This window comes from Ruegeria sp. ABM4_193, from assembly GCF_056158705.1.
Genome location: NZ_JBSWTT010000001.1, coordinates 1936316 through 2163695 on the forward strand (window position 1 = coordinate 1936316; position 227380 = coordinate 2163695).

The window sequence follows — 227380 nt, forward strand, 5'->3', positions numbered from 1 at the left end:
GAGTTGATCGTGCGCGACCACGTGCCGACCGACCGCCGCGCCTACGCTCTCAAGGCGACGCTGGCCGGTCGGCAGCTTTACAACAAGGCAGTTGCCGCAGTTTCTGCACATGAAAAACAGCTGCTGCGCGGTATCGATCAAGACACACTCGACACTGTTTTGACCGTGATGAAAGCGATCGAGAAATCCAGATAGGAGACAGGAAATTGAAACGCACCTCAGAGTTTCTGGCCCACTCGGTTGCTCGCGAAGACCGGCCCGACGGCACCATCCTGCTGCGTTCCAACTATGCATTGGGCCCGGTTGTTGAGAAGACTGGCGTCTGGCTGCAGGACTGGGCAAAGAAGGTTCCGGACCGCACCTTCATCGCAGAACGCAGCGGCGCAGGCTGGCGCGAGGAAAGCTATGCGAGCACCTTGCAAAAAGTTCGCGCAATCGCCAGCGCATTGCTGGCGCGCGGCATGGGTCCTGACACCCCGATTATCATCATGTCTGGCAACGGTGTTGACCACGGGCTGCTGTCATTGGCAGCGCAATATGTGGGCATACCTACAGCGCCGGTGGCCGAACAATATTCACTGATCCACGGAGCACATGGTCGACTGCGACACGCGATCGAACTGGTGGGCCCAAAGATGGCGTATGTCATCGATGCGGATCAATATGGCGAAGCATTGGCTCTGGATGCGCTCGATGGTATCGAGATTATCGCCTCGCGCACGGGACAAAAACCCAATGTGACTCCGTTCGAGGAGCTGCTGAAGGGTGATGCAAGCGTTGATCTGGAAGCCGCCTACGCCAAAGTTGGCCCTGAAAGTGTAGCCAAGATTCTGATGACCAGTGGATCAACCTCGGCACCCAAAGGCGTCATGACCACCCAACGCATGATGTGCGTCAACCAGACTATGTTGGCAGACGCCCTACCCTTTTTGCGCACCCGGCCGCCGCGCGTTGTCGATTGGCTGCCATGGAACCATGTGTTTGGCGGATCACACAACTTCAACATGATGCTCGCCAATGGGGGCAGCTTTTATATCGACGATGGCAAACCGGTCAAAGGCCTGTTCGACCGCACGCTTGAAAACCTGTCGATGGTAACAGGTACACTCAGCTTCAACGTCCCTGTCGGGTATTCCATGTTGCTGGGCGCGCTGCAGAACGATACCGATCTGCGCAAACGCTTTTTCCAGGACCTCGATCTTGTATTCTACGCTGGCGCGTCTCTTCCACAGGAAATCTGGACGGGCTTCGAGAACATGGCCATGGAGGTCAAGGGTGAAATTCCCCTGATGACATCGTCCTGGGGGCTAACCGAAACGGCCCCCGCCACTATGATGCAAAGCGAACCGATCGATCGGTCGGGCATTGTTGGCGTGCCTATGAACGGTGTGACGCTCAAACTTATCCCCGATGAAGACATGCGTTGTGAAATGCGGGTCAAAGGCCCGAACCTGATGCCGGGGTATTTTAAAGCACCTAACAAGACCAAAGACGCTTTTGACGAAGAAGGTTTCTTTATCACTGGCGACGCAATGCAGTTCATCGACATGAATGACGTCAACAAGGGCATGAAGTTTGACGGCCGCATTTCAGAAGACTTCAAGCTGTTGACCGGTACATGGGTCCGTGCAGCCCAGTTGCGTATGGATATGCTGACCTGCCTTGCGCCGCTGGCGACTGATCTGGTGATAACTGGAGCCGACCGGGATCAGATCGGCGTGATGATTTTCCCAGACGTGGCTGAGCTGAAACGCGAAGGGTTTGATGTGAACGACCAGGATGGCGCCTATGTCTGCAAATTGCTGCAAGGAGAAATCCATCGCCGTCTTGCTGAGCGGGCACGGGAAATCTCGGGCAGTTCGACGCTGATCTCGCGCGCGATCGTTCTTAGTGAGCCCGCTTCGATGCCGGAAGGCGAGATGACGGCCAAGGGAAACCTTAATTTCCGAAAGGTGCTTACAAGACGCAAAGACCTGTTGGAACGGCTGTACAACAATGCCGATCCAGTGACTGTTTCGATTTAAGAAAGGAACACGGATATGGTTGATATCTCCAAAGTCCGCGCAATCGATATTCATACGCATGCCGAAGAACCTTGCGGGTGCCACAGCGACGATGGCTATGATGACCTGCAAGCGGCCATGGCGAAATACTTCAACGCCAAGATCGTGCAACCGACCATTGATGAAACGGCAGCTCATTTTCGCGCGCAGAACGTTGCAGCGGTGATTTTTCCGGTCGATGCCGAACGCGAAACCGGCTATCGCCGCTTTTCGAATGACGAAGTGCTTGAGCAGGTAAGCCGCAACAGCGATATCCTGATCCCCTTTGCATCAATTGATCCCTGGAAAGGCAAAATGGCAGTGCGCGAAGCCCGGCGTTTGATCGAAGACCACGGCGTCAATGGGTTCAAATTTCACCCGACGATGCAGGGCTTTTATCCCAATGACCGTATGGCATATCCGTTTTATGATTTGTTGGCGGAGCATGGGTGCATTGGCCTGTTCCACACTGGGCAGACCGGTGTCGGCAGCGGCATGCCTGGAGGCAATGGGATGCGCCTGAAATTCTCGCACCCCATGTTTCTTGACGATGTTGCCGTCGACTTCCCGGACATGAAGATCATTATGGCGCACCCGTCCTTCCCTTGGCAGGAAGAGGCGCTTTCAGTCGCGCAGCACAAGCCCAACGTTTATATCGACCTGTCGGGCTGGTCGCCAAAATACTTCCCCCCTATCCTAGTGCGGTATTGCAATTCGATCCTTAGGAAAAAGGTGCTGTTCGGCTCTGACTGGCCAATGATCACACCGGAACGCTGGTTGGCTGATTTCGAAGCAATCGATATCAAGAACCACCTGCGCGAGGACATTATCAAGAACAATGCCGCACGCCTGCTGGGGCTGATGGACTAATGCAGATCCCCGTCCCTACTCTCGAACATAGCTTTACCCTTCGGGTCGAGCTGTCCTCCCCCCTTTCGCTTGGGCAAGGACGGGCTGGTCAACGCCGCATCATTCCAATTGTTGGGGGTGCGGCGCTAGGACCTGACATTACAGGTGACGTTCTAAACCTCGGCGCTGACTGGCAAACGATATTCGAAGACGGCGCAACTCATTTGGACACGCGATATGCCCTGCGCACCAGAGACGGCGCTGTAATCGAAATCGTCAACATCGGCACGCGGCACGGACCAGCCGAAGTCATGGACTGCCTTGCCAAAGGTGAAGATGTGGACCCTGCGCTGTACTACATGCGTACCGCTGCTCGTCTGGAAACCGGCGACGAACGATACCGCTGGGTGAACAATACCCTGTTCATCTGCGCTGGCATCCGCCGGTCTGATGCCGTGGAAATCGCCTATCACCGGGTTTGCTAGCCCGCCCTACGCTACCGAAATCAAAAAGATGGGAACAGCGGCACCGGTCCCATTCTAGAACGAATGATACCTGACGTTCTTCCGTATTGGAGACACCGAATGAAACCGTTCCAGGCCCCTCTAGAAGACATTATGTTTTCGCTCAACCACATTGCCGAGGCAGGCGCCTTGGCTAACTGGGATAGCGAATTTGCCTCCGAGATCGGGGGGCATTTCGCAGCTTTCGCCGAAGGCGAAATTGCGCCCTTGGACGAACCCGGTGACATGCAGGGATGCGCGCTGCGCAACGGTCGCGTCTCGATGCCCGATGGATTTGGTGCCGCCTACGCCGCTTATGCAGAACAGGGTTGGCCGTCGTTGACTGTGCCCGAATCCTATGGCGGTCAGGGCATGGACGCGCTGATGCTCGCGATCACGTCCGAGATCTTTTCCGGCGCTAATCACAGCATGCAGATGGTGACGGGTCTTGTCCCCGGCGCGGCGCGAACGCTGCTGCGCTTTGGCACCGAAGATCAGAAAAACCGCCACCTGCCGCCGCTTGCCTCCGGGGAAACGCTGGCGACGATGTGTCTGACCGAACCTGGTGCGGGATCTGATCTTTCACGCGTAAGATGCAAAGCGGAACAGAGTAACGAAGGCTGGTCCATCACGGGCGAGAAGATCTTTATTTCGGGCGGGGATCAGAACATCAGCAAGCGGATTCTACATCTGGTTCTTGCACGTACCTCTAATGATGGTGTCAAAGGCTTGTCGCTGTTTCTTTGCCCCTGCACCCTGCCCGATGGCAACCGAAATGCGGTCAGCGTGACCCGGATTGAAGAGAAAATGGGGCTTCACGCCTCTCCCACCTGTCAGTTGGCGTTCGACGGGGCGCAGGCTGAGTTGATCGGGCAAGAAGGTCAGGGCCTGACGGCAATGTTCACGATGATGAACCACGCCCGCGCAGATGTTGCCTTGCAAGGGGTTGCCCATGCCGCGCGCGCCTATGACATAGCCAGCAGCTATGCAGCCGAACGCATTCAGGGGCGGGGTTCAGACGGAGCTCAGGTCACATTGGAACAACATGCAGACGTGCGCCGCATGCTGGACGAAATTGACTGGCTGACAATCAGCGGTCGGGCAATGGCGCATCTTGCCTTCGTCACGCTGGAAGATGGCAGCAATCCTGATCTGGTCGAGTTTTTGACGCCCGTTACCAAGGTCTATTGCACCGAGGCAGGTATGCGCGCTGCAGAACTGGGAATGCAGGTTTTAGGGGGTTATGGCTATCTGCGCGAGTATCGGATCGAACAGACCTATCGCGATGCACGGGTCACGACAATCTATGAGGGGGCCAACGGAATACATGCGCGCATGCTGGCGACACGACTCGCCCAAGGACCGGCAGGTGATGCCTTTGAAGCATTTGTTGAGAAAGAGAGCGCTAGATGGCAATCTTCCAAAATCACTTTAACTTATGAAAGCTGGCGACAGGGCCGCGCAGAGCTGTCTAGAAGTGATCCATCCGGACTTGCCCATTCATTCATGCAGGCGACCACCGAAACCTTACTGGCCTGTCTGCGTGCCCGTTTGTGTACCGCTGCAGAGCACCATCCTGAACCGGAACGGATCGCGCGGATCTGCGGTTGTCGTTTGGCACCGATAAACAGCGGAACTAAACGCTTTCACCAGACGACTCCTCAGAAAAGGCTAACGCAGCATGACTGATCGACGCGTACTCATCGCTGGCGGCGGAATTGGAGGACTCTCTCTTGCGCTGACCCTGCATCAGATCGGGGTGGAATGTGTGGTGTTTGAAAGCGTACGCACATTGAAACCGTTGGGCGTCGGAATCAATCTACAACCCAACGCGGTGCGTGAGCTTTTTGACCTTGGGATTACACCAGAAGATCTTGATCGGTTTGGAGTCCCCGCACAAGAATGGGCGCTATTGGGTCTTAAAGGACAAGAGATCTACGCCGAACCCCGTGGAACCTATGCGGGGTACCATTGGCCCCAATACGCCGTTCATCGTGGCGAGTTCCAAATGGCCCTGTATCGCTGTTTTGTTGAACGCGCTGGGGCCGCGTATGTTCGTCTGGGAGCACGGGCCACAGGATACGAGATCAACCCGGATGGAAGCGTCACGGCCATACTGAAGACAGATGCCGGAGAAATCCGGGAAACCGGAACCGTTTTGATCGGTGCAGACGGTATCCATTCAGCAATTCGGGCGCAGATGCACCCCGAACAACCTCCGATCCATTGGGGCGGGGCCATCATGTGGCGCGGGACGACCTTGGCGCAACCCATACGAACGGGCTCATCCTTTGTTGGGCTTGGCACGCATAAGCACCGGATGGTGATATACCCGATCTCGCATCCTGATCCCAAAACCGGGATGGCCCTGATCAACTGGATTGCCGAAGTCACATATGATGATCCTACCGCCCACGAGACCACCGGATGGTTCAGACAGGTAGGCACCGAGGATTTCGCCCATCACTTTGACAGTTGGAGATATGACTGGCTCGACGTGCCCGAACTGATACGCAATGCAGATGCCACATACGAAAACCCGATGATCGATCGCGATCCTATCCCAAGCTGGGTGGACGGTCCGGTTGCCTTGATGGGTGATGCAGCACACGCGATGTATCCGACCGGCTCGAACGGGGCTAGCCAAGCCATCATTGATGCGCGAACGCTTGGCGCAAAATTCTTGGATCATGGCCTGAACCTGGACGCGCTTGCAGACTATAACGAAACACTGTGCGAACCCGTTTCCCAATTGATTCTACGCAATCGTGGGGCCGGGCCTTTTGGGCTGTTGAACATAGTCAATGACCGCTGTGGGGGAGACTTCGATAACATCGACGACGTTATCCCAGCGGACGAACGTGCTACATTCATGGCCAAATACAAGGCCGCTGCTGGTTTTGCGCGGGATGCATTGAATGATGCGCCTCCGACTATTGCAGAGGGCGCCCAGGTTCCCTGCTAACTCGATTTCAACCCTAACCGATCCAGCACGTTGTTTACTGCAAGGCTGAACACCTGAGCCTGCGGAGACAGAATGTCATCCGGCCGATGCATCAACCCCACAGGGCCGCGCGTAATGGATGTTTCGAAAGGCAAAGCAACCATGTGGCCATCCGCGATTTCGTTAGCTACGACCCCTGCCGAGATAACCCAAACCGCATCCGTCCTGCGTGTGTAAACACGTCCAAAGGCCCCCGAAACGGTCTCCAGACGCTGCTCAATCTCGCCGACACCATGGGCAATAAGGAACCGATCTACCAGAGATCGTATAGCAGAACCTTCTGGGGGATAGATAACTTGCCACTCGCCAATACGTTTTACATCGGGATTGGACAACAACGGGTGCCCGGCGCGGACGACAAATTCTACCCTCTCTTCATAGAGCTGCGTAAACGAAATTCCCTGCATCGTGTCAGCCTGACCCAAGCGGCCAATCACAAGATCCAAATCTCCCAGCCGCAATCTTTCAACCAGATATCCATGTGGGCCGTCCATAATTCGCAGACTTGTCTGCGGCGCCAGTTCTGCAAATTCTGTCGCTACATCCGGCATCAGGCGCGCGGCGACCGAAGGCAACGCACCGACTGACAATCGTGTTTTCCCCTGCGCCCCAACCTGTTCAACGCCCGTAAAACCCTGCTGAATCGCTGCAAGTGACATTTCGGCGAAATGAAGAAAGACCTCTCCCTGCCTTGTTAGGGACACACCTGATCGGTTCCGCACCAGCAGGGTGGCACCCATAATCTCTTCCAGCTCTTTCAGCGTCTTTGAAATGGCTGGCTGGGTCAGAAACAGTTTCTCGGCCGCAACTTTGAGGCTTTGTTCCCGACAAATCTGAACAAAACACTGAATGTGGCGAAACTTGATGCGCCTGTCGATCACTTACTTTCCTCTTTCGACAACCAAACCGAACGTATCTTCATTTTACATTGCAATCTTTGGCAATCAATATGTGTTTCAGCAGAGAAAGAGGAGGAGCTCATGCGCACTCAGGTCGCCATCATCGGAGGGGGTCCGTCTGGCCTTTTGCTCAGCCAGTTGCTGCACCGCAAAGGGATCGAATCCGTGGTGCTTGAACGGAAGACCAAGGACTATGTCCTAGGTCGCATTCGCGCAGGTATTCTTGAAACAGGCTTTGTAGACCTGATGCGCGAGGCGGGTGTGTCCGATCGGATGGAAAAGGAAAGTTTCATTCATGATGGAACGGTCATCACATACGAAGACACGCGGTTTGGTATCAACTTTAGTGAACTGACCGGGAAACATGTCGTCGTGTACGGCCAGACCGAGGTAACTCGCGACCTGTATGACGCACGCGAGGCGATGGATGGCAAAATCGTCTTCAATTCTGAAAACGTCGGTATCCATGATGCCGATGGTGACGCGCCTTATGTGACCTATTCAGTTGAGGGCACAGAACACCGGCTTGATTGCGATTTTATCGCGGGGTGTGACGGGTTCCACGGAGTTAGCCGCCAGACCATCCCCCTAACCGTCCGCAAGGAGTACGAAAAACTATATCCTTTTGGCTGGCTCGGCGTTTTGTCGGAAACCCCTCCTGTGCATGAAGAACTGATCTATTCTGGTTCTGATCGCGGCTTCGCACTGTGCTCGATGCGTAACGAGAACCTCAGCCGATACTACATTCAGTGCTCGCTTTCGGATTCGCCCGATGATTGGACGGACGCCGCGTTTTGGGAGGAACTAAAGCGTCGCATACCGGATGAATTCGCTGATCAACTCGTGACCGGAGACTCGATCGAAAAATCCATCGCGCCCCTTCGGTCTTTCGTTACTGAACCGATGCGCTGGGGACGTTTGTTTTTGTGCGGCGATGCCGCTCATATCGTACCTCCAACAGGCGCCAAAGGGTTGAACACGGCCGCTAGCGATATTCACTACCTCTACAACGGATTGCGTCAATTCTACGAAGATGGCGAGAGCGAGGGCATTGACAGATACTCGGAAAAAGCCCTTGCCCGCATCTGGAAAGCCGAACGGTTCAGTTGGTCCACGACAAATCTGTTGCATCGTTTCCCAAAGCAGAACGCGTTTGACCTGAAAATGCAGCAGGCAGATGTCAATTTCTTGCGTGACAATCGCGAGGCCCAGTCAGTCTTTGCCCAGAACTATGTTGGACTGCCATACTGATGTTAATGGCTGACCTCAATACTGTGCGCTTGCACTGGAAAGAGGATGGGGATCCAGATGGTTTTCCCATTGTCTTTGCAAACTCGTTGGGTACAGATTTGCGTCTTTGGGACAAGATCGTGTCGCGTCTTCCGAATGGTCTGCGGATCATCCGATTTGACAAGCGCGGACATGGCTTGTCTAGTTGCCCACCAGCCCCATACAGCATGGCGGATCTGACGGATGACACAGCTGCATTGCTGGACTATCTGGAAGTCTCGACCTGTGTGTTTGTCGGGCTGTCTATCGGTGGTATGATAGGCCAATCCCTTGCAGCGCAAAGACCCCAGAGGATCAAGGCACTGGTTCTATCGAACACGGCCACCAAAATGGGCGAAGCCCAAATGTGGCAGGATCGTATCAGCGCCATCCGCATGAGCGGGATCGAAAGCCTTGCCGATGCCATTCTCAACCGCTGGTTTGCATCGGATTTCCTTGCAACTGCGGAAGCAGAGGCTTGGCGCAATATGCTGATTGGAACGCCGGTTGAAGGGTATATCGGCTGCTGCGCCGCGATCGCCGAAACGGATTTGTCGGAGTCAACATCCACACTACGGGTGCCGGTGCTGGGAATTGGTGGCAGAGAAGATGGGGCCAGCCCTTCTGAGCTTGTCCGCGCAATGACGCAGCTTGTGCCAGATTCCCGTTTTGTCGAAATCGAAAACGCTGGTCATCTGCCTTGCGTGGAACAACCCGGGGCCTTTGCCGGTCACCTGACCACATTCCTTAAGGAGACATGCCTATGAGCGACCGTTTCGAAAAAGGTATGGCCGTACGCCGCAGTATCCTTGGAGATACGCATGTTGATCACGTCGAGAACGGCAAGACCGAATTTGACCAGCCCTTCCAAGCTTTGATCACCGAAGGCGCATGGGGCACCGTTTGGGCTTCGGACGGTATCAGTGATCGCGAACGGTCGATGCTGACGCTCGCCTTGCTGGCAGCACTAGGGAATTTTGAGGAAATACCTATGCATATCCGCGCGACGGCCCGGACCGGGACAAGCAAGCAGGATGTTCTGGAAGCGTTTCAGCATGTCGCGATCTATGCTGGAGTTCCGCGCGCCAATCATGCCCTGAAGCTTGCCAAACAGACTTACCAAGAGATGGAAAACGAATAACACTGGGAAACGCGCTGAACATCCCAGCCCAAGGAGGCGAACCGCCGATGAACAAGCCTGGCGAATTCTACCAAAGAGACCGAGAATGGCACCCGCCCGCTTACACCAAGGATTATAAAACCAGCGTCGCGCGCTCACCGCAATATTCGCTGATTTCCTTGCAGAATTCGGTCAGTGAAATCACCGGTCCGGTCTTTGGTCACAATGACGTCGATCCGTTGGATGCCGACCTGATCTACAACTACGCCCAACCCGGTGCAAGCGCGATTGGTGAACGGATAATCCTTCATGGCCGGGTTCTGGATGAGAACGGACGCCCTGTTCCGAATACGCTAGTCGAGATGTGGCAGGCAAATGCGGGTGGCCGCTATCGACACAAAAAAGATACTTATCTGGCGCCGATCGACCCAAATTTCGGGGGATGTGGCCGCACGATTACGGACCAAGATGGCTACTACTATTTCCGAACGGTGAAACCCGGGGCATATCCCTGGCGCAACTGGGTGAACAGCTGGCGCCCCGCGCATATCCATATGTCGATCTTCGGTAGCGGTTTTGCTCAACGCCTGATCACACAGTGTTATTTTGAAGGCGACCCACTGATACCGAAATGCCCGATCGTGAACACCATTCCCGACCCGAATGCGATCGAGCAATTGGTTGCCGCGCTGGATATGAACTCAACCATCCCGCTTGATACCATCGCTTACAAGTTTGACATCATCCTTCGTGGACGCCGATCTACCTTGTTTGAAAACCGTCTGGAGGGGAACTGATGCCTCAGGAGCTGAATTATCTGAAAGAGACCCCGTCCCAGACCGCGGGCCCTTACGTCCATATCGGACTGGCACCGGGCGCTGCCGGGTTTGACATCTACACGCGAGAACTAGGATGGGACATCACCGGCCCCAATGCCAAAGGGGAACGCATCCGCATCGAAGGTGTTGTGATAGATGGCACTGGCTCCCCGATCAAAGACGTTTTGCTGGAAGCTTGGCAAGCCAATGCCGATGGGGTTTACGCCCACCCGGAAGACGAAGGAGACGTCGAAGACGGCTTTCGCGGATGGGGTCGTGTCATAACCGATTTTGAAACTGGCGAATGGGCCTTTGACACGGTCAAACCGGGCCGAACACGCGCTCGCAGCGTTGGGCAGCAGGCACCCCATATCAACCTTTGGGTGGTTGCACGCGGGATCAATGTCGGTCTGAACACGCGCATCTATTTTGAAGATGAGGCTGAGGCCAATGCCGAAGATCCCGTGCTCAACGTAATCGAATGGGAACGTCGCCGTGCCACCCTGTTGGCAAAACGTAGTGAACGTGATGGCCAGATAATCTATCGATTTGACATCAAGCTGCAAGGTGAAGACGAAACCGTTTTCTTCGACGTCTGAATGATTTACCCGCCAGCCATGGGTTGGCGGGCACCCAAAGTGGAAGCCCATCATGACCAAGCCTTGCATCATCTGCTGCGCCATCACCGGCTCCCTGCCACGCAAGGAAAACAACCCGGCTGTTCCAATCACCGTGGAGGAGCAGATCGAAAGCACTCACGAAGCTTTTGAGGCGGGGGCAACTATTGCACATGCACATGTGCGCAACGACGATCAGACAACCACGTCGGACCCGGAAAAATTTGCGCGTCTCAAAGAAGGGCTAGAAAAGCATTGCCCCGGCATGATCATCCAGTTTTCGACAGGTGGCCGATCGGGCGCTGAAAAAGAACGCGGCGGAATGCTGCCCCTGCGTCCAGATATGGCGTCCTTGTCGGTTGGCTCGGTAAACTTTCCGACACGTGTTTATACCAACAGTCCTGATCTGGTCGCCTGGTTATCAACAGAGATGCACAAATACGAGGTCACTCCGGAAATCGAAGCCTTTGATCTAAGCCACATCCTACAGGCCATTCATATGAACAAAAACGGCGCTTTGCCCGGCAAACTCTACGTTCAGTTCGTCATGGGTGTAAAAAACGCGATGCCGGTCGACAAGGAAGTCTTTGATTTTTATGCTAAGATCATGACTGAACGTGCGCCCGACGCTGAATGGTGTGCCGCAGGAATTGGGGCAAATCAGATCGTCGTGAATGAATGGTCCATCGCGGCAGGTGGGCATACGCGTACGGGTCTTGAAGACAATGTTCGCCTTGATCGCGAAACACTTGCCCCGTCGAATGCTGCACTCGTTAAACGTGCCGCCGAACTCTGTGACAAGTACGAACGCTCCGTCGCAACGTGGCAACAGGCCCGTGAAATGTTGGGGTTGAAAACACCCCAGATCGTGTAATCATTAGATCGTCAAAAATAACTAGAAAGACCGCCCACTATGCCTGATGTTTTTTCCCATCCTTGGCTTGGCGGTCTGTTTGGCGACGCCGAATTGGAATCGCTGCTGTCTGCCGAAACAGTGCTGAATAACATGCTTGCCGTCGAGGCCGCCTACACACGCGCTCTGGGGAATGTTGGACAAGCCGAGCCTCAGGCGGTCGACGCGGTCCTTGCTTCACTTGCGGCGTTTTCGCCCGATTTGCCTAAATTGGCCAAAGGCACGCTAAATGATGGCGTGGTTCTTCCATCCTTGGTCAAAGAAATACGAAAAACAATTTCTGAAGAGCATCACTCGGCCTTGCACAAAGGCATGACTTCGCAGGATGTGATCGACACAGCATTGGTTCTAACTCTCAAGCCGATCTTTGCCCTAATGAGATCGCGTCTTGACGAGGCCGTTCACGCAATTGACCAGCTGATCACAGAATATGGTGAAAATGCCCTGATGGGGCGCACGCGCATGCAGGCGGCACTAACGATTTCTGTAAAGGACAGGATGAATAGCTGGAAGCGACCATTATTGCAGAACCAATCTCGCCTAGAACAACTCAAGCCCTCTATTCTTTGCATTCAACTTGGTGGTGCGGTCGGAGATCGAAAGGCGTTTGGCCTGGATGGAGACGAAATTGCAGCCCATATGGCGGATGAGTTGAGCCTAAGTAATCCTACAAACTGCTGGCATACTGACAGAAGCACAATTGCCGAATTCGCCAGTTGGTTGTCCCTGACAACGGGAGCGTTGGGTAAGATCGGACAGGATGTGACCCTGATGTCGCAGCAAGGAATTTCGGAAATCCAGCTTGCCGGCGGTGGAGGTTCATCCGCCATGCCCCACAAACAGAACCCCGTGCAGGCCGAACTGCTTGAAACACTCGCTCGCTTCAACGCCACACAATTGTCTGGCATCCACCAAGCACTAGTACACGAGCAAGAGCGGTCTGGAGCAGCTTGGATGCTGGAATGGATGATCTTGCCGCAAATGATCGTAGCCACTGGAAAAGCGCTGAGCGTTGTTCAAACGACACTAACCGGTGTTGATTCATTGGGTCACTGATAAAGTGTTCACAAACTGCACAGTATCGAGAACCCCAACACTGGATCCCGCCAACGCCAGCGACTTGACTGGGTTGCCGTCCCGAGCGTACGCGGACCGGGCTTCGGGACGAAAGGATGATCGACTACTATCAAACAACAGTGGTTTTAGGCGCAATGCGGTCATTCACTACACCCGGCATCAGCAACTACTAGGGTCAGGACTTATAGCCAGTAGATGACGAGCGTAGCGAGGGCGACGGCTGAAAGGAAGACCTTCGGGCAGCTGTCGTATCGGGTCGCCACGCGCCGCCAATCCTAAAACCTTCCGAACATGACCTCGATGCGGTTGCGCCTCTTGTAGCGACGCTTGTCGCACTTCACTGGTTTCTTCCGCTGTTTCCGGTCAGGGATGCCGGCGCGTATCCCTCTGTCTTTCAACGCTTCTCTGAAACAGTCGGCGTCACAACTACGATCACCGAGAAGCCGATCGACTTCCGGCAGGCTGCTCAACAATGCCCGTGCGCCGATATAGTCGCTGATCTGACCGGCGGTGACCGACAAGTTGAGCGGTCGGCCCTGGCAGTCGCAAATGGAGTGCAGCTTGGTGTTCATGCCGCCTTTGGTTAGACTAATAAGGCGTCCACGCTCCCCTTGTTCACGCCTATGCTGACCGCTGTTCGGTGAGCTTTTAGATACGTAGCGTCGATCATCACAGTCCGCTCCTCGTCTTGCTCGGCAGCCAGACCCGCCATCCTTCGGGCGAAGACGCCCTTGTCGCTCCATCGTTTCCAGCGGTTGTAGAGTGTCTTGTGTGTGCCGTATTCACGTGGCGCTTCGCGCCACCTTCAGCCATTGCGATTGATACAGACTATTCCACTCAACACACGCCGGTCATCGACGCGGGGTTTGCCGTGAGACTTTGGGAAGAAGGGCTAAAGGCGCGCCATCTGCACCAAAGATAGAAGGCAGATTCCGGTCGAACCTCAGTGAATAGAGCTGAGCGACGCAATATTTGTCAGAAATCCATACATAGTGCAGGGTTCAACGTATCTTGGTGGAACTCGCACTAAATATTATCGCCCCTAATTGCGTCGCAGACAGCGTCCGTCACTTCTTGTGTATTGGATCGGCCGCCGACATCAGGTGTCATGACTCCGTCCAAACACACTTTCTCCACGGCCCGCATGAGCCTTTGCGCTGCATCCGTTTCACCAAGATGTTCGAGCATCTGTGCCCCTGTCCAGAATGTTGCCACAGGATTGGCAATGCCTTTGCCAGTGATGTCGAATGCAGATCCATGGATCGGTTCGAACATGGAAGGGTACCGCCGCTCCGGATCGATGTTGGCCGTTGGGGCAACCCCCAAAGACCCGGCCAGTGCACCTGCAAGATCGGACAATATGTCGGCATGCAAGTTCGTAGCGACAATTGTGTCCAAGCCTTGAGGTGATTTCACCATCCGCACGGTCATCGCGTCCACAAGCATCTTGTCCCAAGTTACATCAGGAAAGTCTTTTGATACTTCCTCAGCGATCTCGTCCCACATGACCATACCATGGCGCTGAGCATTCGATTTGGTCACCACTGTGAGCAGCTTTCGGGGGCGTGACTGGGCCAGTTTGAACGCATAACGCATAATGCGGGTGACACCGACTCGTGTGAAAACCGCGACCTCTGTTCCAACCTCTTCCGGAAGGCCTCGATGCGCGCGCCCCCCCATCCCGGCATACTCGCCTTCGGAGTTTTCGCGCACGATCACCCAATCTAGATCCCCTGGCCCGACATTCGCCAAAGGGGCCTGGATGCCAGGTAAAATGCGGGTTGGGCGTACGTTTGCGTATTGATCAAAGCCTTGGCAAATCGGCAACCGCAGACCCCAGAGCGTCAAGTGATCGGGGACATCAGGCGCGCCAACTGCACCGAAAAAGATCGCGTCAAAGGCTTTGAGCGTCTCCGTCCCATCTTCGGGCATCAACGCGCCGTCGCGCTTGTAGCGTTCCGAACCCCAATCAAAATGGGCAAACTCAAGCTGGAAGTTGCCATCCCGCTTGGAAAGCGCTTCAAGGGCTTGGACACCCGCCGCAATGACTTCCGGTCCAATCCCATCAGCTGGAATAGCGGCGATTCTGTATGTCTTCATATCACTCCCCTTTAGACGCTTCGTCATTCGGAACGCTGTGAGAAGCGTTGAAGTTGAGTGTATCTTTGTTTGTTGGACCACAAGCAATCGCAGCTGTATCATATAAAAAATTGATATAATGAGACCCAGATGGAATTGCGCCAACTTCGATGTTTGATTGCCGTGGCCGAGACACAGCATTTCGGCCGTGCCGCCCAGAAACTTGGCATGCTCCCGGCCTCGTTCGGCAGGCATATCAAACTCCTGGAAGAGGGGCTCGGTGGACAACTTCTTGTCAGAACAACGCGACATGTAGCGTTGACGGATGCAGGGCGCGAGTTCGTCGCTCAGGCCCGCGACTTGGTGGAGCAAGCTGATCAGATGGAGCGCACTTTTCGTGAAGGCACTCACGGAAAATCGAGAATTCTCCGGATCGGCGCAATTGACAGTGCCGCTGCTGGGCTGATGCCGCAACTGCTCCCGAAAGTCCGTGAAACTTATCCCGAGATCGACGTTGAGCTCTTAGAGCAAAAAACAATTCGTCTTTTGCCGAGACTGCTATCGGGCCGCTTGGACATAGCGATCGTGCGTCCCCCGGACGCGCCGGACAGTCGGCTCGATTTTTTGCCTCTTTTTTCGGAAACAGCGGTTGTCGCCATGCCAGAGGGTCATCGCCTCGCAAAACGCAAGGCTGTGAGCGTGACGGACCTTGCCGATGAGCCATTGATTGTTCCGGATCGCGGCTCGCGGCCGCATAGCCACGATTTGACGATAAAGTTGTTGCTCGAGGCAGGATACACTGCCCGGATCGCCCAAATCGCCGAAGAAAAACAAACGATCGTCAGCCTAGTCAGCACAGGCGTCGGACTCGCAGTCGTTCCCAAATGGGCCTCGCGCCTGGCGGTTGGGGGCGTCAGTTTTGTTACTTTGAACGGGTCGACGGATATTGCAAAACAGAGCCTTGCGTTGTCAGCAGTTTGGCTCAAAGAAACGCGACATGAATCCCGTGACGCCTTCTTGCGAGTTCTTCAAGAGAATTTGCTGGAGCTTTCACGGACCGCGTGAGGCGCATTATATCAATAATTTGTATAACCGCAGATGCATCCTAGATGCTGGTGTCAAGCAAAACAGACGTATTAAAACTTCTGCACAATTCGAAACATGCGGCTTGAGTACCGTTGCAGCTGCATGAGTTCAGATCTCGGGAGGAAATACATGAATATTAGACATACGACGGCCGCTGCAGTTGTAGCGACGATCACGTTTGCGGCTGCAGGCAACGTTTCGGCGCAGGACCGCACAGGTTGGCCGGAAAGCTTCACCATCGGGACCGGCTCCCAGGGTGGCACATATTTCGGATACGGCTCCGGTTGGGGCGGCATCGTTTCTGAGGCGACCGGCGTTGCTGGCGGTGCGGAAGTCACCGGTGGACCCATGCAAAACATGTCGCTTGTTCATGCGGGCGATCTGGCATTCGGCATGACCACTATGGGGCCCGCCGCCGAGTCCATTGCTGGAAACAACCCAATCGCGCCGGGTCTTCAAATGACCAACGCGTGCGCCATGTTCCCGATGTACCAGACGCCGTTCTCGATCACCGCACTGTCGTCTTCAGGCATCGAAAGCGTCGCTGACATTCCAGCCGGAGCGAAAATCGGCTTTGGCCCGGCAGGATCGACATCAGACACCTACTTCCCGCGCATGATGGAAGAGCTGGGTGTGGATTTTGAACGTCGCAATGGTGGTTGGTCTGATTTGGGTGGACAGTTGCAGGACGGTCTGCTTGACGTGATCGCCTTTGCCGCTGGCGTTCCTGTCCCCGCCGTGTCGCAGCTCGAAGTGCAAACCGATGTAAACATCATCGAGTTCACCGAAGAGGAGCAGGCAAAGATCACCGCTGCTTTCCCGGTGGCACAGTTCGATATCGCAGCCGACACTTACACAACTCTCGATGCACCGGCGCGTTCCGTATCGATGTGGAACTTCGCAATCGCAAATTGCGATCTCCCCGAAAGCTTCGTTTTCGAGGTCGTGAATGCGGTCATGTCCGACAACGAACGGATGGTCGCCACGCACAAGGCGGCACGTTCGACGCTGCCTGAGTTCTGGGACCGCAACAGTGTGATGAAATGGCATCCCGGTGCCGCAAAGTGGTTCATGGAAAACGCGGGCGCTGACATCCCGGCGGATATGGTCCACGGCGGCTAAGTACTTTTGCCACTGAGGCAAGTCTAGACAAACGACTCCGCGCTCTTTTCAGAGCGCGGATACTTTGTGGGCATTCGGACACGCGGAGCACAGAACGATGACGCAGAAAGACGCGGTAAAAGATGACGACCACCTGATTGCAGATGGGGTGGACGAAGAGCCCATCGAAGGAAACCGTCGTCTGTTTGAAGGCCGTAGTCTTTTCATCGTCGCTGCGGTGGCCACGATTTATGCCGCGCTGCACATGATCGCCTTGAACGGCGTTTCGTTATCGAACCTCATTGCTTTGCCTGCGACTATTCAAGCAGAGCGCGCCGATGCCGCCGCAGATGCGGCATTTGACGATTTGCGTGCAACACTTGGGCCAGCCGGAGAGGCGTTCGAGGGGAATTCGGTGCGCCGCCTCAAGGCGCTCGCAGATGAGACTATGTCAACGGCTGAAAACGCGGACGACATAGCCATCAGCATCACCGCACTAGATACAGCACGGGACCAAGCCGCCGCTCTAACGCGTGAGGCGCGAGCCGTGCGCACAACGTGGTCCGAGAGACTATGGTTCTTGCCGCAATTCCCACTGGAGACATGGAATTTCCGCATCCTCCACATAGGCGGAGCCTTGGCGCTCGGGTTCTTGCTGTTCGCCTCTGGGCAATTTGGTGCAGGCTTTGTGGCACGTGGATCGGGCTTGCAAATGCTCTCTGCCGCCCTGCTCATCCCGGTTGCTTGGTCGGCATATGCTGTTGTTGGCTTCGCCAATTTCCTGAGCTCAGGCGACGCGGCCGAAGTTGGAGGACGCGTGATTTGGATGTCTCTGCCTGAAGGCAGCGAACGCCTTGGTGCGTTTCCCAGTTATGAAGGCATCTTCGAAGCTGAGATTTGGCAATTCGGTGTGCCGCTTCTCGTGGCAACCTTTGCAGCGATTGTTATTGGCTGGATCGATCGAGTGGAGCGCGATCGTTTCGCCCTGTCCGACATTGTCTTGGCGCTTTGCGGTCTGATCGTCGCCGCATATCTGGTCGTGGTCTACTCCACTGCCGCTCGCAATTCGGTGGGCACGGCAGAAGTACCAATTGGTGTGGCCTTTGCCGCCACGGCGGGCGCTGCGCTTATCATGGAATTGACCCGCCGCGTGGCCGGTCTTGCGCTTGTGATCATTACGGGCGTTTTCCTGATCTACACCTTCACCGCCCACCTGTTGCCCGGCATCCTCGCAGTTGAAAACGCCTATAGCTGGCAGCGGTTCTTCGGCCATGTCTATTCCGATGCGGGTATTCTTGGGCCAACGACAGCGGTTTCCTCGACCTACATCATCCTGTTCATCATCTTTGCTGCATTCCTGCAGGCCTCCAAAGTGGGCGACTACTTCGTCAACTTTGCCTTTGCTGCAGCGGGGCGCGCGCGGGGCGGTCCCGCGAAAGTTGCCATTTTTGCCTCTGGTCTCATGGGCATGATCAACGGCACTTCGGCAGGCAATGTGGTGGCGACCGGGTCGCTCACGATCCCGCTAATGAAGAAGGTCGGCTACCACAAGAAGACCGCTGGCGCGGTCGAAGCGGCAGCCTCAACAGGGGGGCAGATCATGCCACCGATCATGGGTGCGGGTGCGTTCATTATGGCTGAGATCACGGGTATCCCATATCAGGAGATCGCGATCGCGGCGATCATCCCAGCGGTGCTTTATTTCGTCTCCGTCTACCTCATGGTTGATTTTGAGGCTGCGAAACTCGGTATGCGCGGCATGCGCGAGGATGAGCTGCCCAAGTTTAACAAGATGGTCCGTCAGGTCTATCTATTCATCCCGATCATCATCCTTATCTATGCGCTCTTCCTTGGCTACTCAGTCATCCGCGCCGGGACGCTCGCCACCGTTGCGGCAGTGGTCGTCAGTTGGCTGACCCCATACCGTATGGGGTTACGCTCGATACTTAAGGCGTTCGAACTCGCAGGCGTCATGTCGATCCAGATCATCGCGGTCTGCGCTTGCGCAGGAATAATTGTCGGCGTCATCAGCCTCACAGGGGTCGGCGCGCGTTTCTCTGCGGTCCTCCTTGATCTTGCCGCTGCGTCCCAGCTTCTGGCTTTGTTCTTTGCGATGTGCATTGCAATCCTGCTCGGTATGGGTATGCCCACGACCGCGGCCTATGCCGTCGCAGCAAGCGTGGTTGCACCTGGCCTTGTGCAACTTGGTATCCCCCAGCTCACGGCGCACTTCTTCGTGTTCTACTTCGCGGTTCTCTCCGCGATCACCCCTCCCGTTGCACTGGCCAGTTATGCGGCCGCAGGGATATCTGGTGCCAACCCAATAGAAACCTCAGTAGCCTCGTTCAAGATCGGCATCGCCGCTTTCATTGTGCCGTTCATGTTCTTCTACAACTCGGCGCTCCTGATGGATGGCACGACGCTCGAAATCCTACGCGCAGGTGTGACGGCCGTCATCGGTGTGTTCCTGCTGTCCAGCGGCGTGCAGGGGTGGTTCGTCGGGGCGCGCTCAGCCTGGTTCATCCGCGGCCTTCTGATCGTCGCCGCACTGTTCCTGATATCTGGGGGGCTCGTGACCGATCTGATTGGCGTCGGACTAGCTGTCGTGACGTGGTTTGTGCAGCGCCTGTTCCATCCGGACCCTGATGCGCCCATTCCGGTGAGAGGCGCCGACTAACGCGTCAGCAGTTTCCCTCCGGTCCGCTCAATTGGCGGTGTCGAGCTGAGCGTTTCCTGGGTCCACGGCATGAGAGAGCGTTTCCTGTGCTTCAGTCTCCGAGCATGGCCTACAAAAAAACACCAAAGTTAAAACGGACCAAAGCAGTTAGAACAACAGGTGAAGTCGTGCAGGTCAATTGACATCTTAGCATCGGGAAGGGTGCTGTCAGACTAATTCGAACCAGTCTCAGTTTGCTGCGGAAACCGCGAACCTATCCGGAACAAAGTTCACGCCACTCGCTAAGAGCGGCGGCGCGGGTCAGCTTGAAGATGTCTCGGCTGGCTAGCGATCGTTCCTGGTTGAAGTGGTTGTAAACGGAAGAGTGGACGGCGGCGAACTTCTGCAAACTTCGCATTCGCCTGAACCGTTGCATGGCGCGTTCTCTTCGTCGGAACGGCAGGTGCGAATTCTCAACGCGGTTGTTGAGCCACCTGCCCGTCCTTTGTTTTTCAGTAGCGCCGAGCTCTCTGAGCGCGGCTATGTAGGAGGCGAAGCGATCCGTCACGACGTTTTCCGCTTTGCCGTATCGCTTCATCAATTTCCTGAGGAATTTCAATGCCGCCTGTTTGTTTCGACGTTTGGTAACGATTGCTTCCAGCACCTCGCCTTCGTGATCAACAGCCCTCCAGAGGTAGTGTCTCTTGCCATTAACCTTCACAAAGACTTCGTCCACATGCCACTTCCATTTCGAGTATGAACGAAGTTGCTGCACCCGCTTCCGCCTGATCTCAGCGGCAAACATCGGGCCAAATCTGTTCCACCAGTAGCGGACGGTTTCATGGCTTACGTCGATGCCTCGCTCGTGCAGCAGATCTTCGACATTCCGAAGCGAGAGCGGAAATCGGATGTACAGCATCACCGCAAGGCGGATGATCTCAGGGCTGGTTTTGAAGTACTTGAAGGAGGCAGGTCTGGTCATAGTCAAAAGCTACGCAACCGCCCTACCCGCCTCAACCCAAGTTCTTCTGACAAGACCTGACACACAAACCGAATATACAGCATCACCGCCAGGCGGATGATCTCAGGACTGGTTTTGAAGTACTTAAAGGTGGCAGGTCTGGTCATGGGCAAAAGCTACGCAACACCCCTGCCCCGCTCAAGCAAAGTTCTTCTGACAAGACCGAGCGCTGCTTACCGTCGCTTCCGGCCCAAAGCTAACCCTGGGCTTCACCAATGCGAATGTCCAGTTCCATTCACTCTGAGTGGCCCGGTTTGACCAGGTCTTTCGCCTTCAGACTGGGCGGGTTTCCTCTAGATAGGACGCACAGAGCATACCCGCGCGTGCACTAAACCGCGCGTTTCTCTCCTCTGCTCCGGCTTCACCCATGCGCGGAACGATCCAGCCCACGTAAGTGACCGCCCGCAGGGCAAGGAACAAATCCAGTAGCATGTCATCTAGCGACCGAACCTCGCGATACCCTTCCAGCAGCGCGGCTTTCAGCGTGGGGTAGTACGGTTCATCCATGTTGCGCAGAAGCGCGGTGGCAATGTCGAAGAGGCGAAAGCCGAACCCACCGTCGTCAAAATCGAGAAGTTTGATATTCCCCCCATCGACAAGCACGTTCTCCCGCAGCGGATCAGCATGGATCAGACCGTAATCGAGCTCATCGGCGCACCGCTCCAGAGCCTGCCGCGCGCGATCCCGGAACCGCCCCAGCAAGGCGCGTGTTTCGGGATCAAGGGTCGGATTCTCCCAGAAACGCCCCCAGACCGGGTTATCCCCCAATAACCCGTCCGCATCCCAGGAGCAGCGGGCAAAGCCCGGCGGGTACTTCCAAGCATCACAAGCTTCGTGCAATTGTGCCAGAACCCGCCCCAGCCGCCGAAACACCAACGGGGCATCGTCAAGCTCAAGCGACCCTTGGCCTTCGCCAAGGGGCGTTCCATGCATCCAGCCGATCAGGTCGGCATAACGTCCCTCTACTTGTTCCAACAGCTTCCCGGAAAGCGACTGGCGGGGCTGCGGCACGTGCAACCCGGCCCGGTCCATCGCGTCCAGCCATTGCAGTTCTGAGAGGAGTTCGTCCTCGCTGCGATAGCCAGGACGTTTGAGGCGCAAGGCAAAATCGCCCTCGTCAGTGCACACCCGGTAGACACGGTTTTCACGGCCGGCCACGAAATTGTAAGGCGCGGTATCAATGCCCCAAAGGCCCAGCGCTTTCTCGACTGGGTCCATCACGGGGCGACCGGAATTTCGGCCATAACCGAGTCGAGCGTTTCGATGAGCATGTCGAGATGCTCTTCGCCAAAGGGCATCGGAGGCCGTATCTTCAGCGTGTTCTTATGCCGCCCCAGCTTTGACAGCAGAATGCCCCGGCTCCGCATCGTGTTGACCACACGGTCAGCATAGTCACTGGCAGGTGTCTTGGCGCCCCGGTCAAGCACAAACTCTACGCCAAAGACCATGCCGCTTTGGCGGACATCACCAATGACCTCGTATTTTTCAGCCAGTGCGGTCAGGCGTTCATGCGCCAGACTGCCGATCCTGGCGGCATTGGCCTGCAGGTCCCTGTCGCGCAGTTCCTGCAGCACCGCCATAGCTGCGGCGCAGGAAACCGCGTTGCCTCCGAACGTGTTGAAGTAACGAAACGAATGGCGGAACCGGGCCATGATCTCGGGCGTGGTGACCAGACCGGCGACGGGATGACCATTGCCCATGGGTTTACCCAGCGTCACCACGTCCGGCACTACGCCCTGTTTCTGGTGCGCCCAGAAATGGCTGCCCGAGCGGCCGAAGCCCGATTGCACCTCGTCACAGATCAAAAGCCCGCCAGCCTGACGCACCGCCTCCACCGCGGGTTTCAACCACCCTTCAACTTGGGTCGGGAATCCTTCATTCAGGAAAAGCGGGCAGACGATCAGCGCCGCAAACCCAATGCCCGATACCTCGAGCGCGTTGATCTGTTCCTGCACATGCGCGGCAAAGCGTTGCCCATCAGGATCGTCGATCCGATAGCTGTCGGGCGCTTCCACGTGGCGCAGATATTGGTCCAGTCCAAACCCTACTTCAGGGATGTTGCTTCTGGACAGGTGGCTGACCAATGCGGTGTTTCCATGATAGGTCGCGTCCGTTGCGATGATCCCGCGCTTGCCTGTCATCGCCTCGGCCATGCGTAATGCGATGTCATTGGCCTCTGAACCCGAGCAGGTCAGGATCGATGTAAGAAGATCGCCGGCGAACGTATCAACAAGTGCCTCGGTATAGTCGAGGATGCCTTCGTGCAGATATCGCGTATGGGTGTTCAGTGTGCCAGCCTGGTTGCAGATCGCTTCGACCACGCGCGGGTTGCAATGGCCCACATGCGGCACGTTGTTGTAGCAGTCCAGATACCGCCTGCCACTCGCGTCCCACAACCAGACACCTTCCCCCCGGACGATATGTACCGGATCGTCGTAGAAGGTCGAAACATTCGGTCCAAGCAATGCGCGCCTGCGTTCGACAATCTCCGACACCGCCAATCTCCTTTCACGTCACCGCAAAGCCGCGGGATGTTGACTTTCTTTTTTGGTTCTCTATTATAACCAGTGGTTTTTAATTTAAACCGACCGATTTTCCGCGTCAATGACCCAAGGTTGAGGGTTGAACTGGAACCTCGTCGGAATGGAAAAGCGCGATGTCGTCCACGGTTGCCAAAGCTTTGTCTCTTCTGGAGTTTTTCTCCGAGGAAGAACCTGAACTGGGCCTTTCCGAACTGACCCGGCGCGCGGGTATCAACAAAGCTTCGGTCTATCGCCTGTTGACCAGCCTGACCGATGCCGGGCTCCTGGAGCAAAAGGAAGGAACGCGCGCATATTCGCTGGGAGCGGGCATTCTGCGGCTGGCGCAGATCCGCGAAGCGACCGCACCCATTGCCTCGATCGTGCGCCCGGCACTCGAACAACTGGTGCAGAAGGTCGGCGAAACCGCGCACGCGTCGATCATTTCGGGGCCGGCGCTTGCGACAATCGGCATTTGCGAAAGCACGCGCAGCACTAGGGTATCACTGATCGCGGGCGAAATCTTGCCTTTGCATAGCACTGCATCAGGCGTCGCGGTGCTGGCATTCGGATCCCAGGCCCTGCGCGACCGAACACTGTCGGCGCCGCTGAAATCCCAGACGATCTACACCATGACCGATCCGGAAGAAGTCCTCGAGAACATCGCAATTGTGCAACACCGGGGTTATGCGACATCCGAAGAGGAAAACGAAGAGGACGTCTACGGCATCGCGGTTCCCTTCTTCGACCAGAGCGGATTGGCTCAGGGCGCCCTCGCCGTGGCCACACCGTGCTACAGGATGACGGACAAACTCCTCCAACAGATCGTGACCTCACTAAGGCATGAGGCCGAGGCCGTGTCCCGCGCAATCGGCGGACAACCCTCGCAAATGTTTTCACGGGCGATTGAACAAACAATCGAGAGAATGGGTCCAAAATTCTAGGTGCACAACAATTGGCTTCTTTCAAAGGGCGCAGATCGTCTCCCCGAGTGAATGGGCAGCACACACGCAGAGCTGACTTGGCTACGGGCTGCTGCGAAAGGTCGATATTCGCCAATCGCGTTGGGCGCTGAAAACTTCATCAACTGAAAGAATGGGCTCAGTTCGGACGTTCGCCCGAATGTCGCGAGCGACCGCAATGCGGACAAAACAGCCGCTTATGAATAGATAGCTTTTGGCAGTTTGGCTGGATAAAGTCCTAAAATTAAGAAATCAGTTTTGAAGCTTCAGGGATTTTCCAAAATGCGGATACCGTACCTTGCGGTTTGTATGGCCTTTGTCACAGGGACTACTGCCTTTGCACAAGTTGTTCCACCTGATGCCAGCGATGCGTTTTTGAAGGGGCGACCCTATTCGCCTTATGCTGATCGCGCCTATCCAGAGAGAGTTTTCTTCGGGGACACGCACGTCCATACTGGCCTGTCGGCTGATGCGGGTGGCGGTGGAACACGCCTCATGCCACGCGATGCCTATCGCTTTGCACGTGGAGAACAAGTCACTTCAAATACTGGACAGCCCGTTAAGCTGCACCGCCCATTTGATTTTTACATGATTACTGATCATTCCGACGCGATGGGTGCAATCACAGACATTATTTCGGGAGCCCCCAACATACTGGCTGACGAGCAAGGCCGCGAGTTTCACAACGCTTTCAATACGGGTGGAGAAGAGGCTCTTCGTGCGATGCAGCAACTCATTGCGAGTTTTGCCCAAGGTACAGTCTCCCCCGCGCTCAATTATCAACCCGGCAATCCGGCATTTGCGACAGTTTGGGGTGACATTATCGGTGCAGCAGAAGAATTTAATGATCCCGGTGTGTTTACGACTTTCATAGCATTCGAATGGACCTCACTTGTCCAAGGCAACAACCTGCATCGCAACGTGATCCTGCGCGATGGGCCTGACATTGCACGCCAGATACTGCCCTACACAACGACGCCACCGGTAGGCTCGCCTAATCCGCAGGACCTCTATGCCTGGCTTCAGAATTTCGAAGACACAACAGGCGGAGATGCCCTCGCGATTGCTCATAATGGCAATCTATCCAATGGTTGGGTGTTTTCGCTGGTTGATGACTTTGCAGAAGGCAAACCTCCATTGGACCGCGCATACGCCGTAGCCCGCGCGAAGTGGGAACCGCTCTACGAGTGGTCCCAGATCAAGGGCGATGGTGAAGCGCACCCGCTGTTGTCGACGCAAGATGAGTTTGCCGACTACGAGACATGGGATTTTGGCAACCTTGATGCCAGCGTTACAAAAACGCCGGAGATGCTGCCCGGAGAATATGCACGGTCAGGGCTACTGCGCGGCCTTGCTCTTCAAGCTGAGCTTGGTGTGAACCCCTACAAATTCGGTGCCAGCGCGGCCACAGACACCCACACTGGTTTGTCTGCCGTCGCAGAAGACAATTTCTTTGGTAAACATACGGCTTACGAACCAAATGCGGAACGTGCAAGCCATGTTGGGAAGTCTTTTTCTGATGGCGATGTAGCTTACTACGGTTGGGGTTACAGTGCCGCCGGATTGACCGCCGTGTGGGCGCGGGAAAACACGCGAACATCTATATTCGACGCAATGGAACGTCGCGAAGCCTATGGCACTACCGGCCCTCGCATGACTGTCAGGTTCTTCGGTGGTGACTATTCCGAAGACGCAATTGCACGGCGCGATCTAGCTCGGATTGGTTACGGTGGAGGGGTGCCGATGGGCGGTGACCTCACCGTTGCTGAAGGCGAGGCCCCAGACTTCTTGGTGTATTCATTGCGTGACCCCGTTGGTGCAAACCTCGACCGCATCCAGATCATAAAAGGGTGGATTGATGCGGATACCGGTGAAGCGCAGGAGAAAGTCTATGACGTGGCATGGGGTGGGGACAGAAGCCCGGGCGAAAATGGTAAGCTGCCAACTGTTGGGAGCACGGTCGACTTGTCCATTCCGTCTTGGACAAATACGATCGGCGCGTCGGAGTTAGGAGCGGTATGGACAGACCCGGATTTCGATCCCTCGGAACTCGCTTTCTATTATGCTCGTGTGATCGAAATCCCGACACCACGGTGGACTGCTTACGACGCTGTGAAGTTCGGTGTCGAAATGCCAGAGGGTACACCGATGGTCACGCAGGAACGCGCCTACACATCGCCGATCTGGTATACGCCGAACAACTGAGAGTGCATCGTTTACACGTGATCGCTTAAGGCTGCCTTGGGCTCGAAGGCGTCAGTCGGAATGTATTGGTCGAAAGACCGGTCCGGGTGCTGTCAGACGAATTCTAACCAGTCTCAGTTTGCCGTGGAAACCGCGAACCTATCCGGAACAAAGTTGACGCCACTCGCTTAGAGCGGCGGTGCGGGTCAGCTTGAAGGTGTCTCGACTGGTGAGAGATCTTTCCTGGTTGAAGTGGTTGTAGACGGAGGAATGGACGGAGGCGAATTTCTGTAAACTTCGCATGCGCCTGAAACGCTGCATCGCGCGTTCGCGTCTTCGGAACGGCAGGTGCGAATTCTCGACGCGGTTGTTGAGCCACCTGCCCGTCTGCTGTTTTTCGAGCGCGCCCATTTCTCTGAGCGCAGCCTTGTAGGAAGCGAAGCGATCTGTGACGATCTCATCGGCGCAACCGTGCCGGCTCATCAATTTCTTGAGGAATTTCAATGCAGCCTGCTTATTTCGGCGTTTAGTGACTACGGCTTCCAGCACCTCACCTTCGTGATCAACGGCCCGCCAAAGATAATGCCGCTTGCCATTCACCTTCACGAAAACCTCGTCCACGTGCCACTTCCATTTCGAGAATGCGCGCAGTTTCTGAACACGCTTCCGCCTGATCTCAGCAGCAAACATCGGGCCAAACCTGTTCCACCAATATCGGACAGTTTCGTGGCTCACGTCGATGCCTCGCTCATGCAGCAGATCTTCGACATTCCGAAGCGAGAGCGGGAAACGAATGTACAGCATCACCGCCAAGCGGATGATCTCGGGACTGGTTTTAAAGTATTTGAATGAGGCAGGTCTGATCATGGGAAAAAGCTACGCAACCACCCTGCCCCGCTCAAGCAAAGTTCTTCTGACAAGACCTTCGGCGCTATTGCCGGACCGCACATGCCCATTGACCGGTACGTTATAAGGAGGATCGGTGAAGACCATCTGCGGGCGCTCGCTTTCCAGCAAGGTGTCGTAGCTCTGGGCTTGAAGGGTATCCCCGCAGAAGATGCGATGATCTCCGAGAACCCAGAGGTCGCCCGGCTCCGTGATTACGGGTGCCGCAGGGTCCGGGGCCTCTACACTTTCCGCTTCCGTCTCCGTGGCCTCGCCTGCACTATCGATGATGATGTCGATCTCCGGTGCCTCGAACCCCGTGATTTCCAGATCAAAATCCAGCTCGCCATCAAGGCTGAGATTCATCAGTTCGGCAAACTCAATCTGCAGAGCAGCTTCGTTCCAGTCGGACAATTCCGCCAGCTTGTTGTCCGCAATGCGCAGAGCGCGCACTTCCGCTTCTGACAAGTGATCCGCGACAAAAGTCGGTACGGAATTCAACCCCAGGGCCTTGGCGGCTTCATAGCGGCCATGACCCGCGATGATTGTGCCCGAACCATCCAACAGGATCGGAGTGACAAAGCCAAACTGGGCCACCGATGCCTTAAGCTTGTCGACATTCTTGGCCGCGTGCACGCGGTTGTTGTTGGCGTAGGGCTTGATCTGGCTGATCTGGGATTGGATAACTTTTTCGGCCATCCAGATAGGCGTATTGGACGCCTGGACGTCGCTGTGTGTGTTTTTAGCAGGCATAACCGCCTCCTTTTGCGTGACGCCGCGCGGACGTCGAGATGGAGGGATCGCGTTGGAAAATCGGAGAGAGCACAAATAGCAACTCCCCGGACCAATCGATCCGAGACGTTGCTCCTTTGAATGCTCTCTGCGGAAACCTGTGTTTCCAATGAGTGCTGCCTGCGGGAGCAGTTTCCCGCCCTGATAGTCCGGGCGATTAGGTCGAATGTAGGTGCCATCAATACGAGACGCAACCCCCCAAACTAAAAGTAACCAATTAAGATTGTTGACGAATAATCGGGGGTACGGCAGCGTCGCACTTCAAAACACACGCCTCCAGTAATCGTTTCAGAAAGAGCTGGACTGTTGCTGTGAACCACGCATCACTGAACCTACGCCCGAGCCATTCGGGCGCTCCTCGGTACCGGGGTTCGGCATCTCGCCAACCCGAGATCAGAGGAGACAATACATGTCCAAACGGAAGCAAACCAAAATTGACAAGGTTCAAGCTTTGTTGCGCCGCCCGAGTGGCGCCAGCCTTGAGGCGCTCTGCAAAGCAACGGGGTGGCAGCCTCATTCGGTCCGAGCGGCTCTAAGCGGCCTGCGGAAAAAAGGCGTCACAATTGAAAGGCAGGCATCCGACAAACCAGATGGTTCTTCCACCTATCACCTGACGGTAGGAACAGGAGAAGAGGCATGACGAAGACTGGCGATGTTGCCGATCTCGCCGCAATGGGTCGATCGGATCTGGTCACGCTTTGGGAGCAATTGTTTGATCAACCAGCCCCCGCCATGCTCAGCCAACCTTTCCTGCGCCGTTTTATCGCCTTTGAGATGCAGTCCCGCCGTCATGGCGGGCTACCCCGGCAGGTCAAAGCCACGCTGGAAAAGGACTCTGGGAAGAAACCCCGGCCTACATGCCCCGCCCTAAAACCCGGTGGGCGCCTGCTGCGTGAGTGGAATGGTGTGACACATGTAGTCGACGCTACAGAGGAAGGTTTCACTTGGAACGGTCGTTCCTATCGCTCGCTCTCGGCCATCGCCCGAGAGATTACCGGCGCGCATTGGTCAGGGCCGCGTTTCTTTGGGCTCACCGGCAAGGGGGCCAAATGAGCCCGCGCCGCAAAATCCGATGCGCGATCTACACGCGCAAGTCCTCGGAAGATGGTCTGGATCAGGACTTCAATTCGCTGGATGCGCAATATGAAGCCTGCGCGGCCTATGTCACCAGCCAGCGACACGAAGGCTGGACCCTACTGCCCGGGCGCTACGATGACGGTGGCCTGTCGGGCGGCACCCTGAAGCGCCCTGCCCTTCAGCGCCTGCTTGAAGAGATCGATGCCGGACGTATCGACATGGTTGTTGTCTACAAGATCGACCGGCTGACCCGATCGCTTCCCGACTTCTCCAAGCTCGTCGAACGGCTCGAACAGGTCGAGTGTTCCTTTGTGTCCGTCACGCAGGCCTTCAATACGTCATCTTCCATGGGCCGGTTAACGCTGAATGTGCTGTTGTCCTTTGCTCAGTTTGAACGGGAAGTCACCGCCGAACGTATTCGCGACAAGATTGCAGCGTCGAAGAAGAAGGGGCTTTGGATGGGTGGCAACCTGCCTCTGGGCTATGATCGCCACCCCGATCCGAAGGCAAGAACGCTGGTGGTGAATGAAGAGGAGGCCAGAACGGTCCGGCATCTCTTTGGGCTTTATGACGAGCTGGGTTGCCTGCGCAAAGTAGAAGAACGGGCAACGGCAGAAGGGCTGCGGTCAAAACGGGTTGTTCGGACAGATGGCAGTGTGAAGGGGGATTGTCCGCTGTCACGGGGTCAAGTCTATTACCTGCTGCGCAATCCGGTCTATCTCGGAAAAATCCGCCACAAGGATAAGATCTGGGACGGACAACATCCGGCGATCATCGATCAGGACATCTGGGACCGGGTGCAGGAAAAAATGCGACAGGCCTCCAACCGCTCGCGGGCACGCGGCGACTCCGATGCGCGCCAACACTCCACTGACCCTGGGGCCTGGCTCACCGGTCTGCTGCATGACGAAACTGGTGATCGGTTGACGCCGACCCACACCACGCGCAAAGGCCGACGGTTGCGCTACTATATCTCCAATCGACTGATCTCAGGTGGCAAGGATATCTCTGGCTGGCGACTGCCCGGCCCGGCGCTGGAACACGCCGTCATAGATGTCATCGTCAGACATTTGCAAGAAGCCGCCGCGGCGCACCAAGTACTGGCGCAGCCGGAGGCCGGGTCAGCGGAAGCGGTTCAGACTTCGGTTGCGGATCTAGTAACCCGACTTCAACGCCAAGCCGGTCAGGTCGGCGCTGCTCTTCTGGCCAAAGGCAAAATTGCACGACGACAGATCGACCTCGAATTTAACCCCAAAACTCTGGCAAGCGCACTTGGCATCGCGGCCGATCATCTGCACCCGGATCTCACCCACGTCACCGCATCTTTCAATCTGCGCCGCCGCGGCGTCGAGGCCAAGGTCATCGCCGGAGATATGGCACCCCAACCTGACCCCCACCTACGGTCCATGCTGATCCGCGCCCATGGCTGGGCCCGTGATCTGAAGGCCGGAGTTCAACTGATGGAGATCGCACGCCGCGAAAGCGTCCCTGGCGCCTTCATCCGCACCCGCGCCCAGCTCGCATTTCTCTCCCCGAAGATTCAGGCTGCGATTCTCGACGGCACACAGCCGCCCGAACTCACACTCAAGCGTCTGGTCAGCAAGACCCACCCACTTGATTGGTCCGAACAGGAACGCCTGTTCGGCTTTTGATAGCTCTAGATCCTGCGTCCCTGATACAGGGTTCGCCCTCCCTGATCCGTCGGCACAATTCCCTGTTCCCGCGAGAAAATTCCCTGTTCCACTTTTTAAGGAATTTGCAACATAAACCTCTGAAAAACATACAGTTCTGATAGGAGAAATGACGGAATTCAGTCCCGGTTTGCGAAAATTCCCTGTAAATTGCCGGAGATCAGGGAAATCCAGCCCAAAGCGACCCCGCCAAAATGCGCCACTGAGACTGGCGCCTGATTTGTCCTCTGAATGTACAGTCTGCTCCGTCTCTGATCGAAAGCTCACGTGCCAACTCGCGGGAATTGCGGCACAATTCCGGGTCAGAAAACACAACTGAACTGAGACAGGTATGAGTGGCGGAGAGACAGTCCGCCATCATACGCTTGTAAGATGTTGGTTTTGATTGTGATCATATGCTGGTGTGGTGGCTGGTCCACCCGAACGTCCACCCGAGTCGTTAGTCACCACCCATTGCATTCCAGATCGTCAAAGATTCGAGTCGTCAGTGAGTTGAAAAACGTTGACGGTCCTTCTGTCCACACAATGGTTCCGTCCGCCAACAGCGCAACGCTGTGGGCTGTCTCAGCATCGAGTCCTGTCCTGCAAATCTTTGGTAAATCATCTTCCGCAAAGCAATTGACAGTAGCTGATTTGAAACCCTTATCGTCCGCATACGACACGGTTACGAACGCGGGTGTAATTGTAAACGTCGTAGTTCCTTGGGTGCAGACTTTGGGTGTTTCAGCGGGTACTTCCGCTTTAATATTAGCAGCCCTTCTTTCCTTCATTGCCTGCAAACCTTCAGCAGCCGCTGTGGTTGCCAGCAGGACCGCACACACGGCCAGTGTCAGTTTGGTTTTCATCAGTCAGTTCCCCCAAAGTCTGTGTGCCGCTCCACGGCTCACAAGTGGTCGTCACGGTTAGTGCTTGTGCGCAGACGCCAAGACTTTGTCCGATCACGTCAATCACGGCTCTGCAATCAATCGCATGCCGCCGGTGTCCACTCAAAACAAAAGCAGGATTGGAAAATCCCCGCTACCAGGTAAACTGAACCCACATTGGCATAAAGGAAATTAGTATTGCCTTGGGGTGATCTAGTCGAACTGCTGGGCGGTTCAGCCATTATTCTGGCCGTACTCGCCGTGTTCTGGAAAGGCGACGACTGTATCTCGAAAGAGTTTCGGGACGATCTGGCCGCCTGGCTCAGACGTCTCAAGCCACCACCCGGAAACAGCCCGATTGCTGAGTTGGTTTTGGCGATGTTTGAGAAGGTGTTTGGGGAACGGCATTTTAGTTGGAAGTGCATTTGGCGTTCGTTTGTTTTGTCTACTTTTTTCTATGTCTTGATATTTTTTTTCCAGTTTTTCCTGTTTCCCGATTTTCAGAAAAATTTTTTCGTGATTGAGCATGGTGCTTCCGCTTTTCGAGTGGAAACTACTAGCATCATATTAGGGTTGGTGGTGCTTGGAGCGATATTCAATGGTATCGGAGACTATCCTGCTCTGTACGTAACTAGGCTAGTCTTGGGTCGTTCCGTACATGGGAATTTAGGCTTGGTACTTGCGGTCGTGCTGGATTTCTTGCTCACAGCGTTTTTGCTACTTTCTTGCGTGTTATTGTTTGTCGTTATGCTTGAAGGAGATAACTCAATAGCAGATGCTTTGAAACATATATTAGAAATGGTCAAGTCTCTAATTATGAAAGAAAAATTTCAATCTTCTTATACTCTGGAAGCGGAAAGATTAATTCTCGTTGTTACCTTCACTGCCTACGTCACCAGCTTTTGGCTTTGGGCCGCAGCACTTGGAACGCTGATAATACGCCTGTTGGCCCGCTCCGGCCCGATCCTCAATGCACTGCAATATGCTCTGCCGATTGAAGAAAAACCGATCCGTTCGATGGGCATTGTCGGCTTCTTGGTCTTTTTCCTCTACCTGATGATCACGATATTGGTGCGGTCGGTTTGAATTTCTGCGAGTTTTTTGGCTAATAACTTGCCTTGACTTGCGCTGGAACAAAATAAGAACATCTTGTCATGAAGAAATGGCCCCGCACGATTCCGCACGATCTAAAATGCAAGCTGGAAAGTTTGCGCGAATATCGCAGCGCACCGTCGTTACAAGACGATTGGGCCGCGATCTTTGAATGGCTCAATAAGCACGGCGTAGAACCACCAGATCACGCCTTGCCGACCGAACCAGAATTGAAAGGTCCAGTCGGCCACTGGTGACGGAAAACTCGTTACCCCCTCGCCCCAAAAAGGACCCGCATTGTTCGGAGGGAAACCAAGTGAACAACGCGGGCGCGCAGTTAGGGGTATTTTAGTTACGGCAGGGACTGCTGATTGGATCAAAGTTCCCAGCGTCACCTTCATCTGGGATGACTATAACAAGAGTAAGGGCTGGCAGAGGGGGTCAAGGCCAGCCCCTATCTTCATCACGAGGGGGTAAGTTGATATTCTGATCCCAACCTACCCAATTGGCGTACTGCCCAAAATTGGGGGATTCCCTTAATGCGGTGGCCAAAGGCGAAATTGTCTGTTTCCAAATGGTAAACAGTAAGTTTCAGAACGAGCCGTGGACACAACTTTGCCACAATGCGATCCTTTGTTCGTGGGCGGCACGTGATGATTTTAGGGCGTTCCGGTTTTCTAGCCGGGTTTTAGGGGGTTGTTGAGTTCGGCGTGTCGCCCCACGAACTTTTCATCAATCCGTTCGAATATTGAATTGCGTTTTTTGAATGTCACAACGAAACCTCACTTTCCTTCCTAAGGGCGTAATCTCAACAAACCGCACAAATATCAGGGTGGAGCGGCGCACCTTGATGGGGATTTACGATTTCTAAGAGGGGGTACGAGTTCGGTGCGTCGCATTTTCCGCACAAATGGGCTACCAAAAACTGAACAGCAATCTCTTGGTCATTCAACAAAACCGCACTAACGATCAAGCGCACATTGGTGCGTGGTCATCTGTCCGAAAAAATGTTCAACTGTGAGCCTTTAGACTAGCCTTGCCTCTTGCCCAAACCGCATTCCAAGCATTCGCCATTGTTGCGGGTCTGATAATGGTCATGTCGCTGCTTGGCTCCGCGCGACACTATTTCTCTGCCCGCCGTTACACAGGCAACGTCGTTCCGCTGCGCCGAAGATCACGGCTTAAGCTACCGCGCAAAGTCGATCCGAAGTTGTCAGTAGTTCTTTGGATGGCACTCCTTTGTGGTGTGATGCTCGTGATAACCAGCTTCGGTCCGGACCAAACCGACCAGCGCACAGTGGAAGGTACCGCCAGAGTCCGAGACGTAGACACCATAGTAGTTCAGGGCGTTCCGGTTAGGCTGAACGGCGTAGATGGGCCGGAATTAGGTACACGGGCTGGGATAGCTGCAAAGCAGTGGATGACGGATCATCTGCGCGGCAAGACCGTCACCTGCAAACTAAATGGGGAGCGCACATACGACCGCTGGGTGGGCGTTTGCTACATTGACGGGGACGACATTGGCGCGGCCTCAATAGCTGCTGGGCATGCGCTGGATTGTCGGCGTTACTCAGGTGGCCGATACCGCCGTTTGGAAACGCCGGAAGCGAGGGAGAGGATAGTGCGGGCTGGATATTGTTAGGCGGGCGACTGGCAGGATCGAGTCCTAAGAGGTCATTGCCGTACCCGTGGAGCGCTGCATATTAATTCGGCGGGTTGCAGCCAATTGTTGCGCGTCGGGCCTATCGAGGTGCGGTACGTCGCGAACCGGATATTCCAGACATTCAGGACTGGATTGCGAAAGATGGATGAGCGGAGAAAGTGTTTAAGAAGTCGATGCGTTGGCCGTTGTTTCGACTTTCGAGTTTTGGGTTGAAGCGTCCCTTCTTTATGCGGGTTACGTTTCGCCTAACAGAACGGGAACTGAGGTGAGGTACCAGATTCACTCCATCCTGTATTGTTGAAAAAGTTCCAAATCTGTGCTTTACTTGTTGTTTTAGTAAGGGGAATCCAAATGCGTATTCCATTAACTATTTTATTTATGATTGTCGGGGTATCGACTGGTCATGCCGGATGCTCTGTCGAAGTATTCAAAGAAAACGGCCTCTATTACTCCGAAACTGGGGATCCCAAAGATGCATATCGAAATAACAGATTGAATCTGACCAAGATTGATCCCAAAACCTATCCAAAATTTACTGCATTGGAAGGCGTGCTGGATCGTGACTATTCACCCGACGGAAAGTTCTTTGTGCGCTCTGGAGCGAACGAGCAGGATTTCATACTGGTATTACCTGCTGACGACAAGAAGCAAGAGGCCGTTTTGGTTCGCCGAGTTAGTAGGACCAGATCAGGGAAAACACCAGAGTATGTGTCGATCAGCCGATCCGATGTGCCGTATGCAAGTTGCAATACAAATGTAGAAGGCGGTCAAAATGGACTCAGCGGAAGTCGGCATTTTATCAAAACTAGCACCTATCTTCTGGCCCATTCCGATCCAGCTGAATTGGCAAGAAAACCGTTATTGAACAAGAAGTTTCACTTTTTCTTCCAAGGCAACTCAGGGTGCAAAAAAACTTCAAGTGTAGTCGATGAATCAGGCCGTGATCGCTCGCAAGAAGCCTATACTGGTGTAAAGCAAGGAACTACTTTTCGGTCAAGAGGTAGCGAATTGATAGAGCAAACGACTTATGAAGTTGCGCAGGTGTTTTTGCCAAGACCTGCATACGCCAGTTACCCGAGCATTCGTGGCGATAAAACCCGGGTTGAGGAGACTCCAAAACGAGTGCCTACTGGCGTAGAAGCTAGCTTGTTTGACATGTCAGATCGAAAAGGAGTTTGCATTGAGATTCCCGCCCCTGTTCCCACCGGGAAATTATCGAAAGGGTTTTTCGGAATTTTTGCGGATCCGCAAGTAGTCGCACGGAAGACTGCCAAACGCGGAGACTGGAAACCGGAAGTAACCGAATTCCATTTCCAACAAGTTGATAACCACAAGCAGAGTGCACTGATCAGGCTTATTTGGAAATAGCTGGATGTTAACTAGAGAACTCGAGAACATCTTGAAGGCGTTTCCGAATTTCCTGTCTATGATGGCAGATACAGGGAACCCGCTTAAGGAAAACGCTGCCGCTAAAGAGACACTTGAAACGATTACGAAGGCCATGTGGTTTATGATGCCATTCCACTTCATGGCATTTCTCGGGTTAGTCCCTTTAAAGGATGCCAATACGACGTTCGTTTTACTGCTTGGATTTATTACTTTATTGGGCTTGAGCTGGATTGGTACATTCTTGGGTAGCGCGCTTTCTAAGGTGTTTTCGTGGGGGCCAATCAGACGTGAGGGTTGTATTGCCGGGTGGGTTTCCACGCTGTTTATTACTTGGTTCTTTTGCGTGATAATTATGTTCGCAGCCAATCTCTATTTTTATGCAAAGTCACCGGAAATTCAGTATTGGCCTGATCTCTTTTCCGAGGTCTCTAACTTTGCGGAACCATTTCCACTTATCAGTCAACGCTCTGACTTACTTATCTATTTTATCGTCCCTGTGATGTCAGCAATTGGGATGTTGATGATCATTCCATCTGACCGCAGAGGGTCCGCTATTCAACAAGTGATTTTGGCAATGGTTTGCGCAAGTTCATGTGCGTTATTTATTGTTATCAGTGCCGAACTACTTGAACCTGTGACGCGCCTGAATGCTTCCAATTTCCCAGATGGTAACTAAACGAGGCGACGTGAGCTACAATGGCTGCTTGGTTGGCAAGTATCGGCCAAAGCCGCTCTATGCACCAATGTCTGGGAAAATATTTTGTCTATGACATCGTGACTGTAGGCTGGTAGGCGATTTTGTGCTGTCCCAGAGATTTTACTATAACCGCTTCTTGCGCATTGCCGCCGTAGCTTTGACCCAGTACCGCAGCTGCAGCGAATGTCAGCTCAGCGGCCGTTACGCATCGAATAAATGGACGCCTGTGGGTAGTCACGCCACGGTAAGAGGTTGGTCCCTGAACGGTGTTGCACGGCCAACTATCGGTTCAGATTTTGCCGCGCTTCATCACTTTGTCCATATCGACTTGCGCAAATGCCGCTTCGAATTTGGCCAGTTCCAGCACGTCCATTGGACGACCTAACAGGTTCGTTTCGATGTGGTCGATCACAGCTTTGCGCAATGCATCCTTGCCGGGTTCTTCATCGCGCTTTGGGGTATCGTCAAGCATTTGTTCATCCTTCAGGGTGTAAGTTTGGTTGGGGTGGAATATATCGAACGCCAGCCTGCATCAGACGCCATACCGTGAATCGATTGGTTGGGGCTCTTCTGGGCCAGAGTTGTGGTGTGAACGGTCCGTTGCAAGTCGAACCGTAACGGATCGCTTTGACGCTCTTGCAACGCGCAAAACTCATTGAAAGGGTTGATCATGCCATGGACTCCTTTAGCGGTTTGTCGGCCTTTTTCTGGCGGTTGGTTTCCAGATAGGCGCGCCCTTTGTCCACCCATTCACTGGTCTGCATCGTCCAGTCCCGACGCGTCAGGGTCCGTGTGTAGCCCGTCTCATTGCCCGTGAAGCCCTGAGACAGCAGGTAGAGCCCCAATGCGGCTGGTAGGGCATCAGGATGGCTGATGCGTACAGGCGCACGCTCTTTGACCGTCACATCAACGGTGCAATGGTCCACCCATGTGATACTGGCCGTCAACGGGTCGGATATGACCTTGACGCGCTGCATCACCACTGGACCGCTGTGAGGTACGCCACGGACGGCTTAATCATCGTGTACGACATTGGCATCACCAGCCGGATGGCCACGCTGTTGGTCTGGAACATCGACCGCACTTCCGTTGCGGGGCTGGTATACCGCGCATCGCTGATCTGGATGGAACCCGCTGTCGAAACCGTGTGGTCATCGGTCTGTGGCGTGCCGTCCGCGTCCATTTTGGGGTCACCACCATCTGATGACGCCATGGCCAAGGTTACAGCCGATGAGGTATCGACCGAAACGCCATCCATTGCGACGGCCGTACGGGCCGCATCAATCGCCACAACGTTGTTAAAATCAAAGCTGGTGCTGTGCAGGATGGGGAAGCCGAACAATCCACCCGTACGTTCGATTTCGTCACGCAGCGGGAACGTGTTTGCACCATCCGTCGCCAACATCTGCAAACCAATCAGGCGGTCGGTGTGCATACACAAGCACGGGTCCAGTGCCTTGGCTGCTGACATTTGCGACCGCAACCATTTCAGGTCCGCGATGACTTCGGACAGCCCGTTGCCAGCCGACGCTTGGTTGGGTGCGCCGTTGGTCAATGAGCCGGGTCGAACACCCGCAACAGGCAAAACGGTCGGGTCAAACATCCAATGGTCCCAAGCCGTGCTGGTATCTTCGCGCACGAATTGTTCAATCAGGTCCAGAACCGCTGGGTTACTGGTCCGAACCAGTTCTTCCGATGCGCAGGCAATCGCGGCCATCTTGTGCCGTGTGAGGGTCGTGCTGGACAGGCTGGCCTGCGTCACGGGAATGGTGCCCAACTCCTGCACCCATGCGGCTGGTGTTTCGTCACCACCGGCCCGCATCGGCCAAGTGATGCTGTTTGCGCCATTGAAACCCATCACGCCGGAACGGGCCATCAGTTGGGCCGCAACGGATGTGACAGCCATGTCTTTGACAAACTCTTTCGTCATCAACTCGACCAGCATCCCGCCCCACACCACGTTGGTTGTGGTGGCCACGGCTGTGGCGTCACGGATGACCTGCTGGTAATCAGCACGGTCGTTGTACAGGTCGGCAATGTGCTGGTGGACGTGCCCTTTCTCAACCGACTGCTTCATGCCGCCATACGCAGCCAGTGCAGCCAGACGCAACGGGCGCAACTCTACCTGAGACTGACGTTTGCGTTTGGGCTCCGGTGCCTTGACCGTGACGTTAACGGGCCGGTCGGCCTGTGCTTTCAACGCCTGATTTTCAGCCTTGAGCGATGCGTTTTCGCGGGCGATTTTCGGTGCATCTTTGGCCACCTTCAGCGCGTCATCGAACGCACTGGCCTTGGTTTCCTGTTCAAGAATGCGGGCGGCTTTGCGGTCTGCTGCGCTACCCTGAAACAGTTCGTCTTTCATCGGTTCATCCTTTCGCTGATCTTCGCGCTGGATTTGGTGCGCAGTTCATCCATCATCGATTTGTGGCGGGTTGCGGCGTCTTCCAGATCGGCCAGCGTCGGTTCGGGTTCGGGCTGTGGGTCCAGTTCCTTACCAATGGCCGCTTCGACCTCTTGTTGCGCGTGGGCCAGTGCCTTTTCCAGCACATCGATCCGACGGGTCAGCTTTGCGACGTGATCGCCAATCACTTCCGCATTGGCTTCAACCATCTTTTTCATCTGGTCGTTCATCGTGGCGACGAACTGCTTGCGGGTGATGAACTGGTCAGTTGGCTGCGCGCGACGCTGGGTTGCCGTGCGGAATGGGTTGTCGCTCATGTGCTTGCCCTTTTGAATGCCAGATAGTCTTGACGACGCTTCTGGACGGTCGGGTGATCCTTGTTGAATTTCTTGTCGGCCAGCGCGGACAAATAAGCCGCAAAGGCATCCGTGGCGCGCAGGTCCATATCCGCGTCGCCAAGGCGATCTGCGGCCTTATCCGCCGCATCTTCTGACCGTTCGGACAGGTCTGCACAACGGTCGGCCAGTGCGGTGCGTTTGGTGTCGGCCAGTCCGATCCGCACGGCCAACGCAGCCAACCGAATGATGCGATCCGATCCGTTGCTGGTCTGACCGCTGCGCAGAACATGCCCCGCATCACGCAGGGCGTCCGATTGTTCGTAAGTTGCCTTGATGATCCGTTCGGCATCGGACCAATGCTTGCGGAACTTGGTGGTCACTTCGACACGCCGTTCCATCGCGCCCTGCACGCCCTGTTCCTCTGACCGCGACGCACTGTCCAGCTTGGCGCGGACATGTCCGGTGCCTTTGGACAATTTACGTGCTGCGGTGGGGGCAGTTCTCGGGTCTAGCATGTCGGTCCAATCTGTTGGTGGACCAAAGATGGCACAAGATATGGGGACGAGTCACTAAGTATTTGAAAAGGTATTACTTTTTTCCCGTCGACACGGTGCCGGTCACATGTTGGAAATCCGGCCCAAATCGGCCCAACTCTTCTACTTGGTAGAAAAGTGACCCCCTGTGCTGGCCGCTGGTGGGCGGAACGGCGTGTCGATGGGCTGCGGGTCGTGGGATTTGCCGGATAAATTCGCAAATCTCACATGTGGAAAGGTCGCGACTTCACGTGCAATTAAAAAAGCAAGTTGGTCCAACTCTTCCATTAAATGAAAGAGTGCCATCGGACTTCTGTCAGAAAAGAATAAGCTGCGGGTCGGTCACCCGGCCTTGGCCCATTTGTTAAACCGCTTCACATCATCCAGACAGGTCTGGCTGCACAGGCGATCCCCGTTGTTGCGCCAATACAGTTCCGCTGGATGACACAGCTTGCCGCAAGATGCGCAAAGCTGACGGGCCCGTTGAATGATCTGGCTCCGCTTGCGGATCGGCAGCAGCCGGATGGTCGGGTCGGGCCGCTCTTGGCTCTAGTCGGTCAGATGCTGATTGCAGCGGGCAGCGTCGGCCAGCATCAGGTCAAGCGGCGACATGGGCCATACCACCTTCACCCGTTCAGTGCGCCGACGGCTGATGCAGGACTTGCAGCGACACAGGATGTGGTCGGGATCGAACGGCTGACTATACAGGCCGGTGTAGCTTGCCATGAGATTGATGTGCCTTGTGCCGCAGGTATCGCACACACCGTCCATCATTTCGACCATCGCGGCCTTGGCGTCGTTGAAGTGCTGTAGCTTCATCCCCACTGGTGTGCTGGCTGGCATGGTGGTTGGTCCTCGCTGATTTTGGCGGTCGGCTGCGTCTGGCCATCAGATCAAACTCCCTTCGCGCGTTGGTGCGCGCGAGTTTTACCTAAATTAGTCTGGATCGCTGTGTTCGGCTATACTTGATTATAATCAGTCATTATTCGGTATAATTTGATAGTCGATTTGTAGCTGTAATTTGACAAACGGACCGCATTTTTCGGTTTTACAATAAAGTAAATCGTGTCAGTTTTCGTAAAGTTTTGGCCCCGTCGCGGTATGTCCCCCAAACGTTCCCTTTTTCAACTCCCTCCCCCGAATGATCGACCCGACCAAGATCATCAACCGTTATTCCAACTTGGAACGACGGTCATCATCGACAGGCAGAGTTCCAACTTGGAACACTGTATCAAGGGGTGTCGTGCAAGTTGTGGAACACCGCATCATCAACGGGTGTCGATCAACTTGGTCAACACCAACCATCACCATGACAAGCGGTTATCCAAGTTGGATGACCGCACCAATCCGACCGACCAAATGACTAGGAACTTTTTGGGCTGCTGGTTGTGATGATGACCCGGATGATGACCCGCCTTTTAGTAGGTTAGTATTTAGTAGGGGGTTTTCACCTTTTCCTGCCGTACACGCTCGGTATCTCTATTTATCGCTGTATCTATCGCTGTATCTCTTTATCTATCCTTCTTCCTATCTCCAACCTTTACTCTATATACCTACTAACCTACTAAAGAGTAGTAGTAAGTATAGGAGAAAAAAGGAAAAATCATTTAGCAGATAATTTATCCTACTAATGACCTGCTAATGACCTGCTATTTAGTAGGTTTTCCCCAGATCGCTACATTCAGAAACGGATGATTGGTTCCGATCCGCAGCTTTTCATAACCGTTATCTTTTAAAATTTTCCGAACCCGCGCTTCCATTCGTTGATCACGTTCTTTACGAACATCAATTTCCAACGCACTCATGATGATCTGATTGATCGAAAATTCACCGGCACCTTCGGCATAGGTCAGCACCGTCCCGGTGATCCCGTCTTCGATCACGCGGTCCTTCTGGATCAACGTTGCCTGTTTGGCCGCATCATGATCCAAGACGGGACGTTCACCAGATCGATAAGCAGCCAGTGCTTCGGCCCAAAGCTGATCGCGATCACGGATCACACCATCCGTGTCCATCGGCAACAAGCAACGCACAATCCAGAAGCGGCGTTCACCGGCTGCATCCTTCAGGTAATCGTCGCGGTTCGTGGACCCGGCAAATACCATCCGGCGCGGAACGCGAACATTCGTCTTGCCGTAGGGTGGCCGATAATCTTCATGCCGCCGGGTCAGGAAGGTCCGCATGTCTTCCAGTTCGCCGCGATGCACTTGGGTCAACTCGGCCATTTCGATCAGCCATTTCCCCTGCAAATAGACAGACACATCTTTATGATTGAAACCGGGCAGCGCGTCACCGAACCAGTCAGCCACCGGAACCAGATTCGCCAGCAGCGTGGACTTGCCCACACCTTGCGGTCCTTCAAGGATCAGGGCATTATCCATCTTGCATCCGGGGTCCATGGCGCGGGCCACCGCCCCGATCAGCCACTTGCGCCCGACCTGCCTGACATAAGTCCCGTCATCGGCATCGGCCCCGCCGTAGGTGATCAGCCAGTCGTCCAGCCGGGGCACCCCGTCCCATTGCAGGCCGGTCAGATATTCCTGCACCGGTTCGATGATGTTGTCATAGGCGCGATCCAGCACCGCGTCGAAAACGTCTTCCTTCCCGATCCGGGGGAACATGGGGTTGTGCATCAACTCGCTGCGGATGCGACGGACGTCTGCGTCACCGAACTGGTGGCCGACGATTACCTAATCACCCATCCCCGGATAGGACTGGGCCACGACGGGCTGCTGACGGAAGGCGTCGAACACGAAGCAGTCGGCCCATTCATCCGTGTTGTGGAAGTGGGCGATCAGGTTGCGGTAGTTGTTCTTGAACGGGGTCATTGCCCCGTCCACCGCATAGGTCATGAACGGGCGATCAACCGGCACCAATGGCACGACCGAGTCCGGCGCAGGGACCGCCACAGGGCCGTCAACGCCCGGTGGCAGCAGTATCTGCCCATTCATGGGCATTCCGGCCTGCTGCGCGCCCTTGAGCGCTGCACCCAATCGGATGCGATGGTCCAGATCACCCGGCAGGGCCCCGCCCGCACATCCGCGTGCCAAGGTGACCAGCGTGCCAAACCCGACGGAATGGTCCGGTTCAATTTCCATCCACAGCCTGTCCGTATACGTCGGGTCATTCTTACCCGACAGTGCGGACCATTGCCGGAAGTATGACAAGCCGTCCCCACCCATGGATGCCTTCAGCGCAAACGCGACCCGTCGCCAGTCGTCATGGGCAAGGTCATCGTTGCGCAGGTACGACATCACTTCCGGCACCAGCGCGGGATCGAACGGTTCCGCCCCAAGGCTGGACCCGGTGCCGTCATCATTATTGTTGCGGGTTTTGCGCCCGCGTTTCCAGCCGTGCTGTTCGATGATGACGCTGCATTCTTCGACCAGTTCATGTAGCAATTCAGCGGTGATGGTCGGGAACGCCTGCAAGGACATCATGTCCCAATTGTGCCACTGGTAGGGCACGCCCGACGGATGCGTCCCGGCGATGACCACCTGTGTCTTGGTGCCTCTGATTTCCAGCAATTGGGGCTTATGGTCTTCCTTGCTGAATGGCACCTGCATCGACTTGACCGGTTCGCCATCGACCGCAAACATCCACAGCTTCTTGGGTTCCTGTCCGACGCGATAGGGCCAGTACGCCCCGCCCCGGTTCCAGATGTGCTGGTGGACCGCGTTGGCCAGAACCGGATCGGTCAGGTCCGCATCAAACGACACTTGATTGACGCCTTGGATCAGGCCGACATTGGCCCCCAGTTGATCGAAGCGGGTCGCGTAGAACTCTGACATCACAAAGCTGGGCCAGCCACCCAATCCGTCCCACTTACCGGCATAGAAATCACCCGGCACCTTGCCGCGCGCGTCGGGATCGACCTTGCTGTGTTCGTGCAGTTCAGCACCGGGTGGAATGACGGGGATCGTACCCATAAACCCAAGCCGCAGTGCCCACATGTGCCAGCCGATGGTTTGCTGCGGTCGGGGCGTGGGTGTATTATCAGTCATCATGGCGACCCTTGTGGTTTGGGGTTGTTGTTTTTTGTTCGCCCCCGGCCCGCTAAAGGCCGGGGGATTTTTCATCCGCAACACCGTCGGCCATGACGACACCGGTTATTACATGCGGATGAATTCTTAATACGCGTGCCAGCCGTCGGGACGCTTCACGTAGGTCGTGTCGCGAATCTTGTGGGCCCACGTCTGGATGATTTCGACTTCGGGACTCGCGGCCACTGCAAGATGGATCGCGCCGTTCATATCGACACACTCACCATCCGCAATTCGCAGGTTCACGATCTTGCCGTACCGTTCAATATCGATGCTATGAAGACGACACTGCAACTTCGGATGCTGGACCCAGTTCTGCGGTCTGTTCACCGGCCTTACTGGTGGTGGTAATGGTGTGTTTTTCCCGTCCCAGTCACCAAGGCCACGGCACTGCTGGCAAGTCTTTTCGACGGTGAAATGACCTTGCTGTGCGCGGACTTTGCCTGTGCCGTTGCACTGGTTGCAAACCATTACTTCGACCCCCAAACCCAACGGCTCTTTTGTTTCTCACGCATGGCCGCGTTTTTCTTCGTCTGCTGGATGTGGGATTCTCGGGCCAAACGGACGTGTTTCTTGCTGCGTTCTGACCCTTCACGCAACTTCCGCTGTGCGGATAACTCACGCACTTCAGCCATTTCCTGTTCCGGGTCAATCATGCCGCATCACCTTGGTGTGCTTTGGGGTTGCACGACTTGTTCGTGGATACCGGCAACTCATCGGCCCAATCTTCCACTTCGACCCAAGGCGTGCCGACAAGCTGGTTGCTGACCTGTCTGGGTGCAGGGAACCTGCCTTCATTGATCAGGCGTTTTCGGGTGGTGCGGGGGACGATCTGGTCCAGTTCCTTTTCCGTCGCCAGTAGCGGGTTTTTACGTTTCATAGTTTCCGTCCGAATTTGTTGGAATGCGGACAAAGCAATCACAACCAAACCGAACGAGTCCAGCAAAAAAGTATAATAAAATCAATATGGTAACGTGTTAACCCATATTTAGCTTACTGGTCAGATGATCACACCAGTGCTGCATCATGGGCCGTCGCGCCTCAAGATAATCCGACCGACGGTAAGCGCGTTCCACGTCCGATCCGACGGTGTGTGCAAGCGCATCTTCGACGTGGCGATTCGGGTATCCTTGGTCATGTGCCCAGTCGCTAAACGACGACCGGATGCCGTGGACCGTCGCGTGACCCAGACCGTTCCGCTTCATGGCCGCTGACATCGTCATGTCACTTATCACCGTCATCCGGCTGGACGGCAGCAGCAGGTCGGTAGAGCCCCAGCGCGGCATGTCGGCCAGCAGACTGCCCAAGAAGGGCGTGACGGGCACCCTGTGCCGCCTGCGGGCCTTCATCCGATCTTCGGGTATGGTGATGGTGTCAGCGTCCACATCGGACCATTCCAGCCGCCTGACTTCACCGGATCGCAAACAGGTCAGGAAAACCAAGACCACACCCAGCGCACCCGCCCCCGATCCGCGCGCGTGCCACATCGTCGCAAAAGCGTCCGGCAGGTCGGATTGCGGAATGGCGGCATGGTGCTTTACGCGCTTCACCTGCTTGCCCAAGATCAGTTCCAGATTGTCCCGCCACCCGGCAGGGTTCGGCCCGTCGCGTTCGCCCATGGCAATTGATGCCGACAGGATGCGTTCGATCCTCTGGCGCACGCGGCTGGCAGTCTCGGGCTTGGTCTGCCAGATCGGGATCAGGCACCCGGCGACGTGCGCGGTGGTGATCACGTTGACCGGCATATTCATCAGGTCCGCAGCGTATCGATTGAGCGTCGATGGCCATTGTGCCGCGTGCTTGCTGTTGGACCAGTCACTGCCGCGCAGGGTCAGGTATCGATCCATTGCTTGGCGGAAGGTGGTCACATCACGGTCACGGTTATCCAAGTTGGATAACCGCCCGTCGCGCACCGCAGCGGCCTTGGTTCTGGCATCGGCCAAACCTACTGCGGGATATCCACCAAGCCCCTTTTCACGACGCTTCCCGGCCACCGTGTGGCGCAATACCCACTTCTTGCTGCCCGACTCACTGACGACAAGCCAAAGGCCCCCGCCGTCGGAATGCTTACCGGGCTTTGCCGTCTTGGCCTGCCGATCCGTTAGTTTGTTCAGTCGCGTCTGTCGCATCAGTCCACCCGAAGTCCCCCTAAGCATCTGGGCTATGGTAGTATCTGGTGGTATATGCTGATGTCAAAAGCCCATAAAATTAAGGGCTTTCCGCACCGGTTGGTATCTGGTGGTGCGGTAGTGTGGCGGAGAGACAGGGATTCGAACCCTGGAGACGGTTTCCCGCCTACACACTTTCCAGGCGTGCGCCTTCGACCACTCGGCCACCTCTCCGTGCCGGCGATATGTGAACGAATGTGGTCAGATTTGCAAGGCCCCAATGCGGCGAAAAATCGGGAATGACCCAAATAAGTTGCCCTGCCCCCGTGCGGCTCTCACCGGGCCATTTCAGATCGTTTCAAGGACGTTGGATAACGCCGTTAAACTTCGTCACCAGCGTCTGGATCCAAATCAGCCTCTGTCAGGTCAGCGGGTTTTTGTGATGGGGCCTCGGGCTTGCTTTCCACGGGTTTGGTAGGGCCCTTCTGATCTTTGACATCAGGCTGTAAAGCTTCGGGATTGCGCAACCAGATGTCGCGCTGAGCAAAGGGAATCTCGATACCAGCTTCCGAGAATTTGCGGTTGATCTCGTGGTTCATGTCGGACTTCACGGACAGCACCCAGTTCACATCACGCAGGATTGCGCGGATCTCGAAATCCAGGGAATCCGCGCCAAAGCCCTGAAATACAACACTGGGCGCCGGGTTTGCCAAAACCATCGGATGGTTATTGGCGATCTCACCCAGAATGGTTTCAACCTGCCGCGTATCGGTACCGTAGGCGACACCAACGGGCACGATGACACGCCCAATTGTGTTGCCTCGGGTATAGTTCGTCACCACGCCGCTGATCAGATCCGAATTTGGAACGATCACATCTGTTCTGTCGAAGGTTTCGATCCGGGTCGAGCGGACCGAGATATCGCGCACATAACCCATCATACCGTTCACATCAATCCAGTCCCCCTTGGAAATGGGGCGTTCCACCAAAAGGATGATGCCAGAGACAAAGTTGGACACGATGGTTTGTAGACCAAAGCCAATGCCGACCGACAAAGCACCGGCGACAATCGCAAGCGACGACAAGTCAAACCCGGCCACCATGATTGCCACAAGCGCAGCGAGAAATATGCCGACATAGCCCGAACCAGCCACGATCGCGTTTTGGCCACCCGGATCAATTTTGGTCTTCGGTAGAAGTGAATTGCGCAACCCGCTTTGCAGCAACCGAGTCAACGCGTAACCGATCGCGAAGACAGCTACAAAGGTCAGGAAGTTGGTTGGTGAAATCGTGACACCGCCAATGTCGAAACCAAGCAGTAAGCGTGACCACGCTTCCAACAGATCGGTTTCACGCGCACCCCAATATATCGCCAGAATAGGCAGCGCAATTATGGCCAGTGCAAAACCGACGAGTACCGCAAAAAGAGACTCACGAGCCGCGTCCCCTTGCCCGGTAATCCAGCCGTAAATCTGGCTGATGAATCTTTGCAGGATGACCAACGCCCCGATGAGCACCAGAGTCTTCACAGCAGGGAACACGATTGCTTCGGCCGCATTGGTGTACCCAAAGATCGCCAGAATAGGAGACGCTATCCCTAATAAGAACAATGCCCGGCGCAAGAATTCGACCAATTGGCTGAAGCCTGCCGCTCGAGTTGATGCAGATTGGTCAGGCGGACCGTCCGTGGTGCGAATTTGGCGTATGCGCAGCAGCAACAAAGCTGTTGCGACAATGACCGGGAAACTGACAACGGCTCGGGTCGCATCCGAGATGTTTTCGATCCGTTCGAACAGCAGTGCCAATTCGTGCAAAATCAGCATCACGGCAAGCAGGTCGATGTACAGGCGCAGCTCTCTTATTTTTGCAGCGGACAGCCGTTTGAACCCCTGCGACGCGCCGATCACATATACCTGCCGACCAATCCAGTCGTAGAACAGGATTATCCCTGCCCAATACGGGATGTTTTGCAGCAGCAGGCTTCCCCTCAGTCCCGTAACACCAGTCAGGCTTATCGCAGTTACCGCGGCCAGAACCCCAATCCAAGGCAACAGAATGCGTAAAAGCGAAATGACGAAAGACCAAACCCCAGTGCCGGACCCGCCCCAAAGCCTTAAGTATTCCCCCCCACGTTCGGACCACTTTTTGCCAAAAATCAGCAGTACAGCTGAAAGGGCCAGCAGTACGAAAATTGCCAATCCGCGGTCACGGATTTGTTCGCGCACAACGTCTGAACGAAAGTTGGTGATCGTTTCATTTCCGAGGCTCTGGATTGCTTCTTTTACGTCCACCCATGCCGGACCCCAGTATGCGGGGTTTATCGGCGACGGACCTTGTTCAAAGAACTCCTTGGTCTGCCGCGTACGCAGGATCTGATCTATTTCGCTGATCAAACCGTTGGCACGGCTATATGCCTCCTCGGAAATAATCCGCGGCACGCGCAAGCTGTTTAGCTGTTTTTCCAGATGCGCCCGCAACGTTGCAATATCTTCCGGCTCGGTCGCGTCCCCTTCGGGCTTGGGACCAAGTGCGTTGATTTGACTGTCCAACGTGGAAATACGGTCGGTGTTGGCGCTTCTCGCTCTGTTAAAGTCGTCCCTGTAACTATTAATTTCTGAACGTAAATTTTCCAGAGCTGCGTCCGAGGCACGGTTCGCCTCGATCACATCTTCTGCACGGTCCGCCGTTTTCAACCACCCCTGATAATATTCGCTCTGCCGGTTACTCAGCTGCGCATCCGCGCCGCCTGCGAACCCAACTAGGCACAGAAAGAACAGGGTAAGAAACAGGCGGACCTGCGCCAGCATCATACGTCCTCGAACACGCCCGGAATGCTTCGGGGGGCCTCGGTCATCCAATCCGGTACCGGCAGTTCCTTCTCGCGCAGGAATTCCGGGTTGAACAGCTTGGACTGATAGCGGGTTCCGTAGTCACAAAGAATGGTAACGATGGTGTGGCCCGGCCCAAGATCCTTTGCCAGACGCACCGCTCCGGCCATGTTGATGGCGGTCGAGCCACCCATGACCAGCCCTTCCTCGCGCAGCAGATCGAAGATCAGCGGCAACGCCTCATTATCCGTCATCTGGTATGAGAAGTCCGGCTTGAAGCCCTCAAGGTTCTTGGTGATGCGCACTTGACCGATGCCTTCGGCAATGGAACTGCCTTCCATCGCGATTTCACCAGTGGTGTAGTAAGAATAAAGCCCTGCCCCCATCGGATCGACCAGGCCAATTTTCACACCTTTGGGCTGCAAAGCGTCGGCCACGCCGGCCAGAGTTCCGCCAGAGCCTACGGCGCAGACAAAACCGTCGACTTTACCGTCGGTTTGCTCCCAGATTTCAGGGCCGGTGGTTTCCACATGCGCCTGACGGTTGGCAACATTGTCGAACTGGTTTGCCCAAATCGCGCCATTGGGTTCGGTTTTTGCCAATTGCTCGGCCAAACGACGCGAATAGTGCACGAAGTTGTTGGGGTTGCGATAGGGTGCGGCCGGAACCTGAACCAACTGCGCACCCGCAAGGCGCAGCATGTCTTTCTTCTCTTCCGACTGGGTTTCCGGGATTACAATCACCGTCTTGAACCCCATGGACGCGCCGACCAGTGCCAGACCAATCCCGGTGTTGCCCGCTGTTCCCTCGACAATCGTGCCGCCGGGCTTCAACTCGCCTCGGGCCACCGCATCACGGATGATGTACAGCGCCGCACGGTCCTTGACGGACTGGCCGGGATTCATGAACTCGGCCTTTCCGAGGATCTCACAACCGGTTTCTTCACTGATGCGCTTCAACCGGATCAGTGGTGTTTTCCCGACTGCGTCGGCAAGGTCTCGTGCAATGCGCATGGCGCCCTCTTGTCGTTTGGTATCAGAGAAGATTTACAGCCGCGCCGCCGCGACCACAAGCATGATAGTCATGCGCGCAACCTGTCCCGGTGGCGCGCCAGCCAATAGGCCAGTGCCACAAGTTGTACGTCTTTGAAAACATGACGATCCGTCATCTCTATGAACGTATCAAAAGGCAGTATCTGACTTCGAATATCTTCGCCTTCGGTATCAAGGCCGCCAGTTGTGGTGGTATGGGTCAAGTCACCCAATCCGACATACAGATACATGAACCCGGTGGAAGACCCGCTAGACGAATATGCCCCGCCCGCGTACTCAAGCCGGTCAAACGTTACACCTGCTTCTTCCATCGCCTCACGATGGGCTGCTTGTTCCGGCTCTTCGCCTGGATCTATCATCCCGGCCACGGCCTCCCACAGCCAGGGTTCGGGGTCGTTGATCAAAAAGGCCGGTGGCCTGAATTGTTCGACAACAAGCACAGTATCGCGCACCGGATCGTAAGGCAGAACGGACACTGCACTGCCTTGCATCAGGCTGCCCCGCTGCAGCACGGGGCCCATGGTGCCATCATGCTGCCGATGCTGAAGGTCAACCTCTTCCATCCCGAAATAGTTCACATAGGCACGATCGTGGCGATGCACGATAACGTCCTTGCTTGTATCTCTCAGATCGCCAGTGCGCCGTTTGCCCGCAAGAATCTTGGCCCAGGCCCGTGTTTGAATCGCGCGAATATTGCCAGCCATATCCTGAGGCTTCAGCCGGCCGAAATATGCCATCTCTTCTTCTGCAGCCAGAGCGGTGATCTCACCCAACCGGTCCGCCCACCGTTGCAAAGACCAGGGACCGTCCGGCTCCCAACTGCCTGGTGCAGGGAAAAAGACCTGTGCTTCCTGTTTGGTCCCGTCATGCAGAACCACCTTTACGGGTGTCAGGTCATAATCAAACGCACCCTCATAAAATGCCAACCGAGCCAGGTCTTTGGACGACAAATCTTGAACGAATACGCCTTGGGCGCTGTCACCCCCTGACGTCTGGATCATAGGAAAATCCTGACCCTGAACAGCCCAAACGGCATGATCAGGCAACATCGCCGTTTGAACTGAAATCTCTTGTAAAGAGCGGCCCAAAACACGTTCGAGCAACGGCAAATACCGCAGCGTTCCATAGAAAAATAAGTTAGGCAAACTCGAACTCTCAGATAATGGATTGCTTCAACGCCATTGGCGGTGGGCCTGCTCGGTGGCCAAACCAGCAACAACCGACCCAATAGCAAACGCAAGTAGTATTTCAGGCGTGATCAGCAGTTTGCCATAATCGACCCCGATTTTGAAAATAGCCAGAACCGCCTCGAAGGGACCGCCATATCTGTTGCGCATGGCAAGGCGGAACATCTCGTAACACCCCTGCACGAACAACGCCCAAAACACCAGCGACGCGACACCCGTCAGGCCATTGTTGATCCCCGCCGTCCATCCTCGCCCGGCGCGCTTACCCATGATGGTCCAGCCGCAGACCGCGCCTAACGCCATGTTCACATAGGTAAAGTAACCATAGTCCTTACCCTCTTCACCATTGTCGATGATCATCCCAGAGACAACGAAAGCCAGCACGACAAGGCAAAGAGCGGCGACAAGACGCGAGGCTGTGGGCATGTGACAGTCCGTTCATTAACTTGGTTTTGCTATTGTGATCTGTGTCACATCACAATTGCTTGTGTCAAAGGCCGCGCCACATGCGGTCAAATAATAATTCCACATGCGGCGAAAACGCTCATCAAAGCCCATCTCAGCAATTTGATCCCACTTGTCGTTGAACGTCTCGTACCAGCGGCGCAGTGTCAGGTCATAGCTTTTGCCGAACTCTTTCGATTTCACCACACTCAAGCCAGCCTGGTCGATCTGTTGTCGCAAGATCGACGGCGACGGAAGCATTCCGCCTGGAAAGATGTATTTCTGAATAAAATCAACGCCATTCTTGTAGTAGTCCCAGCGATGATCACCCACGGTAATGATCTGTAACGTCGCTTGCGCACCGGGTTTTAGTCGCTCTCGTACCGTTTCGAAATAAACGGGCCAATATTTTTGACCGACGGCCTCGAACATCTCGATTGAAGCGATGCCGTCATATTGGCCCTGTTCGTCGCGGTAATCTTGCAGCTTGAATTCTACCAGATCTGATAATCCCGCCTTTTCAATACGTTCTTTGGCATACTTGAACTGCTCTTGGCTGATCGTCAAACATGTGACGCGCAGGCCACGTTCCTTGGCGGCGTATTCTGCAAACCCGCCCCAGCCGCAGCCGATTTCCAGTATGTGATCGCCCGGCTTCGCGCCCATCTCATCCACAAGGCTTGCATATTTCGCGGTTTGTGCCTTTTCCAAGCTTTCTTGCCCTGTTTCGAAGATCGCACTGGAATAGGTCATCGTCTCGTCCAGCCACAGGCCGTAGAAATCATTGCCCAGATCGTAGTGATACGAGATGTTTTTCTTTGCCTGCGCCCGGTTGTTGCGGTGCAGCCAAAATCTCAGCCGTTCATAGGCTTGAACCAAGAATTTTCCCGTAAACCCGTCATATACGGTTTCAGAGCCCAAATGCACGACGTCCATGAAGGATCGCAGGTCGGGCGTGCTCCAGTGACCATCAAGATAGGCGTCGGAAAAGCCCAGCTCTCCTTCGCGGATCAAACGCGCAAAGACGTCATCGTCATGGACGTCGACCTGAGCCACCGGCCCCGGCTTAGTGCCTTCGGCGCGAAATGTTCGGCCATCTGGCAGCGTGATATCCAGACGCCCGTGTTCCATATTGGTCAGCATCTTGAAGACTTGCGCGAAATATCTGGGCAGATCCTTCTGCCCTTCGGTTGTCGTCAGGATCATCCGCTCTCCCCTCTGCGGTATTGATGTAAGGCTAGGCCGCGATTCTGTTTCTGGCAAGTTTTCAATTCCTTAGTGGGATTTTCGGCTTTCATATGCGCTCAGCGCACGGGTTCGCCCCTCGGCCAAAGCAACAATCGGTGCAGGGTAATCTGCGTCTGGGCGCAAACCCCAAGACTTTGGAACAGCCTCAAAATACGAAATGGCCGTGTCGCTCGGGCTTTTCTCGCCTTCAGCGATCCAGCGCTTCAGATAAGTTCCATCCGGATCGAACTTCTCAGCCTGCGTCTGCGGGTTGAAAATGCGAAAGAACGGTGCCGCGTCAGGGCCCGAGCCCGCCACCCATTGCCATCCCATTGCGTTGCAGGCCGGGTCCCAATCGATCAGACAGTCATCAAACCACCGCATCCCGATTTTCCAGTGTGTCATCAGATGCTTGGTCAGGTAACTGGCGACAATCATCCGGGTTCGGTTGTGCATTCGGCCCGTGACATACATTTGCCGCAAGCCTGCGTCGACCACGGGGACACCGGTTCTTGCCTGCGTCCAGGCGACAACTTCGGGGTGGTTCGGATCTGTGTTCCACGGGAAACTGTCCCATTCCGGCTTCCAGTTGCCCGTGACCAACTGTGGTGTGTGGTACATCAGGTGATAGGCAAACTCGCGCCAAACAAGCTGGCGCAGGAAGGCATCAGTGCCTGATACGCCCATCAATGCGGCCTGCTGAACTCGATGCCAGACTGTGCGCGGGCCTATCTCGCCTAGCGCGAGATATTCCGACAGATTGGATGTTCCGTCCAAATCCAGCCGATCGCGGTGTTTGGAATACAGCGCAACACGGTCCAAAAACACGTTTAGATGTTCGTGGGCAGCTTGCTCGCCGGGGTGTACATATGGGCGCACGATCGACGCGCCCCTGTTCATGGCACGATCCAACTGCCACTTGTGCAGTTCCTCTGTTGATGGCCATTTTGCAGGAGCAAGCAATCCCGTCACAGAGGCGTTAGGCGCAGGTACATCTCGCCCTTGAACAGCGCGCCACATTGGCGTGTAGACGCGAAACGGCTGGCCGGTTTTGGTCGCCACAGCCCAGGGTTCAAACAGCAAATGCCCGGCAAAGGATTTTGCCATCACACCCTGTTCCGTAAACACTGACTTGATCTTTTTGTCGCGCGCTATCGATGCGGGATCATAAGATCGGGACCAATAAACAGCGCCAGCACCTGTCTCTTGGATGAGAGCTTGCAATTGGGCCAGCGCGTCGCCGCGACGCAGGATCAATCGGCTGCCGAGACCGTCAAGGGATCTGGAAAACGCCTCCAACCCCAACCCCAAGCGCCACTTTGGGGCGGCCCCCAACTGTTCGACAAGGTCATCGTGAAGAAAGACCGGAACAACCGGGCGACCGCTTTCAGCCGCTGCGGTTAAGGCTGGATGGTCCGACAGGCGCAAATCCCGTCGGAACCACATAATAATCGGAGTGTGCTCGTCTTTCATGTCCGCCCTGAGGTTTTCTTCGTACTACGAAGGCTCAGGGAAAGTGGATCATAAAACGCGTTCAAGTGCGTCTAAAAGCTGATCAATTTCCTGTTGCGAGGTATAGTGCGTGAAGCTCACCCGCAACACACCCTGCTCTGGCTCGACCCCCATGGCCTGCAACGCACGTACGGCATAAAAATCACCACCGCTCGCCATGACGCCGTATTGGGACAGTTCGTCGGCAACAGGGCCCGCAGGTCGGTTCAGGGACAACGCAACCGTCGGTGCGCGCCGGGTCGCATCGGATGTTCCGATCAGGCGCACTGCGTTGCGATCCTTGACCGCATCCAACACAGGTTGCAGCAAAGACACTTCGCGCATGCGCATCAGGTTATGCACAAACTCGCCTTGCGCGGCCGCATCACTGTCTGGCCCACCATGATGTGCATTTAGCAGTTCGACATAATCCGCCATGCCTGCACTGGCCGCGATCTGCGCATGATCCGGACCTGCCGGGGTAAAGCGCTTATACAGAACATCACCGTTGAAATAATGCGCCTGATTGGGCAGCAACTCTCCTATCGTGCGGCGGATGACCATGCAGCCCTGATGCGGACCATAGGTTTTATAGGCAGAAAACAAATAGATATCCGGCCCCAGATCACCAACATTCGGGAAACCATGCGGGGCGTAAGATACGCCGTCCACACATACAAATGCACCGGCGGCATGCGCAATGGCGGTGATTTCCGTCACTGGGTTGATCTCACCCACCACGTTTGAACAATGCGGGAAACAAACCAGACGAACCTTTTCGTCCAGCATGTTCTCTAAGTCCTGAGGGTTCAGCGAGCCGGTTTCAGGATCAATCTGCCATTCCCTTATCTCGATCCCTGCCTCGGCCAAACGCCGCCAAGGACCAGAGTTAGCCTCGTGATCCTGATTTGTTACGACAATAGCTTCGCCTGGCTTCATCCATTGCCGGAACGCCTGCGCCAGAACATAGGTGTTTTGCGTTGTCGATGGGCCAAAGCTCAGCTCGTCTGTGTCGACGCCCAGAATTGCAGCCATGCGGACGCGGGCCTCGTCCATTTCCGCACCGCCCAGACGGCTCGCCTCGTAAGGCGCATAGGGTTGGACTTTGCGTTGGGTGTAAAACCGCGTCAGTCTGTCGATCACCGGTTTACACGTGTATGACCCACCTGCGTTTTCAAAGAACGCCTGCCCTTGCAAGCTGGGTTCGGAAAAAGCCGGGAACTGCGCCCGCACGAAGTCAATATCCAGAGAGCTCATGCCTCATTGCTCCTTATTATTTCGCTTTTTGATCAATGAGATACCCGCACATGTTTCCGGGCGTCTCAGAAATCACGGCAGGTCTTCCAGCCCAGCCTGTAGTCGCACGTCAAAGTGGCGAACTACGGGGCAGCTCTTTCGTAAAAAGAGCACGGACACTTAGACAGTCACATCCATGACCGTCAAGGCGCAGCATAAAAGAAAACCCCGGCACAGCGCCGGGGTTTTGTAAGCGGTTCAGCGTCGGGTTTAACCCTGAACTTTGGTATACGTCCCCTCGCCCGCCAGAATTCCGCGGAACCCGCCGGGTTCGTCCAGACCGAAGACAATCAGAGGCAGATTGTTGTCGCGCGCCAGCGCAATGGCCGAGGCATCCATAACGCGCAGGCGCTTGGCCAGAACATCATCGTAGGTCACGGTGTCATACCGCACGGCGTCGGCGTGTTGTTTGGGATCTTTGTCATAAACCCCATCAACACCGTTTTTACCCATAAAAATGGCCTCGCACGCCATTTCATTGGCGCGCAGAGTGGCTGCAGTGTCTGTGGTGAAATACGGGTTGCCAGTACCGGCAGCGAAAATGCAAACCCGCTTTTTCTCTAGGTGCCGTACCGCGCGGCGGCGGATATAGGGTTCACACACCTCATCCATGCGAATGGCCGAGATCACACGGGTGAACACTCCGATTTCCTCTAGTGCCGACTGCATTCCCAGCGCGTTCATTACAGTGGCCAGCATACCCATATAGTCGGCTGTGGTCCGCTCCATTCCTTGCGCCGATCCGCTCAGCCCCCGGAAGATGTTGCCGCCGCCGATCACCATGCAGATCTCGACGCCCAGATCGTGAACCGACTTCACTTCTTGCGCGATACGCTGAACTGTTGGCGGGTGCAGGCCGAATCCCTGATCTCCCATCAACGCCTCGCCCGAGATTTTCAGCATCACCCTGTTATACTTTGTTTTCGGGGATTTAGCGGTTTCTAACGAAGGGGAAAGGCTCATATTGCGCTCCGGGCTGGCACGGGTTTAATTTCCGGCGCAAAATGAAGCAAAAGCTCCGCAGGTTCAATGCGGTTGGTGAGGATTGAGGCAACCGCACATGACCCAGCAATCAATAGCACAGTATTTTCAACACCTGCCTCCTGTTCCCGATGACAAACCGGTTCTGATTGCAGGTCCGACCGCTTCCGGAAAATCCGCCCTGGCGCTTGAGGTTGCCGAACGATTTGGTGGCGTGATCGTCAACGCGGATGCCAGCCAGGTGTATGATTGCTGGCGGGTTGTCTCGGCGCGCCCGTCAGAAGAAGAAGAAGCCCGCGCGCCACATCGCCTGTATGGTCACATTGCATACGATCAGGACTATTCGACCGGGCATTGGCTGCGGGAGGTAACGCCCTTGCTGAACGGTGCGCATCGTCCGATCATTGTGGGCGGCACTGGTTTGTATTTCACCGCGCTAACCGAAGGCATGGCACAGATCCCTACCACCCCAGTAGAGATACGGGCTGAGGCAGACCAGACCTCACTGCCTGAGCTCATTACAGGGGTCGACGATGAAACACTGGCTGGTCTGGACGTACAGAACCGGGCGCGTGTGCAGCGCGCCTGGGAAGTGCAGCGCGCCACCGGACGCAGCCTGCTGTCCTGGCAGTCCGACACTCCGCCGCCGGCTCTGAATCTGAAAGACACGGTGCCGATCGTGTTAGACGTTGATAAGGCTTGGCTTTTGGCACGAATAGAACGCCGGTTTGATCAAATGCTAGAGCAAGGCGCTATTGAAGAGGTACGCGCAATGCTAGACCGTTTTGATCCAAACCTGCCAGCCTGCAAAGCAATCGGGGTGCCAGAGCTCAGAGCGTATCTGAGCGGCTCAATGACGCTCGATCAAGCCCGCGATCGCGCAACGATTGCGACACGACAATTCGCTAAACGACAACGCACCTGGTTTCGGGCTCGCATGAAGGCATGGAATCAGATCGACCCCTCAAAATGATACCAAACTTGACGCCTTTCTGGCCTTGACCAAAAAATACCGCATAACGAATTGTTTTTGAATATTTTTTTGCTTAACCTTGCGCCATGCATGGAAGCTATACCGCACAAACCCAAAGCTCGCCGCAGTTGCGAAGCGAGGTGTTCAACATAGCGAGAATGTCGTTTTTGTACTCTCAATGACGAATTCGAACATTGACCTAGCCTGATTTCTGGTGCCGAATACCGCCATGGGGATGCTCAGAGACCAACAATCAGAACCCTTTAATCTGGCGACAGGTAACAACCAAGTCGCGTAGAAGCATAATCAATCAACAAAATCTAATGTCACAGGGAGACATCTATGACGAATGACGTAACCACCAATGACAAGGTGCACTGGGCGGCCGAGATGCACGCACAGGAATACCGTGACGGCAAACTGAGCCGTCGTGAGTTCCTGGCCCGCGCCACAGGTCTGGGCGTTACCGCAGCCGCCGCCTACGGCATGATCGGCATGGCAGCACCAGCTTATGCTGAAGGCGAAGACGCCAAGAAAGAAGGCGGTACACTACGCGTTCAACAGGAAGTACGCGCGCTGAAAGATCCACGCACTTATGACTGGTCGCAAATCGCCAACGTATCACGCGGAACGCTGGAATATCTGGTCGAGTACAACTCGGACGGTACATTCCGCGGCATGCTGCTGGAAGGCTGGGAAGTCAACGAAGACGCGACTGTTTACACTCTGAAAGTCCGTCCGGGCGTCAAGTGGAACAACGGCGACGACTTCACAGCGGACGACGTGGCTCGCAACGTCGCGCGCTGGTGTGACAAGAGCTCGGAAACCAACTCGATGGCTGGTCGTTTTGCGACACTGGTTGACGCGGACACAGGCCAGGCCGTTGAAGGTGGTATCGTGGTTGTTGACGCAAATACTGTCCAACTGAACCTGCCTGCATCGGACATCTCGTTGATCGCGGGTATGGCTGACTATCCGGCGGCCATCGTTCACAGCTCGTTCAATGAAACCGACCTGCTGAACAATGTCGGCACAGGCCCATACCTCATGAGCGAGTTGGAAGTCGGCGTGAAAGCCGTACTAACACGCAACGAAAACCACACCTGGTGGGGAGAAGAGGTCTTTGGTCGCCCGGCGCTGGACAGCATCGAGTATATTGACTACGGCACCGACCCGTCTGCTTGGTTGGCGGCATTGGAATCCGACGAAGTCGATATGCTGTATGAATCAGTGGGCGAATTCATCGACGTGATGGACGGTCTTGGCTATGTAAAGTCCGAGGTTGTCACGATGAACACCATCGTTATCCGCCCAAACCAGTTGGCAGAAGTCGACGGCAAACAGCCCTACGCCGATAAACGTGTCCGTCAAGCCCTGCAAATGGCAGTGGACAACGCTGTCTGTCTGGAACTGGGTTTTGGTGGCCGTGGTTCGCCTGCCGAAAATCACCATGTCGGCCCGATCCACCCGGATTATTTCGAACTGCCACCGCAGAAAGTTGATCCGGAAGGTGCACGCAAGCTTATGGAAGAGGCCGGCATGGCCGATTTCGAGCACGAATTGATCTCGATCGACGACGACTGGCGTCGGAATACAACCGACGCTGTCGCCGCTCAGCTGCGTGACGCAGGTATCAAGGTCAAGCGGACGGTTCTTCCGGGCAACACCTTCTGGAACGACTGGGCGAAGTACCCGTACAGTTCGACCAACTGGAACCACCGGCCGTTGGGCGTTCAGATTTGGGCACTGGCCTATCGTTCTGGAGAGGCTTGGAACGAATTCGGATGGGCTAACCCGGAGTTCGACGCGCTGCTAACCCAAGCGCTGGCCATTGCGGATGCCGACAAACGGCGCGAAGTGGTCGCCAAGGGCGAAGCGATGATCCAAGAAGAAGGCGTAACAATCCAGCCTTACTGGCGGTCGCTCTATCGTCACATGAAGGACGGTCTGGTCGGTACCGACATGCACGTGTCGTTCGAGCACCATCACTATAAGTGGGGTTGGGCCGCGTAAAGCCAGCCTGCTTCTCACTAGGGGCGCCTGATCGGGCGCCCCTTTCCAGCCGCAGACGTTGCCGACACGGGGTCGGATGTCCGAGGCCAGAAAATGGTCCACTGATCTGCGGAACACCCGAACAACAGGGGCCAACATGGGACTCTTTATCCTCCGACGGTTCGGCGTGATGCTACTTACGGCATTATGTCTTACTTTCGTGGTCTTCTTTTTGACCAACCTCTACCCGAACCTTGAAAAGCTGGCCAAAACCCAAGGCAACCAGCGGATGTCAGACGAGCAAGTTGAAACTTGGCTGGACAATCGAGGCTACCTGCAACCCACACTGATCAAATACGGCCAGTGGCTTGGCGTGATGCCGGGCTTCACAAAAACACTGGACGACGGGACTTTTCTGGGCTCTTGCGTACGACCTGGTTCGACCGAGGAAAACACGCCCCGCTATTGTGGTGTTCTGCAAGGAAACTGGGGCTATTCCACAGTTTTCAAGGACGAGGTTGGTAAAATCGTCGGTGTGCGGCTTGGCAATACCGGCTACTTGATGTTCTGGGTTCTGGTTCTGATGGTGCCTTCGGCGCTGCTTGTTGGTGTGCTGGCGGGGATGCGCGAAGGATCTGCCATGGATCGGTCGCTGTCGACCTTCTCGATCATCACGACCGCGACGCCTGAATATGTATCCGGCGTGATTTTCATCGCGATCTTCACCTCTTCGACCGTCGGCCTGAAATGGTTCAAGGGCACGGCGACGTCGGCAATGGAAAACCCGACATTCGAGAACTTCTTCCTGCCGGTTCTGACAATCTCGCTCTATGGGATGGGTTACATCGCCCGCATGACGCGCGCCTCGATGACCGAGGTGATGACCGCGCAATATATCCGAACCGCGCGCCTCAAGGGTGTGTCCTTCGGCAACATCGTCATGAAGCACGCGTTGCGTAATGCGCTGATCGCGCCTTTCACGGTCATCATGCTGCAGTTCCCGTGGCTGCTGAATGGTGTCGTGATCGTCGAGACCCTCTTCAACTACAAGGGCTTTGGCTGGGCGCTGGTTCAGGCGGCAGGCAACAATGACATCCAGCTGTTGCTGGCGATTTCTGTCGTGTCGGTTTTTGTGGTGCTGTTCACCCAGCTGATCTCGGATATCGGCTACGTTTACCTTAACCCGCGTATCCGCATTTCTTAAGGAGGGTGAGATTATGGAACCATTGACCTGGACCGGCTCTATCGCCTTCCTGAACCCATTGCTGATGATCGCGCTGGCTGCGCTGATTATCTCAATCGTAACCTGGATCGTTGCCAGCGTCTTTCTGCCAGAGCAGCAAATTGTCGTAAATTCGGATGGGTCCGTCAGTTCAAGCGGCGGCATCCGTGGCCTGATTAACCTTGCGTTGCAGTACAGTTTCCTGGCCTGTGTCGGATTGGCGCTCGCTTATCTGGTGCTTGGTGTCCTTATGGGCACCGGCGCCGGAATAATCGGCGCGATTTCACAGCAGTTCCTGCCCGTTTGGGTGGCATTGATCATCATGTTTGCCATGTCCATCGCGTTTAAACGGCGCCTGGGACTGTATGGCAAACTTTACGACAGCCCAATCGGCATGATCGGCTTTGGCCTTGTGATGTTCTGGGTGTTCACCGGCATCTTCGGCGCACTGGACCTGATCGTTACACATGACCCGCTTGTTCAGCTGTCTGGCATGAAGAACAAGGTCCCCGGCACGCCTATTCCAAACCCTGAAGAAGGCCAGTTTGCCTGGTATCTTCTGGGCGGAGACAATCTGGCACGGGACGTATTCAGCCGCATGGTCAGCGGTGCCTGGATCGTGGTGCAGATTGCTCCACTGGCGACGATGTTTGCCTTTATGGTGGGTATCACCTTGGGTCTGCCTGCGGGATACTATGGTGGTCGCCTCGACACGTTCCTGTCGTTTCTGGCAAACCTGATCCTCGCTTTCCCGGTCATTCTGCTGTTCTACCTGTTGGTGACACCGGAAATCGTGGCGACAGGTGTGCCGAACTATATGGCAGCCGTGTTGTTCATCTTCCCAATCCTGTTCATCGGAGTATTGTTGAATTCGCGCTATTATACGCGCCCGAATTTCCGCACGCCTCTGTTGATCGGGGTTCTGGGTGTAGCGATATGGTTGTACCTGTCACTGATCTCGACTGGCGGTTACATCATCAACACCGAGAGTTATCGAATTTGGGGCCTGCCCACCTATCTGGATCTGTTCGACATTCCAGGCGGTATTCTGGTGGTGTTCGTTTCAGTTGTGTTCGTCAACTCGCCCACGGTATTCCGTATCGTGCGTGGTCTGGCACTGGACATCAAAACCCGGGATTACGTCGCGGCGGCGCAAACCCGTGGCGAAGGACCCTGGTACATCATGCTGTGGGAGATCCTGCCCAACGCGCGAGGTCCACTGATCGTCGATTTCTGTCTGCGTATCGGGTATACAACGATCCTTCTGGGAACTTTGGGTTTCTTCGGACTAGGCCTTCCACCTGAAAGCCCGGATTGGGGATCCACGATCAACGAGGGGCGCAAGCTTCTGTCGATCTACCTGCACCCTGCCCTTCCGCCTGCCTTTGCCCTGCTGTCGCTGGTTCTTGGTCTGAACCTGCTGGCTGACGGTCTGCGCGAAGAAAGTCTGAAGGACTGATGTGATCGAGGCCGGGGGCTCTGCCCCCGGACCCCCGAGGTATTTTTAGCCAGATGAAGGGGATCCCCGCATTTGGTGAGGAGTAAGCAAAATGAGCAAGATGGCGGAATATGACGGCCCGATCCTGGAGATCGACAAGCTGTCAATTTCATTCTTTACCCGCCTGCGGGAAATTCCCGCCGTGATGGACTTCTCGGTCAGTGTGCAGCCAGGCGAGGCTGTGGGCTTGGTCGGCGAATCCGGGTGCGGAAAATCAACCGTGGCGCTGGGTGTCATGCAGGATCTGGGCAAGAACGGTCGGATCGTGGGTGGTACGATCAAGTTCAAAGGTCGGGATCTGGCGGAAATGTCGGCGGAAGAATTGCGCGACATTCGCGGCAATGAAATCGCGATGATCTATCAGGAACCGATGGCCTCGCTGAATCCGGCGATGAAAATCGGCAAGCAGCTGATGGAAGTGCCGATGATCCACGAAGGCGTGAGCGCGGAAGAAGCCTATTCACGGGCTTTGGAAGTGGTGACGGATGTGCGTCTGCCTGACCCGGAGCGTATGTTGAATTCTTTCCCGCATCAGCTTTCAGGTGGTCAGCAGCAGCGGATCGTTATTGCGATGGCGCTGATGTCAAAACCGGCGCTGCTGATCCTGGACGAGCCTACAACGGCGTTGGACGTGACTGTTGAGGCCGCGGTGGTCGAACTGGTCAAGGACTTGGGTAAAAAGTACGGCACGTCGATGCTGTTCATTTCGCACAACCTCGGTCTGGTGCTGGAGACGTGCGATCGTCTGTGCGTGATGTATTCGGGTGAAGCGGTCGAGCGCGGCTCGATCAAGGACGTCTTTGACGAGATGCAGCACCCCTACACGCAAGCGCTGTTCCGCTCGATCCCTTTGCCGGGTGCCGACAAGAACTCTCGCCCACTGGTAGCCATTCCGGGGAACTTCCCCCTGCCCCATGAGCGGCCTCCGGGCTGTAACTTTGGGCCGCGCTGCGACTATTTCGAAGAAGGACGCTGCGACGCAAAAGACATTCTGATGGAGGCTGTGCCCGGAAATGACCGGCACCATACGCGCTGTCTGAAATTCCAAGAAATCGACTGGAACGCACCAATCACCGTGGGTGAGCAGAAAGAGAAAGGTGAGATTGGCCGGACCGTCCTGAAAATGGACAACCTAAAGAAATACTACGAGGTTGCGGCAAATGCTCTGTTTGGTGGTGGCGAAACGAAGGTCGTTAAGGCCAACGAGACGCTGAGCTTTGAAGCCCACGAGTCCGAAACGCTTGCGATTGTTGGCGAGTCCGGCTGCGGCAAGTCTACCTTCGCCAAAGTACTGATGGGGCTTGAAACCGCTACGGACGGTCAAATCCTTCTGGACAACCGCAATATCGAACAGGTGCCCATTGAGGAACGGGATGCCAAGACGGTTGGCGAAGTTCAGATGGTGTTCCAGAACCCATTCGACACGCTGAACCCATCGATGACCGTGGGGCGTCAGATTATTCGCGCGCTAGAGATTTTTGGCGTCGGAAACTCTGAGGCCGAGCGCAAGAAGCGGATGCTGGAGCTGTTGGATCTTGTGAAACTGCCGCGCGCCTTTGCAGACCGGATGCCGCGTCAGTTGTCGGGTGGTCAGAAGCAGCGCGTGGGTATCGCGCGCGCGTTTGCCGGTGATGCACGCATCGTGGTCGCGGACGAGCCGGTCTCGGCCCTGGATGTGTCGGTGCAGGCGGCTGTGACCGACCTGCTGATGGAAATCCAGCGCGAGCATAAAACCACCTTGCTGTTCATCAGCCACGACTTGTCCATTGTGCGTTACCTCAGCGACAGGGTGATGGTGATGTATCTGGGCCATGTGGTCGAGCTGGGCACCACCGATCAGGTTTTTGCCCCACCTTACCACCCCTATACCGAGGCGCTGCTGAGTGCGGTTCCAATAGCGGATACCTCGATCGAGAAACAGCATATCGTCCTGGAAGGCGATATCCCTTCTGCCATGAACCCGCCCCCGGGTTGCCCGTTCCAGACACGATGCCGCTGGAAGTCCGAAGTGCCGGATGGACGCTGCGAATCTCATGTACCACCGGTGCAGACCCTCGCGGATGGGCATCAGGTGAAATGCCATCTGACCGAAGACATTCTGGCGAAGATGGAGCCGGTGATCAAAGTCGCCGCAGAGTAACCTTGCCAACTAGACCTAAAAAGGGCCGGTCGTTGACCGGCCCTTTCTGTTGGCGCCGCGTTTTGCAGGGAGACAGGCGGCGCTTAGGAATATGCGTGAGTGGCGGTTCCCGGTGTGTCCTCAGCCTGTCATGACATTGTTTCCGAAGTGCATGAACTCTTGGTTCATTCCGGCAACGTCACCGGCCTCAAGCTGCAAGCTGGCACTTTCGAGCATTTTATAGCTTTGCTGCCCTTTCACCCAATCGTCCGCCGATTGCAGCGTGGTCAGCGTGTAAGACGTGACCTCGTTCAGGTAATGGGTAGGAATGATAACCTTAGGCTTGAGCTTAGACACAATATTATTGCCCTGCTCAAAGCTGAGGATATGTTCAGATCCGTCCACTGGCAGCGTCAGAACATCCACCTGTCCGATGGAATCCCAGAACTCCTGCGGCGGGTTGTGACGGTTGTCGCCCCAGATCAGCGTTCGAATTCCGCCGGTTTCAACCAGATAGACCACCATATCCATGTGGCCCACATTGTTCGGCGGACAGGCTTCTGCCCCGAACTCGGCCAGCGCATTGGTCCAATCGTACCACCCGGGCGCAACGCAGGCGTGCTTGTCTGCAAAGCCGGTGATCTTGAGATCGGCGAATTCAAAATTGCCTACCATCCGGTCCAGCACCATGGTCGAACTTGGCCGTTCAATTGCGTCATGGTCAAAATGCGCGTGGGTCGACAAAGTGATATCCACAGGGATCTGAGGAAACTCGTTTCGGAACCACAAACCCCACGCCCCTGACGGATCATCACGCCAGGGATCGAACAGAACCGTCGCCCCGTTGGGTGACGTGATCTTGATAGCGCAATGACCGTAATAATCGATACCAACCGCCCCGGTGCTGGCCTGCCCGGTTGTTCCCTGCAGGTCGATCACATGGTTGTTGTTCCCCGGCTGCAACCACGCCTGTGATTGCGCTTGGGCTGGGTTCGCCCCCAGAAAAGAAGCTGTCGCGCCAACACCAGCAGCGCCTGCCGCCATGAAGAACGACCGTCGTGAAAGCCCCGGTGCCAGGTGATCCTTGTCCCCTTTCATGATGGTCGGCTTCAGATCTTTGCGATCCATGGGATGTTCCTCTCTGTTGGATGTGTGCAGTTCGTCCGCACCTCATGACAGAGCGTAACAAGCCAAGGCATATTGGCTCAGACCGAAAAAATAGGGGTGAAATATGGGGGTATTCCCCATATTCGATGTTCACGAAATCGAGAGCAGATGACTTCGCAGGTTCTGATCGCGCCCTTCAAGACCCAGCTTTCGGCGGATGTTGTTGCGGTGGAAATCGATTGTCGACGTCTCTCGGGACAGAGCCTTGGCAATGTCTTTGGTTGTTTTTCCAAACATGACCATCTGCGCGATCTCAATCTCGGTCGGGGTCATGACCGCAAATGCGTCTGTCAATTTGTCGGACAGAGACGACGTAATCTCGCTCAGGTTTTTTTCAGCCAGATCGAGATAGACATTCTGTGCCTCGTCATCGGCAAACTGTGCGCGCACTTTCTCAAGATACGGCAAAACCCGGCCACGGACCTGTTCAACGATCTCGAGATCGCGGCTCTTTCGATCATCCTCCAAACTGGACAGCAACACCCGCAATGCGGTGTTTGTTTCCTGCAACTCACGGGTGCGGTCCGAGACACGGGTTTCAAGTTGCGCCAGCGTTTCGTTCAGCTTTTCTTCCAGCGCGCGACGCAGGTAAACCTCTTGCAACAAAGCCAAATCTGACTCGACCATGCGAGCAAACTGGGTCAACCCTTCGCGAAACAACAACGCCCTGCGGTTTTGTTTGCGATCAAGAACGCAGATTGTGCCAAACACCGATCCGTCCGGCCACTTCAAGGGCAGCCCGATGTAGAACGTCATCCCGTGTTCCAGGTCTTCGTTGTCGGACCAAACCGGGTCACAGGAGGCATCCTCGACCACCAGCTCTCCGTCCCGTTGAAGCACACCCTGACAATAGAGCTTGGGATTCAACTGAAAACTCATCCCAACCGGATAGGGGTTTTCCGGATGGTCCGATGTAATCAGAACCGCATGATCCGGCGCATCGGTCTTCATGATCAGGCTTGCAGGCACATCTGCCAACTCAGCCACCAGATCAACCAATTGTTGCCAGTTGGCCAGCGTTTCCTTTGGAATTTGTGGATGATCAGTGGGCACGGCGGACCTCAGTTGTGACTGGGCGATACCCGATCAGGTTAGTTGGTCCGAATGCAGAGAATCAAGAAACGCGCCCTCTGCGCCGCAGCATCATGCCTAGCCGCCCCAGATGACCTTCACGTAGTTCTGGGTTTCTTTGTATGGCGGTATGCCACCATGCTTTTCGACCGCCTTTGGACCCGCGTTATAAGCGGCCAGGGCCAGCGGCCAGGATTTGAACTTGCGATACTGCCACGACAAATAACGCGCCCCACCCTCAAGGTTTTGCTTTGGGTCGTGTGGGTTGACCCCCAAAAGCTCGGCGGTCTGAGGCATCAGCTGCGCCAGTCCCAGCGCGCCTTTGTGAGATTTCGCCTGCGGGTTCCAACCGCTTTCCTGCTGCACGAGCCGCAGAAACAGATCTTCGGGGATGTTGTGCAACCGGGCGGCCTGACGCGCCAGATCCAGATATTGGCCGCGATACTTGCCGGTATAACGTTTGCTGGTTTGCGCGCGCGAGGTTTTGGGCTTGAGACGCTCAGAATCCCGATACTGCGTGGCTGCGCGCGAATCCAACACTTTGGATTGCTTCAGGAAAATATCCTTTCGGCTTTTGGTAGACAGCGTTTGCGCCTGCACAGGCGCAACAGCCAGCACAAGGCAGACAACAGAAAACCCAGCAACCCAAGAACGCATCAATGCCAATCCTGCTCGATCAGAAACCAGTGGGAGTATAGGTATTCCCGACAAAAATGAAAGCTTGGTAAACATCAAAGTAAGACTCTTGTTGAACACTGTTGTATCAACTGTGTTCCAACCACGATGCAGGCCGTATAGGGTCTCACGAAACAAGCCGCGCCGGATTCGGCGCATATACGCGAAACAGAACGAGGAATTACATGGCGGGTTCAGTCAACAAGGTCATTCTGGTAGGTAATCTTGGCCGCGACCCCGAGGTTCGGTCGTTTCAGAACGGCGGCAAAGTGTGCAATCTGCGCATTGCCACCTCGGAAAACTGGAAAGACCGCAACACAGGCGAGCGTCGCGAACGTACGGAATGGCATTCGGTCGCCATCTTCTCAGAGCCTTTGGCCCGCATTGCCGAACAATATTTGCGCAAGGGCAGCAAGGTCTACATCGAAGGTCAGCTGGAAACCCGCAAGTGGCAGGACCAGTCCGGTCAGGACCGGTATTCGACCGAAGTGGTTCTGCGCCCCTATCGCGGTGAACTGACCCTTCTGGACAGCCGTGGCGAAGGTGGCGGCGGCAGTGGTGGTGGTTATGGCGACGGCCAAGCTGGTGGTGGCTACGGCGACCCTTACGGTGGTCCGTCCAGCTCACCGGCACCAGCATCGGGTGGAATTGACGACGACGAGATTCCGTTCTAAACGAAACGGAGATACAACATGACATGGTCCTTCTCTCTCGGCCGGTTGCTCGGGTCCGAACTGAGGGTCCATGTCACCTTCTTTCTGCTGTTGGCCTGGGTTGGCTTTGCAGCCTATTCCGTGGGCGGTCTTCCAGCGGCCATCGACAACCTTGTTTTTGTGCTTGCGCTATTTGCTTGTGTGGTTGCGCATGAATTTGGCCATGCCCTCATGGCCCGGCGCTATGGTATCAAAACCCCTGACATAACTCTGCTGCCCATCGGTGGGTTGGCCCGGCTTGAACGCATGCCGGAAAAACCGATGCAAGAGGTCTATGTGGCGCTTGCGGGTCCTGCAGTGAACATCGTCATCTGGATCGTGCTTGTTGCCCTTGGCGCGGGGACACCATTTGAAACCTTTTCGCAAATAGACGCGCCCGGCACAGGGTTGTTGGACAGGCTGGCCTATATCAACCTGCTGCTGGCTGCTTTCAATATGATACCCGCCTTTCCCATGGACGGGGGGCGGGTGTTCAGGGCTCTGCTGTGCCTGCGCATGGACCGGGTCAAGGCAACGCGTTTGGCCGCAATAGGTGGCCAGATCGTCGCCATCGGCCTTGGCTTTCTTGGTCTTAGCACCGCAAACCCCATCCTTGTCCTGATTGCGGTATTTGTGTTCATCGCAGCCAACGCAGAAAGCCAAGATGTTGCATTGCGGTCCGCCGCCCGCCGCGTCTTGGCCCGGGACGCCATGATCACCGAGTTTCACGCCTTATCCCCCAGCGACACGCTCAGCACGGCGGCGCAAGCCGTCATTCATACAACACAGCACGAATTTCCTGTCCTGGAGGATGATTGTGGCCTGCTGGGTTTCGTAACCCGGGATCGCTTGTTCGCCGCCCTGGCCAGCGATCAGCCCCGATCAACCTCTGCGCTTTCGGTGATGGATGCCGATATTCCTTCGGTTTCGCTGACGACAGGGCTCGAGGGCGTGTTGGAGCATTTGCACAAAGGTGCACCGGCCATTGCAGTTGTCACGCAGGACGGGCGCATGGTGGGCTATATCACCCGTGAGAATATCGGTGAACTCATGGTGATTCAGGGCCGCTAGGGCCCTGTTTCACGCCGTCGCCAAAGCGTCTGACAGGACTGACAGAACAGCGTCTTTCGGAACATCAGATGTAACAAAAGCCTGACCGATGCCGCGCGCGAGGATGAAGCGCAATTGCCCATCCACAACCTTCTTGTCCTGCCCCATCAGTTCCACCAGCGCGTCGGCACTTGGTAGATCACCCGGAATATCGGCAAGGTCGGTTTTCATCCCCATAGCTCGCAGATGCGCCCGCACCCGGCTTGGGTCTTCCTGCGAACACAGGCCAAGACGCGAGGACAGTTCAAACGCAAGCGCACAGCCGATGGCGACGCCTTCGCCATGCAGCAGCCGGTCGGAATAGCCTGTTGCCGCCTCAAGCGCGTGGCAGAACGTATGCCCCAAGTTCAGCAAAGCACGATCACCCTGTTCGGTTTCATCCCGCGCAACGATATCGGCTTTCATCTGCACAGAACGCGTGACAGCCCGCACCCGCGCCGCCACGTCTCCGGCGGACACACTTGGGCCGTTTTGTTCGAGCCAGTCAAAGAATTCCGCGTCACCCAGCAGACCGTATTTCACGACCTCACCATAGCCCGACAGAAAATCCCTCTGGGTCATGGACCCCAGAACCGATGTATCCGCCAGAACGAGTGAAGGTTGATGGAACGCCCCAATCAGGTTTTTGCCCTGAGGCGCATTGATCCCGGTTTTACCCCCAACCGAGCTGTCGACCTGTGCCAGCAGCGAGGTGGGGATCTGCACAAACCTGACCCCGCGGCGCAGGACAGCCGCAGCAAAACCTGCAAGGTCGCCAATGACACCACCACCCAAAGCCACAACCACGTCACGGCGTTCGACTTTCTCGGCCAGCAGCCATTCAACCGCGCGTTCGAAATATGGCCAGCTTTTTGTGGCCTCGCCAGCGGGCAAAGCCAGCGCGGTCATCTCGATCCCCGCAGCGCTGAGCCCCGCGCGCAACGCGTCCAAATGCAGGTCAGCCACGTTTTCATCGGTTAGGACAGCGACTTTGGGGCGCGGTAGCAAGGGCGAAATCCACTCTCCTGCCCGCGCCAGCAGATCCGGCCCGATTTCAACATCATACGAACGGTCGCCCAGATCCACATGTACTGTTTGATGCATTACTTCAGTTCCAAAACATCGGGGCGCGCCAACAAAGCGTCGACAACCCTGTCCACCATATTTTCGATCGAGGTTTCGCCATCCGACTCTGCGATCAAATCCGCCTCGGCATAAACGGGCACGCGCGCCTCGTAGAGAGCCTTTAGTGTCGCATAAGGATCAGCCGTTCGAAGCAACGGACGCGTGTCTTTGTGACGTACCCGGTTCCACAAAACGTTCAGGTCGGCCCGAAGCCAGACCGAAGCGCCCTTCTGGCTGATTGCAAGGCAATTCTGAGGTTGCAGAAACGCCCCTCCTCCGGTGGACAGGATGCCCTTTTTCTCCTCCAGAAGACGTCCGATAACCTGCGTTTCTTTCGCACGGAAAAAGGGTTCGCCATCCCGTTCGAAGATTTCCGGGATGGTCATGTTGGCGGCTGATTCGATCTCAGCGTCGCTGTCCAAAAACGGAACGCCAAGGCGCGCGGCCAAGGCGCGGCCCACAGCGGTCTTACCTGCCCCCATCATCCCCACCAGAACCACGGTTTTGTGCAGATGAAATCTGCCCTGTGTGTCCGAGATGTGCGTGTTATGCTTAATTTCGCTCATTTCACCGTGAATGACGTGATCTTGGGAAAAATGCCAGTTATAACTTGGCCAAAATCAAAAATTGAGGCAGCGTGGCGCCATGGGCCGTCTGATCAAATTCGTGATATATTTTCTTTGCCTGGGTTTCATTGGGCTGGTGGCTTATGCCTATGTCGGGCCGTTCTTCGGCGCGGATTTTTCGGCGCCTCAAAGTGAAATCCGCGAACCGGTCGAACTGGATGTCAACTAAACCGGCGCTTTTCGCCGTCTTTCTGGCAGGAACGGCGCAGGCACAGGACCCTTTGTCGGCCATCGAATGGCTGACAAACCCTCCTGAAAACCTGCCCGGAACTGTTTTGTTGGAACCTCCCGTGACGCAGAACGGCGCGTTGCCGGATATCGAAGTCACCTCATTGGAAGCCTTGTCGCGTCCGCTCGGTCTTGTGTCATCATCTGTGACCGGCCTTCCGATTGATCTTTGGCAAAGCAGTGATCCCAAACGTCTGGCTGACCTGATTGCCAAGACCCCGGTCCGTCACAACCCCGCCATGCAGCGCTTGTTGTTCACGTTGCTTTTGTCAGAAACACGCGCGCCATCCGGGTCAGACGCGCAAGAGTTTTTGCTGTTGGCGCGTCTGGATCGGCTGATGCAACTGGGTGCCGCAGATCCGGCGCAGTCGCTTGTGCAATTGGCTGGGCCGACGGACACGCAAGAGCGGTTTCAACGCTGGTTTGACGCGACATTGCTGACCGGCGATGAAGACCGCAGCTGCACTGCGCTTATTGCTGAACCGCATCTGTCGCGGGACTATGCGGCGCAGATCTTTTGCAAAGCCCGACGCGGGGATTGGGTGTCCGCAGCGCTGACCCTGGAAGCCGCACATGCGCTAGAACTTCTTCCACCAGAAGAATTGGCGGTTCTTGATCGGTTTCTCAGCCCCGAGCTGTACGAAGACGCGGCATATCTGCCGCAGCCCGAGGCCCCCGACCCGCTGAACTTCCGCCTGTTCGAGGCTATCGGAGAACGCCTGCCATCGGCACCTTTACCTCGTGCATTTGCAAACGCAGATCTGCGCGACGTTGCAGGCTGGAAAGCCCAGATTGAAGCCGCAGAACGGCTGACGCGGATTGGCGCTTTGACCCCAAATCAGCTTTTGGGCCTTTACACCGAACGTGATCCCGCCGCATCCGGCGCTGTCTGGGACCGAGTTTCGGCAGTACAACGGTTTGAAAGCGCGTTGGACACGGGCAACGCGGACGCCATCGGAAAAACACTACCTGCTGTTTGGCAACAAATGCGCAGTGTGGGCCTTGAAGTTCCCTTTGCAGAGCTTTTCGCAGAACGCTTGTCGCAGGTTTCCTTACCGGTACCCGCGACTGAAAACCTGCGATGGCGCATCCTGATGTTGTCGGACATGTACGAACGCGCGGCCCTTGCGACACCGGACAGTTCGACCGACACTTTGTTTCTGGCGGCGCTTGCCCAGGGCGATCCTGGCCAGGCCGTATCGCCTTCACCCAAGGCAGATGCCATCGCACAAGGGTTTGAATGGTCGGCACCCGTACCCAGTGATATCGACACACTGATGTCCAACGGTCAGTTGGGCGAGGCCATTTTGGAAGCAATGCAACTGTTTGCCCATGGCGCGCGCGGTAATCTGGTGGATCTGACCGGAGCAATCGCGACCTTTAGAAAGGTGGGGTTAGAGGATACAGCCCGCCGCGCCGCCCTGACGCTGTTGATCCTGCAAGAGCAGTGACCATGAACGGTCCGGCATCTGACGAGCTTTGGATCTCAACCTTCCTGCAAGCACAGGCGGCTGAACTTGGCGCGGCGACAAACACGTTGCTGGCTTATGGTCGTGATTTAAAAGATCTTGCTGCTTGGCTGGAGCACAGAGCGACCGGGTTTGAACAGGCCGACCGTGATCAGATCGAAGCCTACCTGATCGACTGCGATGCGCAGGGATTGTCCCGATCAACGCGTGCAAGGCGCTTGTCGGCCATCAAGCAACTCTATCGGTTTGCTTTTGAGGAAGGTTGGCGCGACGTGAACCCCGCCATTCAAATCAAAGGTCCGGGGCGGCAGAAACGTCTTCCAAAAACTTTGGATGTGTCCGAGGTGGACCGGCTGCTGGACGCCGCACGGCAAACCGGACGCACCCAGGTGGACCGCGTGCGCAACACATGTCTGATGGAATTGCTTTATGCGACCGGCATGCGCGTGACCGAGCTTGTGTCCTTGCCCGTCTCTTCGGCGCGCGGCGATCCGCGTATGCTGCTGGTGCTGGGCAAAGGCGGCAAGGAACGGATGGTGCCCCTGTCCCCACCCGCGCGGGATGCATTGGCCGCTTGGCTGACCGTGCGCGACGACGCCGAAGAGCAGACCGTGGAGAAAGGCGGTCAACGGTCCCGCTTTTTGTTCCCTTCGCGCGGAAAATCGGGCCATCTGACGCGACACAGGTTCTTTCTGCTGGTCAAGGAACTGGCCGTACACGGCGGTGTTTCACCCGAAAAAGTCACGCCACACACATTGCGACATGCCTTTGCCACGCATCTTCTGGCCAATGGCGCTGATCTGCGTTCGATCCAGACCCTGTTGGGTCACGCTGACGTCGCAACAACCGAGATTTACACCCATGTTCTGGACGAACGTCTGGCGGAACTGGTGTTGCAGCATCACCCGCTGAGCAAAGACCCCAAGAAAGACGAAGGCTAAGCCCTTGATCCGGCGGGGTGGCATCCCCATAACGGATGCAGAACTCTAACTCTCAAGGACCAATGGAACCCTCACCTTCTCTGATCGACAGCACTTTCTGGTTTACCTCTGGTGCTATCCTCCTTTTGCTCGTCTTGTCCGGCTTCTTTTCTGGCTCGGAAACAGCGCTTACGGCCTCTTCTCGCGGAAAACTCAGGGCGCAGGCCGACAAAGGATCACGCGGGGCAAAAAAGGCGCTCGAGATCACCGATGACAACGAGCGTCTGATCGGATCGGTTCTACTGGGCAATAACCTGGTCAACATTCTGGCGGCGTCGCTGGCGACTGCACTTTTCACACGACTGTTTGGTGAAAGCGGCGTGGCCTTGGCAACGTTGGTGATGACCTTGCTGGTTTTGATCTTTGCCGAAGTGCTGCCGAAGACCTACGCCATCACCAATTCTGAAAAAGCTGCATCTGCGGTTGCACCAATCATCAGCGTGGTTGTAACGGTGTTTTCGCCGATCGTTGCCGCTGTGCGATTGCTGGTTCGCGGTGTCTTGCGCCTGTTTGGGGTGCAGATCGATCCCGACAGCAACATTCTGGCCGTGCGCGAGGAAATCGCCGGAGCCCTGCAACTTGGCCATTCCGAAGGCGTGGTCGAAAAGGAAGACCGCGACCGAATTCTGGGCGCGCTAGATCTGGGTGACCGCGCGGTGGAAGAGATCATGTTGCACCGCTCGAACATCGAGATGATTGATGCCGACGCCGCACCCGAAGCGATCCTGAAGCAATGTCTGGAAAGCCCACATACGCGCCTGCCCGTCTTTCGGGACGAACCGGAGAACATTGTGGGTGTTGTGCACGCCAAAGACCTGTTCCGCGCCATGTATGCGCAAGCCGGTGGCAGCGATGGCGGCACTGACCGCCTGGCCAGCTTTGATATCGGTAAAGTTGCCAATGACCCCTATTTCGTGCCGGAAACCACCACTCTGGACGACCAGATGCGTGAATTCCTGCGGATGCACAGCCATTTTGCACTGGTGGTTGACGAATACGGATCTTTGCGCGGCCTGATTACGCTGGAAGATATTCTGGAAGAGATCGTAGGCGAAATCGCAGACGAATTTGACATCGAAGAAGAGGTGCCGGTCACCCGTACAGATGATGGTCAGTTCGTTGTGGAAGGTGCTATGACCATCCGCGACGCCAACCGTGCGCTGGACTGGTCCTTGCCGGATGAAGAAGCCAACACACTTGCGGGTTTGGTCATACACGAGGCACAGATGATTCCGGTCGTGGGTCAGGTGTTTTCGTTCCACGGATTCCGGTTCGAGGTCACCGCTCGCGAAGGCAATCGCATCACTGCACTGAAAGTGCGCCCACTTTAAGCCTTAGCGGAAACCGGTGCCCCAAATCCGGGCACCGGTCGTTGTCAAAGCCTTAGGCGAACCAGGTCCGGCTGGCGACGTAACCATCCATCAGGTCGCCGTTCGCATGCGCGGACCAACCTGTCACCTTGTCCGAATACCCATCAATGAACTGGTTGAACATCGGGTTGATCAGACCACCCTCTTCCCAGACGATCCGGGCCATCTGACCGTAGATCTCTTTGCGCTTGCTCTCGTCCAACTCGGCGCGCGCCTTAAGCAGCAGGGCGTCGAACTGTTCGTTCTTGAAGCGGGTATCGTTCCAGTCTGCTGTGGACAGGTAACCGACGGACCACATCTGGTCTTGCACCGGGCGCCCGCCCCAATAGGACGCGCAGAACGGCTTGTTGTTCCACACCTCGGACCAATAGCCATCTGCCGGTTCACCCTGGATCTCCAGCGGGATGCCCGCCTCTTGCGCTGACAGCTGAAACAGCTGCGCGGCGTCGATCGCACCAGCAAATGCCGCGTCTGAGACGTGAAGAACGATGGGTGATCCGTCATGCCCGGATGCCTTGTAATGCTCGGCAGCTTTGGCCAGATCAAACGCACGCTGCTCCATCGCATCGTCGAACAGAGGATAGGCTTCGTTGATCGGAATATCATTGCCGACCGATCCATAGCCGCGCAGCACCTTGTCCACCAGTTCCTCGCGGTTGATGGCGTATTTCAGCGCCAAACGCAGGTCCTTGTTGTCGAAAGGCGCGGTGTCGCAATGCATGACAAAGATGTAATGCCCACGGCCCGACGATGCGTTGAGCGTTACGCCTGGTGCGCGACCAAACAGTTTGGCGGTGCGTGGCGGAACGACGTTGATCGCGTGCGCCTGCCCCGCTTGCAGAGCAGCAGAGCGGGCGGTGTCATCGTTCAGAACCAAAATCTCGTGGCTGTCAAAGTGACCAACGCTTTCATCCCAGTGGTTGGCGAACTTTTCAAATGCGTAACGCACACCCGGTTCATCCGCGACCACCTTATAGGCCCCGGTCGAAATCCCGTCTGCCGGGTTGTCCATGCCGCCGCCCGGCTGCATGATCAGGTGATAATCCGACATCAGATAAGGCAGGTCAGCATTCGGAGTGGTCAGGGTGATCACCACGTTGTCGCCATCGACCCGAATATCCTCGATCCCGCGCATGATCCCCAGCGCACCGGATTGAGCGTCGTCGTTCGAGTGGCGTGCCAACGTCAGTTGAACATCCTCTGGCGTCAGGGTTTTGCCGTTGTGGAACTCTACGCCTTTGCGGATACGGAAGGTCCAGACCTTGCCATCCTCTGTTGCTTCCCAGCTTTCTGCGATGCTTGGGGCAATGCCGCCCTCTGCGGTGACAACGGTCAGCGTGTTGCCAAACGCTCGCAACGCCTTGGCGGTCACATGCGACGCCGACAGGGCAGGATCCAGCGTGTTGGTGCTTTCGCCCCCTTTCAATCCCAGAACAAAATGTCCCCCTTTCTTTGGCGTGTCCGCAAGACCCGCTTCGGCCCAGATCGTGCTGGCCACAGCTGCGCTCAGGCCCAGGGCCGCGGATTTCGCCATGAATTCCCGGCGGCTCAGCGCTTGGGGGTTGAGATCGAATTTACTCATTTCATTTCCTATCTGAGTGTCTCATGAAGGTGCAGTCGCGCGGCGCATAGATTGATTCTGTAACAGGCGCGTGACCGACCTCTGGCGCGTCTATCCCGCCCCGCAAATGACTTCCACGACAAGTTTTGTCGCATTTGGCATTGCGCCCAAGGGCGCGCTGCGCACACTGGCGGAAATCAATCGGAGGTCCCTATGAAATTGCAAACCCGCGTGGTGGTCATCGGCGGCGGTGTCGTCGGCTGTTCCGTTCTGTATCACCTGACCAAACTGGGTTGGTCAGATGTCATGCTGCTGGAACGCTCTGAACTGACCAGCGGGTCGACCTGGCATGCGGCGGGCGGGTTTCACACGCTGAACGGCGACACCAACATGGCCGCGCTTCAGGGCTATACCATCCGGCTGTATAAGGAACTGGAAGAGATCACTGGCATGTCCTGCGGCCTGCACCATGTGGGCGGCGTGACGCTGGCCGACAATCAGGACCGCTTCGACATGCTGTTGGCAGAACGCGCCAAACACCGTTTCATGGGGCTTGAGACGGAAATCGTCGGACCGGACGAGATCAAGAAGATCGCGCCTATCACCAATACCGATGGCATCATCGGCGCGCTGTATGATCCTCTGGACGGGCATCTGGATCCGTCGGGCACCACTCATGCCTATGCCAAGGCCGCTCGCATGGGCGGGGCAACAATCGAAACCCATTGCATGGTACGCGAAACCAACCAACGTCCCGATGGTACTTGGGATGTGGTCACCGACAAGGGCACCATTCACGCCGAGCATGTGGTCAACGCAGGAGGCCTATGGGCGCGTGAAGTGGGCGCGATGGCCGGTGTCTACTTCCCTCTGCACCCGATGGAGCACCAGTATCTGGTCACGGATTCGATCCCGCAGATCGAAGCGATCATTGATGCGGGTGGCGAGCATCCTCATGTGATGGACCCGGCTGGCGAAAGCTACCTTAGACAAGAAGGACGTGGGCTTTGCATCGGGTTCTACGAGCAGCCTTGCAAACCCTGGGCCGTGGACGGCACGCCGTGGGAGTTTGGTCACGAACTGTTGCCTGATGACTATGACAAAATCACCGACAGTATCGAGTTTGCCTACAAACGTTTCCCGGTTCTGGCCGAGGCTGGCGTGAAATCGGTGATCCACGGACCATTCACTTTCGCGCCCGACGGAAATCCGCTGGTCGGGCCTGTTCCAGGCATACGCAACTACTGGTCTGCCTGCGGAGTCATGGCGGGCTTCAGCCAGGGTGGCGGTGTCGGCCTGACGCTGGCGCAATGGATGATCGAGGGAGAGCCAGAACGCGACGTTTTTGCCATGGACGTGGCCCGGTTCGGCGACTGGATCAGCCCCGGTTATACCCGCCCCAAAGTCATCGAGAACTATCAGAAACGCTTCAGCGTCGCCTACCCGAACGAGGAACTGCCAGCTGCGCGCCCGAACCGAACGACGCCGATGTACGACATCTTCAGCGATCTGGGCGCAGTCTGGGGCCAGCAATTTGGGCTCGAGGTCGCCAACTACTTTGCCCAAGGGGATGAGCCGGGTTACGAAACGCCTTCATTCCGTCGTTCAGACGCCTTCGAGGCGACGGGACGCGAAGTGCGTGCCGTGCGTGAGAACGTTGGCATCAACGAGGTCCATAACTTCGGCAAATACCGGATCACAGGACCAGCGGCCCGGGATTGGCTGGACCGGATCATGGCTGGACGTATGCCAAAACCCGGTCGCCTGTCCCTGACACCGATGCTGTCGCCTAAAGGTAAACTGATCGGCGATTTCACCGTGTCGTGCCTGAGCGAAACCGAGTTTCAGTTGACGGCCTCCTATGGCAGCCAGGCGTTCCACATGCGCTGGTTCCTGCAAAATGCGCAGGATGGCGTTTCCATCGAGAACATCAGCGACCGCTTGAACGGGTTTCAGATCGCCGGTCCCAAGGCAACGCAGGTTCTGGCCGCCTGCACCCGAGATGACCTGAGTGATTTCAGGTTTCTTGATGTTCGCCGCATGACCGTTGGCATGACCGAATGCATCGTTCAGCGGGTGAGCTATACCGGCGATCTTGGGTACGAGATCTACTGCGATCCTATGGCCCAGCGGCAACTCTGGTGGACCTTGTGGGAAGCCGGGCAAGCGCATGACATGGTGCCTTTTGGGATGCGTGCAATGATGAGCCTGAGGCTGGACAAGTTTTTCGGCTCGTGGATGCGAGAATTCTCGCCCGACTACACCGCTGCGGAAACTGGGCTGGACCGCTTTATCTCATTCCGAAAGAACAGCGACTTTATCGGCCGCGCCGTTGCCGAGGCAGAACGTGCTGACGGAACCGCCCGCACAATGGTCGCCTTCGAAGTCGATGCAGACGACGCAGACGTGAATGCTTATGAGCCGATTTGGCTGGACGGTACTGTGGTCGGTTTCTGTACATCGGGCGGGTACTCTCACTTCGCACAGAAATCCATTGCGATGGGTTTCTTACCTTCTGGCCGCGTATCCGATGGATTAGAGGTCGAAATCGAAATCCTTGGGCAGATGTGCAAGGCAAAAGTTCTCTCAACGCCTTTGTTTGACCCGGACGGTGCACGCATGAGGGGATGACACTCCGGTTGACCGGCGGCATTGTGACGGCATGACTGAGATTCCCATCATCCTGCTGGCCGCCGGTCAATCCAGCCGCATGGGCGGCGTGGACAAGTTGATGCAAATGATTGACGGGGTCCCCTTGTTGACGCGATCAGCGCGCAGCGCGCAGGCTGTCGGCCCCGTGCTTGCTGCCCTGCCCCCAAAACCACACTCCAGATATGACGCGCTGAGTGGTTTGGATGTTCAAACAGTACCTGTTCCCGACGCCGCAGAAGGCATGAATGCAAGCCTGCGCGCTGCGATGCGACGGGTTTCGCCTGACGCCCCGGCAGTGATGGTCTTATTGGCCGATCTGCCGGATCTTTCCAGTGCCGATTTGGCTGCGGTTGTGAACGCACGCAAAACCCACCCCGACAACCTTGTTTGGCGCGGTGCCACTGCGCAGGGCAAACCCGGTCATCCGGTGATCTTTGACCGAAGCCTTTTTCGCCAACTCTCAGATTTGCAGGGCGATGACGGTGCTCAACAAGTGGTGCGAGCTCATCAAGGCAAAGTACATCTGCACCGCTTGCCAGACCGAAATGCTCTGCTGGACCTGGATACGCCCGATGACTGGAACGCTTGGCTCAAAAATCGGCGCCTAAAATAAACACGGCCCGGTCTTGAAGACCGGGCCGGTGCCCAAAACAGGACTACCACTTTTCTCAATCCCAAAAGCCTGGTCAGCTTGCCTTCACGACAACCCGACTACATAGCAGCCAAACCTAAACAAGACCCCCTCGTTAACACGCCGCTAAAACTCTCGGTGACTGAGTGAACCAGCAGCGCCCCCTAGCGCTTTTGGCTCCCCCTTACTTGGGCATGTTCATCCTCACTGATCTGAACACGCGAAACAACGTAAAATTGGAAGGTATGGTTAACTTAGCTCAACTTTGAATGGTTTTTGAGCAACAACGCCCCACGGGTCAATCAACCTATAGGGGATCGAAAGATTGTACACGCGGTAACGATTCGAGGTTATGCACAAACTTATTCGTGCTTACACCTCGCTCACGTCAAAGTTTTCACGTCAAGTCCAGCCAAACGCCAACCTGAGCACAACCATTGAGGGAGCTGTATTTTTTCCCATCCTGTCGACGGATCATTGTCAACAAAACAAAAATAATTCAATGCTTTTGAAAGTTTGACGTCGATTTCAGCAACAATCCTCCGATTCGCACGCCGACAACCCGGTAATTTTAGCGAATCCCGTACTGACGTCGGCCGTCACAGAACACTGGGTTTGTGGCAAAATTAAGATTTCTTCACATATCCCTAAGGAAAGACCAATCCTGCCGGTCCATCTCTTGTTTCAACGCGCAGTCGCACCTGCGCGACACATACAGGAGACAGAAATGAGCATCCGCAAATCATCGCTATTACTTCCCCGGACCTCCAACTGGATGGGCATCAGTGCCTTGGGCGCAGCCATGCTGGCAACAACTGCCATTCCATCCATGGCGGACGAGGCATTGGCAGATCTGGTCGAAACCGTTTCACCTTCGGTGGTGACCATCATCGCGGAACAAGAAATCGTACCCGGTGCGACACCCGGGCAAAACTTTGACTTCGACGGGCATCCGTTTGGCGAATTCTTCAAACGCTTTGGCGCGCCCGAAGGCTTCAACGCCCCCCAGCAAGGTCCAGCACAGGGTTTGGGCTCGGGCTTTGTTCTGGATGAAGCGGGATACATTGTCACTAATCACCATGTCGTGGAAAACGCTTCAACCGTGACCGTGCGGCTGAACGATGACCGCACCTTTGAGGCCGAAGTGATCGGAACAGACCCACTGACCGACATCGCCGTTTTGAAAATCGATGCAGACACCGCACTTCAGGCCGTTGAGATGGGCGACAGCGATGTCATCCGCGTCGGCGAAGATGTTGTGGCCATCGGTAACCCGTTTGGTCTGAGTTCAACCGTAACCACCGGTATCGTCTCGGCAAAGGGTCGCAACATTTCAGAAGGCCCCTACGCAGAGTTCATTCAGACGGACGCGGCCATCAACAAGGGCAATTCAGGTGGACCCCTGTTCAACATGGATGGTGAGGTTATTGGCGTGAATTCAGCCATTTATTCACCCAGCGGTGGGTCGGTGGGCCTGGGCTTTGCCGTGACGTCGAACATCGTAGAACATATCACCGCCGATTTGCGTGACGATGGCCAGGTCAGCCGCGGCTGGCTGGGTGTTTCGATCCAAAACGTCAGCCCGCAACTCGCGGCAGCCCTGGGGATCGATGCGTCATCCGGTGCACTAGTGTCTGATGTGGTTGCCGACAGCCCAGCGGATGGCGTTCTGAAACAGGGCGATGTGATCCTGTCCTTCAATGACGAAGCCGTCGATTCCAGCAGTGATTTGCCCATTCTGGTCGGCACAACCAAAGTTGGTACTGACAGTACTTTGAAAGTCTTGCGTGACGGTAAAGAGGAAACGCTGACTTTGACCGTTGGCCAACACCAGACGGCGTCTGCTCAGGCCGATGCGCCGGTCGAAGCTGAAGTTGCAGGCACGACGCTGGGCGTCACAGTCGCCCCGCTGACCGAGACGGTACGCGCCGAGACCGGTGTGGCCGAGACGGTCGAAGGCGTTGTGGTCACAGACCTGAAACCGGACAGCCCAGCCGCAAAGGCCGGTCTGCAGCGTGGTGACGTCATCGTCAAACTTGGCAACCAGGATACGATCACGCCTGACGCCTTGAAGGCTGCACTGGACAGCGAAAAAACCGATCCGGCGTTGGTGCTGATCAATCGCGGTGGCAGCCAGATCTTCGTCGCGGTTGAACTGGCCTAACCTTGAACACGCGCGCGCCGCTTGATGGGGATTTTCGGCGCGCGCCTCACCCGGCGGAACAGAGTTGTCCACTATCCGCCGGGCTTGCCGGGTGCATGCCCAGCACCCGGCAAGATCCCCCGAATTCAATGTGCATCACCTGAAAATTGTGTTTAAATCCCGATAGAAAGGAGCCCGACCATGAGCCGCCGTCTGTTGATCGTGGAAGATGACGCTGACACTAGGGACTTCATCGCCAAAGGCTTCGGCGAAGAAGGCTACGTGGTTGAAACCGCAGAAGATGGTCGCGAAGGGTTGTATCACGCCACAGATGGAGGGTTCGACGCCATTGTACTGGACCGGATGCTGCCAGGCTTGGATGGGCTGTCCTTGATCAAATCTCTTCGCGCAGCTGGGCTGAAAACACCGGTTCTGATGCTGACCGCCATGAGCGCGGTGGACGAACGGGTCAAGGGTCTGCGCTCGGGCGCGGACGACTATCTGGTCAAGCCGTTCTCCTTTCAGGAGTTACATGCCCAAATCGAAGCTCTGCTGAGACGTCCGCAGGAATCCGAAGAAACGCCAACGCTCACCTGCAAAGACCTTGAGATGGATCTGTTGACCCGAAAAGTCACCCGCGACGGGCACGAGATTACGCTCACCCCACGTGAGTTCCAGATCCTGGAGTTTTTTCTGCGTCGCAAGAACCGCGTGGTGTCGCGCACTATGCTGCTGGAAGGCGTTTGGGACTATCATTTCGATCCAAACACCAATGTTGTCGACGTCCATATTTCAAAGCTGCGTCGACAATTGGATGAAGGCGGCGATACCCCGTTGATTGAAACCGTTCGCGGTGCGGGTTACATGATGTCTGATGGATAACCTGCGGCTTTCCCTGAACAATTCCAGAACAAGGCTGGTCGCGACCAGCATGTTTCTCAGCACCTTTTTGACTGCTTCGGTGCTGGCTGTGGTGTACGTCACCGCAAACCGAAGCATTGAATCCGAGACACGCTCGGTCGTCTCTGCCGAGTTGACGGGATTGGCGGATGAATATGAACGGCGAGGTCTGCTTGGGCTGATCACCGCAATTGAGCGTCGCCTGCCAAGCGCTTCTGAACGTGACGCGCTTTACCTTTTGACGGATCGGATGGGCGTCAAGCTGGTCGGCAATCTGAAATCCTGGCCCGTGAATGTGGCAGCGGGCAGCGGTTGGGTCGATCTGGAGCTTCGCCGCGCCGACAATGACCAGCTTGTCCCGGTTTCTGCCGCCTCAATCCGCCTGCCGGGCGGCGAACGTCTGCTGGTTGGGCGCGATGCCGCCACACGTCAGCAGTTTGATCGCGTCCTGTTCAGGTCGGTCGCATTGGCACTGGGGATCGCCTTTGTGCTGAGCGTGATCACCGGCTGGCTGTTCACGCGTCTGGTCTTTGCACGCCTTTCGGACATAGCCAGCACGGCCGAAAACATCGTGTCTGGCGATCTATCCAAAAGAATGCCTTTGCGCGGAACCGGCGACGAATTTGACCAGGTCTCGGGCACGTTGAACAACATGCTGGACCGGATCGAAGAATTGATCAGCAACCTGCGCACCACGTCGAATTCCATAGCGCATGACCTGCGATCTCCGCTCTCGCGCTTGCGCCAGCGTGTCGAGGCCCTGTCAGAACCGGGCAAAACCGATCTGGACCGAGAAGTCGATGTCGCCCGTGCAACGGCTGAAATAGACCACGTGCTGCGCGTGCTGGCACAACTGACCGAGATTTCGCGCGCCGAAGCCGGGCTTGGGCGCGAACAGTTTGAAACCATCGACTTGCAGCAATTGGTCGGTGATGTGGTTGAACTATACGACCCTGTTGCCGCTGATCAGGGTATTTCACTGGACGTCACTGGCTCTGCCCCCTCGATCGAAGGGCACCGCCCGCTTCTGTCTCAGGCCCTGTCCAACCTGCTGGAAAACGCGATGCGATATGCGCCTGCGGATTCGACCATCACGATTTCGCTGGATGCCGAAAACGGTTTTGCCTGTCTGCATGTTCGTGACCAGGGCCCGGGCGTCCCACCCGAAGAACTGGATCGCCTGCAGTTGCCTTTTGTAACTCTTGACCCTGCACGGACGGAGCGCAACGCCGGGCTGGGACTGGCATTGGTCGCGGCGATTTCGCATATGCATGGCGGCAGGTTTGCAGCCCAAAACTGTTATCCTGGGCTACAGGCGACTATCTATCTGGCCCAGAACCCCTAAACAGGGATACCTTCTGTCGCCATTGTCTTGTTTTTATAGCGTTTGTCTTCTGTCACATCCGCCCCGAACCAATCCGGTAGGACAAAAGCCGCGGCATCTTCTTCCGAGTCGAATTCCACTTCAACCAGACGCAAAGACGCCAGATCGCCCGAAAAGATATCCAGCTCGAACATGAGCCCATCCGGCAATTGTCCGGTGTACCGCTCTTTCTCGACACGGCGACCTTCGGTTTCGGGCCAGAACGTTTCAAACTGTTCGTCCGTAATCTGTGCCTCACGCTCAACACGGACCAAGCCACCGCCACCTTTCAAAGTCAGAAAAAAAGCATCGTTCTTCTGCCTCAACCGCAATTCGGTCGAGTCATCAGGCGCCGTCAAGTATCCCTGTCGCACAACGGCTTTCTGCGTACTACTCAGGTCCGGCAAGGTAGCCACCAGAAACTTGCGTTCGATTTCCTTGCTCATTGGGTTGAAACCACTCCGTTTTCCAATTCCTCGAACAACGCCCGGTAGGATGCACAGGCCACGCTGCGCCCGGCATAGGTGCTGACCGGGGCGCGGTGCTGACCCATCTTTTCGATGTCCGCCGCAAAAGGCACCGTCGTCTGCAAAAACCGTTTAGGATACAGCTTGCGCATCGATACCATCGTTTCCTGATGTAGCACCTTCCGCTGCTGGACCATCGAAAAGAACGCCCTCAGCTTTTTCTTTCGCAGCCTGTGTTCATCAAAAAAGCTTACCAACTGGTCGAATGTGCGTTCAGACAGCGTTGTGGGAATAACCGGCACGACGATTTCGTCCGCCGCCTTGAAGATGTTTTCGGACAGGGTCGAAAAGTTCGGCGGGCAATCCAGAATGATCACGTCATAGTCACTGCCAGCCGAAACCAGTGCCTTTTTCAGGCGCGAGCGCTTGTTCCGCATCCGGGACAGGAAGACATCGAAATCACGGAAAGTCAGGTTTGCAGGCAGCACGTCCAAACCTTCAAAATCGCTGGCACGGATTGCCTTGGTAAACCGATCCACATCCTCAAAAAACCGCGCATCCGTCAGTTTCTTCGATGGCTTCACGCGAAAATAAAAACCCGACGCGCCCTGAGGGTCGAGATCACACAGCAAAACCTGCTTCCCCGCCTGCGCATAGGCATATGCCAGATTCACCGAGGTTGCGGTTTTGCCGACGCCGCCCTTGTTGCTGTAGCAGGCAATGATCTTCATCCCTTACTCCTCATTCTGGTGAAACAAACTGCGGAACAGATGCTGGGTTTCAGGGCTGTCAAAGTGCTGGAAACTGGTAATGACACGGCTGCGCTCGAATTTTTGGCGTTGATCCAGCACAGAAATCAACCCTCCCACGGCTAAACCGATCTGTGCATCCACGCGACCCTGCGCGTTGCTTTGCTGCGAGACAAATGTCAGCAACGCCTCTTGTTGCACGGAATAATCATTGAACAGGCCCAGGTTATCTTGCAGCTTTTTCAGAGGCTTGAGGATTTTTTTGAATGCCTTTGCGTCAAAGAGCGGGGCAAAGAACTCCATCAAATAGCGCAGTTTTTTACAGTCGATACGCAGGTCGTGGACCGTCTCATCTGGAGTGTCATCAGTAATATTGCGCGCGATTTTGCATACCTTGCGATAGCGTTTCCAGATCAGCGCACAGGCATAATCATAAGCGCCCCGGTCCGAATTTGGCCCGGGTTGCAAATGGGCGGTGCCGTCAAACTTTTCGATCAGCCGGTTCATCGAGGCGTCGTAGTCACGGCTGCGCAATCTGCGAGACAAGCGCGACAATTCCTGTTTGCGCTCTTTCTGAAACTGGTCAAACATCGCCCGCAAGCCCAAATGTAGATTGGCCGGTATAAGGCTGAAATACATATCTTTTTCCAAAAGATATACATCCAGATCGCGCAGCCGCCCGGTTGGTGCCATAAGGTCCGAAAAAACGCGTTTCAGATCGGCGGTCTGATCTTCGGAAAACACCCCTTTGAACAGGCTGACCACAGACCGGATTTTACGCAACGACACACGGTAATCGTGCAGAAACTCTGTATCAATATCGGCGACTATGCCCTCTTCGTTTTGCCGGGCAACCTTCAGATAGGTGTGGATAATATCTGTCGCCACTTCGAGCGAAGGTTCCGTTTTCCCAAGCGCGATCTCGGGCTTGGCCCGGTAGGTCACCAAGCCCGGAAACAGACCCGCATACAACGCTTCAACGTCCTGTGCGCAGCCCGGCAGTTCAACGATTGAAGAACAGACCTTTTCATAGGCACGCTCGTAACCGCGCAATCCGTGCAATCGAACAACCGTAGCCCGCCCCGAGGTTGACCTCATAGACCAGATCACCCCTCTGACCTGGGTCTTTTGCAGCTCATCCAGCACGACAAAAGACTTCTCTTCCAGCTTACCAACCCCGATCTGCATCAGGGCCCTGAGCTTTGGAAAATCCTGCAACGCTGCCCGCACTTCACCGTCAGGCAGGTGCTGAACAAATCGCCCATTACCCATGCCGTTCTGGGACAACGGGCGTTGGCCTTTTTGTAGCAAGTGCAATGCCGCACCGCTTTCGATCAGCACTCGACCCGCTGCGCGCTGGGTCTGATCATGGCAATCCAACAGCGAAAAAGGCTTGCTTGTGCCTTTTGGCTCAATCACCAAAGTTAAACCCGTCAAAGAAGCTTCAAGAGCTTTCGTGTCCATCAGCGAGGACAGAAAGAACAGGGCTTCAGGAGGCACAGTCATTCCCCCTTCTGCCGATCCTTCCTTGGTCTTTTTGTGTTCAAACACTCGACCCTCCGCGAAAGCCTCGCCTCATGCAAACGCAAGCTTGAGAAAACATCAAGACATTCCGTTTTGACCAAACGTAATCCTCGGGTGACAGGGCTGAGGGATGAACGTAAAACGAACGAATGAGCGACCCTGTTTCATCGATCCGAAACCTTGGCCCGGCTTTCGAACAAGCCTGCGCCCGTGCAGGTATTCATTCGGCGGAAGAATTGCGAGAGCTGGGGCCAGACGAGGCTTATGCCCGCCTTTTACGCGCCGGAACCAAGGCCCATTTTATCGGCTACTACGTTCTGGTGATGGGGTTGCAGGGCCGTCCATGGAACGACTGCAAGGGCGAAGAAAAGAAAGCCCTACGGCAGCGCTTTGACGCGATAAAAGCAGGCAACAGTGCCGCGCCGGAAAATAAGATGATCGCCGATCTGGATGCCATTGGCGTGCGCGTTGCACCACAAGATCTAAAGCAAGTCTGAACAAAAAAGGCCGCCCCAAGCGGAGCGGCCCAATACGTTGGCAGAAGCGGTGGCTTAGCCGACCAGTTCGATGCCCGAGAAGAAGTACGCGATCTCTACCGCTGCGGTTTCAGGTGCGTCCGAACCGTGGACCGAGTTTTCGCCAACCGACTCGGCAAACTCGGCGCGGATGGTGCCAGCCGCCGCGTCTGCAGGGTTGGTTGCACCCATGACTTCGCGGTTCTTTGCAATGGCGCCTTCGCCTTCCAGAACCTGAACAACAACCGGAGCCGACGACATGAATTCGCACAGTTCGTCATAGAACGGACGCTCGGCGTGCACTTCGTAGAACTTGCCAGCTTGCTCTTTGGTCATGTGGATGCGCTTTTGCGCGACGATGCGCAGGCCGGCCTCTTCGAACTTGGCGTTGATTTTGCCAGTCAGGTTGCGGCGGGTTGCATCGGGTTTGATGATCGAGAATGTGCGTTCCAGTGCCATGTCGGCCTCTCCTTACAATGTGGCGCGGGGCCCGCGCCGAAATCCATCGCGCGCCGCGTATCACGGTCTTTGGCTTATGAAAAGTGTTATGATAGCCCATTCGCCGCTTTGGCGTTCAGAATGTGTCCGGCAACGGGTCGATCCGGTCCAGATGGCGAACATACAGCACTGCAAGCAACCCGGCAAAGCTGCATGCCCACATCATGCCCAGAACCAGAAACGGCCCATTTTCGGGGCTGACAAATGCACCCGTCATCGAGGTCAGGATTGCACCCAGCGCCACCACCATCGCACCAGACAACCCTGCTGCGCTGCCTGCCAGCCTGGGGCGCACGGACATGACGCCTGCCGCGGCATTGGCGTTGGTCAACCCGTTGCCGAACCCCACACATATGGCCGAGCCGAAGAACACCCAAACCGACCCAAGGCCAGCAAGAAACAGCAGCAATCCGAGGAATGGCCCGGTCGAGGCCACAATCCGTCCGATCAGGATCATCGTGGTCAGACGTGTCCGCGCGGCGATCCGGCCAGTGACGAAGTTACCCACCATGAACCCGCCGGTAATAATCCCTATGCCAAGGCCCAACATCGCAGGGCTCAGATCGAACCAAGCGGCGGCGACCAGTGGCGCGCCGGTGATGAAGCTGTAGAACCCGCCAATCGAAAACGACGCGCACAGGGCGTAACCCCAGAACCTGCGGGCGCGAAACAGATCCGGGTATTCGCGCAGTTGGGCTGAAAAGGTGGACGAGCGGTTCATGTTGGTCTCGCCCATGTCAAACCAAAGCAAAACCAACAGCCCTGCCCCCAGCATAGTGTAAAGCACAAACCCCGAGCGCCAGCCAAAGAGCATATCCAGCCCGCCGCCCAGCATCGGCCCAAGCATCGGCGCCAAAGCCATGGCCATCGCTACATACCCCAGTTTGCTGGCCGCCTCGTTCGGTGGATACCGGTCTCTGATCGATGCGCTGGACAGAACCGACCCGGCCACCACTGCGGCCTGCAAAAGACGGAAACCCAGAAACACCCAGATCGACTCGGCCAGTGTGCAACCGATTGAGGCGACGACGAAGATCGTCATGCACATCAACAGGATCGGCCTGCGCCCGAAGCGATCAGACAGCGGCCCCATGATCAGTTGCAGCACGGCTGAAACCGCCAGATAACCGGCAACCGACAGGTTCATCAGGCCGTAATCTACGCCGAAATCTTCGCTCATATGGGCCAGCGACGGCAGGAACATGTTCAGCGACAACACCGACAACGCAGTGGCAAAGATCAGCGTGATCAGATGAGGGGGCGTTTGGGCCGCGCGCATGGAAAAAACCGTTCAGAAAAGCAAACGACACAGCGCTAACACATTGCATGACGCTTGAACATGCCAAGCCGCTGGCGGCGGCATCACGCCTCTGCTAAGAGCGGCCCATGTTACGGATCGAAGACATCACCTATGCCGTTGAAGGCCGCCCTTTATTTGACGGCGCAAGCGCAACCATTCCAGACGGGCACAAGGTTGGCCTTGTGGGCCGTAATGGCACCGGAAAGACCACCCTGTTCCGCCTGATCCGAGGGGAACTGGCGCTGGAATCGGGCAATATCGCGGTCCCCAAACGCGCGCGGATCGGCGGTGTCGCGCAAGAAGTGCCCTCGTCCGATGTCTCGCTGATCAACACGGTTCTTGCCGCCGATACGGAATGCAGCGCTTTGATGGCCGAAGCCGACAGCGCCGAAGACCCTGCGCGGATTGCCGAGATCCAGACCCGCCTTGCCGATATCGACGCTTGGTCGGCCGAGGCGCGTGCAGCCTCAATCCTCAAGGGCTTGGGTTTTGACGATGAAGACCAGCTAAAGCCCTGTTCGGGTTTTTCGGGCGGCTGGCGAATGCGTGTCGCACTGGCGGCCGTGTTGTTCTCACAGCCTGATCTGCTGTTGCTGGACGAACCAACCAACTATCTGGACCTTGAAGGCGCGTTGTGGCTGGAAAGCTATTTGGCCAAGTATCCGCACACGGTGATCATCATCAGCCACGACCGAGGGCTGTTGAACCGTGCTGTCAGCTCGATCCTGCATTTGGAAGACCGCAAGCTGACCTATTACGCGGTGCCTTATGACAAATTCGCCGAGCGTCGCGCCGAACGTCTGGCGCAGGCGGAATCCGAGAACGCCAAGGCCAAAGCCCGTATTGCGCATTTGCAAAGCTTCGTGGATCGCTTCCGCTATAAGGCGTCCAAGGCCGTTCAGGCCCAATCCCGCCTGAAGATGATCGAGCGCATTCAACTGGTCTCGACCCCGCAAGAGGCCGCCCTGCGCGCGTTTTCCTTCCCCGAGCCCGAGGAACTGTCGCCGCCGATCATCCAGATCGAAGGTGGTGTGACAGGCTATGGCGAGACTGAGGTTCTGCGCCGCCTGAACCTGCGGATTGACCAGGATGACCGGATTGCCCTGTTGGGCAAGAACGGTCAGGGCAAATCAACCTTGTCCAAGCTTTTGTCCGACCGCCTGCCCCTGATGGCGGGCAAGATGAGCCGTTCCAACAAGCTGCGCATCGGCTATTTCGCACAGCATCAAGTGGATGAGCTTTATGTGGACGAAACGCCATTGGACCACCTGCGCCGTCTGCGTCCTGACGAAGCGCCGGGCAAGTGGCGCTCTCGGCTGGCTGGATTTGGACTGAACGCGGATCAGGCCGAAACCGAGGTTGGTCGTCTGTCCGGTGGCCAAAAAGCGCGCCTGTCGCTGCTGATCGCCACGATTGATGCGCCGCATATGCTGATCCTGGATGAACCGACCAACCACCTTGATATCGAAAGCCGCGAGGCTCTGGTCGAAGCACTGACCGCCTATTCCGGTGCAGTCGTGTTAGTCAGCCACGACATGCACCTTCTAAGCCTTGTCGCGGACCGGCTTTGGTTGGTCTCGGACGGGACAGTCAAGCCCTTCGACGGCGACCTTGAAGCGTACCGCTCTCTGTTGCTGGCACGGGACAAACCGGTCAAAGAAAAGCCGCAAGTCAGCAAGCCCAAACGCCCCTCGCGCGAGGCTATGCTGGCCTTGCGGGCCGATTTGCGCAAATGCGAGGATCGGATCGAAAAGCTGACGGATATGCATGACAAACTATCGGCCAAACTGTCGGACCCGGCTTTGTATGAAGACGACAAGATCAACGATCTGGAAACCTGGAACCGCAAATTCGCGGAAGTGACCGAGGCGATGCAAAAGGCCGAGGCACTATGGGTTGCTGCGGCAGAACGGCTGGAACAGGCAGAAAACGTGGCATGATGAAGCCTGTCGTTGAAACCAACGCCATGATTGCAGGCATGCGCCCCGCGCTTCAGCCGGGCGAATTTGCGTTTGTTGTCTGGCCACAAGAGGAAGCCTGGCCCGAAGGCACACGGGCAAGCTGCATCGAAGCCGAAGGTCTGTCGCTGATCATCCCCGTTGGCGCCGCACCGGAAGACGCGGTGCCCATGCGCCGCATCACTCTGCAGGTTCATTCGTCGCTTGAGGGGGTGGGCCTGACCGCTGCCGTTTCGACCGCCCTTGCGGAAAACAACATTCCGGCAAACATGGTTGCCGGGTATCACCATGACCACGTGTACGTTCCCAGCACCTTGGCTGAAAAGGCTTTGGCTGTTTTGAAAGACCTGCAACAGGAGGCTGCGGGATGATCGACCTTGCTTTCTTCATCACCGCGTTTACGACGTTATTCGTGGTCATCGATCCGTTTGGCACAACTCCGATTTTTGTCGCGATGACGCAGGGTATGGATGCCCGCACGCGTCGCATGACGGCCTATCGCACCTGTGCTGTGGCCTCGGGCATCCTGATCGCCTTTGCAGCCTTTGGTGAGGCGGTTCTGGGCTTTGTCGGCATCTCGATGGAGGCGTTCAAAGTTGCAGGCGGCGCGCTGCTGTTCCTGACCGCGCTGGACATGCTGTTCGAACGGCGCACCAAACGGCGCGAGGATCGGGCCGAAGAAGAAGAACACCCCGATCCGTCTGTTTTTCCTTTGGCCATTCCTTTGGTGGCTGGGCCCGGGTCGATTGCGACGATCATCCTTCTGGCCGGTCAGCACCCGGGGTTTCTGGGCATCGCCGAGGCAATCTTGGTGATGCTGGCCGTTATGGCCGTCGTTTTGATCTTCTTCCTGTCAGGCGGTCTGATCGCACGTATTCTGGGCAAAACCGGGTTGAATGTGCTGACCCGGTTGCTGGGGATGCTGCTGGCGGCTTTGTCGGTGCAGTTCATTCTGGATGGCCTAAAGGCCTTTGGTTTTGCATCTTAAACCCCCATATAAACAGCACGTAACTTTGGTGGGGTGAACCACATGGATGGCGGCAGCTTTGGACAACTGGTGTATCTGGTCATACTTGGCACAGTGCTGGTGTTCTGGTTCATCTCGTACAATCGACAGTCCCTGAACAAGACGTTGCAACAGGTGATGGCCTGGGTGTTCATTTTCGTCGGCGTCATCGCGATTATTGGTCTTTGGGAAGATATCCGTTCAACGGTTAGCCCTGCTCCGCAGATGACGGTTACTGGCGAAACGATTGAGGTACCCCGCGCATATGATGGCCACTATTATCTGCCCGTTCTGGTGAATGGCGAGCCGATCAACTTTCTTGTCGACACCGGTGCCAGCCAAATTGTCCTGAGCGCACAGGACGCGAAACGTGCAGGTATCGACCCGGATCAACTGAATTACTTTGGACGCGCCCTGACCGCCAACGGTGAGGTGCGCACCGCCCCGGTCCGGCTTGAAACTCTGACCGTCGGCCCCATCACCGATCAAAACGTATCTGCCTGGGTTAATGAGGGCGAGCTGCACAAGTCCTTGCTGGGGATGGATTACCTTCATCGATTTTCCAACATCCAATTCGCAAACGGGCGCATGATCCTGTCGCGCTGACCCTTTCAGGGCTGCATTCGATCATTGAGAACAAAATGAGAACATGCTAACCTGCCTGCATGGCGGCTCATCTTCTTGATCAAAAACCCGCGCGCGCTGCTCCGGGGTTGAACCTACATAGTCAAATCACCCTGCAACTGGGCCGCGTGCACGAGGCATGTGGTCCTGCCCGGCGCAGCTTTGCCGTGTGGCTGGCCAGTCAGGCGCAGGGGCCCGTGCTGTGGATCTCGCCCGCGTGGGAGCCTGGTCAGCTGAACTCGGACGGGATGATGCCCTTTGCCGATCCAGCCCGGTTCATCTTTGTCCGCCCCACCCGCGCCGAAGATCTGTTGTGGTGCATGGAAGAGGCGCTGCGCAGCGGGGCGATCCCGTTGATCATCGGCGACCTGCCGGGCGCGCCGGGTCTGACACCGGTGCGCCGGATGCATCTGGCCGCCGAACAGGGCGGCACGATGGGGCGGGCTCCGCTTGGCCTGCTGCTGACACCTGGTGACGGTGGCGCGCAAGGGGTCGAGACACGCTGGCACATGGCTGCCGCCCATCAGGGCGAGGCCCGGCGCTGGACCCTGACCCGCCGCCGCGCCCGTGCCCTGCCCCCGGTCACATGGCAGGCCACCATGACCGCCGCCCGGTCCGGCTTGCACCTCAAGCGCATCGCGACCAACGAAGCCCCGGCCTGAAAAAGCCGCGATCACGCAATGTTTGATTGGCCGGTCACAGTGCACGCCCTAGCCTTCGGGCATGACAGTAATGAACCGACGCATTTTCCTTGCCGGGCTGGCGTCCCTGCCCATTGCCCGACCGTCGCACGCGACGCTCAGCCCCTACGTTCTGTCGACAACAGACACCAGGGTCGGCTTCAGCTTCAATCTGTCGGGCGTAATGCAGTCGGGATCCATGCCAATCCGATCCGCCGATGTTAACATCGACATGCGCCAACTGCAGAACAGTCAAGTCTCGGTTGTGCTGGACGTCAGCAAGGCCAGAACGCGGTTGCCTTTTGCCCGAATGCCCATGCTCAGCCCAAGTGTACTGGATGCCAAACAGCACCCAACGATCCGGTTTGTCTCAACGAAAATTGAGCTTGGCGAACAGGGGCGCATCTCGGACGGGGCCCGCATTACGGGGGACCTGACCGTACGAGGCGTAACGCGGCCGATCACGCTGAACGCCAATCTATATCGGCAGGCAGGCACAGCGGCAGACGATCTGAACACATTGTCCATCGGCCTGACCGGAGCCCTCAACCGGCATGACTTTGGCGCGTCAGGCTATCCTGATCTGGTTCGCGACAACGTCGGTCTGGACATCCATGCCGAGATCAGCCGTGCGCGTTAACTAACAAAGCGCAAAAAACGACTCGATAAAGTCGAATAGATGCGCGCATTGTGCGGCAACGACGCCAATCTGAGATCACTATGCGCACGATCATTTCCTTTGCCGCCCTTTTTCTTTCGGCCATTCTGTTGCAGCTGTCGACGGGCGGGGTTGGTCCGCTCGATGCTATTTCCGGAATCACGCTGGAATTCACGACCGAGCAGATCGGTCTGCTGGGGTCAGCTCATTTTATCGGCTTTTTTGTCGGGTGCTGGTGGGCGCCGCGCCTGATGGGCAGTGTCGGCCATTCTCGTGCTTTTGCGGTCTGCACCGCCTTGGGCGCGATGGGATTGATCGGTCACACCCTGACAGACAATCCCTATATCTGGGCGGTTCTCAGGATCGCATCGGGTACCTGTATTGCAGGATGCTACACCGTGATCGAAGCGTGGCTGAACGCCAAGGTCACAAATGAAACGCGCGGCCGGGCCATGGGGACCTATCGGCTTGTAGATCTCGGTGCCTCGCTGGGCGCACAGTTGATGATCGCGGTACTGCCGCCTGCCTCTTACGTGTCCTACAACCTGTTGGCGATCCTATGCTGTGCCTCGCTGCTGCCCCTGACCCTGACACGTGCCAGCCAACCGCAAACGCCGAACACGCAGCGGCTGCGGCCCAAGCTTGCATGGGCATGTTCCCCACTGGCTGTGGCCGGCGTGATCGTCTCGGCGCTCAGCTCTGCGTCCTTCCGCATGGTTGGTCCAGTCTACGGGCAAGAAGTCGGTCTGGGCGTGGACCAGATCGCGTTCTTCCTTGCCTCATTTGTTTTGGGCGGGGCACTGGCGCAGTACCCTCTGGGCTGGCTGGCCGACAAATATGATCGACGCTGGGTTCTGATCTGGTTGTCTGCCGCCGCTGTACTGAGCTGCGGGTTCACGATGGCTGCAAGCGGGACCGGGACACTTGGGGTGATGCTGGCCGCCGGGTTCTTTGGCCTGACGACCTTTCCGATCTTTTCGCTGTCTTCGGCCCACGCAAATGACTTTGCCACCAGTGAAGAACGGGTCGAACTGTCTGCGGCCCTGATGTTCTGGTACGCCTTGGGCGCAATTGCATCGCCCTATATTTCCTCGACACTGATCGAGCAGTTCGGCCCCGGCGCTTTGTTTGCCTTTGTGGCCGTCGGACATCTGGGGTTGATCATATTTGGTCTTGCACGGATGCGCACTCGCCCGACGCCGGAAGAGCGGACAAACTATGTCTACGCTCCGCGTACATCCTTTACCGTCGGGCGCCTGTTGAAACGCTCTCGGGAAGAATAAATAAGGGCCGGGAAATTCCCGGCCCATTTGTTCTTTGTTCGTTTTTACTGAGTCGGCGACGTCTCTTCCTCGACAATCTCGACCGTGTCTGCTGGTTCAGGCGTCGCCTCTAGCGCGCCGTTCACTACTCCGCCGACACCGTTTTCCATCGACAGGCCCAGCTCCTCGCCCAGTTTCTTGAGCGCGGGCATCTGCACAGCCATGCCCATGATCGAATCCAGCGCTTGATTGACCACCGGCTTGTCGCTGTTGGCCGCTCCACCGCCTGAAGCACCGGCACCGATCCCACCAACCTGATGGATTTTGATCGAGTCGATCTTTTCGGCCGGTTTCACCATTTCCGAGATGATCGACGGCATCGTCTCAATCCGCGCCATATCGACTTTCATACGCATCTGCGCCGCGGACAAGGCATTGTCGGCTTCAACAATGGCGCGCTTACCTTCCGCTTCGGCCAGCATGTCGTTTTTCTTCGCCTCGGCACGGATGTTCAACGCATCTGCTTCGGCCTGTGCTTCTTCACGACGCGCTTCGGCACGGTCGGCGGCGGCCTCTTTCTCGGCCTGCGCGGCCAGTCGGATCGCAGTCGCCTGACGTTCCGCTTCGCGCGTCGCTTCGATCAATACGATCTGCTTCTGGCGTTCAGCTTCGGCCACTTCGCGGGCGGTCACGACGGCCTCGGTCGCCTTTGTCGCCTCGGCCCGGGCGAGGTCCGCAGATGCACGCGCACGGCTTTCCTCTTCGGATTTCTGCGCGATGATGATCTGACGCTCCTGCTCGGCCACTTCGATCTCACGTTCTTTCGCAATCTCAGCATCGCGGATCTTGCGCTCGCGCTCGATCTCGGCCCCGCGGATGGCTTCTTCACGGGCGATCCGGGCACGTTCGGTTTCGCGCACCAAGTCTTCGGTCCGCGCCGCAATCTCGGCCTCTTGAGCCACGCGCAGGGTTTCGACCTTCTGAGTTTGTTCGATCCGCGCCTGTGCCTCGTCCTGCTCGATCAGCAGTTTCTGACGCTCGGCCTCCATCGCGGCGCGACGCACTTCAACCTCGGCATCCGCATCAATCTGCGCACGCTCTTTTTTCGAGGCTGCAATCACCTCGGCCAGTTTGCGCATACCCACAGCGTTAAAGGCGTTATTCTCGTCCAGTGCTTCGAACGGTGTCTGGTCAAGCGCAGTCAGCGACACGGATTCCAGCGACAGGCCGTTCTTCAACAGGTCTTCGGACACCGCATTCTGCACCTCTTGCACGAAGTCAGCGCGGTTCTCGTGCAGCCCGTCCATAGTCATCTGCGCGGCCACGGCACGCAAACCGTCGATCAGTTTACCTTCGATCATCTCGCGCAGCTGTTCGACGTCAAAGGTGCGTGAGCCCAGCGTCTGTGCGGCGCGCGCGATGTCTTCTTCAGTCGCCATGACCGAGACGTAGAACTCGACGCCCACATCCACGCGCATGCGGTCCTGAGTGATCAGCGCGGCTTCACCGCTGCGCTGCACTTCAAGGCGCAGGGTTTTCATGTTCACAGGGCTGACCTCGTGCAGCAACGGCACAATGACCACACCGCCATCCATGATGACTTTTTTACCGCCCGCCCCGGTTTTCACCAGGCTCACTTCGCGGGTCGCGCGTTTATAAAGGCGGCCAAGGACAAGGCCCATGAATAACAGGACGGCCAGAATGGTGACGACCGTAATCGCCAGGAATGAAACTTCCATGCAAAATCCTCCGATTTAAGAGTTGGTAATTTGGTTAGTCCGACAAGCCGACCAGAACGAACCGGTCGCGCCGTCTGTCGCGCAGCACCAACACGTCGGTGCCTTGCTCAAGGATGTCTTTGTCTTGCAGCGGCTCGGCGCGCAGGTGATGGGTGTTTCCGAACCGGTCCATCACGCGCACCTCGGCAGGGCGGCCACGAGACGCCGTTCCTTGTGAGATCACTCCGCGACGGCGGGCCAGCATCCGTTCGGACATCGCCTCAGTCTCGGTCTTCGGCAACAGGCGGGCGAACACGGCTCCAAAGCCACGTGCGAACCACAGACCAAACGCACCTGCCGGGATTGCGGCCATCCAGCTTGGCAGATCAAAGCCCAACAAATCACGCAGCGCCAATTGCAGGCCGATGCCCGACAGACCAAAACCCGCCAGCAACACAACAAGCCAGATCATGAAGGGCACTTTGCCAATCCCCAACCAAGCCATCGGCCCGGCAGCGGCGGCATCAGGCACGTCCGTCTCAATCTCGGCAAGTTCAAACTCGCCCAATTCAATGTCGGCATCTATGTCGAGATCGAAGTCTGCGACATCCAGATCCGGGACGTCCACAGCATCCAGATCGACCTCGCCCTCGCCTGCCAGCAGGCTTCCACCCAGCACCAGAGCGATCAGCTCTAGGGCCAGCAGGCCAAACAGCAGCGCAAGCGCCATGGTAAAGGGCACGAATGCACCCTCAAGCAGGAAGTCGAACATTAGCAATATGCTCTCGTTTTTGTATACTTTTGTATACAATCAATATGGGTAGTCGTAATAAAAATACAAGAGATCGTGATTCTGTTTTCAACCTATGGGTAGTGTGGACATCTGTTGACCTGCAATCGCTATTCAATTGATAAAGCGTTTTTTGACCGGATCGTGGCATTTCAGGACATCCACGCAAAACCCGGCCTTTTGCTGGCGGGTTACATAAGGTAGACGAGCGCGCAGACAGTTACGTGGACACGCAAAATGGCTCGGATTCTCATCACCTCGGCGATCCCTTACATCAACGGGATCAAGCACCTCGGCAATCTGATCGGCTCGCAATTGCCAGCCGACCTGTACGCACGCTACCAGCGTGGCCGGGGGAATGAGGTCATGTTCCTGTGCGCCACAGATGAACACGGCACGCCCGCGGAACTCGCGGCGGCCAAAGCCGGTAAGCCCGTGGCCGAATATTGCGCTGACATGTACGCGGTTCAGGCCGATATCGCCAACCGGTTCGGCCTCAGCTTCGATCACTTTGGCCGCTCGTCCAGCGAACAAAACAAACGCCTGACCCAGCATTTCGCAGGCAAGCTGGACGACGCCGGCCTGATCCGAGAGGTCAGCGAGAAACAGGTTTATTCCAACGCAGATGGTCGGTTTCTGCCCGACCGCTATATCGAAGGCACCTGCCCCAACTGCGGGTACGACCGCGCACGCGGCGATCAGTGCGAGAACTGCACCAAGCAATTGGATCCGACCGATCTGATTGAGCCACGCTCGGCCATTTCCGGCTCGACCGATCTGGAAGTGCGCGAAACTAAGCATCTTTATCTGCGCCAGTCGGCGATGAAGGATCAACTGGACGCGTGGATCGACAGCAAGACCGATTGGCCGGTCCTGACCACATCGATTGCCAAGAAATGGCTACATGACGGCGACGGTCTTCAAGACCGGGGCATCACCCGCGATCTGGACTGGGGGGTTCCGGTCAAAAAAGGAGATCAGGACTGGCCCGGCATGGAAGGCAAGGTCTTCTATGTCTGGTTCGACGCCCCCATCGAATACATCGCCTGCGCCAAGGAATGGGCGGATGCCAGCGGCCGAACCGATGCCGACTGGGAGCGCTGGTGGCGCACCGACAAGGGCGCGGATGACGTGCGTTATGTGCAATTCATGGGCAAGGACAACGTGCCCTTCCACACCTTGTCTTTCCCAGCCACCATCCTGGGCACAAATTCGCACAATGAAGACACCGGATCGTCCGAGCGCTGGAAGCTGGTCGATTACATCAAGTCTTTCAACTACCTGAACTATGATGGCGGCCAGTTCTCGACCAGCCAGGGGCGCGGTGTATTCATGGATCAGGCGCTTGAGATCCTGCCCGCTGACTATTGGCGCTGGTGGCTGCTGAGCCATGCGCCCGAAAGCAGCGACAGTGAGTTCACCTGGGAAAATTTCCAGCAATCGGTGAACAAGGACCTGGCTGATGTTTTGGGTAACTTTGTCAGTCGCATCACCAAGTTCTGCCGTTCGAAGTTTGGCGAAGCTGTACCGGAAGGCGGCAGCTATGGTGAACGCGAAATCGCCCTGATCGACGAGTTGACCCGCCGCATCCGCGCCTATGAAGGCTATATGGAAGCGATGGAAGTTCGCAAATCCGCACAGGAATTGCGGGCGATTTGGGTTGCGGGCAATGAATATCTTCAAGCTGCGGCCCCATGGTCGACGTTCAAAGAAAACCCTGAACAGGCCGCCGCTCAGGTGCGACTGGGACTGAACCTGATCCGTCTTTACGCTGTGCTCAGTGCGCCGTTCGTACCGGACACATCCGCCCTTATGCTCAGCGCGATGAATACACTGGACACAGGCTGGCCCGAAGATGTGGCCGCCGCATTAGACGCTCTGCCTGCTGGTCACGCATTTACTGTGCCAGATGTTCTATTCGCGAAAATCACCGACGAGCAACGAGAAGACTGGCAGGAAAAATTTGCAGGTACGCGTACCTGATCCTCTTTCATTGCAAGCAATCCTCGGGGGCCATACGGCCCCCGTTTTGTTTGCGAACGAAAGCAAAGTGAACTTCTAAACCAGCCAAAGCGCTGAAATAATTTGTGCTGCCTCCAGCCGTTTCCCGTGTCATCGCGCTTGAGAAACCAAGTTAAAAAAGTCATCCTGATACCAAGTTCTTCCGACTCGGGCCTCCAACGCGGTGTGCCCGGCATTATTTCTTACCGTCACGCACGAGGCTTTCGCCATGTCCCCAGCACTTTTTTCTTCCACCCGGACCAGCAGGCCATTGGCCGCAGCGATTGTGCTGTTGTCTGTGGGATTGGCGTCTCCACTCGCCGCCCAGGAAGAAAGCGCGCCTCCGAAAGTGTCGATTTCGGCAGCTTACACTGAAGAGATTACCGACGAAGCCACCTTTATCGGACGCGCCGAAGCGATCAACAACGTCGATATTGTTGCCCGCGTAAACGGGTTTCTTAACAGCCGCGAGGTCGAGGATGGCGCAACCGTCAAGGAAGGTGATCTTCTGTTCACGATTGAGCCCGACCTCTATGAGGCCACGCTTGAAGCCCGCAAGGCCGATCTGAACCGGGCTGAAGCAAATCTTGAGTTGGCCAAGGTCGATCTGGCCCGGAAGGAAGAGCTGTATAAGCGCGACGCCACACCGGAATCGGAACGCGACATTGCCCGCGCCAACGAACTGGTAGCTGAGGCCGAAGTCAAAGCCGCAAACGCAGCGATCCAGCAGGCTGAACTGGACCTGAGCTATACGCAAATCCATGCACCGTTCGATGGGCGCATCGGCAGCATCACCACCAGCGTGGGTGACGTTGTGGGGCCAACAAATCCGCCGCTGGTCAATATCGTGAGTGAAACGCCGATCTACGTGAACTTTTCACTGAACGAAAAGCTGTTTACGTCGGTTTTGCAAACATACGGCGAAAGTTCCGCCTCATTGGCGGAAAGCTCGCAGAGTCCCAATGTGCATGTCATTCTGCCCAATGGTACCGAGTTGGATGAGGTTGGCCGGATTGTGTTCGTCGACAACCGCATCGATCCGTTAACGGGCGCTATCACGGTCCGGGCGCAATTCGACAATACCGCGCGTCTGATCCTGGATGGTGCCTTTGTGAACGTTCAGATCGAAGCGCTGGAACCCACCTTGCAGGTACTGGTTCCTCAGGCCGCGTTGCAACGCGATCAGCGGGGTGAGTTTGTTCTGGTGGTCAACGACCAACAGATGGTCGAGCAACGCTATATCACCACCGGCGACACGGTTGGCACTGCGATCATCGTGACCGACGGTTTGCGTGAAGGCGAAAGTGTGATTGTCGAGGGCCTGCAGCGGGTCCGCCCCGGCGTGGCCGTAGACGCGGTCGTAGCCTCTGAGCAGCCGGGAGAATAACTGATGTTCTCAGCCCTGTTCATCAGCCGGCCAAAGCTGGCGCTTGTCATTTCGTTGGTGCTGACCATCATGGGCGGCATCGGCTATATGGTTCTGCCTGTCGCGCAGTTCCCTGATATCACGCCACCGGTCGTCAGCGTTACAACCACTTATACCGGCGCCAACGCCGAAACTGTTGAAAACACCGTCGCCGCTCCAATCGAAGCGCAGGTCAACGGTGTGGACGACATGATCTATATGACGTCCACGTCTTCGGACAATGGATCTTACTCGCTGAACGTCACATTCGAGGTCGGCACCGACCCTGATATCGCGTCGGTGAACGTTCAAAACCGCGTTGCGCAGGCGATGTCGTCGTTGCCGACCGAGGTGACGTCATCGGGTGTGGTCACGCAGAAATCGTCGACCAACATGCTGATGCTGGTCACGCTGACCTCGCCCAACGGCACCTATGACAGCGTGTTTTTGTCAAACTATGCCTCAATCAACCTGCGTGACGCGCTGGCGCGTGTGCAGGGCGTGGGTAAGGCGGACGTCCTGACCAACCTGGAATACGCCATGCGGATATGGATGGACCCGGACAAGATGGCAGCCCTGTCCATCACACCGGGCGACGTCATCAACGCGATCCGCGAGCAAAACATCGAAGTGTCTGCGGGATCCATCGGTTCTCCTCCGGTGCCTGAAGGGCAAACGTTTCAATATACAATCAAATCCAAGGGTCGCCTGACGTCAGCGGATGAGTTCGCGGACATTGTCATCCGTACCGGGGCTGACGGCGCCATCGTACGCGTCAAGGACATCGCCCGGACGGAACTTGGGGCGCAATTCTATTCGGCCTCAGGCTATTTCCAGGCGGTTCCGGCCACGGTGATCGGCATCTACCAAGCGCCTGGTGCAAACGCGCTGGCGGTGTCCGAGCGTGTGCAGGCAGAGTTGGAACGCCTGTCCCGTGCGTTCCCGACAGACGTGGAATATGAAGTGCCGTTCAACACCACCGACTTTGTCGAGGCATCTCTGAACGACGTTGTATCGACCCTGATCCTGACTTTCATCCTTGTGATCTCGGTTGTGTTTGTATTTCTGGGCAGTTGGCGCGCAACGGTCATCCCCGCGGTCGCCATCCCGGTGTCACTGATCGGGACATTTGCGTTCCTACTGGCCTTTGGCATGTCGCTGAACACGATTTCGCTGTTCGCGCTGGTGCTGGCCATCGGCATTGTGGTGGATGACGCCATCGTTGTGGTCGAAAACGTTGAACGTATCATCGCAGACGAAGGGCTGCCTCCTGCCGAAGCAACCCGCAAGGCGATGGGCCAAATCACCGGCCCGGTCATTGCAACCACACTGGTTCTGCTGGCTGTGTTTGTGCCGGTGACCTTTATGCCCGGCATCTCTGGACGACTGTATTCGCAGTTCGCCGTCACCATTTCGACCGCAGTTGTGATTTCGTCCATCAACGCGCTGACGCTTTCGCCTGCCTTGTGTGGTCTGGTTCTGCGGGAACGTTCAGGCCCGCCCAAAGGGCTGCTGGCTGTGTTCGAAGGCTTTATCGGCACGGTTCGAAACGGCTATGTGGCGATTGTGCGTAAGCTGCTGGTGTTTCCTGCCATCGCTTTGGCCATCGTCGTCGGTCTGGGTCTGGGCACCGGCACGATCATGTCGAATACATCGGCCGGGTTTATCCCGCTTGAAGATAACGGCTATCTCTTTGTTGACGTTCAACTGCCCGACGCCGCCACTCTGGAACGGACGGAAACTGTGACGGCGCGTCTGGACGATCAGATACGAGAAATCCCCGGAGTGGCCAGCACAGTTCTGGTCAACGGGTTCTCGCTTTTGAACGGCACAATCACCAACGGTGCCGCGATCTTTGTGAACCTCGATAACTGGGCGGACCGTCAGGAAGAAGACCTGAGCGCGGATGCAATTCTGGCCAAGGTCCTCGCCATCGCCAACGCCGAATCTGCGGCGTCGATCGTGGCCTTCAACCCGCCGCCCATTCAAGGTCTGGGCATGTCGGCGGGTGTCGAGATGGAGGTACAGCAGACCGGCGGTGGCTCACCGCAGGATCTGGCCTCGGCCGTAGGGTCATTCGTATACGCTGCGAACCAGAGGCCCGAGATTGGGCAAGCCTACACCACGTTCCGCGCCAACGTTCCGCAGCTTTTTGTCGATCTTGATCGAGAAAAAGCCAAGACGCTGGACGTTTCAGTAGCCGAGGTTTTCCAGACGATGCAGGCGCAGTTGGGGTCCTACTATGTCAACGACTTCAACCTGTTTGGTCGCGTTTACCGTGTGATGATTCAGGCGGACGGCACTTATCGGGACAATGTCGAAGACATTGCCAACCTGTATGTCCGGTCTCAAAAGGGCGACATGGTTCCGCTGGGTACGCTGATTGATGTGGAAAACGTGCTGGGCCCGGTTCTTCTGAAACGCCACAACCTGTTCCGCTCGGCGACGGTAACGGCAGTGCCCGCGCCCGGTCTGTCCAGTGGCGACGCCATCACGGTGATGACGGAAGAATCTGCAACCGCCCTGCCCCCCGGCTATGCGTTCGAATGGACCGGCACGGCGCAGCAACAGCTGGCCTCGGGCAGTTTGGTGATCATCATCCTCGGGCTTGCGATCCTGTTTGGATACCTGTTCCTGGTCGGACAATACGAAAGCTGGACGATGCCTGTTTCGATCCTTCTTTCCGTTGTTGTAGCCCTGTTCGGGGCCGTGGCAGCCGTGGCGATTGTCGGCAGTGACATCAACCTCTACACGCAGATCGGGATGATCATGCTTGTGGGACTTGCGTCGAAAAACGGTATTCTGATCGTTGAATTTGCGATGGAGCAACGCGCCAACGGCTTGTCGATCAAAGATGCCGCAGCAGAGGCCGCTTTCCAGCGGTTCCGGGCTGTGATGATGACAGCCTTGTCATTCCTGCTGGGTGTTGTTCCCCTTTTGGCTGCAAACGGCGCGGGTGCCGCCAGCCAAAAGGCGATTGGTGTTGCCGTTTTTGGCGGCATGCTGGCTGCAACCGTGGTGGGTGTCATCGTGGTGCCAGTTCTCTACGCGTTGATGCAAAGCATGCGAGAGTGGTTGAAAGGCAGTAAAAACGATCCCGGCCCGTCCGAAACCGCCGCATGATCCAAAAAGCCCCGCAGCAACCGCGGGGCTTTTTTATTACTGGGATCTTTCGCGCCGACGTCTAGCGATGTCGTGGATCACCTGTTTTGCGTCGACGGGTGGTTCTTGTTCGACCCTGCGATACTCTGATCCGTCCTTGCGCCGCGTCAGCAACCCGCAGGAAATCATCGTGCGGCGCAAAGTTGCCGGATCGTCAAAACAATGCTCGGCATTGAGACACGCGTTAACCTCGGCCTCATGCAAAGTCTTGCCTGTCGGTACAGCAGCCCAGAGCGCCCAAAGCGAAAGGGTTTGCACCGAACGCTTCGAAGGCCACTGCCTCAACCTGCCCTCTGTGTCGAACAGATGAAGCGTTCGTTCAACCAACCGGGCATTCGGCGCCGGCGGATCGGACCGGTTCTGCAGCCTGCGGCTGGCGGCACTGTCGGCCCGCATATGCTGCACATTCTGAAACCCGGCTGCGCGCGCGACCATGTTCATCAGCGTCAGGTGCGATGGGCTGGCGGCTCCTAGCTGGCTGGACAAGGTTCGAACGAACGGGGTCAGATCATCAATATGTAAAGGGACTGGCGTTTTGCTCATCACACATCCACATCGGGCGTTCTGCGCATTCGTTGGCCGCTGACCTGACGAAGCAACGCCCTGAGTGTTGCGATGTCAATTATGTCTCACAGGCAGGTTTAGCACTCTGAACCAGAGCAGCGGCGCCTCGGTGTCTGCCGACCGTCTCCAAGGGCTAACACAACAGGAGTCCACCGCCAAGGGTCTTACGACCCCTGTCACGCGGCGCGACGCTCAGCCATCCATTCATCGATCCGCGCTATCTGATCCTTGTTCAGACGAAGACCCAGCTTGTTGCGCCGCCATACAATGTCATCGGCGGTGCGCGCATATTCCTTGTCCATCAGCCAAGCGACCTCTTGTGCAGTCAAGGTTGCGCCAAAGTCTTCGCCCAGATCGGTGGCCTGTTTTGCACCAGCTAGAACATCACGCGCCTCAGTGCCGTATGCGCGGATCAAGCGTGCGGCCCAAGCGGCGGTGAGGAACGGATACTTTGCAAGAAGGTCGCTTTTTAGAGTGTCGACGGCATCAACTGGAAAGTCTCCACCGGGCAAAGCGATACCTGCTGTCCAGGGACCAGGCAGATTAGGAAAGAACTCGGCCACCTTCTCCAGCGCGCTTTCAGCAAGCCTGCGGTAGGTGGTGATTTTACCGCCAAACACGTTCAAAACGGGTGCCCCACCCTGCGCATCGACCTTCAACGTATAATCACGCGTCGCTGCAGTGGCGCTGCTGGCCCCATCGTCATACAGAGGACGCACACCGGAATAGGTCCAAACAACATCATCGCGGGTCACGGCGCGTTTGAAATACTTCGACGCGAAGGCGCAGAGATACTCCTGCTCGGCCTCGGTACAAACCGGCTTGGTGGAAGGGTCCGGATGATCCTGATCGGTTGTTCCAATCAGGGTAAAATCCTGCTCATATGGAATGGCAAAGATGATGCGGCCATCTTCACCCTGAAAGAAATAGCACTTGTCGTGATCGTACAATTTGGGCGTCACGATATGGCTGCCGCGTACCAACCGAACACCCTCGCGCGAGTTCACACGGATCTTGGTCTGGATGATGTCGCCAACCCACGGACCGCCCGCGTTGATCAGCATTTTCGCCTTGATCACACGGGTCTGGTCGCTGTCGCGGTCCCGCACGGTCACTTCCCACAAATCTCCCACACGCTCGGCCGAGATCACCTCGGTCCGCACCATGATCTGTGCGCCGCGCGCCTCAGCATCCCGCGCATTCAGGACCACCAGACGGGAATCTTCGATCCAACAATCGGAATACTCATAGGCCGTCTCGAACTTGTCCTGCAGCGGGGCCCCTTCCGGCGTCGAGTGCAAGTTCAGAGACTTGGTTCCGGGCAAAATTTTGCGCCCACCCAGATTATCGTACAAGAACAACCCCAACCGGATCAGCCATGCCGGACGCCGCCCCCGCATCCATGGCATCACCGTGCTGAGCAAACGCGATGTTGGCGTCTCGGAATCGAACCGCATATCTTTGTGATAGGGCAACACAAAGCGCATCGGCCAGCTGATGTGCGGCATGGCCCGCAGCAGGGTTTCACGCTCGATCAGCGCTTCGCGCACCAGTCGGATTTCAAAATACTCCAGATACCGCAACCCGCCGTGAAACAGCTTGGTCGAGGCCGAAGACGTAGCCGATGCCAGATCGTTCATTTCCGCCAGCGCCACTGAAAGTCCCCGACCAGCGGCGTCTCGGGCGATACCGCAGCCATTGATTCCGCCGCCGATGATGAAAAGGTCTGTGATCTGGTCTTTTGTCGACTGCATGTCCAATGATTCCCCGCCAGGCATGATCAGGCGCATTAGCCAGAATGTTCTTCGTATGGTCAATGTTTATGTTCGTTTATTTTCTTTTTGCAATGCTGATATGAAAAATACGCAGCGCTTCTTGCCAATTTCACCCAAAAGAACAAAAACGAAAGAACGCATTACCTTGGACCCGCCCTATGTCTCTTTCCTTTCGCCAATCCGACATTCTGGAAATTGCCAGCTCTGAGGGGCGCGTCACCGTTGAGGGGCTAGCCGAACGATTTGGCGTTACTGTTCAAACGATCCGACGCGATCTGACGGAGCTGGCGGATGCGGGCAAGCTTGACCGGGTCCACGGCGGTGCAGTTTTGCGGTCTGGCGTCTCAAATATCGGTTATGAAGACCGCCGTGCCCTGAATGCGGATGCCAAAACCAGCATCGCGAAAGCCTGCGCCCTGGATATTCCGGATGGGGCGTCGATCTTCATGAATATCGGCACATCGACCGAGGCCGTGGCACGGCAACTGCTGAACCACAAGAACCTGATGGTCGTGACGAACAATATGAATGTCGCCAACATTCTGATTGAAAACCCAGACTGCGAAATCGTGATGGCAGGTGGCGTGCTTCGACGGGCTGACGGCGGGTTGATCGGAAATTTGACCGTCTCGACGATCCGGCAATTCAAGTTCGATCTGGCCGTTATCGGATGCTCGGCCCTAGATAGCGACGGTGATCTTCTGGATTTCGATTTTCAGGAGGTTCAGGTCAGCCAAACCATTATCGCACAGGCGCGTCGTACCTGTTTGGTCGCTGATCAATCAAAATTCCAACGCTCTGCTCCGGCTCGGATCGCCTCGCTCAGCGAGATCGACAGTTTCTATACCGATAAGCACCTGCCCCACGAACTTGGTCAAAAATGCGTAGACTGGAATACGGCGCTGCACATTGCCGATTGACGTAATTTATCCGTGTCTTTTCCCGACCTGTTCTTGCCAGACGGGTATTGGCCTGACAGTATCACCACAAAGTGATCATTGCAGGGATGGGGAGCCTGGGCGGTGATGCACCCGAGTCAGGTTTTTCTGCCAAGCCCGGTACCAAAACACGCCGACCGATCCCCAGAAAACAACCAGCGGGACCCGCACCCCGGCAGGAGGCAACATGGGACTATTGGGCCAGCCTTTGGGCTATTACGACTACCTGACATTTGTGGCATTGATCCTGCTGCTTGCAGCAGTGATGGCAGTTTTCTTGTTCCTCATGGGGCTTCCGGGACGGATCGCGATCAAACGCAATCACCCGCACGCAGAAGCTGTCAAGATCATGGGATGGATGGGATTTCTGGCTGTTGTGCCTTGGGTTCACGCCTTTATGTGGGCGTTTCACGATGGTGTCACCGTCGACATGCGCCGTGGTCCGGACGAAGAGAAAGACGCCATTCGCGATGAAATCAAACGTCTGGGCGGCAAGGTAAAGCCGGAATACCAGGATCGTCTGGACACAGACGATACCCAGCAAGGCTAAGACCGAAGGAAAGCAAGACCTATGTTCGTCGCCCTTGGCATCACTCTTTTCTACATCATTTTTGTCTGGCTCATTTTCTTCAAGCTGGAATTGCTGAAATTCAACATTGCCTGGGGCATCGTCTCGTTCTGGGTGGGTGCACACCTGCTGCTGATCTTTCTTGTGGCTTTGCGCTTCTTTCAGCCTTTTTCGGCAGACAGCCATGTGGTGCGTTCAACGATACAGATCGTACCTAAACTGACGCAGCCCACAATTTTGACCGAGGTGCTGGTTGAGCCGAACACTCAAGTGACCAAGGGTGACCCGCTGTATCGTTTCGATGACACGGTGTTTTCGCTGGCGGTGGACAATGCCAAGGCGCAACTGGTCGCGGCCGAGCAGAACGCGAAAATTCTGGAACAGGATGTCATCGCCAAAACCGAAGCTGTTGAGCGGGCGAATGCGCAACTGGCCTATGCCATAACGGAACAGGCCCGGTACGAGAACCTGGTACCTGCCGGCGGCGCACGACAGGACGAGCTGGACCGTTGGAACGAGCAAGTCGCCGAAGATCAAGCCGGCGTGAAACAGGCCGAGGCCAATCTGAACAAGGCACAGCTGGCGCTGGAATCGCAGATCGACGGTGTGAACACCGGCATTCTTCAGGCCCAGGCGCAGCTCTCAGAAGCTGAGTATTTCCTCGAAAACACAACGATTTATGCACCTGAAAACGGAATGATCGTCTCGCAGCAGGCCCGTCCTGGGCTTGTCGTTGGTGATATTCGTTTGGGCGCGATTGCCAGTTTTGTAACCGAGGACAACCCCTATCTCCTTGCCACATTCCGCCAGCAGAACCTGAAGTTTGTTGAGCCGGGGCAAGAGGTTGAAGTGGCGCTTGACCTTTACCCCGGTGAAATCCTGACCGGCAAAGTCGAGGCGATCTGGTGGGCGACAAGGCAAGGACAGTACATCCCGTCTGGGCGCCTGCCCGGTTTTGAATTGCCCAAACTGCCCGGTCGGATCGCTGTACAGATCACGGTCGATTTACCTGAGGGGCATACTTTCCCCGCAGGTGGCCACGCTGCCGTGGCAATTTACACGGGCATGGGAAAAAGCTTTGAATTCCTGAGGCGCATCAACATCCGCCTCTATTCCTTCGCCAACTTCATCCGACCGCTGGATATCTGAGGATGCGCGCTATGACACTCCGCCGGTTTCTGGGAACTGCCCTTTGCGCTGCTACTCTGGTGGCTTGCGCACCAGTGGGACCGGATTTCGTGCGCCCGAACTCTCCGGTCGTGAAGCAATGGATCGAAGTGAACAACCCCAGCACCGGCCAAAGCGGCCTGACATCGCGCAGCGCACCCGTGGTGAAATGGTGGGAGACGTTCAATGACCCCACCCTCAACAGGCTGATTGCAGAAGCTTACGCGCAAAACCTGACCCTTCAGGTCGCGGGGGCACGCGTGTTGCAGGCCCGTGCACAGTTGGGCATCGCATTTGGTGAGCTTTACCCGCAATCCCAAGCCATTGGCGGGTCGTTGCAGCGACGGCAGATAAGCGACAATCTTGGACCCATTGCCGATATCAACCGCATCATCCCACTAGATACGGAATTTTCAACTTCGCAAGTCGGTTTCGATGCCCAGTGGGAGTTGGACGTCTGGGGCGCACAGCGGCGCGGGGTGCAGGCCGCGCGGTCCAATCTGGCACTTCAGGTGGCCAATTACGACGACGCGTTGGTGACACTGACCGGGGATGTGGCTGCTTTGTACGTCAATATCCGCGCGTTACAGGAATCTTTGGCAGTCGCCCGCGAAAACATCAAGTTGCAGCAAGACTCTGCGGACCTGACCCAATTGCGTTTCAACAACGGTGTCACCACCGAGTTGGACGTGCAGGAGTCTACCGCACTTCTCAACAACACCAAAGCTTTGGTGCCCGAGCTGGAAAGTGACCTGCAACAAACCAAGAATGCCCTGGCCGTGCTGCTGGGTGTCACGCCGTCCCGGATGACCAGCTTGTTGGGGAACTCGGGCCGCATCCCGTCCGCGCGGACAAATGTGGCTGTGGGTGTACCCGCCGAACTTCTGCGCCGCCGCCCGGATGTGCGGGCCGCGGAACTGGCTGCTGCGACGCAATCGGCGCAGGTGGGCATCGCGATGGCGGATCTGTATCCGCAATTCGTGCTGTCCGGCTCGATTGGCCTACAGGCTTCGGGCGGGCGCGACCTGTTCAGCGGCAACAGCACCACCGGCCTGGCCAGCGCTGGCGTCGTCTGGAACGTGCTAAACTATGGCCGCATCAAGAACAATGTCCGCGCACAGGATGCTGCCTATCAAGCTCTGATCGCCAATTACCAGAACACCGTTTTGACCGCGTATTCCGAGGTTGAAAGCGCCATGGTCGCCTATACGCAGGCACGTAAACAGGTTGGATTCTATCAGCAAAGCGTCGACGCTTCGCGCAAGGCAGCTGAGATTGCGGTCAGTCAGTACACGGACGGCATCGCCAGCTATTCGCGTATTCTGAACACGCAAACCGCGTTGTTACGCTCACAAGCCAATCTGATCGAAGCGCGTCAGCAAGTGTCCAGCAATCTGGTCGCGGTTTACAAAGGTTTAGGCGGCGGTTGGCAGATCCGTCAAAATCAGGAGTTTCTGCCCGAGACCGTGTTGGCCGAAATGGCCTATCGTACCGACTGGGGGGATCTGCTGCAGAAAACCCCAACCGGTGCCAGCCTGAACTGATCCTATTTTGTCAGACCGCGCAGCCCGCCTGAGATCAGGATATTGACCTCATAAAGGATACGCGGCGCGGCCAACCCGCCGGGGCTGGCCAGATAATTCGGACTCCATTCCGGGTCGAACTTCTGCTTGAAACTGCGCAAGCCTTCGAAATGATAAAACTGTTCGCCGTGCTCATAAACGAACCCTCCGATCCGGTTCCAGAGCGAGGCATGTTGCCGGTTTTCTATGCCTGAAAACGGCGCAGCCCCCAGCGAGAACCAGTGAAAGCCCTGTTCCGAGCCCCACACCATCATCTCGGCAAACAGCGCGTCCATCACAAAGCTGGGGCTGTCCGGCTCATAGCGCATCAAGTCCAGCGACAGCTCGGATTTGTTACCGCCCTGGAACAGGTTGGCAAAAGCCTTGATCTTACCTGTGTTTCCATCGCGCAATACCGCATGGTCGAAATACGACAGGTACTGATCGTCAAAGCCACCAAGCGCAAATCCTTTTTCGGCACCTGCCTTTTGCTCCAGCCAATGATCTGAAATCTCGCGCAATTCTGGCAAAACCGGTGCCAGTTTTTCCTTTGGGATAATCTCGAACACATAGCCTTCCCGCTCGGCCCTGTTCTTGGCTTGCCGGAACCGTTTGCGCGACTTTCCGTCCAGCGAGAAATCTTGCAACGGCACCCGCGCGACCTCACCTATTTTCAGGATCGATAGACCCAGATCCAGGAAGGTCGGCAGATACTTGGTCGAAACACTATAGAACGCACACAGCTTTCCTTCACGATCCGCCATTTCCCGAAGCTGCCAGATCAATTGGCGGCCTGCGACCTCATCCCCTACTGGCTCTCCTTTTGAGATCACCGCGTTGCCCGTATCAGCATAAGCAATGAAGGCCGTTTCATCCGGTGAGATCAGGAATTGCTTGTCGCCTGTCAGCGAAATCTGGGACTCGGTATCCTCGCTCTCCATCACCAACCGTTCGACAACCTCGGGGATTTCGGTGCGTTGTGGTGTTGGAATTTCGCGTCCGAACAGAGAGTTCACAGCCACAACGCCGACGATCACAGCCACAACAAGGCTCGAGCGTAAGAACCTCGAAGCGTCGCCATTCCAGGCAAACTCCCACCACAAAGCGTTTTGGTATTCGACGTGGGAATAAGCAAATAGCCCAATCCAGAAAATGACCGCCAGCAACACAACAACGCTTATCAGCCATGGGATGTTCAGACGGAAAATCGAAGCGCCGCTGACCCTGTAAAACGCTCCACGGAACAGGCCCAAAACACCTATCGTCCCCAACATCGACACCGCTTCGTGCGTGTCCAAACCCTTGGCGAGAGACGCGAAGAAGCCTGCCGCCATCAACAACATCGCCACCACCCAAGCGCGGTAAAGCTTGCGGAACAAGCCGCGCGAAACCAGTAAAAGCAGAACACCAATGGCGCTGCCTACCAGATGCGAGGCTTCAACAAAGGACAGCGGCAAAACATCCTTCAAAACGCCAAGGTTCTGTGACCCAGCAGGCAGCGCCCCTGACACCAGCAGGATCACCCCGGCCACCGCTGCCACACCGGCCGCAACAATCGGCACCATTGGCCGGATCGCGCGGTACACCCAGGTTGCAGCCCCGCTGATCCGGCGGCGTTGTGTCAGTGCCGACGCCACAGCAATCGACAGGCTGGCAATTGTGAATGGCAGAAAAGTATAAACCACACGATACAACAACAGCGCGGCAATAACGTCGGATCGTCCCGATGCCCCTAGCCCGGCAATCAGTGTCGCTTCGAACACGCCAATCCCACCCGGTGCGTGGCTGAGGATACCTACAGCGATAGCGGCAATAAAAATCGTGAAGAAATACGGGTAGCCAACGCCCAGATCGTCCGGCATCAGGACATACAACACCATGGATGCGCCGAACAGATCGCCAATCGCGGCCAGCGTCAGAAGGCTAGCAAGTTTTCCGCCCGGCAGGTTGAACCCCACACCGGCCAATGAAAACCGCCGTCCACCGGTGGACAACCAGATGAAGAGGACAAGCAGCCCACCCAGCAGACACAGCCCGATGGCGGTTTCCACTGTTGCGCTGACCGGTACCACCTTCGAGATGCCGTCGGGGTGAAAGGTCAACAACAGACCCACTATCAGAACCAGACCCATCCAGAACGCCACCCAAGAGGTGGCAATCACCCCGGCCACGCGCCCCAGATCCAGACCAAGCGAAGCATAGATCCGATACCGGATTGCGGTTCCGGTTATGTAAGAGAAACCGAGGCAATTTGATACAGCATAACCGCTGGCTCCTGCCATTCCGGCCACCGGCAAGGGTACTTTGCCATCAGCCACGCTCTGCACAGCGAACACGTCATAAAGTGACAAGGAAAAGAAACTGAACGCCGTCCAGCACAGCGCAATGAACATCAGTTTCCAAGACGTCGCCGAAATGTCGTTCTGCACATCCGACCATTTCACATGGGCCGACAACTCGTGCAAAACCGTCAGGGCAATGCCCGTTACGACAATGGGTATAGCGATGCGCAGCCAGGGCTTCTCCAGAATCGCCGTAATACGTTCTGCCCATTGCAAGGCGAGCGGTTCGTCAGATTTCTGCGAAGTGGTCATGCTGCACGTCCCTGCCTGTCTGCAAATCCAATCGATCCAGCGATTGCTTTGTCATGTTTTGCCCAGAAACACTGGCACAAATTGTTTTCATCTCAAAGCACTAGAGCCGTCCCTTTCGCGTGGACAACAACAAATTCGTTTCGGATCGTGTGATACCGTCAAAGCGGCGGATCTGAAACAGAACCTCGTCCAGCTCGGCCAGGGTTTCGGCAGAGATCTCGGCTATCAGATCCCAACTGCCATTGGTCGAATGCACTGCTGTCACCTGCCGCAAGGCCGCTATACGCGCCATGACACGTTCTGTCCCGCGCCCTTCAATCTCCAGCATCATCAAACCGCGCACCGGACTTTGCGCCAGATCCCGTCGGGTGAGAACAGTGAAGCCGACAATTTCACCGGACTGCTTCAGCCGCTGCAACCTGCTGCGAACAGTGGTGCGCGTCACGCCGAGGGTTTCTGACAGCTCAGACAGGCTGGCGCGCGCATCACGTTGCAACGCATTGAGCAATCGATTGTCCAAATCGTCCATATCTTTTTCTCATTAAGGACTTTCTTGACCCATTTTGAGCATTTTGCTGCCTTCACGCAAGACACTCTGCCAGCCTAAATGAGCATATGGACATGAAAACTATCATATTGGTGGGCGTCCCCATGGACGCCGGAAAACGCCGTCAAGGATGCCGGATGGGCCCGGACGCTTATCGTGTGGCCGGGCTGCAAGAGGCTTTGACCGATCTTGGCCATTCCGTTCAAGACCAGGGTGACGTGATCCCGGAAGAAACCGGCCTAGTCGACCACCCTCACCTCTTTTCTTTGCCCGAATGTGTGGGCTGGACCCGCGCTCTCAGCACGACGGCGCAGGCGGCCGCGCGTCAGGGCGTACCTATTTTCATGGGCGGCGATCATGCATTGTCCATGGGCACCGTCGCCGGGATGGCCGCATATGCGGCACAGGTCGAAAGGCCGCTGTTTGTGCTCTGGTTAGACGCCCATAGCGACTTTCACACACCAGACAGCACAGGCAGCGGCAATCTGCACGGAACACCGGTGGCCTATTTTACGGGCAGACCCGGTTTTGATGCCTTTCCGCCCCTGTCTGCCACGGTTCCAACGGACCGCGTTGGAATGATTGGCCTGCGCTCTGTCGATCCAGCTGAACGTTCAGCACTCGAGCAAGACCACGCCATGCTGGCCGACATGCGCAGTATTGATGAACATGGGATAAAGGCACCTCTGCTGGCCTTTCTGGACCGGGTGCGCGTCGAAAATGCCCTGCTGCATGTGTCGCTGGATGTTGACTTCCTCGATCCCGCCATAGCGCCCGCCGTTGGCACTACGGTTCCCGGCGGGGCAACCGAGCGCGAAGCCCATTTGGTGATGGAATTGCTACATGAAAGTGGGCTGGTCAGTTCGTTGGATCTTGTTGAATTGAACCCGTTTCTGGATGAACGCGGCCGCACCGCCAAACTGATGGTCGATCTGGCCGCCTCGCTTATGGGCCGCCGCATTTTTGACCGCCCCACCCGGAGTTTCTGATGACCCAACCTTCTGACAAAGCCCTCGTGCCGTTTGTATCCGTCGACAACATGATGCGATTGGTTCATCACATTGGCGTCGAGCAGATGATCACCCAGATCGCCGCACAGATCGAAGCCGATTTCAAACGTTGGGAAAGTTTTGACAAAACCCCACGTATTCCAGCGCATTCACCACATGGCGTGATCGAGCTGATGCCGACCTCGGATGGTGAGGCCTACGGCTTCAAATACGTCAATGGCCATCCCAAGAATACCTCGGAAGGTTTGCAAACAGTCACGGCCTTTGGCCTGTTGGCGGATGTCTATACCGGCTATCCAACCCTGCTGACTGAGATGACGCTGTTGACCGCCCTGCGCACAGCGGCAACCTCAGCATTGGTTGGGCGGTATCTCGCCCCGACAAACGCCACCACGATGGCGATGATCGGCAATGGCGCGCAGTCTGAATTCCAGTGTCTGGCCTTCAAGGCAATGTGTGGCATCAGTACCGTTCGGCTCTACGACACTGACCCGAACGCAGCAGCAAAATGTGCCAAAAACCTGCAGGGCAAGGGTTTGACTGTTGTTCCCTGCACCTCGCCAGAGGAGGCCATTGAAGGCGCCCAGATCATCACCACCTGCACCGCAGACAAGAAATACGCCACGATCTTGACCGATAACATGGTCGGCCCCGGAGTTCACATCAATGCCATCGGTGGCGACTGTCCGGGCAAAACAGAACTGCATCGCGATATCCTCCTCCGCTCAGACATTTTCGTTGAATACCCGGAACAGACCCGTATCGAAGGAGAAATTCAGGCCCTGGACGCGGATCATCCGGTAACTGAGATGTGGCAGGTCATCACTGGCGCGGCCAAAGGGCGTATCGATGATCGTCAGATTACGTTGTTCGACAGCGTAGGTTTCGCAATCGAAGACTTCTCGGCCCTGCGCTATGTGAAACAAGCGATTGAAGGCACAGGTTTCTTTGAGCCTTTGGACATGCTGGCCGATCCCGATGATCCGCGCGATCTATTCGGAATGCTGATGCGAGCTGGGTAATGCACAGTTCTGGGGGCTCTGCCCCCGCCGCGCTACGCGCGCCTCCCCCGAGGTATTTTCAGCCAGATGAAGATCAGATCCCTTACTTCATCTGGCCATAAATACCTCGGAGCGCGAGGCAGAGCCTCGCTTCTCTGCTAACCCGCAAGCGACGGCAGGTAGAGCACAATCCCTGGGAATGCCACAAGCATTGCAATCGTCATCGCATCGGCGATGAAAAACGGTGTCACGCCTTTGAACACATCCTGAACACTTAAGTCCGGGCGCACCCCGGCCACGACAAAGCAGTTCAGTCCAATGGGTGGCGTAATCAGGCAGAACTCGGCCATCTTGACCACCAAAATACCAAACCAGATGGCGCACATCGGGCCAGACATGCCAAAGGCGCTGTCGGCTGCGCTGACAGTTTCACCTCCGTTCAGGGCCATGACCGCTGGATAGACGACGGGCAAAGTCAACAGCAGCATCCCAATTGCGTCCATGAACATGCCCAGCACAGCATAGGCCAGAAGGATGCAGATCAGGATCATCATCGGGGACATCTCAAGCCCGGTAATCCAGTCGGAAAACGCTCCGGGAAGATCTGCGAAGCCCAGAAACCGAACATAGATCAGAACGCCCCAGATGATCGAGAAGATCATGGCGGTCAGTTTGGCAGTTTCCAAAAGTGCGGATTTGAATTCCTTCCAGCGCATTCCGTGAAACAGGGCGAAACAGAACACAATGAAGGCCCCGATTGCGCCGCCTTCCGTAGGGGTGCCCCAGGCTTTGTCTCCGAACGGGTTGTAGACAAAGCAAATGATGATCAGGATCACAGCCACAATTGGTATAGCACCAGGCAAAGCGGAGAAACGCTCTTTCCAGGTGAAGCCAGTCACCGGTGGACCTACGGTTTTGAAGATCACTGCAATCCCGACAATCAGCAGGCCATAAATGATTGCGGAAAACGCGCCCGGGATGAATCCGGCCAGCAGCAACTTGCCCACGTCCTGCTCGACTATGATGGCGTAGATCACCAGAATGGCCGAGGGCGGGATGAGCGAAGCCAGCGTGCCCCCCGCAGCGACAACCCCCGCTGCAAAGCGTTTGTTGTAGCCCACTTTCAACATCTCAGGGATTGCGATGCGGGCAAAAACGGCCGACGTAGCGACTGACGCCCCGGACACAGCCGCAAAACCGGCCGTTGCAAAAATCGTAGACACCGCAAGCCCGCCCGGAACCCAGGCCACCCAGCGTTTGGCAGCTTCGAACAGGGCGCGCGTCAGGCCCGCGTAGTAGGCAAGATAGCCAATCAGGATGAAGGTCGGGATCAGGCTGAGCGTATGAGCGGCAACCTTGGAATGCGGTACCTGCCCCGCGGTCTTGACCGCAACCGTTAAAGCTTTGCCAAAGCGGTCCGGGTCATATCCAAATTTGGCCCAGAAAATCCAAACCAACCCAACCAAACCTGCAAGCCCAGCAGCAAAGGCCACGCGCATACCAGCAACGACCAGAACGAGCAGACCACCTGTGACCCACAGGCCAATATCAATCGTGTCCATGTTCTAGTCCTGCCCTTCGAACTGCTCGGCCTCAGCCGCCGCTTGGGCCGCAGCATCCTGAAGGAGCGGCACCGCAACAGGGGTCTCGAGCCCCAGCACAAATGCACGCCCATAGCCCCACACCTGAAGCACCAGCCGTGCGCACAGCACTGAAAAGGCGACGGGTGCCAACAGCTTGGCAGGCCACAGAGGAATACCGATGTCGATGGAACTGTCCCTGCTCCAGAGCGGCGCACCAAAATCGAAAGATCGGTCGAAGTGGGACCAGCTGCCCCAAACCAGTGCAAGCATCAACACCAGGATCAGAAGGACCGAGATCAGCTCGAACAGCCACAAAGCCCGACCGTGAAGCCGCGAAATGACGATGTCCATGCGGATATGCCCACCATCACGCTGCACGAATGAGATGCCCAGAAAGGCAATCAAAGGCATCGCCTGTTCGATCCAGTCGACATAGCCGGGCAATGGCGCATTCATCGCGTTGCGCCCGCTGACGGAGACCACGGCCAATACCATCAGACCAAAAACCGCCAGGCCGCTGATTAATGCAAGAAAACGTTCAAGCTTTAACAAATGCCGGTCCAGCTGGCTCAGACGGCTTTCGTCTTCCAGCACCGTGGCCTGTCCTGCCATTCCGGTCGTTCCTTGTTATTTGAGAGAGAACCGGGCACCCAACGGGGCACCCGGCTTAAAGGATCAGTTACCGCCGCGCTGCTGCTGCAGCGTGGATTGAACCAGATCATACAGATCTTGAGCCGGCAGCCCCTGATCCGACATATCCGCAATCCACTTTTCCCGGATCGGATCTGCGGCTTTGGTGCGGAATTCCTCGATCACGGCGTCGTCAATCATCACCTTCTGCACGCCTTTTTCTTCAAGGACGCTGTCCCACTGTTCCAGTAAGCCGCCGTAGTTTGCCAGATAGTGATCAATCGCCTCGTCAATTGAGCTATCCAGCGCTTCGCGATGCTCGGCAGGCAGCGCTTCGTAGGCGTCGATATTCACAACCACAGGACAGTTCACCGTGCCGGGGTTTAGGTTGGCCGTCCACCAATCGGCCTCATTGATCGTGCCAAAAGACAGATGCGCGTGCTGGGCGAAGGCCACTGTGTCCACAACACCCGATTCCATCGCGTTGAAGGCTTCGGTCGCGGGGACCGAAGTCGGCACACCGCCCACAGCCTCAAAGGCCTGGCCCAACCCACCAGTTGCACGAACCCGCATTCCATCGAATTCCGCCAACTGATCACGGGGTTCGCCCGTGCCCACGATATTATACTGGGGCATAGGTGAGGTCATGATGATGCGGGCATTCCACTGCGCCATCTCATCCTTGACTGCTGGATGGTCGTACACCGCGTGGCTGACGGCGACCTCTTCTTCAAGGTTGTTCACACCAAGAAACGGCAGTTCCAGCACAGTGATCGCGCGGTTTTTGTCGCGATGATAGCCAGCGCAGAACTGAGCCATCTCGAAAGCTCCGATTTCGATGCCGTCCAGGTTTTCGCGCGGCTTGGATAGGCCACCGTAGCTGACATTGATCGTAAAGTCCCCGCCGGTCTTTTCATTGACCAGCTCAGCGAGCTTTTCGACATGTTCGGTGAACGCGCGGCGCTTGCCCCATACAGAAGCGTTCCACTCGGTCGCGGCAGCTTCGCTAACGAACGCAAAGCTCAGGGCGGCAACGGCGGCACCGCTCAACATCTTATTCATGATTTTCTCTCCCTTTGACGCGCCTCTTCCCGAAGCGCTTGCAAAAGAAGCTAGCGCCAACATTGGGATGTGCCAACCCTGACGGTCGCGCTGATGCACTGTGCAGACATCGAGAATAGGTTGAAGCCAGGTCGGACGTCCATGTTTCAGCATAAAACAACCGAAAGTAGCTGTTACAATTAACACCCTGTTTCACAAACTTTTTTACAAACATTGGCCGCATAATTTACAAATATGAAATACGGATTAAAATTTCTTTACAAACAAATTCAAAGATTACGGCAATTTATTTATTTATTTTCCAAAGCCGGTAATACTTCGATTGGGGAGGAACGGGATCGACTTTGCTGAACTATCAGGCAAAAACGACCCAACGTAATCCAGTCCAGAGGGAGGAGCCTCAACGATGACTACCGCTGCCCAGGCAGATGCCAAGACATATCCGCCATCCGCAGAAACCGTCGCCCGTGCGCATGTCGATGCTGCAAAATATGCCAACATGTACGCAGCCTCGATCAGTGACCCAGACACGTTCTGGGGCGAGCAAGGCAAGCGCGTCGACTGGATCAAGCCGTTCTCAACGGTAAAGGATGTCAATTACGACTTCGGTTCGGTCAAGATCAACTGGTATGCCGATGGCACACTAAACGTCTCGGCCAACTGCCTTGACCGTCACCTGAAGACCCGTGGCGATCAAACCGCGATCATCTGGGAGCCGGACGATCCAAATGATCCGGCGCAGCATATTTCATATGCCGAACTGCACCGTCGCACCTGCCGGATGGCCAATATCTTGGAATTGCTGGGGGTTCGGAAGGGTGACCGCGTTGTCATCTATCTGCCGATGATCCCCGAGGCCGCCTATGCGATGCTGGCCTGCGCCCGGATCGGTGCCATCCATTCGATTGTTTTCGCAGGCTTCTCGCCCGACGCACTGGCGGCGCGGGTCAATGGCTGTGACGCCAAGGTTGTCATCACTGCTGATGAAGCGCCCCGCGGAGGTCGCAAGACACCGTTGAAGTCCAACGCGGATGCCGCCCTGTTGCACTGCAAAGACAGTGTGAAATGCTTGGTGGTCAAGCGCACCGGTGGTCAGACCACCTGGATCGACGGGCGCGACTTTGACTACAACGAAATGGCCCTTGAGGCGGACGACTACTGCGCACCCGCCGAGATGAGCGCCGAAGATCCGCTGTTCATTCTTTATACATCCGGTTCGACCGGACAGCCCAAGGGCGTTGTGCACACCACTGGCGGCTATCTGGTTTATGCCTCGATGACGCATGAGATCACCTTCGATTACCACGAAGGCGATGTGTACTGGTGCACGGCGGACGTAGGTTGGGTCACCGGACACAGTTATATCGTCTATGGCCCGCTGGCCAACGGAGCGACTACGCTGATGTTCGAAGGCGTTCCGACCTTCCCAGATGCTTCGCGCTTTTGGCAGGTCTGTGAAAAGCACAAGGTGAACCAGTTCTACACCGCACCAACTGCGATCCGTGCCCTGATGGGTCAGGGCAATGAGTTCGTTGAGAAATGCGACCTCAGCGATCTGCGCACACTGGGCACTGTGGGTGAGCCGATCAACCCCGAAGCCTGGAACTGGTACAACGACGTTGTCGGCAAGGGCAAATGCCCAATCGTGGATACCTGGTGGCAGACTGAAACGGGCGGTCACCTGATGACGCCCCTGCCCGGCGCACATGCGATGAAGCCCGGCTCGGCCATGAAGCCGTTCTTTGGAATTGAGCCCGTGGTTCTGGACCCGCAGTCGGGCGTTGAAATCGAAGGCAACGGCGTCGAAGGCGTTCTTTGCATCAAAGACAGCTGGCCCGGTCAGATGCGCACCGTCTGGGGCGATCATGAGCGGTTTGAGAAGACCTATTTCTCGGACTACAAAGGCTACTACTTCACAGGTGACGGCTGCCGCCGTGACGAAGATGGCGACTATTGGATCACCGGCCGCGTCGATGACGTGATCAACGTATCCGGCCACCGCATGGGCACGGCCGAGGTCGAAAGCGCGCTGGTGGCTCATGCCGCTGTAGCTGAGGCCGCTGTAGTGGGCTACCCTCATGAAATCAAAGGACAAGGCATCTATTGCTACGTCACCTTGATGAATGACCGCGAGCCTTCGGATGAGCTGTTGAAAGAGCTGCGCACCTGGGTCCGCACGGAAATCGGCCCGATTGCCTCGCCAGACGTAATCCAGTGGGCCCCTGGCCTGCCCAAGACCCGTTCGGGCAAGATCATGCGCCGTATCCTGCGCAAGATTGCCGAGAACGACTTTGGCAGCCTGGGTGACACGTCGACGCTCGCCGATCCGTCGGTGGTCGAAGACCTGATCGAAAACCGTGCGAACAAGTGAGGATGTGATGGACGCTGCCACGCTCACCACTCCCGCCGTTCTGATCCTTCTCGGCCCTCCCGGCGCCGGGAAGGGCACACAGGCGCGAATGCTGGAAGAAAAGTTCGGGCTGGTTCAACTCAGCACCGGCGACCTGCTGCGCGAGGCCGTTGCGGCCGGTACAGAAGCTGGTCTTGCCGCCAAAGCCGTCATGGAAGCGGGCGATCTGGTCAGTGACGACATCGTCATCGCCATCCTGCGTGACCGCATGGCCCAGCCAGATTGCGCCAAGGGTGTCATTCTGGACGGCTTTCCGCGTACAACGGTTCAGGCCGAAGCGTTGGACGAACTGCTCGCGTCGAACAATCAGAAGATCAACGCCGCGATCAGCCTAGAAGTCGAAGACGCCGAAATGGTGATCCGTATCTCGGGCCGCTACACCTGCGCCGGTTGTGGCGAAGGTTACCACGACACGTTCAAGAAGCCTGCCGAAGACGGCAAATGCGACAAGTGTGGTCACACTGAATTCAAGCGTCGCGCAGATGACAATGCCGAAACCGTGGCGTCACGGTTGGCAGCCTATCACGCGCAGACCGCGCCGCTGATCACCTACTACGAAAGCCATGGCGTGCTGCAACGCACCAATGCCATGGGCAAGATTGAAGACATCGCCCGCGACCTGGAGGAGATCGTCAGCGGCGCGATGAAGTAAGGGGAGGAGATCGGCCGCAAGGCCTTGATCCTTAAAGGAATACTTCAATGAACCGCCTTGGCGGAACAGAGAAGTTTTGCCGGGCGTCACGGGGCGTTTGGTAACATCGAGAAGCGGTCCGCGTCACTGGAGGAATTGGGCACGGGCCGCCCAACGAGGAAGCGAAGGAGGAACCCGCGATGGCGGATCATTCAACAAACTCCGCGCAGGCGTCCGAAGCCGATAAGGGCTATTGGCAAGCAAACCTGCGCCTCATCTACATCAGCCTCATCATCTGGGCGCTGGTGTCGTTTGGATTCGGCATTCTGCTGCGTCCGTTGCTGTCGGGGATCGCCGTCGGCGGAACCGATCTGGGCTTTTGGTTCGCACAACAGGGATCGATCCTGGTCTTTCTGGTGCTGATCTTCAACTACGCCTGGCGCATGAATAAGCTGGACGCCGAATTCGGCGTAGACGAAGAATAAGGGAGAGCGGGGACAATGGATCAGTTTACCATCAACCTGCTGTTTGTTGGCGCGTCCTTTGCGCTATACATCGGCATCGCGATCTGGGCCCGCGCGGGTTCCACATCAGAATTCTACGCCGCCGGTCGCGGCGTTCACCCGGTCACCAACGGTATGGCGACAGCGGCGGACTGGATGTCTGCGGCCTCGTTCATTTCGATGGCGGGCCTGATTGCCTTTACTGGCTATGACAACTCGACCTTCCTGATGGGTTGGACCGGTGGTTACGTGCTGCTGGCTCTGCTGCTTGCGCCTTACCTGCGTAAGTTCGGCAAATACACCGTCTCGGAATTCATCGGCGACCGTTTCTACAGCCAGACCGCACGCGTCGTTGCGGTGATCTGTCTGATCGTTGCTTCGGTGACTTACGTGATCGGTCAGATGACCGGTGTGGGCGTGGCCTTTGGCCGCTTCCTTGAGGTGTCAAACACGTCCGGTCTGCTGATCGGTGCTTGTGTGGTCTTTGCCTACGCGGTGTTTGGCGGGATGAAAGGTGTGACCTACACCCAGGTTGCTCAGTACTGCGTGCTGATCACAGCCTACACCATCCCGGCGATCTTCATCTCGCTGCAGCTGACCGGCACGCCGATCCCTGCTCTGGGTCTGTTTGGTGACACCGCCAGCGGTGAGCCCCTGCTGACCAAGCTGGACGCGATCGTGACCGAGCTGGGCTTCAACGAGTACACAGCACACCATTCGAACACGCTGAACATGGTTCTGTTCACGCTGTCGCTGATGATCGGTACCGCCGGTCTGCCGCACGTGATCATGCGCTTCTTCACCGTGCCGAAAGTGTCTGACGCACGTTGGTCGGCTGGCTGGACTCTGGTCTTCATCGCCCTGCTGTACCTGACCGCCCCTGCGGTTGGCGCAATGGCACGTCTGAACATCACCGACATGATGTGGCCCAATGGTGGCATCGACGGTGGCGCTGTTTCGGTCGAGGAAATCGACACCGATCCGCGCTATGACTGGATGAAAACCTGGCAGAAAACCGGTCTTCTGGATTGGGAAGACAAGAACGGTGACGGCAAGATCCAGTACTACAACGACAAGTCCGAAGCCATGACCGCAATCGCGGAAGAAAAAGGCTGGGTTGGAAACGAACTGACCAAGTTCAACCGTGACATCCTGGTTCTGGCCAACCCCGAAATCGCCAACCTGCCGGGTTGGGTAATCGGTCTGGTCGCGGCAGGTGGTCTTGCGGCTGCTCTGTCAACCGCTGCGGGCCTGTTGTTGGCGATCTCGTCGGCTGTGTCCCACGACCTTGTCAAAGGTGCGATCAACCCGAACATCTCTGAAAAGGGTGAACTGCTGGCTGCACGTATCGCAATGGCCGTAGCCATCGTTGTTGCAACCTACTTGGGTCTGAACCCACCCGGATTTGCGGCGCAAACCGTGGCCCTGGCGTTCGGTCTGGCGGCAGCCTCGATCTTCCCGGCGCTGATGATGGGGATCTTCTCGACCCGCATCAACAACACCGGCGCGGTTGCAGGTATGCTGGCTGGTCTGGTTGTGACCCTGGTCTACATCTTCCTGCACAAGGGCTGGTTGTTCATTCCGGGCACCAACTCGTTCACCGATGCTGACCCGCTGCTGGGTCCGATCAAGTCGACCTCGTTCGGTGCAATCGGTGCGATGATCAACTTTGCGACTGCCTACGTTGTTGCAGGCATGACCAAAGAGACTCCGCAGGAGATCAAGGATCTGGTCGAAAGCGTACGCATTCCCCGTGGTGCGGGCGCAGCTCAGAACAAATGAGCTTGATGCGGTCGTTGGTTCTTGCCTTCGACCGCGTCTTTCGATCCACTGTTCCCGCCCAGCACATCACTGGGCGGGATTTTTTAACCAGAACACCGGAGACAACACATGCCCCTGTCCCATGACGAAATAGCCCGGTTTCTGAAATCCGTTCACCCCTATGACGCGTTGCCTGCCGACGCCCTGGATCAGATCGTCAAACAGATCGAGGTCTGGGAAATTGAGGAAGACGCCTCAGTCTACGAGCTGGGCCACAAGTTACCCGGGGTGTTCGTGATCTATGAAGGACAGGTCGAAATTACCGATGAGAACGGTGCCATCGTCTCTCATCTGGGTCTGCGCAATTCTTTTGGCGAAAGGGGCTTGCTGAAAGACGGCAGAGCCGCCACCAAAGCCCGCGCGCATACGCCGTCAGTTCTGATGGTTCTACCACCGGATCTGGTGCGGAGTTTGATCGATAACCACGACGTAGTGGCAAAGTTCTTTGACCGCACACGTGGCGACCGCAGTGGTCCGCAAAGCCTGGCCACAAGCTCGATTGATGTGCTGATGGCGCATAATCCGGCCACCTGCCCCGCTGACACGTCAGTTCAGGATGCCGCGCGGATCATGCGCGACAAACATATCTCGTCGCTTTGCATCACGGACGGTGAAAGTTTGCAGGGCATTGCGACCCTGCGGGACATCTCGGGCAAATACGTTGCAGACGGCCTGCCTGCCTCTACGCCCATTTCTGAAATCATGACCGCAAACCCGGTTACATTGTCGCCCAGCGATATCGGATCGGATGTGCTACACATCATGATGGAGCGAGGCATCGGCCATATCCCGATTTCCGAAGCTGGTCGTTTGGTCGGGATCGTGACCCAGACCGATCTGACCCACTATCAGGCGGTAAACTCGGCAGAACTGGTACGCCGTATCGCGCAGGCTGACACCGCCGAAGAAATGGCACGCGTGACCGAAGAAATCCCGCAGCTTCTTGTGCAACTGGTTGCTGGCGGAAACCGGCACGAAATTGTCACGCGTCTGATCACTGATATCGCGGATACGGTCACGCGCCGCCTGCTGGCACTCGGTGAAGCGGAACTTGGCCCAGCTCCGGTGCCCTATCTGTGGCTTGCATGTGGGTCTCAGGGGCGGCAGGAACAAACGGGCGTATCGGATCAGGACAATTGTCTGATGCTGGATGACAGCGTAACCGATGCAGACATGGCCTATTTCACGCAACTGGCCAAATTCGTCTCGGACGGGTTAGACGTTTGCGGGTATTTCTACTGTCCCGGCGACATGATGGCGACCAATCCGCGCTGGTGCCAGCCGGTGCGCGTCTGGCGCGACTATTTCAAGGGCTGGATCGCCAAGCCAAGCCCCGAAGCGCAAATGCTGGCGTCGGTCATGTTCGACCTGCGCCCCATCGGCGGCACGTTTGAGTTGTTTGCCGACCTGCAGGCCGACACTCTTGCAGCCGCCAGAGCAAACTCGATCTTTGTCGCGCACATGATTTCGAACTCGTTGAAACATACGCCCCCTCTGGGTCTACTGCGCGGATTTGCGACGATCCGCTCGGGCGAACATCGCAACACACTGGATCTTAAACACAACGGGGTCGTCCCAATCGTTGATCTGGCACGGATCTACGCACTGCAGGGTGAGTTACCCGAGGCCAACACGCGGGCCCGCCTGAAAGCGGCCGAGGCCAGCGGTGTCCTTAGCCCGTCTGGCGCGCGGGATCTGCTGGACGCATATGACCTGATCGCTGAAACCCGGCTGGAGCATCAGGTTCGGCTGGTCAAATCAGGTGAAAAACCCGACAATTATCTGCCCCCATCCGATCTTTCGGACTTTGAGCGAAGTCATCTACGCGATGCGTTTGTTGTGGTAAAAACGATGCAATCGGCGGTTGGCCACGGCAAAGGTATGCTGGGCTAAGACCCCCAAGTACGGAGAGACCCCATGTTTCTGGAATTGATCGGCACTATCTTTGCGGGCTTCGCGTTTGCGGGCGTCGTGCTTGTGCTGAACAAGCTGACCGGTGGGCGCTTGCCAAAATGGACCACCCCGGTTGCGGCAGGTCTGGGCATGATCGGCATGACCATTGCCAGCGAGTATTCCTGGTACGACCGCACCCGCGATCAACTGCCTGACGAAATGGCCATTGTGCACGAGATTGAAAGCCGCGCCTTCTATCGTCCCTGGACCTATGCCGTGCCTTTTGTAGACCGTTTCTCGGCCATCGACACACAATCGGTCCGAACCAATGATCAGGTTCCCGATCAACGGCTGGTCGACCTGTATCTGTTCGGGCGTTGGGCTCCTGTCACGCATTTACCTGTTGCCGTCAATTGTGCCGAAAACAGTCGCGCCAACCTTGTAGACGGGGCGGAATTTGCCGACGACGGTCGCCTGATCAACGCAAGCTGGTACCGGGCTGAGGGCACCGATCCGATTATCGAGACCACCTGCGGGGTCTGATCATGCTCACCAAATTGAGCCTGAGGCTCAGGATTTTTCTGTTCTTCTGTTTGCTGGCGTTGGGGGGAATTGCGATCAGCGCAATCGCCCTTTGGATCACCTATGCCCGCGCCGAGAACCCCGAACTTCTGGACGCTTTCATTTTTACCGAAATCCTGATCACGTTCGGCTTGCTGGCTCTGATTGCCGGCGTATGGCTGTTGTTTGACGACAATGTTGCCAAGCCAATCGAACGCCTTTCGGCCCAATTGCGCGCACGCGCACATGCCGGGGTCAGCACGGATCTGGACATGCAAGCGGCGCGTTATCTCGGCGATCTAGCCCCGGCTGCAGCCGGGCTGGCGGAACAGGTGGCGTCAAATGCGATGCGGACTGCCGAAGCTGTGGCTACAGAAACCGCTCATTTGGCGGCTGAAAAACAACGCCTCACCGCTCTGTTGACGGAAATCCCGGTCGCCATGCTGCTGGCCAGCCCCAAGCATCAGATCGTGTTGTACGACGGTCAGGCCGCCGAGGTGTTGGCCCAGATCGCACATCCCCGCCTGAATGCCTCACTTTTTGAATACCTCGAAACCACGGGCCTCACGGACGCCTATGCCAAACTTTGCAAAACCGGCAAGGACGTTTATTGCACCCTATCCAGTGTGGATGGCCGACAGACCTATTCCGCCCGGATGAAACCGCTTGGGGACGCGCCCGGTTATATGTTGGTCTTCGAAGACAGCGCCGCCCAGATTTCCCCGGACGAAGCACGCCCGCTGGTTTACGATTTCGAACTTCTCGACACACCGGGCGACGAAGCGTTCGAGAATCGCACCTTGTCCGACCTGTGTTTCGTGGTCTTCGATACGGAAACAACCGGGCTGTTGCCGCACAAAGATGAAATCGTACAGATCGGCGCGGTGCGCGTACTGAACGGCAGGATCGTTCAGGGCGAGCATCTGGACATGCTGGTGGATCCGGGCATTCCGATACCACCTGCGTCGACCAAAGTGCACAAGGTCAGTGACCGTATGGTTCAGGGAGCACCCGACATCACCGAGGCCGGACGCGTATTTCACCAATTTGCACGCGATGCCGTGATCGTGGCGCATAACGCGCCCTTCGACATGGCGTTCCTGCGTCGTCACGCTCAGCGCATGGAAGTCGAGTGGGATCACCCGATCCTCGACACCGTTTTGCTGTCTGCCGTTCTGTTCGGAGCCAGCGACACGCATACGCTGGACGCGCTGTGCGAACGGCTGGAAATCACGATCCCCGAGGCGCTGCGCCATACGGCGCTCGGCGATGCGGTTGCCACGGCAGAAGCGCTGATCAAGATGCTGCCGATCCTACAGGCGCGTGGTTTTACCACCTTTGGCGAAGTCATAATGGAAACCCGAAAACACGGGCGTTTGCTGGAAGACCTGAACTGACAGTTTAAATTGCAAGCAACAGTCAGCTTTTCATAGACAAACCGAGCCACGCGTGGCACCTGATGCGCGGCCAAGGAAGACGCGCGTAATGACGGAAAAGACCTTCACACCAACCCCGGATCAAAGCCCTGCCTTTCGCGAGGCATTGGGGTGCTTTGGCACCGGCGTCACCGTGATCACCACGCAAACCGAAGGTGGACCGCGCGCGATCACCGTGAATTCTTTTGCCTCGGTCTCATTGGACCCCCCGCTGGTGTTGTGGTGTCTGGCCAAGGAATTGTTCCGTTTCAGCGCTTTCAGCAGCTGCGAACACTATTCGATTCATGTGATGGCACAGGATCAACAAGAGCAGGCGCTGCGATTTGCGCGTGACGGTACGGATTTCTCTCATGCAGATTGGACCGAGGACGAGACCGGTCGCCCGCAATTGAACCAATGTCTGGCGCGGTTTGACTGCCGTCTGCACGCACGGCACGACGCTGGCGATCACCTGATAATTGTCGGTCAAGTGGAACAGGTGATGTACCGCACCGGCAAAGGCTTGATCTTCAAACGCGGCCAGTTCGGCGGATTTGTCGATCTGATCTAGTCATCCAGAGATCCATGCACGGCCAGCGCCTCAAGCTGAGCATCTTGGGGCGTAATGACGCGATAGCTTTCGTGCACGCCCGCCTCACTCAACTCACGGGCCACGGTCAGCAGCGTATTGGCGGCATGGTCTTCGCACAGGTCAGACATGTGCTCGACTTCGGATTGTGCGACGCCCATTGCCGCCTCGACCGAAGGCGCGCCATAGAATTGCACAAAATGTTCGGCCAGATTGCGCGTGATCTGATCTTTCTCTGCCGGTTCGATCTGCGTCACCGCTACAAACGTCACACGACCAAAGGTTTCCAGACCCAACCAGCCATTTGCGAAAGCTTGCCGTGCCTTGCCCTCAAGATCGGCGTCGCTCCAGTTCGAAAACTCGAACCCGCCAGACACACACCACTCTCCGGTTCGCGCCGGAGAATGAAACACGTTCATATCACTTTCGTCGAAATGGATTGCGCGGGCCAGTTTCATCATCCGTTCTCCAAAACGTCGGTCAGGGGACGCAGGCGCGTATCAGACCCGTCCCGGATCAGCATTCCAAACCGCTCGTCGGTGCCCAGAAAAACTCCGCCATCGTCAAATGGATCACCGACGCCGCGCAGCAAGCCCATCCATTCGGCATGCAGCGGTGCGTTGCCATCTTCCTGCCAGCGGTTCAGCCAAGTCAGCGTATGACGCGACCAGCTTTCTACCAACTGGCTTGCGGAAACATCAGCACACCCCTCTTCATAAAGCGCGGTGACTTCCGGTGTTGCGCCCGGTGCTTCGCTGGTTTGCAACAGCGCCAATTCCCATCCAACAATTAGCCAGTCAGGTTCCTGATCGGGCGATGTACTAGACGCAGCAACCCGGAACATCCCGCATTTCGCACCGTTCACACAAATCAAACCATTCCACCCCAGATGCACAGCAACCTCTGGCGGGGCCAGAGCGCCCAGCGCATTCTGAAATCCCACAGCGCACAGCGGCAACATCGCCATTGCGTCCTGAAGCGGCACTTCAGGCGCAAAGACGATGGCAACGCGCAGACGGTCGGCCTGAACGTTGTAAACGACCGTTCCCGCGTCGCATCCCAGCGCGGCCATAGCCTGCGCCCTGTCAAACGGGTCTTCCCCACCCTGAACCGGGTGACCCGTCAACAAAGGGGGAAAGACCGGCTGGCTCATGCGAAACCGTTCGAGATCAGGTCGCGTGCGATCTTGCGAAACGACTCGGCCTGCGGACTATCGGGCTTGCTGACCACGATAGGCGCGCCTCCGTCAGCGGCCACGCGGATGTCCAGATGCAGCGGGATCTCACCCAGCAGCGGTACACCCAGCGATTCCGCCTCGGACGCGACACCGCCATGACCAAACACATGTTCTTCGTGACCGCAATTCGAGCAGATATGAGTGGACATGTTTTCGATCATGCCCACGATCGGGGTTTTGAGCTGATTGAACATATCAATCCCCTTGCGGGCGTCGATCAAGGCCACGTCCTGCGGGGTCGAAACCACGATGGCACCGTCCACCTGGAACTTCTGGCTCAGCGTCAACTGCACATCGCCCGTTCCCGGTGGTAGGTCGACGATCAGAACGTCCAACGCGCCCCACTGCACCTGCCCCATCATCTGTTGCAATGCGCCCATCAACATGGGTCCACGCCAGACTACAGCCTGACCTTCGTTGGTCATCAGCCCCATGGACATCATGGTCACGCCGTGATTGCGCAAAGGCAGGATGGTCTTGCCATCAGGGCTGGCCGGGCGACCGGATACACCCAGCATCCGGGGCTGCGACGGACCGTAAACATCCGCGTCCAGCAGACCGACGCGCCGTCCTTCAGCCGCCAACGCACAGGCAAGGTTAGCCGAGACAGTGGACTTACCGACACCACCCTTCCCGGATGCGATCGCAATGATCCGATCAACACCCGGAACCGCTTGCGGCCCGGTTTGCGAGGGCTTGGGTTTCGGCTTCAGATCTGGCGGAGCCTTGTCGGAATGCGCGGTCATCATCGCCGACACATTGGCCACACCGTCAACCATCTGCGCGGCTTTTTCGGCCGTCGCGCGCACGGGCTCCATCTTTTCCGCGTGCTTTGGGTCGATCTCCAGCACAAAGCGTACTGTGCCGCCTTCAACGTTCAGCGCACGCACGATGCCCGCGCTCACAATATCCTGCCCGGATACCGGGTCGGTGATCTTTTTCAGGTTCGCCAGAACCGCGTCACGAACACTCATGCCTTGTTTCCTTCGATGTGCCCTGCTGACAGGGGCGTGCGCATCACCATTGTCTGGTCGCCGCTCATTGCATGTGTCTCCGTCTCTTTCAGTTTATTTGACGCACCGCGCCCTGCCCCGTTAGGCTGAGCCATGCGCTTTGTCCTCTTGTGCCTGAGCCTGACGTTCTCTGCCACCCCCTCCTTGTCTCAGGAGGCGATTGGCCTTGCGGCCCCGGCCGAGGTGAAAGACTCGGGTCTGTTGCAACATATTCTTCCTCGCTTCTCTCTCAAGACCGGGATACGCGTTATTGCGGACGATGCGGGTGTTATGGTGCTTAATTCCGCGCCGCCAGGTGATCCCGTCTTTGCCCGTGACGGGGTGGTGTATCACCTGCGCATTGAAGACGAAAAGCGTCAGGCCCGATTTCGCGACTGGCTGCTCTCGGATATCGGCAAGCGCACCGTCGAGAGTTTTGCGCCCTCTCAAGGCGGTGTCTTTACCGTCAGCTTCGATCTGAATGTCGCTCAGGCAGACGAGGCCGTCGACGGCGACACCGTGCTGGGCGAAGAACTGTCGATGACCCATTGCGGACGGTGTCATGTGATCGGGCCCAAGAACCGAATGAACGGGCTGGGTTCGACCCCTTCCTTTGCCGTCTTGCGCGCCATGCCGGATTGGTCCGAACGGTTCGAGGCGTTTTTTGCGCTCAACCCCCACCCCGCATTTACACAGATCGACGGGCTGACGCAGCCTTTTGACCCCGAGCGCCCCTCTCCGATTCATCCCGTTGAAATGACCTTGGGCGATCTGGACGCAATCCTTGCGTTTGTCTCGCGGATGAAAGCCGCAGATTTGGGGGCTCCGCTGCAGCTTCAATGATCCTTTCTGTCCGAATAATAGTCGTCGGTCGTCACGACCCGCGGCTTGGTCTTTGACTGGAACGGGTTATCCTGCTGTTCGAACTGCACTTTCACCCGGCAATTGTCACACATCTGGATCATCCGCGCCTGATCCGAGCTGGCAAACATCGGATGCGTGCCGGAAAGCTTCTCCATGATCCGCTCGACCGTAGATTTCACCCCAAACAATGCGCCGCATTCGACACAGGCAAAGGGTTCTTCTTCGTTGAGCACCTGTTGAGACAGCGCAGCATCGCTCAGATCCAGTTGCGGTACCAGAGTAATCGCGTCTTCTGGGCAGATCGTCTTGCACATTCCGCATTGCAGGCAGGCATCCTGCTGGAAGTTGAGTTGCGGTTTGTCCGGGTTGTCGATCAAAGCCCCCGACGGGCACAGTGACACACAGCTGAGGCACAGGGTGCAACTGTCGGTGTTCACCGCCACCGCCCCGTAAGGCGCGTTTTCGGGCAGAGCCAGTGGAGCCTCGGCTTGCGGATTTAGCGCCTGTGCGGCCAATCGTGTGATCTGCCGCCGGTTGCCCAGCGGAAGAACAGGATCGGCCAGCGGCAGCGGCACGTCTTGACCATAGAGCAGATCAGCCATGACATCCGGATCAGCCTCATCAATTAGCCCGATAACATTTGACCCGGCAATCGCATGTGCCAACGCTACCTCACGATCCAGCGCGTCACGTTCCGTCGTGGGTGCAAGCAACACGTCGACCCGGGCAAATCCATGCGCCAAAGCAGCCAACATCTCGGCGTGACCGAAACCTGATATTACATTTAGTTCCAGCGGGATAACGTTCGAAGGTAAACCGCGACCAAAACGCGCTGCCAGCCGGATCATCTCGGCCCCATGCGCATCGTGAACAAGCAACCGGGGCGCGGCCCCTCCTGCTCGTCGATAGGTGCGCGCCAGGATGTGCATCCGGGACAACAGCGCCGAAACGGTCGGATCCTCGTAAGTGATCGCCGTCGACGGACACAGTGCGGCACACGCACCGCATCCGGCACATACCATCGGGTCGATGCTCACATGTTCACCCGCTGGGGTGATTGCACCGGTTGGGCAAACATCCAGACAGTTTGAACAGCCCACTTGTTCCGCCCGCGAATGGGCGCAGAGGGTTTCTTCAAACCGCACGTACAAGGGTTTTTCGAATGTCCCAACAAGCTGTGCGGCCTCAAAAGCCAAACGTTCGACAGCCACCGCGTCTTTTGGATCAGCGCGCAGATACCCTTCACGCTTGGCCGGGGCCTGCACAAACGGCGTGCCACCTGCAAGGTCCAGGATAATGTCACATGTGGATTGCGCCCCGTCTTTCGAGTCAGTCCATGCGAAGGCACCGCGCCCACCCGGTAGAACCTGTTGCAACGCGTCCAGACGAAGTGAAAAACCGCCCAGCACTCCGGATACTGATTTCACCTGCCCACGTATCACGTCATACGCGCGCGAGATTGGCTCTGCCTGATCGGTCGCCAGAACGGTCACCGCCAAGGTTCCGGCCAACCTCTCAGCCACATCAAAACTCACAGCGCCAGGACCAATGATGAAACAGGTTCCTTCACTTATGACATCCACGCTGGGCGTCACGGGTTGCGGTAACTGCGCCTCAGCCGCCAGCGCCGCCATTTTAGGCGTTGCATCTGCACCCTGATCGGACCAACCCGCACGGTCGCGCAAATCAAAGAAGCCGGGCATTTCAATATTCAGATCTTCTGCCAGAGACTGGAACACCTCTTGTTCCTGCAGGCAGGCAATTGTGGTTGCTCCCTCCTGCATCAGCTCGACCGCGGATTGCAGTTGGGTTGTACAAAGCGCCGTGTGTACCTTGGAGCAGCTGACACCACAGGCGCTTTCGATCCTGTCGGGATCCAAAACCTGAGTTCCAGCGCAGTCGCATAGCAGTATTTTGGTGCCCATTTTCCCTCCCGCAGGACGCTCTCCTGATCCCATGAAGCTTAGGCTGTACGCAGGGCACGGCAACTTCAACCCCCCTGCCGCGAACTGTTTGCCAGCCTGCATTCGGACCTAAAATCAAAGGAAACAAAAGTGTTTTTGGCCTCAATCACGCAGTTGCGAACCAAACCTACGACCAAAGTACTAGAGCGCAGGCTTGGCACAAGCGCGAAATGTGTACCATAGTGTTCATGCAAAGGCAGGGGAGAGCCTTTCGGGGAGGAGCCAGTGGCCAAGGCCGCAAGCCAGATCGAAATGCCGGTTGGCGTCATCGTGCGCAAAACGCCCGGGGTCACGCGTTGGGCTCGTTGGAACTGGCGTGCAGTCGCCGTATTGCCCGGCGCCGGCCCTGCTGATTGGCAGGAATTGCGTCGTGAGGGCGATGCGGTTGAATACCATGCAGCCACCCTGCCCCTGACACTTTGGGCGGATGAGACCGAAGCCTACATGGTCAATCTGTCAGACGGCCTGCCTTCTCTCTATCTGGTGTTGCGCGACGAATTGCAGGGCGACGTTCCGTTGAACGCGGTTCTCATCACCGCCTCACCGTTTGAAGGGCAGGACTATGCGGACACCGGCGAGGAAATTGTCGAGAAAATCCCCATGACCGAAGGCTTGATTGCCTGGGTGCGGGATTTCACCCTTCAGCATCATAAAGACGAGGTGTTCATCAAGCGTCGGCGGGACAAAAAGCGTACCGATCTGGTAGAGGACGGCAAAGGCGACCCACGGATCAGGCAAACCTCGGATGTCTACCGCGCGCCGCGGAGGGTTGTGCAATGACCCAGGTCCGCGACTTCTGGTCCCGACGCAAGGCAGCCGTGCAGGCTGAAGCCGAGGCTGAGGTTGTCGCGGCTGAAGAACAGGCCATCGCTGCACAGCACGCTGAACTTGAGGAAAAAAGCGATGCTGAGCTATTGGCCGAGTTTGATCTGCCGGACCCGGACACATTGCAGCCCGGAGATGATGTATCGGGTTTCATGGCCAAAGCTGTACCCGACCGGCTGCGCCGCCGAGCCTTGCGGCGCTTGTGGCGGCTAAACCCAGTTTTGGCCAACGTCGACGGGCTGGTCGACTATGGTGAGGACTACACAGACGCGGCCTGTGTGATCGAGAACCTCCAAACAGCGTATCAGGTTGGCAAGGGTATGCTGGCCCATGTCGAAGCCCTGGCGGCGGCTGAAGACCCTCCTGAGGATGAGTTCGCCCTTGAAGATGAGCCTACACCTGATCCGGTGACAAATGCAGAGCCCCCGAGTGATACTCCCCCTGTTCAAGAGGCGGTCGTGGCAGAGACAGAAGCAGAAACCGAGGTTGAGGACGAAATCGAAATGCCCCCGGCCCCGCGCCGCATGAGATTTGAATTCGAAGGATAACGAATGACCGCAAGCAACGCGCAAAATATGGATATCTCAGCCGAGGATCGGCTGCGCGCGGATTTCTACAACTTTCTGGGCCTGCTTCTGGCTGGCCCGCCAGATCAGTTGCTTTTGGACCAGATGGCCGGCCTAAGCGGAGATGACACCGATCTGGGCCAGGCCATTCAAGCGATGGCACGCGTCGCCAAGGTCACCAAACCTGCTGCTGCCGAGCGCGAGTTCAACGCGCTGTTCATTGGCTTGGGACGTGGTGAGTTGCTGCCTTACGCCAGTTTTTATCTGACCGGGTTCCTGAACGAAAAACCTTTGGCGCAATTGCGCAATGATATGGCTGTACGCGGGATCACCCGTGCGCAGAACGTTTTTGAACCCGAAGACAACGTTGCCTCACTGATGGAGATGATGGCGGGCATGATCGTTGGCCGTTTCGGATCGCCGGCGACGTTAGAAGACCAGAAAACGTTCTGGAACAAACATATCGGCCCCTGGGCCGCACATTTATATTCGGATTTGGAAGCCGCCGAAGCGTCGGTTCTCTATGCCTCGGTCGGCACCGCCGGTCGGGTGTTCATGGAAATCGAACGCGAGGCCTTCCGAATGACGGCGGCATAACCCGCCACTCGCCAGCGCCTGAATTGGCGCTAGATCGCAAATGGGAGAGGAGAAGCCCATGAGCAAGACCAAGGAAGAAGGCGCAACCCGCCGCGACTTCCTGAAACTGGCCGGAACCGCAGCGCCTGCTGCCGTTGCCGCCGCCAGCCTGAGCGGTCAAGCCGAAGCAGCCGAGCTGCCGACGGACGAGACCCGCATGCAAGATACAGCGCATACCCGCGCCTATCTGGAAAGCGCGCGCTTCTAAGCCGCCACGACTGCGCCCGGCGCACCAGCCGGACGATGTCACTTACCCGACTGACGGTTGCGATTGGCCCTGACGTCGGTTTCGCAGTTACCAAGCCAGCCGTGATCCTCATGGCCAGCAAGGGAGGAAAGAAATGCTTAGGAAAAAGACCAACGGGGTTGCGAGACGCCCCCAGCGGACAAGTATCCTGTCCCAGGTCGGCGAGAAAACCGTCGATCGCCGCGCATTCCTGCGTGGCTCGGGCCTGACGATCGGCGGCCTTGCCGCGATCAGCGCTACGGGTGGAACCGTGACGCCTGCCAGCGCCCAAACAGCGGCCAACACCGCCGTTGAAAATATCAAATCCGTATGCACTCACTGTTCCGTCGGCTGTACTGTCGTTGCCGAAGTTCAGAACGGTGTCTGGGTCGGGCAGGAACCCGGCTGGGACAGCCCGTTCAACCTGGGTGCACATTGCGCCAAAGGGGCCGCAGTCCGCGAGCATGCCCATGGCGAACGCCGCCTCAAGTATCCGATGAAAAAGGAAGGCGGCGAGTGGAAGCGCATCAGCTGGGAAGAGGCGATCAACGAGATCGGCGACGGCATGATGAACATCCGTCAGGAATCCGGGCCGGACAGCGTGTACTGGCTGGGCTCGGCCAAGCACAATAACGAACAGGCCTATCTGTTCCGCAAGTTCGCCGCCTACTGGGGCACGAACAACGTGGACCATCAGGCCCGTATCTGCCACTCTACCACTGTTGCGGGTGTTGCGAATACATGGGGCTACGGCGCCATGACCAATTCGTATAACGACATCCACAACTCACGGGCCATCTTCATCATCGGCGGCAACCCGGCCGAGGCGCACCCCGTCTCGCTGCTGCACGTTCTGCGCGCGAAAGAGCAGAACAACGCACCGCTGATCGTCTGCGACCCGCGCTTTACGCGCACCGCGGCGCATGCGGATGAATATGTGCGGTTCCGTCCCGGCACAGACGTTGCGCTGATCTGGGGTATCCTGTGGCACATCTTCGACAACGGTTGGGAGGACAAAGAGTTTATCCGCACCCGTGTCTGGGGTATGGACCAGATCCGTACCGAAGTTGCCAATTGGAATCCGGAAGAGACCGAGCGTGTAACCGGCGTACCCGGCTCGCAGCTCAAGCGCGTTGCCCGTACGATGGTCAACAACCGCCCCGGCACCGTGATCTGGTGTATGGGTGGTACGCAGCACACCAACGGCAACAACAACACCCGCGCTTACTGCGTGCTCCAGCTTGCTCTGGGCAACATGGGCACCTCGGGTGGTGGCACCAACATCTTCCGCGGCCATGACAACGTGCAGGGCGCGACGGACCTTGGTGTTCTGTCCCACACCCTGCCCGGCTATTACGGCCTGTCGAAGGGTGCATGGGGTCACTGGGCCCGTGTCTGGGGTGAAGATCCCGAATGGCTGGCAGGCCAGTTTGCCACGATCAAGGACAAGGAAGGCAAGGATAAACCGCTTCAGAACGAACGTGGCATCCCGGTCTCTCGCTGGATTGATGGTGTTCTGGAAGACCCAGCCAACATGGATCAGGACAATAATGTCCGTGCCATGGTTCTGTGGGGCCATGCGCCCAACTCGCAGACCCGGATGACGGAAATGAAGACGGCGATGGAGAAGCTGGACATGCTGGTCGTGATCGACCCGTATCCCACCGTCTCGGCCGTGCTGCATGACCGCACCGATGGCGTCTACCTGCTTCCCGCCTGTACACAGTTCGAAACCCGTGGCTCGGTCACGGCCTCGAATCGGTCGCTACAATGGCGCGACAAGGTGGTAGAACCGCTGTTCGAAAGCCTGCCGGACGAGGTCATCATGGCCAAGTTCGCCAACAAGTTCGGCTGGGCGGATCGATTGTTCCGCAATATCGAGATGGACGATCCGGAAACCCCCAATGTTGAAAGCATCACACGTGAGTTCAACGCGGGTCTCTGGACCATCGGATATACCGGTCAGTCGCCAGAGCGTTTGAAAAGCCATATGGCCAACCAGCACACGTTCGACAGAACCACGCTGCAAGCCATTGGTGGACCCAACGACGGCGAATACTACGGTCTGCCCTGGCCGTGCTGGGGTACACCGGAGATGGGTCATACGGGAACACCAAACCTCTATGACATGTCCAAACCGGTGGCCGAAGGTGGCCTGACCTTCCGCGCACGCTTTGGCGTGGAACGCGATGGCGATAACCTGCTGGCCGAAGGGGTCTATAGCGTTGGATCGGAAATTCAGGATGGATACCCTGAATTCACGATGCAAATGCTGATGGATCTTGGCTGGGACGGTGATCTGACGGCTGAGGAACGCGCGGCCATCGACGCCGTTGCAGGACCAGAGACCAACTGGAAAACCGACCTGTCCGGCGGCATCCAGCGGGTCGCGATCGAGCATGGCTGTGCGCCCTTCGGGAACGCCAAAGCCCGCGCGGTTGTTTGGACCTTCCCGGATCCGATCCCACTGCACCGCGAGCCGCTCTATACCAACCGGCGCGATCTGGTGGAGGACTATCCGACCTACGAAGACCGGCAAGCATATCGCCTACCCACCCTTTATGCTTCGATCCAAAAGAACGACTTTTCAAAGGATTACCCGATAATCCTCACGTCAGGTCGTCTGGTCGAATATGAAGGCGGCGGCGATGAGACACGGTCCAACCCGTGGCTGGCCGAGCTTCAGCAGGACATGTTCGTCGAGATCAATCCGCGCGATGCCAACAACCTTGGTATTCGTGACGGATCACAGGTCTGGGTCGAAGGTCCTGAGGGTGGCAAGGTCAAGGTGATGGCGATGCTGACCAACAGGGTCGGTGCCGGCGTGGCCTTCATGCCGTTCCACTTTGGTGGCCATTTCCAGGGTGAAGACCTAAGGGAGAAATACCCGAAAGGCGCCGATCCCTATGTGCTGGGTGAAAGTACCAACACCGCCCAGACCTATGGCTATGATTCCGTGACCCAGATGCAAGAGACCAAAGCGACTCTCTGCAAAATCTGGTCAGCGTAAGGGAGGAGAAGAGAACATGGCAGCAAGAGCAAAGTTTCTCTGCGACGCCGAACGCTGCATCGAGTGCAATGCCTGCGTCACCGCGTGTAAGAACGAACACGAGGTGCCGTGGGGCGTGAACCGCCGCAGGGTGGTGACGATCAATGACGGTGACCCGGGCGAACGCTCGATTTCGGTGGCCTGTATGCATTGTTCGGATGCGCCCTGCATGGCGGTGTGCCCGGTCGACTGCTTCTATCAGAACGAAGAAGGGGTCGTCCTGCACTCCAAGGACCTGTGCATTGGTTGTGGTTATTGCTTCTACGCGTGCCCCTTCGGCGCACCGCAATACCCGCAGGCAGGCAACTTCGGATCGCGCGGCAAGATGGACAAATGTACCTTCTGCGCCGGTGGCCCCGAGGAAACGCACTCGACCGCAGAGTTCGCCAAATATGGTCGCAACCGGATCGCCGAGGGCAAACTGCCCATCTGCGCCGAGATGTGTTCCACCAAAGCCCTGCTCGCCGGTGACGGCGACGTGGTCTCGGCCATCTACCGCGAGCGCGTCGTTGCGCGCGGGTTCGGCTCGGGCGCGTGGGGTTGGGGCACCGCCTACGACCAGAAAGACGGCTAAGACCGCTGTTTCATGAACCAAACAGGCGACCCGCATCCGTGGGTCGCCTGATCAGGGATTTTGACCGAGGTTCAGATGTTCCGCTTACTCATCGCATTGCTGTTCACCATTGGGCTGGCACAGGCCACTGTCGCGCAAACCAACGAGGCTGAGGCACCCGCCACCACGAATGAACGCGCCTCGACCGGTGGTGCGACCACGCTTGAGGATATTCTCGCGCGTCAGCGTGGAGAGAAGGTAGATAACAGTTTTCGCTCGGAAAACACCGGCCAGGGCAATGTCGAAGGTCTGCTGGGCCAGTTTGGACCCAGCGGCGTATCGTCGGACAGTGACGTGTACCGCGCGCTGCGCTTTGGCTCGGCCGACGTGACCGTATCCTCGCGCGGACCTGCTGACAGTGTACTGATCCAAGATGGCGGCATGTGGTGGTGGGAATTCCGCACAGGGCCGTTACGCGAATATGGCGGTTACATCATCGCAGGAATGCTGGCCATCATCGTTCTGTTTTTCCTGATCCGAGGCAAGATTCGCATCGACGGAGAAAAGACCGGCCATACCGTCCTGCGCTTCACCAGTTTTGAACGCTTCGGTCATTGGCTGTTCGCCGGGTCTTTCATCATTCTCGCAATTACCGGCCTGCTGACGCTCTATGGCCGCGACTTCCTGATCCCGATTTTCGGCAAGGAAGGTTTCGCAACCATCGCGCAAGGCTGCAAATGGCTTCACAACAATCTGGCATGGGCCTTCATGTTGGGGCTGATCATCATCACGGTGAACTGGATTGCCCATAACATCCCCAACCGCACCGACCTGAAATGGCTGGCAGCCGGAGGAGGCTTGTTCAGCAAAAACAGCCACCCACCCGCCAAGAAATTCAACGCAGGGCAAAAGATCATCTTCTGGGCCTGCATATTGCTGGGCGTCTCGATCAGCCTGTCCGGTCTGTCGCTGTTGTTTCCGTTTGAATTGCCGATGTTCGCCAAGACCTTCTCGGTTGCCAATGCTACCGGCATTCCACAAGCGCTTGGTCTGAACCTGCCCGTGCAAATGTCGCCTCAGGAAGAGATGCAATATGCCCAAGTCTGGCACGTGATGGTCGCTTATGTCTTCATCGCCATCATTATCGCGCATATCTACCTCGGCTCAGTCGGGATGGAGGGCGCGTTTGACGCCATGGGTTCGGGCGAAGTCGAAGAACAATGGGCGCGCGAACACCACTCGTTGTGGCTGGAAGAGGTGCAGGAAAAAGAGGCTGGCAAGGCAGCGGCCTCACCCGCCGAATAGATGCGCTGGCTGATCCTTGCCTGTGCGTTGACCCCCCTGCCCGCATGGGCGGAGTTCTTCACGCTCAAAGGCCATGGCGGGCCGATCATGGGAATTGCCACCGCCCCAGACGGTCGGATCGCAACAGCCAGTTTCGACAATTCTGTCGGGCTATGGTCGGACCAGACACCCCAATGGCTGGAAGGACACGAAGCCGCCGTGAACGCGGTCGTTTTCAACGGTACAGCCATCTATTCCGCCGGAGATGATTTTACCCTGCGCCGTTGGCCGGGCGGAGAGATTGTCGGTCAGCACAAAGGCAAGATCGTTTCCGTAGCCGCGTCCAAAACGCATGTCGCAACGGCCAGTTGGGACGGCACAATCGGTATTTGGCCCATTGATGGCAGTACACCCGAGCTGTTCGGCCCCACGGGCAGCGGCGTGAATGCGGTCACTTTTTCACCGGATGGATCACAGCTTTTTTCCGCTGGCGTCGATGGGTCCTTACGCGTGTGGGATGTCGCAACCGGCGAAGAAACGGACCGGCTGGTTGAGCACGGCTTTGGCATCAACGAATTGATCTTTAATGCGCAGGACAACTGGATCGCCTATGGCGCGGTGGACGGGGTGACGCGAATCCTCGATCTGACAACCGGTGAAGAACGCGACTTCACTCTGGGTCGCCGCCCGATCCTGGCCCTTGCACTCAGCCCGGACCGAAGCCTTTTGGCCGTCGGCGACGGTGAAGGTTATATCATGATGATCGACACAACCGAATGGCGCATCACGCAGGATTTTCGCGCGACACTGCGCGGACCGGTCTGGGCACTGTCATTCTCGGATGATGGTCAGAACATCCATGCCGGTGGCATAGACGCGGCCATGTACAGCTGGCCTGTGGGTGACCTGTCGGATCAACAGCAAATGGCCTCGTCCGAGCCCAGTTTTCTGAAAGATCCCGACGAAATGGAAAACGGAGAGCGTCAATTCGCTCGCAAATGCTCGATCTGCCACAGCCTGACACCCGACAGCGAACGCCGAGCTGGGCCGACGCTGCACGGTATCTTTGGACGACCTGCCGGATCGCTGCCCGAATATTTATACTCGGATACACTGCAAGACTCTGATATTGTTTGGAATGAACAGACAATAAATGCCCTTTTCGATGAGGGGCCGGATCATTACATTCCGGGGTCGAAGATGCCGATGCAACGAATTACAGAACAGCAGGATCGGGACGACCTGATCGCCTTCCTGCGCCGCGCGACGGACGACCAGAACTGAACCGGAGGAGACTATGAAAGCCTTTTTTGCCGCAGTTGCCGCGATGGTCGTGATTACAGTCGCAGCCCCATCCACACTGGATCGGTTCGGGTTCAGTGCTGCTGATACTACGTCTGGCCCCGCAGTACGCCTCGACTGAATGTCTCAATACCTGACCACCCGAGAGCTGGCCGATCTGCTGCGCATTGGCGAGCGGAAAGCCTATGATCTTGCCTCTTCGGGCGAGGTGCCCTGCGTGCGCGCCATGGGCAAGCTGCTGTTCCCAAGGACCGAAATCATCGCCTGGCTCAACGCCTCGCGGTCCGGTCCGCAGGTGGCTGAACCGCCCCTGCCCCCGATTGTTGCAGGCAGCCATGATCCTTTGCTGGACTGGGCGCTGCGCGAAAGCGGATCAGGGCTTGCCACCTACTATGATGGCTCTTTCGATGGATTGACGCGGCTGAGCGACCGCACTGCGCAGGCCGCGGTATTGCACATCCACGAAGACGGTGGGTTCAACACCAATTCCCTGCGCGACGCCTTGGCAGAAGCCCCAGTCGTTCTCTGTGAAATCGCCCGACGGGAACGGGGATTACTGCTTGCTCCGGGCATATCGGACATCAAATCGTTCCAAGACCTCAGATCCAGACGCGTCATCCTGCGTCAGGACAGTGCAGCCAGCCAGCGCCTGTTTGAGGCGCAACTTGAGGCACATGGGCTAAATCGCGAAGACTTGGACGTTTTCCCCGGTTGCGCCCGCACCGAAGAAGAACTTGCCATAGCGCTGCACGATCAAAAGGCCGAGGCTGGCTTTGGACTGGGTGCCTTGGCCGGGCTGTACAACCTTGGCTTTGTCCCCACCCATTCCGAGCGGCTGGATCTGGCTATCTGGCGCAGATCTTTTTTCGATCCGCCGATGCAAAAGCTGATGACACTGCTACGCTCGGATCATTTCACACAACGGGCCCGCGAATTCGGCGGTTATGACCTGTCGGGCCTCGGTACGATCCACCACAATGGCGCCAGCGGCTGATCCCCAGCCCACCGCTTCATCTTTTCAAAAATACTCGCCCCGCAGGGATTGGCCGCAGGCCAATTTACTGGGCATTGGGAAAAAACACCTGCTGTCCTTCTAGCCGGAAGGACGCGATCGCCTCCTGCCCGTCCGGACCCGTCAACCAGTCGATAAAGCGTTGACCGGATGCCGCCCGCACATGTTGATGCTTTTCAGGGTTCACAAGAATGACACCGTACTGATTGAACAGGCGCGGATCGCCCTCGACCAATACTTCAAGATTGCCTCGGTTCCCAAAGGACAACCACGTGGCCCGGTCTGTCAGCGTATAGGCGTCCATTCCGCTGGCCACGCTTAAGGTTGCGCCCATGCCCGAGCCGGTTTCGCGATACCACGTTCCCGAGGCGCCCGTAGGATCAACGCCAGCATCCGACCAATGGCCCATCTCAGCCTTGTGCGTCCCACTGTCGTCTCCACGCGATACGAAGGGCGCTTCAACCTCTGCGATCTCAGTCAGAGCAGCCAGAATATCCGTACCACCACGAATTCCGGCCGGATCAGAATTCGGGCCAACCAGAACAAAATCGTTGTACATCAGGTCTTTGCGTTCAACGCCCCAGCCATCGGCAACAAACTTCTCTTCCGCCGGCTTGGAATGGACCAGCAGCACGTCACCGTCCCCGTTGATTGCATTACGGATCGCCTGACCTGTTCCCACCGCGACGACACGCACGTCTATGCCGGATTCGGCTTCGAACCACGGTAAAATATGCTCCAGCAGTCCAGAGTTTTGTGTCGAGGTCGTCGATTGCACCACTATGAACGGTGTTTCCGCCGAAACCGCCCCCGCCGTTAAGCCAAGTGCCACTGCTGCTGCCCGAATAACTGCCCGGAACATCATTTTCTCCGATTTTCTTTTTAAGTAACCAACCCGCCTGCCAGATAGCGGCGCGATGCGTCGCTTTCCGGTGCGTCCAACACCTGTTTTGCAGCGCCATGCTCTACCACATGCCCGCCTTGCATCATGACCACATCCGATGCCAACCGTCGCGCCTGCCCGATGTCATGCGTCACCATCACGATCCGCACCCCACGCGCCGAGGCGCGTAGCACCATCCGCTCGATCATCTGCGTTGCAGCCGGGTCAAGCGCGCTGGTGGGCTCGTCCAGAAACAGCGTGTCTGGCTCCAGCGCCAGCGCACGCAGGACCGCAAGCCTTTGTGCCTCGCCACCCGACAACGACCGCGCAGGCTGACGCGCCTTGCCGTCAAGCCCACCTTCAACCAGCAACTCCGCGATACGAGTCTTTCTGACCGCCCGTCCCAGACCATGGCGTTTTAGAACAAAGTCCAGATTGCCGGACACAGAGCGGCGCAGCAAAACCGGGTGTTGGAATACCATAGCCTGACGCGCCTTTTGCGCAGCGCTAAGCGGCTGTCCATCCTGCACCACACGGCCGTGGTCAGGTGCGATCAGACCATGCAGGCAGCGCAGCAAAAGGCTTTTGCCCGCGCCGTTCGGGCCAAGAATAAGGGTTGGGCCCGGGCCATCCAGAACCAAAGAAGGCACATCCAGCAACGCACGGCCCTTGTTGCGGATCTGAAGGTCTTCAACCTCAATGCGGTTCACCATATCGCAGATGACATCACGCATGGCGTAACCCCTCCTGCTCGGCCCTCAGGCTTACGGCGCTGACCATTGCATTCACGGCCACGGCAATCCCGATCAGAATTGCGCCCAACGCCAACGCAAGCGCCAGATTTCCTTTCGAGGTTTCCAGCGCGATGGTTGTTGTCATCACGCGTGTCACATGATTGATGTTGCCACCGACGATGATCACTGCCCCCACTTCGGCAATGGCGCGTCCAAACCCAGCCAGCAAAGCTGTGACCAAAGCCAATCGCGCATCCCATATCAAAACCGGAACAGATGCCAGCCGTGATACACCAAGGGATCGAAGCTGCTCGGAATACTCTTCAGCCAGCATCTCGATCACCTGTCGCGTCAAGGCCGCAACAATCGGTGTAACCAGAACCACCTGAGCGATGATCATAGCAGTTGGCGTATACAACAGTTCCAGAACGCCCAGAGGCCCTGAGCGCGACAGCATAAGGTAAACCAGCAACCCCACGACCACCGGCGGAAACCCCATCAGAGCATTCATCAAAACGATCAGAACCCGGCGTCCTGGAAACCGGGCCACGGCTAAAGCAGCCCCAACCGGCATACCAATCAGCGCTGAAATCATCACCGCAAACATGGAAACCTTCAGGGACAGAAGCACAATTGCCCAAAGCTCTGAGTCTCCCTGAAAGATCAGAGCGATGGCTGAGCTGAATTCTGATGCAAATCCCTGCATTTTATTCCTGAAAGATTGCATTTCGTATGAAATGCGTTCATTTACAGGTAAATACTACTCTGTTTTTCCATCGAGTACAGACACAAATCCGGCATCTGAAATGAGAAACGCGGCCCCAATTGGGGCCGCGCTGAAAGCCTTGAACTGACGGCTTGCGTTAGTTAAGCGCTGCGTCGGTAATCTGATGCGTCCAGGCACCGTCAGGCTGTTTGGTGATGACCGGATCCGATCCGCCCGCCAGCAGTGTATTTACGGTGCGTTCGAAATCCGCCGGGTCCAGCGCGCCATTCGATCCGGCCGTCAGTTTCGCGATTTCACCCATCATACGCTGCTGATGTTCTTCGGTCTGCGCGCCGGTGGCATCGTTTTCCAAAACAATATCGGCCGCTTCATCCGGGTTTTCCTCGGCGTATTTCCAACCCTTCATCGAAGCGCGAACAAACCGTTCCATCTTGTCCACAAAAGCTGCATCGCCCAGGTTTTCTTCCAGAACATACAGGCCGTCTTCCAGTGTCGCGACGCCCTGATCTTCGTATTTGAACGTCACCAACTCATCCGGGCTGACGCCTGCGTCAATCACCTGCCAATATTCATTATAGGTCATGGTGCTGATGCAATCGGCCTGACGCTGTAGCAGCGGGTCGACGTTGAAGCCCTGTTTCAGGACCTCGACACCGTTCTCGCTTTTGCCGCCGGTATCGATGCCCAAGCTGCTCATCCAGCTCATGAACGGGAATTCATTGCCAAAGAACCAAACACCCAGAGTACGGTTCTTCAGGTCCTCGGGCGAGGCAATCCCGGCATCTTTCCAACAGGTCAGCATCATCCCCGAGCTTTTGAAAGGTTGGGCAATATTGACCAGTGGCAGGCCCTTTTCGCGCGCTGCCAGCGCGGCAGGCATCCACTCGACTGTGACATCGGCCCCACCGCCGGCTATCACCTGAGTAGGCGCGATGTCAGGACCACCCGGAAGGATGGTCACGTCCAGACCCTCTTCCTCATAAAACCCCTTGTCCTTCGCCACATAGTAGCCTGCGAACTGCGCCTGCGTGACCCATTTGAGCTGCAAGGTCACCTCATCGGCGGCCAGTGCTGCGCTGGCGGTCAGGCTAAAGGCGGCAACCGCCCCGCTGAGTAGCTTTTTCATCTTCAAGTCTCCTAGTTGCGTGTTTGCCCCGTTTTCGGGGTCTGTTGAATTTTGTTATCCGCGTTGGGAAGGGTGCCAGAAGGTTACCACCTTTTCGAGCCCTGCCACGAGGGAATAGAACACGGTTCCGGCCAATGCCGCCACCGCGATTTCTGCCCAGACGAGGTCAATCGACAAGCTGCCCACGCCGGTCGAGATTCTGAACCCCATACCGCGTGTAGGCGATCCGAAATACTCGGCCACGATAGCCCCGATGAGCGCCAGCGTCGTGGCGATCTTGAGGCCGTTGAATATAAAAGGCATCGCCGCTGGCAGGCGCAGTTTGATAAGTGTTTGAGTGTAGCTCGCCGCATAGGTGCGCATCAGGTCGCGCTGCATGGCATCTGCTTCGCGCAGGCCCTGCACGGTGTTCACAAGGATCGGGAAGAATACCATCACAACGACAACTGCCGCCTTGGATTGCCAATCGAACCCGAACCAGCTGACCAAAATGGGGGCGATGCCCACGATGGGCAATGCAGCCACAAAATTGCCGATGGGCAACAACCCCCGGGTCAAGAAGACGGATCGGTCAATCAAGACGGCAGTCAGGAACGCGGCAACACTGCCGATGGCAAAACCGGTAAAGGCACCTTTGAACACGGTCTGCTTGAAGTCCTGCCACAGAATATCCGTCGAATTCGCAAAGGTTTGCGCGACCATCGAAGGCGGCGGAAGGATGACAGGCGAGACATTCAGGCCACGTACTGCCCCTTCCCACAAGATCAGCAGCGTTACACCAAACAATACGGGCACAAAGACGCGCACACCTTTGGAGTCGCGATAGATCGAACGCGCTAACCAAGCATTCAACGCCCATGCGCCGGCCCAGAAAATCAGTGCAAAGACAAGCCAGCTCATGCGGTCATCCCCATGCGTTTAAGGGTGACCCTTTGAAGAACATCCAGCAAAGTCACCAAGATGCCCGCCAGAATGGCCGCCGCAAACAACGCCGCCCAAATGGCCAGTGGTGTGCCAAACTGATCCCCGATCAGTATCCGGGCTCCCAGCCCCGAGATCGCGCCTGTTGGCAGCTCACCCACAATTGTTCCAACCAATGCTGCTGCTATGCCGACCTTCAGCGAGGTAAAGAGGTACGGCACCGAAGACGGCAGGCGCAGCTTCAGAAACGCCTGCAGCCCGGTCGCGTTGTAGGTCTTGAGCAGATCGAGCTGCGATACAGCCGGAGACCGTAGGCCTTTGACCATCCCAACCAGCACTGGGAAATAGCACAGATAAGCCGAGATAATCGCCTTCGGCACCCCACGCCCTTCGATCCCCAACTGCGAGCTTAGCACAATGATCATGGGGGCCAGCGCCACGATTGGCACGGTCTGACTGATGATTGCCCAGGGCATCAAGCTCATATCCACCACACGAGAGTAAACGATAGCCACGGCCCCCAGAATGCCAACAGCTGTTCCCAGAACAAAACCCCAAAGCGTGGATTGAAGTGTAATCCAGCCGTGGTAGATCAAGGACCGTTTCGACATCGCCCGGCCTTTCATCACCATCTCGCCGGTTGTCTTCCACAACTCCTGCCCCACCTGCACCGGCGTTGGTAAGCGTGGGCGATCCAGATCATAGCCGCGCTGGATTTGCGACGGGTTTTGCGCCATCAGAACCCAGACCGAGACCTGCTGACGATCCCGAGAGGCTTCGGGTGTTACCGTTTCTCCGGCACGTTCAGCCTGATCCAGCGAAACACGGATGTTCATCGGTGCTACCGCCAGGTACCAAAGCACGGCGATGGCAAGCAACACAGTCATGACAGATAAGAACTGCTTCATGCGTGCCACTCCATCCGAAAGACAGGCACGGTGTCAGGAGGTACAGGAGGTTCTTCCGCGGTCACCTCAAACCCTTCGCGGCGATAAAAGCGTTGCGCGGCGGTGTTGGGTCTGTGCGTTGTCAGCCAGAGAAAATTTCTGCCCTCTTTTGCCTTGTCGACAAAGCGCTTGCCAATGCCTTGTCCCGTCCGACCACAATACAACGCTCCGATTTTATTGAGCGCGGGATCCACTGACATATAGCAATCAACCGGATCACCAGCGACCCAGATTTCACGGCGGTCGAACGCATCACCGATTATGGTAGAGAGTTCTTCCACCGGCAGCTCCTCGGGCATCCAATCCGTTTGCCTGGCCCAATTGTGCACGACCGTGGCGCAGGCCGTCACGTCATCGGGCACAGCGCGCCGAATCTGAACTGCGTTCAACTCAGTCGTCATAAGAATGCCCTGCTCTCAAACCATCGCGCACGCGGTGGGCAACTTCTATGAACTCCGGCGTATCCCGAATGTCCAATGGCCGTTCCTTGGGCAGCGGGCTGTCGATCACATCGGTGATCCGGCCCGGCCTTGGACTCATGACCACGATTTTGGTGCTCAGGTATACTGCCTCGGGGATCGAATGGGTCACAAACCCAATCGTCTTTTCAGTGCGGGCCCAAAGCGCCAGCAGCTGTTCGTTCAGGTGATCGCGTACGATTTCATCCAAAGCGCCAAAGGGTTCATCCATCAGCAGGATATCGGCATCAAAGGCAAGAGCCCGTGCAATGCTGGCCCGCTGTTGCATACCACCTGAAAGTTGCCAGGGGAACTTGCCACCAAACCCTTCAAGATCAACAAGTTTCAGAACGTTCTTAACCTGCTCTTCCTGCTCAGCAGCCGAATAGCCCATGATCTCAAGAGGCAGCTTGATGTTCTTTGCAATGGTCCGCCAGGGGTACAGACCCGCCGCCTGAAACACATACCCATAGGCCCGGTTCCGTCGCGCCTCATCCGGGGTCATCCCGTTTACCGTCAGCGTTCCACCCGTCGGGGTTTCCAACGCCGCGATACAGCGCAGAAATGTGGTCTTGCCACAGCCCGAAGGGCCAATGAAGCTGACGAAATCGCCTTTGTCGATGGTCAGGTTCACATCCTTGAGCGCGTGAACGGGCCCGTCGTTGGTCTGGAACGTCAGGTCCAGTTGCCTTGCCTCGATGACGGGCTGGGTCGTGCTTTCAGTATTCATTCTAGTGCCTTGAAAAGAGTGGTGTCAGGGCTGCCCGCACAGCAGCCCACACTGATCAAACCCCGGTTGCCGGGATACCCGTCCGTTCGACCGGTCTTGGCGCAGTGAGTTCTTTCCAGGTGCTCAGCGCCTTGTGTACATGCGTGTTCGCCTCACGCGCCACAAACTTCCCGTGACCCTCCTGAGTTTTGACCTCACCATCATGCACGGCCACCGCACCACGGGTCAGCGTGAACCGCGGCAACCCGCGCACTTCTTTGCCCTCAAAGACGTTGTAGTCGATCGATGACTGCTGCGTCTCAGCCGAAATCACCTTGGCCTTGTTTGGATCCCAAACAACCAGATCAGCATCAGCGCCGACCAGAACCGCACCCTTTTTAGGGTAGCAATTCAATATCTTGGCGATGTTTGTTGATGTAACAGCGACAAATTCGTTCGGCGTCAGTCGTCCCGTATTCACACCATAGGTCCACAGCATGGGCATTCGGTCTTCCAACCCTCCGGTCCCGTTCGGAATCTTGGTGAAATCCCCAACGCCATAGCGTTTCTGTTCAGTCGTAAAGGCGCAATGGTCGGTGGCCACAACGCTAAGCGTTCCAGATTGCAAACCGTTCCACAGGCTGTCCTGATGCTGCTTGTTGCGGAACGGAGGGCTCATGACTCGCCGCGCAGCGTGTTCCCAGTCGTGATGGAAATACTCGCTCTCATCCAGGGTCAGATGCTGGATCAGAGGCTCGCCCCATACCCGCTTGCCCTGCATCTTGGCGCGACGAATGGCTTCATGCGCCTCTTCGCAAGACGTATGCACCACATAAAGAGGAACGCCTGCCATATCCGCAATCATGATGGCCCGGTTCGTCGCCTCACCTTCTACCTGCGGCGGACGGGAATAGGCGTGCGCCTCTGGCCCGGTATTGCCCTCTGCCAAAAGCTTGGCGCTCAACTCGGCCACGACATCGCCGTTTTCGGCATGGACCATTGCGGTTCCACCCAACTCAGCTAGCCGTTTGAACGACGCAAACAGCTCATCATCATTCACCATCAGCGCGCCTTTATAGGCCATGAAGTGCTTAAAGGTGTTGATGCCCCGCGTCTCAATCACGGTCTTGATGTCGTTGAACACCTGCTCGCCCCACCACGTCACCGCCATATGGAACGAATAATCACAATTCGCCCGCGTCGATTTGTTGTCCCAGCGTTTCAACGCATCAAGCAAGCTTTCCCCCGGGTTGGGCAGCGCAAAGTCCACAACCATTGTCGTGCCACCAGCCAAAGCCGCGCGCGTGCCGCTTTCGAAATCGTCGCTGGAGTACGTGCCCATGAACGGCATTTCCAGATGGGTATGAGGATCGATCCCGCCCGGCATGACATAACAGCCGGTGGCGTCCAACTCTTTGTCACCCTTCAGATCCATCCCAATCTCGGTGATCACGCCACCTTCGATCAGGACGTCCGCTTTGTACGACAAATCAGCAGTGACGACGGTTCCGTTCTTGATAACAGTGCTCATTTAAAACTCCCTGATGCGGTCTGCGCCGCTTGCTTCATCTGGCTAAAAATACCTCGGGGGAGTCGCCCATCGGGCGACGGGGGCAGAGCCCCCTATTCCACGATCTCAGCCGTCTCGACGACCGCGTGCAACAGGACATCCGCCCCGGCTGCCGCCCAGTCCTTACTGATCTCTTCAGCCTCATTGTGGCTCAAACCATCCACGCATGGGCACATGATCATCGCGGTCGGGGCCACACGGTTGATCCAACAAGCGTCATGCCCGGCACCCGAGATGATATCCGTATGCGAATATCCCAACCGCTCGGCCGCGTTGCGTACGGCGGACACACAACTATCATCGAATTTCACCGGATCGAATCCACCAACTTTTTCGAATTCGATCTGCAAGCCCATGTCTTCCACAATGTCTTCGGCCGCCACCCGCAGGCGGTTCTCCATGTCCGTAATCACATCCAATTCGGGCGAGCGGAAATCGACCGTGAACACCACCTTGCCCGGGATCACATTGCGTGAGTTCGGATAGACATCGATATGACCAGCCGCACCCACCGCATGAGGCGCATGAGACCAGGCGATCTCGTCCACTTTCTCCAGAATGCGCGCCATTGCCAGACCGGCATTTTTTCGCATCGGCATCGGGGTTGACCCGGTATGGGCATCCTTGCCGGTCACGGTGATCTGAGTCCAGCTCAGCCCCTGCCCGTGCGTGACAACGCCAATATCCTTGCCTTCGGCCTCCAATACCGGGCCTTGTTCGATATGCAGCTCAAAAAACGCGTGCATTTTCCGCGCGCCGACTTCCTCGTCGCCACGCCAGCCGATGCGGTTCAATTCATCTCCGAACTTTTTGCCCTCGGCATCCTCGCGCTCATACGCCCAATCCTGAGTGTGCATTCCCGCGAACACCCCCGAAGACAGCATGGCGGGCGCATATCGCGTGCCCTCTTCATTGGTCCAATTGGTCGCCACGATCGGGTGCTTTGTTTTGATCCCAAGATCGTTGAGGGTCCGGATGATTTCCAGCCCCCCCAAAACGCCCAATACACCATCGTACTTCCCGCCCGTCGGCTGCGTATCCAGATGCGATCCGACATAAACCGGCAACGCGTCAGGGTCCGTCCCTTCGCGGTGGGCGAACATGTTGCCCATCTGGTCCAATCCCATAGAACAGCCCGCTTCTTCGCACCATTTCTGGAACAGGGCGCGGCCTTCTGCGTCCTCATCCGTCAGGGTTTGGCGGTTGTTGCCACCGGCAACACCGGGGCCGATCTTGGCCATCTCCATCAGGCTGTCCCACAACCTGTCGCCATTGATCCTGAGATTCTGCGCCGGAGCTGCCATGTTCATCTTCCCTGTTTGCTTGCGATTTGGCTCGCTTTTGGTGTCTTGATTTGACCATCTGGTCAAACTCACGCTATCACGGGTTCGAGATCAGTCAAGAAATTGCGCGGCACAGCTTGAATTTTCACTGAATTCCGCGCCTATAGTCGAAAAAAGAGACACGCTGAAAACATGCCGAAAGACCGCGCACCGACTCGCATTCAGAAAAAGAACCGTGCTGCGATCCTCGAGGCCGCCCTGAACGTGTTTTCAGCCCACGGGTTTCGTGGATCGACCGTGGATCAGATTGCCGCCGAGGCCGGACTGAGCAAACCAAACCTGCTGTACTATTTCCCGTCGAAGGAGGCGATCCACACCGAGCTGCTGTCCGGCCTTCTGGAAACCTGGCTGGCCCCCTTGCACGATCTGGACCAGGATGGCGATCCGATGGAGGAAATTCTGGCCTATATTCGGCGCAAGCTGCAAATGAGTCAGGAGTTACCACGCGAAAGCCGCCTTTTTGCCAATGAACTGGTGCAGGGCGCGCCGCGTATCCACGAGGCTTTGTCCAAGGATCTCAAGGAACTGGTTGACGAAAAAACCGTGATCCTGACGCGCTGGATGGATCAGGGCAAAATCGCGCGGGTGCACCCCTATCACCTGATGTTTTCGATCTGGGCGCTGACGCAGCACTACGCAGATTTCGAAGTTCAGGTGCGTGCGATCTTGGGGGAAGAGGATCCGTTTGAAGGGGCCGACCCTTTTGTGGACACCCTGTACCGAAAGCTTTTGACCCCTTGAAAAAAGGGGCCGTAAGAACGGCCCCTTGATGATCTTTCCAAATCGGTTCATTCGGCCGCCTTGGCCATCGGATTGTTCGGATGCGTGGTCCAGTTGGCATAGGTTGGCTGCACCTCTTTACCCGTCCGTGGATCCACCTCACCCGGTGCCATCGGCACCATCGAGATACAGTCTTCAACGGGGCAAACATCAACGCAGAGGTTGCACGCCACGCATTCCTCGTCGATCACTTCGAACACGCGGTCGTCAGACATCGAAATCGCCTGGTGGCTGGTGTCTTCGCATGCCGCATAGCAGCGGCCACATTTGATACACTGGTCCTGATCGATCTTTGCCTTGGCGATGTAGTTCAGGTTCAGATACTGCCAATCGGTGACGTTGGGCACGGCACGACCGATTACTTCGTCGATGCTGCTGTATCCTTTTTCATCCATCCATTCGGACAGACCGGCGGTCAGTTCGTCGATGATCTTGAAGCCATAGGTCATTGCAGCCGTGCAAACCTGCACCGTGCCACAACCCAATGAGATGAACTCGGCCGCGTCGCGCCATGTGGTGACGCCGCCAATACCGGAAATCGGCAGACCATGCGTTGCCTCGGCCCGTGCGATCTCGGACACCATCGACAGGGCAATCGGTTTCACTGCGGGACCACAATAGCCACCATGGCTGCCCTTGCCGTCGATTGAGGGTTCGGGGCTGAACGTATCCAGGTTGACGCTTGTGATTGAGTTGATCGTGTTGATCAGCGACACGGCGTCCGCGCCGCCGTTCTTTGCCGCAGCTGCAGGTTTGCGGATATCGGTGATGTTGGGCGTCAGCTTCACGATGACCGGGCGGTCGTAGTACTGCTTACACCAGCGTGTGACCATTTCGATGTATTCCGGCACCTGCCCCACAGCAGACCCCATACCGCGCTCGCTCATACCGTGCGGGCAGCCAAAGTTCAGTTCGATCCCATCCGCGCCGGTTTCAGCAACGCGTGGCAGGATAGCCTTCCACGCCGCTTCCTCGCACGGCACCATGATCGAAGCGATCAGCGCGCGATCCGGGTAATCCGCTTTGACCCGCGCCATTTCCTCGAGGTTCACCTCCAATGGCCGGTCTGTGATCAATTCGATGTTGTTCAAGCCAAGCAACCGCCGATCCGCGCCGTATATCGCGCCATAGCGCGGGCCGTTCACGTTCACGACCGGAGGGCCCTCGGACCCTAACGTTTTCCAAACCACACCGCCCCATCCGGCCTCGAAGGCGCGGCGGACGTTGTATTCCTTGTCGGTCGGCGGCGCAGAGGCCAGCCAGTAGGGATTAGGGCTGGAAATGCCCAGAAAGTTTGTCGTCAGATCGGCCATGGCTTCTCCCTTCCCGGCTCAGCCGGATTTCTTGAATATCATTTCAGTCGGGCGAATGCGCCCGGCTTTGAGGTTTGTGACGTAGTTTTGGAATTTCTCGGGCGCCGTCTCGCCCATCATCAGGTGAATCCCCAGCGGCGCGGGGCCGCTCTCGGCGATCTTGGCAAAGACATCTTCGAAGAACTGTATCGCGAAATCGGTGCGGTCGGTTTCAGTCTCAAGTTCCAGCCCCGCCGCTTCTGCTGCGTCTTTGTAAACATCCGGTGCGTGAACGAAGGACGTCTCTGGCAACGTGGACCAGGGAAGCGGGAAAGCCAGGGGTTCATCGACGTCTCCGCCCATGACGTCGAACAGGGCAAAGGTTCCGCCTGTGGCCAGCGCCCGCGACACTTCCGCAAACAGTCCGGCCTTGTCTTCGATGTTCATGCCCACATGCATCATGACAGCCAGGTCAAACCCCGCATCTGGCACAGGCATGTCCAAGGCACTGCCCACATGAAAAGTGGCCTTTTCCGAATGCCCGACCAGATTGCTCAACGCGGTGGCCGTTTCAACAAATTCGGGTGTCAGATCGACCCCGGTTACCATCGAGTCATAACGGTCCACGATATAACGCGAAGTGCCCCCGATCCCGCATCCCACATCCAGAACACGGGTTGCATGGGTCGGCGACAGTTGCGCAAACAGGTTGTCGGTCGCCAGAACACCGCCCGTGTGGAACTCGTCCCCTGCCTTCAGATCAGCAACGGTGGCCGCATCCGGGTCAATACCGCTGGCTTCTAGCGCCGCACGGACGCGTTCGGTCAGGGCACCGGTGGTGTAGTGTTGAGCAACAGCTTGTTCGATCTGGGACATAAGAATACCTCAGCAGCGAAAGGAATGGGGTGAATACCCCACCCTATCACGAAACGAGCGTCGCGTGGATGTCCATCGCCGCATCCCGGCCTTCGGCAACTGCGGTTACGGTCAGGTCTTCGCCCCCTGCCGCACAGTCCCCACCAGCCCAGACACCCGACATTGAGGTGCGCCCGGCCCCGGTGACAGCAATCTTATTGCCGTCAAGCGAAAGCCCTTCGGGTGCGCCATCCAGCGTCTGACCGATGGCTTTGAGCACCTGATCTGCTGGCAAACGGATCGTCTCTCCGGTGCCCGTAAGCTGACCGTTCTGGCTGGAGGTGTATTCCAGTTCGATCTCGGCAGCAGTTCCGTTTCCATGCACGGCCACCGGCTGCACATTGGTCAGAATCCGAACGCCGTGCGAGGCCGCGAGGTCCTGCTCATAGCGGCTTGCTCCCATGGCGTCGCGGCCGCGGCGGTAGGCAATTGTAACGTGTTCCGCGCCCAGCAACTTGGATTTCACAGCAGCATCCACAGCCGTCATGCCGCCACCAATGACGACGACGTTGCGACCAACGGGCAGGTTTGCAAGATCATCGGCCTGCCGCACGTCCGAGATGAAATCAACAGCAGCACGCACGCCATCCTTGTCGACACCCCCAGCGCACAGGGCGTTCACCCCAGCCAGGCCGATGGACAGGAATACCGCATCGTAATTCTCAAGCAGACCATCCAGCGAGATACTGTCACCCAGCACCGAACCGGTCTCGATCGCGATCCCGCCGATTTTCAGCAGCCAGTCCACCTCGGCCTGTGCAAAATCGTTGGTCGATTTGTAAGCGGCGATCCCATATTCGTTCAGGCCGCCCGGCTTGGGCTTGCTTTCATGGATCACGACGTCATGGCCTAACATGGCCAGACGGTGCGCGCAGGCCAAACCGGCAGGTCCTGCCCCAACAACAGCAACAGTCTTGCCCGTAGGCGCCGCCCTTTCGAACGGATGCGCGCCAGAGGCCATGATGTCATCGGTCGCAAAACGTTGCAGGCGTCCGATCTCAACCGGCTTGCCTTCGGCCGCTTCGCGCACACAGGCTTCTTCGCAAAGGGTTTCGGTTGGACAGACCCGAGCGCACATGCCGCCCAGAATGTTCTGTTCCAGAATGGTCCGCCCTGCCGATTGTGGTTGTCCCGCCTGAATCTGGCGAATGAACAACGGAATATCGATATCCGTCGGACACGCGGTCACGCATGGTGCGTCATAGCAGAAATAGCATCGATCAGCGGCAACGGCGGCCTCATGCGGGGCCAGTGGCGGATGCAGATCGGTGAAATTCGAGGTCAGCTCATCGCTGGAAAGCCGCCCAGCAACGATGCCGGGTGCCATCTGGCCCTGTGCCATCACTCTACTCCCTGTAGATATGTTTGTTATGACCTCAGCTTGCCACAAAAAAATATTTTATCAATTGGTAAAATTTATCAAATGGTCAAAAAATTGAAAAACCGGGCCAAAAGACCCGGTTTCCTATGGTTTTGCATAATTTTGAGGCGAAAACCCTCAGATCATTTTGCTTAGATGGCCGGATTTGGTCCAAACCCGTGCGCCATCCGGCCCTGCAATCGCCTGTGTTCGCGTACCCGGCGGCAGGCGCAACCAGTCCCATTTGGCAAAGTGTTCGCCGCCCTCGGAAAAGCCACCGGCGATGACAAAAGCCTCCATCCCTTCACCTGCGTCCAATTCGATCTTGTCCCCTGCAGCCCAGCTTTGCACGTGAACATCTTCATGATCGTCTTTGAACAGATGCAGATCAGCCTCACCGTTTACCGACTTGTGCACCTCGGTCCGATCTTGTGGATCGAACTGGTGAAGCTTGACCAGAATGGTCGCCCCTTGAGCGGCAGATGGGGTATGAGACGACGTTGGCGGGTTGCGCACATAACTTCCAACAGGAAAGTCCCCGGTTTCATCCTGAAAGACACCGTCAAGAACCAGATACTCCTCTCCACCATCATGCGTGTGTGCAGAAAACGCGCTGCCGGGTGCAAAGCGGACAATAGTCGTAGCGCGGGCGACCTCTTCGCCGATGCGATCTAGCATTTTCCGCTCGACCCCTGCGGCCGGAGACGCAATCCATTCGGTTTGGTCAAAATGAACCGCAACCCGTTTCGTGAAATCCGCGTTGATCCGCATGTTCGCCCCTTTCATCTAACGACCGTGATAGAAATGGGATCTTATACTGGAATTGCAAATTTTCGGCTTTTGACGGCTTGGGTCAGGTGTTGTACTCCGGGACGAAGGGTGCGGGGTCGCGCACCTATCGGGAACAGGCGCAGATGCAGGCAAATCCACAGAAATTTAACATCGCAGTTGTCGGGCAAAACAACCGCCTGCAGTACGAGGCCCTGTTGTTTGCCGCATCGTTGCGTCACAGCTCACCGCAATTTGAAGGCAGGCTGTTTGTCGCCACGCCCAACCCGGGGCCGCGTTGGAATCAAAACCCCAGCATTCAGGACGAAGAAGTTTTAAAGGCGCTGAAACAGTTGGACGCCGAAGTCCTGCCATTCGACTCGCATGTCTTTGGAGAAAGCTATCCCTACGGCAACAAGATCGAGGCTCTGTTGGCCTTGCCAGAGGGCGAGCCGTTTGTGTTCTTTGACACCGACACATTGATCACCGGAGACATCGCACGCGTACCTTTTGATTTCGACCGCCCCGGCGCGTCGCTGAAGGTTGAAGGAACATGGCCAAAGCCAACACTCTACGGCCCTGGCTTCGATGGCATCTGGCGCGCGCTGTACCAGCGGTTCGGGCTGGATTTCGAAAGCTCATTGGATACTAGCCAACCGCATGATTACTGGCGGCGATATCTGTATTTCAACGCGGGCTATTTCTTTTTCAATTGCCCCAGGGTTTTTGGCGAACGATATCTGGACTATGCCAGAACGATCCGAGACGCGCACATTCCCGAACTGACGGGCCAGAACCTGGATCCATGGCTGGATCAGGCCGCCCTGCCCCTTGTGGTACATTCGTTGGGAGGAGGTCGGGATGCGCTGCCCGACGGTTTGCTCGACGGCTCTGTCAGTTGTCACTACCGCCTGTTCCCCCTGCTCTACGCCCGTGAAAGCGACCATGTGATCGACGTTTTGGAAACCGTTGTGGCACCGAACAAGGTCAAGAAAGTGCTCAAGCAATATGATCCGCTGAAAAAGCTGGTCCTGCAGGGAAAAGGCGCGAAAATCCGCGCCCTGTTTGATCAGAACAACCTGCCGCGGCGCGAACAGGTCATTCGCAATACGATCAAAAGCAAAGGGCTTTGGCTGCGCTGACAGGATCGTTGTGCGCAAGCGCGCATTCACCTAAAGATTCAGCAACACAAATTCCAACAGGAGATTTTCAAGATGTCTGACGGCCCCACCTACGGTTTCGACACGCTGCAGATTTACGCGGGCGCCCGCCCCGACCCGGCGACCGGAGCGCGCCAGACACCTATCTATCAGACCACAGCTTACGTGTTTCGCGATGCCGATCACGCGGCGGCCTTGTTCAACCTGCAAGAAGTGGGCTTCATCTATTCCCGCCTGACCAACCCAACCGTCGCCGTTCTACAGGAACGTGTAGCGACGCTTGAAGGCGGCGTTGGGGCCGTGTGCTGCTCGTCCGGTCACGCAGCACAGATCATGGCACTGTTCCCCTTGATGGGACCGGGCTGCAACGTTGTCGCCTCGACCCGACTGTACGGTGGCACGGTCACGCAGTTCAGCCAGACGATCAAACGCTTTGGCTGGTCGGCCAAGTTTGTCGACACCGACGATCTGGACGCGGTGAAGGACGCCATCGACGAAAACACCCGTGCTGTGTTCTGTGAATCCATCGCCAACCCAGGCGGTTATGTCACTGATATCCGCGCCTTAGCGGACGTTGCTGATGCGGCGGGTATTCCGCTGATCGTCGACAACACCGCGGCCACTCCCTATCTGTGCCGACCCATTGAACACGGTGCGACGCTGGTTGTGCACTCGACCACCAAATATCTGACCGGCAACGGTACAGTCACCGGCGGCTGCGTCGTGGATTCGGGCAAGTTTGACTGGTCCGCAAATAACAAGTTCCCCTCGCTCAGCGAACCCGAGCCTGCCTATCACGGATTGAAATTCCACGAAACATTTGGCCCGCTGGCGTTCACCTTCCACGGCATCGCCATCGGTCTGCGCGATCTGGGTATGACCATGAACCCGCAAGCCGCGCATTATACGCTGATGGGGATCGAAACCCTGTCACTGCGGATGGAACGCCACGTTGAGAACGCCCAGAAGATCGCGGCTTGGCTGGAAGCGGATGACCGCGTTGAATACGTCACCTATGCGGGTCTGCCCTCGTCGCCCTATCACGACCGGGTCAAGTCGCAATACAAACGCGGTGCCGGTGCGCTGTTCACCTTTGCCGTCAAAGGTGGCTATGACGCCTGCATCAAGCTGGTCAACGCGCTGGAAATCTTCAGCCATGTGGCCAATCTGGGCGATGCGCGCTCGTTGATCATCCACTCGGCCTCGACCACCCACCGTCAGTTGACGCCGGAACAGCAAGAAGCCGCTGGCGCAGGTCCGGGTGTTGTGCGCATGTCCATCGGGATCGAGGATGTGAACGACCTGATCGCCGATCTGGATCAAGCTCTGGCCAAGGCCAGCGCCTGACGATGGCCGGGCACGACACTAACGACCTTGGCCAGCCCATCGGCCTGCCGGTTTCGGGCGAATTTCCACGCCCGACCCCGCCGTATACTCCGATGGAAGGACGGTACTGTTCTGTCGTGCCTTTGGACGTGAACAGGCATGCGCCCGGACTTTTCCGGGCGTTTGCCAATGACAGGGATGGTCGCAACTGGACCTACCTGCCCTACGGCCCTTTCGACAACGAGCCTGCGTTCGAAGATTGGGCCCGCGCCAGCTGCATGGACGCGGATCCGATGTTTCATACCGTACTGGACGGCAATGACGTACCGATAGGTATGGCCTCGTACCTGAGGATCGAGCCCGCTGCAGGCGCAATCGAGGTGGGGCATATCCACTTCTCGCCCCTGTTGCAGCGCAAACCGCAATCCACCGAAGTCATGTATCTGATGATGAAGCGGGTGTTCGATGAGTTGGGCTATCGCCGCTATGAATGGAAATGTGATGCTCTGAATGCACCATCGTGCAGCGCGGCAGAGCGGCTGGGCTTCACCTTTGAGGGGATTTTCAAGCAAGCGACCCATTACAAAGGGCGCAACCGGGATACTGCATGGTATTCAATCATCGACAGCGAATGGCCGCGCATTCGGGATGCGTTCGAAGCCTGGCTTTCACCGGACAATTTCGACGCTGCGGGCCAACAACGCAAACCGCTGATGGCCCGTGCAAAAGCTTGATCTTAGTCCGAAATCTCGAATTCCATCGAGACACTGACCGAGACTGAGACCTCTCCGCCTGCAACAGGAACCCCGCCTGCATCGGCCATGCTCATGGCGCGCATCTCGGCCATTGGGCGGACACCGGCGACACGTTCCGAAATTGTCTGGACCGGGCCAAGCGTGACACCGGCCGCCTGCGCCAACTGCTCGGCCTTGGCAGTGGCTTCTCCAACGGCTTGCGCACGGGCCTGCGCCTCAAGCGGTTTGGGATCCTGCACACCAAAGCTCAGCCCGCCAAAGTCATTGGCACCATCCTGAATAACCGCATCCATGATCGTTCCCAACTGAGTCAGATCGCGAACCCGCACAAACACTCGGTTCGACGCGGTAAACCCTGTGATCTCGGGCTTTTCCCCATTCTGCCCATGCCGCCCCGACCAAACCGGTGACAATGACAAATCACGGGTCTGAACATCGCGGTCTTCGATGCCCATATCGGCCAACCGCGCCAGGATTTTGGCAACCGCATCCGACGTTGCCTGCATGGCCGCTCCGGCCTCAGCGTTTTCGTTGGTCACACCCAGCGTGATCGTCGCCATGTCGGGCGCAGCTTGCACCGTTCCGGTGGCATCCACGGTGATGCGACGTTCTTCCGCATGGGCTGCGCCTGCGGCCGTTGCTGCCATCATCGCAGCCAGAAAAGCGAATGTCTTCAAGGTTATCACTCCAATTTACTCTGTCTCAAAATGGGTTGCCGCCCCATTGTCATGCAAGAGCAGACCCTGCCTTTTTCTTTCCCTCGGCAGGTTCCTGCTTTATTGTCGGTCTGCGAACACAAAGTCGTTTGCATTGACGCTGATAATTATGGTTCCTCCGGATTATGAAACCTGCCTTTGCGCTGTCTTTTTCAACAACCGGAATCTTTCTGCACCACCAATCGGAGGGGGATTGGTACGCCATTGGCTCAATTCCATTGGACGCGCAGGATTTGCCCGAGCAAATGCAGGCGTTGCGGGAAAAAGCATTTGCGCTGGAAAATGACCTGAGCTGCAAGATCGTCTTGCCACCTGATCAGGTGCGCTTTCTGGACGTCGAAACAGATGATTTGCCTGACGCGGACCGGACGGCCCGGATTGAGGCGGCGCTGTCCGATGCGACCCCTTACGCTCTGTCCGACCTCAGCTATGACAGCCAGACCACCGGCGGCACAACCCATGTCGCCGCCGTAGCCAAAGAGACATTAGCCGAAGCGCGGACCTTCGCCGTGGGTCATGGTTTTGTGCCGACAGTGTTCACCTCGGAAGAAGGTGCAAGCGCTTTCCCGCGAGAACCTGAGTTTACAGAACAGACCGATCAACCTGAGCCGTCCCTAACGACGCAGCCTCCGGAAACTATTGAAACGGACCCGCCCCAAGAAGATGACGCTTCCGACCTGCCAGCTCATCCCATTGCGGGCACAGCGGCACCGGATACGTTCCGCGCGCCGGACGTATCCCCGGCCGCACGTGCCACAGCTCAACCTGCCTCAAGGCGCTTTGCCATTCCCGCCTTTGCCGCCGTGGTTTTGCTTGGCGGCGTATTTGGCGCGTGGCTGGCCTCGGGCCCCGCTGAACCGCCAGAGCAAGCCGCGCTGAACCCGATTGCTCCGGACGTATCAGAGCCGCAGCCCGAAGCCCCCGCTGATCCGTTGCCCGAGGTTGCGACAGTCGAACCCGAGCAGAGCCCCCTCGCTGAACCGGCTTTAGAAGAGGCCGAGGAACAGACCGAACAGGCTCAACCAAACCCAGTTGAGTCGGCTGTATCGGAGCCGGAGCCCGTCGTTGATACGACGCCCGAGGTAGCAGCCGTAGCCCCCCAACAAAGCACGTTCCCGGAGCCACAAGTTGACGAGGCCCAAGAGCAGCCCGAGCTATCTCCTACGGATGCGGCGATCCTTGAGGCCCTCAAGGTCACGCCAACACCGGTTGAGCCGATTGCTCAGGACCCGGAAGCTCCAAAGGAGATTCTTGCGGAGACAGGAGTTGATGTAACGCCTCCCGCACCCCTGCAAGAGCCTGAAGCCGTTGAGCCGGAAGACCTGTATCTGACGTCAATCGACAAATCCGATCTGTCCAATGATGCTGTCGCATTGCCGCCTGCATCAAGCTTCGACACGGACGCGCCGTTCAGCCAAGAGGGATTGCCCAGTGCTGCAGGCAAGCGGTTCGATCTGGATGATCGGGGGCTTGTTGTCGCCACACCTGACGGTGCTTTGAACCCGGAAGGCATCACAGTCTATTTGGGTCGTCCATCCAAGGTGCCACCGCAAGCTCCGCTTCGGTTCGAGGAAGAACCTGTTGTTGAAGAGGTCGACGAAAGGCTGGCGGGGCTACGCCCTAGACCGCGCCCAGAAAATCTTGAAGAGACGTTCGAACGTCAGCAGCTTGGCGGTCAGTCGCTGGAGGAACTTGCTGGAAAACGACCCAAAGCGCGCCCTGCAGGCCTGGAAGCCCCAGAAGAGGTCGAAGTACCTGTCGCCGAGCTGGATATTATGCGCGTCCCCCGCCCCAAGGCGCGACCGGCAGGACTGGTTGCTGCCAGACCGACCGTTGCGAAGCCGTCCACTTTGGCATCAACTGCGGCATTGGTAGAAAACTCTGACGACGCGGGATCATTTCAGCCCAAAGCCGTTGCGCCCAAGATCCCGTCAACCGCGTCAGTGGCCCGACAGGCGACAATCGACAACGCCATCAACCTGCGCAAGCTGAACCTGATCGGGGTCTATGGCACGCCTGCCAATCGTCGCGCCTTGGTGCGCTTGCCCAGCGGTCGTTACAAGAAATTGAAAGTTGGGGATCGCATTGACGGCGGCAAGGTGATCGCCATCAGTGACAGCGAGCTGCGCTATCAGAAAAAAGGCCGCAACGTGACGCTTTCGATGCCCCGCAGCTGAGCGAAAAACGCCGGAGATGACCCCGGCGTTTCGCGAAAATGTCAGGCGGCAGAGATTTCGCCGTTTTCGATCTGCTCACGTTCGATGGATTCGAACAGGGCCTGGAAATTGCCCTCGCCAAAACCGTCATCCCCTTTGCGCTGGATAAACTCAAAGAAGATCGGGCCGATCACGGTCTTTGAGAAGATCTGAAGCAGAATGCGGGTTTCGCCGCCGTCCACGACACCTTCGCCGTCAATCAGAATGCCGTGCTTCATCATGTGATCCAATGGCTCGTCATGATCCGTTACGCGATCTTTCGACATCTCGTAATAGGCGCGGTTCGGGCCGGGCATGAACTTCAAACCGTTCTCGGCAATCGCGTCGGTTGAGGCATAGATGTCCTCGCTGCCCACAGCGATGTGTTGAATCCCTTCGCCCTTGTACTTCTTCAGGTACGACACGATCTGCCCGGTCTCGCCCCGGTCTTCGTTGATCGGAATTCGGATACGGCCACAAGGTGACGTCAAGGCGCGGCTGAACAGCCCTGTGAACTTGCCTTGAATATCGAAGAAACGAATTTCACGGAAGTTGAACAAGTCACCGTAAAACTTGAACCACTTGTCCATGTTGCCCTTGTAGACATTGTGGGTCAGGTGATCGAGGTAATAGAACCCTTCGCCACGCGGCTTGGATTCCTTGATCCACTCAAATTCCTGATTGTAGGGCGATGTATCGTAATACTGATCGATGAAATAGATCAGCGACCCGCCGATACCCTTGATCGCAGGAACATCCAGCGTTTTGTCTGCTGCATCATAAGGTTCGGCGCCCTTCGATACAGCGTGATCATACGCCTTCTGTGCGTCGACAACACGCCACCCCATCGACGGGGCACATGGACCGTGCTCGGCCACAAATTTATCCGCGAAGCTGTCCGGATCGGCATTCAGGATATAGGTGACATCCCCCTGTTGCCAGAGTTCGACCAGCGGCTTGTCCTTGTGACGGGCCACCAGATCGAAGCCCATCTTGGCGAACAGATCGCGCAGTTCCTGCGGTTCGGGATGAGCAAACTCAACAAACTCAAACCCGTCGGTCCCGGCGGGGTTTTCTTCACTGATCACAGATTTCGGGGCGTTATGCGGGAAAGGACCCATGGCGCGTCTCCTTTGAAGACAGGAAATTTATTGCTGATTCAAAAATATGACTTTCCAGGCGCTATTTCTGCGCATTGTTTTCGTGTAAACTCATAGTATACGCGCAAAACGCGCATGAATTTCAAAGAATCCGGGATTCTTCCGCACGTGTTGGATGCTACTGACAAACGTCTTCTATCTGCCCTGCAAAAGGACGCGCATCTGACCGCGCATCAACTGGGTGAGATGCTGAACCTCTCCCCCAGCCAGGCAGGTCGACGCCGACAACGGCTTGAGGCCGAAGGCTACATCACGGGCTATGCCGCCCGGCTCGATCCGCTGAAGCTTGGTTTGCAGGTGCAAGGATTTGTTCAGGTTCATTTGGGTACACATGGCCCCGAACAATCCCAAAGCTTTGCCCGCATGGTCGATACCCGCCCCGAAATTACCAGCGCCTGGACGATGACAGGAGAGGCAGATTACCTGTTACATGTCTATTGCGACGATCTTTCCGCGCTCAACAGCTTGCTCCATCAGGTCATCCTGCCGCATCCTGCTGTTGCCCGAGTCCAAAGCCAGATAGTCATGGACCAACTGAAACGCGACGCCCCCCTGCCCACCTGAACGGGCTCACGAGGAGACAAATGGACGATTTTCTATATCAGGCTTCGATCTATCTGGCTGCGGCTGTGATCGCGGTGCCTCTGTCCGCAAGGCTGGGGCTGGGGTCGGTACTGGGCTATTTGGCCGCCGGGATCATCATCGGGCCAGTGCTGGGGCTGGTTGGGGCCGAAACGGAAAACCTTCAACATGTCGCCGAATTCGGTGTTGTGATGATGCTGTTCCTGATCGGGCTGGAGCTTGAACCTCGTGCCCTTTGGGACATGCGAGATCGTTTATTGGGCCTGGGCGGCCTTCAGGTTGTGCTGTCTACTGCCGCGATTGCTGCAGTGGCCATGTACGCAAACCACCCATGGTCCGTCGCGTTGGCGGTCGGATTGACCCTGTCGCTGTCATCGACTGCAATCGTCCTGCAGACCCTGTCAGAAAAGGGTCTTATGCAGACAAATGGTGGGCGAGCCACGTTTTCGGTGCTTCTGACACAAGACATTGCAGTTATTCCGATCCTGGCGCTATTGCCGCTGCTGGCTTTGCCCGCGATGCCTCATATCGAAGCAGATGGATCGATTGATCGGGGGGCTGGTGATCTGCACGCAGCGGGCCATCACAGCCTTTCGCTGGTCGAAGGTTTGCCGGGTTGGGCTGTCACTCTGGTCACTCTTGGCGCAATTGCTTTCGTTATTCTGGCAGGCGTCTATCTTACCCGCCCCCTCTTTCGGTTTATCCACGCGACGCGCCTGCGCGAGATGTATACCGCTCTGGCGCTTATGATTGTGGTCGGTATTTCTTTCCTGATGACGCTTGTTGGACTGTCGCCTGCTTTGGGTGCGTTTCTGGCGGGTGTCGTGTTGGCAAGCTCAGAGTTTCGCCATGAAATGGAAAGCGACCTTGAACCGTTCAAAGGGCTGTTTCTTGGGCTGTTCTTTATCACGGTTGGGGCCGGGATCGACGTTGCCTATTTCTTCGATGACCCGCTGGACCTGATCGGCTTGGCACTGCTTGTGATCCTTGCAAAAGGGATCATCCTGTTTCTGGTCGGCAAAGCCTTTAAACTACGCGGGCGCGACCATTGGCTGTTCACGCTTGGGTTGGCGCAGGCCGGTGAATTTGGATTTGTGCTGCTGGCGTTTTCCACACAGCAGAACGTCATCCCGCCTGATCTGTCGCAGAAACTGCTGATGATCATTGCCCTGACCATGCTGATCACCCCCCTTCTGTTCATCATCTATGATCTTCTGTCTCGGAAAATAGGCGACACCGCCAAAGATCCCGAACCCGACGAGATTGACGAAAAAGGCCCTGTGATCATTGCGGGCATCGGACGGTTTGGTCAGATCGTGAACCGGCTGGTACGCGCCAGCGGCTTCAAAACAGTGGTTCTGGACCACGACATTGAAACCGTTCAATTGATGCGCAGGTTTGGGGTTAAAGGCTTTTTGGGCGACCCAACGCGCCCCGAATTGCTACGCGCTGCAGGGTTGGAAAAAGCGTCGGTTCTTGTGGCGGCAATGGACGACCACAAGCAGGTGACGCGGCTGGTTGGGTATGCCAGACGGCAGCGCCCCGACCTGCACATTATCGCCCGAGCCCGCGACCGGACCCATGTGTACGAGCTGTATCAGGCGGGGGCCAACGACATTGTACGCGAACTGTTCGACAGCTCGCTTCGCGCAGGGCGTTATGTTCTGGAGAATATTGGGCTGAGTGAATACGAGGCCGCGCAGGCCGAACAGACCTTTTATCACCACGACCGTACGTCAGTCCGTGATCTGGCCGAGCTCTGGGTTCCCGGAATGCCAACAGCCGAGAACAAGAAGTACATCGAGCGCGCTCAGAAGCTGGAAAAAGATCTGGAAACCGCGTTGCTTGAATTGGCGGAAGAACACGCAAAGAAATCTGCCTGACCCAGATCAAACCCTGGGTCAGGCAAGACCTTAGCCGTCGGATACGCCCGCTTCGGCGAATGTTGCCATACCAGAATGGCACGCCACAGCACTTTTGAGAATATTGATCGCCAGCGCCCCGCCAGAGCCTTCGCCCAGACGCAGACCAAGGCTCAGCAACGGGTCCTTGCCAAGCTTTGACAATACGGCCCCATGCGCCGCTTCCGCGCTTTGGTGCCCTGCAATCGCATGATCCAATGCGTTGTCTGACAGTTTCCAAAGGCAAGCTGCGGCGGCAGTACAAATGAAACCGTCCAGAATAACCGGAATGCGCAGCACGCGCGCGGCGGCAATCGCTCCGGCCATCGCGGCGATTTCGCGCCCTCCCAGGCAGCGCAGAACCTCAAGGCCGTCCTCTGAGGAATGTTTCGCCACACCCTCAGCCACAACGCGGGTTTTGTTGGCAAGACCTGCGTCATCCACGCCGGTCCCGCGACCGGTCCAATCCTCTGCATCCCCGCCAAACAGCGCGCAGGCGATGGCCGCAGCCGGGGTTGTGTTGCCGATACCCATCTCGCCCACAACCAGCAGATCGGCCTGCGGATCAACGGCCTGCCAGCCGGTGCGCAAGGCGCTCAGCAATTCATCTTCACTCATGGCCGGAGCCTGCGTGAAATCCGCTGTCGGCTTGTCCAGATCCAGCGCGTGCACATTCATTGTCGCGCCCGCCGCCTTGGCCAACTGATTGATCGCCGCACCGCCATGTTCAAAGTTCATAACCATCTGCACGGTGACTTCCGGCGGGAAGGCCGATACGCCCTGCGCGGTGACACCGTGGTTTCCGGCAAAGACGATGACCTGCGGGGATGAGATCTGCGGACGCGCATCGCCGCGCCATCCCGCATACCAGATCGCCAAGTCCTCAAGCCGGCCAAGTGCACCGGGGGGTTTGGTCAGTTGTCCGTTACGCTCGCTCGCGCCTTGCGCCGCAGCGGCATCCGGGCCCGGAGCCGCCGACAGTGCAGCGCGGAACGCGTTCAAATCATTCAGTTCAGGCAGCATGAAAGCCTCATTGCATCAGAGTGGTCCTGTGTGTTTAACCGAAGCACTGAATCCAACAAGACCCCGAAAGGCACGGGCGTGCATAAAAACGACACGAAACTCTTTTCTCTGATGGATATTCCGCTGGCGCTGGTGCTTCTCACCCGCCTGCCCGTGCCGCGTTTGCCTGATCCGGTTTTCTCACGGCAAGCTCAGTCGGTCTGGGCTTTTCCCTTTGTGGGTCTGATCGTCGGAGGGCTTGCCTGCCTTGTGGGGTGGAGCGCGCTTGCCTTGGGGCTGCCTGTCATGGCGTCTGCCGGTCTGCTGATGGCCGCACTGATCACCACAACCGGCGCTATGCACGAGGACGGCCTTGCCGACACGTTCGATGGCCTATGGGGTGGATTCATCCGCGAACGGCGCTTGGAGATCATGAAGGACAGCCATATCGGGACTTACGGCGTACTTGCCCTGATCCTGTCTCAACTGGTTCGGATCTCGGCCATCTCTGCTTTGCTGACCGCCGGAGCGGTGGGGGCGATCCTGTCCGCATGTATCGTTTCAAGGGGCTTGATGCCTGTAGTGATGGCCGGATTACCACAAGCGCGTACGTCAGGCCTGAGCCGTTCTGTCGGCACGCCCCAGGTGCCATCCGTTATAGCAGCACTGGGGTTGGCCGTAGCGCTCGCCTTTCTCTTTCTGGGCGCAGGCGCTGTCATTGCTGTGGTTTTTGCAGCAGCCAGCACAGCAGTCACTGCCCTTATCGCCAAGGCAAAGATAGGTGGTCAGACAGGTGACATTTTGGGGGCCACTCAATTGGTCTCCGAAATTACCTTTCTTCTGACCTGTGTTGCTTTGATTTAAGACGCGCCTCCGGTTTCGATCCGCAAAGTGGCACCGCAGTGTTTGCAATGCACGGCATCAGGATCATGCCGGAACAAACCGCAGCTTGGGCATTTGTGACGGACTTTCTGAGGCATGAAGATAGCCTGCGCCAGCCGGACAAAGAGAGCTACGCCGACCACCATGATGAAGACCGAAAACAGCTTGCCGCCTGGCGTGGGCAAGGTGATATCGCCAAACCCGGTGGTCGTCAGAGTCGCCATGGTGAAATAGAGCGCGTCGATATACGGCGTTTTCGAATCTGCGGGAATAAAGAACACCAGAACGGCGGTCGAAGTTGCAAAGACAAAAACCATCAGGTTTATGGCGGCGATCACCGCGTCTTCGTGGGTGCGGAAGAAATTGCTGTCGCGTCGTAAGTCCCGCAGCAAGTGGTAGGAATGGATCAACCGCAAGGCGCGCAAGATCCGTAAAAACGCAAGATTGCCAGTCAGGAACGGATCAAGCACCAGGGATACGATAACAACGATATCCGCCAGCGTGTAAATCTGGCGCAACAACTTCCAACGGTCCTTTGCGATCCAAAGCCGCGCTGAGAAATCCAGCAAAATCAGAAAGCCAATCAGCAGGCTTGCGACCGTGACGCCCGGCCCGTGAGGAAAATGAGCGGTGGCGACGAAGAAGATGATCGACACGATGTCGAATAGGATCAGGCCGTAGCGAAACCAGACCGAAATCGGGTCATGCCCGATATACAGGTATTTCACCGTTTGCTTCATATCCGCCCTGTATCGTGCTGCATCTAAAGTGAAATTAACGGCAGTTGCACAAATCACCAAGCCACGAAAAAGGCCGCCCCGTTTGGAGCGGCCTCAGGCAGTATTTTGATGCGATCAAGCTGCGCGCGAGGTCAGGACTTCGTCCACCTGCTTCGCGGCCGAAACTTCGCCAGCACCGGACACGGCTGCGACCTCTCGGGTCAGACGCTCTAGCGCGGCTTCATAAAGCTGACGCTCGGAATAGCTTTGCTCGCGTTGATCGTCGGTGCGATGCAAATCGCGGACAACTTCAGCAATCGAGATCAGATCGCCCGAGTTGATTTTCTGTTCATATTCCTGGGCGCGGCGGGACCACATGGCGCGTTTGACCTTGGCCTTGCCCTTCAGTGTCTTCATCGCCTGACTGATAACATCGGGCGAGCTCAGCGACCGCAAACCGGATTCGGTTGCTTTGTTGGTCGGCACGCGCAATGTCATTTTGTCTTTCTCAAATGAGATGACAAACAGTTCAAGCGAAAAGCCCGCAACTTCCTGCTCCTCGATCGAGATGATCTGACCCACGCCATGGGCGGGATAGACAACATAGTCGTTGGGGCGGAACTCAAGCTTTTTCGACTTTGTCATTCAGTTTTTTCCTTGCTTGCGGACCGGGACACAGACAACAAAAACACCACATGCGGGGACTGTCTCAGCCCCGTCAGGCGGCGTTTCTGTAACAAATTCAGAACTCCAAAGTGAGCATACTTTCGGAGTGCATCCCAATCTCGGTCATCATACAAGTCAGGAGTATACCACAAAAATATGACACCCGAAAGTTTACCCTACGGGAATTTTTCGAATTTCACGCACCTTCAACAGGTTACTTAGTGAACTTCTTGCTAGACGCTAGGCTGCAGTCGCGAATCGCTTAGCCGCCTTCGCCGGGCGCCTCAGAGAAATACTTCTCCATTTTGCCCTCTTCACCGTCGCGCTCTTCAGCGTCGGGAAGCGGATCTTTCTTAGTCACAATCACCGGCCACTGTTCCGAGAACTTGCGATTGAACTCGACCCATTGCTCCATTCCCGGCTCAGTATCCGGGCGGATTGCGTCTGCCGGGCATTCCGGCTCACAAACACCACAGTCGATGCATTCGTCCGGGTGAATAACCAATGTATTCTCACCTTCATAGAAACAGTCCACCGGGCACACTTCGACACAGTCGGTGTATTTGCAGGCGATACAGTTTTCGGTGACAACATAGGTCATGAGCGGATTCCCGTTTGCGGTTTGTTCGACTAGCTAATTCAGTCTGGCCTTCTCTTCAAGATGGGATCAGCGATCTTCTTTGCGAGAAAGATCAAGAGCGCGCCGATCCTTCTTGGTCGGACGACCTTTTCCCTCAAAACCTGGGTTCTTAGAGGGTACGTCCTGCTTTTCGGTCATATCGAAATACAGCGTTTGCGCCTCGGGGGCCGGACCACGGCGTTCGCCCAGTTTTTCGATACGCACAACACGCACTATTCGCCCTTGCGGAAAGGTCAGAACGTCACCCGGACTTACAGCCTGCGCCGGTTTCAGCACCCGGGTTCCGTTCAATCTGACATGGCCGCTGCTTACCTGTTTGGTGGCCAGGCTGCGGGTTTTGAAGAACCGCGCCTGCCACAACCATTTGTCGATCCGCAGTTTGGCCTGATCCATGACGGATCAGTTGCCGTCCTTCAAACCCATCAGCGCTGCCGCAAACGGGTTATCGGGATCAATGGCTTTTTCCTTCTTCGGAGGCCGTGCCGAGAACGATTTCGCGCCCTGTGGTTTGCCGCCCTTCTTACCATGCGGCTTGCCACGACTGTCCTGAGGCTTACCACGCGGTTTGCCTTTGCCCTGCCCCTGCTCGCGGCGCGGGCCACGGTTTTGCTGGCGTTGACGACCCCAGGTGAAGGTATAGAAAACCTCGGCCTCAGGCTCATCCTGTGCGGCGTCAGGTGCTGGTGCCTCGGCTGCCGCCTCGGTGCTTGTCGTGGCCTCGGCTGACGCCTCGGCGGGTGCGGCGGCTTCTTCCGACGTAGCCTCAGGTGCCGCAGAATCTTCGGCGGCAGGCTGTTCCGCCGCTTCCGCCGCAGGTTGCTCAGCGGCGACCGCTTTCACCTTTTCACGCTCGCCACGCTCGGCCTTGTAGCCCAGGCCCTGCATCAGGTCTGCGAATTGTTCCAGCGTCATGCCGGTGATCGACAGCATGTCGGGCTTGGCTTCGAACCCGCCCCGGCTGTCTTCGGCACGCAGCATATCAGCCAGACGTTCCAGCATATCGATCCGGATCGAACGCTCGCCCGCATCACGGTAGCCACACATGGTGTCATAGCCCTGCGGCGCATCCTTGGCGACAGGTACAGTGACCAGACCCGGAGGTGGCGCTTCGGGGAATTCCTGCAAACCGCTGGACAACGCCCACAGCACCAGACGCAAGCGCGTGGGTGCGGGTTTCAGCAGCAGAGGCATAAAGATCGTGAACTGGCCAAAGCGGATGCCATGCTTGCGCAGCGCGCCACGGGCATCCTGATCCAGATCCTTGACCTCTTGCGCGACCTGCGCACGCGGCAGAACGCCCAGCGCTTCGACCATGCGGAACGCGAACCCTTTTGCCAGACCGGTCAATTCTTCGTCACGCGACAGGTTCAGGAGCGGTTCAAACAGAGCCGCCACCTTACGGTCGATGAAATGCTGCAACCGGCGCTGAACTTTCTGTTCGACATCCGGCCCTGCGGCCTCGTCCACAAAAACTTCGACCATCGGCTTGAGAGGTTCCGCCCCAGCAACCAGTTTGCCGACGGCGTATTCGCCCCACATCAGGCCACCCTGATCCGTGAAATCAATTTCGGTATCGGGCGCATTGTAGAAGCGATCGGCGCGCAGATGGAATTGCGGCGCGAGTGCTTGCAAAGAAGCCGATTTCAAAGCTTTCGCCTCGGTCCCTTGCGCGCTTTTGTCCGGTGTAAACCGGAACCCTTCCAGACGACCGACGAATTCGCCTTCGACGGTCACTTCACCCTTGTCATTTACTTCGGCCAAAAGGGCCTCCTTCTGTTTGAGCCGGCGCAGCAAAACAGATGTACGCCGGTCCACAAATCTCTGAGTCAAACGCTCATGTAAGGCGTCTGACAGTCTGTCTTCTACAGTGCGCGTTTCGTCACGCCAATGCGATTCGTCACGCACCCAGCCGTTTCGTTGCGCAACATATGTCCAAGTGCGAATATATGCCAACCTTTTGGACAGCGCATCTATGTCACCCTGGGTCTGGTCGATACGACGAATCTGCCGCGCCATAAAATCATCCGGGATCGATCCGCGCTCGTGCAGGTGACCATAGATCACTTCAAGCAAGCTGGCGTGTTCTGCGTGGCTGATGCCGCGAAAATCGGGGATTCGGCACACGTCCCACAATAAACGGATCGATTGCGGGTCGCTGGCGCGGGCAACGATCTCGGTCACTTGTGATAGGGATTTCAGCGCATTCAGGTCGTCCGCAGGGCGTGCTTTGATCAGATGCTCGTCATTTGGGTTGGCCTCAAGCGAAGTGATCAGCGCGTCGATGGAGCCAAACCGCAAGGCGGCATTCCGCCAGTTCAGCTTTTTCATCGGCGTAAAGCGGCTGTCCATGATGGCCTGCGCCACGCCTTCATCCAGCGGCGGAGCCTCGCCCGTCACGCCAAAGGTGCCATCAGACATCCCGCGACCGGCCCTGCCTGCAATCTGCGCCAGTTCGTTCGGGGCCAGCGGGCGCATCCGGCGGCCGTCAAATTTGGTGAGGGATGAAAACGCGACGTGGTTCACATCCAGGTTCAGCCCCATCCCGATGGCGTCGGTGGCAACCAGGTAGTCGACCTCGCCATTCTGATAGAGGTCAACCTGAGCGTTGCGCGTTCGCGGGCTGAGCGCGCCCATGACAACCGCCGCCCCCCCTTTTTGACGGCGCAGCAATTCCGCGATGGCATAAACATTGTCGACCGAAAATCCGACGATGGCGCTGCGCGCGGGCATCCGGCTGATCTTTTTGGACCCTGTATAGACAAGCTGCGACATCCGTTCACGTCGGACGAACTGCACTTCGGGAACCAGCGCCGCGATGGGGCCGCGCATGGTATCCGAACCCAGGAAAAGCGTCTCGTTCGTGCCACGGGACCGCAGCAGACGATCGGTAAAAACATGACCACGTTCGGGATCGGCACAAAGCTGGATTTCGTCGATTGCTACAAAATCTGCTCCCATGCCTTCGGGCATGGCTTCGACTGTGCAGACCCAATATTGCGTGCGCGGCGGCACGATGCGCTCTTCACCTGTGACCAGCGCCACAACAGACGGGCCGCGAATGGCAACGATCTTGTCATAGACCTCGCGTGCCAACAGCCGCAGCGGCAGACCAATCACGCCGGTGCGGTACCCCAGCATCCGTTCGATTGCGTAATGGGTTTTGCCTGTGTTTGTCGGGCCCAATACGGCCACTACTCGGGATGACCCGCTCACCATTGCCCCCTGCCCCGGACCTTACAGCGCTGCGCCTTCAACCTGAGGCTTCAGTCGATTCACCGCATTGGTTACTTCTTCGTGGTGGGGATGTATAGCCAAGGCCCGCGAATAAGCATCATACGCTTTCTCAGGCTCTCCAACGATTTCAAAGATCAAACCCAGCCCATAAATCGCTTCGTAGTGGTTGGGGTTGAGGGTCAGTACATGTTCAAGGTCGGCGGCTGCCATGCCAAACCGTTCAATCCCAAAAAACGCCGAAGCGCGTACATGCCAGCCTTCGGCGAACTCGGGCGCATGATCTGTCAATGCCGTCAGGTGATCCAGCGCGGCATCTATGTCCCCGTCTTCAAGCGCTTCTCGACCGCGCTCCAGCAGTAGATCCGCGGAGGCCGAGCCGGATTGCGCCCACAAGGCTTGCAACTGCCTGTCAAGGGCCATTGCCTGTTCGGGTGTCGATTGGGCAAGTTGCTGCAACAGCGCGTCTTCATCGCGCAAATCCGCCTGCTGCGCGAAGCAACTGGTGGAAAACGTGACTAGAACGGCAAGTGCCGCAACGGTACCTTTGAGATTGTGGATTGCAATGCTCATAACAATAGTCAGTGTAGCGTTGCGACCGGGGATGTCCATTCACGGCGCACTAACAAAATGAGGAAAAGCATGAGCGAGATTCTTGAAAAGGCAGCAGCCGCGCTGAATGAAAAACTGGAAGGCGGCGCGTTTGATGCTTCGGCCAAGTTTGCAATCGCCGATCTGGGCGCAATCGTTCTGGATTCTGACGGTGCCCGTGTCAGCGACGATGACGCTGATGTCACCATGAGCGCCGACGCCGACACGTTCGAACAAATCCTCAGCGGTGAACTGAACCCCACCGGTGCGTTCATGTCCGGCAAACTGACCATTGACGGCGACATGGGCGTTGCGATGAAGCTTGCGTCGGTGTTGGCCTGATGGAATTGACGCCGGCCCCTTTCTTTGAAGACGTGGCCGGCGGTCCCGCCGGTGGGAATGCCCATTGGGTGATGACCTCGGACCAGATTCGAATCCGCGTTGGCCATTGGCTGCCTGAAGGCGAAGCGCAGGGCACCGTGCTGATGTTTCCCGGTCGAACCGAATACATCGAAAAATACGGAAGCACCGCTGCTGAGTTCCTCCAACGCGGTTTTGCCATGCTTGCCGTTGATTGGCGTGGTCAGGGACTGGCAGATCGCTTGCTGGACGACCCTCGTGTCGGACATGTCGATCAGTTTACAGACTATCAGCGCGACGTTCAGGCCACGCTTGACCTTGCCCGAACGCTTGATCTGCCAAAGCCCTGGTACGTGATCGGACATTCGATGGGGGGTGCCATTGGGTTGCGCGCCGTGATTGAGCAGAAGTGCTTTGCAGCATGCGCCTTCACCGGTCCTATGTGGGGCATTTTCTTTACCCCGGTTATGAAACCCCTCAGCCGCGTAACGGCCTATTGGGGCACAGCGCTTGGCCTTGGCGAAAAAACACCACCGACCACAACGCTGGAAAGCTATGTTCTGTCGCAACCCTTCGAGGGCAATATGCTGACCCGCGATCCGGCGATGTTTCGGATGATGCAGGATCAACTGAAAGCCCATCCTGAACTGGCGCTTGGGGCACCCTCGAATCTTTGGTTGCGCGAATCGCTGGACGAATGTGTCTGGCTGATGGAGCAGCCCGCACCTGACACACCTGGCCTGACCTTCCTTGGCAGCCATGAACAAATCGTCGACCGCAAGGCCATACGCGCGCGCATGAAAAACTGGCCAAACGGTATACTCGTAGAAATCCCGGACGGCGAACACGAAGTGCTGATGGAGGCCCCTGATGTACGCGGGCCGGTTCTGGATCAGTTGGCCGCGCATTTTCTGTCCAATCGAACCAGTTAAACTGCGATCCGAAAACCCTGCTTCCGTCTGGCCTCTTGTTGGACTGGCCGCTTGTGATCTGCGCGCACCAGCCCTAGATGTTTGCAAAAGCTATCTACAAAAGGTGATCCATGCGCGACCTTCCCTTTCCTGTCCGAGACGCAAACGCAATGGGCGGTGCCGACAACCTTGGCAACCTTCCGGAATGGGATCTGAGCGATCTCTACACCTCGGAAGACGCACCCGAGCTTGAGCGCGACTTGGACTGGCTGGAAGGCGAATGCGCCGCCTTTGCCGCAGACTACGAAGGCAAACTGGCCGATCTGGACGCAGACGGCTTGCTGGCCTGTGTGTTGCGCAACGAAAAGATCAACTCCATTGCCGGCCGCATCATGTCCTTTGCCGGTCTGCGCTATTATCAACTGACCACGGATGCCGAGCGCGCCAAGTTCCTGTCGGACATGCAGGAAAAAATCACGATCTTCACCACGCCGCTTGTGTTTTTCACGCTAGAACTCAACCGTATCGACGATGACGTGCTCAAGGCGCATTTCGACGCCAATGCCGATCTGGCCCGTTATGAGCCCGTTTTCCGCCGCATCCGTGCGATGAAGCCCTATCAACTATCCGATGAGCTGGAAAAGTTCCTGCACGACTTGGGCGTTGTCGGCGATGCGTGGGAACGTCTGTTTGATGAAACCATAGCCGGGCTGACCTTTGACGTTAATGGCGAAGAACTGAACATCGAAGGCACCCTGAACCTGTTGACCGAGCAGGATCGCGCCAAGCGTGAAGCGGCCGCGCGGGAACTGGCATCGGTGTTTCAGGACAATATCAAGACCTTTGCCCGTGTCCACAACACCCAAGCCAAGGAAAAGGAAATCGTCGACCGTTGGCGCAACATGCCCAGCGCGCAAACCGGGCGTCACCTGTCGAACGATGTAGAGCCCGAAGTGGTCGAAGCGCTGCGCGAGGCGGTTGTGGCCGCTTACCCCAAGCTGAGCCACCGGTATTATGAGCTGAAGCGTAAATGGCTGGGTCTGGACGTGATGCAGGTCTGGGACCGCAACGCGCCACTGCCTATGGAAAACTCGCGTGTTGTCAATTGGGACGAGGCGGAAAAGACCGTCATGGACGCTTACAATGCCTTCGATCCACGCATGGGAGAGATCGCATCGCCCTTCTTCTCGAAGGGCTGGATTGATGCAGCGGTGAAACCCGGCAAAGCGCCGGGTGCTTTTGCCCACCCGACAGTCACTGACGTCCACCCCTATGTGATGCTCAATTATCTGGGCAAACCACGTGACGTAATGACCCTGGCGCATGAGCTGGGCCATGGCGTGCATCAGGTGCTGGCCGCCGATCAGGGTGAGATGCTGTCATCAACCCCGCTGACACTTGCTGAAACAGCGTCTGTCTTTGGCGAAATGCTGACCTTCCGCAAAATGCTGGAACAAGCCGAAACCCAAGAGCAACGCAAAGTCCTGCTGGCCGGTAAGGTCGAGGACATGATCAACACAGTGGTCCGCCAGATCGCCTTCTACGACTTCGAATGCAAGCTGCATGCGGCCCGTCGCGAAGGCGAACTGACACCCGATGACATCAACGCCCTGTGGATGAGCGTTCAGGCCGAAAGCCTTGGGCCCGCATTTGAATTCATGGACGGGTACGAGACGTTCTGGGCCTATATCCCCCACTTTGTGCATTCGCCCTTCTACGTTTACGCCTATGCCTTCGGCGATGGCCTCGTGAACGCGCTGTATTCTGTTTACGAAAGCGGTGCTGACGGGTTCGAAGACAAGTATTTCGAAATGTTGCGCGCCGGTGGCTCCAAACATCACAAAGAGCTTTTGGCCCCGTTCGGCCTTGACGCAAGCGATCCAAAATTCTGGGACAAAGGTCTGTCGATGATCTCGGGCTTTATTGATGAGCTGGAAGCGATGGAGGGGTGATTGCACTCCAACCTTTGAACCGCAATGAGGCAGACCGGGTCGCGGGTATCACGCTGCGGCCCGATCAGCTAAAGTTCGCGGGTACTGTAGAAGAAGCTTTGGCCGAGCCTGCGGAACGGTTCGATCTCCATCAAATAATGCTGAACCAACGCCCTGTGGGCCTGTTCAAAATCGATCGCTTTTACTGGCAAGACTATCCATTTGCCTTTCAAACCGATCTTGGCTTAAGGGCTGTTATCCTCGACCATAGCGTTCAGGGCCAAGGGCATGGAGCCGCCGCCATGAGCCTGTTGAGGACATACCTGCCTGCGTTGTACCCAAAGGCGAATGCTCTGTTTTTGACCGTAAACCTCGAAAATCCCGTTGCCGTCGCTGTGTATCGCCGCGCTGGTTTCGAAGAGACCGGAGATATCTGGCCTCATGGCGAGGCCGGGCCCCAATACATAATGTCCCTGCCCTTATCAGCAACGGCAGTGTAGCGACGAACACCTATTCCGCTTTCTTCATTGATGTCAGAAAGATAGCCCCAACGATCAGCGTCGCCCCCACGATGGCAAGCGGCGTGATTGTTGCGTCCAAAAACAAGGCCGAATTGACAAAAGTAAACACGACCGAAGCTGCAAATAGCAAAGTCGCAGTCAAAGTCGAAACCCGCGCGGCGGCCTCGTACCAAAGATAGTAGGCCAACGCGGTTGGCAGTACACCCAACAAGATCAAAAACAAAACGTCGTTGGCCGTAGGTATTTGCAATGAAAAGGCGGCCATTGGTATCAGCAATACGCCTGAACAAAGGAAAATGCCGAACAGGAAATTCAGTCTCTCTCCTGTTGATTTCGAACTACGCATTGCACGGCTGCTGGAAATTAGAAACACAGCCCAGCTGAGGCCCGCACCGATTTCCAGAAGATCACCGAACAACGGTTCGCCGCCCCCCTGAAAATCCCGGTAAACTGTTAAGAACACGCCAAAAATTGCGAGTGCTGTTGCCACGACGTCTATGCGCGTCACCTTCGTATCTGCAAAGAAATAAAGGAATACCAGAACAAAGAACGGCGCGGTATTTTCGAGCACCATCGCATTTGCCGCGCCTGTGTGCTCGAGGCCGATATGGAACAGGATGTAGTTGACCACAGTCGCCAGTACCGCCAGACGGAAATTCCAATCGCCCAGTTGATTCGACACAGAAACCCGCATCACCCGCAACATGCAATAAATCGCCAGAGCGGCGATAAACAGGCGTGTGACAGCAATCTGTAATCCGCCCAGATCACTTGTGAGATAGCGCACGATGACACTGTGCGTGCCCCAAAGGAACGCCGCCAGAAACCCCAGGACCAGACCGTTTTGCATCAGTTTGGTTCCGAGCATCACTGAGCCGCACTTACTTCAGCTGGCTGTCTTTAGAGCCCCGGCGGTTCATTCCGCCCCGAACTTTAGTCACGCCATCGCGGTCTTGCTGGCAATCCAGACACAGCTTAACGCCCGGCAGCGCAGCGCGTCGCTTTTCCGGAATCGGCTCTTCACACTCCGCACAATGGGTCAGGCTTTCGCCGACGGGGCGCTTCTGAGCTTGCATCCGCGCCAGTTCGTCCGAAATCGAAGCTTCGATTTGTTCGCTTACCGCTCCATCGCGTGCCCAGCCACCTGCCATGGGTTTCCTCCTGAAACATGGAACAACAGGATAGCCGAGCCCCTAGGCGCTGAGCAAGTTACAGCGACACCGCGTCTTCAAATACACGATCAATCACCTCTTGCGTGCCGCGCGAAAACTCTAGTGGGCAGGGATAATCCGCACCGTCCCGGATCGACCGGCAGAACGCTTCTACCTGCAATTTGTAATGGTTTGCCGCTGGGAACCTGTTGACTTGAACTTCAAGACCTGGGCGGTGCAGCTCTACCCGTGCCTCGCCAAACACACGCGCATTGAAAGGCGTTGTCAGACGGATCAGACCGCCCTCGCCATGAAACACCATTTCCTGATGAGGGTGCATTCGGATGGACACGTAGGCCGAATAGGTAAAGCCAGGGAATTGGGCGCGGATTTCGGTAAAGGTGTCTATGTCGTTCTGCCAGCGGATTGCAGATTGAACCGCCACAGGCTCTGCCCCAGTGGCAAAGCGCGCGCCGCCGATGACGTAGACACCAATGTCCCGCAATCCGCCGCCGCCCGTTTCGGCCCGGTTGCGAATATTCCCCGTGTCCGCCCGATTGTCAAAACTGAACGCGCCGGTCACATGCACCAAGTTCCCGATGGCACCATCGGCGATCAGATCACGTGCCAGCTGCCACTGGGGGTGATGCACAATCATATAGGCTTCGGCCGCAAGCACCCCTGTCTGGTCGCGCTTGGCGATCAATTGGTCAAACTCAGCGGTCTTCATGGTCATTGGTTTTTCGCACAGTACATGTTTACCGGCGTCCATTGCCCTTAGACTCCACTCGACATGCATGTGGTTCGGCAAGGGGATATAGACCGCGTCGATGCCGGGATCTGACAGCAAAGCCTCGTAACTGTCCAACACCCTGAGGTCCGGGCAAAAGGACAGAAATGAATCTGCCTTTGCTACGTCAGATGTTGCCAATGCAGCCAAACGAGCACCATTTGCTGCATGTATTGCCGGAGCCATATGCTCGCGCGCGAATTTCGCGGCCCCCAAAACGCCAAACTGAACAGGCTGTTGCATCGCACTCTCCATCCGTTTCTGTATGACCTCTCTGCCGCTTTTGACGTTCGCGAGTCAATTCACGGGTCGATCCGGTCACATAGATCAACGGTCCATAACGAATTTTCAAAGGGGTAAAACGAAACCAGCCCGCAGAGATAGCGGGCTGGTGTTTAGGTCAGCTGGTTGCCAGCATCCCTTTTTCGCGGGCAAGGTCCCGCATCTTCTTTTGCAGTTTCTCAAACGCGCGCACTTCGATCTGGCGAATACGTTCGCGGCTGACGTTATACTGCGTGCTCAGCTCTTCCAGAGTCACCGGCTGATCCATCAACCGGCGCTGAGTCAGGATGTCCTTTTCCCGATCGTTCAGCACATCCAGAGCGGCAGTCAGCAACTCGCGGCGTGCTTCCAGTTCGTCGCGCGCTTCATAGTCGCCCGCCTGATCGGCATCTTCATCTTCCAGCCAATCCTGCCATTGCATCGTGCCCTCGCCTTCGGACCCCACGGTCGCGTTCAGCGAGGCATCCCCACCGGACATACGGCGGTTCATGCTGATGACTTCTTCTTCGGTCACGCCCAGATCATTGGCGATCTGTTTGACGTTTTCAGGACGCAGGTCGCCCTCTTCCAACGCGCCGATACGGGCCTTGGCCTTGCGCAGGTTGAAGAACAGCTTTTTCTGAGCCGAGGTTGTACCCAGCTTCACCAATGACCACGACCGCAGGATATATTCCTGGATCGAGGCGCGGATCCACCACATGGCGTAGGTTGCCAGACGGAAGCCTTTTTCAGGGTCAAACCGTTTCACCGCCTGCATCAGGCCGACATTCGCCTCGGAGATCACTTCGGCCTGCGGCAGTCCGTAGCCGCGATAACCCATAGCGATTTTGGCCGCCAGACGCAGGTGAGATGTCACCATCTTATGTGCGGCTTCAGTATCCTGCTCTTCGACCCAGCGCTTGGCCAGCATGTATTCTTCTTCCGGCTCCAGCAGAGGAAACTTGCGGATTTCCTGCATATAGCGATTCAGGCCGCCCTCGGGCGTCGGTGCGGGGAGATTTGCGTAGTTTGCCATTATGATGTCCCTCCGACAAATGTTTAAGTCTTTAACATAGGATATGGGTAAGGAACCCTGCCTATTCAAGAGGTGCTGCTATCAGTCTGAAATTAAACTTCTGTTAAGGGAAGATAAGAAACTCTTTCTCACGGGACTTTGCTTATTGTGACACTGGTGTGCGCAGGCCTGCAATCAGGGATTTCATATCTTGCGGCAGGTCGGCCTCGAACCGCAGGTTTTCGCCGGTCACCGGGTGTTCGAACCCCAAAACCGCTGCATGAAGGGCCTGACGCGGGAAATCGCGGACAAATTCAGCAGCCGAAACCGAAAAGGCCTTGGCAGACAGCTTGCGCTTGCCGCCGTAAACCGGGTCTCCGACCAGCCCATGTCCTGCATGGGCCATATGGACCCGAATCTGATGGGTGCGCCCGGTTTCCAGCCAGCATTCGATCAAGGCCAGCCCTGCGGGTATACCAAAACTCTCAACAACCCGTGCACGCGTTACTGCGTGGCGACCCCCATGGAAGAGAACAGCCTGCCTCTGACGGTCGGTCTTGTGCCGCGCAAGCTGCGTGGTCACGCGCATGATGTTGCCGGGTTCGAAACTGACCCCTTTGACACCGCGCAAACGTGGATCGTTTGCGTCCGGCACCCCGTAGCACACGGCGCGGTAATACCGTTCGACACTATGGGCTGCGAATTGCTCGGCCAGGCCGTGGTGTGCAGCGTCCGATTTTGCCACCACCAAAAGGCCACTGGTTTCCTTGTCGATGCGATGCACGATGCCCGGGCGCTTGACCCCACCAACACCTGACAGATCATCCCCGCAATGGTGCAGCAGCGCGTTTACCAGCGTACCGCTGGGCGAACCCGGCGCGGGATGCACGACCATGCCTGCGGGTTTGTTCACAACAATCACATCCGCATCTTCAAAGACGACCTCAAGCGGGATGTCTTCGGGGCCGATATGGCTGTCTTCGGCCTCGGCCACGACAATTGTAACCTGTGCCCCTTCCGCAACTTTTGCCTTGGGGTCACGCGCCTCGCGCCCATCGATCTGAACGGCACCTTCTTCGATCAGGCGCGCGAGCCGGGTGCGCGACAGGTTTTCACCATCTGGCACATCCCTTGAAAGCGCCTTATCAAGGCGTGACGGCGGATCAGCCGCGATCTGAAACTCAATCTGGCGGGTGCCCATGACTGTCCCTTCCGAACCCCAAGAACCGCAGGAAACACCGCAGCTGCGATTGCTGAGGCGGATGGTCATGCTGTTGACCGCGGTGATGATTGGCGGGGTTCTAGTGACATTCGCCCTGATTGTCATCCGCCTATCGGACCGCACCCCCACCCTTCCGGATCAGATCGAGTTGCCGGACGGTGCGAAGGCCCAGGCGCTGACCATCGGCTCTAACTGGTACGCGGTTGTCACGGATGACAACCGTGTTCTGATCTTTGACAAAACGACCGGAAAGCTGCGTCAGGAAATAGTGGTCGAGTAAGCAAGGGCGAACGCCTTGCCCCCATACCAGATTTGGCATGCAGCTTAATTTTCGTTCGGGAACAACGACGTACCAACCCACGCCGCGCCCAATCGCTGATCCAGCGCGTCTGACCGTATTTTCAGTTTTCCGACAAGCGGAGACAGAGTAACCTCGCGCAGGCAGATCCTTTCCCCCACCAAGCTCAAATCTACTCTGGCAAATTCGACGTCTTGCGCCAGAGCTTCTGCGATCCCGACCATCTCGTCGAATTGCGCGGGCCGCGGCTCTGTGTCCGAACTGGTTGGGAAAAACAACTCATCTGGTCGGAATGTATAGTCTCGGTCGTGCAGCATCTGAATGCGTCCGCGCCCCCGGTCACGGTCGACCTGCACCAAATGAACACAGCCAGCGATCACCCAGAACTTCCAATCGGTGACTGTGTGTTCACCGGCTGTCAGATCTTCCTCAAGACAATAGTTGGGCTGCCGGGTAACGCGCCACCAGTCCCCGGTCCAGAACCCTTCCGGCGTTTTGGTTTTGTGCCACGCGGCCATCTGATTGTTTGCCGCGTCGCGCTCAGCGTCATCCAGCGGAAGCGACACGCCAATCCTGTGCGCAACGCTGGCCGAGCCTTTCAGGCTGTATTCACCGGGCTCGTCAGAAAGCGCTTCAGGCAGGGTCGGTATGTGTGAATGCCATACACGCCTCGGCACAGTCAGACCGTCCGGCACCTGCTCCACTGTTTTGTCTTGCTCTGCAACAAACGCGTCGGGAACTGCACCAAACAGCTTCATCACCAACAGCTTTTCGGAAAAGGTTTTCGGCGCGCAGAGATCAGGTAGACGGCGGTGGCTTTCGGCATAGTTGAACAGCGACATGGCAAGCGCATTCAGACGCGCAGCCTCGCTGCCGTAATGATCCCAACCACGCAAACGGCCCGGACGTGGCGGATCGTTCACACCATAGAGATTGTCAGACTGGATCCTGTCCAGCTCTGCCTGCGCGACTTTCAAATAGTCTTCTCTGTCTGACAGCAGGGCCGTAGACATTGCACCGCCTGTGGCTTTTCGGATGTCTTCTGTTGTTGGCCGTAACGCGGGCAGGTCGGCCGGAAACTCGATCGGTTTGGGCCCCTTTCTGCCATGGCGCGGCAGAGGCGCATCGCTTGCTCGGATGCCCAGGTTTCGCAAGCGTCTGTCCAGGAAAGAATGCCTTTTGATGCCATTTGCGATCCACCACCGCATCCGGCGACCCCACAGGTGCACTGCAAGAGTGTCGTCCTTGATGTATGTCTTTCTGAACTCTCGGACGTGAATATCGTTGGCTTGCCCGGCCTGACGGAACGGCAACGGATAAAACACCGGGATTGGACTGGCATGTTTCAATTCGTCATGTTGGCGCAGATACCATGTCATGACACCCGGTCCGTAAACGCTGTGCTCCTGATCCGAAGCATGCGGCAACTCGCCGGCGCGCTTCATCCGCTCAAGCTCTGCCCGTTCATCACCTTCGACCCAGGGACGGATCGGGTAAGGATCATTGCTGTACTCAATATACGAGCCCAGTGCCGGACTGTCCGAGGGCAGCCGCATCACGGCATTACAGATCGTGTCCCTGTTGAAGTAGCCAAAGATGTGATCGGCCTTAGGGATCGGAGACAGCGCCACCACATCCGTATCGCACCACAGGAAATCTGTTTTTTTCATCAACTGCAATCTGAAGATGTCAGATTGCGGAACCGGCGTTTTGAACTGGTTGTTCATGATGAACTGTTTCGGCTCATGCACTTCGTTGGCCGATACCAATTCAACGCCAGACGGTACGTTTTCGACCTGCCCATAGTGAAACAAAACCAGCCTGTGGCCCTGTTCGATAAAGGACAGCATGCACATCTGTTCCAGAAAACTCAGACGGCCTTCCATCCAGAGCATCCCAATCGTCGGGAGAGAGCGATCCGCAGCCATAGTTTTTTCTCCGAGGGGTGATCTGTTAGGTTTCTGGCGTCTGTTCACCGGATGCAGGGGTGGGCTCTGCCGAAAGCCGCTCCCGCACAATGCGGTCTTTTTTGACAAACTCCACCGCCGGTTTTGCCAGCAGTTTCTGGTACAGTTCGTTGTAATCTGGCTGTTTCAGAAGATCGTTGATCAGCGCCTTGTGCCAGCGGAAAGACTTTCTGTGCAACCGTTTAAGCCGGTCATCCGCTCGAAACTCCTCTAACACCGCGTCAACCTCATCCTTGTATCGCAGGATAGTTTCATCCGTTGCGCCGCCGCGGTTCCAGCGATCCCAATAGTCCGTACCAAGCGTCTGAGATGAGTGGTTCGCCCTGCCCCGGCTTCGTTTAGCCAGGTAAGCTTGAGTAGACCGAACCGCATAGTGATTTATTTGCGCGATTTCAAAGCCAAAGGGTGGCGAGACGTGATTGCCAAAAGGCGCGGGTTCTTTGGCATGCCCTCCGGGCACAGAACGGAAAACTGCCGCCTGATACTCGGCCCGGGGATGAGGGTTGTGAAGCCCATAGCGTAAATAAACTTCACCTTGCCGGAACATGGATTTCACAAAACGGCGCCCTGCCCCACCCTGTTCATAGTCCAACTCACCGTCAAAGAATTGCTGCGTCACAGGCGTATCACGCATCACGTGCCTACCGTTGTTCGAAAAAATCTTCCACGGAATCGAGATGACATCGACCCCCGGTGTCGCTTCGATCAGGTCGTCCAGCTTGTTATTGCCGACGTGAATGTTCAGGAACTCGTCCGCGTCGCCCACGTAAATCCACTTGGCCTCTTTCACGACCGGCAGACGGCGCGCCTGTCTGAGAGCGGACCGGTGAATCCCACCTGTTCCAACGCGGTTTTTGTGAAACTCGACATGGCCCAAGTCCTGCAAACGGCGAAGTATCTGGTTTGTGCCGTCCGTACAATCGTTGGTGTAGACAATGATCCGGTCGAATCCCAAAACCTTGTGATGGGCGACCCATTCCAGAATATAGGGCCCCTCGTTCTTCATCGCCGTGATGAGGATTTTTTCAGGCTTAACCATCGTTGCCACTCAATCCCGTCGCTTAACTGGCCTGCCCTTTGCTGTCATCCTGCGGAACAATCTTTTCTATGGCGATCTGAGCACCGGCAATTGCCCGGATGCGCAACGCGCGTGGATACTTACCAAGAAACTCGTTCACCGCCCGGATGACGCCATCACCCCACCAGCCCCGTCGGTGGTAGTCATCAAAGGCCATGATCCCACCAGGTTTGATCTTGGGAAACAGTGCCGCCAGATCGGCGGTCACGCCTTCATAAGAGTGGTCGCCATCGACATAGGCAAACGAGATGCTTTCGTCATCAAACAGTTCAAGCGCAGGCACCGAGAAATCCCGGATGATACCGACCTTGCCCTCTTCAATCTCTTTTTCGAACGACTTGACCACTTTCTGGAAGATGGCCTCCATCTTTTCGTCTTCGGTCCGGCCAACAAATGCGGTTGTGTGCGACTCTTCCCCGATGTGTTTCCAAGGATCGATAAGAAACAGCTGACTGGGCTCAATCAGTTTGAGAATGGTCGGCGAGAACTCTCCTTGCCAGACACCGATTTCAACTGCGACACCTCCTTTTGGAAGGCGCGACAGAAACGTGCGGCGGATTGCATCCTTGGTGTTCTTGCGCTTGGTTGCCTTGTCGGCCTGCGGCTTTTCCTTACGCCCCGGCGCGGCACCAATGATCTGGGGTTCGTTTGCCATCTCAACCTCGTTCTGTGTTCGAAGCAGGCATCAAAACGATGCGACCACCCCACTTTGTTCTTTTCTAGATCGCTACCACGACAACAGCGCAAGAGCCAGAAGCTTGGGTTATTCTTTATCGAGCGGGGGCAATTTGTCGATCCCAAGCCACGGTGGCTCTAAGCTGGTTATTCTGTAGGACCCGGCATTGCCCGCCAGGAACCGGTTGATCGCAGCAGACATCCCCGAATACGACCCCTTGCCGCGCCTGTAAGACGTGAAGGCGATGCTGCCACCCGGCGCAAGCACCCTGTCTATCCGTCTCAGCAATTGAAGCATAACACGTTCGGCGCGAACGCCACGAATGACGACGACGCCAATGCTTTGATCTTTGAAAAGTTTCAACATCAAGGCAGGCATCGCCCTGTACACACGCAACTTTCCCGACAGAATGGGCTCGCGGAAATACTCGAGAAACGCATAGAACGCGCGGTCAAGCGCCCTCGCGCCCTCATCTTGGGTCGTGTCCGGGCAGGCAAACCCGTTCCAGGACAAGCCCCAAGGCGCAATTACGGTCAATTGCGCAACAGTACCCAAATCCAGTATTTCCTGGACGATTTCTGGTTCAACCTGCCCGATCAGGACCCAGGATTTCTTTCCGCTGATCGACTTCAGGAATTTCTTGCGTTGCTTTGCCGTTCTTTCAACTTCCTTAGGTGATTGCAGCAAAAAACTGGGATCTCTGGGATCAAACGGCAGATCGACCTGTTTCGGGTCAGTGATCTTGGCGTGTTCTGTCTTAGCCTGTTCACAATCCATTGGCGTGTCCAGGGCATCAAGCCGAACAAACCACGGGTAATTCAGCGTCTTATTGTTCGAGATTATCGCCATTTGCCCGATCCGGTTCCATTTCGCGACCTGCGCAAAACTGACCTCGGGGTCTTTGTACACTTCCACATCGAACGAAGTGTTGGCTTCTTCCAGGACCCCCAAATCCAAGGCTTTCAGGTTCTGGCCGCTGCGGAAATTCTGATACCTCCGAATAAAGCTCTTTGCGGCGTCGGTTTGGCGAACCGTGGCAATCCGGGACTTATGAAACTCAACAGCCTGTTCGTGGAGGTTTCGCAAGATTTCGTCCTGACACAGGCGTTCATATGCGTGACGCATACGGTCCAGCTTGGACAGGACTGACCGTTCCTCGACATCATTGAAGCAATGCATGTGCCAATAGGCCTGTCCGGTCGCCTCCATCTTGGGATGAAACGCCGTTGTGTTCACATCCCCGCGAAGCCGCTTCATCAGATAGCTTTCGATGGACCTGACGGCATAGTGGTTCATACGAAACAACGAAGTTCCAAAGGCCGCACCAGTTGTTGTAAACGCCCAGCCACGCCGACGCATTGCAGGTGGCAGCGGATCGCCGTCACCATCGACCCAAGCGAAGTTTTCAACTTTACCCTTGATCGGACCGCGCGGTCGATGCGTGTTGACCAAACGATAAGATCCATTGTTGCGGATCAGAGATTTGAACGCGCGCAAATTCTGCGGCATGACCATGCCCATCTCGCCGGCGCGCGTGAACTGCTCAATAACGAACTTGTCTTCGAACTCGACAATCCCGTTGTGCCCAAACATCTGCCATAGCGCCGCAAAACCATCCGCGTGCGGCAACCTTCGGAAAAGGTCGTCCAGCGTGCCTTCGCCGACACGGATATCAAAGAACTCATCGACATCGCACACCAGAATCCACTCGGCTTCGGAAGACCAGGGATGTTTCATTGCGTTGGCATACGCCGAAGCTTGCGGCCCGTGTTTCCACGGCCCCGGATTGTCGATATGCGCTAGGAAACCAAGCTCTTCACACCGTTTGAGGATCGCATCCGTACCATCCGAGCAGTCGTTCGAGTTGACGATGAAATGTGTGAAACCGATCGATTGGTAGTAGGCAATCCACTCGAGAATGAAAGGGCCTTCATCTTTCATCGTGGAAATGACTAATCTCATCAACGCATCCCGCAATCATGGCCCCGGCATTCAGAGATGCAGGATAAGCGCATCCCAGAAAGGGCATAGCTCGCATCCCTGAACAGGGCTGTGTTACGGGCCGTGGATTGGCAATGCAAGTGGGCAGCAGCTTGTTGCCCTTTCAGACGTCACAACCGTGTCCGAAGCGCACGTGCCTGGCAGCTTGCGAAAGTGAGCGTGCCAAAGGATTAAGGTATGTATTGGTGCGGTCGAGAAGACTCGAACTTCCACGGGAGTTACCCCACAGCGACCTCAACGCTGCGCGTCTACCAATTCCGCCACGACCGCACTGCCAGTGACTTAGTAGAGCGGCGTATAGACGTTGGCGCGCGCGATGTGAAGAGGCAAAAACGCTCTGGTTTAAATTACCGCGCAGCCGACCTATCTAGCTGAATGATCACCACACATCCGATCTGACAGGAACCGCAAATGACCTCAACCGAGAACCGCCCTATTGTACAGATCGACATCGTTTCAGACGTGGTTTGCCCGTGGTGCATTGTTGGCTTCAAACAATTGGACACAGCATTGCAGCAAATGGGTGTTTTGGCCCGGCTGCGCTGGCATCCGTTCGAGTTGAACCCGAATATGCCACGCGAAGGTCAAAACCTGCGCGACCATATCATGGAGAAATACGGAACCACCGCCGAACAAAGCCAGCAAGCGCGGGACAGGCTCACGTCGATTGGCGCAGAGCTGGGGTTTACGTTCAACTTCGGCGACGAAAGCCGGATGGTGAATACGTTTGCCGCACATCAGTTGCTGGATTGGGCAGAAGGGCAAGGTCGACAACACCCGCTGAAGCTTGCTCTGTTTGATGCGTACTTTACCCGGCAGAAGGACGTCTCGGACACTGAGGTCTTGCTGGATGCCGTTCGATCAGTCGGGCTTGATGCGGAAGCTGCTCGGCAAGCGCTTGAAAGTGGCCAACACACGGGCCCCGTTCGCGAGAAACAGCAATTCTGGACCAGCCGAGGTATTTCCGGCGTACCGTCCATGGTGTTTGGCGGAAAATACCTGCTGACTGGGGCGCAAGGGACCGAAACCTATGCGCAAGTCTTGCAACGATGCCTGTCCGAGGCCGCCTGACCCCTTCCCCTGACCGCTATGGGCGGATATGAGGCCGGCATGGAATGGAAAATCACCGATGGTCTGACCAGCTATGACGACGCCGTGGCCTTCATGGAGGCCCGCGTCGCAGGGATCGCGCGTGGCTACGCTGAAGAATGCGTTTGGCTGCTGGAACATCCGCCCCTTTACACCGCAGGCACCTCAGCCAAGATTGAGGACCTGACCGATCCCGACCGGTTCCCGGTCTATGAAAGCAAGCGCGGCGGTGAATACACCTATCACGGGCCCGGTCAGCGTGTGGCCTATGTCATGCTGGATCTCAACAAACGTGGACGCGACGTACGCCAGTTTGTGAAGCAGTTGGAGACCTGGGTGATCTCGGCGCTGGCGGAATTCAATGTACACGGTGAGATTCGCGACGGGCGCGTTGGTGTTTGGGTCCGCCGCGATGACAAGCCGCTGACAGTGACCGGCAAGCCAGCAGAAGATAAGATCGCGGCCATCGGCCTGCGCCTGCGCAAATGGGTCAGCTTTCACGGCATCTCGGTTAACGTGGAACCGGATCTGGAGCATTTCTCAGGCATCGTGCCGTGTGGCATAACCGAGTATGGCGTGACCTCTCTGGTTGACCTGGGACTTCCTGTGACCATGGCTGATCTTGATGCAGCTTTGGAGAAGACGTTTACTGAGGTCTTTGGCTCAAAAGACGCGTGAAAACCCCATCGAACCGAAAGGCGAATCGGTGTTAGCGCGCAAGCATCAAAACAATATACTCAGGCGAATGGTTCTGTTTCCGATGCCTTACGCAATTAACCCTGAATGCCCTGGGTTTATCGGTTTCTTTAGGTAATTTTTAACTCTTTTAGATACAAAGGGGCAGTTAACGAGTAATATGAAACTGCCAATCAAGAGTGAGTGGTATGTTAACCGGTGATCCAGGGCTCGCCCTCGAAATCCGAGAAGTGTTTGGTTACGAGTCTGCCGTTCCGACCCCAAATCGGAACGGCAATTCTCTTCCCCCTACCTGATGGACGACTGAACTTCGCACTCATTAAAAAGTGCCGGTCAAAAATCCGTCGCGGGCGTAAAACTGAAGCCCAGCTTTACAAAGCAGCTTTGATCTTTTCGGCGTGCTGCGCGATCTGGTCGAAGTCGCCCATGTTCCCCGGCGGGCGTATCGACACGCCTTCGTGACGCGGCAGAACGTGAAAATGAAGGTGGAAGACCTCTTGCCCGCCTGCTGCTTCATTGAACTGTTGGATCGTCACACCATCCGCATCAAATGCCGCCTTGGCCGCCTGCGCCATTTTCTGAACGGTATTCATCACCGCCGCCAGTTGCTCGGGCGTGGCATCCAGTACGTTGCGACATGCGGTTTTCGGAATCACAAGCAAATGACCATCGGATCGCGGCATGATGTCCATAAACGCCAGAGTCTCGTCATCCTCGTACACACGGGTCGAGGGGATCTCATTGCGCAGGATTTTGGCAAAGATGTTGTCTGGATCGTAGTCAGCCATATTCAGTCTCCGGATTGCGGGTGTTGGCGTAGTTCTGAGACGCCAGTTCATGACGGTCAAGGCGGATATCTGCCAAGCGCATTTTTCAACCCGGTGCTTATGGCTTGAAAACCGGGCGAGCATCCCCAGATAGATGCCGTTCGAGGCCTGAAAATCGCGCGGCAACCCCCTGCCCGCGACAATTAATCTTGATCCAGATCAAACTCGGCCATTGAAGGTGCTCTCTTCGCAATCTAAAACCAGCAGGAATCCCGCGCGTTGGAGAGGTCCGACTGCGCGGTGTAGTTGCAACAGGAGGCACCTATAATGGCAGACGCAGCCATTCATGGTCACGACCATGAAGACGAGCGCAGCTTTTTCCAGCGCTGGTTCATGTCGACCAACCACAAGGACATCGGGATTCTGTACCTGATCGTTTCGGCCTTGGCCGGTCTGATCTCGGTGGCGATGACCGTTTACATGCGGCTCGAGCTGATGCACCCGGGCGTTCAGTACATGTGTCTGGAAGGCTTCATGGCCGACCCATGTACCCCCAACGGGCATCTGTGGAACGTTATGATCACCTATCATGGTGTTCTGATGATGTTCTTCGTGGTCATTCCCGCCCTGTTCGGCGGATTTGGCAACTATTTCATGCCGTTGCAGATTGGCGCGCCGGATATGGCGTTCCCGCGGATGAACAACCTGTCCTTCTGGCTTTATGTCGCCGGTACGTCGCTGGGTGTGGCCTCGCTGCTCAGCCCCGGTGGTAACGACCAGCTTGGTTCAGGCGTCGGCTGGGTTCTGTATCCGCCGCTGTCCACGACCGAGGGCGGCATGTCCATGGACCTTGCGATCTTTGCCGTGCACGTATCGGGCGCCTCCTCGATCCTCGGCGCGATCAATATGATCACCACCTTCCTGAACATGCGTGCCCCGGGCATGACCCTGTTCAAGGTGCCGCTGTTCAGCTGGTCGATCTTCGTCACGTCGTGGCTGATTCTGCTGTCGCTGCCGGTTCTGGCAGGCGCGATCACCATGTTGCTGATGGACCGCAACTTTGGCTTCACCTTCTTTGACCCGGCCGGTGGTGGTGACCCGATCCTGTATCAGCACATTCTGTGGTTCTTCGGCCACCCGGAAGTGTACATCGTGATCCTGCCCGGCTTTGGCATCATCAGCCACGTCATTGCGACCTTCGCGCGCAAGCCGATCTTCGGCTACCTGCCGATGGTCTGGGCGATCATCGCGATTGGTGTTCTGGGCTTCGTCGTGTGGGCGCACCACATGTACACCGTTGGCATGTCGCTGCGTCAGCAGGCCTATTTCATGCTGGCCACGATGGTCATTGCGGTTCCGACAGGCGTTAAGGTCTTCTCGTGGATTGCAACCATGTGGGGCGGTTCCATCGAGTTCAAAACTCCGATGCTGTTTGCCTTCGGCTTCCTGTTCCTGTTCACCGTTGGTGGTGTGACCGGTGTGGTTCTGTCGCAGGCTGGTGTCGACCGTGCCTATCACGACACCTACTACGTCGTGGCGCACTTCCACTACGTGATGAGCTTGGGTGCTGTCTTCGCGATCTTCGCTGGCGTGTACTTCTACTTCTCGAAGATGACAGGCCGTCAGTATTCCGAGTTCTGGGGCAAGGTTCACTTCTGGATGTTCTTCATTGGCGCCAACCTGACCTTCTTCCCGCAGCACTTCCTGGGCCGTCAAGGCATGCCGCGCCGCTACATCGACTACCCCGAGGCATTCGCCCAGTGGAACTTCGTATCGTCGATTGGTGCGTTCATCTCGTTCGCCTCGTTCCTGCTGTTCTTCGGCATTGTGTTCTACGCCCTGTTCCGTGGCGCGAAAGAGACGCGTCCGAACCCGTGGAACGAATACGCCGACACACTGGAATGGACCCTGCCCTCGCCGCCGCCCGAACACACGTTCGAGCAGCTGCCCAAGCAGGAAGACTGGGACAAGGGCCACGCGCACTAACCCCAACATGATCCAAAGAAACCCCGCCCAAGTGGCGGGGTTTTTCTTTGCGCGTGCTTCACGTTCGCCAATTGCAGCAAAATCAGGTATCATATGCAGGCAAGACAGCCGGAGGGTCGTCTATGCCTGAAATCGACTTTTGGTACTCTATCGGCAGCACCTATACCTACCTCACCGTGATGCGTTTGGATGAGTGGTGTGCCGAACACGACGCCACCGTAAACTGGCGCCCCTTCAACGTGCGCACTATCATGTCGGCCCAGCAGAACGTTCCCTTTGCAGGCAAACCCGTGAAATCAGCCTATATGTGGCGCGACATTGAGCGGCGCTGTGCCAAGTACCACATTCATGCCAAACTGCCCGCGCCCTACCCGGTCTCAGACTTGGCTTTGGCCAATCAGGTCGCCGTTCTGGGAATGAAAGAAGGATGGGGCAAATCCTTTACCCAGGCTTTGTACCGCATCTGGTTCGAGGAAGGTATCGAAGCCGGAAGCGAAAGCGCCCTGTCCGAGGCTTTGTTGCGCTGTCAACAAGATCCACGCTTGGCGCTGGGACGAGCCCGCAGCGCAGACGTCATTGCAACGCTTGAGGCTGAAACGGAAACGGCCGTGAAACTGGGTGTATTTGGCGCGCCAAGCTTTGTTGTCCGGCAAGAAGTGTTCTGGGGAGATGACCGTTTGGACGATGCCCTGTCCTGGGCCCGTGTCGGGCACGTCATCTGATCAAAACCCGTCGACATAAGAACGTCCTGCGCTATGTTCGCGATATGCCGTATACATGGAATCAGACGTCCGAAACGGAACAAGAGCTGCGCCTGTGGCCGCACAACTCTCTGCCTCCGCGCGGAGCTATGATCACTATACTTTCGGTGTTCCTGTTTGGCCTGATCCCCTTGCTGGCCATGCTGGGGTCCGTGGTTCTGTGGGGGCTGTTACCCTTTCTTCTGATCACGGTGTTTGGCCTTTGGCTGGCCATTCAGACCAACTATCGCGCACGCAGCGTTTTCGAGGTTTTGACGCTGTCTGATACGCAAGCGCATCTGGTGCATTACACACCCGGCAAAGACCAGCAGGAATGGTCCTGCAACCGCTTTTGGGCAAGGACGGAAATGCACGAGAAAGGTGGACCCGTCCCCCACTATGTCACGCTTGTTGGAGATGGGCGCGAGGTCGAGATCGGTTCGTTTTTATCGGAAGATGAGCGGATAACGCTGTATGACGAACTCAGCACAAGACTGCGCGAACCGGTCGCGCAGTAGGTCATCGTTCATTTTGATGTCTCAGCAGTTGCCATTTGATGCGGCGCAGAGGTGATCTTTGACCATCGGGCCAACTTTGCCAAAATCCATCTGTCCGGTGTAACGAGTCTTCAACTCGCCCATGACTTTGCCCATGTCTCGGATGGATCCGGCCCCGGTTGCGGTGATCGCAGTCTGAATCGCCTTTGACACCTCGTCATCATCCAGCTGCTTGGGCAGAAATTCCTCGATGACCGCAACTTCCTGCATCTCGCGTTCGGCCAGATCCAAACGGCCGCCTTCTTCATAGGCACGCGCGCTTTCTTTGCGTTGCTTGGTCATTTTACCAAGGATTTCAAGCACCTCAGCGTCACCGCAGCCTTTGACTTCTTCGTTGTCCAAGGCGCGCGCCGCGATATCGCGGTCCTTGATGGCCGCGTTGATCAACCGCAACGTCGACAGACGCTCGGCTGCTTTGTCCTTCATTGCTTGCTTCAGGGCGGCATTCACCCGTGATCGCATGTCCATTTGGTTTGTCCATCCCCATGACAACGGAACCCCGACCATATCTAAACAAAAAGCCTGACACAACAGGGAGCGAATACCCCTAAGTCATTGAAAAACAACAATAGCCAAAAATTTGAACAGACTTGACCCAAGCGCCCAACCCCCTTAGGTATGCGCCGGTTTACCTTGCAGGAGAGTCGCGCCATGGCCCAGAACGCCCCGTCCAAGCCCACCGCATGTCTGGCATTGGCCGATGGGACATTGTTTTACGGCATAGGCTTTGGTGCCGCCGGACAAACAGTGGCCGAGTTGTGCTTTAACACAGCCATGACCGGGTATCAGGAAATCATGACCGACCCATCTTATGCCGGTCAGATCGTGACATTCACCTTCCCGCATATCGGCAATGTCGGCGTGAACCCAGAAGATGACGAAACCAATGATCCGGTTGCTGCAGGCATGGTCGTTAAATGGGACCCGACCGAGCCTTCGAACTGGCGTTCGGCCGAAGAGCTTAAAGGCTGGCTGGCCCGTCGCGGTCGCATCGCCATCGGCGGCGTCGATACCCGTCGCCTGACGCGTGCCATCCGCCAGCAAGGCGCGCCGCATGTCGCTCTGGCTCATGACCCCGAGGGCAATTTTGACATCGAGGCACTGGTAGCAGCCGCTCGTGGATTTGTCGGCCTGGAGGGCATGGACCTGGCCAAGGACGTAACCTGTGCCCAAAGCTATCGCTGGGACGAAATGCGTTGGGCCTGGCCTGACGGGTACACGCGTCAAGAAGCCCCTGCGCACAAGGTTGTAGCTGTCGATTACGGTGCGAAACGCAACATTCTGCGCTGCCTTGCGTCCGCGGGATGTGATGTGACGGTTCTACCTGCAACGGCAACTGCTGCCGAAGTGCTGGCCCACCAGCCTGATGGTGTGTTCCTGTCGAACGGTCCTGGCGATCCGGCGGCGACCGGGGAATACGCCGTACCGATGATCAAAGAGATTCTGGACACCACCGATCTGCCTGTATTCGGCATCTGCCTTGGCCACCAGATGCTAGCGCTGGCCTTGGGCGGCCAGACGGTCAAGATGAACCACGGCCACCATGGTGCGAACCATCCGGTCAAGGATCTGGACACCGGCAAAGTTGAGATCACATCGATGAACCACGGCTTTGCAGTTGATGCTCAGTCCCTTCCAGACGGCGTTGTAGAGACCCACCGGTCGCTGTTTGACGGCTCGAACTGCGGTATCCGCATGACAGACCGGCCTGTTTATTCGGTTCAGTATCACCCGGAAGCGTCCCCGGGACCTCAGGACAGTTTCTATCTGTTTGAGCGCTTCGCCGATGCCATGGAAAAGAAAAAGCAAAGCGCATAACACTCAAACTGTGCAGCGTTAACGGCACGTTAACCTTGATTGAACAACCCTGAGCACGGGTAACTGTGCCAGGGTTCTTTTTATGATTGAGCTTAATCTCCAAAATTTCACAACCGCGTCTCCAATCCCAGCCCCCGGATTTCGAAAACCGCTGGGCACCTGTCTGGTAGAAGGCGGAACTCTGACACAGTCGGAACTTGACCACGCCTTGCATTTGCAATCCCAGCAAAACGCGCCTTTGGGTGAAATTTTAGTGGGTGAAGGATTTGCCACCCGGCAAGACGTCCTGCACGCCTTGACTGTCCAGTCTGGTTGGCAGATTGCGAACCTGGAACAGATCCCGCCCATGCCAGGGCTGTGCGACCTGAAACCGGTAGGTTTTTGGCTGAAACACAACGTTATACCGTGGATGCGCGTTGGCCCGCTTCTGTTGGTTGCGACTGCCCGTCCGGATCGGTTTCCAGATGTTTCTCACGACATGCAGGATTGCGATTACACGATTATTCCCGTGCTTGCGGCCTCTGATCAGATCGACCGCACAATTGCCCGGCAGTTTTCGCGCCCTTTGGCCGAAGCTGCGGAGACACGGGTCGACGCCGAACAGAGCTGCCGCAACTGGACGGTCGGGTCGCGCATTGCGCCAAGCCTGACTGCCCTTGGTATTGTTGTTCTGTTCGCCACTTTCCCGCAGTTAGGGTTGGCTGTTCTGCTGACCGCAGCTGTGGGAACCTTGGTTCTATTCGCTGTTCTTCGCACCGCTGGGGCTTTGACCTATCTGCGTCATTCCTTTCAAAAAAAGCCAGAAGCGTCTGATGCAGCCATCCCGTTACGACAGCCCTGCGTGTCAATCATGGTGCCACTGTACAAAGAGCGCGAGATTGCCGATGCGCTTGTGCACCGGTTGAAACGACTGACCTACCCCAAGGCGCTTCTGGACGTCATCTTGGTCCTGGAAGAAAAAGACGAAGTCACGCGCGCAACTCTGGCGCAAGTGGATCTGCCCAGTTGGATGCGGATCGTCGAGGTGCCCGAATTGGGCGGGCTGACCACCAAACCACGTGCCATGAATTATGCTTTGGACTTTTGCCGAGGCGACTTTGTTGGCGTCTGGGATGCCGAAGACGCGCCGCAACCGGATCAGATCGAACGGGTGGTCGCGCATTTCACGCAGGCCGCTCCGCAGGTCGTGTGTCTTCAGGGCAGCCTTGATTACTACAACCCGCGCACAAACTGGCGCTCTCGCTGCTTCACTATCGAATACAACAGTTGGTTTCGCATCATCCTGCCGGGAATAGCGCGTATGGGACTTGTCGTTCCACTGGGCGGGACCACCTTTTTCTTTCGTCGAGACAAGCTGTTGAAATTGGGCGGCTGGGATGCCCACAACGTGACCGAAGATGCCGATCTTGGCGTGCGGCTGTGCCGGGCCGGATACCGGACCGAACTGGTGGACACCACAACTTATGAAGAAGCAAATTTTCGCGCCTGGCCTTGGGTAAAGCAGCGTTCACGCTGGCTCAAAGGTTTCATGGTGACGTATCTTGTGCACATGCGATCCCCTAAGAAACTGCTGCGCGATCTGGGTGTCGCGCAGTTTCTAGGGTTTCAGGCGTTTTTTCTGGGCACGTTGGGGCAATTCTTACTGGCCCCTGTGTTGTGGCTTTTCTGGCTGTCGACGCTGGGTTTGGTTAATCCAATGGCGCAAGTTGTTCCACAACTGGTAGCTACCGCACTTATAATTCTGTTTTTGACAACCGAAGCGCTGAGTGTTTGCGTCGGATGTCTTGCCGTCTGGGCGCGTGAACGGCGTTTTTTGTTGCCCTGGGTTCCAACCATGGCTCTGTACTACCCGTTGGGGGTGGTTGCCGCCTACAAAGCTTTGTGGGAACTGGCAACCAATCCCTTCTTCTGGGACAAAACCCAACATGGGCAAGCCAGCGAAGATCAGCCGCTGGCCTGATACTTATTTGTCGCGCAGGCTTGCGTCCTGTTTCAGCCGCGTCATGAACGCGATCGAGATATGATCCTTCAGCGCTCGAGCCGCTGCCTCTTCATCCCTTGCGGCAATGGCTTCGACAATGCCCTTATGTTCACTTTGGGCGATTTCTCCACGCCCCTGCACCGCCAGTGAGGTCGTTGCCATCAGGGCCATTGTCCGGTGCACAAGATCAAGTTGCTGCACCAGATAGCGGTTATGGGAAGCCAGATGGATCTGCTCATGAAAGCGCCGGTTCGCGCGCGACAAGGCTGATGGGTCATCAACCAGCTTGTCATCTTCGATGACCATCTCTTGCAGAACTTTGATCTCTTCTTCGGTCGCGTGTTTGGCCGCAAGGCTTGCAGCCAACCCCTCCAGTTCCCGACGTACGATATACAGCTCAGCCATCTGGTTGTGATCCAGCGAGGCAACGATCAGCGACCGCCCGTCCCGTTCCAGCAGGGACTGGGTCTCAAGCCGTTGCAGCGCTTCGCGGATCGGCGTGCGTGACACTCCGAACCGTTCGGCCAGCTCGCTTTCCACCAGACGATCACCGGGCTTGTAGACACCCACATCAATAGCTTCGAGTATCAGGCTGTAGGCATCCTTGGTGGGGGATCGGGTCTGGCTCATGGGGTTCATTGTCTCCTCGTTCGGACATGTCTATCCGTCCAAAGGGGGAACGATCAAGTAGAGCATTGAAAACATCGCGCCCGCGCCCTACACCCTGCTTATGGTCAAACCGGCTTTTTCTCATGTCACACAGTGGGTGTTCGATCTGGACAACACCCTGTACCCGCCACACATGCGTCTGTTCGATCAGATCGAAGTTCTGATGACGGATTATGTCATGCGGGCGATAGGTGTAGAGCAGGCCGAAGCGGACCGTTTGCGGGCGCATTACTGGCGCGAATACGGCACCACGCTGGCCGGTTTGATGGCCGAACATGATCTGGACCCCGACCCGTATCTGCACGCAGTCCATCAGGTGGACATGAGCCATATGGACCCGGATGCGGCCTTGGCCGACCACATACGCGCCCTGCCCGGGCGACGTATTGTCTATACCAACGGCAGCGCTCCTTACGCCGAACGGGTGCTTGAGGCGCGCGGCCTTTCCGGACTGTTCGATGCAATCTATGGCGTGGAACATGCAGGCTATCGGCCAAAGCCCGAAAAAGCAGCCTTTGAGGCGATCTTTGCACAGGATGGGATTCTGGCTGAACAAGCCGCCATGTTCGAGGATGATCCGCGCAATCTGGCGGCTCCGCACGAGATGGGAATGCGGACTGTGCACGTGGCACCTGACCCGCATGACGCCGATCACATCCACCATCACACGGACGATTTGACGGCGTTTCTGGCCCGCCTGCGATAGGCTGTCACACTGCGACGATCCGCACATTCTGCACCTGCATCCTCGTCCCTATATGCACATCAGCGACGAACAGATGGAGACCTAAATGACCGCGATCGAGATGACCGGCCGCCTGCCGATTTGGCAGCGCCTTTTCTTTGCAATCCCTGTATTCGGGTGGCTGGCCCGCGATGCGGTCAATGGCAAGGCCGAAGATCTGTATTACACCGCCGGTGCGATTTTCAGCATGTGGGGCTGTTCCATCATGTTGTTCGGCCTACCCGGTCTCTTCATACCTGCCCTGATGATGGTGCCGGTGATGTTTTTGATTCTCGTCCTGATTTCGCGGGGCTGAGGCACGGGACAGGATGTCACTTGGCGCTTGGGGTCGAACCGAACTAGGTTCTGCCCAAACCGATGAGAGGCGCCATGACTGATAGCTGTGACATCCTGATTTCCGGCGGCGGCATCGCCGGCCTGACCGCAGCAGCGGTTTTCGGAACAGCAGGCTTTGACGTGATCTGCGTGGACCCGACCCCTCCGATCACTGAGCGGGATGTGGACGGATCGGACCTGCGCACCACTGCCTTTCTTCAGCCTGCGCACGGATTGCTCGAACAGTGCGGGCTTTGGGCGCGCCTGGACGCCCACGCGGCCCCTTTGCAAATCATGCGCATCGTGGATGCAGGCGGCGACGTGCCCGAACCGCGCGTTGTGCGTGATTTCAATGCCGCCGACATTTCCGATCAGCCCTTTGGCTGGAACTTGCCCAACTGGCTTCTGCGCCGGGAAATGGTGGCGCGACTGGCAGACCTTCCCAATGTCGATTTCCGCCCCGGCACCGGTACGACCAGCCTGTTCACCCGCACCGCCGAAGCCCGCGTTGGGCTGAGCGATGGCAGCCGCGTCCAGTGTAAACTGGTTCTCGCAGCCGATGGCCGCAATTCACCGATGCGCGAAGCCGCAGGAATATCGGTTTACACAACACGGTACGGGCAAAAAGCGCTGGCATTTGCGGTGACCCACCCCATTCCGCATGAAAACGTTTCAACCGAGATTCACAGATCGGGCGGGCCGTTCACGCTAGTCCCCTTACCCGATTGGCACGGGCAGCCGTCCTCAGCCATTGTCTGGATGGAGCGAGGTCCGAAGGCCATCGACCTTATGAACCTCGAGCCTGAAGCATTTGAGGCCGCAATGACCGAACGGTCCTGCGGGTTGTTTGGCCCATTGAAGCTGGCGTCGCGTCGGACGATCTGGCCCATCATCAGCCAGTCTGCCGAGCGGTTGTCCGGCGAACGCATTGCCTTGATGGCCGAGGCCGCGCATGTGGTGCCGCCGATTGGCGCTCAGGGGTTGAACATGTCTTTGGGTGATCTGCGCTGCCTGCTGGATTTGGCACAGGCCCGCCCCGAAGGGCTGGGCGACGCTCAGATGCTGGACGCTTATCACAAGGCCCGCCATACCGAGGTCGAAATGCGGGTCAAGGGCATCGACCTGTTGAACCGCGCCTCGATGATCGAGGCGCGTCCGTTGCGCGATGCACGGGCCATGGGGCTGAGCGCGCTCTATTCCCTGCCGCCCGTACGCAAGACGTTAATGCAGATGGGCCTTGGCGTTCGCTAAGGCCCGATTCGTTTACAGAACCTGATCCAACACCCGTTTCAAACGCGCGATGGTGCCATCCACATCGTAGAGCTTGTCCAGCCCGAACAGACCCAGTCGGAAGGTGCTGAACCCTTCGGGCTCATCACATTGCAGGGGCACGCCGGCGGCAATCTGCATTCCAAGTGCAGCAAATTTCTTGCCGTTCTGAATGTCGGGGTCCGAAGTATAGCTGACGACAACGCCGGGCGCGCCAAAACCGTCAGCAGCCACTGAAACGATGCCTTTGTCCTTCAACATGGACCGCACACCATCTCCCAACGCCCATTGCGCCTCACGCAGTTTCTCGAACCCGTAATCTTTGGTCTCTGCCATGGTATCGCGGAAGGCCAACAACGCGTCGGTCGGCATCGTTGCGTGATAAGCATGACCGCCATTTTCATAGGCCTGCATGATCTGACGCCACTTTTTCAGATCCACTGCAAAACTGTCGGAGTCTGTTTCCTGTAAACGAGCTTCGCCCCGCTCGGATAGCATGACAAGGCCAGCACAAGGCGATGCGCTCCACCCTTTCTGGGGGGCAGAAATCAGAACATCGACGCCTGTCGCCCGCATATCCACCCAGGCGCACCCAGATGCGATACAATCCAACACCATCAGCGCACCAACCTCATGCGCGGCGTTCGCCAAAGCGGTCACATAATCGTCGGGCAAAATCACACCGGCAGATGTTTCAACATGCGGGGCAAACACGACGCCCGGTTTTTGCGACCGAATGGCTTCGACAACCTCTTCAATGGGGGCTGGCGCAAAGGGCGACGGGCTGGAGTTGCCTGTCTGACGGGCCTTCATAACTGTAGAGCTTGGCGTCAGGGATCCGCTTTCGATGATCTGGCTCCACCGGTACGAGAACCACCCGTTCCGAACCACCAAAACATCCGCCCCCCGCGCAAACTGACGGGCTACGGCCTCCATGGCATAGGTGCCACCGCCCGGAATGACAGCGACGCCTTCAGCGTTATACACCTCTTTCAACATGTCCGAGATGTCGCGCATGACCTGTTGGAATTTCTGCGACATGTGGTTCAGCGAGCGGTCGGTGAACACCACCGAAAACTCTTCAAGCCCGTTCGGGTCAACGGTATCCAATAACGCTGGCATTCCTCATCCTTTCCAAAAACGTTTTCGAGAACCTGATCTCTTTGCCAGCCCCCGTAAAGCACTTTCGCGACAAAAAAGGTGACGCAACGGCATGCTGCGTTTAATCACAAATGCTGCGCCAGATCCTGCTGAAATAACCATAAATGACGCCAAGTAGTGTCACCTTCCCCTTTACACTTCTGCTTGCTTCTGAACAGATGCACACACTTTATACTTGAAGGGATAATTCTACCCGTGACTATACAAAAGCGGATAAGCTTCCAGTCCGTTCGAGACGAAGTTAAACGGCGTATTGAAAGCCGCGTCTGGCCGCAAGGGTCGCTTTTACCAACCGAAACGCAATTGGCCGAAGAGTTCAATTGCGCACGTGCCACTGTGAACCGCGCCTTGAGGGAATTGGCCGAACAAGGATTTGTTGAGCGCAAACGCAAAAGCGGAACGCGGGTCAAGAAAGAACCCAGCAAACACGCCAAGCTTGAGTTTTCTCTGGCCCGTCAAATGGTTGAAAGCCAAAACGCGACCTATCGCTATGCCTTGGTCGAGCGTAACGTCGTGGAAAGCCCCGGCTGGCTGACGTCGCAATTGGATTTGCCCAATGACATGCGCGTTCTGCATGTCACATGTATGCACTACGCGGACAACCGACCGTTTCAGTTGGAAGAGCGCTGGATCAATATCGACGCGGTCCCGGATGTGGAAACCGCTGACCTGAGCGGACAAGGGCCGCATGAATGGCTACTGCACGCAGCCCCGTTCACCGAGGCCGAAATCGCCTTCTGCGCGATCTCAGCCGACGCAAAACTGGCAGAGTTTATGGGCACTACAACGGGCACTTCCATGATTCAGATGGAACGCACCACGTGGAAAGAGGATAAACCTTTGACGTTCGCCCGTATGACCCACCATCCGGGATATTGCGTCCGTACAAAATACTGAGGCATCTCAACCAAGCGGTCCGGGCAAGCGTTCTTCGCTCAGCAAAACGTTTGCCTCGACATCCCCTGCACCGGGTAAGGTCATGATCCGGCGCCGCAACACACGTTCAAAATCAGATAAATCCCGTGCGACAACGCGCAGGCGATAATCATATAAGCCCAGAACATGCTCGACGGTCTGCACCTCGGGAATGGCACTTACGGCGCGTTCAAAATCCTCAAGACTGATCTGACCTTTTCGCCCGAGTTTCACACCCAGAAACACCGTTACCCCAAAGCCAAGCGCCTCGGCGTTCAAGCGCAAACGCCGCCCCTTGATGATCCCTGCTTCTTCTAACCGGCGGATACGCCGCCAGGTGGCGGGTTGAGACAATCCAAACCTGCGCCCCAACGCACCCGCGCTTTGTGTCGCGTCCTGCTGCAGAGCGCGCATCAAGCGGCGGTCAACTTCGTCCAACTCGATCATACCGGCAGCACCTCATCCCGTTTGACCCGCGCGATATGCATCAGCGCTTCGATGTCGGCGATATGAGGTAAGGTCAGAATCCGATCGCGATACAGCTGTTGGTAGTGGTTCATGTCCTTGGCAATGACCGAAAGGCGTACATCCACACGTCCCAGAAAGGTCTGGATCTCAACCACCTCGGCCACATCGCGCGCGGCCTCGGTAAACTCGTCAAAGGCCCGCGCCTGTGTCTTGTCCAGCGTGATCCGAAGTGAAACCTCGACCGCATAACCCATGGCGGTCCAGTCAATCACGGCCTCTTGTCCCTGGATGATCCCGGCCGCCTGCATCTTTTCGATCCGCCGCCAACAGACACCGGCGCTGATCCGGCACAGATCAGCCAGTTCCGCTGTTGTCAGGCTAGGCGCGGCCTGAAAGTGGCGTAAGATACGCCGGTCAATGTCATCAAGCATGATTTTTTTACTTTTCTCACTATTTTCGAATTATTCTTCACCTTTTTCACAAATACTCAAGCCCAACGCTATCGCCAACACACGATCAGGCATGTAAAACCGCCGCAATCTAACCTGAAAGGACCGGCGAAATGCGCGTCTATTACGATCGCGATTGCGATATCAACCTGATCAAAGACAAAAAAGTGGCCATCCTGGGCTATGGCTCGCAAGGTCACGCCCACGCGCTGAACCTGCGTGACTCGGGTGCCAAGAACCTGGTCATCGCCCTGCGCGAAGGCTCGCCTTCGGCCAAGAAAGCCGAAGCGGAAGGTCTGGAAGTCATGGGCATCGCCGAAGCGGCAGCCTGGTGTGACGTCATCATGTTCACCATGCCCGACGAGCTGCAGGCTGAAACCTACAAGAAATACGTCCACGACAACATCAAGCCGGGTGCTGCGATCGCGTTCGCTCACGGCCTGAACGTCCATTTCGGCCTGATCGAGCCGAAAGAAGGCGTCGACGTCATCATGATGGCGCCCAAAGGCCCCGGTCACACCGTACGTGGCGAATACACCAAGGGCGGCGGCGTGCCCTGCCTGGTCGCCGTTGACAATGACGCGACAGGCAAAGCGCTGGAAATCGGCTTGTCCTACTGCTCGGCCATTGGTGGCGGCCGCTCGGGAATCATCGAAACCAACTTCCGCGAAGAGTGCGAAACCGACCTGTTCGGCGAACAAGCCGTTCTGTGCGGCGGCCTGGTCGAACTAATCCGTTGCGGCTTTGAAACTCTGGTCGAAGCCGGTTACGCGCCGGAAATGGCCTATTTTGAGTGTCTGCACGAAGTGAAGCTGATTGTTGACCTGATCTACGAAGGCGGCATCGCCAACATGGATTACTCGATCTCGAACACCGCCGAATACGGCCAGTACGTCACCGGCCCGCGTATCCTGAAATACGACGAAACCAAAGCGCGTATGAAAGAGGTTCTGAACGACATCCAGCAGGGTAAATTCGTTCGCGACTTCATGCTGGAAAACGCTGTTGGCCAGCCGACCATCAAGGCTTCGCGCCGCGCCAATGACGAGCACATGATCGAAGAAACCGGTGCGAAACTGCGCGGCATGATGCCGTGGATTTCGGCCGGCAAAATGGTCGACAAAGAAAAGAACTAATCTGACCTCTGTCAGCACAAGGGCGGCCCCGGTGGTCGCCCTTTTTCGTTTGCACAAAAAAGCGGCGCAGCACATAAACACCCGGTCAGATTAACTTTTTTACGTTTCACGCAGCCGCAGCAGGACAAACAAATGGTGCCACAGCCTACAAAACAGGACTGGAGCGGCGTTTTCACGCTGGGCCTTATCTGGGGCGCGACCTTCATGGTCGTTGCCATGGCGCTTGAAGGCTACGGCCCGATCACAGTTGCGACCTCCCGGACGACGCTGGGCGCTGTGACCCTGCTGCTGTTGATGTGGGCGACCGGTCGCAAATTGCCGGTTCTGACACCAGCGCTTAGCACTTCGATTGTGCTGATCGGTGTCCTGTCCACAGCCGTTCCATTCATGTTGCTAAGTTGGGGACAGCAATTTGTGCCCTCGGCTTTTGCAGGTCTATCCATGGCCGCGATCCCGTTGATGGTGCTGCCGCTTGCGCATTTCTTCTCGGATGAACCGCTGAACCTGCGTCGTTTTCTGGGGGTGTGCCTTGGGTTCTCAGGCGCATTGGTCCTGATCGGTCCCGGCCTTGCAAAGTTGGGTCAAGGGGCGGAACCGTTGGCACAATTGGCCTGTATTACCGCGGCACTGTGCTACGCCAGTTCTTCTGTGATGACCCGGCGTTGCCCCCCGGTCGATCCCGTGGTGCTGGCGGCCCTGACACTGGTCGTCGGGGCCATACTTCTGTTACCGATCATGCTGCTCACCGAAGGTCTGCCGACGTGGCAAGGACCACGCCCGACAATCGCCTTGATTGTGTTGGGATTGGTCCCAACCGCTTTTGCTACCCTGCTGCGCGTTTCGATCACCCGCAGCGCCGGATCGGTTTTCCTGACATTGGTGAACTATCAGGTTCCAATCTGGTCGATGGTGTTCGGCGCATGGATCCTGTCCGAGGCCCTGCCCCTGCGCTTTTACATTGCCTTGGGCCTGATCCTGACCGGCATGGCGATCAGCCAATGGTTCAGCCTGCGCAAGGTTCTGTTTGGACGTTAACCCGTGGCGGCTTCGACCTCGGCTACGATGCTATCAACAACTTGGGTCAGCAACCCGTCGTCTTCGCACTCTGCCATGACGCGGATCAGCGGTTCGGTCCCGGATTTGCGGATTAGCAGCCGACCCTGCCCGTTCAGCCGCGCTTCGGCATCTGCGATGGCGGCCTGAACACTCTGAACCTCTAGCGGAGTTTGCCCGCTGGTATAGCGCACGTTTTTTAGCAACTGCGGCACCGTTTCAAACTGTTTCGACAGGTCCGAAGCCTTGCGCCCCGACAAAACCATTTCAGCCAGAAAATGCAGGCCCGCCATAAGCCCGTCACCAGTGGTGGCATAATCGCTCATCACGATATGGCCGGATTGTTCGCCACCCAAATTGAACCCACCTTCCCGCATCCGCTCGACCACATAGCGGTCGCCAACAGCTGTGCGCTCCAGACGCAACCCTTGCCCTGACAGATGGCGTTCTAGCCCCAGATTGGACATTACCGTCGCCACCAGAGCATCGCCCTTCAACTGATCCGACCTCTTCCATGCCGTCGCAAGCAACGCCATAAGCTGATCACCGTCAGCCACTTGACCGGTTTCGTCGACCACAACAACCCGGTCCGCATCGCCATCCAGACAGATGCCAACATCTGCACCGTGGGCCACAACCGTTTCTGCGGCCAGTTGCGGTTTTGTGGATCCGCAATTGAGGTTGATGTTCTTGCCGTTGGGCGCGACACCGACCGGAATGACATCAGCGCCCAGTTCCCACAAAACCTCGGGCGCAGTGCGGTGGGCCGCGCCGTTTGCGCAATCGATGACCACTTTCAGACCATCCAAACTGACGTCGCGCGGCAAGGAGGATTTCACACGCTCACCATAGCGGAACCGCGCATCATCGACACGACGCGCCCGGCCAATATTTTGTGCCTGAGCGGGCTGGACGCCTTCGTCGATCAACCGTTCGATCTCGATCTCGGCCTGATCCGACAGCTTATAGCCATCGGGTCCAAAAAACTTGATGCCATTGTCTTCTGCCGGATTATGGCTGGCCGAGATCATGACCCCAAGATCGGCACGCATGGACCGCGTCATGAGACCAACGGCAGGCGTTGGTACGGGCCCCAGAAGCAGCACATTCATACCCGTCGAGGTCAGACCCGCCGTCAGCGCGTTTTCCAGCATGTAACCGGATAGGCGCGTATCCTTACCGATGACAACCCGGTGCACACCCGTCGCGTCACGGCGAAAGTAACGCCCAACCGCAGCCCCGATGCGCAAGGCCATTTCCGCCGTCATCGGATGCGTGTTGGCGGTGCCCCGCACCCCGTCAGTTCCGAACAGCTTGCGCATACGTGTCACTCCGTGATTTGTCGTGAGACCGGATTACCGGACAGCAGCCCATAGGCGCAAGGCCTGAGAGGTCTCGGCCACGTCGTGCACGCGAATGATTTGCACGCCCTGAGACAATCCTGCCAAAGCCACCGCAATTGATCCCGGTGCACGCGCCGTCTTGCGCGGCTCCTGCCCGATCGAACCAATGAAACCTTTGCGCGACACGCCAAGCAGGATCGGGCAGCCCAAACCGTGAAACAGGCTGAGATTGCGCAGCAAGGTCAGATTGTGATCCTCGGTCTTGCCGAAGCCGATGCCGGGATCAACAAGGATCAGATCACGGCTGAGGCCAAGGCCCTCCAGCAGTGCAATCTGGTTCTCCAGAAAGTCATACACATCCAGCAAGACATCGTCGTAATGCGGATTGTCCTGCATCGTGGCCGGATCGCCCTGCATGTGCATGACACAAACCGGGGCGCCCTGTGCTGCACAAAACGGTGCCAGATCTGGATCAAAGGTAAAGCCTGAAACATCGTTCACCAACCCGGCCCCGGCATCGCAGGCAGCTTTGGCCACATTGGCCTTGCGCGTGTCGATCGAAATCAGAGCATCCGTTTCCGCCCGGATCGCCTCGATCACAGGGCGTGTGCGGGCGATTTCTGTGTCAGCTGGCACAAAATCAGCGCCGGGGCGGGTAAATTCCCCACCAATATCCAAAATCGTGGCCCCTTGCGCGACCATATCTGCGGCGGCCGTACGCGCGGCTTCTGCCGAGCTGTGGACGCCCCCATCCGAGAAGCTGTCCGGCGTGGCATTCAAAATGCCCATGATATGTGGCACCTGCATGTCCAGGCCCGCAATGTCAGTCCGCGCTTGGGTCAAACGGCCAAGATAGTCAGACGGAACCTCTGATACCGCAATAACCTCAGGGTCCGCCCCGCGCCGCAAGGCTTCAACATGGGTGAACCAAAGCGGTTGACCCGCCAGCGGCACGGCGCCTGCAGGGCGTACAGGGCCATGCTGAACCAGTGGTCTGTAATAGATGCTCACAGCTGGGCCTGATCCACGGCAACCGCGCGCAAGGGCGTTTTGGGTTCTTTCGGCAATGCGCCGCCAATCACCAGCATTTCGCTGGCTTCAAAGGTTGCTGCGAACCAGGCAGCAAGGGCCACAGCATCAGATGGCGCAGCAGAAGGACCGTCAACCGCATCCAACACAATCTTGGACGGGGCCCAAACACAGATCTGTCCGTTCTTCATCGCCCAATCCAGTTCCGTCCGGGTCGAAACCACCACGCAGCGGTGATCTCGTGCCGCCAGAACCCAAGCATTCTGCTCAATGGCCAACAAATCGATACGGCGCTGCGTCATCGCGTGGCCAGTTTGGGGCGCGTCCAGATCCGACGCCCCGACGCACAGGATCAACGGGCGCTGGCGGTTCTCCAACTGGTCTATCCAACCGGTCAGATTGTTCGAGGAAATGGCTTCGTTCGACAGGTACACAAGACGCGGATGCGGGCGTTCCTCTTCGACCATTTCGTGATGGACCGAGTCCTTCCCGCGTACGATTTCAACACCCAAAGCCCCCGGACCGCGATCCAGTTTTTCGATGCGAACAAAGACCCTTACGGCCTGAGGCTCAAGAAGAATACGCTCCGCCACGCGTTCCGCAAGCGTCTCGAGCAGGTTCAAGCGTTCTGCAGCCAATTCAAAGGCTATGGCTTCAGTGACCCGGTCATAGGACAGGATCCGATCAACGTCGTCGTCAATATCGGCAGTCAGCGGGCGCACCTCGACCACGATGTTAAAGCAAATCCGTTGGGTTGTGCCCCGTTCGGCCTGAAAGGCACCGATTTCGACTTCAACGATGTGATCGCGCAGCGAAATGCGATCCAGCGGTCCTCGGGGAGAAGTCGCCTCGGACCTCTCAGAGGGGTGTGCAAATGCCAGGCGGATTTCAGAACTCATGGGTCAGGCCTTTTCGGGCTCGTTGCAAAGATTGCCTACTATAGGCTTTGCCGGGGCCTATAGCACTCAAACAAGCGCCATTCCAACCGCCGATTGCGGCGTCAGGCGACCCTAAACCAACTCATCATGCCGGATGCGGCGTGTCCCAGCATATGGCAATGCAAAAGCCAGTCGCCCGGATTGTGCGCGACCAAAGCGATCTGGCGAGTTTGCCCCCGCCCCACCAGAACAGTGTCGCGCCAAGGGCCAAGGGAACCGTCATCCAGAACCAAGCGGAAGTGATGCCCATGCAAATGCATCGCGTGTGGAAAGGCTGTTTCATTCACGAACTCCACCCTGTGCAGGCTGCCGATAGCGGCATCCAGAAATGGATCATCGGGCCGTTCTGCATGACCGTTCAGCGCCCAGAACCGACCCAGCTGTGCCAGTTCACGGCCTGACAACTCGGTTGCGCCAAGCCGCGCGCTTTCCAACCATCGCATCGCGCCGCCCTGCAAAACCATTTTATGCAACGGTGCATCTTCAATATTTTTGATTTCCGGCAAAGGATTGGGCGGCAATGCTGACACGCTCTGCCTTTGCGCCTTTGCGGCGTCGCCTGTAACGTCGAACCGCGCCAGACCAAAGGCACCATCCCGTTCAACACTGACGAGACTGGCGGTATCACCTTCGGTGACGACGTCGACAATCAGATCCGCACGTTGTGCAGGTGCTAATGGGAACGATCCTGACAGTTGTAACGGAGTTTCCAGCGGCATGCCGTCGAGGGCAGCGATCCAACCTGAAAGACCGTCGAGATCCAGATCATAGACCCGGGCGTTAGAGGCATTGATCAAGCGCAGTCGAAGGCGTTCATGCCTTTGCACAGAAAACGCTGGATCAAACGACCCGTTTACGGTGACGATATTGCCGAGCCGACCGGCGTGGCTCAGGTCATGGCCGTTGTCGAAATCGTTTGTTATCTGTGCCGTTTCCGGGTCTAACCGCCAATCATCCAGCATCAGTATCAGGTCCTGATCGATATCTGGCGTTTGTGCCTCTTCCACGATCAGCGGCCCATAAAGGCCCCGCGCAACCTGTTCCATTGACCTGTTATGCGAATGGTACCAATAGGTCCCGGCATCAGGGGCGACGAAGTCATAGTCAAAGGAACCTCCCGTTTCGACCGCGTTTTGCGTCAAACCGGGTACGCCATCCATGGCATTTTCTATTCGGATTCCGTGCCAATGAACCGAGGTCGGTTGGGGAAGCTGATTCACAAGCTTGCGCTGAACACGTCTGCCCTGCCCGACTCTTATGGTGGTTCCGGGGACAGAGCCATCGAAGCTCCAAACTGTTGTGTCAGGAAATCCGTCAGGCGCAACACGTTGCCGGGCTTCGCGCGCTTCAAGCGACGGGAAATCGGCCCGTGCCGCAAGCGGCAGCGTCGCGGCTGCAGCAGCCGTTTTCAGAATGTGTCTTCGTGTAAAAAGCATTACGGGCCTCCTGGCCCGTAATATAGACTGCAACTTTCCCCGCGCCATCAAGCTTCCAGCGCGGGTGCGTCAATCAGTTGCTCGCTGTCCGATAGTTGTGGCGATAGAAGATGTGCACACCAATCCGCGCAGTCTGCTTGTAAACGCGCGACCAGGACGGACGCACTGCAGTGGTGTGATAATGGGTCGCCCCTTCGGTCAGCTCTTTGGCTACACCGTCAATCGCCGCACGGGCCACTTTTGACACGCGCTCATAGGCTTTCTTTTCATGGATGACTTCCTTGCGGCCATCGCATGTGTATGTGAACTGGCACTGGTATTTTTTACCCGTACCCTGACGGATTACACCACAGAGTGAGTCCGGGAAGCGGCTGCTTTTGACCCGGTTCAGGATAACCTCGGCAACGGCGAACTGTCCGCGCACGCTTTCACCACGCGCTTCAAAGTACAGTGCCTCAGACAGGCACTTCCAGTTCTCGTCACCGGTGGCTTTCGGTTGCTGGTCAAGCCAGTCCTTGGAATAGCTCACTTGGACAGGCGCGGCTTTGCGCGGCTGGAACAGCTTGAAGTAGTCACGAAAGCTCTGACCCGGCAATTCGTTACGGGCCACAAGCTCTTGCTTTGCGGTTTCGGTTGCTTCCCTCTCGGCGAAGGACGCACTTGGCAGCATGGTTGCCGCCAAAGTGGCAGCAGCCAGTATATAACGTAGCATCAGATAACCTCGCACAGGCACTTCTCGCGCCATACCCTCCCCCGGCGGGCGCGACGAGGCATCTAGCGCAATCGAGCGCAAACGTCCAGTCTTTCGGAAAAAGCAAGTAAAAATCCGCCCGTAGCGAAGATTTAAATCGCCCACGAGTGATCAGATAACCCACTAATCCTTGGGATATCGTGCTCTGTCAACCCCCAAGTCTGGACGAAATCGCCAGTTGAGCGGCAGCCAGCCGAGCGACCGGAACCCGGAACGGAGAGCACGACACGTAGTCAAACCCCAGATCCCGGCAAATCGCGATTGATTCGGGGTTTCCGCCATGTTCGCCACACACAGACAAGGTCACGTCAGGTTTTGCAGAGCGTCCGCGTTCGGCCCCCAGTTTCAACAACTCCCCCACCCCGTCCGGGTCAAGGACGTGAAACGGATCTTCGCCAAAGACGCCCTGCCGCACGTAAGCTGACATGAAACGACCGGCATCATCCCGCGACAGGCCATAAGTCATCTGAGTCAGGTCGTTTGTACCAAAACTCATAAACGCCGTTTGCGGGGCGATCTCTTCTGCTCGCAGACAGGCGCGTGGCGTTTCAACCATTACGCCCAGCCGATAGTCGAATTCCTGCCCCTGCTCGGACGCAACGGCCGCTGCGACCGAGTCGATGCGGGATTTTACCAGCTCAACCTCGCGCTTTGCCGAAACCAGAGGGATCATGACCTCGGGCACAACTGCAGCCCCGTTTTTCCGGGCCTCCAACGTTGCTTCGAAAATCGCGCGCGCCTGCATGTCGTAGATTTCCGGCACGGTTACGCCCAGACGCACGCCGCGCAGACCCAGCATTGGGTTGTATTCGCTCATGGCAGCAACGCGGCGCTCGACATCTGAAACAGGCAGATCAAGTGCTTCGGCCAATTCTCTTTGCCCGCTGCGGGTCGTGGGCAGAAATTCGTGCAGCGGCGGGTCGAACAGGCGAATACAGACCGGCTTGCCTTCCATGATACGGAAAAGTTGCACAAAGTCCTCGCGTTGCATCGGCAACAATCGTTCCAGCACCGCCGCGCGACCAGATGAGGTTTGAGCAAAGATCATTTCGCGCATTACGATCAGACGGCCGGGATCAAAGAACATGTGTTCGGTGCGGCACAATCCGATCCCCTGCGCCTCAAAATTCCGGGCAGTCTGCGCATCGGCGGGGGTGTCAGCATTGGCACGAATATCAATGTCACGCTCTGCATCGGCCCAGGCCATCAACGTTTGAAAACAGTCGTCGAGCGCCGCCTCGAGCATTGCAGGCTGCCCCGCCAGCACCTGCCCCGAGCTGCCATCGATGGTCAAAACATCGCCGGTTTTAAAGACGCGACCATCCGGTGCTGTCAGCATCTTCTTCTTGGTCTGAAACCGAATGTCAGACGCACCGACGATACAGGGCAACCCAAGTCCGCGCCCGATCACCGCTGCGTGGCTGGTCATCCCGCCTTTTTCTGTCAGAACGGCCACAGCTGCATGCATTCCACGCACATCCTCGGGCGAAGTTTCGCGACGCACCAGAACACAGGCTTCGCCACGCGCGGCACTTGCCTGCGCCTCAGCTGAGGTGAACACGATCTTGCCGGTCGAAGCACCGGGACTAGCGCCAATGGCAGTTGTCAGAACATCGCGTCGTGCATCCGGATGCACCTGCCGGTGCAGAAGTTCGTTCAGCGCGTGGGGGTCAACACGCATGACCGCCTCTTGCGGCGGGATTATCCCGTCCTCCGCCAGACGCACCGCAATCCGCATAGCCGCGCGAGCGCTGCGCTGTACGCGCACGCCATCCAGGATGTGCACGTCACCGTTTTGAATAACGAATTCGACCTGCATTTCTTCGCGCAGTTTTGCGCGCATCAAAGCGGCTTGTTCCTTGAGTTCAGAAAATGCTTCGGGTGCAACTTCCTCAAGCGATGGGCCACGCGGGTCTTTTTCCAGAAACAGCGCGGCAACATCTTCACCCAACGCATCCCGGCCCTGACTTTGGCTCAGATAACGACCGGTGATCTGCTGCATCCCGGTTGTGGAATCAACCAGTTGCAAAACACCAGAGCCACATTCGCCCTGCCCGACACCGGGGATCATTTCCTGAATGACCAGCCCCAGTCCGGCATCTGCCGGTGCCCCCTTGGCCTGCCGCAACAAGCGCGCCGAGGTTCCATCCCACGCCCGTGCCATAGACCGTAGCACACCGATCAACTGTTCTCCGCGGTCTTGCGGAAAGGCTTCGTCGGTTTCATCTTCATAGGCCCGCAACGAAAGGCGCAGTCCCTCGCTTCCGTCCAGTTCGATGTCGTCAAACACATCAGGATCCAGGCGTGCCACGTGGATCGCGTAGCTTTGCACAAACCTCAGATACAGTGCGGCAGCCGCTTCGGCCCCCATGTTTTCCGACAGATCCACATAGCGTGCATCGTTCATGCCGATGTTCAGAACTGCCCCGGGTCCGCCCCAATCCGGGTCCTCGGAACTGGGCCGAACACATAGCAACGTCGCCGGGTCAAACTGTTCGAGGATCGCGGCCAGGTTCGGGATCTCGCCTTCGGCAATCTGGTGCACAGAGTCAAAGGACAGCGCGACCGTTCGCGGAACAGGCAATTCAAGACGGACCAGCCGTTGCAGGCACTTGGCCCGCCCGCCATGGGTATGGGCCGTGACCGGCGCGTCGGAGGTTATGAGCGTGGTATGCGGATTATTCTGCACTGCAGCACCTTTTGGTTTGCGTGCAGCATAAGCGCTTGCGCCTTTCGCGCAAGGGCGTTCTGGGCGCGCATTTGCCGCGCGCCCAGAGATTTAACCTTCAATCTTGGTCAGATCAGCCACGCTGGAGCAGACCGTGCGGATCTGGCTGAGCAGGTTCAGGCGGTTGCGCCGCAGGATGTCATTGTCGGTATTGACCTGCACATCCTCAAAGAACGCATCCACCGGCCCGCGAAGGGCGGCCATGGCGGTCATGGCAGTCGGGAAATCCTCAGCCTTGAGCGCGGGGTCAATCTGCGCCTGTGCCTGATCCAAGGCGGCAAACAGCGCCTTTTCGCTGTCCGTCTCAGCAAATTTCACATCCGCACCATAGGAGTATTCGACGCCATCCTTCTCTTCGGCCTGCGTCAGGATGTTGTTGGCGCGCTTGAAGCCCTGCACGAGGTTCTCGCCATCCTCGGTCGAGATCACCGCATTCAGAGCACGGGCGCGTTTTACCAGCAGGTTGAGGTCGTCATTCCCCTCCATCGCGATACAGGCGTCGATGATGTCGTGGCGGATGCCCTCGTCGCGGAGAAAGACCTTCAGACGATCGTGGAAGAAGGAGAGGAGGTCATCGGATGCGTCAGGAACCTTTTCCTCTAACTCAAGAAATGCCGCCGCAGGCGATCCGCCAATTCTTTCTTTGACAGCCTGAAAAGCCCCGCCAAATACACCGTGATCTGCAATTTCCTCCAGAAGGTCGCGCACATTTGCATCCGGCAGCGCCTCATTGATGGCGTTCTCTGCCCGCACTAACTGGCTATCAAAGAAACGGTCTAAACTGATGCGCAGATCGTTACCCAGCACCAAACGAATAACTCCCAACGCCGCACGGCGCAGTGCAAACGGATCTTTCGAACCGGTCGGCTTCTCATCAATCGCCCAGAACCCAGCCAGCGTATCCAGCTTGTCAGCCAGCGCCACGGTCACCGAAAGCGGTGCAGTTGGTACGTCGTCCGATGGACCCAGCGGTGAGTAGTGCTCATCCGCCACGGCAGCCACTGCGGCGTCTTCGCCTGAGGCTTCGATATAGTAGCGGCCCATAAGACCCTGAAGTTCAGGGAACTCATAAACCATCTCGGAACTCAGATCGGCCTTTGCCAGACGCGCGGCTTTCTCGGCCTGATCGGCATCCGCTCCGGTCACCGGGGCCAGTTCGCGGGCCAGCGCGGCGATGCGGTCGATGCGCTCGGCCTGGGTGCCCAGCTTGTTGTGGAAGGTCACATTCTCCAGTGCGCGGGTCCATTGGGCGATGTCCGATTTGGCAACGCGCAGGTCATTCTCCCAAAAGAATTTCGCATCGGCCAGACGGGCCGACAGCACCTTTTGGTTCCCCGCCAGAATGGTCGCGCCGTTGTCAGCGGTTTCGCGGTTGGCGACAGTGATGAAGCGCTCGATGCGTCCGGTTTTGGGGTTTTTCACGGAAAAGAACTTCTGGTGCTCTTTCATCGAGGTTTGCAGCACCTCGGGCGGCAATTCGAGGAATTCCTCGTCGATCTGCCCCATCAGCACCACAGGCCATTCGACCAGCCCGGCGACTTCTGCAAGAAGGCCCTTGTCTTCCACCACTTCCAGACCGGCGGCAAAGGCCATGTTCTGGGCGTCGTTCCAGATATGCTCGGCCCGTTCGTCGGGCGACAGCACGACAAATGCGCGCTTCAATTGGGCAGCGTAATCGTCAAACGACGATACCGAAAACCGGTTCGGCGCCATGAAACGGTGGCCAGCGGTCGTGTCCCCCGATGCTATGCCCTCGACCTCAAGCGGCACGGTTTGCGAGCCTGCTTCATCATTCAGAATACACAGGATCGAATGCAGCGGACGGACCCAACGCATGGCACCACTGCCCCACCGCATGGATTTGGGCCATGGGAAGTTGCGGATGGTGGCTTCCAGCACCTCAGCCACAATATCAGCCGCTGGGCGCCCTGCCTTTTCGATGGTGGCAAAGTAAACCGCGCCTTTGGGTGTATCGCGTTCTTCCAACTGATCGCGGGTCAGGCCAGCGCCACGCAGGAACCCTTCGATGGCTTTGTCCGGCGCGCCGACCTTGGGGCCTTTGCGCTCTTCACGAATGGTGGGGCTTTCAGCCAACAGGCCTTCGACCACCAGCGTCAAGCGGCGCGGCGTGGTCAGGGCGGCAGCCCCGGCATAGGTCAAACCGGCCTCGACCAAACCATCGGTGATCCGCTTTTTCAGGTCCTCACCGGCGCGGGTCTGCATGCGCGCGGGGATCTCCTCGGAAAACAGTTCGATCAGCAGGTCAGGCATTGTTGGTCCTTAGAAATTGACGATCGTCTGAATGACGATGGCATTTGCGATATCCACAAAGAAGGCGGATACAAGGGGGAGCACAATAAAGGCAATAGGCGATGGACCATATCGCTTGGTCACGGCGGTCATATTTGCAATTGCAGTGGGTGTGGCCCCCAAAGCAAAGCCCCCAAAACCCGCAGCCAGCACCGCCGCGCGGTAGTTTGAACCCATAAGCGGAAACAGCACCCAAATTACAAAGACAACCGTGAACAGTGTCTGTGCCGACATGATCACGGCAATAGCCATCCCCAATTCGGCAATTGTCCAAAGCTGAAGGCTCATCAGGGACATCGCCAGAAACGCACCCAATGCAAATTCCGAGATCAAAGCCAGCGAGGGCGTCCGTGCAACAGGTGGGGCGGACGGCACCAAGGCCGTTCTCAGGTTCGAAATCACGATGCCCATCAGAAGGCAGGGCACAAACAAGGGCAGCTTCAGCCCAGCAGCGGCAATGGCCTCGCCCAATATAAAGCCAAAAATGACCGCAAGATTCAGATGCAGCAGCACGCGCATGATCGAGATATGGTCGATGCCCGAAAGCTTTGGCTCATCATCGGGCAGCCCGACCGTATGTTCCTCATCGGGTCGATCAGGCGTCAGATTGCGCGTTTCAACCAACAGGCGCGCGATCGGGCCTCCGACCAAAGCCGCCAGAACAAGGCCCAACGTCGCAACCGCAACGCCCAATTCGGTCGCGCCTTCCAAACCGGTTGCCCCTGCAACCTCTGGCGCCCATGCAATCGCGGTCCCGTGCCCGCCGATGAGGGCAGCGGATCCGAACAGAACGCCGGCTTGCGCGGAGTACCCAAACAACGACGCGCCTGCCGCTCCGATCACGTTCTGCGCGATGATCGTCACGAGCGTCAAAATCAGGAGAATGAGCAGAGGCTTACCGCCCGCAATCAAATCAGAAAACCGCGCATTCAGGCCGATCCCGGCGAAAAACAGAACCAGTAGGGAATCGCGGGTGTTCAGTTCGAAGGACAGTTCGAGGTTGAACACCAGATACAGGGCCAGAACGACAAGCGATGCCAGAAGCCCGCCGGTAACGGGTTCAGGGATATTGAATTGCCGTAGCATCGCAACCCTGCTGTTGATCTGCGCGCCCAGCAGATAGACAGCAAAACCCATGGTCGCCGTGATGAAATCCGGGATTGTTACTGCGTCGGCCAAGGCAAGTTCCTCAGTTCTCGGGGCGCGGGGGGCACTCCTCTCCGACCACCGTACCGTCATAGGCCTTTTCGCCGCAATTGTTCAGAACGTGCCAGATAAAACCTTTGCCGTCCTGAGTGATGGCCACGATGCGATCGACGCCGTAATGCACATTTTTCTGGCCAATAAAGGCTTGGGCCTTGCCGGATTTCAGATCGTCAGCCAGACCGACCGCATCATAACAGTCAAACCAGCCCGGCGCGGTCAGTGGTGTCGCCTCTTCCGCCGTCACATAAGTGGCCCGCAACTCGTCCAGCGCGATGTCGGTTTCAAAACAGGCGCGGTATCGGATCGGAGAGCTGTCTGCGTCTATGGCCTGAAACGAAGAATAAGGAATAGCAACCGGCGGCTGTGCTGCGTCAGCCAACAAGACAACATCCTCACCCGGACGGGGTTCAACATCGTAATAATACCCGTAGACCTGCAAGTAATACATGCCTGCGCCTGCAAGGGCTGCGGACAAAAGCAGGATGATCGCCAGAATTTTACCAGTCATCTTTCGATGCTTCCCTTCATGCAAGGACTTTCAAGTCTTTCAGAAATAGGCCACATTTCAGCGCAGAACAGAACGACCCGAGGCGAAAAGTATGGATACCACCCTTGCCGTTGGATTTTTCGGCGCGCTTTTTGCCATCATGAATCCAGTGACGAACTTGCCGGTATTTCTGAGTGTCACGCAGAACCTGTCCGCCTCTGATCAGCGCAAAGTTGCGATCAAAACATCCCTCTACTGCCTGATCCTGGGTGGAGCGTTTGCAGCCGTGGGCAGTCAGGCACTTGGCTTGTTCGGCATAACGGTTGATCACTTGCGTGTCGCCGGCGGTCTGGTCGTTCTGATGATCGGTTTCAACATGCTCAACGGCAACGAGAGTACGTCGCACCACGGAACCGAAGACGAGAAACAAGAATACCACACAGCTGAAACCGTAGCGTTTTACCCTCTGGCCTTTCCCATTCTTGTTGGGCCCGGAACCATTACGACTTTGATCCTGTACGCGCATCACGTAAAGAATCCTGCCGAAGCGATTGTATTTGTTGGCGTATTTCTGTTGGTCGTCGCGCTTTTGCTGGTCACCTTCTGGAATGCAGCGTGGCTGGCCGAACGCCTGTCGGGCAACGCGCGTGTGATCATGAGCCGCTTTATGGGTATGATCTTGTCGGCCATCGCGATCAGTATGATCGCGGATGGCCTCAAAGCGCTGCTGCCGGGGCTGGCCTGATTGGCCCATCAGGCTTGGAACCCGGCCGCCTCGGTCTGAACAAACGCATCCGCGCATTGCTTTGCCAGCGCCCGAACGCGACCAATGTAAGCCTGTCGTTCCGTCACCGAAATCACCCCGCGCGCATCCAGCAGGTTGAAGATGTGGCTGGCTTTGATGCATTGATCATAAGCCGGGTGCGCCATGATGATGCGCTTGCCGGTTTTAGGATCATCATGCTCTTGCGCCAGAATGGCAGCACATTCAGCCTCGGCCTCTTCGAAATGACGCAGAAGAACCTCGGTATTGGCAACGTCAAAGTTCCAGCGTGCGTATTCCTCTTCGGTTTGCTTGAAGATGTCACCGTATGTCAGCGGGCTGGGGGATTGCGGGTCGTTGAACGGCATGTCCATCACATGGTCGACACCCAGAACATACATCGCCAGACGCTCCAGACCATAGGTCAGTTCACCCGAGACAGGTGCGCAATCATGCCCGCCGACCTGTTGGAAATAGGTAAACTGGCTGACTTCCATACCATCACACCAGACTTCCCAACCCAGACCCCAGGCACCCAGGGTGGGGCTTTCCCAGTCATCTTCGACAAACCGGATGTCATGCAGATCCATGTCGATGCCGATGGCTTCGAGGCTGCCCAGATAAAGCTCCTGCAGATCGGGCGGGCTGGGTTTGATCAGCACCTGGTACTGATAGTAATGCTGCAAACGATTTGGGTTTTCGCCATAGCGCCCATCCGTCGGGCGGCGCGATGGCTGAACATAAGCTGCGGCCCAGGCCTTGGACCCCAGCGCCCGCAGAGTGGTCGCAGGATGGAAGGTCCCTGCCCCGACCTCCATGTCATAGGGCTGCAAAATCGCGCAGCCTTTCGAGGCCCAATAGGTCTGAAGCCGCAGGATAGTCTCCTGAAATGAACGCGGTGCGCTGTTCGGTTCGGTCATGGCATTCCCTCTGGGCATCCTTACGCCCGGTTCCGGTCGGTTTGGCCCTTCCTATGCAAGGGGCCAAGGGGCGTCAACGGGGCTTTGCCCCATGGCTGTATCTGCGCGGCCACACCACAAATTCCCCGTACAAGCAGCATGGTATTTAGCACTGGAAATCGCGTACCCTGCGCCAAAGCACAAACACTGCAAAACACGGGCAGACAATGACACGCGTATTTTCAGCAATTCTATTATTTCTTGTGGTCGGCCTACGCGCCGCATCCGCTCAACAAGACCCCGGCGTCTGGGTTCAAATTGAAGCCCAGCCAACGCTGCAAGAAGCGCAGGAACGGGCGCAGGCTTATGCGACTGCGTTGCCTGATGTGAACGGTTTCAGACTGAACAGCGGATGGTATGCAATCGTGGTCGGCCCATATGCGCGCCCGGATGCGCAACAGGTGCTGCAGGTCTATCGGTCCGAGGGTCAAATCCCCCGCGACAGTTTCATCGCCTTTTCCAGCGGACTGGGGCAACAATTCTGGCCTGTTGGGGCAAACGTGCTGAACCGTGGCACCGTCGCGGCACCGGTTGCGCCAGTTGCTCAGGCAGAAGATACGCTGACAATCGCGCCCTCTCAGGACGCAGATGAAACGCGGGCACAAGCCTTGCAATCCGAACGTCTGCTGACCGCGCAGGAACGCAGAAACCTGCAAACGGCCTTGCAGGCGGCGGGGTTTTATAACTCGACCATTGACGGGGCCTTTGGTCAGGGAACGCGCCGCTCGATGGGAGATTGGCAACGCTTTAACGGATATGAAGCAACTGGCGTTCTGACCACCGCGCAGCGCAAAGCACTGATGGACGACTATAACGCGCCGCTGACAAGTGTCGGCATGGCCCGCTACAGCGATGACGCAGCTGGGATCACAATGGACTTCCCGCTGGGTGCCGTCAGCTTTGACCGGTATCAGGCCCCTTTCGTGCATTTCAACAGCGCATCCGATTTGAACGCCAAGGCGCTTTTGATCAGCCAGGACGGCGACAAGCGCACGCTTCGGGCCCTGTATGAGGTCATGCAGTCGCTAGAGATCGTTCCCCTCAATGGTCCGCGTGAACTGCGCGGAGATCGCTTCACCCTTGAAGGGCGCGGAAACGGGGTTGTGTCCTTCACACAGGCACGCCTGACCGATGGGAAGATCAAGGGGTTCACCCTGGTGTGGCCCGAGGGGGATGAAGCGCGTCGTTTGCGGGTTTTGGCAGCTATGGCGTCCAGTTTTGACACAACCGACGCGGTGCTTGACGCTGCAGCAGGTTTGAACGCAGAGCAGAGCATTGACCTTGTCTCCGGCCTTCAGATCCGCAAGCCCCGCCTGTCGCGTTCGGGTTTCTTTGCGGATGACAAGGGAACTGTCTTGACGGTTTCGGAAGCTGTCGAAAATTGCACCCGTATCACACTGGATGGCGATCAAGAGGTGCAGCTTGCCGTGGCAGACGACGAAGTAGGCGTTGCTGTTCTGCGCCCGGCCAAGGCGTTGGCGCCAATGAGCGTGGCTGCATTCAGCCCGGCCTTGCCGCGTCTTCAGTCCGACATCGCGGTGTCAGGCTTCTCGTATCAGGGCGCATTGGGCGCGCCAACGCTGACATTTGGGCAAGTTGCCGATGTCCGCGGGTTGAACGGTGAAGCTGGTGTCAAACGTCTGGCACTAAGCGCGCTGCCCGGTGATGCCGGTGGTCCGGTGTTTAATGACAGCGGCAATGTGGTTGGCATGTTGCTGCCGCCCCCGTCCGAAGGTCGCAGTCTGCCTGCATCTGTCAGTCTGGCAGCCACCGGTGAGCGGCTGACAGAAATTCTGGCTCAGGCTGGCGTGTCCGGTCTGTCGGGCGAGGAAACCACACAGATTTCGCCCAATGAATTGAGCCGACGCGCAACAGGCATGACGGTTCTGGTGCACTGCTGGGAATAAACCGCAGCCAACTGCAAATTTCCAAGCGCCGCGCACCCGCGCGGCGCTTTTTTTACAGAATGTCTGGCGTCACATGGATAAGCGTCGGGACCGGTGCGTCGAAGGCGGCGCGGGTGGCACTCTGCATTTCTGCCAATGTCGAAGGTGCCGCCGACAAGGCACCGAAAGCCTCAGCCAATTTGCAGAAATCCGGGTTTCGAGCAACCACAGCATTCGGTGCGATCTGACTGCGCACCATGCTGTCTTCAATTTCTTTCAGCTTGCCATTGTCCCATAGGATGATTGGCAAAGACAAACCCAACTCAACCGCAACACCCAGTTCCTGCATCGTGTAATGAAACCCATAGTCCCCGGCGATAACTGCCGTTGGCTTTCCACGTCGTGCCACTGCCCCACCAATTCCGGCAGGTAACCCGTAGCCAAGGGTGCCGAACCCCGTAGGGTGATGCCAGTGATGAGGATAGGCCATGTCCCAAACCTCTTTCGCGACATAGGCGAACTGCGTCATGTCCGAATAGATCATTGTATCTGCTGGCATGGCTTCGCGCAGCGCGTCCGCAACCGGCACAATTCCGGGCCTCTCGGCGTCTACCTCGGCGCGCCAGCGGGCACGCGCAACGGCGACCTCATCGGCCGACCATCCGGTCGCGGGTTTCATGTCAGCAGTCGCGTGCCACAATGCGCGGGCAAAGCTTTGGCTGTCTGTCTGGAGCTTGATTGCGGCCCGGTGGCGATCAGACAGAACTTCGGGGTCCAGATCCACACGGATCAGCGTCGCTTTGTGTCCAAGCTCATGCCGCCACAAATCAACTTCGCCCAGCTCAGCGCCAACAGCAATCACCAGGTCCGCCGAGGCTATGACTTCGGCGCTTCCAGGGCGCGGCAGCATGGATCCGAAATCCAGCGGGTAGTTCGCGCCCGGCATCCCGCGCCCGGCGTAGGTGGTAAAGCAAGCAGCGCCCAACTGTGTCAAAATTTGCCGCCAGTCGTTGGACTTGCAACCCCCGCCCAAAATGAACAATGGCCTGCGTGACAGGTTCAGCATCGAAACAACGGATGACACATCAGGCGGCAACGCCTTGGTGCGCAGCGCTGGCTGGTTTGGAAATGGCGCGGGCTCGGCATCCGCCTCCAACTGCGCAATTGGCACCTGAATGTGTTTGGGCCGTGGTCGCGATAGCTCGAACTCTTCAAAAGCACGTTCTACCAGCCCATAGGCTGCTGTGGCGGATTCGGCCTGTGCCGACCAATCGGCAACCGTCCCGGCAGCGACACGCTGATCGTTCATCTGATGCAACTGGCCACGCATTGCCTGCGTTTCATCAAGACAAGAAGACAACACCAGCATCGGGACAGAGTCGCTGTAGGCCTGACCAATCGGTGTCATGATATTGCACAAACCGGGCCCGGTGATGACATAGGCAACACCCGGCTGGCCTGTGGCGCGCGCGTAGCCATCTGCCATGAACCCTGCCCCTTGCTCATGTCGCGCCAAAACATGGGTAATGCCCGCCTCTTCGATGCCGCGATACATTTCCTGATTATGGACGCCCGGAATGCCAAAGATCACATCCACGCCACGATCCTTGAGCATATGCGAAATTTGCGCGCCAAGGGGTCTTTTCATCAGTTTCTCCAGAATTGAACGGTGAAGATCGCGTAAACGGCCAGAAGTTCAAGCCGCCCAACCAGCATTCCGATTGTCAGCAGCCACTTGGCCGTATCATTGAGGCCCGCGAAATTGCCTGCGGGCCCAATCTGGCTGCCCAGACCGGGGCCGACATTGGCCAATGCGGTTGCTGCCCCGGACACGGACGTGATGAAGTCCAGCCCCGTCAGCGCCAGTGCCCAGGACAACACGCCCATCGACAGAACGAAGAACATGAAAAAGCTCATGACCGAGGTCAGAACATCGCGCCCCACGGGCCGTCCGTCGTAAAGCGGGACAAAAACTCCGTGAGGGGACCGGATCCGCCTGATCTGAGTTTTGATTGACGCCAGCAGCAGTTGATATCGGAAGATCTTGATTGAACATGCTGTGGATCCTGCGCAGCCGCCAATAAGCCCGATCAGGAAAAACAACATAACCGGAAAGCTGCCCCATCCCATGTAATCAACACTGGCATACCCGGTGCCCGAGATGATCGAGGTGATGTTGAACAGGGACTCGCGGAAAGCTTGTTCCCAATGGTGCGGGAAGACCGAAGTAAGAAAGATGGTCATAATCACGACCAGCACCAGAACGGTCGCGATAAAGGCACGGATCTGGCTGTCCTCCCACAAGGAAGAGGTCTGGCCATTGGCAAGCTGAACATACCGTACGAAAGGCAACGCCGCCAGAATCATAAACACCGCAGCCGCGTATTCCACCGGGCCCGAGAATGTTGCAAATGACGCGTCATAGTTGGCAAATCCACCCGTCGCGATGGTGGTCATCGAATGGACGGTGGCATCAAAAAAGCTCATCCCGAATGCAGCGTAGACCAGCGCGCATACTACAGTCAGGAACACGTAGATCAGGGAAATCTGGCCTGCGATCTCTTGCGCGCGCGGAAGGATTTTCCCCATGGTTTCAAACCCTTCCGAACGGAAGATTTGCATACCACCCACCCGCAATTCCGGCAGGAACACCATCGCGACCACGATGATACCGATGCCGCCCAACCATTGCAGAATACCGCGCCACAGCAAAAGCCCCCGTGGCAGTGTATCCAGCCCGGTTATGACGGTTGAGCCTGTTGTTGTGAGGCCGGACATGGCCTCGAAATAGGCATCGACAAACCGCAGTTCGGTTTCACCGAACAGAAACGGGATTGCACCAAATACCGGCAATGCGACCCATACGCCGGTTGTCAGCAAAAAGGTCTGCCGGATGGTCAGTCCCTCGCCCACGCCGTTGGAACAGCTCATCGCCAGAACCGACCCGGTCAGCATCGTGATGATCGCGCTTTCCAGGAACACATGCCATTCCCCCCGCCCCTCGATCATGTCGGCGAGCATAGGAAACAGCATGGTCGCCCCAAGAATGGCGACCAGCAAGCCAATCACATATCCGACCGGGCGAAGATCCATCATGAGGCGCAGCGTTGGCGCGCCAACCCGACAGTGTCAAGCAGATGATCCGGGTTAAGCGTCGGATTTCGTATCTGCCCCGGGCATCGCCGGAGGTTTGGACGGTGCACGGGTTCTACGCGTCTGCGGGCTGGGCTTCTCTGCTGTCGCCTCTGGCTTTGATTGGGTGGCAGACGCCGCAGGTTTAGGCGAAGCCGCTTTGCGTGTGCGGGGCGCAGGTTTCGCGCGAGTCGACACCGCTTTTTCCAACGGCGTAGCGGTTTTTGGCTGGACCGCAGGTGTCTTGGCTACAGGCGCTGCAGCCCGGGCCGGAGATTTTTTCGCCGGAGTTGCCTTAACGGTAGAAGACGAAGCGGGGGTCGCCTTTCGCGCCGCAGGTTTTGCTGGCTTGGCAACGGGTGC

General features: G+C 56.8%; 212 protein-coding genes, 2 tRNA genes and 2 pseudogenes (2 of these 216 cut by a window edge). 109 read left to right on the forward strand and 107 right to left on the reverse strand.

What is annotated here, in order from left to right:
- The 6 genes from ACXADZ_RS09705 to ACXADZ_RS09730 all read left to right on the forward strand — a co-directional run.
- Positions 1–195, forward strand: partial view of a MarR family winged helix-turn-helix transcriptional regulator gene (locus ACXADZ_RS09705; protein ID WP_475195705.1) — the final stretch only. The gene continues 279 nt to the left of window position 1, outside the view; only the last 195 of its 474 coding nucleotides appear in the window; its start codon lies off the left edge, out of view; it ends in the stop codon at positions 193–195.
- An 11-nt stretch (positions 196–206) separates the two neighbouring features.
- Positions 207–2024, forward strand: a complete 1818-nt coding sequence (locus tag ACXADZ_RS09710) for a feruloyl-CoA synthase (protein WP_475195709.1) — start codon at positions 207–209, stop codon at positions 2022–2024.
- Positions 2025–2039: 15 nt separating this feature from the next.
- On the forward strand, positions 2040–2912 hold the full coding sequence (locus tag ACXADZ_RS09715) for an amidohydrolase family protein (RefSeq protein ID WP_475195712.1): 873 nt from the start codon (positions 2040–2042) through the stop codon (positions 2910–2912).
- The gene (locus tag ACXADZ_RS09720) at positions 2912–3376 is read left to right on the forward strand and encodes a DUF3237 domain-containing protein (protein WP_475195714.1); all 465 of its coding nucleotides are present in this window, start codon (positions 2912–2914) and stop codon (positions 3374–3376) included. The genes ACXADZ_RS09715 and ACXADZ_RS09720 overlap by 1 nt, the downstream gene beginning before the upstream one ends.
- 99 nt (positions 3377–3475) lie before the next feature.
- On the forward strand, positions 3476–5083 hold the full coding sequence (locus tag ACXADZ_RS09725; protein ID WP_475195716.1) for an acyl-CoA dehydrogenase family protein: 1608 nt from the start codon (positions 3476–3478) through the stop codon (positions 5081–5083).
- A complete protein-coding gene (locus tag ACXADZ_RS09730; RefSeq protein WP_475195719.1) occupies positions 5076–6359 on the forward strand; it encodes a flavin-dependent oxidoreductase in 1284 nt (427 codons plus the stop codon). The genes ACXADZ_RS09725 and ACXADZ_RS09730 overlap by 8 nt, the downstream gene beginning before the upstream one ends.
- Here ACXADZ_RS09730 and pcaQ read toward each other — a convergent pair.
- The gene (pcaQ, locus tag ACXADZ_RS09735) at positions 6356–7279 is read right to left on the reverse strand and encodes a pca operon transcription factor PcaQ (protein ID WP_171669722.1); all 924 of its coding nucleotides are present in this window, start codon (positions 7277–7279) and stop codon (positions 6356–6358) included. The genes ACXADZ_RS09730 and pcaQ overlap by 4 nt on opposite strands.
- A gap of 99 nt (positions 7280–7378) precedes the next feature.
- On the opposite strand from pcaQ, the gene pobA reads away from it, so the two are divergent.
- Genes pobA through ACXADZ_RS09770 form a run of 7 tightly spaced genes read left to right on the forward strand, consistent with a single transcriptional unit; the run spans position 7379 to position 13090 of the window.
- Entirely contained in the window at positions 7379–8548 is a 1170-nt protein-coding gene (pobA, locus tag ACXADZ_RS09740) for a 4-hydroxybenzoate 3-monooxygenase (protein ID WP_475195723.1), read from the forward strand.
- Positions 8548–9333, forward strand: a complete 786-nt coding sequence (pcaD, locus tag ACXADZ_RS09745) for a 3-oxoadipate enol-lactonase (protein WP_475195725.1) — start codon at positions 8548–8550, stop codon at positions 9331–9333. Before pobA ends, pcaD begins: the two co-directional genes overlap by 1 nt.
- Positions 9330–9707 carry a 4-carboxymuconolactone decarboxylase gene (gene pcaC / locus ACXADZ_RS09750; protein ID WP_171669725.1) on the forward strand — a complete coding sequence of 126 codons (378 nt, stop codon included), beginning with the start codon at positions 9330–9332 and terminating at the stop codon, positions 9705–9707. The genes pcaD and pcaC overlap by 4 nt, the downstream gene beginning before the upstream one ends.
- A 47-nt stretch (positions 9708–9754) precedes the next feature.
- Entirely contained in the window at positions 9755–10483 is a 729-nt protein-coding gene (gene pcaH, locus ACXADZ_RS09755; RefSeq protein WP_475195729.1) for a protocatechuate 3,4-dioxygenase subunit beta, read from the forward strand.
- A complete protein-coding gene (gene pcaG, locus ACXADZ_RS09760) occupies positions 10483–11103 on the forward strand; it encodes a protocatechuate 3,4-dioxygenase subunit alpha (protein ID WP_475195733.1) in 621 nt (206 codons plus the stop codon). The genes pcaH and pcaG overlap by 1 nt, the downstream gene beginning before the upstream one ends.
- A gap of 52 nt (positions 11104–11155) precedes the next feature.
- On the forward strand, positions 11156–11995 hold the full coding sequence (locus ACXADZ_RS09765) for a 3-oxoadipate:acetyl-CoA acetyltransferase (RefSeq protein ID WP_475195736.1): 840 nt from the start codon (positions 11156–11158) through the stop codon (positions 11993–11995).
- A gap of 39 nt (positions 11996–12034) precedes the next feature.
- A complete protein-coding gene (locus tag ACXADZ_RS09770; protein ID WP_475195739.1) occupies positions 12035–13090 on the forward strand; it encodes a 3-carboxy-cis,cis-muconate cycloisomerase in 1056 nt (351 codons plus the stop codon).
- 203 nt (positions 13091–13293) lie between these two features.
- Here ACXADZ_RS09770 and ACXADZ_RS09775 read toward each other — a convergent pair.
- A pseudogene (locus tag ACXADZ_RS09775) lies at positions 13294–14018 on the reverse strand (IS5 family transposase).
- A gap of 119 nt (positions 14019–14137) precedes the next feature.
- Positions 14138–15211 carry a tartrate dehydrogenase gene (locus tag ACXADZ_RS09780; protein ID WP_171669730.1) on the reverse strand — a complete coding sequence of 358 codons (1074 nt, stop codon included), beginning with the start codon at positions 15209–15211 and terminating at the stop codon, positions 14138–14140.
- 129 nt (positions 15212–15340) lie between these two features.
- Here ACXADZ_RS09780 and ACXADZ_RS09785 point away from each other — a divergent pair, with 129 nt between their 5' ends.
- The 3 genes from ACXADZ_RS09785 (at position 15341) to ACXADZ_RS09795 (ending at position 20054) form a co-directional block, all read left to right on the forward strand.
- Positions 15341–16255 (forward strand): LysR family transcriptional regulator, encoded by a 915-nt coding sequence (locus ACXADZ_RS09785; RefSeq protein ID WP_475195744.1) that lies wholly within the window; start codon positions 15341–15343, stop codon positions 16253–16255.
- Between the two features lie 150 nt (positions 16256–16405).
- Positions 16406–17398, forward strand: a complete 993-nt coding sequence (locus ACXADZ_RS09790) for a TAXI family TRAP transporter solute-binding subunit (RefSeq protein WP_475195746.1) — start codon at positions 16406–16408, stop codon at positions 17396–17398.
- Between the two features lie 97 nt (positions 17399–17495).
- Positions 17496–20054, forward strand: a complete 2559-nt coding sequence (locus ACXADZ_RS09795; protein WP_475195749.1) for a TRAP transporter permease — start codon at positions 17496–17498, stop codon at positions 20052–20054.
- 253 nt (positions 20055–20307) lie between these two features.
- Here ACXADZ_RS09795 and ACXADZ_RS09800 read toward each other — a convergent pair whose 3' ends face one another.
- From ACXADZ_RS09800 to ACXADZ_RS09815, 4 genes and pseudogenes are all read right to left on the reverse strand, one after another.
- A complete protein-coding gene (locus ACXADZ_RS09800; protein WP_475195752.1) occupies positions 20308–21015 on the reverse strand; it encodes an IS6 family transposase in 708 nt (235 codons plus the stop codon).
- Positions 21016–21080: 65 nt separating this feature from the next.
- A pseudogene (locus ACXADZ_RS09805) lies at positions 21081–21161 on the reverse strand (IS6 family transposase); the annotation flags it as partial.
- A gap of 166 nt (positions 21162–21327) precedes the next feature.
- Positions 21328–22272, reverse strand: coding sequence for a phosphotransferase enzyme family protein (locus ACXADZ_RS09810; protein ID WP_475195754.1), 945 nt, complete (start codon positions 22270–22272; stop codon positions 21328–21330).
- Positions 22272–23549 carry an aspartate aminotransferase family protein gene (locus tag ACXADZ_RS09815; protein ID WP_371732357.1) on the reverse strand — a complete coding sequence of 426 codons (1278 nt, stop codon included), beginning with the start codon at positions 23547–23549 and terminating at the stop codon, positions 22272–22274. Before ACXADZ_RS09815 ends, ACXADZ_RS09810 begins: the two co-directional genes overlap by 1 nt.
- Before the next feature lie 161 nt (positions 23550–23710).
- Between ACXADZ_RS09815 and ACXADZ_RS09820 the strand changes: the two genes are divergently transcribed.
- A complete protein-coding gene (locus ACXADZ_RS09820; protein WP_475195757.1) occupies positions 23711–24517 on the forward strand; it encodes an IclR family transcriptional regulator in 807 nt (268 codons plus the stop codon).
- 300 nt (positions 24518–24817) lie between these two features.
- A complete protein-coding gene (locus ACXADZ_RS09825; protein WP_475195759.1) occupies positions 24818–26740 on the forward strand; it encodes a DUF3604 domain-containing protein in 1923 nt (640 codons plus the stop codon).
- 138 nt (positions 26741–26878) lie between these two features.
- Here the strand turns inward: ACXADZ_RS09825 and ACXADZ_RS09830 are convergent, their stop codons facing one another.
- Both ACXADZ_RS09830 and ACXADZ_RS09835 read right to left on the reverse strand, forming a co-directional pair.
- Positions 26879–27586, reverse strand: coding sequence for an IS6 family transposase (locus ACXADZ_RS09830; protein WP_475195761.1), 708 nt, complete (start codon positions 27584–27586; stop codon positions 26879–26881).
- A gap of 9 nt (positions 27587–27595) precedes the next feature.
- The gene (locus tag ACXADZ_RS09835; RefSeq protein WP_475195763.1) at positions 27596–28357 is read right to left on the reverse strand and encodes a ParB/Srx family N-terminal domain-containing protein; all 762 of its coding nucleotides are present in this window, start codon (positions 28355–28357) and stop codon (positions 27596–27598) included.
- Between the two features lie 448 nt (positions 28358–28805).
- On the opposite strand from ACXADZ_RS09835, the gene ACXADZ_RS09840 reads away from it, so the two are divergent.
- Genes ACXADZ_RS09840 through ACXADZ_RS09850 form a run of 3 tightly spaced genes read left to right on the forward strand, consistent with a single transcriptional unit; the run spans position 28806 to position 31125 of the window.
- On the forward strand, positions 28806–29036 hold the full coding sequence (locus tag ACXADZ_RS09840; RefSeq protein ID WP_475195766.1) for a DUF3489 domain-containing protein: 231 nt from the start codon (positions 28806–28808) through the stop codon (positions 29034–29036).
- A complete protein-coding gene (locus ACXADZ_RS09845) occupies positions 29033–29449 on the forward strand; it encodes a DUF2924 domain-containing protein (protein WP_475195768.1) in 417 nt (138 codons plus the stop codon). Before ACXADZ_RS09840 ends, ACXADZ_RS09845 begins: the two co-directional genes overlap by 4 nt.
- The gene (locus ACXADZ_RS09850; RefSeq protein WP_475195770.1) at positions 29446–31125 is read left to right on the forward strand and encodes a recombinase family protein; all 1680 of its coding nucleotides are present in this window, start codon (positions 29446–29448) and stop codon (positions 31123–31125) included. Before ACXADZ_RS09845 ends, ACXADZ_RS09850 begins: the two co-directional genes overlap by 4 nt.
- A gap of 482 nt (positions 31126–31607) precedes the next feature.
- Here ACXADZ_RS09850 and ACXADZ_RS09855 read toward each other — a convergent pair whose 3' ends face one another.
- On the reverse strand, positions 31608–32009 hold the full coding sequence (locus tag ACXADZ_RS09855) for a hypothetical protein (RefSeq protein WP_475195772.1): 402 nt from the start codon (positions 32007–32009) through the stop codon (positions 31608–31610).
- A gap of 216 nt (positions 32010–32225) precedes the next feature.
- On the opposite strand from ACXADZ_RS09855, the gene ACXADZ_RS09860 reads away from it, so the two are divergent.
- From ACXADZ_RS09860 to ACXADZ_RS09880, 5 genes are all read left to right on the forward strand, one after another.
- Positions 32226–33113: a hypothetical protein gene (locus ACXADZ_RS09860; protein WP_475195774.1), complete on the forward strand. Its 888-nt coding sequence runs from the start codon at positions 32226–32228 to the stop codon at positions 33111–33113.
- A gap of 68 nt (positions 33114–33181) precedes the next feature.
- Positions 33182–33376 (forward strand): hypothetical protein, encoded by a 195-nt coding sequence (locus ACXADZ_RS09865; protein ID WP_475195776.1) that lies wholly within the window; start codon positions 33182–33184, stop codon positions 33374–33376.
- 992 nt (positions 33377–34368) lie between these two features.
- Positions 34369–34761: a thermonuclease family protein gene (locus ACXADZ_RS09870; protein WP_475198555.1), complete on the forward strand. Its 393-nt coding sequence runs from the start codon at positions 34369–34371 to the stop codon at positions 34759–34761.
- 372 nt (positions 34762–35133) lie between these two features.
- Positions 35134–36150 carry a hypothetical protein gene (locus ACXADZ_RS09875; protein WP_475195778.1) on the forward strand — a complete coding sequence of 339 codons (1017 nt, stop codon included), beginning with the start codon at positions 35134–35136 and terminating at the stop codon, positions 36148–36150.
- A gap of 31 nt (positions 36151–36181) precedes the next feature.
- Positions 36182–36847, forward strand: coding sequence for a hypothetical protein (locus ACXADZ_RS09880; protein ID WP_475195781.1), 666 nt, complete (start codon positions 36182–36184; stop codon positions 36845–36847).
- A gap of 310 nt (positions 36848–37157) precedes the next feature.
- Here ACXADZ_RS09880 and ACXADZ_RS09885 read toward each other — a convergent pair whose 3' ends face one another.
- The 7 genes from ACXADZ_RS09885 to ACXADZ_RS09915 all read right to left on the reverse strand — a co-directional run bounded on the left by ACXADZ_RS09885 (position 37158) and on the right by ACXADZ_RS09915 (position 40665).
- Positions 37158–37340: a hypothetical protein gene (locus ACXADZ_RS09885; protein WP_475195783.1), complete on the reverse strand. Its 183-nt coding sequence runs from the start codon at positions 37338–37340 to the stop codon at positions 37158–37160.
- Between the two features lie 11 nt (positions 37341–37351).
- The gene (locus ACXADZ_RS09890) at positions 37352–37540 is read right to left on the reverse strand and encodes a hypothetical protein (protein WP_475195785.1); all 189 of its coding nucleotides are present in this window, start codon (positions 37538–37540) and stop codon (positions 37352–37354) included.
- On the reverse strand, positions 37537–37845 hold the full coding sequence (locus ACXADZ_RS09895) for a hypothetical protein (RefSeq protein ID WP_475195788.1): 309 nt from the start codon (positions 37843–37845) through the stop codon (positions 37537–37539). The genes ACXADZ_RS09890 and ACXADZ_RS09895 overlap by 4 nt, the downstream gene beginning before the upstream one ends.
- Positions 37845–39230, reverse strand: a complete 1386-nt coding sequence (locus tag ACXADZ_RS09900) for a phage major capsid protein (RefSeq protein ID WP_475195790.1) — start codon at positions 39228–39230, stop codon at positions 37845–37847. Before ACXADZ_RS09900 ends, ACXADZ_RS09895 begins: the two co-directional genes overlap by 1 nt.
- Positions 39227–39586 (reverse strand): hypothetical protein, encoded by a 360-nt coding sequence (locus ACXADZ_RS09905; RefSeq protein ID WP_475195792.1) that lies wholly within the window; start codon positions 39584–39586, stop codon positions 39227–39229. The genes ACXADZ_RS09900 and ACXADZ_RS09905 overlap by 4 nt, the downstream gene beginning before the upstream one ends.
- Positions 39583–40122, reverse strand: a complete 540-nt coding sequence (locus ACXADZ_RS09910) for a hypothetical protein (protein WP_475195794.1) — start codon at positions 40120–40122, stop codon at positions 39583–39585. Before ACXADZ_RS09910 ends, ACXADZ_RS09905 begins: the two co-directional genes overlap by 4 nt.
- Positions 40123–40482: 360 nt before the next feature.
- Positions 40483–40665, reverse strand: a complete 183-nt coding sequence (locus ACXADZ_RS09915) for a hypothetical protein (RefSeq protein WP_475198557.1) — start codon at positions 40663–40665, stop codon at positions 40483–40485.
- On the opposite strand from ACXADZ_RS09915, the gene ACXADZ_RS09920 reads away from it, so the two are divergent.
- Complete coding sequence (locus ACXADZ_RS09920) at positions 40582–40953, forward strand: hypothetical protein (protein ID WP_475195797.1); 372 nt, start codon at positions 40582–40584, stop codon at positions 40951–40953. The two genes, ACXADZ_RS09915 and ACXADZ_RS09920, sit on opposite strands and share 84 nt — an antisense overlap.
- Positions 40954–41789: 836 nt before the next feature.
- On the opposite strand, the gene ACXADZ_RS09925 is transcribed toward ACXADZ_RS09920, so the two are convergent.
- A complete protein-coding gene (locus ACXADZ_RS09925) occupies positions 41790–42773 on the reverse strand; it encodes a virulence-associated E family protein (protein WP_475195798.1) in 984 nt (327 codons plus the stop codon).
- A 57-nt stretch (positions 42774–42830) separates the two neighbouring features.
- Complete coding sequence (locus tag ACXADZ_RS09930) at positions 42831–44144, reverse strand: PriCT-2 domain-containing protein (RefSeq protein ID WP_475195800.1); 1314 nt, start codon at positions 44142–44144, stop codon at positions 42831–42833.
- Positions 44145–44375: 231 nt separating this feature from the next.
- Between ACXADZ_RS09930 and ACXADZ_RS09935 the strand changes: the two genes are divergently transcribed.
- The gene (locus ACXADZ_RS09935) at positions 44376–44534 is read left to right on the forward strand and encodes a hypothetical protein (RefSeq protein ID WP_475198609.1); all 159 of its coding nucleotides are present in this window, start codon (positions 44376–44378) and stop codon (positions 44532–44534) included.
- Positions 44535–44653: 119 nt separating this feature from the next.
- Here the strand turns inward: ACXADZ_RS09935 and ACXADZ_RS09940 are convergent, their stop codons facing one another.
- The 12 genes from ACXADZ_RS09940 to pyrH all read right to left on the reverse strand — a co-directional run bounded on the left by ACXADZ_RS09940 (position 44654) and on the right by pyrH (position 56779).
- Complete coding sequence (locus tag ACXADZ_RS09940) at positions 44654–44839, reverse strand: hypothetical protein (RefSeq protein ID WP_475195804.1); 186 nt, start codon at positions 44837–44839, stop codon at positions 44654–44656.
- A complete protein-coding gene (locus ACXADZ_RS09945; RefSeq protein WP_475195806.1) occupies positions 44836–45063 on the reverse strand; it encodes a helix-turn-helix transcriptional regulator in 228 nt (75 codons plus the stop codon). Before ACXADZ_RS09945 ends, ACXADZ_RS09940 begins: the two co-directional genes overlap by 4 nt.
- A gap of 97 nt (positions 45064–45160) precedes the next feature.
- The gene (locus tag ACXADZ_RS09950; RefSeq protein ID WP_475195809.1) at positions 45161–46312 is read right to left on the reverse strand and encodes a tyrosine-type recombinase/integrase; all 1152 of its coding nucleotides are present in this window, start codon (positions 46310–46312) and stop codon (positions 45161–45163) included.
- A gap of 123 nt (positions 46313–46435) precedes the next feature.
- Positions 46436–46525, reverse strand: a tRNA-Ser gene (locus ACXADZ_RS09955).
- Between the two features lie 146 nt (positions 46526–46671).
- Positions 46672–49098: a DUF3772 domain-containing protein gene (locus tag ACXADZ_RS09960; protein WP_475195812.1), complete on the reverse strand. Its 2427-nt coding sequence runs from the start codon at positions 49096–49098 to the stop codon at positions 46672–46674.
- A complete protein-coding gene (locus tag ACXADZ_RS09965; protein ID WP_475195815.1) occupies positions 49098–50132 on the reverse strand; it encodes a cysteine synthase A in 1035 nt (344 codons plus the stop codon). The genes ACXADZ_RS09960 and ACXADZ_RS09965 overlap by 1 nt, the downstream gene beginning before the upstream one ends.
- A gap of 68 nt (positions 50133–50200) precedes the next feature.
- Entirely contained in the window at positions 50201–51316 is a 1116-nt protein-coding gene (locus ACXADZ_RS09970) for an NUDIX domain-containing protein (RefSeq protein ID WP_475195817.1), read from the reverse strand.
- Positions 51317–51343: 27 nt separating this feature from the next.
- Complete coding sequence (locus ACXADZ_RS09975) at positions 51344–51784, reverse strand: TrgA family protein (protein ID WP_171668106.1); 441 nt, start codon at positions 51782–51784, stop codon at positions 51344–51346.
- A 15-nt stretch (positions 51785–51799) separates the two neighbouring features.
- The gene (locus ACXADZ_RS09980) at positions 51800–53008 is read right to left on the reverse strand and encodes a class I SAM-dependent methyltransferase (protein WP_475195819.1); all 1209 of its coding nucleotides are present in this window, start codon (positions 53006–53008) and stop codon (positions 51800–51802) included.
- Between the two features lie 69 nt (positions 53009–53077).
- On the reverse strand, positions 53078–54502 hold the full coding sequence (locus tag ACXADZ_RS09985) for a cryptochrome/photolyase family protein (RefSeq protein ID WP_475195822.1): 1425 nt from the start codon (positions 54500–54502) through the stop codon (positions 53078–53080).
- 48 nt (positions 54503–54550) lie between these two features.
- Positions 54551–55777, reverse strand: coding sequence for an aminotransferase class V-fold PLP-dependent enzyme (locus tag ACXADZ_RS09990; protein ID WP_475195824.1), 1227 nt, complete (start codon positions 55775–55777; stop codon positions 54551–54553).
- 249 nt (positions 55778–56026) lie between these two features.
- Entirely contained in the window at positions 56027–56779 is a 753-nt protein-coding gene (gene pyrH, locus ACXADZ_RS09995; protein ID WP_475195827.1) for a UMP kinase, read from the reverse strand.
- 97 nt (positions 56780–56876) lie between these two features.
- Between pyrH and miaA the strand changes: the two genes are divergently transcribed.
- The 5 genes from miaA (at position 56877) to ACXADZ_RS10020 (ending at position 64622) form a co-directional block, all read left to right on the forward strand.
- A complete protein-coding gene (miaA, locus tag ACXADZ_RS10000) occupies positions 56877–57770 on the forward strand; it encodes a tRNA (adenosine(37)-N6)-dimethylallyltransferase MiaA (RefSeq protein WP_475195830.1) in 894 nt (297 codons plus the stop codon).
- A gap of 342 nt (positions 57771–58112) precedes the next feature.
- Positions 58113–59783, forward strand: a complete 1671-nt coding sequence (locus ACXADZ_RS10005) for an ABC transporter substrate-binding protein (protein ID WP_171089641.1) — start codon at positions 58113–58115, stop codon at positions 59781–59783.
- A gap of 136 nt (positions 59784–59919) precedes the next feature.
- Positions 59920–60966: an ABC transporter permease gene (locus ACXADZ_RS10010; protein WP_171089639.1), complete on the forward strand. Its 1047-nt coding sequence runs from the start codon at positions 59920–59922 to the stop codon at positions 60964–60966.
- A gap of 13 nt (positions 60967–60979) precedes the next feature.
- A complete protein-coding gene (locus ACXADZ_RS10015; protein ID WP_171646854.1) occupies positions 60980–62443 on the forward strand; it encodes an ABC transporter permease in 1464 nt (487 codons plus the stop codon).
- Between the two features lie 91 nt (positions 62444–62534).
- The gene (locus tag ACXADZ_RS10020) at positions 62535–64622 is read left to right on the forward strand and encodes a dipeptide ABC transporter ATP-binding protein (protein ID WP_171089636.1); all 2088 of its coding nucleotides are present in this window, start codon (positions 62535–62537) and stop codon (positions 64620–64622) included.
- A gap of 120 nt (positions 64623–64742) precedes the next feature.
- Here ACXADZ_RS10020 and ACXADZ_RS10025 read toward each other — a convergent pair whose 3' ends face one another.
- From ACXADZ_RS10025 to ACXADZ_RS10035, 3 genes are all read right to left on the reverse strand, one after another.
- Positions 64743–65729, reverse strand: a complete 987-nt coding sequence (locus ACXADZ_RS10025) for an MBL fold metallo-hydrolase (protein WP_475195834.1) — start codon at positions 65727–65729, stop codon at positions 64743–64745.
- Between the two features lie 129 nt (positions 65730–65858).
- Entirely contained in the window at positions 65859–66821 is a 963-nt protein-coding gene (locus ACXADZ_RS10030) for a LuxR C-terminal-related transcriptional regulator (RefSeq protein WP_171668098.1), read from the reverse strand.
- Positions 66822–66917: 96 nt separating this feature from the next.
- A complete protein-coding gene (locus tag ACXADZ_RS10035; protein ID WP_171089630.1) occupies positions 66918–67496 on the reverse strand; it encodes a lytic transglycosylase domain-containing protein in 579 nt (192 codons plus the stop codon).
- Positions 67497–67699: 203 nt separating this feature from the next.
- Between ACXADZ_RS10035 and ssb the strand changes: the two genes are divergently transcribed.
- Entirely contained in the window at positions 67700–68188 is a 489-nt protein-coding gene (gene ssb, locus ACXADZ_RS10040; RefSeq protein WP_475195838.1) for a single-stranded DNA-binding protein, read from the forward strand.
- A gap of 18 nt (positions 68189–68206) precedes the next feature.
- Positions 68207–69277, forward strand: a complete 1071-nt coding sequence (locus tag ACXADZ_RS10045; RefSeq protein ID WP_475195840.1) for a site-2 protease family protein — start codon at positions 68207–68209, stop codon at positions 69275–69277.
- 9 nt (positions 69278–69286) lie between these two features.
- Here the strand turns inward: ACXADZ_RS10045 and aroB are convergent, their stop codons facing one another.
- On the reverse strand, positions 69287–70399 hold the full coding sequence (gene aroB / locus ACXADZ_RS10050) for a 3-dehydroquinate synthase (RefSeq protein ID WP_171668095.1): 1113 nt from the start codon (positions 70397–70399) through the stop codon (positions 69287–69289).
- On the reverse strand, positions 70399–70986 hold the full coding sequence (locus tag ACXADZ_RS10055; protein ID WP_475195844.1) for a shikimate kinase: 588 nt from the start codon (positions 70984–70986) through the stop codon (positions 70399–70401). The genes aroB and ACXADZ_RS10055 overlap by 1 nt, the downstream gene beginning before the upstream one ends.
- Before the next feature lie 79 nt (positions 70987–71065).
- On the opposite strand from ACXADZ_RS10055, the gene ACXADZ_RS10060 reads away from it, so the two are divergent.
- The 4 genes from ACXADZ_RS10060 (at position 71066) to ACXADZ_RS10075 (ending at position 75054) form a co-directional block, all read left to right on the forward strand.
- On the forward strand, positions 71066–71215 hold the full coding sequence (locus ACXADZ_RS10060) for a hypothetical protein (RefSeq protein WP_475195847.1): 150 nt from the start codon (positions 71066–71068) through the stop codon (positions 71213–71215).
- Positions 71205–72725, forward strand: coding sequence for a hypothetical protein (locus ACXADZ_RS10065; RefSeq protein WP_475195850.1), 1521 nt, complete (start codon positions 71205–71207; stop codon positions 72723–72725). The genes ACXADZ_RS10060 and ACXADZ_RS10065 overlap by 11 nt, the downstream gene beginning before the upstream one ends.
- A gap of 2 nt (positions 72726–72727) precedes the next feature.
- Entirely contained in the window at positions 72728–73684 is a 957-nt protein-coding gene (locus ACXADZ_RS10070) for a site-specific tyrosine recombinase XerD (protein ID WP_475195854.1), read from the forward strand.
- 62 nt (positions 73685–73746) lie between these two features.
- On the forward strand, positions 73747–75054 hold the full coding sequence (locus ACXADZ_RS10075; protein WP_171182885.1) for an HlyC/CorC family transporter: 1308 nt from the start codon (positions 73747–73749) through the stop codon (positions 75052–75054).
- Between the two features lie 52 nt (positions 75055–75106).
- On the opposite strand, the gene ACXADZ_RS10080 is transcribed toward ACXADZ_RS10075, so the two are convergent.
- Positions 75107–76675: an ABC transporter substrate-binding protein gene (locus tag ACXADZ_RS10080; protein ID WP_475195857.1), complete on the reverse strand. Its 1569-nt coding sequence runs from the start codon at positions 76673–76675 to the stop codon at positions 75107–75109.
- 192 nt (positions 76676–76867) lie between these two features.
- On the opposite strand from ACXADZ_RS10080, the gene ACXADZ_RS10085 reads away from it, so the two are divergent.
- The 5 genes from ACXADZ_RS10085 to ACXADZ_RS10105 all read left to right on the forward strand — a co-directional run bounded on the left by ACXADZ_RS10085 (position 76868) and on the right by ACXADZ_RS10105 (position 84325).
- Positions 76868–79285 carry a GcvT family protein gene (locus tag ACXADZ_RS10085; protein WP_475195859.1) on the forward strand — a complete coding sequence of 806 codons (2418 nt, stop codon included), beginning with the start codon at positions 76868–76870 and terminating at the stop codon, positions 79283–79285.
- Between the two features lie 31 nt (positions 79286–79316).
- Positions 79317–79919, forward strand: a complete 603-nt coding sequence (locus tag ACXADZ_RS10090; RefSeq protein ID WP_475195861.1) for a nucleotidyltransferase family protein — start codon at positions 79317–79319, stop codon at positions 79917–79919.
- Between the two features lie 745 nt (positions 79920–80664).
- Positions 80665–82101, forward strand: a complete 1437-nt coding sequence (locus ACXADZ_RS10095) for a DegQ family serine endoprotease (RefSeq protein ID WP_475195863.1) — start codon at positions 80665–80667, stop codon at positions 82099–82101.
- Between the two features lie 180 nt (positions 82102–82281).
- Positions 82282–82962: a response regulator transcription factor gene (locus ACXADZ_RS10100; RefSeq protein ID WP_475195865.1), complete on the forward strand. Its 681-nt coding sequence runs from the start codon at positions 82282–82284 to the stop codon at positions 82960–82962.
- A complete protein-coding gene (locus tag ACXADZ_RS10105) occupies positions 82955–84325 on the forward strand; it encodes a sensor histidine kinase (protein WP_475195868.1) in 1371 nt (456 codons plus the stop codon). The genes ACXADZ_RS10100 and ACXADZ_RS10105 overlap by 8 nt, the downstream gene beginning before the upstream one ends.
- Here ACXADZ_RS10105 and ACXADZ_RS10110 read toward each other — a convergent pair.
- The 3 genes from ACXADZ_RS10110 to ACXADZ_RS10120 are packed head-to-tail and all read right to left on the reverse strand — an operon-like array spanning position 84322 to position 87110.
- Positions 84322–84789 carry a CYTH domain-containing protein gene (locus ACXADZ_RS10110; protein WP_475195870.1) on the reverse strand — a complete coding sequence of 156 codons (468 nt, stop codon included), beginning with the start codon at positions 84787–84789 and terminating at the stop codon, positions 84322–84324. The genes ACXADZ_RS10105 and ACXADZ_RS10110 overlap by 4 nt on opposite strands.
- Positions 84786–85541: a ParA family protein gene (locus tag ACXADZ_RS10115; RefSeq protein WP_475195874.1), complete on the reverse strand. Its 756-nt coding sequence runs from the start codon at positions 85539–85541 to the stop codon at positions 84786–84788. The genes ACXADZ_RS10110 and ACXADZ_RS10115 overlap by 4 nt, the downstream gene beginning before the upstream one ends.
- A gap of 3 nt (positions 85542–85544) precedes the next feature.
- Positions 85545–87110 (reverse strand): CHAD domain-containing protein, encoded by a 1566-nt coding sequence (locus ACXADZ_RS10120; protein WP_475195877.1) that lies wholly within the window; start codon positions 87108–87110, stop codon positions 85545–85547.
- A 122-nt stretch (positions 87111–87232) separates the two neighbouring features.
- Here ACXADZ_RS10120 and ACXADZ_RS10125 point away from each other — a divergent pair, with 122 nt between their 5' ends.
- The gene (locus ACXADZ_RS10125; protein ID WP_171089595.1) at positions 87233–87580 is read left to right on the forward strand and encodes a TfoX/Sxy family protein; all 348 of its coding nucleotides are present in this window, start codon (positions 87233–87235) and stop codon (positions 87578–87580) included.
- 54 nt (positions 87581–87634) lie between these two features.
- On the opposite strand, the gene ndk is transcribed toward ACXADZ_RS10125, so the two are convergent.
- Together ndk and ACXADZ_RS10135 are read right to left on the reverse strand one after the other, a co-directional pair.
- The gene (gene ndk, locus ACXADZ_RS10130) at positions 87635–88057 is read right to left on the reverse strand and encodes a nucleoside-diphosphate kinase (protein ID WP_155143779.1); all 423 of its coding nucleotides are present in this window, start codon (positions 88055–88057) and stop codon (positions 87635–87637) included.
- A 115-nt stretch (positions 88058–88172) separates the two neighbouring features.
- Positions 88173–89375 carry a multidrug effflux MFS transporter gene (locus tag ACXADZ_RS10135; RefSeq protein WP_475195881.1) on the reverse strand — a complete coding sequence of 401 codons (1203 nt, stop codon included), beginning with the start codon at positions 89373–89375 and terminating at the stop codon, positions 88173–88175.
- Between the two features lie 107 nt (positions 89376–89482).
- Between ACXADZ_RS10135 and ACXADZ_RS10140 the strand changes: the two genes are divergently transcribed.
- From ACXADZ_RS10140 to ACXADZ_RS10170, 7 genes are all read left to right on the forward strand, one after another.
- Entirely contained in the window at positions 89483–91336 is a 1854-nt protein-coding gene (locus ACXADZ_RS10140) for an ABC-F family ATP-binding cassette domain-containing protein (protein WP_475195884.1), read from the forward strand.
- The gene (locus ACXADZ_RS10145) at positions 91333–91725 is read left to right on the forward strand and encodes an ACT domain-containing protein (RefSeq protein ID WP_475195886.1); all 393 of its coding nucleotides are present in this window, start codon (positions 91333–91335) and stop codon (positions 91723–91725) included. Before ACXADZ_RS10140 ends, ACXADZ_RS10145 begins: the two co-directional genes overlap by 4 nt.
- Complete coding sequence (locus ACXADZ_RS10150) at positions 91722–92342, forward strand: MarC family protein (RefSeq protein ID WP_171089588.1); 621 nt, start codon at positions 91722–91724, stop codon at positions 92340–92342. The genes ACXADZ_RS10145 and ACXADZ_RS10150 overlap by 4 nt, the downstream gene beginning before the upstream one ends.
- Positions 92343–92384: 42 nt before the next feature.
- Positions 92385–92966: a retropepsin-like aspartic protease family protein gene (locus tag ACXADZ_RS10155; protein WP_171182865.1), complete on the forward strand. Its 582-nt coding sequence runs from the start codon at positions 92385–92387 to the stop codon at positions 92964–92966.
- Between the two features lie 59 nt (positions 92967–93025).
- On the forward strand, positions 93026–93646 hold the full coding sequence (locus tag ACXADZ_RS10160) for an ImuA family protein (RefSeq protein ID WP_475195889.1): 621 nt from the start codon (positions 93026–93028) through the stop codon (positions 93644–93646).
- Positions 93647–93716: 70 nt separating this feature from the next.
- Positions 93717–94304: a YceI family protein gene (locus ACXADZ_RS10165; RefSeq protein WP_475195892.1), complete on the forward strand. Its 588-nt coding sequence runs from the start codon at positions 93717–93719 to the stop codon at positions 94302–94304.
- Between the two features lie 80 nt (positions 94305–94384).
- On the forward strand, positions 94385–95605 hold the full coding sequence (locus ACXADZ_RS10170; protein ID WP_171089579.1) for an MFS transporter: 1221 nt from the start codon (positions 94385–94387) through the stop codon (positions 95603–95605).
- A gap of 44 nt (positions 95606–95649) precedes the next feature.
- Here ACXADZ_RS10170 and ACXADZ_RS10175 read toward each other — a convergent pair whose 3' ends face one another.
- Entirely contained in the window at positions 95650–97323 is a 1674-nt protein-coding gene (locus ACXADZ_RS10175) for a flotillin family protein (RefSeq protein ID WP_475195896.1), read from the reverse strand.
- A 34-nt stretch (positions 97324–97357) separates the two neighbouring features.
- Positions 97358–98074, reverse strand: coding sequence for an OB-fold-containig protein (locus ACXADZ_RS10180; protein ID WP_475195899.1), 717 nt, complete (start codon positions 98072–98074; stop codon positions 97358–97360).
- 255 nt (positions 98075–98329) lie between these two features.
- Here ACXADZ_RS10180 and metG point away from each other — a divergent pair, with 255 nt between their 5' ends.
- From metG to ACXADZ_RS10195, 3 genes are all read left to right on the forward strand, one after another.
- Positions 98330–100075, forward strand: coding sequence for a methionine--tRNA ligase (gene metG / locus ACXADZ_RS10185; RefSeq protein ID WP_475195901.1), 1746 nt, complete (start codon positions 98330–98332; stop codon positions 100073–100075).
- Positions 100076–100322: 247 nt separating this feature from the next.
- Positions 100323–101480, forward strand: a complete 1158-nt coding sequence (locus ACXADZ_RS10190; protein ID WP_171089570.1) for an efflux RND transporter periplasmic adaptor subunit — start codon at positions 100323–100325, stop codon at positions 101478–101480.
- A gap of 3 nt (positions 101481–101483) precedes the next feature.
- Entirely contained in the window at positions 101484–104621 is a 3138-nt protein-coding gene (locus ACXADZ_RS10195; protein WP_171668075.1) for an efflux RND transporter permease subunit, read from the forward strand.
- Positions 104622–104657: 36 nt separating this feature from the next.
- Here ACXADZ_RS10195 and ACXADZ_RS10200 read toward each other — a convergent pair whose 3' ends face one another.
- Positions 104658–105203, reverse strand: a complete 546-nt coding sequence (locus ACXADZ_RS10200; protein ID WP_475195907.1) for a DUF2087 domain-containing protein — start codon at positions 105201–105203, stop codon at positions 104658–104660.
- A 197-nt stretch (positions 105204–105400) separates the two neighbouring features.
- Positions 105401–106978 (reverse strand): glycerol-3-phosphate dehydrogenase, encoded by a 1578-nt coding sequence (glpD, locus tag ACXADZ_RS10205; protein WP_475195909.1) that lies wholly within the window; start codon positions 106976–106978, stop codon positions 105401–105403.
- 179 nt (positions 106979–107157) lie between these two features.
- Here glpD and ACXADZ_RS10210 point away from each other — a divergent pair, with 179 nt between their 5' ends.
- The 4 genes from ACXADZ_RS10210 (at position 107158) to ACXADZ_RS10225 (ending at position 111216) form a co-directional block, all read left to right on the forward strand.
- Positions 107158–107919, forward strand: coding sequence for a DeoR/GlpR family DNA-binding transcription regulator (locus ACXADZ_RS10210; RefSeq protein WP_171089564.1), 762 nt, complete (start codon positions 107158–107160; stop codon positions 107917–107919).
- A 205-nt stretch (positions 107920–108124) separates the two neighbouring features.
- Entirely contained in the window at positions 108125–108487 is a 363-nt protein-coding gene (locus ACXADZ_RS10215) for a DUF3302 domain-containing protein (protein ID WP_171182848.1), read from the forward strand.
- Positions 108488–108508: 21 nt separating this feature from the next.
- Positions 108509–109654: an HlyD family secretion protein gene (locus tag ACXADZ_RS10220; RefSeq protein ID WP_171668072.1), complete on the forward strand. Its 1146-nt coding sequence runs from the start codon at positions 108509–108511 to the stop codon at positions 109652–109654.
- 11 nt (positions 109655–109665) lie between these two features.
- The gene (locus ACXADZ_RS10225; protein ID WP_253746386.1) at positions 109666–111216 is read left to right on the forward strand and encodes an efflux transporter outer membrane subunit; all 1551 of its coding nucleotides are present in this window, start codon (positions 109666–109668) and stop codon (positions 111214–111216) included.
- A gap of 2 nt (positions 111217–111218) precedes the next feature.
- Here ACXADZ_RS10225 and mprF read toward each other — a convergent pair whose 3' ends face one another.
- Both mprF and ACXADZ_RS10235 read right to left on the reverse strand, forming a co-directional pair.
- Positions 111219–113828 (reverse strand): bifunctional lysylphosphatidylglycerol flippase/synthetase MprF, encoded by a 2610-nt coding sequence (gene mprF / locus ACXADZ_RS10230; protein ID WP_475195916.1) that lies wholly within the window; start codon positions 113826–113828, stop codon positions 111219–111221.
- A gap of 100 nt (positions 113829–113928) precedes the next feature.
- Complete coding sequence (locus ACXADZ_RS10235; protein WP_171089554.1) at positions 113929–114357, reverse strand: Lrp/AsnC family transcriptional regulator; 429 nt, start codon at positions 114355–114357, stop codon at positions 113929–113931.
- Between the two features lie 86 nt (positions 114358–114443).
- Between ACXADZ_RS10235 and rocF the strand changes: the two genes are divergently transcribed.
- Complete coding sequence (gene rocF / locus ACXADZ_RS10240) at positions 114444–115364, forward strand: arginase (protein WP_475195922.1); 921 nt, start codon at positions 114444–114446, stop codon at positions 115362–115364.
- Entirely contained in the window at positions 115364–116407 is a 1044-nt protein-coding gene (locus tag ACXADZ_RS10245; protein ID WP_475195925.1) for an ornithine cyclodeaminase, read from the forward strand. Before rocF ends, ACXADZ_RS10245 begins: the two co-directional genes overlap by 1 nt.
- A gap of 137 nt (positions 116408–116544) precedes the next feature.
- Here the strand turns inward: ACXADZ_RS10245 and ACXADZ_RS10250 are convergent, their stop codons facing one another.
- The 3 genes from ACXADZ_RS10250 to dctP form a co-directional block, all read right to left on the reverse strand.
- Positions 116545–117948 (reverse strand): TRAP transporter large permease, encoded by a 1404-nt coding sequence (locus tag ACXADZ_RS10250; RefSeq protein ID WP_171182835.1) that lies wholly within the window; start codon positions 117946–117948, stop codon positions 116545–116547.
- Positions 117949–117951: 3 nt separating this feature from the next.
- Entirely contained in the window at positions 117952–118581 is a 630-nt protein-coding gene (locus ACXADZ_RS10255) for a TRAP transporter small permease (RefSeq protein ID WP_475195928.1), read from the reverse strand.
- A 63-nt stretch (positions 118582–118644) separates the two neighbouring features.
- A complete protein-coding gene (gene dctP, locus ACXADZ_RS10260; protein ID WP_475195930.1) occupies positions 118645–119661 on the reverse strand; it encodes a TRAP transporter substrate-binding protein DctP in 1017 nt (338 codons plus the stop codon).
- A gap of 406 nt (positions 119662–120067) precedes the next feature.
- On the opposite strand from dctP, the gene acs reads away from it, so the two are divergent.
- The 8 genes from acs to ACXADZ_RS10300 all read left to right on the forward strand — a co-directional run bounded on the left by acs (position 120068) and on the right by ACXADZ_RS10300 (position 129466).
- Positions 120068–122032 carry an acetate--CoA ligase gene (gene acs / locus ACXADZ_RS10265; RefSeq protein ID WP_475195936.1) on the forward strand — a complete coding sequence of 655 codons (1965 nt, stop codon included), beginning with the start codon at positions 120068–120070 and terminating at the stop codon, positions 122030–122032.
- A 7-nt stretch (positions 122033–122039) separates the two neighbouring features.
- Positions 122040–122723, forward strand: a complete 684-nt coding sequence (locus tag ACXADZ_RS10270) for an adenylate kinase (protein ID WP_171091139.1) — start codon at positions 122040–122042, stop codon at positions 122721–122723.
- A gap of 179 nt (positions 122724–122902) precedes the next feature.
- On the forward strand, positions 122903–123187 hold the full coding sequence (locus ACXADZ_RS10275) for a DUF4212 domain-containing protein (protein WP_171089540.1): 285 nt from the start codon (positions 122903–122905) through the stop codon (positions 123185–123187).
- Positions 123188–123202: 15 nt separating this feature from the next.
- Entirely contained in the window at positions 123203–124987 is a 1785-nt protein-coding gene (locus ACXADZ_RS10280; protein WP_171668064.1) for a sodium:solute symporter family protein, read from the forward strand.
- A 108-nt stretch (positions 124988–125095) separates the two neighbouring features.
- Positions 125096–126919: a putative nucleotidyltransferase substrate binding domain-containing protein gene (locus ACXADZ_RS10285; RefSeq protein WP_475195941.1), complete on the forward strand. Its 1824-nt coding sequence runs from the start codon at positions 125096–125098 to the stop codon at positions 126917–126919.
- Positions 126920–126943: 24 nt separating this feature from the next.
- Entirely contained in the window at positions 126944–127462 is a 519-nt protein-coding gene (locus tag ACXADZ_RS10290) for a hypothetical protein (protein WP_171089533.1), read from the forward strand.
- 2 nt (positions 127463–127464) lie between these two features.
- On the forward strand, positions 127465–128877 hold the full coding sequence (locus ACXADZ_RS10295) for a 3'-5' exonuclease (RefSeq protein WP_475195945.1): 1413 nt from the start codon (positions 127465–127467) through the stop codon (positions 128875–128877).
- Between the two features lie 88 nt (positions 128878–128965).
- Entirely contained in the window at positions 128966–129466 is a 501-nt protein-coding gene (locus ACXADZ_RS10300; protein ID WP_475195952.1) for a flavin reductase family protein, read from the forward strand.
- Here ACXADZ_RS10300 and ACXADZ_RS10305 read toward each other — a convergent pair.
- The 4 genes from ACXADZ_RS10305 to ACXADZ_RS10320 are packed head-to-tail and all read right to left on the reverse strand — an operon-like array spanning position 129463 to position 131829.
- Positions 129463–129942, reverse strand: a complete 480-nt coding sequence (locus ACXADZ_RS10305; RefSeq protein WP_171089527.1) for a DUF6505 family protein — start codon at positions 129940–129942, stop codon at positions 129463–129465. The genes ACXADZ_RS10300 and ACXADZ_RS10305 overlap by 4 nt on opposite strands.
- Positions 129942–130637, reverse strand: a complete 696-nt coding sequence (locus tag ACXADZ_RS10310; RefSeq protein ID WP_475195955.1) for a biotin/lipoate--protein ligase family protein — start codon at positions 130635–130637, stop codon at positions 129942–129944. The genes ACXADZ_RS10305 and ACXADZ_RS10310 overlap by 1 nt, the downstream gene beginning before the upstream one ends.
- The gene (locus ACXADZ_RS10315) at positions 130634–131695 is read right to left on the reverse strand and encodes an Mrp/NBP35 family ATP-binding protein (protein WP_475195957.1); all 1062 of its coding nucleotides are present in this window, start codon (positions 131693–131695) and stop codon (positions 130634–130636) included. The genes ACXADZ_RS10310 and ACXADZ_RS10315 overlap by 4 nt, the downstream gene beginning before the upstream one ends.
- Positions 131692–131829 carry a hypothetical protein gene (locus tag ACXADZ_RS10320; protein WP_171182819.1) on the reverse strand — a complete coding sequence of 46 codons (138 nt, stop codon included), beginning with the start codon at positions 131827–131829 and terminating at the stop codon, positions 131692–131694. The genes ACXADZ_RS10315 and ACXADZ_RS10320 overlap by 4 nt, the downstream gene beginning before the upstream one ends.
- Between ACXADZ_RS10320 and ACXADZ_RS10325 the strand changes: the two genes are divergently transcribed.
- Positions 131828–132556: a hypothetical protein gene (locus tag ACXADZ_RS10325; RefSeq protein WP_475195959.1), complete on the forward strand. Its 729-nt coding sequence runs from the start codon at positions 131828–131830 to the stop codon at positions 132554–132556. The genes ACXADZ_RS10320 and ACXADZ_RS10325 overlap by 2 nt on opposite strands.
- Here the strand turns inward: ACXADZ_RS10325 and ACXADZ_RS10330 are convergent.
- Complete coding sequence (locus ACXADZ_RS10330; protein ID WP_475195961.1) at positions 132550–134502, reverse strand: 4Fe-4S binding protein; 1953 nt, start codon at positions 134500–134502, stop codon at positions 132550–132552. The two genes, ACXADZ_RS10325 and ACXADZ_RS10330, sit on opposite strands and share 7 nt — an antisense overlap.
- Before the next feature lie 264 nt (positions 134503–134766).
- On the opposite strand from ACXADZ_RS10330, the gene ACXADZ_RS10335 reads away from it, so the two are divergent.
- The 10 genes from ACXADZ_RS10335 (at position 134767) to ACXADZ_RS10380 (ending at position 143976) form a co-directional block, all read left to right on the forward strand.
- On the forward strand, positions 134767–135321 hold the full coding sequence (locus ACXADZ_RS10335; protein WP_171089515.1) for a DUF3305 domain-containing protein: 555 nt from the start codon (positions 134767–134769) through the stop codon (positions 135319–135321).
- Entirely contained in the window at positions 135318–135914 is a 597-nt protein-coding gene (locus tag ACXADZ_RS10340) for a DUF3306 domain-containing protein (protein ID WP_475195964.1), read from the forward strand. The genes ACXADZ_RS10335 and ACXADZ_RS10340 overlap by 4 nt, the downstream gene beginning before the upstream one ends.
- A gap of 3 nt (positions 135915–135917) precedes the next feature.
- Positions 135918–136529 (forward strand): TorD/DmsD family molecular chaperone, encoded by a 612-nt coding sequence (locus ACXADZ_RS10345; protein WP_475195969.1) that lies wholly within the window; start codon positions 135918–135920, stop codon positions 136527–136529.
- A gap of 58 nt (positions 136530–136587) precedes the next feature.
- Complete coding sequence (locus ACXADZ_RS10350; protein ID WP_170376587.1) at positions 136588–136776, forward strand: ubiquinol-cytochrome c reductase iron-sulfur subunit N-terminal domain-containing protein; 189 nt, start codon at positions 136588–136590, stop codon at positions 136774–136776.
- A gap of 133 nt (positions 136777–136909) precedes the next feature.
- The gene (locus ACXADZ_RS10355) at positions 136910–139804 is read left to right on the forward strand and encodes a formate dehydrogenase subunit alpha (protein ID WP_475195973.1); all 2895 of its coding nucleotides are present in this window, start codon (positions 136910–136912) and stop codon (positions 139802–139804) included.
- A 16-nt stretch (positions 139805–139820) separates the two neighbouring features.
- On the forward strand, positions 139821–140417 hold the full coding sequence (fdh3B, locus tag ACXADZ_RS10360; RefSeq protein ID WP_039530246.1) for a formate dehydrogenase FDH3 subunit beta: 597 nt from the start codon (positions 139821–139823) through the stop codon (positions 140415–140417).
- Positions 140418–140492: 75 nt separating this feature from the next.
- On the forward strand, positions 140493–141701 hold the full coding sequence (locus ACXADZ_RS10365; protein WP_475195975.1) for a formate dehydrogenase subunit gamma: 1209 nt from the start codon (positions 140493–140495) through the stop codon (positions 141699–141701).
- Positions 141702–142964, forward strand: coding sequence for a c-type cytochrome (locus tag ACXADZ_RS10370; protein ID WP_475195978.1), 1263 nt, complete (start codon positions 141702–141704; stop codon positions 142962–142964).
- A 13-nt stretch (positions 142965–142977) separates the two neighbouring features.
- Positions 142978–143103, forward strand: a complete 126-nt coding sequence (locus tag ACXADZ_RS10375; protein WP_256367925.1) for a hypothetical protein — start codon at positions 142978–142980, stop codon at positions 143101–143103.
- Entirely contained in the window at positions 143104–143976 is an 873-nt protein-coding gene (locus ACXADZ_RS10380) for a substrate-binding domain-containing protein (protein WP_475195981.1), read from the forward strand.
- A gap of 64 nt (positions 143977–144040) precedes the next feature.
- Here the strand turns inward: ACXADZ_RS10380 and ACXADZ_RS10385 are convergent, their stop codons facing one another.
- The 10 genes from ACXADZ_RS10385 to ACXADZ_RS10430 form a co-directional block, all read right to left on the reverse strand.
- A complete protein-coding gene (locus tag ACXADZ_RS10385) occupies positions 144041–144856 on the reverse strand; it encodes an ABC transporter substrate-binding protein (RefSeq protein ID WP_475195984.1) in 816 nt (271 codons plus the stop codon).
- 20 nt (positions 144857–144876) lie between these two features.
- A complete protein-coding gene (locus ACXADZ_RS10390) occupies positions 144877–145611 on the reverse strand; it encodes an ATP-binding cassette domain-containing protein (RefSeq protein ID WP_475195988.1) in 735 nt (244 codons plus the stop codon).
- Positions 145604–146317: an ABC transporter permease gene (locus tag ACXADZ_RS10395; RefSeq protein ID WP_475195992.1), complete on the reverse strand. Its 714-nt coding sequence runs from the start codon at positions 146315–146317 to the stop codon at positions 145604–145606. Before ACXADZ_RS10395 ends, ACXADZ_RS10390 begins: the two co-directional genes overlap by 8 nt.
- A 157-nt stretch (positions 146318–146474) precedes the next feature.
- Positions 146475–147464, reverse strand: a complete 990-nt coding sequence (locus tag ACXADZ_RS10400) for an ABC transporter substrate-binding protein (protein WP_171182799.1) — start codon at positions 147462–147464, stop codon at positions 146475–146477.
- A 54-nt stretch (positions 147465–147518) separates the two neighbouring features.
- Positions 147519–148364, reverse strand: coding sequence for an ABC transporter permease (locus ACXADZ_RS10405; RefSeq protein ID WP_171182797.1), 846 nt, complete (start codon positions 148362–148364; stop codon positions 147519–147521).
- Positions 148361–149293, reverse strand: coding sequence for an ABC transporter permease (locus ACXADZ_RS10410; RefSeq protein ID WP_475195996.1), 933 nt, complete (start codon positions 149291–149293; stop codon positions 148361–148363). Before ACXADZ_RS10410 ends, ACXADZ_RS10405 begins: the two co-directional genes overlap by 4 nt.
- Positions 149290–149733: a GNAT family N-acetyltransferase gene (locus tag ACXADZ_RS10415; RefSeq protein ID WP_475195998.1), complete on the reverse strand. Its 444-nt coding sequence runs from the start codon at positions 149731–149733 to the stop codon at positions 149290–149292. Before ACXADZ_RS10415 ends, ACXADZ_RS10410 begins: the two co-directional genes overlap by 4 nt.
- Entirely contained in the window at positions 149723–150520 is a 798-nt protein-coding gene (locus ACXADZ_RS10420; protein WP_171182793.1) for an ABC transporter ATP-binding protein, read from the reverse strand. Before ACXADZ_RS10420 ends, ACXADZ_RS10415 begins: the two co-directional genes overlap by 11 nt.
- A 55-nt stretch (positions 150521–150575) precedes the next feature.
- A complete protein-coding gene (gene hydA, locus ACXADZ_RS10425) occupies positions 150576–152030 on the reverse strand; it encodes a dihydropyrimidinase (RefSeq protein ID WP_475196002.1) in 1455 nt (484 codons plus the stop codon).
- 92 nt (positions 152031–152122) lie between these two features.
- Entirely contained in the window at positions 152123–153373 is a 1251-nt protein-coding gene (locus ACXADZ_RS10430; protein WP_475196005.1) for a Zn-dependent hydrolase, read from the reverse strand.
- 171 nt (positions 153374–153544) lie between these two features.
- Between ACXADZ_RS10430 and ACXADZ_RS10435 the strand changes: the two genes are divergently transcribed.
- Complete coding sequence (locus ACXADZ_RS10435; RefSeq protein WP_171089482.1) at positions 153545–154153, forward strand: TetR family transcriptional regulator C-terminal domain-containing protein; 609 nt, start codon at positions 153545–153547, stop codon at positions 154151–154153.
- Between the two features lie 47 nt (positions 154154–154200).
- Here ACXADZ_RS10435 and preA read toward each other — a convergent pair whose 3' ends face one another.
- The 4 genes from preA to ACXADZ_RS10455 all read right to left on the reverse strand — a co-directional run bounded on the left by preA (position 154201) and on the right by ACXADZ_RS10455 (position 158530).
- Positions 154201–155505 carry an NAD-dependent dihydropyrimidine dehydrogenase subunit PreA gene (gene preA / locus ACXADZ_RS10440; protein ID WP_171668047.1) on the reverse strand — a complete coding sequence of 435 codons (1305 nt, stop codon included), beginning with the start codon at positions 155503–155505 and terminating at the stop codon, positions 154201–154203.
- An 18-nt stretch (positions 155506–155523) separates the two neighbouring features.
- Complete coding sequence (locus ACXADZ_RS10445) at positions 155524–156360, reverse strand: methyltransferase domain-containing protein (protein ID WP_171089477.1); 837 nt, start codon at positions 156358–156360, stop codon at positions 155524–155526.
- 46 nt (positions 156361–156406) lie between these two features.
- Positions 156407–157741 carry an NAD(P)-dependent oxidoreductase gene (locus ACXADZ_RS10450; RefSeq protein WP_475196009.1) on the reverse strand — a complete coding sequence of 445 codons (1335 nt, stop codon included), beginning with the start codon at positions 157739–157741 and terminating at the stop codon, positions 156407–156409.
- Between the two features lie 156 nt (positions 157742–157897).
- Complete coding sequence (locus tag ACXADZ_RS10455; protein WP_475196014.1) at positions 157898–158530, reverse strand: cupin domain-containing protein; 633 nt, start codon at positions 158528–158530, stop codon at positions 157898–157900.
- Positions 158531–158673: 143 nt separating this feature from the next.
- On the opposite strand from ACXADZ_RS10455, the gene ACXADZ_RS10460 reads away from it, so the two are divergent.
- The 3 genes from ACXADZ_RS10460 to ACXADZ_RS10470 all read left to right on the forward strand — a co-directional run bounded on the left by ACXADZ_RS10460 (position 158674) and on the right by ACXADZ_RS10470 (position 161747).
- Positions 158674–159669, forward strand: coding sequence for a hypothetical protein (locus tag ACXADZ_RS10460; protein ID WP_475196019.1), 996 nt, complete (start codon positions 158674–158676; stop codon positions 159667–159669).
- Between the two features lie 72 nt (positions 159670–159741).
- Complete coding sequence (locus ACXADZ_RS10465; protein WP_475196026.1) at positions 159742–161034, forward strand: O-acetylhomoserine aminocarboxypropyltransferase/cysteine synthase family protein; 1293 nt, start codon at positions 159742–159744, stop codon at positions 161032–161034.
- 2 nt (positions 161035–161036) lie between these two features.
- Positions 161037–161747 carry a GNAT family N-acetyltransferase gene (locus tag ACXADZ_RS10470; RefSeq protein WP_475196032.1) on the forward strand — a complete coding sequence of 237 codons (711 nt, stop codon included), beginning with the start codon at positions 161037–161039 and terminating at the stop codon, positions 161745–161747.
- Between the two features lie 2 nt (positions 161748–161749).
- On the opposite strand, the gene ACXADZ_RS10475 is transcribed toward ACXADZ_RS10470, so the two are convergent.
- A complete protein-coding gene (locus ACXADZ_RS10475; protein ID WP_475196037.1) occupies positions 161750–162454 on the reverse strand; it encodes an SIMPL domain-containing protein in 705 nt (234 codons plus the stop codon).
- Between the two features lie 155 nt (positions 162455–162609).
- Between ACXADZ_RS10475 and ACXADZ_RS10480 the strand changes: the two genes are divergently transcribed.
- On the forward strand, positions 162610–164661 hold the full coding sequence (locus ACXADZ_RS10480) for a hypothetical protein (RefSeq protein WP_475196040.1): 2052 nt from the start codon (positions 162610–162612) through the stop codon (positions 164659–164661).
- 41 nt (positions 164662–164702) lie between these two features.
- Here ACXADZ_RS10480 and hppD read toward each other — a convergent pair whose 3' ends face one another.
- On the reverse strand, positions 164703–165800 hold the full coding sequence (hppD, locus tag ACXADZ_RS10485) for a 4-hydroxyphenylpyruvate dioxygenase (protein WP_475196044.1): 1098 nt from the start codon (positions 165798–165800) through the stop codon (positions 164703–164705).
- Positions 165801–165947: 147 nt separating this feature from the next.
- On the opposite strand from hppD, the gene ACXADZ_RS10490 reads away from it, so the two are divergent.
- Both ACXADZ_RS10490 and ACXADZ_RS10495 read left to right on the forward strand, forming a co-directional pair.
- Positions 165948–166403, forward strand: a complete 456-nt coding sequence (locus ACXADZ_RS10490; RefSeq protein ID WP_171091132.1) for an Lrp/AsnC ligand binding domain-containing protein — start codon at positions 165948–165950, stop codon at positions 166401–166403.
- A gap of 20 nt (positions 166404–166423) precedes the next feature.
- Positions 166424–168304 carry a monovalent cation:proton antiporter-2 (CPA2) family protein gene (locus tag ACXADZ_RS10495; RefSeq protein WP_171089464.1) on the forward strand — a complete coding sequence of 627 codons (1881 nt, stop codon included), beginning with the start codon at positions 166424–166426 and terminating at the stop codon, positions 168302–168304.
- 30 nt (positions 168305–168334) lie between these two features.
- On the opposite strand, the gene cobT is transcribed toward ACXADZ_RS10495, so the two are convergent.
- A complete protein-coding gene (gene cobT / locus ACXADZ_RS10500) occupies positions 168335–169345 on the reverse strand; it encodes a nicotinate-nucleotide--dimethylbenzimidazole phosphoribosyltransferase (protein ID WP_475196054.1) in 1011 nt (336 codons plus the stop codon).
- Between the two features lie 78 nt (positions 169346–169423).
- On the opposite strand from cobT, the gene cobS reads away from it, so the two are divergent.
- On the forward strand, positions 169424–170188 hold the full coding sequence (cobS, locus tag ACXADZ_RS10505; protein ID WP_475196060.1) for an adenosylcobinamide-GDP ribazoletransferase: 765 nt from the start codon (positions 169424–169426) through the stop codon (positions 170186–170188).
- Here cobS and ACXADZ_RS10510 read toward each other — a convergent pair.
- From ACXADZ_RS10510 to ACXADZ_RS10535, 6 genes are all read right to left on the reverse strand, one after another.
- On the reverse strand, positions 170185–170946 hold the full coding sequence (locus tag ACXADZ_RS10510) for an ion channel (RefSeq protein ID WP_171182776.1): 762 nt from the start codon (positions 170944–170946) through the stop codon (positions 170185–170187). The genes cobS and ACXADZ_RS10510 overlap by 4 nt on opposite strands.
- A 114-nt stretch (positions 170947–171060) precedes the next feature.
- Positions 171061–171570: a CarD family transcriptional regulator gene (locus ACXADZ_RS10515; protein ID WP_171089457.1), complete on the reverse strand. Its 510-nt coding sequence runs from the start codon at positions 171568–171570 to the stop codon at positions 171061–171063.
- Positions 171571–171853: 283 nt separating this feature from the next.
- The gene (gene fdxA, locus ACXADZ_RS10520; protein ID WP_074735041.1) at positions 171854–172192 is read right to left on the reverse strand and encodes a ferredoxin FdxA; all 339 of its coding nucleotides are present in this window, start codon (positions 172190–172192) and stop codon (positions 171854–171856) included.
- Between the two features lie 66 nt (positions 172193–172258).
- The gene (locus ACXADZ_RS10525; RefSeq protein WP_475196075.1) at positions 172259–172624 is read right to left on the reverse strand and encodes an RNA-binding S4 domain-containing protein; all 366 of its coding nucleotides are present in this window, start codon (positions 172622–172624) and stop codon (positions 172259–172261) included.
- Between the two features lie 6 nt (positions 172625–172630).
- Positions 172631–175447, reverse strand: coding sequence for a helicase-related protein (locus ACXADZ_RS10530; RefSeq protein WP_475196080.1), 2817 nt, complete (start codon positions 175445–175447; stop codon positions 172631–172633).
- 18 nt (positions 175448–175465) lie between these two features.
- On the reverse strand, positions 175466–176074 hold the full coding sequence (locus ACXADZ_RS10535) for a tetratricopeptide repeat protein (RefSeq protein ID WP_171089451.1): 609 nt from the start codon (positions 176072–176074) through the stop codon (positions 175466–175468).
- 30 nt (positions 176075–176104) lie between these two features.
- Between ACXADZ_RS10535 and ACXADZ_RS10540 the strand changes: the two genes are divergently transcribed.
- The 4 genes from ACXADZ_RS10540 to ACXADZ_RS10555 all read left to right on the forward strand — a co-directional run bounded on the left by ACXADZ_RS10540 (position 176105) and on the right by ACXADZ_RS10555 (position 179755).
- On the forward strand, positions 176105–176395 hold the full coding sequence (locus ACXADZ_RS10540) for an SCP2 sterol-binding domain-containing protein (protein WP_171089449.1): 291 nt from the start codon (positions 176105–176107) through the stop codon (positions 176393–176395).
- Entirely contained in the window at positions 176395–177345 is a 951-nt protein-coding gene (locus tag ACXADZ_RS10545) for an alpha/beta hydrolase (protein WP_475196091.1), read from the forward strand. Before ACXADZ_RS10540 ends, ACXADZ_RS10545 begins: the two co-directional genes overlap by 1 nt.
- A 110-nt stretch (positions 177346–177455) precedes the next feature.
- Positions 177456–179276, forward strand: a complete 1821-nt coding sequence (locus ACXADZ_RS10550; protein WP_475196096.1) for a M3 family oligoendopeptidase — start codon at positions 177456–177458, stop codon at positions 179274–179276.
- The gene (locus ACXADZ_RS10555; protein WP_475196100.1) at positions 179273–179755 is read left to right on the forward strand and encodes a GNAT family N-acetyltransferase; all 483 of its coding nucleotides are present in this window, start codon (positions 179273–179275) and stop codon (positions 179753–179755) included. The genes ACXADZ_RS10550 and ACXADZ_RS10555 overlap by 4 nt, the downstream gene beginning before the upstream one ends.
- Positions 179756–179765: 10 nt before the next feature.
- Here the strand turns inward: ACXADZ_RS10555 and ACXADZ_RS10560 are convergent, their stop codons facing one another.
- The 5 genes from ACXADZ_RS10560 to ACXADZ_RS10580 all read right to left on the reverse strand — a co-directional run bounded on the left by ACXADZ_RS10560 (position 179766) and on the right by ACXADZ_RS10580 (position 184194).
- The gene (locus tag ACXADZ_RS10560; protein ID WP_475196105.1) at positions 179766–180644 is read right to left on the reverse strand and encodes a DMT family transporter; all 879 of its coding nucleotides are present in this window, start codon (positions 180642–180644) and stop codon (positions 179766–179768) included.
- Between the two features lie 13 nt (positions 180645–180657).
- Entirely contained in the window at positions 180658–180927 is a 270-nt protein-coding gene (locus ACXADZ_RS10565; protein WP_171089440.1) for a DksA/TraR family C4-type zinc finger protein, read from the reverse strand.
- A 58-nt stretch (positions 180928–180985) separates the two neighbouring features.
- Positions 180986–181960 carry a Gfo/Idh/MocA family protein gene (locus ACXADZ_RS10570; RefSeq protein ID WP_475196114.1) on the reverse strand — a complete coding sequence of 325 codons (975 nt, stop codon included), beginning with the start codon at positions 181958–181960 and terminating at the stop codon, positions 180986–180988.
- Between the two features lie 157 nt (positions 181961–182117).
- A complete protein-coding gene (rpoH, locus tag ACXADZ_RS10575) occupies positions 182118–183014 on the reverse strand; it encodes an RNA polymerase sigma factor RpoH (protein ID WP_171089435.1) in 897 nt (298 codons plus the stop codon).
- Positions 183015–183156: 142 nt separating this feature from the next.
- The gene (locus ACXADZ_RS10580; protein ID WP_475196124.1) at positions 183157–184194 is read right to left on the reverse strand and encodes an RluA family pseudouridine synthase; all 1038 of its coding nucleotides are present in this window, start codon (positions 184192–184194) and stop codon (positions 183157–183159) included.
- On the opposite strand from ACXADZ_RS10580, the gene ACXADZ_RS10585 reads away from it, so the two are divergent.
- Positions 184193–184495 carry a DUF6476 family protein gene (locus ACXADZ_RS10585; RefSeq protein WP_171089432.1) on the forward strand — a complete coding sequence of 101 codons (303 nt, stop codon included), beginning with the start codon at positions 184193–184195 and terminating at the stop codon, positions 184493–184495. The genes ACXADZ_RS10580 and ACXADZ_RS10585 overlap by 2 nt on opposite strands.
- Before the next feature lie 44 nt (positions 184496–184539).
- Here ACXADZ_RS10585 and ACXADZ_RS10590 read toward each other — a convergent pair whose 3' ends face one another.
- The 5 genes from ACXADZ_RS10590 to ACXADZ_RS10610 form a co-directional block, all read right to left on the reverse strand.
- Positions 184540–186441 carry an ATP-grasp fold amidoligase family protein gene (locus tag ACXADZ_RS10590; protein WP_475196132.1) on the reverse strand — a complete coding sequence of 634 codons (1902 nt, stop codon included), beginning with the start codon at positions 186439–186441 and terminating at the stop codon, positions 184540–184542.
- A gap of 25 nt (positions 186442–186466) precedes the next feature.
- Positions 186467–187519: a glycosyltransferase family 2 protein gene (locus tag ACXADZ_RS10595; protein WP_253762607.1), complete on the reverse strand. Its 1053-nt coding sequence runs from the start codon at positions 187517–187519 to the stop codon at positions 186467–186469.
- Positions 187520–187541: 22 nt separating this feature from the next.
- On the reverse strand, positions 187542–188213 hold the full coding sequence (locus tag ACXADZ_RS10600; protein WP_171089425.1) for a class I SAM-dependent methyltransferase: 672 nt from the start codon (positions 188211–188213) through the stop codon (positions 187542–187544).
- Positions 188214–188321: 108 nt separating this feature from the next.
- On the reverse strand, positions 188322–190196 hold the full coding sequence (locus tag ACXADZ_RS10605) for a glycosyltransferase family 2 protein (RefSeq protein WP_475196143.1): 1875 nt from the start codon (positions 190194–190196) through the stop codon (positions 188322–188324).
- A gap of 222 nt (positions 190197–190418) precedes the next feature.
- A tRNA-Leu gene (locus ACXADZ_RS10610) sits at positions 190419–190505 on the reverse strand.
- Positions 190506–190646: 141 nt separating this feature from the next.
- Here ACXADZ_RS10610 and ACXADZ_RS10615 point away from each other — a divergent pair.
- The gene (locus tag ACXADZ_RS10615; protein ID WP_475196147.1) at positions 190647–191306 is read left to right on the forward strand and encodes a DsbA family oxidoreductase; all 660 of its coding nucleotides are present in this window, start codon (positions 190647–190649) and stop codon (positions 191304–191306) included.
- Positions 191307–191345: 39 nt separating this feature from the next.
- Positions 191346–192002, forward strand: a complete 657-nt coding sequence (lipB, locus tag ACXADZ_RS10620; RefSeq protein WP_475196153.1) for a lipoyl(octanoyl) transferase LipB — start codon at positions 191346–191348, stop codon at positions 192000–192002.
- 389 nt (positions 192003–192391) lie between these two features.
- Here lipB and ACXADZ_RS10625 read toward each other — a convergent pair whose 3' ends face one another.
- Positions 192392–192808, reverse strand: coding sequence for an HIT family protein (locus ACXADZ_RS10625; RefSeq protein ID WP_475196155.1), 417 nt, complete (start codon positions 192806–192808; stop codon positions 192392–192394).
- Between the two features lie 306 nt (positions 192809–193114).
- Here ACXADZ_RS10625 and ctaD point away from each other — a divergent pair, with 306 nt between their 5' ends.
- The 3 genes from ctaD (at position 193115) to ACXADZ_RS10640 (ending at position 196031) form a co-directional block, all read left to right on the forward strand.
- Entirely contained in the window at positions 193115–194773 is a 1659-nt protein-coding gene (ctaD, locus tag ACXADZ_RS10630) for a cytochrome c oxidase subunit I (RefSeq protein ID WP_171089416.1), read from the forward strand.
- Between the two features lie 122 nt (positions 194774–194895).
- A complete protein-coding gene (locus ACXADZ_RS10635) occupies positions 194896–195495 on the forward strand; it encodes a DsbA family protein (RefSeq protein ID WP_475196157.1) in 600 nt (199 codons plus the stop codon).
- A gap of 44 nt (positions 195496–195539) precedes the next feature.
- On the forward strand, positions 195540–196031 hold the full coding sequence (locus ACXADZ_RS10640) for a DUF2244 domain-containing protein (protein WP_171182731.1): 492 nt from the start codon (positions 195540–195542) through the stop codon (positions 196029–196031).
- 21 nt (positions 196032–196052) lie between these two features.
- Here ACXADZ_RS10640 and ACXADZ_RS10645 read toward each other — a convergent pair whose 3' ends face one another.
- Entirely contained in the window at positions 196053–196538 is a 486-nt protein-coding gene (locus tag ACXADZ_RS10645) for a GatB/YqeY domain-containing protein (RefSeq protein ID WP_171089410.1), read from the reverse strand.
- A gap of 183 nt (positions 196539–196721) precedes the next feature.
- On the opposite strand from ACXADZ_RS10645, the gene carA reads away from it, so the two are divergent.
- Both carA and ACXADZ_RS10655 read left to right on the forward strand, forming a co-directional pair.
- Positions 196722–197888, forward strand: coding sequence for a glutamine-hydrolyzing carbamoyl-phosphate synthase small subunit (carA, locus tag ACXADZ_RS10650; protein ID WP_475196163.1), 1167 nt, complete (start codon positions 196722–196724; stop codon positions 197886–197888).
- Positions 197889–197970: 82 nt separating this feature from the next.
- Complete coding sequence (locus ACXADZ_RS10655; protein ID WP_475196165.1) at positions 197971–199848, forward strand: glycosyltransferase; 1878 nt, start codon at positions 197971–197973, stop codon at positions 199846–199848.
- Between the two features lie 3 nt (positions 199849–199851).
- Here the strand turns inward: ACXADZ_RS10655 and ACXADZ_RS10660 are convergent, their stop codons facing one another.
- Entirely contained in the window at positions 199852–200499 is a 648-nt protein-coding gene (locus ACXADZ_RS10660; protein ID WP_171089400.1) for a GntR family transcriptional regulator, read from the reverse strand.
- A 100-nt stretch (positions 200500–200599) separates the two neighbouring features.
- Between ACXADZ_RS10660 and ACXADZ_RS10665 the strand changes: the two genes are divergently transcribed.
- From ACXADZ_RS10665 to ACXADZ_RS10675, 3 genes are all read left to right on the forward strand, one after another.
- Positions 200600–201244 (forward strand): pyrimidine 5'-nucleotidase, encoded by a 645-nt coding sequence (locus ACXADZ_RS10665; protein WP_171669582.1) that lies wholly within the window; start codon positions 200600–200602, stop codon positions 201242–201244.
- A gap of 85 nt (positions 201245–201329) precedes the next feature.
- On the forward strand, positions 201330–201578 hold the full coding sequence (locus ACXADZ_RS10670) for a hypothetical protein (RefSeq protein ID WP_171091130.1): 249 nt from the start codon (positions 201330–201332) through the stop codon (positions 201576–201578).
- Positions 201579–201652: 74 nt separating this feature from the next.
- Positions 201653–202849 (forward strand): UbiH/UbiF family hydroxylase, encoded by a 1197-nt coding sequence (locus tag ACXADZ_RS10675; protein WP_475196169.1) that lies wholly within the window; start codon positions 201653–201655, stop codon positions 202847–202849.
- 12 nt (positions 202850–202861) lie between these two features.
- On the opposite strand, the gene ACXADZ_RS10680 is transcribed toward ACXADZ_RS10675, so the two are convergent.
- On the reverse strand, positions 202862–203989 hold the full coding sequence (locus ACXADZ_RS10680) for an aminotransferase class V-fold PLP-dependent enzyme (RefSeq protein ID WP_475196171.1): 1128 nt from the start codon (positions 203987–203989) through the stop codon (positions 202862–202864).
- Positions 203990–204223: 234 nt separating this feature from the next.
- Between ACXADZ_RS10680 and ACXADZ_RS10685 the strand changes: the two genes are divergently transcribed.
- On the forward strand, positions 204224–204925 hold the full coding sequence (locus ACXADZ_RS10685) for a GntR family transcriptional regulator (protein ID WP_475196173.1): 702 nt from the start codon (positions 204224–204226) through the stop codon (positions 204923–204925).
- 6 nt (positions 204926–204931) lie between these two features.
- On the opposite strand, the gene ACXADZ_RS10690 is transcribed toward ACXADZ_RS10685, so the two are convergent.
- Positions 204932–205390, reverse strand: a complete 459-nt coding sequence (locus ACXADZ_RS10690; protein ID WP_475196176.1) for an Lrp/AsnC family transcriptional regulator — start codon at positions 205388–205390, stop codon at positions 204932–204934.
- Positions 205387–205842, reverse strand: a complete 456-nt coding sequence (locus ACXADZ_RS10695) for an Lrp/AsnC family transcriptional regulator (protein WP_475196179.1) — start codon at positions 205840–205842, stop codon at positions 205387–205389. Before ACXADZ_RS10695 ends, ACXADZ_RS10690 begins: the two co-directional genes overlap by 4 nt.
- A gap of 131 nt (positions 205843–205973) precedes the next feature.
- Here ACXADZ_RS10695 and ilvC point away from each other — a divergent pair, with 131 nt between their 5' ends.
- Together ilvC and ACXADZ_RS10705 are read left to right on the forward strand one after the other, a co-directional pair.
- A complete protein-coding gene (gene ilvC / locus ACXADZ_RS10700; protein ID WP_039534886.1) occupies positions 205974–206996 on the forward strand; it encodes a ketol-acid reductoisomerase in 1023 nt (340 codons plus the stop codon).
- A 132-nt stretch (positions 206997–207128) separates the two neighbouring features.
- Positions 207129–208031, forward strand: a complete 903-nt coding sequence (locus tag ACXADZ_RS10705) for a DMT family transporter (protein ID WP_171182715.1) — start codon at positions 207129–207131, stop codon at positions 208029–208031.
- Here the strand turns inward: ACXADZ_RS10705 and glmM are convergent.
- From glmM to ACXADZ_RS10750, 9 genes are all read right to left on the reverse strand, one after another.
- Positions 208028–209371 (reverse strand): phosphoglucosamine mutase, encoded by a 1344-nt coding sequence (gene glmM / locus ACXADZ_RS10710; RefSeq protein WP_475196186.1) that lies wholly within the window; start codon positions 209369–209371, stop codon positions 208028–208030. The genes ACXADZ_RS10705 and glmM overlap by 4 nt on opposite strands.
- A 33-nt stretch (positions 209372–209404) precedes the next feature.
- Positions 209405–210403 (reverse strand): dihydropteroate synthase, encoded by a 999-nt coding sequence (folP, locus tag ACXADZ_RS10715; RefSeq protein ID WP_475196189.1) that lies wholly within the window; start codon positions 210401–210403, stop codon positions 209405–209407.
- Positions 210400–211320: a dihydroneopterin aldolase gene (locus ACXADZ_RS10720; protein ID WP_475196192.1), complete on the reverse strand. Its 921-nt coding sequence runs from the start codon at positions 211318–211320 to the stop codon at positions 210400–210402. The genes folP and ACXADZ_RS10720 overlap by 4 nt, the downstream gene beginning before the upstream one ends.
- 101 nt (positions 211321–211421) lie before the next feature.
- Positions 211422–212795: a multicopper oxidase family protein gene (locus ACXADZ_RS10725; protein WP_475196195.1), complete on the reverse strand. Its 1374-nt coding sequence runs from the start codon at positions 212793–212795 to the stop codon at positions 211422–211424.
- A gap of 73 nt (positions 212796–212868) precedes the next feature.
- Entirely contained in the window at positions 212869–213507 is a 639-nt protein-coding gene (locus ACXADZ_RS10730; protein WP_475196197.1) for a cell wall hydrolase, read from the reverse strand.
- Between the two features lie 187 nt (positions 213508–213694).
- Positions 213695–216235 carry a putative PEP-binding protein gene (locus ACXADZ_RS10735; RefSeq protein ID WP_475196200.1) on the reverse strand — a complete coding sequence of 847 codons (2541 nt, stop codon included), beginning with the start codon at positions 216233–216235 and terminating at the stop codon, positions 213695–213697.
- Between the two features lie 90 nt (positions 216236–216325).
- Complete coding sequence (gene glyS, locus ACXADZ_RS10740) at positions 216326–218545, reverse strand: glycine--tRNA ligase subunit beta (protein ID WP_475196203.1); 2220 nt, start codon at positions 218543–218545, stop codon at positions 216326–216328.
- Positions 218546–218554: 9 nt separating this feature from the next.
- Positions 218555–219721 (reverse strand): sodium/glutamate symporter, encoded by a 1167-nt coding sequence (gene gltS / locus ACXADZ_RS10745; RefSeq protein WP_475198559.1) that lies wholly within the window; start codon positions 219719–219721, stop codon positions 218555–218557.
- A 52-nt stretch (positions 219722–219773) separates the two neighbouring features.
- Entirely contained in the window at positions 219774–220298 is a 525-nt protein-coding gene (locus tag ACXADZ_RS10750) for a DUF6446 family protein (RefSeq protein ID WP_171089367.1), read from the reverse strand.
- Between the two features lie 91 nt (positions 220299–220389).
- Here ACXADZ_RS10750 and ACXADZ_RS10755 point away from each other — a divergent pair, with 91 nt between their 5' ends.
- A complete protein-coding gene (locus ACXADZ_RS10755; RefSeq protein WP_475196207.1) occupies positions 220390–221022 on the forward strand; it encodes a MarC family protein in 633 nt (210 codons plus the stop codon).
- Between the two features lie 8 nt (positions 221023–221030).
- Here ACXADZ_RS10755 and ACXADZ_RS10760 read toward each other — a convergent pair whose 3' ends face one another.
- Positions 221031–221960 carry a glycine--tRNA ligase subunit alpha gene (locus tag ACXADZ_RS10760; RefSeq protein WP_475196210.1) on the reverse strand — a complete coding sequence of 310 codons (930 nt, stop codon included), beginning with the start codon at positions 221958–221960 and terminating at the stop codon, positions 221031–221033.
- Between the two features lie 206 nt (positions 221961–222166).
- Here ACXADZ_RS10760 and ACXADZ_RS10765 point away from each other — a divergent pair, with 206 nt between their 5' ends.
- Positions 222167–223906, forward strand: coding sequence for a serine protease (locus tag ACXADZ_RS10765; RefSeq protein ID WP_475196213.1), 1740 nt, complete (start codon positions 222167–222169; stop codon positions 223904–223906).
- Between the two features lie 52 nt (positions 223907–223958).
- On the opposite strand, the gene ACXADZ_RS10770 is transcribed toward ACXADZ_RS10765, so the two are convergent.
- Both ACXADZ_RS10770 and ACXADZ_RS10775 read right to left on the reverse strand, forming a co-directional pair.
- Positions 223959–225533, reverse strand: coding sequence for a thiamine pyrophosphate-binding protein (locus tag ACXADZ_RS10770; protein WP_171089360.1), 1575 nt, complete (start codon positions 225531–225533; stop codon positions 223959–223961).
- Positions 225533–226981, reverse strand: coding sequence for a TrkH family potassium uptake protein (locus ACXADZ_RS10775; protein WP_171089358.1), 1449 nt, complete (start codon positions 226979–226981; stop codon positions 225533–225535). Before ACXADZ_RS10775 ends, ACXADZ_RS10770 begins: the two co-directional genes overlap by 1 nt.
- Positions 226982–227075: 94 nt before the next feature.
- On the opposite strand from ACXADZ_RS10775, the gene ACXADZ_RS10780 reads away from it, so the two are divergent.
- On the forward strand, positions 227076–227380 hold the beginning of the coding sequence (locus ACXADZ_RS10780; protein ID WP_475196217.1) for a hypothetical protein. It continues 373 nt past the right edge of the window; 305 of the gene's 678 nt are visible here — the first part of the coding sequence; it begins with the start codon at positions 227076–227078; the stop codon falls past the right edge of the window.

Excerpts from the sequence above, each read along its gene's own strand:
- ACXADZ_RS09715 (WP_475195712.1), top strand. The coding sequence starts at position 2,040 with ATGGTTGATATCTCCAAAGTCCGCGCAATCGATATTCATACGCATGCC.
- ACXADZ_RS09720 (WP_475195714.1), top strand. The coding sequence starts at position 2,912 with ATGCAGATCCCCGTCCCTACTCTCGAACATAGCTTTACCCTTCGGGTC.
- ACXADZ_RS09725 (WP_475195716.1), top strand. The coding sequence starts at position 3,476 with ATGAAACCGTTCCAGGCCCCTCTAGAAGACATTATGTTTTCGCTCAAC.
- ACXADZ_RS09730 (WP_475195719.1), top strand. The coding sequence starts at position 5,076 with ATGACTGATCGACGCGTACTCATCGCTGGCGGCGGAATTGGAGGACTC.
- pobA (WP_475195723.1), top strand. The coding sequence starts at position 7,379 with ATGCGCACTCAGGTCGCCATCATCGGAGGGGGTCCGTCTGGCCTTTTG.
- pcaD (WP_475195725.1), top strand. The coding sequence starts at position 8,548 with ATGTTAATGGCTGACCTCAATACTGTGCGCTTGCACTGGAAAGAGGAT.
- pcaC (WP_171669725.1), top strand. The coding sequence starts at position 9,330 with ATGAGCGACCGTTTCGAAAAAGGTATGGCCGTACGCCGCAGTATCCTT.
- pcaH (WP_475195729.1), top strand. The coding sequence starts at position 9,755 with ATGAACAAGCCTGGCGAATTCTACCAAAGAGACCGAGAATGGCACCCG.
- pcaG (WP_475195733.1), top strand. The coding sequence starts at position 10,483 with ATGCCTCAGGAGCTGAATTATCTGAAAGAGACCCCGTCCCAGACCGCG.
- ACXADZ_RS09765 (WP_475195736.1), top strand. The coding sequence starts at position 11,156 with ATGACCAAGCCTTGCATCATCTGCTGCGCCATCACCGGCTCCCTGCCA.
- ACXADZ_RS09770 (WP_475195739.1), top strand. The coding sequence starts at position 12,035 with ATGCCTGATGTTTTTTCCCATCCTTGGCTTGGCGGTCTGTTTGGCGAC.
- ACXADZ_RS09780 (WP_171669730.1), bottom strand. The coding sequence starts at position 15,211 with ATGAAGACATACAGAATCGCCGCTATTCCAGCTGATGGGATTGGACCG.
- ACXADZ_RS09785 (WP_475195744.1), top strand. The coding sequence starts at position 15,341 with ATGGAATTGCGCCAACTTCGATGTTTGATTGCCGTGGCCGAGACACAG.
- ACXADZ_RS09790 (WP_475195746.1), top strand. The coding sequence starts at position 16,406 with ATGAATATTAGACATACGACGGCCGCTGCAGTTGTAGCGACGATCACG.
- ACXADZ_RS09795 (WP_475195749.1), top strand. The coding sequence starts at position 17,496 with ATGACGCAGAAAGACGCGGTAAAAGATGACGACCACCTGATTGCAGAT.
- ACXADZ_RS09800 (WP_475195752.1), bottom strand. The coding sequence starts at position 21,015 with ATGACCAGACCTGCCTCCTTCAAGTACTTCAAAACCAGCCCTGAGATC.
- ACXADZ_RS09810 (WP_475195754.1), bottom strand. The coding sequence starts at position 22,272 with ATGGACCCAGTCGAGAAAGCGCTGGGCCTTTGGGGCATTGATACCGCG.
- ACXADZ_RS09820 (WP_475195757.1), top strand. The coding sequence starts at position 23,711 with ATGTCGTCCACGGTTGCCAAAGCTTTGTCTCTTCTGGAGTTTTTCTCC.
- ACXADZ_RS09825 (WP_475195759.1), top strand. The coding sequence starts at position 24,818 with ATGCGGATACCGTACCTTGCGGTTTGTATGGCCTTTGTCACAGGGACT.
- ACXADZ_RS09830 (WP_475195761.1), bottom strand. The coding sequence starts at position 27,586 with ATGATCAGACCTGCCTCATTCAAATACTTTAAAACCAGTCCCGAGATC.
- ACXADZ_RS09835 (WP_475195763.1), bottom strand. The coding sequence starts at position 28,357 with ATGCCTGCTAAAAACACACACAGCGACGTCCAGGCGTCCAATACGCCT.
- ACXADZ_RS09840 (WP_475195766.1), top strand. The coding sequence starts at position 28,806 with ATGTCCAAACGGAAGCAAACCAAAATTGACAAGGTTCAAGCTTTGTTG.
- ACXADZ_RS09845 (WP_475195768.1), top strand. The coding sequence starts at position 29,033 with ATGACGAAGACTGGCGATGTTGCCGATCTCGCCGCAATGGGTCGATCG.
- ACXADZ_RS09850 (WP_475195770.1), top strand. The coding sequence starts at position 29,446 with ATGAGCCCGCGCCGCAAAATCCGATGCGCGATCTACACGCGCAAGTCC.
- ACXADZ_RS09855 (WP_475195772.1), bottom strand. The coding sequence starts at position 32,009 with ATGAAAACCAAACTGACACTGGCCGTGTGTGCGGTCCTGCTGGCAACC.
- ACXADZ_RS09865 (WP_475195776.1), top strand. The coding sequence starts at position 33,182 with ATGAAGAAATGGCCCCGCACGATTCCGCACGATCTAAAATGCAAGCTG.
- ACXADZ_RS09870 (WP_475198555.1), top strand. The coding sequence starts at position 34,369 with ATGCTCGTGATAACCAGCTTCGGTCCGGACCAAACCGACCAGCGCACA.
- ACXADZ_RS09875 (WP_475195778.1), top strand. The coding sequence starts at position 35,134 with ATGCGTATTCCATTAACTATTTTATTTATGATTGTCGGGGTATCGACT.
- ACXADZ_RS09885 (WP_475195783.1), bottom strand. The coding sequence starts at position 37,340 with ATGCTTGACGATACCCCAAAGCGCGATGAAGAACCCGGCAAGGATGCA.
- ACXADZ_RS09890 (WP_475195785.1), bottom strand. The coding sequence starts at position 37,540 with ATGATCAACCCTTTCAATGAGTTTTGCGCGTTGCAAGAGCGTCAAAGC.
- ACXADZ_RS09895 (WP_475195788.1), bottom strand. The coding sequence starts at position 37,845 with ATGCAGCGCGTCAAGGTCATATCCGACCCGTTGACGGCCAGTATCACA.
- ACXADZ_RS09900 (WP_475195790.1), bottom strand. The coding sequence starts at position 39,230 with ATGAAAGACGAACTGTTTCAGGGTAGCGCAGCAGACCGCAAAGCCGCC.
- ACXADZ_RS09905 (WP_475195792.1), bottom strand. The coding sequence starts at position 39,586 with ATGAGCGACAACCCATTCCGCACGGCAACCCAGCGTCGCGCGCAGCCA.
- ACXADZ_RS09910 (WP_475195794.1), bottom strand. The coding sequence starts at position 40,122 with ATGCTAGACCCGAGAACTGCCCCCACCGCAGCACGTAAATTGTCCAAA.
- ACXADZ_RS09920 (WP_475195797.1), top strand. The coding sequence starts at position 40,582 with ATGACACAGCTTGCCGCAAGATGCGCAAAGCTGACGGGCCCGTTGAAT.
- ACXADZ_RS09925 (WP_475195798.1), bottom strand. The coding sequence starts at position 42,773 with ATGCACAACCCCATGTTCCCCCGGATCGGGAAGGAAGACGTTTTCGAC.
- ACXADZ_RS09930 (WP_475195800.1), bottom strand. The coding sequence starts at position 44,144 with ATGACTGATAATACACCCACGCCCCGACCGCAGCAAACCATCGGCTGG.
- ACXADZ_RS09935 (WP_475198609.1), top strand. The coding sequence starts at position 44,376 with ATGGATCGCGCCGTTCATATCGACACACTCACCATCCGCAATTCGCAG.
- ACXADZ_RS09940 (WP_475195804.1), bottom strand. The coding sequence starts at position 44,839 with ATGATTGACCCGGAACAGGAAATGGCTGAAGTGCGTGAGTTATCCGCA.
- ACXADZ_RS09945 (WP_475195806.1), bottom strand. The coding sequence starts at position 45,063 with ATGAAACGTAAAAACCCGCTACTGGCGACGGAAAAGGAACTGGACCAG.
- ACXADZ_RS09950 (WP_475195809.1), bottom strand. The coding sequence starts at position 46,312 with ATGCGACAGACGCGACTGAACAAACTAACGGATCGGCAGGCCAAGACG.
- ACXADZ_RS09960 (WP_475195812.1), bottom strand. The coding sequence starts at position 49,098 with ATGCTGGCGCAGGTCCGCCTGTTTCTTACCCTGTTCTTTCTGTGCCTA.
- ACXADZ_RS09965 (WP_475195815.1), bottom strand. The coding sequence starts at position 50,132 with ATGCGCATTGCACGAGACCTTGCCGACGCAGTCGGGAAAACACCACTG.
- ACXADZ_RS09975 (WP_171668106.1), bottom strand. The coding sequence starts at position 51,784 with ATGCCCACAGCCTCGCGTCTTGTCGCCGCTCTTTGCCTTGTCGTGCTG.
- ACXADZ_RS09980 (WP_475195819.1), bottom strand. The coding sequence starts at position 53,008 with ATGATCCTGACGACAACCGAAGGGCAGAAGGATCTGCCCAGATATTTC.
- ACXADZ_RS09985 (WP_475195822.1), bottom strand. The coding sequence starts at position 54,502 with ATGAAAGACGAGCACACTCCGATTATTATGTGGTTCCGACGGGATTTG.
- ACXADZ_RS09990 (WP_475195824.1), bottom strand. The coding sequence starts at position 55,777 with ATGAGCTCTCTGGATATTGACTTCGTGCGGGCGCAGTTCCCGGCTTTT.
- pyrH (WP_475195827.1), bottom strand. The coding sequence starts at position 56,779 with ATGAGCCTTTCCCCTTCGTTAGAAACCGCTAAATCCCCGAAAACAAAG.
- miaA (WP_475195830.1), top strand. The coding sequence starts at position 56,877 with ATGACCCAGCAATCAATAGCACAGTATTTTCAACACCTGCCTCCTGTT.
- ACXADZ_RS10005 (WP_171089641.1), top strand. The coding sequence starts at position 58,113 with ATGACGAATGACGTAACCACCAATGACAAGGTGCACTGGGCGGCCGAG.
- ACXADZ_RS10010 (WP_171089639.1), top strand. The coding sequence starts at position 59,920 with ATGGGACTCTTTATCCTCCGACGGTTCGGCGTGATGCTACTTACGGCA.
- ACXADZ_RS10015 (WP_171646854.1), top strand. The coding sequence starts at position 60,980 with ATGGAACCATTGACCTGGACCGGCTCTATCGCCTTCCTGAACCCATTG.
- ACXADZ_RS10020 (WP_171089636.1), top strand. The coding sequence starts at position 62,535 with ATGAGCAAGATGGCGGAATATGACGGCCCGATCCTGGAGATCGACAAG.
- ACXADZ_RS10025 (WP_475195834.1), bottom strand. The coding sequence starts at position 65,729 with ATGGATCGCAAAGATCTGAAGCCGACCATCATGAAAGGGGACAAGGAT.
- ACXADZ_RS10035 (WP_171089630.1), bottom strand. The coding sequence starts at position 67,496 with ATGCGTTCTTGGGTTGCTGGGTTTTCTGTTGTCTGCCTTGTGCTGGCT.
- ssb (WP_475195838.1), top strand. The coding sequence starts at position 67,700 with ATGGCGGGTTCAGTCAACAAGGTCATTCTGGTAGGTAATCTTGGCCGC.
- ACXADZ_RS10045 (WP_475195840.1), top strand. The coding sequence starts at position 68,207 with ATGACATGGTCCTTCTCTCTCGGCCGGTTGCTCGGGTCCGAACTGAGG.
- aroB (WP_171668095.1), bottom strand. The coding sequence starts at position 70,399 with ATGCATCAAACAGTACATGTGGATCTGGGCGACCGTTCGTATGATGTT.
- ACXADZ_RS10055 (WP_475195844.1), bottom strand. The coding sequence starts at position 70,986 with ATGAGCGAAATTAAGCATAACACGCACATCTCGGACACACAGGGCAGA.
- ACXADZ_RS10060 (WP_475195847.1), top strand. The coding sequence starts at position 71,066 with ATGGGCCGTCTGATCAAATTCGTGATATATTTTCTTTGCCTGGGTTTC.
- ACXADZ_RS10065 (WP_475195850.1), top strand. The coding sequence starts at position 71,205 with ATGTCAACTAAACCGGCGCTTTTCGCCGTCTTTCTGGCAGGAACGGCG.
- ACXADZ_RS10070 (WP_475195854.1), top strand. The coding sequence starts at position 72,728 with ATGAACGGTCCGGCATCTGACGAGCTTTGGATCTCAACCTTCCTGCAA.
- ACXADZ_RS10075 (WP_171182885.1), top strand. The coding sequence starts at position 73,747 with ATGGAACCCTCACCTTCTCTGATCGACAGCACTTTCTGGTTTACCTCT.
- ACXADZ_RS10080 (WP_475195857.1), bottom strand. The coding sequence starts at position 76,675 with ATGAGTAAATTCGATCTCAACCCCCAAGCGCTGAGCCGCCGGGAATTC.
- ACXADZ_RS10085 (WP_475195859.1), top strand. The coding sequence starts at position 76,868 with ATGAAATTGCAAACCCGCGTGGTGGTCATCGGCGGCGGTGTCGTCGGC.
- ACXADZ_RS10090 (WP_475195861.1), top strand. The coding sequence starts at position 79,317 with ATGACTGAGATTCCCATCATCCTGCTGGCCGCCGGTCAATCCAGCCGC.
- ACXADZ_RS10095 (WP_475195863.1), top strand. The coding sequence starts at position 80,665 with ATGAGCATCCGCAAATCATCGCTATTACTTCCCCGGACCTCCAACTGG.
- ACXADZ_RS10100 (WP_475195865.1), top strand. The coding sequence starts at position 82,282 with ATGAGCCGCCGTCTGTTGATCGTGGAAGATGACGCTGACACTAGGGAC.
- ACXADZ_RS10105 (WP_475195868.1), top strand. The coding sequence starts at position 82,955 with ATGGATAACCTGCGGCTTTCCCTGAACAATTCCAGAACAAGGCTGGTC.
- ACXADZ_RS10110 (WP_475195870.1), bottom strand. The coding sequence starts at position 84,789 with ATGAGCAAGGAAATCGAACGCAAGTTTCTGGTGGCTACCTTGCCGGAC.
- ACXADZ_RS10115 (WP_475195874.1), bottom strand. The coding sequence starts at position 85,541 with ATGAAGATCATTGCCTGCTACAGCAACAAGGGCGGCGTCGGCAAAACC.
- ACXADZ_RS10125 (WP_171089595.1), top strand. The coding sequence starts at position 87,233 with ATGAGCGACCCTGTTTCATCGATCCGAAACCTTGGCCCGGCTTTCGAA.
- ndk (WP_155143779.1), bottom strand. The coding sequence starts at position 88,057 with ATGGCACTGGAACGCACATTCTCGATCATCAAACCCGATGCAACCCGC.
- ACXADZ_RS10135 (WP_475195881.1), bottom strand. The coding sequence starts at position 89,375 with ATGCGCGCGGCCCAAACGCCCCCTCATCTGATCACGCTGATCTTTGCC.
- ACXADZ_RS10140 (WP_475195884.1), top strand. The coding sequence starts at position 89,483 with ATGTTACGGATCGAAGACATCACCTATGCCGTTGAAGGCCGCCCTTTA.
- ACXADZ_RS10145 (WP_475195886.1), top strand. The coding sequence starts at position 91,333 with ATGATGAAGCCTGTCGTTGAAACCAACGCCATGATTGCAGGCATGCGC.
- ACXADZ_RS10150 (WP_171089588.1), top strand. The coding sequence starts at position 91,722 with ATGATCGACCTTGCTTTCTTCATCACCGCGTTTACGACGTTATTCGTG.
- ACXADZ_RS10155 (WP_171182865.1), top strand. The coding sequence starts at position 92,385 with ATGGATGGCGGCAGCTTTGGACAACTGGTGTATCTGGTCATACTTGGC.
- ACXADZ_RS10160 (WP_475195889.1), top strand. The coding sequence starts at position 93,026 with ATGGCGGCTCATCTTCTTGATCAAAAACCCGCGCGCGCTGCTCCGGGG.
- ACXADZ_RS10165 (WP_475195892.1), top strand. The coding sequence starts at position 93,717 with ATGAACCGACGCATTTTCCTTGCCGGGCTGGCGTCCCTGCCCATTGCC.
- ACXADZ_RS10170 (WP_171089579.1), top strand. The coding sequence starts at position 94,385 with ATGCGCACGATCATTTCCTTTGCCGCCCTTTTTCTTTCGGCCATTCTG.
- ACXADZ_RS10175 (WP_475195896.1), bottom strand. The coding sequence starts at position 97,323 with ATGGAAGTTTCATTCCTGGCGATTACGGTCGTCACCATTCTGGCCGTC.
- ACXADZ_RS10180 (WP_475195899.1), bottom strand. The coding sequence starts at position 98,074 with ATGTTCGACTTCCTGCTTGAGGGTGCATTCGTGCCCTTTACCATGGCG.
- metG (WP_475195901.1), top strand. The coding sequence starts at position 98,330 with ATGGCTCGGATTCTCATCACCTCGGCGATCCCTTACATCAACGGGATC.
- ACXADZ_RS10190 (WP_171089570.1), top strand. The coding sequence starts at position 100,323 with ATGTCCCCAGCACTTTTTTCTTCCACCCGGACCAGCAGGCCATTGGCC.
- ACXADZ_RS10195 (WP_171668075.1), top strand. The coding sequence starts at position 101,484 with ATGTTCTCAGCCCTGTTCATCAGCCGGCCAAAGCTGGCGCTTGTCATT.
- ACXADZ_RS10200 (WP_475195907.1), bottom strand. The coding sequence starts at position 105,203 with ATGAGCAAAACGCCAGTCCCTTTACATATTGATGATCTGACCCCGTTC.
- glpD (WP_475195909.1), bottom strand. The coding sequence starts at position 106,978 with ATGCAGTCGACAAAAGACCAGATCACAGACCTTTTCATCATCGGCGGC.
- ACXADZ_RS10210 (WP_171089564.1), top strand. The coding sequence starts at position 107,158 with ATGTCTCTTTCCTTTCGCCAATCCGACATTCTGGAAATTGCCAGCTCT.
- ACXADZ_RS10215 (WP_171182848.1), top strand. The coding sequence starts at position 108,125 with ATGGGACTATTGGGCCAGCCTTTGGGCTATTACGACTACCTGACATTT.
- ACXADZ_RS10220 (WP_171668072.1), top strand. The coding sequence starts at position 108,509 with ATGTTCGTCGCCCTTGGCATCACTCTTTTCTACATCATTTTTGTCTGG.
- ACXADZ_RS10225 (WP_253746386.1), top strand. The coding sequence starts at position 109,666 with ATGACACTCCGCCGGTTTCTGGGAACTGCCCTTTGCGCTGCTACTCTG.
- mprF (WP_475195916.1), bottom strand. The coding sequence starts at position 113,828 with ATGACCACTTCGCAGAAATCTGACGAACCGCTCGCCTTGCAATGGGCA.
- ACXADZ_RS10235 (WP_171089554.1), bottom strand. The coding sequence starts at position 114,357 with ATGGACGATTTGGACAATCGATTGCTCAATGCGTTGCAACGTGATGCG.
- rocF (WP_475195922.1), top strand. The coding sequence starts at position 114,444 with ATGGACATGAAAACTATCATATTGGTGGGCGTCCCCATGGACGCCGGA.
- ACXADZ_RS10245 (WP_475195925.1), top strand. The coding sequence starts at position 115,364 with ATGACCCAACCTTCTGACAAAGCCCTCGTGCCGTTTGTATCCGTCGAC.
- ACXADZ_RS10250 (WP_171182835.1), bottom strand. The coding sequence starts at position 117,948 with ATGGACACGATTGATATTGGCCTGTGGGTCACAGGTGGTCTGCTCGTT.
- ACXADZ_RS10255 (WP_475195928.1), bottom strand. The coding sequence starts at position 118,581 with ATGGCAGGACAGGCCACGGTGCTGGAAGACGAAAGCCGTCTGAGCCAG.
- dctP (WP_475195930.1), bottom strand. The coding sequence starts at position 119,661 with ATGAATAAGATGTTGAGCGGTGCCGCCGTTGCCGCCCTGAGCTTTGCG.
- acs (WP_475195936.1), top strand. The coding sequence starts at position 120,068 with ATGACTACCGCTGCCCAGGCAGATGCCAAGACATATCCGCCATCCGCA.
- ACXADZ_RS10270 (WP_171091139.1), top strand. The coding sequence starts at position 122,040 with ATGGACGCTGCCACGCTCACCACTCCCGCCGTTCTGATCCTTCTCGGC.
- ACXADZ_RS10275 (WP_171089540.1), top strand. The coding sequence starts at position 122,903 with ATGGCGGATCATTCAACAAACTCCGCGCAGGCGTCCGAAGCCGATAAG.
- ACXADZ_RS10280 (WP_171668064.1), top strand. The coding sequence starts at position 123,203 with ATGGATCAGTTTACCATCAACCTGCTGTTTGTTGGCGCGTCCTTTGCG.
- ACXADZ_RS10285 (WP_475195941.1), top strand. The coding sequence starts at position 125,096 with ATGCCCCTGTCCCATGACGAAATAGCCCGGTTTCTGAAATCCGTTCAC.
- ACXADZ_RS10290 (WP_171089533.1), top strand. The coding sequence starts at position 126,944 with ATGTTTCTGGAATTGATCGGCACTATCTTTGCGGGCTTCGCGTTTGCG.
- ACXADZ_RS10295 (WP_475195945.1), top strand. The coding sequence starts at position 127,465 with ATGCTCACCAAATTGAGCCTGAGGCTCAGGATTTTTCTGTTCTTCTGT.
- ACXADZ_RS10300 (WP_475195952.1), top strand. The coding sequence starts at position 128,966 with ATGACGGAAAAGACCTTCACACCAACCCCGGATCAAAGCCCTGCCTTT.
- ACXADZ_RS10305 (WP_171089527.1), bottom strand. The coding sequence starts at position 129,942 with ATGAAACTGGCCCGCGCAATCCATTTCGACGAAAGTGATATGAACGTG.
- ACXADZ_RS10310 (WP_475195955.1), bottom strand. The coding sequence starts at position 130,637 with ATGAGCCAGCCGGTCTTTCCCCCTTTGTTGACGGGTCACCCGGTTCAG.
- ACXADZ_RS10315 (WP_475195957.1), bottom strand. The coding sequence starts at position 131,695 with ATGAGTGTTCGTGACGCGGTTCTGGCGAACCTGAAAAAGATCACCGAC.
- ACXADZ_RS10325 (WP_475195959.1), top strand. The coding sequence starts at position 131,828 with ATGCGCTTTGTCCTCTTGTGCCTGAGCCTGACGTTCTCTGCCACCCCC.
- ACXADZ_RS10320 (WP_171182819.1), bottom strand. The coding sequence starts at position 131,829 with ATGGCTCAGCCTAACGGGGCAGGGCGCGGTGCGTCAAATAAACTGAAA.
- ACXADZ_RS10330 (WP_475195961.1), bottom strand. The coding sequence starts at position 134,502 with ATGGGCACCAAAATACTGCTATGCGACTGCGCTGGAACTCAGGTTTTG.
- ACXADZ_RS10340 (WP_475195964.1), top strand. The coding sequence starts at position 135,318 with ATGACCCAGGTCCGCGACTTCTGGTCCCGACGCAAGGCAGCCGTGCAG.
- ACXADZ_RS10345 (WP_475195969.1), top strand. The coding sequence starts at position 135,918 with ATGACCGCAAGCAACGCGCAAAATATGGATATCTCAGCCGAGGATCGG.
- ACXADZ_RS10350 (WP_170376587.1), top strand. The coding sequence starts at position 136,588 with ATGAGCAAGACCAAGGAAGAAGGCGCAACCCGCCGCGACTTCCTGAAA.
- ACXADZ_RS10355 (WP_475195973.1), top strand. The coding sequence starts at position 136,910 with ATGCTTAGGAAAAAGACCAACGGGGTTGCGAGACGCCCCCAGCGGACA.
- fdh3B (WP_039530246.1), top strand. The coding sequence starts at position 139,821 with ATGGCAGCAAGAGCAAAGTTTCTCTGCGACGCCGAACGCTGCATCGAG.
- ACXADZ_RS10365 (WP_475195975.1), top strand. The coding sequence starts at position 140,493 with ATGTTCCGCTTACTCATCGCATTGCTGTTCACCATTGGGCTGGCACAG.
- ACXADZ_RS10370 (WP_475195978.1), top strand. The coding sequence starts at position 141,702 with ATGCGCTGGCTGATCCTTGCCTGTGCGTTGACCCCCCTGCCCGCATGG.
- ACXADZ_RS10375 (WP_256367925.1), top strand. The coding sequence starts at position 142,978 with ATGAAAGCCTTTTTTGCCGCAGTTGCCGCGATGGTCGTGATTACAGTC.
- ACXADZ_RS10380 (WP_475195981.1), top strand. The coding sequence starts at position 143,104 with ATGTCTCAATACCTGACCACCCGAGAGCTGGCCGATCTGCTGCGCATT.
- ACXADZ_RS10385 (WP_475195984.1), bottom strand. The coding sequence starts at position 144,856 with ATGTTCCGGGCAGTTATTCGGGCAGCAGCAGTGGCACTTGGCTTAACG.
- ACXADZ_RS10390 (WP_475195988.1), bottom strand. The coding sequence starts at position 145,611 with ATGCGTGATGTCATCTGCGATATGGTGAACCGCATTGAGGTTGAAGAC.
- ACXADZ_RS10395 (WP_475195992.1), bottom strand. The coding sequence starts at position 146,317 with ATGCAGGGATTTGCATCAGAATTCAGCTCAGCCATCGCTCTGATCTTT.
- ACXADZ_RS10400 (WP_171182799.1), bottom strand. The coding sequence starts at position 147,464 with ATGAAAAAGCTACTCAGCGGGGCGGTTGCCGCCTTTAGCCTGACCGCC.
- ACXADZ_RS10405 (WP_171182797.1), bottom strand. The coding sequence starts at position 148,364 with ATGAGCTGGCTTGTCTTTGCACTGATTTTCTGGGCCGGCGCATGGGCG.
- ACXADZ_RS10410 (WP_475195996.1), bottom strand. The coding sequence starts at position 149,293 with ATGAAGCAGTTCTTATCTGTCATGACTGTGTTGCTTGCCATCGCCGTG.
- ACXADZ_RS10415 (WP_475195998.1), bottom strand. The coding sequence starts at position 149,733 with ATGACGACTGAGTTGAACGCAGTTCAGATTCGGCGCGCTGTGCCCGAT.
- ACXADZ_RS10420 (WP_171182793.1), bottom strand. The coding sequence starts at position 150,520 with ATGAATACTGAAAGCACGACCCAGCCCGTCATCGAGGCAAGGCAACTG.
- hydA (WP_475196002.1), bottom strand. The coding sequence starts at position 152,030 with ATGAGCACTGTTATCAAGAACGGAACCGTCGTCACTGCTGATTTGTCG.
- ACXADZ_RS10430 (WP_475196005.1), bottom strand. The coding sequence starts at position 153,373 with ATGGCAGCTCCGGCGCAGAATCTCAGGATCAATGGCGACAGGTTGTGG.
- ACXADZ_RS10435 (WP_171089482.1), top strand. The coding sequence starts at position 153,545 with ATGCCGAAAGACCGCGCACCGACTCGCATTCAGAAAAAGAACCGTGCT.
- preA (WP_171668047.1), bottom strand. The coding sequence starts at position 155,505 with ATGGCCGATCTGACGACAAACTTTCTGGGCATTTCCAGCCCTAATCCC.
- ACXADZ_RS10445 (WP_171089477.1), bottom strand. The coding sequence starts at position 156,360 with ATGTCCCAGATCGAACAAGCTGTTGCTCAACACTACACCACCGGTGCC.
- ACXADZ_RS10450 (WP_475196009.1), bottom strand. The coding sequence starts at position 157,741 with ATGGCACAGGGCCAGATGGCACCCGGCATCGTTGCTGGGCGGCTTTCC.
- ACXADZ_RS10455 (WP_475196014.1), bottom strand. The coding sequence starts at position 158,530 with ATGCGGATCAACGCGGATTTCACGAAACGGGTTGCGGTTCATTTTGAC.
- ACXADZ_RS10460 (WP_475196019.1), top strand. The coding sequence starts at position 158,674 with ATGCAGGCAAATCCACAGAAATTTAACATCGCAGTTGTCGGGCAAAAC.
- ACXADZ_RS10465 (WP_475196026.1), top strand. The coding sequence starts at position 159,742 with ATGTCTGACGGCCCCACCTACGGTTTCGACACGCTGCAGATTTACGCG.
- ACXADZ_RS10470 (WP_475196032.1), top strand. The coding sequence starts at position 161,037 with ATGGCCGGGCACGACACTAACGACCTTGGCCAGCCCATCGGCCTGCCG.
- ACXADZ_RS10480 (WP_475196040.1), top strand. The coding sequence starts at position 162,610 with ATGAAACCTGCCTTTGCGCTGTCTTTTTCAACAACCGGAATCTTTCTG.
- hppD (WP_475196044.1), bottom strand. The coding sequence starts at position 165,800 with ATGGGTCCTTTCCCGCATAACGCCCCGAAATCTGTGATCAGTGAAGAA.
- ACXADZ_RS10495 (WP_171089464.1), top strand. The coding sequence starts at position 166,424 with ATGGACGATTTTCTATATCAGGCTTCGATCTATCTGGCTGCGGCTGTG.
- cobT (WP_475196054.1), bottom strand. The coding sequence starts at position 169,345 with ATGCTGCCTGAACTGAATGATTTGAACGCGTTCCGCGCTGCACTGTCG.
- ACXADZ_RS10510 (WP_171182776.1), bottom strand. The coding sequence starts at position 170,946 with ATGAAGCAAACGGTGAAATACCTGTATATCGGGCATGACCCGATTTCG.
- ACXADZ_RS10515 (WP_171089457.1), bottom strand. The coding sequence starts at position 171,570 with ATGACAAAGTCGAAAAAGCTTGAGTTCCGCCCCAACGACTATGTTGTC.
- fdxA (WP_074735041.1), bottom strand. The coding sequence starts at position 172,192 with ATGACCTATGTTGTCACCGAAAACTGTATCGCCTGCAAATACACCGAC.
- ACXADZ_RS10525 (WP_475196075.1), bottom strand. The coding sequence starts at position 172,624 with ATGGATCAGGCCAAACTGCGGATCGACAAATGGTTGTGGCAGGCGCGG.
- ACXADZ_RS10530 (WP_475196080.1), bottom strand. The coding sequence starts at position 175,447 with ATGGTGAGCGGGTCATCCCGAGTAGTGGCCGTATTGGGCCCGACAAAC.
- ACXADZ_RS10535 (WP_171089451.1), bottom strand. The coding sequence starts at position 176,074 with ATGGACATCCCCGGTCGCAACGCTACACTGACTATTGTTATGAGCATT.
- ACXADZ_RS10540 (WP_171089449.1), top strand. The coding sequence starts at position 176,105 with ATGAGCGAGATTCTTGAAAAGGCAGCAGCCGCGCTGAATGAAAAACTG.
- ACXADZ_RS10545 (WP_475196091.1), top strand. The coding sequence starts at position 176,395 with ATGGAATTGACGCCGGCCCCTTTCTTTGAAGACGTGGCCGGCGGTCCC.
- ACXADZ_RS10550 (WP_475196096.1), top strand. The coding sequence starts at position 177,456 with ATGCGCGACCTTCCCTTTCCTGTCCGAGACGCAAACGCAATGGGCGGT.
- ACXADZ_RS10560 (WP_475196105.1), bottom strand. The coding sequence starts at position 180,644 with ATGCTCGGAACCAAACTGATGCAAAACGGTCTGGTCCTGGGGTTTCTG.
- ACXADZ_RS10565 (WP_171089440.1), bottom strand. The coding sequence starts at position 180,927 with ATGGCAGGTGGCTGGGCACGCGATGGAGCGGTAAGCGAACAAATCGAA.
- ACXADZ_RS10570 (WP_475196114.1), bottom strand. The coding sequence starts at position 181,960 with ATGCAACAGCCTGTTCAGTTTGGCGTTTTGGGGGCCGCGAAATTCGCG.
- rpoH (WP_171089435.1), bottom strand. The coding sequence starts at position 183,014 with ATGGCAAACTACGCAAATCTCCCCGCACCGACGCCCGAGGGCGGCCTG.
- ACXADZ_RS10585 (WP_171089432.1), top strand. The coding sequence starts at position 184,193 with ATGACTGTCCCTTCCGAACCCCAAGAACCGCAGGAAACACCGCAGCTG.
- ACXADZ_RS10580 (WP_475196124.1), bottom strand. The coding sequence starts at position 184,194 with ATGGGCACCCGCCAGATTGAGTTTCAGATCGCGGCTGATCCGCCGTCA.
- ACXADZ_RS10590 (WP_475196132.1), bottom strand. The coding sequence starts at position 186,441 with ATGGCTGCGGATCGCTCTCTCCCGACGATTGGGATGCTCTGGATGGAA.
- ACXADZ_RS10595 (WP_253762607.1), bottom strand. The coding sequence starts at position 187,519 with ATGGTTAAGCCTGAAAAAATCCTCATCACGGCGATGAAGAACGAGGGG.
- ACXADZ_RS10600 (WP_171089425.1), bottom strand. The coding sequence starts at position 188,213 with ATGGCAAACGAACCCCAGATCATTGGTGCCGCGCCGGGGCGTAAGGAA.
- ACXADZ_RS10605 (WP_475196143.1), bottom strand. The coding sequence starts at position 190,196 with ATGAGATTAGTCATTTCCACGATGAAAGATGAAGGCCCTTTCATTCTC.
- ACXADZ_RS10615 (WP_475196147.1), top strand. The coding sequence starts at position 190,647 with ATGACCTCAACCGAGAACCGCCCTATTGTACAGATCGACATCGTTTCA.
- lipB (WP_475196153.1), top strand. The coding sequence starts at position 191,346 with ATGGAATGGAAAATCACCGATGGTCTGACCAGCTATGACGACGCCGTG.
- ACXADZ_RS10625 (WP_475196155.1), bottom strand. The coding sequence starts at position 192,808 with ATGGCTGACTACGATCCAGACAACATCTTTGCCAAAATCCTGCGCAAT.
- ctaD (WP_171089416.1), top strand. The coding sequence starts at position 193,115 with ATGGCAGACGCAGCCATTCATGGTCACGACCATGAAGACGAGCGCAGC.
- ACXADZ_RS10635 (WP_475196157.1), top strand. The coding sequence starts at position 194,896 with ATGCCTGAAATCGACTTTTGGTACTCTATCGGCAGCACCTATACCTAC.
- ACXADZ_RS10640 (WP_171182731.1), top strand. The coding sequence starts at position 195,540 with ATGCCGTATACATGGAATCAGACGTCCGAAACGGAACAAGAGCTGCGC.
- ACXADZ_RS10645 (WP_171089410.1), bottom strand. The coding sequence starts at position 196,538 with ATGGACATGCGATCACGGGTGAATGCCGCCCTGAAGCAAGCAATGAAG.
- carA (WP_475196163.1), top strand. The coding sequence starts at position 196,722 with ATGGCCCAGAACGCCCCGTCCAAGCCCACCGCATGTCTGGCATTGGCC.
- ACXADZ_RS10655 (WP_475196165.1), top strand. The coding sequence starts at position 197,971 with ATGATTGAGCTTAATCTCCAAAATTTCACAACCGCGTCTCCAATCCCA.
- ACXADZ_RS10660 (WP_171089400.1), bottom strand. The coding sequence starts at position 200,499 with ATGAGCCAGACCCGATCCCCCACCAAGGATGCCTACAGCCTGATACTC.
- ACXADZ_RS10665 (WP_171669582.1), top strand. The coding sequence starts at position 200,600 with ATGGTCAAACCGGCTTTTTCTCATGTCACACAGTGGGTGTTCGATCTG.
- ACXADZ_RS10670 (WP_171091130.1), top strand. The coding sequence starts at position 201,330 with ATGACCGCGATCGAGATGACCGGCCGCCTGCCGATTTGGCAGCGCCTT.
- ACXADZ_RS10675 (WP_475196169.1), top strand. The coding sequence starts at position 201,653 with ATGACTGATAGCTGTGACATCCTGATTTCCGGCGGCGGCATCGCCGGC.
- ACXADZ_RS10680 (WP_475196171.1), bottom strand. The coding sequence starts at position 203,989 with ATGCCAGCGTTATTGGATACCGTTGACCCGAACGGGCTTGAAGAGTTT.
- ACXADZ_RS10690 (WP_475196176.1), bottom strand. The coding sequence starts at position 205,390 with ATGATCGAGTTGGACGAAGTTGACCGCCGCTTGATGCGCGCTCTGCAG.
- ACXADZ_RS10695 (WP_475196179.1), bottom strand. The coding sequence starts at position 205,842 with ATGCTTGATGACATTGACCGGCGTATCTTACGCCACTTTCAGGCCGCG.
- ilvC (WP_039534886.1), top strand. The coding sequence starts at position 205,974 with ATGCGCGTCTATTACGATCGCGATTGCGATATCAACCTGATCAAAGAC.
- ACXADZ_RS10705 (WP_171182715.1), top strand. The coding sequence starts at position 207,129 with ATGGTGCCACAGCCTACAAAACAGGACTGGAGCGGCGTTTTCACGCTG.
- glmM (WP_475196186.1), bottom strand. The coding sequence starts at position 209,371 with ATGCGCAAGCTGTTCGGAACTGACGGGGTGCGGGGCACCGCCAACACG.
- ACXADZ_RS10720 (WP_475196192.1), bottom strand. The coding sequence starts at position 211,320 with ATGAGTTCTGAAATCCGCCTGGCATTTGCACACCCCTCTGAGAGGTCC.
- ACXADZ_RS10725 (WP_475196195.1), bottom strand. The coding sequence starts at position 212,795 with ATGCTTTTTACACGAAGACACATTCTGAAAACGGCTGCTGCAGCCGCG.
- ACXADZ_RS10730 (WP_475196197.1), bottom strand. The coding sequence starts at position 213,507 with ATGCTACGTTATATACTGGCTGCTGCCACTTTGGCGGCAACCATGCTG.
- glyS (WP_475196203.1), bottom strand. The coding sequence starts at position 218,545 with ATGCCTGACCTGCTGATCGAACTGTTTTCCGAGGAGATCCCCGCGCGC.
- gltS (WP_475198559.1), bottom strand. The coding sequence starts at position 219,721 with ATGGGTTTTGCTGTCTATCTGCTGGGCGCGCAGATCAACAGCAGGGTT.
- ACXADZ_RS10750 (WP_171089367.1), bottom strand. The coding sequence starts at position 220,298 with ATGACTGGTAAAATTCTGGCGATCATCCTGCTTTTGTCCGCAGCCCTT.
- ACXADZ_RS10755 (WP_475196207.1), top strand. The coding sequence starts at position 220,390 with ATGGATACCACCCTTGCCGTTGGATTTTTCGGCGCGCTTTTTGCCATC.
- ACXADZ_RS10760 (WP_475196210.1), bottom strand. The coding sequence starts at position 221,960 with ATGACCGAACCGAACAGCGCACCGCGTTCATTTCAGGAGACTATCCTG.
- ACXADZ_RS10765 (WP_475196213.1), top strand. The coding sequence starts at position 222,167 with ATGACACGCGTATTTTCAGCAATTCTATTATTTCTTGTGGTCGGCCTA.
- ACXADZ_RS10770 (WP_171089360.1), bottom strand. The coding sequence starts at position 225,533 with ATGAAAAGACCCCTTGGCGCGCAAATTTCGCATATGCTCAAGGATCGT.
- ACXADZ_RS10775 (WP_171089358.1), bottom strand. The coding sequence starts at position 226,981 with ATGATGGATCTTCGCCCGGTCGGATATGTGATTGGCTTGCTGGTCGCC.